The 220,556-nt window shown below is 63.6% G+C and carries 221 protein-coding genes, 3 tRNA genes, 2 rRNA genes, 9 pseudogenes and 1 other annotated feature (2 of these 236 cut by a window edge); of the genes and pseudogenes, 147 read left to right on the plus strand and 88 right to left on the minus strand.

Annotated features, from left to right (window positions below; all coding sequences use genetic code 11):
• The 4 genes from AC4PTO_RS00655 to AC4PTO_RS00670 form a co-directional block, all read left to right on the plus strand.
• Positions 1–999: ribosomal RNA gene (locus AC4PTO_RS00655) — 23S ribosomal RNA — on the plus strand (it extends 1,833 nt beyond the left edge of the window).
• A gap of 78 nt (positions 1,000–1,077) precedes the next feature.
• Positions 1,078–1,192: ribosomal RNA gene (gene rrf / locus AC4PTO_RS00660) — 5S ribosomal RNA — on the plus strand.
• 186 nt (positions 1,193–1,378) lie between these two features.
• A tRNA-Met gene (locus AC4PTO_RS00665) sits at positions 1,379–1,455 on the plus strand.
• A gap of 1,539 nt (positions 1,456–2,994) precedes the next feature.
• Positions 2,995–3,735, plus strand: coding sequence for a 16S rRNA pseudouridine(516) synthase (locus AC4PTO_RS00670; RefSeq protein ID WP_492730943.1), 741 nt, complete (start codon positions 2,995–2,997; stop codon positions 3,733–3,735).
• Positions 3,736–3,749: 14 nt separating this feature from the next.
• Here AC4PTO_RS00670 and gdhA read toward each other — a convergent pair whose 3' ends face one another.
• The 8 genes from gdhA to AC4PTO_RS00710 form a co-directional block, all read right to left on the minus strand.
• Positions 3,750–5,105 carry an NADP-specific glutamate dehydrogenase gene (gene gdhA, locus AC4PTO_RS00675; protein ID WP_492730945.1) on the minus strand — a complete coding sequence of 452 codons (1,356 nt, stop codon included), beginning with the start codon at positions 5,103–5,105 and terminating at the stop codon, positions 3,750–3,752.
• A 95-nt stretch (positions 5,106–5,200) separates the two neighbouring features.
• Positions 5,201–5,896, minus strand: coding sequence for a 5-formyltetrahydrofolate cyclo-ligase (locus AC4PTO_RS00680; protein WP_492730947.1), 696 nt, complete (start codon positions 5,894–5,896; stop codon positions 5,201–5,203).
• Positions 5,897–5,916: 20 nt separating this feature from the next.
• Positions 5,917–6,930, minus strand: coding sequence for an NAD(P)H-dependent flavin oxidoreductase (locus AC4PTO_RS00685; protein WP_492730949.1), 1,014 nt, complete (start codon positions 6,928–6,930; stop codon positions 5,917–5,919).
• On the minus strand, positions 6,927–7,070 hold the full coding sequence (locus tag AC4PTO_RS00690) for a DUF488 family protein, N3 subclade (RefSeq protein ID WP_492730951.1): 144 nt from the start codon (positions 7,068–7,070) through the stop codon (positions 6,927–6,929). Before AC4PTO_RS00690 ends, AC4PTO_RS00685 begins: the two co-directional genes overlap by 4 nt.
• 67 nt (positions 7,071–7,137) lie before the next feature.
• Positions 7,138–7,332 (minus strand): DUF488 domain-containing protein, encoded by a 195-nt coding sequence (locus tag AC4PTO_RS00695; protein WP_492730953.1) that lies wholly within the window; start codon positions 7,330–7,332, stop codon positions 7,138–7,140.
• Complete coding sequence (locus tag AC4PTO_RS00700) at positions 7,332–7,676, minus strand: carboxymuconolactone decarboxylase family protein (protein ID WP_492730956.1); 345 nt, start codon at positions 7,674–7,676, stop codon at positions 7,332–7,334. The genes AC4PTO_RS00695 and AC4PTO_RS00700 overlap by 1 nt, the downstream gene beginning before the upstream one ends.
• On the minus strand, positions 7,669–8,154 hold the full coding sequence (locus AC4PTO_RS00705; RefSeq protein WP_492730958.1) for a hemerythrin domain-containing protein: 486 nt from the start codon (positions 8,152–8,154) through the stop codon (positions 7,669–7,671). The genes AC4PTO_RS00700 and AC4PTO_RS00705 overlap by 8 nt, the downstream gene beginning before the upstream one ends.
• Positions 8,155–8,169: 15 nt before the next feature.
• Positions 8,170–8,571: a group III truncated hemoglobin gene (locus tag AC4PTO_RS00710; RefSeq protein ID WP_492730960.1), complete on the minus strand. Its 402-nt coding sequence runs from the start codon at positions 8,569–8,571 to the stop codon at positions 8,170–8,172.
• Positions 8,572–8,699: 128 nt separating this feature from the next.
• Between AC4PTO_RS00710 and AC4PTO_RS00715 the strand changes: the two genes are divergently transcribed.
• The 9 genes and pseudogenes from AC4PTO_RS00715 (at position 8,700) to AC4PTO_RS00755 (ending at position 13,869) form a co-directional block, all read left to right on the plus strand.
• Entirely contained in the window at positions 8,700–9,116 is a 417-nt protein-coding gene (locus AC4PTO_RS00715; protein ID WP_492730962.1) for an RrF2 family transcriptional regulator, read from the plus strand.
• A gap of 19 nt (positions 9,117–9,135) precedes the next feature.
• Positions 9,136–10,761, plus strand: a complete 1,626-nt coding sequence (gene ccoN, locus AC4PTO_RS00720) for a cytochrome-c oxidase, cbb3-type subunit I (RefSeq protein ID WP_492730964.1) — start codon at positions 9,136–9,138, stop codon at positions 10,759–10,761.
• A gap of 4 nt (positions 10,762–10,765) precedes the next feature.
• A complete protein-coding gene (gene ccoO, locus AC4PTO_RS00725; RefSeq protein ID WP_492730966.1) occupies positions 10,766–11,494 on the plus strand; it encodes a cytochrome-c oxidase, cbb3-type subunit II in 729 nt (242 codons plus the stop codon).
• The gene (locus AC4PTO_RS00730; protein WP_492730968.1) at positions 11,491–11,655 is read left to right on the plus strand and encodes a cbb3-type cytochrome oxidase subunit 3; all 165 of its coding nucleotides are present in this window, start codon (positions 11,491–11,493) and stop codon (positions 11,653–11,655) included. Before ccoO ends, AC4PTO_RS00730 begins: the two co-directional genes overlap by 4 nt.
• Positions 11,648–12,559, plus strand: coding sequence for a cytochrome-c oxidase, cbb3-type subunit III (ccoP, locus tag AC4PTO_RS00735; protein WP_492730970.1), 912 nt, complete (start codon positions 11,648–11,650; stop codon positions 12,557–12,559). The genes AC4PTO_RS00730 and ccoP overlap by 8 nt, the downstream gene beginning before the upstream one ends.
• A complete protein-coding gene (locus AC4PTO_RS00740; RefSeq protein WP_492730972.1) occupies positions 12,556–12,714 on the plus strand; it encodes a hypothetical protein in 159 nt (52 codons plus the stop codon). Before ccoP ends, AC4PTO_RS00740 begins: the two co-directional genes overlap by 4 nt.
• A gap of 12 nt (positions 12,715–12,726) precedes the next feature.
• Positions 12,727–13,524 carry a DUF2189 domain-containing protein gene (locus AC4PTO_RS00745; RefSeq protein ID WP_492730973.1) on the plus strand — a complete coding sequence of 266 codons (798 nt, stop codon included), beginning with the start codon at positions 12,727–12,729 and terminating at the stop codon, positions 13,522–13,524.
• Positions 13,521–13,598: pseudogene (gene ccoS, locus AC4PTO_RS00750) on the plus strand (cbb3-type cytochrome oxidase assembly protein CcoS); the annotation flags it as partial. The gene AC4PTO_RS00745 and the pseudogene ccoS, both read left to right, overlap by 4 nt.
• Before the next feature lie 13 nt (positions 13,599–13,611).
• Positions 13,612–13,869, plus strand: coding sequence for a hypothetical protein (locus tag AC4PTO_RS00755; RefSeq protein WP_492733697.1), 258 nt, complete (start codon positions 13,612–13,614; stop codon positions 13,867–13,869).
• A gap of 291 nt (positions 13,870–14,160) precedes the next feature.
• Here AC4PTO_RS00755 and AC4PTO_RS00760 read toward each other — a convergent pair whose 3' ends face one another.
• Entirely contained in the window at positions 14,161–15,027 is an 867-nt protein-coding gene (locus AC4PTO_RS00760) for a LysR family transcriptional regulator (protein WP_492730974.1), read from the minus strand.
• A 55-nt stretch (positions 15,028–15,082) separates the two neighbouring features.
• Between AC4PTO_RS00760 and mmsB the strand changes: the two genes are divergently transcribed.
• On the plus strand, positions 15,083–16,126 hold the full coding sequence (gene mmsB, locus AC4PTO_RS00765) for a 3-hydroxyisobutyrate dehydrogenase (RefSeq protein ID WP_492730975.1): 1,044 nt from the start codon (positions 15,083–15,085) through the stop codon (positions 16,124–16,126).
• Positions 16,127–16,415: 289 nt separating this feature from the next.
• Here mmsB and AC4PTO_RS00770 read toward each other — a convergent pair whose 3' ends face one another.
• Entirely contained in the window at positions 16,416–16,871 is a 456-nt protein-coding gene (locus AC4PTO_RS00770; protein ID WP_492730977.1) for an ATPase, T2SS/T4P/T4SS family, read from the minus strand.
• Here AC4PTO_RS00770 and AC4PTO_RS00775 point away from each other — a divergent pair.
• From AC4PTO_RS00775 to AC4PTO_RS00795, 5 genes and pseudogenes are all read left to right on the plus strand, one after another.
• A pseudogene (locus AC4PTO_RS00775) lies at positions 16,819–17,136 on the plus strand (integrase core domain-containing protein); the annotation flags it as partial. The gene AC4PTO_RS00770 and the pseudogene AC4PTO_RS00775 sit on opposite strands and share 53 nt — an antisense overlap.
• 324 nt (positions 17,137–17,460) lie before the next feature.
• Positions 17,461–25,686, plus strand: coding sequence for a DUF7507 domain-containing protein (locus AC4PTO_RS00780; RefSeq protein ID WP_492730979.1), 8,226 nt, complete (start codon positions 17,461–17,463; stop codon positions 25,684–25,686).
• A gap of 10 nt (positions 25,687–25,696) precedes the next feature.
• Positions 25,697–29,125 (plus strand): TonB-dependent receptor, encoded by a 3,429-nt coding sequence (locus AC4PTO_RS00785; protein WP_492730981.1) that lies wholly within the window; start codon positions 25,697–25,699, stop codon positions 29,123–29,125.
• Positions 29,126–29,603: 478 nt separating this feature from the next.
• Positions 29,604–29,935: pseudogene (locus AC4PTO_RS00790) on the plus strand (transposase family protein); the annotation flags it as partial.
• Positions 29,936–30,175: 240 nt separating this feature from the next.
• Complete coding sequence (locus AC4PTO_RS00795; RefSeq protein ID WP_492730982.1) at positions 30,176–30,553, plus strand: hypothetical protein; 378 nt, start codon at positions 30,176–30,178, stop codon at positions 30,551–30,553.
• A 289-nt stretch (positions 30,554–30,842) separates the two neighbouring features.
• On the opposite strand, the gene AC4PTO_RS00800 is transcribed toward AC4PTO_RS00795, so the two are convergent.
• Together AC4PTO_RS00800 and AC4PTO_RS00805 are read right to left on the minus strand one after the other, a co-directional pair.
• Positions 30,843–31,472, minus strand: coding sequence for a LysR substrate-binding domain-containing protein (locus AC4PTO_RS00800; protein ID WP_492730983.1), 630 nt, complete (start codon positions 31,470–31,472; stop codon positions 30,843–30,845).
• 206 nt (positions 31,473–31,678) lie between these two features.
• The gene (locus AC4PTO_RS00805) at positions 31,679–32,266 is read right to left on the minus strand and encodes a helix-turn-helix domain-containing protein (RefSeq protein WP_492730985.1); all 588 of its coding nucleotides are present in this window, start codon (positions 32,264–32,266) and stop codon (positions 31,679–31,681) included.
• A gap of 130 nt (positions 32,267–32,396) precedes the next feature.
• On the opposite strand from AC4PTO_RS00805, the gene AC4PTO_RS00810 reads away from it, so the two are divergent.
• From AC4PTO_RS00810 to AC4PTO_RS00845, 8 genes are all read left to right on the plus strand, one after another.
• The gene (locus AC4PTO_RS00810) at positions 32,397–33,521 is read left to right on the plus strand and encodes an ABC transporter substrate-binding protein (protein ID WP_492730987.1); all 1,125 of its coding nucleotides are present in this window, start codon (positions 32,397–32,399) and stop codon (positions 33,519–33,521) included.
• Positions 33,522–33,640: 119 nt separating this feature from the next.
• Positions 33,641–34,783: an ABC transporter permease gene (locus tag AC4PTO_RS00815; RefSeq protein ID WP_492730989.1), complete on the plus strand. Its 1,143-nt coding sequence runs from the start codon at positions 33,641–33,643 to the stop codon at positions 34,781–34,783.
• Between the two features lie 2 nt (positions 34,784–34,785).
• Positions 34,786–35,574: an ABC transporter permease gene (locus AC4PTO_RS00820; protein WP_492730990.1), complete on the plus strand. Its 789-nt coding sequence runs from the start codon at positions 34,786–34,788 to the stop codon at positions 35,572–35,574.
• Between the two features lie 2 nt (positions 35,575–35,576).
• Positions 35,577–36,647, plus strand: coding sequence for an ABC transporter ATP-binding protein (locus tag AC4PTO_RS00825; RefSeq protein ID WP_492730992.1), 1,071 nt, complete (start codon positions 35,577–35,579; stop codon positions 36,645–36,647).
• A 22-nt stretch (positions 36,648–36,669) separates the two neighbouring features.
• The gene (locus AC4PTO_RS00830; protein ID WP_492730994.1) at positions 36,670–37,020 is read left to right on the plus strand and encodes a cupin domain-containing protein; all 351 of its coding nucleotides are present in this window, start codon (positions 36,670–36,672) and stop codon (positions 37,018–37,020) included.
• Positions 37,021–37,066: 46 nt separating this feature from the next.
• A complete protein-coding gene (locus AC4PTO_RS00835) occupies positions 37,067–38,377 on the plus strand; it encodes an NAD(P)/FAD-dependent oxidoreductase (RefSeq protein ID WP_492730995.1) in 1,311 nt (436 codons plus the stop codon).
• An 81-nt stretch (positions 38,378–38,458) separates the two neighbouring features.
• The gene (locus tag AC4PTO_RS00840) at positions 38,459–39,382 is read left to right on the plus strand and encodes a DMT family transporter (protein ID WP_492730997.1); all 924 of its coding nucleotides are present in this window, start codon (positions 38,459–38,461) and stop codon (positions 39,380–39,382) included.
• Complete coding sequence (locus AC4PTO_RS00845; protein ID WP_492730999.1) at positions 39,379–41,337, plus strand: oxidoreductase; 1,959 nt, start codon at positions 39,379–39,381, stop codon at positions 41,335–41,337. The genes AC4PTO_RS00840 and AC4PTO_RS00845 overlap by 4 nt, the downstream gene beginning before the upstream one ends.
• Positions 41,338–41,346: 9 nt before the next feature.
• On the opposite strand, the pseudogene AC4PTO_RS00850 reads toward AC4PTO_RS00845, so the two are convergent.
• Positions 41,347–42,965 (minus strand): annotated as a pseudogene (locus tag AC4PTO_RS00850) (ISL3 family transposase).
• Between the two features lie 109 nt (positions 42,966–43,074).
• Here AC4PTO_RS00850 and AC4PTO_RS00855 point away from each other — a divergent pair.
• The 9 genes and pseudogenes from AC4PTO_RS00855 to AC4PTO_RS00895 all read left to right on the plus strand — a co-directional run.
• Complete coding sequence (locus tag AC4PTO_RS00855; RefSeq protein WP_492731001.1) at positions 43,075–43,545, plus strand: hypothetical protein; 471 nt, start codon at positions 43,075–43,077, stop codon at positions 43,543–43,545.
• Positions 43,546–43,717: 172 nt separating this feature from the next.
• Positions 43,718–44,260, plus strand: coding sequence for an alcohol dehydrogenase catalytic domain-containing protein (locus AC4PTO_RS00860; RefSeq protein ID WP_492731003.1), 543 nt, complete (start codon positions 43,718–43,720; stop codon positions 44,258–44,260).
• Positions 44,184–44,489 (plus strand): hypothetical protein, encoded by a 306-nt coding sequence (locus AC4PTO_RS00865; RefSeq protein ID WP_492731005.1) that lies wholly within the window; start codon positions 44,184–44,186, stop codon positions 44,487–44,489. The genes AC4PTO_RS00860 and AC4PTO_RS00865 overlap by 77 nt, the downstream gene beginning before the upstream one ends.
• A gap of 162 nt (positions 44,490–44,651) precedes the next feature.
• Entirely contained in the window at positions 44,652–44,945 is a 294-nt protein-coding gene (locus tag AC4PTO_RS00870) for a ribbon-helix-helix domain-containing protein (protein WP_492731007.1), read from the plus strand.
• 114 nt (positions 44,946–45,059) lie between these two features.
• Complete coding sequence (locus AC4PTO_RS00875; protein ID WP_492731009.1) at positions 45,060–45,455, plus strand: VOC family protein; 396 nt, start codon at positions 45,060–45,062, stop codon at positions 45,453–45,455.
• A 33-nt stretch (positions 45,456–45,488) separates the two neighbouring features.
• Positions 45,489–46,013 carry a Twin-arginine translocation pathway signal gene (locus AC4PTO_RS00880; protein WP_492731011.1) on the plus strand — a complete coding sequence of 175 codons (525 nt, stop codon included), beginning with the start codon at positions 45,489–45,491 and terminating at the stop codon, positions 46,011–46,013.
• 10 nt (positions 46,014–46,023) lie between these two features.
• Complete coding sequence (locus tag AC4PTO_RS00885; protein WP_492731013.1) at positions 46,024–47,595, plus strand: GMC family oxidoreductase; 1,572 nt, start codon at positions 46,024–46,026, stop codon at positions 47,593–47,595.
• A gap of 321 nt (positions 47,596–47,916) precedes the next feature.
• Positions 47,917–48,279 (plus strand): annotated as a pseudogene (locus AC4PTO_RS00890) (alpha/beta hydrolase); the annotation flags it as partial.
• A gap of 86 nt (positions 48,280–48,365) precedes the next feature.
• Positions 48,366–48,425 (plus strand): annotated as a pseudogene (locus AC4PTO_RS00895) (hypothetical protein); the annotation flags it as partial.
• Positions 48,426–48,512: 87 nt separating this feature from the next.
• Here AC4PTO_RS00895 and AC4PTO_RS00900 read toward each other — a convergent pair.
• The 4 genes and pseudogenes from AC4PTO_RS00900 to AC4PTO_RS00915 form a co-directional block, all read right to left on the minus strand.
• A pseudogene (locus tag AC4PTO_RS00900) lies at positions 48,513–48,665 on the minus strand (IS21 family transposase); the annotation flags it as partial.
• A 304-nt stretch (positions 48,666–48,969) separates the two neighbouring features.
• Entirely contained in the window at positions 48,970–50,133 is a 1,164-nt protein-coding gene (locus tag AC4PTO_RS00905) for a mandelate racemase/muconate lactonizing enzyme family protein (RefSeq protein ID WP_492731015.1), read from the minus strand.
• 12 nt (positions 50,134–50,145) lie between these two features.
• Positions 50,146–51,441 (minus strand): TRAP transporter large permease, encoded by a 1,296-nt coding sequence (locus AC4PTO_RS00910; protein ID WP_492731017.1) that lies wholly within the window; start codon positions 51,439–51,441, stop codon positions 50,146–50,148.
• Positions 51,441–51,668, minus strand: coding sequence for a hypothetical protein (locus AC4PTO_RS00915; protein WP_492731019.1), 228 nt, complete (start codon positions 51,666–51,668; stop codon positions 51,441–51,443). The genes AC4PTO_RS00910 and AC4PTO_RS00915 overlap by 1 nt, the downstream gene beginning before the upstream one ends.
• A gap of 101 nt (positions 51,669–51,769) precedes the next feature.
• On the opposite strand from AC4PTO_RS00915, the pseudogene AC4PTO_RS00920 reads away from it, so the two are divergent.
• A pseudogene (locus tag AC4PTO_RS00920) lies at positions 51,770–52,818 on the plus strand (IS3 family transposase); the annotation flags it as partial.
• Positions 51,871–51,987 (plus strand) — a sequence feature (AL1L pseudoknot). It overlaps the preceding pseudogene by 117 nt.
• Before the next feature lie 51 nt (positions 52,819–52,869).
• Here the strand turns inward: AC4PTO_RS00920 and AC4PTO_RS00925 are convergent.
• The 13 genes from AC4PTO_RS00925 to AC4PTO_RS00985 all read right to left on the minus strand — a co-directional run bounded on the left by AC4PTO_RS00925 (position 52,870) and on the right by AC4PTO_RS00985 (position 62,453).
• Positions 52,870–53,484, minus strand: coding sequence for a LysR family transcriptional regulator (locus AC4PTO_RS00925; protein ID WP_492731020.1), 615 nt, complete (start codon positions 53,482–53,484; stop codon positions 52,870–52,872).
• A 176-nt stretch (positions 53,485–53,660) separates the two neighbouring features.
• Positions 53,661–54,152 (minus strand): hypothetical protein, encoded by a 492-nt coding sequence (locus AC4PTO_RS00930; RefSeq protein WP_492731022.1) that lies wholly within the window; start codon positions 54,150–54,152, stop codon positions 53,661–53,663.
• Between the two features lie 172 nt (positions 54,153–54,324).
• On the minus strand, positions 54,325–54,927 hold the full coding sequence (locus tag AC4PTO_RS00935) for a hypothetical protein (protein WP_492731025.1): 603 nt from the start codon (positions 54,925–54,927) through the stop codon (positions 54,325–54,327).
• A 9-nt stretch (positions 54,928–54,936) separates the two neighbouring features.
• A complete protein-coding gene (locus AC4PTO_RS00940) occupies positions 54,937–55,527 on the minus strand; it encodes a hypothetical protein (protein ID WP_492731027.1) in 591 nt (196 codons plus the stop codon).
• A 27-nt stretch (positions 55,528–55,554) separates the two neighbouring features.
• Entirely contained in the window at positions 55,555–55,965 is a 411-nt protein-coding gene (locus tag AC4PTO_RS00945) for a hypothetical protein (RefSeq protein WP_492731029.1), read from the minus strand.
• A gap of 71 nt (positions 55,966–56,036) precedes the next feature.
• A complete protein-coding gene (locus AC4PTO_RS00950) occupies positions 56,037–56,573 on the minus strand; it encodes a hypothetical protein (protein ID WP_492731031.1) in 537 nt (178 codons plus the stop codon).
• On the minus strand, positions 56,570–58,870 hold the full coding sequence (locus AC4PTO_RS00955; RefSeq protein ID WP_492731033.1) for a VWA domain-containing protein: 2,301 nt from the start codon (positions 58,868–58,870) through the stop codon (positions 56,570–56,572). The genes AC4PTO_RS00950 and AC4PTO_RS00955 overlap by 4 nt, the downstream gene beginning before the upstream one ends.
• The gene (locus tag AC4PTO_RS00960) at positions 58,867–59,781 is read right to left on the minus strand and encodes a hypothetical protein (protein ID WP_492733487.1); all 915 of its coding nucleotides are present in this window, start codon (positions 59,779–59,781) and stop codon (positions 58,867–58,869) included. The genes AC4PTO_RS00955 and AC4PTO_RS00960 overlap by 4 nt, the downstream gene beginning before the upstream one ends.
• 83 nt (positions 59,782–59,864) lie before the next feature.
• Positions 59,865–60,395: a TMEM70/TMEM186/TMEM223 family protein gene (locus AC4PTO_RS00965; protein ID WP_492731035.1), complete on the minus strand. Its 531-nt coding sequence runs from the start codon at positions 60,393–60,395 to the stop codon at positions 59,865–59,867.
• Positions 60,392–60,919, minus strand: coding sequence for a hypothetical protein (locus AC4PTO_RS00970; protein ID WP_492731036.1), 528 nt, complete (start codon positions 60,917–60,919; stop codon positions 60,392–60,394). The genes AC4PTO_RS00965 and AC4PTO_RS00970 overlap by 4 nt, the downstream gene beginning before the upstream one ends.
• Positions 60,916–61,395: a hypothetical protein gene (locus tag AC4PTO_RS00975; protein WP_492731038.1), complete on the minus strand. Its 480-nt coding sequence runs from the start codon at positions 61,393–61,395 to the stop codon at positions 60,916–60,918. The genes AC4PTO_RS00970 and AC4PTO_RS00975 overlap by 4 nt, the downstream gene beginning before the upstream one ends.
• Positions 61,396–61,402: 7 nt before the next feature.
• Positions 61,403–61,972, minus strand: coding sequence for a hypothetical protein (locus AC4PTO_RS00980; RefSeq protein ID WP_492731040.1), 570 nt, complete (start codon positions 61,970–61,972; stop codon positions 61,403–61,405).
• Between the two features lies 1 nt (position 61,973).
• Positions 61,974–62,453 carry a hypothetical protein gene (locus tag AC4PTO_RS00985; RefSeq protein ID WP_492731041.1) on the minus strand — a complete coding sequence of 160 codons (480 nt, stop codon included), beginning with the start codon at positions 62,451–62,453 and terminating at the stop codon, positions 61,974–61,976.
• A gap of 135 nt (positions 62,454–62,588) precedes the next feature.
• Between AC4PTO_RS00985 and AC4PTO_RS00990 the strand changes: the two genes are divergently transcribed.
• The 3 genes from AC4PTO_RS00990 to AC4PTO_RS01000 are packed head-to-tail and all read left to right on the plus strand — an operon-like array spanning position 62,589 to position 65,364.
• Entirely contained in the window at positions 62,589–63,071 is a 483-nt protein-coding gene (locus AC4PTO_RS00990; RefSeq protein WP_492731043.1) for a putative pterin-binding protein, read from the plus strand.
• Positions 63,068–64,402 (plus strand): sensor histidine kinase, encoded by a 1,335-nt coding sequence (locus AC4PTO_RS00995; protein WP_492731044.1) that lies wholly within the window; start codon positions 63,068–63,070, stop codon positions 64,400–64,402. Before AC4PTO_RS00990 ends, AC4PTO_RS00995 begins: the two co-directional genes overlap by 4 nt.
• A complete protein-coding gene (locus tag AC4PTO_RS01000; RefSeq protein ID WP_492731046.1) occupies positions 64,399–65,364 on the plus strand; it encodes a response regulator in 966 nt (321 codons plus the stop codon). Before AC4PTO_RS00995 ends, AC4PTO_RS01000 begins: the two co-directional genes overlap by 4 nt.
• A 55-nt stretch (positions 65,365–65,419) precedes the next feature.
• On the opposite strand, the gene AC4PTO_RS01005 is transcribed toward AC4PTO_RS01000, so the two are convergent.
• Positions 65,420–65,650: a conjugal transfer protein TraD gene (locus AC4PTO_RS01005; RefSeq protein ID WP_492733489.1), complete on the minus strand. Its 231-nt coding sequence runs from the start codon at positions 65,648–65,650 to the stop codon at positions 65,420–65,422.
• A gap of 160 nt (positions 65,651–65,810) precedes the next feature.
• On the opposite strand from AC4PTO_RS01005, the gene AC4PTO_RS01010 reads away from it, so the two are divergent.
• Together AC4PTO_RS01010 and AC4PTO_RS01015 are read left to right on the plus strand one after the other, a co-directional pair.
• Entirely contained in the window at positions 65,811–66,632 is an 822-nt protein-coding gene (locus AC4PTO_RS01010) for a type IV toxin-antitoxin system AbiEi family antitoxin domain-containing protein (protein ID WP_492733491.1), read from the plus strand.
• Positions 66,622–67,019, plus strand: a pseudogene (locus AC4PTO_RS01015) (nucleotidyl transferase AbiEii/AbiGii toxin family protein); the annotation flags it as partial. The gene AC4PTO_RS01010 and the pseudogene AC4PTO_RS01015, both read left to right, overlap by 11 nt.
• A 263-nt stretch (positions 67,020–67,282) precedes the next feature.
• Here the strand turns inward: AC4PTO_RS01015 and AC4PTO_RS01020 are convergent.
• Positions 67,283–67,897, minus strand: coding sequence for a TetR/AcrR family transcriptional regulator (locus tag AC4PTO_RS01020; RefSeq protein WP_492731048.1), 615 nt, complete (start codon positions 67,895–67,897; stop codon positions 67,283–67,285).
• A gap of 80 nt (positions 67,898–67,977) precedes the next feature.
• Here AC4PTO_RS01020 and AC4PTO_RS01025 point away from each other — a divergent pair, with 80 nt between their 5' ends.
• Both AC4PTO_RS01025 and AC4PTO_RS01030 read left to right on the plus strand, forming a co-directional pair.
• Positions 67,978–69,294, plus strand: coding sequence for an efflux RND transporter periplasmic adaptor subunit (locus tag AC4PTO_RS01025; RefSeq protein ID WP_492731050.1), 1,317 nt, complete (start codon positions 67,978–67,980; stop codon positions 69,292–69,294).
• A complete protein-coding gene (locus AC4PTO_RS01030; RefSeq protein ID WP_492731052.1) occupies positions 69,291–72,401 on the plus strand; it encodes an efflux RND transporter permease subunit in 3,111 nt (1,036 codons plus the stop codon). The genes AC4PTO_RS01025 and AC4PTO_RS01030 overlap by 4 nt, the downstream gene beginning before the upstream one ends.
• Before the next feature lie 625 nt (positions 72,402–73,026).
• Here the strand turns inward: AC4PTO_RS01030 and AC4PTO_RS01035 are convergent.
• Both AC4PTO_RS01035 and AC4PTO_RS01040 read right to left on the minus strand, forming a co-directional pair.
• Positions 73,027–73,806 carry an SDR family oxidoreductase gene (locus tag AC4PTO_RS01035; protein ID WP_492731054.1) on the minus strand — a complete coding sequence of 260 codons (780 nt, stop codon included), beginning with the start codon at positions 73,804–73,806 and terminating at the stop codon, positions 73,027–73,029.
• Positions 73,803–74,132 (minus strand): nuclear transport factor 2 family protein, encoded by a 330-nt coding sequence (locus AC4PTO_RS01040; protein ID WP_492731056.1) that lies wholly within the window; start codon positions 74,130–74,132, stop codon positions 73,803–73,805. The genes AC4PTO_RS01035 and AC4PTO_RS01040 overlap by 4 nt, the downstream gene beginning before the upstream one ends.
• A 144-nt stretch (positions 74,133–74,276) precedes the next feature.
• Here AC4PTO_RS01040 and AC4PTO_RS01045 point away from each other — a divergent pair, with 144 nt between their 5' ends.
• Positions 74,277–75,185, plus strand: a complete 909-nt coding sequence (locus tag AC4PTO_RS01045) for a LysR family transcriptional regulator (protein WP_492731059.1) — start codon at positions 74,277–74,279, stop codon at positions 75,183–75,185.
• 458 nt (positions 75,186–75,643) lie between these two features.
• Here the strand turns inward: AC4PTO_RS01045 and hutC are convergent, their stop codons facing one another.
• Together hutC and AC4PTO_RS01055 are read right to left on the minus strand one after the other, a co-directional pair.
• On the minus strand, positions 75,644–76,333 hold the full coding sequence (gene hutC / locus AC4PTO_RS01050) for a histidine utilization transcriptional repressor HutC (protein ID WP_492731063.1): 690 nt from the start codon (positions 76,331–76,333) through the stop codon (positions 75,644–75,646).
• A 10-nt stretch (positions 76,334–76,343) separates the two neighbouring features.
• Positions 76,344–77,705, minus strand: coding sequence for a formimidoylglutamate deiminase (locus AC4PTO_RS01055; RefSeq protein WP_492731067.1), 1,362 nt, complete (start codon positions 77,703–77,705; stop codon positions 76,344–76,346).
• Between the two features lie 101 nt (positions 77,706–77,806).
• Here AC4PTO_RS01055 and hutI point away from each other — a divergent pair, with 101 nt between their 5' ends.
• The 7 genes from hutI to AC4PTO_RS01090 are packed head-to-tail and all read left to right on the plus strand — an operon-like array spanning position 77,807 to position 86,274.
• Positions 77,807–79,006: an imidazolonepropionase gene (gene hutI / locus AC4PTO_RS01060; RefSeq protein WP_492731069.1), complete on the plus strand. Its 1,200-nt coding sequence runs from the start codon at positions 77,807–77,809 to the stop codon at positions 79,004–79,006.
• Positions 79,003–80,538, plus strand: a complete 1,536-nt coding sequence (gene hutH / locus AC4PTO_RS01065; protein ID WP_492731071.1) for a histidine ammonia-lyase — start codon at positions 79,003–79,005, stop codon at positions 80,536–80,538. The genes hutI and hutH overlap by 4 nt, the downstream gene beginning before the upstream one ends.
• Positions 80,535–81,341, plus strand: coding sequence for an N-formylglutamate deformylase (gene hutG, locus AC4PTO_RS01070; RefSeq protein ID WP_492731073.1), 807 nt, complete (start codon positions 80,535–80,537; stop codon positions 81,339–81,341). Before hutH ends, hutG begins: the two co-directional genes overlap by 4 nt.
• 2 nt (positions 81,342–81,343) lie before the next feature.
• Positions 81,344–83,029 carry a urocanate hydratase gene (gene hutU / locus AC4PTO_RS01075; RefSeq protein ID WP_492731075.1) on the plus strand — a complete coding sequence of 562 codons (1,686 nt, stop codon included), beginning with the start codon at positions 81,344–81,346 and terminating at the stop codon, positions 83,027–83,029.
• 43 nt (positions 83,030–83,072) lie between these two features.
• Positions 83,073–84,170, plus strand: coding sequence for a TRAP transporter substrate-binding protein (locus AC4PTO_RS01080; protein ID WP_492731076.1), 1,098 nt, complete (start codon positions 83,073–83,075; stop codon positions 84,168–84,170).
• A gap of 53 nt (positions 84,171–84,223) precedes the next feature.
• Positions 84,224–84,727, plus strand: coding sequence for a TRAP transporter small permease subunit (locus AC4PTO_RS01085; protein WP_492731078.1), 504 nt, complete (start codon positions 84,224–84,226; stop codon positions 84,725–84,727).
• Entirely contained in the window at positions 84,724–86,274 is a 1,551-nt protein-coding gene (locus AC4PTO_RS01090) for a TRAP transporter large permease (RefSeq protein ID WP_492731079.1), read from the plus strand. The genes AC4PTO_RS01085 and AC4PTO_RS01090 overlap by 4 nt, the downstream gene beginning before the upstream one ends.
• Positions 86,275–86,295: 21 nt before the next feature.
• Here the strand turns inward: AC4PTO_RS01090 and AC4PTO_RS01095 are convergent, their stop codons facing one another.
• Positions 86,296–87,324, minus strand: coding sequence for a 5-oxoprolinase subunit C family protein (locus AC4PTO_RS01095; RefSeq protein ID WP_492731080.1), 1,029 nt, complete (start codon positions 87,322–87,324; stop codon positions 86,296–86,298).
• A complete protein-coding gene (locus tag AC4PTO_RS01100; protein ID WP_492731082.1) occupies positions 87,321–88,094 on the minus strand; it encodes a 5-oxoprolinase subunit B family protein in 774 nt (257 codons plus the stop codon). Before AC4PTO_RS01100 ends, AC4PTO_RS01095 begins: the two co-directional genes overlap by 4 nt.
• 136 nt (positions 88,095–88,230) lie before the next feature.
• On the opposite strand from AC4PTO_RS01100, the gene AC4PTO_RS01105 reads away from it, so the two are divergent.
• The 3 genes from AC4PTO_RS01105 to AC4PTO_RS01115 all read left to right on the plus strand — a co-directional run bounded on the left by AC4PTO_RS01105 (position 88,231) and on the right by AC4PTO_RS01115 (position 91,106).
• The gene (locus AC4PTO_RS01105; RefSeq protein ID WP_492731083.1) at positions 88,231–89,196 is read left to right on the plus strand and encodes a TRAP transporter substrate-binding protein; all 966 of its coding nucleotides are present in this window, start codon (positions 88,231–88,233) and stop codon (positions 89,194–89,196) included.
• A gap of 79 nt (positions 89,197–89,275) precedes the next feature.
• A complete protein-coding gene (locus AC4PTO_RS01110) occupies positions 89,276–89,800 on the plus strand; it encodes a TRAP transporter small permease (protein ID WP_492731085.1) in 525 nt (174 codons plus the stop codon).
• A 4-nt stretch (positions 89,801–89,804) separates the two neighbouring features.
• On the plus strand, positions 89,805–91,106 hold the full coding sequence (locus AC4PTO_RS01115; protein WP_492731087.1) for a TRAP transporter large permease: 1,302 nt from the start codon (positions 89,805–89,807) through the stop codon (positions 91,104–91,106).
• Positions 91,107–91,125: 19 nt separating this feature from the next.
• On the opposite strand, the gene AC4PTO_RS01120 is transcribed toward AC4PTO_RS01115, so the two are convergent.
• Complete coding sequence (locus AC4PTO_RS01120; protein WP_492731088.1) at positions 91,126–91,638, minus strand: winged helix DNA-binding protein; 513 nt, start codon at positions 91,636–91,638, stop codon at positions 91,126–91,128.
• Positions 91,639–91,766: 128 nt separating this feature from the next.
• A complete protein-coding gene (locus tag AC4PTO_RS01125) occupies positions 91,767–92,483 on the minus strand; it encodes a haloacid dehalogenase type II (RefSeq protein ID WP_492731089.1) in 717 nt (238 codons plus the stop codon).
• Positions 92,484–92,631: 148 nt separating this feature from the next.
• Between AC4PTO_RS01125 and AC4PTO_RS01130 the strand changes: the two genes are divergently transcribed.
• Positions 92,632–93,867, plus strand: a complete 1,236-nt coding sequence (locus AC4PTO_RS01130) for a metal-dependent hydrolase family protein (protein WP_492731090.1) — start codon at positions 92,632–92,634, stop codon at positions 93,865–93,867.
• 58 nt (positions 93,868–93,925) lie between these two features.
• Here the strand turns inward: AC4PTO_RS01130 and AC4PTO_RS01135 are convergent, their stop codons facing one another.
• The 5 genes from AC4PTO_RS01135 to AC4PTO_RS01155 all read right to left on the minus strand — a co-directional run bounded on the left by AC4PTO_RS01135 (position 93,926) and on the right by AC4PTO_RS01155 (position 98,050).
• A complete protein-coding gene (locus AC4PTO_RS01135; RefSeq protein WP_492731091.1) occupies positions 93,926–95,236 on the minus strand; it encodes a TRAP transporter large permease in 1,311 nt (436 codons plus the stop codon).
• 10 nt (positions 95,237–95,246) lie between these two features.
• On the minus strand, positions 95,247–95,771 hold the full coding sequence (locus tag AC4PTO_RS01140) for a TRAP transporter small permease (protein ID WP_492731092.1): 525 nt from the start codon (positions 95,769–95,771) through the stop codon (positions 95,247–95,249).
• Positions 95,768–96,391: a TetR/AcrR family transcriptional regulator gene (locus AC4PTO_RS01145; RefSeq protein ID WP_492731094.1), complete on the minus strand. Its 624-nt coding sequence runs from the start codon at positions 96,389–96,391 to the stop codon at positions 95,768–95,770. The genes AC4PTO_RS01140 and AC4PTO_RS01145 overlap by 4 nt, the downstream gene beginning before the upstream one ends.
• 57 nt (positions 96,392–96,448) lie before the next feature.
• On the minus strand, positions 96,449–97,591 hold the full coding sequence (locus tag AC4PTO_RS01150; RefSeq protein WP_492731095.1) for a C4-dicarboxylate TRAP transporter substrate-binding protein: 1,143 nt from the start codon (positions 97,589–97,591) through the stop codon (positions 96,449–96,451).
• An 87-nt stretch (positions 97,592–97,678) separates the two neighbouring features.
• A complete protein-coding gene (locus AC4PTO_RS01155; RefSeq protein WP_492731096.1) occupies positions 97,679–98,050 on the minus strand; it encodes a RidA family protein in 372 nt (123 codons plus the stop codon).
• Between the two features lie 196 nt (positions 98,051–98,246).
• Between AC4PTO_RS01155 and AC4PTO_RS01160 the strand changes: the two genes are divergently transcribed.
• A complete protein-coding gene (locus tag AC4PTO_RS01160; RefSeq protein ID WP_492731098.1) occupies positions 98,247–99,167 on the plus strand; it encodes a porin in 921 nt (306 codons plus the stop codon).
• A 19-nt stretch (positions 99,168–99,186) separates the two neighbouring features.
• Here the strand turns inward: AC4PTO_RS01160 and AC4PTO_RS01165 are convergent, their stop codons facing one another.
• The 4 genes from AC4PTO_RS01165 to smc form a co-directional block, all read right to left on the minus strand.
• Positions 99,187–100,359: a GNAT family N-acetyltransferase gene (locus AC4PTO_RS01165; RefSeq protein WP_492731099.1), complete on the minus strand. Its 1,173-nt coding sequence runs from the start codon at positions 100,357–100,359 to the stop codon at positions 99,187–99,189.
• Between the two features lie 58 nt (positions 100,360–100,417).
• Positions 100,418–101,185, minus strand: coding sequence for a glycerophosphodiester phosphodiesterase family protein (locus AC4PTO_RS01170; RefSeq protein WP_492731101.1), 768 nt, complete (start codon positions 101,183–101,185; stop codon positions 100,418–100,420).
• A complete protein-coding gene (locus tag AC4PTO_RS01175) occupies positions 101,182–101,640 on the minus strand; it encodes a RidA family protein (RefSeq protein ID WP_492731103.1) in 459 nt (152 codons plus the stop codon). The genes AC4PTO_RS01170 and AC4PTO_RS01175 overlap by 4 nt, the downstream gene beginning before the upstream one ends.
• A 68-nt stretch (positions 101,641–101,708) precedes the next feature.
• The gene (gene smc / locus AC4PTO_RS01180; RefSeq protein ID WP_492731105.1) at positions 101,709–105,167 is read right to left on the minus strand and encodes a chromosome segregation protein SMC; all 3,459 of its coding nucleotides are present in this window, start codon (positions 105,165–105,167) and stop codon (positions 101,709–101,711) included.
• 206 nt (positions 105,168–105,373) lie between these two features.
• Between smc and AC4PTO_RS01185 the strand changes: the two genes are divergently transcribed.
• Positions 105,374–105,730: a CidA/LrgA family protein gene (locus tag AC4PTO_RS01185; RefSeq protein ID WP_492731107.1), complete on the plus strand. Its 357-nt coding sequence runs from the start codon at positions 105,374–105,376 to the stop codon at positions 105,728–105,730.
• Positions 105,723–106,439, plus strand: coding sequence for an LrgB family protein (locus tag AC4PTO_RS01190; protein WP_492731109.1), 717 nt, complete (start codon positions 105,723–105,725; stop codon positions 106,437–106,439). Before AC4PTO_RS01185 ends, AC4PTO_RS01190 begins: the two co-directional genes overlap by 8 nt.
• 7 nt (positions 106,440–106,446) lie before the next feature.
• On the opposite strand, the gene AC4PTO_RS01195 is transcribed toward AC4PTO_RS01190, so the two are convergent.
• From AC4PTO_RS01195 to AC4PTO_RS01220, 6 genes are all read right to left on the minus strand, one after another.
• Positions 106,447–107,115 (minus strand): trimeric intracellular cation channel family protein, encoded by a 669-nt coding sequence (locus tag AC4PTO_RS01195; RefSeq protein WP_492731111.1) that lies wholly within the window; start codon positions 107,113–107,115, stop codon positions 106,447–106,449.
• The gene (gene rnhA / locus AC4PTO_RS01200; RefSeq protein ID WP_492731113.1) at positions 107,112–107,576 is read right to left on the minus strand and encodes a ribonuclease HI; all 465 of its coding nucleotides are present in this window, start codon (positions 107,574–107,576) and stop codon (positions 107,112–107,114) included. The genes AC4PTO_RS01195 and rnhA overlap by 4 nt, the downstream gene beginning before the upstream one ends.
• A 46-nt stretch (positions 107,577–107,622) precedes the next feature.
• The gene (locus AC4PTO_RS01205) at positions 107,623–108,225 is read right to left on the minus strand and encodes a LysE family translocator (RefSeq protein WP_492731115.1); all 603 of its coding nucleotides are present in this window, start codon (positions 108,223–108,225) and stop codon (positions 107,623–107,625) included.
• Positions 108,222–109,172 carry a 4-hydroxy-3-methylbut-2-enyl diphosphate reductase gene (ispH, locus tag AC4PTO_RS01210; protein ID WP_492731117.1) on the minus strand — a complete coding sequence of 317 codons (951 nt, stop codon included), beginning with the start codon at positions 109,170–109,172 and terminating at the stop codon, positions 108,222–108,224. Before ispH ends, AC4PTO_RS01205 begins: the two co-directional genes overlap by 4 nt.
• A 145-nt stretch (positions 109,173–109,317) precedes the next feature.
• Positions 109,318–109,764 (minus strand): YqaA family protein, encoded by a 447-nt coding sequence (locus AC4PTO_RS01215; RefSeq protein WP_492731119.1) that lies wholly within the window; start codon positions 109,762–109,764, stop codon positions 109,318–109,320.
• 57 nt (positions 109,765–109,821) lie between these two features.
• Positions 109,822–110,385: a LabA-like NYN domain-containing protein gene (locus AC4PTO_RS01220; RefSeq protein WP_492731120.1), complete on the minus strand. Its 564-nt coding sequence runs from the start codon at positions 110,383–110,385 to the stop codon at positions 109,822–109,824.
• A gap of 165 nt (positions 110,386–110,550) precedes the next feature.
• On the opposite strand from AC4PTO_RS01220, the gene folK reads away from it, so the two are divergent.
• The 12 genes from folK (at position 110,551) to recO (ending at position 119,679) form a co-directional block, all read left to right on the plus strand.
• Positions 110,551–111,168 carry a 2-amino-4-hydroxy-6-hydroxymethyldihydropteridine diphosphokinase gene (gene folK, locus AC4PTO_RS01225; protein ID WP_492731122.1) on the plus strand — a complete coding sequence of 206 codons (618 nt, stop codon included), beginning with the start codon at positions 110,551–110,553 and terminating at the stop codon, positions 111,166–111,168.
• A gap of 36 nt (positions 111,169–111,204) precedes the next feature.
• Positions 111,205–111,558 carry a DNA-directed RNA polymerase subunit omega gene (gene rpoZ / locus AC4PTO_RS01230; protein ID WP_492731124.1) on the plus strand — a complete coding sequence of 118 codons (354 nt, stop codon included), beginning with the start codon at positions 111,205–111,207 and terminating at the stop codon, positions 111,556–111,558.
• A 25-nt stretch (positions 111,559–111,583) separates the two neighbouring features.
• Positions 111,584–113,701, plus strand: a complete 2,118-nt coding sequence (locus AC4PTO_RS01235) for a RelA/SpoT family protein (RefSeq protein WP_492731126.1) — start codon at positions 111,584–111,586, stop codon at positions 113,699–113,701.
• Between the two features lie 7 nt (positions 113,702–113,708).
• Complete coding sequence (locus tag AC4PTO_RS01240) at positions 113,709–114,416, plus strand: DUF2062 domain-containing protein (RefSeq protein WP_492731128.1); 708 nt, start codon at positions 113,709–113,711, stop codon at positions 114,414–114,416.
• A 70-nt stretch (positions 114,417–114,486) separates the two neighbouring features.
• On the plus strand, positions 114,487–115,239 hold the full coding sequence (locus AC4PTO_RS01245) for a pyridoxine 5'-phosphate synthase (RefSeq protein ID WP_492731130.1): 753 nt from the start codon (positions 114,487–114,489) through the stop codon (positions 115,237–115,239).
• 30 nt (positions 115,240–115,269) lie between these two features.
• Positions 115,270–115,698 (plus strand): ABZJ_00895 family protein, encoded by a 429-nt coding sequence (locus tag AC4PTO_RS01250; RefSeq protein ID WP_492731132.1) that lies wholly within the window; start codon positions 115,270–115,272, stop codon positions 115,696–115,698.
• Positions 115,695–116,096, plus strand: a complete 402-nt coding sequence (acpS, locus tag AC4PTO_RS01255; RefSeq protein WP_492731134.1) for a holo-ACP synthase — start codon at positions 115,695–115,697, stop codon at positions 116,094–116,096. Before AC4PTO_RS01250 ends, acpS begins: the two co-directional genes overlap by 4 nt.
• 57 nt (positions 116,097–116,153) lie before the next feature.
• The gene (gene lepB / locus AC4PTO_RS01260) at positions 116,154–116,936 is read left to right on the plus strand and encodes a signal peptidase I (RefSeq protein WP_492731137.1); all 783 of its coding nucleotides are present in this window, start codon (positions 116,154–116,156) and stop codon (positions 116,934–116,936) included.
• Positions 116,933–117,622 (plus strand): ribonuclease III, encoded by a 690-nt coding sequence (gene rnc, locus AC4PTO_RS01265; RefSeq protein ID WP_492731139.1) that lies wholly within the window; start codon positions 116,933–116,935, stop codon positions 117,620–117,622. The genes lepB and rnc overlap by 4 nt, the downstream gene beginning before the upstream one ends.
• Positions 117,615–118,526 (plus strand): GTPase Era, encoded by a 912-nt coding sequence (gene era, locus AC4PTO_RS01270; protein ID WP_492731141.1) that lies wholly within the window; start codon positions 117,615–117,617, stop codon positions 118,524–118,526. Before rnc ends, era begins: the two co-directional genes overlap by 8 nt.
• Before the next feature lies 1 nt (position 118,527).
• Positions 118,528–118,863: a DUF1491 family protein gene (locus AC4PTO_RS01275; protein WP_492731143.1), complete on the plus strand. Its 336-nt coding sequence runs from the start codon at positions 118,528–118,530 to the stop codon at positions 118,861–118,863.
• Between the two features lie 78 nt (positions 118,864–118,941).
• Positions 118,942–119,679 carry a DNA repair protein RecO gene (gene recO, locus AC4PTO_RS01280; protein WP_492731145.1) on the plus strand — a complete coding sequence of 246 codons (738 nt, stop codon included), beginning with the start codon at positions 118,942–118,944 and terminating at the stop codon, positions 119,677–119,679.
• 25 nt (positions 119,680–119,704) lie between these two features.
• Here the strand turns inward: recO and AC4PTO_RS01285 are convergent, their stop codons facing one another.
• Positions 119,705–121,369: an acyl-CoA dehydrogenase family protein gene (locus tag AC4PTO_RS01285; RefSeq protein WP_492731147.1), complete on the minus strand. Its 1,665-nt coding sequence runs from the start codon at positions 121,367–121,369 to the stop codon at positions 119,705–119,707.
• Positions 121,370–121,538: 169 nt separating this feature from the next.
• On the opposite strand from AC4PTO_RS01285, the gene AC4PTO_RS01290 reads away from it, so the two are divergent.
• Positions 121,539–122,291 carry a sulfite exporter TauE/SafE family protein gene (locus AC4PTO_RS01290; RefSeq protein ID WP_492731148.1) on the plus strand — a complete coding sequence of 251 codons (753 nt, stop codon included), beginning with the start codon at positions 121,539–121,541 and terminating at the stop codon, positions 122,289–122,291.
• Positions 122,292–122,309: 18 nt separating this feature from the next.
• On the opposite strand, the gene AC4PTO_RS01295 is transcribed toward AC4PTO_RS01290, so the two are convergent.
• Together AC4PTO_RS01295 and AC4PTO_RS01300 are read right to left on the minus strand one after the other, a co-directional pair.
• Positions 122,310–123,425, minus strand: a complete 1,116-nt coding sequence (locus tag AC4PTO_RS01295) for a Hint domain-containing protein (protein ID WP_492731151.1) — start codon at positions 123,423–123,425, stop codon at positions 122,310–122,312.
• Between the two features lie 3 nt (positions 123,426–123,428).
• Complete coding sequence (locus tag AC4PTO_RS01300) at positions 123,429–125,009, minus strand: Hint domain-containing protein (protein ID WP_492731153.1); 1,581 nt, start codon at positions 125,007–125,009, stop codon at positions 123,429–123,431.
• A 269-nt stretch (positions 125,010–125,278) separates the two neighbouring features.
• Here AC4PTO_RS01300 and dapE point away from each other — a divergent pair, with 269 nt between their 5' ends.
• The gene (gene dapE, locus AC4PTO_RS01305) at positions 125,279–126,421 is read left to right on the plus strand and encodes a succinyl-diaminopimelate desuccinylase (protein ID WP_492731155.1); all 1,143 of its coding nucleotides are present in this window, start codon (positions 125,279–125,281) and stop codon (positions 126,419–126,421) included.
• Between the two features lie 76 nt (positions 126,422–126,497).
• Positions 126,498–128,756: a ribonuclease R gene (rnr, locus tag AC4PTO_RS01310; RefSeq protein ID WP_492731157.1), complete on the plus strand. Its 2,259-nt coding sequence runs from the start codon at positions 126,498–126,500 to the stop codon at positions 128,754–128,756.
• 8 nt (positions 128,757–128,764) lie between these two features.
• Here rnr and AC4PTO_RS01315 read toward each other — a convergent pair whose 3' ends face one another.
• Together AC4PTO_RS01315 and AC4PTO_RS01320 are read right to left on the minus strand one after the other, a co-directional pair.
• Positions 128,765–130,342: a phospholipase D family protein gene (locus AC4PTO_RS01315; RefSeq protein WP_492731159.1), complete on the minus strand. Its 1,578-nt coding sequence runs from the start codon at positions 130,340–130,342 to the stop codon at positions 128,765–128,767.
• A gap of 114 nt (positions 130,343–130,456) precedes the next feature.
• A complete protein-coding gene (locus tag AC4PTO_RS01320) occupies positions 130,457–132,055 on the minus strand; it encodes a phosphoenolpyruvate carboxykinase (RefSeq protein ID WP_492731161.1) in 1,599 nt (532 codons plus the stop codon).
• Positions 132,056–132,390: 335 nt separating this feature from the next.
• On the opposite strand from AC4PTO_RS01320, the gene AC4PTO_RS01325 reads away from it, so the two are divergent.
• The 7 genes from AC4PTO_RS01325 to AC4PTO_RS01355 are packed head-to-tail and all read left to right on the plus strand — an operon-like array spanning position 132,391 to position 137,748.
• Entirely contained in the window at positions 132,391–133,092 is a 702-nt protein-coding gene (locus tag AC4PTO_RS01325) for a response regulator transcription factor (protein ID WP_492731163.1), read from the plus strand.
• Positions 133,089–134,816: a sensor N-terminal transmembrane domain-containing protein gene (locus AC4PTO_RS01330; protein WP_492731165.1), complete on the plus strand. Its 1,728-nt coding sequence runs from the start codon at positions 133,089–133,091 to the stop codon at positions 134,814–134,816. The genes AC4PTO_RS01325 and AC4PTO_RS01330 overlap by 4 nt, the downstream gene beginning before the upstream one ends.
• The gene (locus tag AC4PTO_RS01335; protein WP_492731167.1) at positions 134,813–135,247 is read left to right on the plus strand and encodes an HPr kinase/phosphorylase; all 435 of its coding nucleotides are present in this window, start codon (positions 134,813–134,815) and stop codon (positions 135,245–135,247) included. The genes AC4PTO_RS01330 and AC4PTO_RS01335 overlap by 4 nt, the downstream gene beginning before the upstream one ends.
• Positions 135,244–136,167, plus strand: coding sequence for an RNase adapter RapZ (gene rapZ / locus AC4PTO_RS01340; RefSeq protein ID WP_492731169.1), 924 nt, complete (start codon positions 135,244–135,246; stop codon positions 136,165–136,167). Before AC4PTO_RS01335 ends, rapZ begins: the two co-directional genes overlap by 4 nt.
• Positions 136,164–136,565 (plus strand): PTS sugar transporter subunit IIA, encoded by a 402-nt coding sequence (locus AC4PTO_RS01345; RefSeq protein WP_492731171.1) that lies wholly within the window; start codon positions 136,164–136,166, stop codon positions 136,563–136,565. Before rapZ ends, AC4PTO_RS01345 begins: the two co-directional genes overlap by 4 nt.
• Entirely contained in the window at positions 136,565–136,834 is a 270-nt protein-coding gene (locus tag AC4PTO_RS01350) for an HPr family phosphocarrier protein (protein ID WP_492731174.1), read from the plus strand. Before AC4PTO_RS01345 ends, AC4PTO_RS01350 begins: the two co-directional genes overlap by 1 nt.
• Before the next feature lie 23 nt (positions 136,835–136,857).
• Entirely contained in the window at positions 136,858–137,748 is an 891-nt protein-coding gene (locus AC4PTO_RS01355) for a lysophospholipid acyltransferase family protein (protein ID WP_492731176.1), read from the plus strand.
• Here the strand turns inward: AC4PTO_RS01355 and AC4PTO_RS01360 are convergent.
• A complete protein-coding gene (locus AC4PTO_RS01360) occupies positions 137,715–138,590 on the minus strand; it encodes a 3-hydroxybutyryl-CoA dehydrogenase (RefSeq protein ID WP_492731179.1) in 876 nt (291 codons plus the stop codon). The genes AC4PTO_RS01355 and AC4PTO_RS01360 overlap by 34 nt on opposite strands.
• A 153-nt stretch (positions 138,591–138,743) precedes the next feature.
• Between AC4PTO_RS01360 and AC4PTO_RS01365 the strand changes: the two genes are divergently transcribed.
• Positions 138,744–139,565: a DUF6473 family protein gene (locus AC4PTO_RS01365; RefSeq protein ID WP_492731181.1), complete on the plus strand. Its 822-nt coding sequence runs from the start codon at positions 138,744–138,746 to the stop codon at positions 139,563–139,565.
• A 131-nt stretch (positions 139,566–139,696) separates the two neighbouring features.
• Here the strand turns inward: AC4PTO_RS01365 and AC4PTO_RS01370 are convergent, their stop codons facing one another.
• The 6 genes from AC4PTO_RS01370 to AC4PTO_RS01395 form a co-directional block, all read right to left on the minus strand.
• Complete coding sequence (locus AC4PTO_RS01370) at positions 139,697–140,623, minus strand: electron transfer flavoprotein subunit alpha/FixB family protein (protein WP_492731183.1); 927 nt, start codon at positions 140,621–140,623, stop codon at positions 139,697–139,699.
• Positions 140,623–141,381, minus strand: coding sequence for an electron transfer flavoprotein subunit beta/FixA family protein (locus tag AC4PTO_RS01375; protein WP_492733493.1), 759 nt, complete (start codon positions 141,379–141,381; stop codon positions 140,623–140,625). Before AC4PTO_RS01375 ends, AC4PTO_RS01370 begins: the two co-directional genes overlap by 1 nt.
• Positions 141,382–141,562: 181 nt before the next feature.
• Positions 141,563–142,135 (minus strand): cob(I)yrinic acid a,c-diamide adenosyltransferase, encoded by a 573-nt coding sequence (locus AC4PTO_RS01380; protein ID WP_492731185.1) that lies wholly within the window; start codon positions 142,133–142,135, stop codon positions 141,563–141,565.
• 3 nt (positions 142,136–142,138) lie between these two features.
• On the minus strand, positions 142,139–142,342 hold the full coding sequence (locus tag AC4PTO_RS01385; RefSeq protein ID WP_492731186.1) for a twin transmembrane helix small protein: 204 nt from the start codon (positions 142,340–142,342) through the stop codon (positions 142,139–142,141).
• 62 nt (positions 142,343–142,404) lie between these two features.
• Positions 142,405–143,232, minus strand: a complete 828-nt coding sequence (locus AC4PTO_RS01390; RefSeq protein ID WP_492731188.1) for an SDR family NAD(P)-dependent oxidoreductase — start codon at positions 143,230–143,232, stop codon at positions 142,405–142,407.
• A 72-nt stretch (positions 143,233–143,304) separates the two neighbouring features.
• Positions 143,305–143,793: an SH3 domain-containing protein gene (locus AC4PTO_RS01395; protein ID WP_492731190.1), complete on the minus strand. Its 489-nt coding sequence runs from the start codon at positions 143,791–143,793 to the stop codon at positions 143,305–143,307.
• 148 nt (positions 143,794–143,941) lie between these two features.
• Between AC4PTO_RS01395 and parC the strand changes: the two genes are divergently transcribed.
• Positions 143,942–146,173 carry a DNA topoisomerase IV subunit A gene (gene parC, locus AC4PTO_RS01400; protein ID WP_492731192.1) on the plus strand — a complete coding sequence of 744 codons (2,232 nt, stop codon included), beginning with the start codon at positions 143,942–143,944 and terminating at the stop codon, positions 146,171–146,173.
• A gap of 33 nt (positions 146,174–146,206) precedes the next feature.
• On the opposite strand, the gene AC4PTO_RS01405 is transcribed toward parC, so the two are convergent.
• Both AC4PTO_RS01405 and AC4PTO_RS01410 read right to left on the minus strand, forming a co-directional pair.
• Complete coding sequence (locus AC4PTO_RS01405; RefSeq protein ID WP_492731194.1) at positions 146,207–147,037, minus strand: DUF533 domain-containing protein; 831 nt, start codon at positions 147,035–147,037, stop codon at positions 146,207–146,209.
• 81 nt (positions 147,038–147,118) lie between these two features.
• Positions 147,119–148,486, minus strand: a complete 1,368-nt coding sequence (locus tag AC4PTO_RS01410; protein ID WP_492731196.1) for a cytochrome P450 — start codon at positions 148,484–148,486, stop codon at positions 147,119–147,121.
• 143 nt (positions 148,487–148,629) lie between these two features.
• On the opposite strand from AC4PTO_RS01410, the gene tuf (AC4PTO_RS01415) reads away from it, so the two are divergent.
• Positions 148,630–149,805, plus strand: a complete 1,176-nt coding sequence (gene tuf / locus AC4PTO_RS01415; RefSeq protein ID WP_492731197.1) for an elongation factor Tu — start codon at positions 148,630–148,632, stop codon at positions 149,803–149,805.
• A gap of 67 nt (positions 149,806–149,872) precedes the next feature.
• Here tuf (AC4PTO_RS01415) and AC4PTO_RS01420 read toward each other — a convergent pair whose 3' ends face one another.
• Positions 149,873–150,727, minus strand: a complete 855-nt coding sequence (locus AC4PTO_RS01420) for a hypothetical protein (protein ID WP_492731199.1) — start codon at positions 150,725–150,727, stop codon at positions 149,873–149,875.
• Between the two features lie 111 nt (positions 150,728–150,838).
• Between AC4PTO_RS01420 and AC4PTO_RS01425 the strand changes: the two genes are divergently transcribed.
• From AC4PTO_RS01425 to AC4PTO_RS01700, 56 genes are all read left to right on the plus strand, one after another.
• Positions 150,839–150,914: transfer RNA gene (locus AC4PTO_RS01425), tRNA-Trp, on the plus strand.
• A gap of 124 nt (positions 150,915–151,038) precedes the next feature.
• Entirely contained in the window at positions 151,039–151,221 is a 183-nt protein-coding gene (gene secE / locus AC4PTO_RS01430) for a preprotein translocase subunit SecE (protein ID WP_492731201.1), read from the plus strand.
• Positions 151,222–151,422: 201 nt separating this feature from the next.
• A complete protein-coding gene (gene nusG / locus AC4PTO_RS01435) occupies positions 151,423–151,959 on the plus strand; it encodes a transcription termination/antitermination protein NusG (RefSeq protein WP_492731203.1) in 537 nt (178 codons plus the stop codon).
• 86 nt (positions 151,960–152,045) lie between these two features.
• Entirely contained in the window at positions 152,046–152,498 is a 453-nt protein-coding gene (rplK, locus tag AC4PTO_RS01440; protein ID WP_492731205.1) for a 50S ribosomal protein L11, read from the plus strand.
• A 3-nt stretch (positions 152,499–152,501) separates the two neighbouring features.
• Positions 152,502–153,200, plus strand: a complete 699-nt coding sequence (rplA, locus tag AC4PTO_RS01445) for a 50S ribosomal protein L1 (RefSeq protein ID WP_492731207.1) — start codon at positions 152,502–152,504, stop codon at positions 153,198–153,200.
• Between the two features lie 225 nt (positions 153,201–153,425).
• Complete coding sequence (gene rplJ, locus AC4PTO_RS01450) at positions 153,426–153,941, plus strand: 50S ribosomal protein L10 (RefSeq protein WP_492731209.1); 516 nt, start codon at positions 153,426–153,428, stop codon at positions 153,939–153,941.
• Positions 153,942–154,010: 69 nt separating this feature from the next.
• On the plus strand, positions 154,011–154,391 hold the full coding sequence (gene rplL, locus AC4PTO_RS01455; protein ID WP_492731210.1) for a 50S ribosomal protein L7/L12: 381 nt from the start codon (positions 154,011–154,013) through the stop codon (positions 154,389–154,391).
• Between the two features lie 245 nt (positions 154,392–154,636).
• Positions 154,637–158,773 carry a DNA-directed RNA polymerase subunit beta gene (gene rpoB / locus AC4PTO_RS01460; protein ID WP_492731212.1) on the plus strand — a complete coding sequence of 1,379 codons (4,137 nt, stop codon included), beginning with the start codon at positions 154,637–154,639 and terminating at the stop codon, positions 158,771–158,773.
• Positions 158,774–158,823: 50 nt separating this feature from the next.
• Positions 158,824–163,062, plus strand: coding sequence for a DNA-directed RNA polymerase subunit beta' (rpoC, locus tag AC4PTO_RS01465; protein WP_492731214.1), 4,239 nt, complete (start codon positions 158,824–158,826; stop codon positions 163,060–163,062).
• A gap of 67 nt (positions 163,063–163,129) precedes the next feature.
• The gene (locus AC4PTO_RS01470) at positions 163,130–164,011 is read left to right on the plus strand and encodes a DMT family transporter (RefSeq protein WP_492731216.1); all 882 of its coding nucleotides are present in this window, start codon (positions 163,130–163,132) and stop codon (positions 164,009–164,011) included.
• A gap of 268 nt (positions 164,012–164,279) precedes the next feature.
• Positions 164,280–164,651, plus strand: a complete 372-nt coding sequence (rpsL, locus tag AC4PTO_RS01475; RefSeq protein WP_010399029.1) for a 30S ribosomal protein S12 — start codon at positions 164,280–164,282, stop codon at positions 164,649–164,651.
• Positions 164,652–164,663: 12 nt separating this feature from the next.
• A complete protein-coding gene (gene rpsG, locus AC4PTO_RS01480) occupies positions 164,664–165,134 on the plus strand; it encodes a 30S ribosomal protein S7 (protein ID WP_492731218.1) in 471 nt (156 codons plus the stop codon).
• A gap of 14 nt (positions 165,135–165,148) precedes the next feature.
• Complete coding sequence (gene fusA / locus AC4PTO_RS01485; protein WP_492731221.1) at positions 165,149–167,272, plus strand: elongation factor G; 2,124 nt, start codon at positions 165,149–165,151, stop codon at positions 167,270–167,272.
• Positions 167,273–167,318: 46 nt separating this feature from the next.
• On the plus strand, positions 167,319–168,494 hold the full coding sequence (tuf, locus tag AC4PTO_RS01490) for an elongation factor Tu (protein ID WP_492731197.1): 1,176 nt from the start codon (positions 167,319–167,321) through the stop codon (positions 168,492–168,494).
• Positions 168,495–168,702: 208 nt separating this feature from the next.
• Positions 168,703–169,011, plus strand: a complete 309-nt coding sequence (gene rpsJ, locus AC4PTO_RS01495; RefSeq protein ID WP_036639457.1) for a 30S ribosomal protein S10 — start codon at positions 168,703–168,705, stop codon at positions 169,009–169,011.
• A gap of 10 nt (positions 169,012–169,021) precedes the next feature.
• Positions 169,022–169,753 (plus strand): 50S ribosomal protein L3, encoded by a 732-nt coding sequence (gene rplC / locus AC4PTO_RS01500; protein WP_492731223.1) that lies wholly within the window; start codon positions 169,022–169,024, stop codon positions 169,751–169,753.
• Entirely contained in the window at positions 169,750–170,370 is a 621-nt protein-coding gene (gene rplD / locus AC4PTO_RS01505) for a 50S ribosomal protein L4 (RefSeq protein WP_492731224.1), read from the plus strand. Before rplC ends, rplD begins: the two co-directional genes overlap by 4 nt.
• Positions 170,367–170,663 carry a 50S ribosomal protein L23 gene (locus tag AC4PTO_RS01510; RefSeq protein ID WP_492731225.1) on the plus strand — a complete coding sequence of 99 codons (297 nt, stop codon included), beginning with the start codon at positions 170,367–170,369 and terminating at the stop codon, positions 170,661–170,663. Before rplD ends, AC4PTO_RS01510 begins: the two co-directional genes overlap by 4 nt.
• Before the next feature lie 141 nt (positions 170,664–170,804).
• The gene (gene rplB / locus AC4PTO_RS01515) at positions 170,805–171,641 is read left to right on the plus strand and encodes a 50S ribosomal protein L2 (RefSeq protein WP_492731226.1); all 837 of its coding nucleotides are present in this window, start codon (positions 170,805–170,807) and stop codon (positions 171,639–171,641) included.
• Positions 171,642–171,644: 3 nt separating this feature from the next.
• Positions 171,645–171,923 (plus strand): 30S ribosomal protein S19, encoded by a 279-nt coding sequence (rpsS, locus tag AC4PTO_RS01520; RefSeq protein ID WP_492731228.1) that lies wholly within the window; start codon positions 171,645–171,647, stop codon positions 171,921–171,923.
• A gap of 5 nt (positions 171,924–171,928) precedes the next feature.
• On the plus strand, positions 171,929–172,309 hold the full coding sequence (gene rplV, locus AC4PTO_RS01525; RefSeq protein ID WP_492731230.1) for a 50S ribosomal protein L22: 381 nt from the start codon (positions 171,929–171,931) through the stop codon (positions 172,307–172,309).
• Entirely contained in the window at positions 172,309–173,019 is a 711-nt protein-coding gene (gene rpsC / locus AC4PTO_RS01530; protein ID WP_492731232.1) for a 30S ribosomal protein S3, read from the plus strand. The genes rplV and rpsC overlap by 1 nt, the downstream gene beginning before the upstream one ends.
• A 12-nt stretch (positions 173,020–173,031) precedes the next feature.
• Positions 173,032–173,445 (plus strand): 50S ribosomal protein L16, encoded by a 414-nt coding sequence (gene rplP / locus AC4PTO_RS01535; RefSeq protein WP_492731234.1) that lies wholly within the window; start codon positions 173,032–173,034, stop codon positions 173,443–173,445.
• 204 nt (positions 173,446–173,649) lie between these two features.
• The gene (gene rpmC / locus AC4PTO_RS01540; protein ID WP_492731235.1) at positions 173,650–173,850 is read left to right on the plus strand and encodes a 50S ribosomal protein L29; all 201 of its coding nucleotides are present in this window, start codon (positions 173,650–173,652) and stop codon (positions 173,848–173,850) included.
• Between the two features lie 13 nt (positions 173,851–173,863).
• Positions 173,864–174,097, plus strand: coding sequence for a 30S ribosomal protein S17 (rpsQ, locus tag AC4PTO_RS01545; RefSeq protein WP_492731237.1), 234 nt, complete (start codon positions 173,864–173,866; stop codon positions 174,095–174,097).
• 67 nt (positions 174,098–174,164) lie between these two features.
• Positions 174,165–174,533, plus strand: a complete 369-nt coding sequence (gene rplN / locus AC4PTO_RS01550; RefSeq protein ID WP_022705624.1) for a 50S ribosomal protein L14 — start codon at positions 174,165–174,167, stop codon at positions 174,531–174,533.
• Complete coding sequence (gene rplX, locus AC4PTO_RS01555) at positions 174,533–174,838, plus strand: 50S ribosomal protein L24 (protein ID WP_492731239.1); 306 nt, start codon at positions 174,533–174,535, stop codon at positions 174,836–174,838. The genes rplN and rplX overlap by 1 nt, the downstream gene beginning before the upstream one ends.
• Complete coding sequence (rplE, locus tag AC4PTO_RS01560; protein WP_492731241.1) at positions 174,838–175,398, plus strand: 50S ribosomal protein L5; 561 nt, start codon at positions 174,838–174,840, stop codon at positions 175,396–175,398. Before rplX ends, rplE begins: the two co-directional genes overlap by 1 nt.
• Before the next feature lie 20 nt (positions 175,399–175,418).
• Positions 175,419–175,724, plus strand: a complete 306-nt coding sequence (gene rpsN / locus AC4PTO_RS01565) for a 30S ribosomal protein S14 (protein WP_492731243.1) — start codon at positions 175,419–175,421, stop codon at positions 175,722–175,724.
• Between the two features lie 12 nt (positions 175,725–175,736).
• Positions 175,737–176,135, plus strand: a complete 399-nt coding sequence (rpsH, locus tag AC4PTO_RS01570) for a 30S ribosomal protein S8 (RefSeq protein WP_492731245.1) — start codon at positions 175,737–175,739, stop codon at positions 176,133–176,135.
• A gap of 10 nt (positions 176,136–176,145) precedes the next feature.
• Positions 176,146–176,679 (plus strand): 50S ribosomal protein L6, encoded by a 534-nt coding sequence (gene rplF, locus AC4PTO_RS01575; protein ID WP_492731247.1) that lies wholly within the window; start codon positions 176,146–176,148, stop codon positions 176,677–176,679.
• 11 nt (positions 176,680–176,690) lie between these two features.
• Positions 176,691–177,050: a 50S ribosomal protein L18 gene (gene rplR, locus AC4PTO_RS01580; RefSeq protein ID WP_492731249.1), complete on the plus strand. Its 360-nt coding sequence runs from the start codon at positions 176,691–176,693 to the stop codon at positions 177,048–177,050.
• Between the two features lie 128 nt (positions 177,051–177,178).
• A complete protein-coding gene (rpsE, locus tag AC4PTO_RS01585) occupies positions 177,179–177,736 on the plus strand; it encodes a 30S ribosomal protein S5 (RefSeq protein WP_492731251.1) in 558 nt (185 codons plus the stop codon).
• 12 nt (positions 177,737–177,748) lie between these two features.
• Entirely contained in the window at positions 177,749–177,940 is a 192-nt protein-coding gene (gene rpmD / locus AC4PTO_RS01590) for a 50S ribosomal protein L30 (RefSeq protein WP_492731253.1), read from the plus strand.
• 86 nt (positions 177,941–178,026) lie between these two features.
• Positions 178,027–178,359: a ribonuclease E inhibitor RraB gene (locus tag AC4PTO_RS01595; protein WP_492731255.1), complete on the plus strand. Its 333-nt coding sequence runs from the start codon at positions 178,027–178,029 to the stop codon at positions 178,357–178,359.
• A gap of 41 nt (positions 178,360–178,400) precedes the next feature.
• Positions 178,401–179,225 (plus strand): hypothetical protein, encoded by an 825-nt coding sequence (locus AC4PTO_RS01600; RefSeq protein ID WP_492731256.1) that lies wholly within the window; start codon positions 178,401–178,403, stop codon positions 179,223–179,225.
• Positions 179,226–179,373: 148 nt separating this feature from the next.
• The gene (gene rplO / locus AC4PTO_RS01605; protein WP_492731259.1) at positions 179,374–179,844 is read left to right on the plus strand and encodes a 50S ribosomal protein L15; all 471 of its coding nucleotides are present in this window, start codon (positions 179,374–179,376) and stop codon (positions 179,842–179,844) included.
• 103 nt (positions 179,845–179,947) lie between these two features.
• A complete protein-coding gene (gene secY / locus AC4PTO_RS01610) occupies positions 179,948–181,309 on the plus strand; it encodes a preprotein translocase subunit SecY (RefSeq protein WP_492731261.1) in 1,362 nt (453 codons plus the stop codon).
• Between the two features lie 19 nt (positions 181,310–181,328).
• A complete protein-coding gene (locus tag AC4PTO_RS01615) occupies positions 181,329–181,985 on the plus strand; it encodes an adenylate kinase (RefSeq protein ID WP_492731263.1) in 657 nt (218 codons plus the stop codon).
• 186 nt (positions 181,986–182,171) lie between these two features.
• The gene (gene rpsM, locus AC4PTO_RS01620) at positions 182,172–182,540 is read left to right on the plus strand and encodes a 30S ribosomal protein S13 (protein ID WP_492731265.1); all 369 of its coding nucleotides are present in this window, start codon (positions 182,172–182,174) and stop codon (positions 182,538–182,540) included.
• A gap of 15 nt (positions 182,541–182,555) precedes the next feature.
• Positions 182,556–182,945, plus strand: a complete 390-nt coding sequence (rpsK, locus tag AC4PTO_RS01625) for a 30S ribosomal protein S11 (RefSeq protein WP_492731267.1) — start codon at positions 182,556–182,558, stop codon at positions 182,943–182,945.
• Positions 182,946–183,063: 118 nt separating this feature from the next.
• Positions 183,064–184,080, plus strand: a complete 1,017-nt coding sequence (locus tag AC4PTO_RS01630) for a DNA-directed RNA polymerase subunit alpha (protein ID WP_492731269.1) — start codon at positions 183,064–183,066, stop codon at positions 184,078–184,080.
• A 140-nt stretch (positions 184,081–184,220) separates the two neighbouring features.
• Entirely contained in the window at positions 184,221–184,637 is a 417-nt protein-coding gene (rplQ, locus tag AC4PTO_RS01635; RefSeq protein WP_492731271.1) for a 50S ribosomal protein L17, read from the plus strand.
• A gap of 267 nt (positions 184,638–184,904) precedes the next feature.
• Positions 184,905–185,516 (plus strand): helix-turn-helix transcriptional regulator, encoded by a 612-nt coding sequence (locus AC4PTO_RS01640; RefSeq protein ID WP_492731273.1) that lies wholly within the window; start codon positions 184,905–184,907, stop codon positions 185,514–185,516.
• Positions 185,517–185,573: 57 nt separating this feature from the next.
• Positions 185,574–186,164, plus strand: a complete 591-nt coding sequence (locus tag AC4PTO_RS01645) for an acyl-homoserine-lactone synthase (RefSeq protein ID WP_492731275.1) — start codon at positions 185,574–185,576, stop codon at positions 186,162–186,164.
• A 95-nt stretch (positions 186,165–186,259) separates the two neighbouring features.
• Positions 186,260–186,871, plus strand: a complete 612-nt coding sequence (locus tag AC4PTO_RS01650; RefSeq protein WP_492731277.1) for a helix-turn-helix transcriptional regulator — start codon at positions 186,260–186,262, stop codon at positions 186,869–186,871.
• A 53-nt stretch (positions 186,872–186,924) separates the two neighbouring features.
• Complete coding sequence (locus AC4PTO_RS01655) at positions 186,925–187,512, plus strand: acyl-homoserine-lactone synthase (RefSeq protein WP_492731279.1); 588 nt, start codon at positions 186,925–186,927, stop codon at positions 187,510–187,512.
• Between the two features lie 52 nt (positions 187,513–187,564).
• Entirely contained in the window at positions 187,565–188,875 is a 1,311-nt protein-coding gene (locus AC4PTO_RS01660) for a replication-associated recombination protein A (RefSeq protein ID WP_492731281.1), read from the plus strand.
• A 31-nt stretch (positions 188,876–188,906) separates the two neighbouring features.
• Entirely contained in the window at positions 188,907–189,284 is a 378-nt protein-coding gene (crcB, locus tag AC4PTO_RS01665; RefSeq protein ID WP_492731283.1) for a fluoride efflux transporter CrcB, read from the plus strand.
• The gene (locus AC4PTO_RS01670; RefSeq protein ID WP_492731285.1) at positions 189,281–190,333 is read left to right on the plus strand and encodes an RluA family pseudouridine synthase; all 1,053 of its coding nucleotides are present in this window, start codon (positions 189,281–189,283) and stop codon (positions 190,331–190,333) included. The genes crcB and AC4PTO_RS01670 overlap by 4 nt, the downstream gene beginning before the upstream one ends.
• Positions 190,333–190,998, plus strand: coding sequence for an HAD-IA family hydrolase (locus AC4PTO_RS01675; RefSeq protein WP_492731287.1), 666 nt, complete (start codon positions 190,333–190,335; stop codon positions 190,996–190,998). The genes AC4PTO_RS01670 and AC4PTO_RS01675 overlap by 1 nt, the downstream gene beginning before the upstream one ends.
• Complete coding sequence (locus AC4PTO_RS01680; protein WP_492731289.1) at positions 190,995–191,711, plus strand: ATP12 family chaperone protein; 717 nt, start codon at positions 190,995–190,997, stop codon at positions 191,709–191,711. Before AC4PTO_RS01675 ends, AC4PTO_RS01680 begins: the two co-directional genes overlap by 4 nt.
• Positions 191,712–191,910: 199 nt before the next feature.
• Entirely contained in the window at positions 191,911–192,927 is a 1,017-nt protein-coding gene (locus AC4PTO_RS01685) for an amino acid ABC transporter substrate-binding protein (RefSeq protein ID WP_492731291.1), read from the plus strand.
• 138 nt (positions 192,928–193,065) lie between these two features.
• Entirely contained in the window at positions 193,066–194,328 is a 1,263-nt protein-coding gene (locus tag AC4PTO_RS01690) for an amino acid ABC transporter permease (protein ID WP_492731293.1), read from the plus strand.
• Between the two features lies 1 nt (position 194,329).
• Positions 194,330–195,646, plus strand: coding sequence for an amino acid ABC transporter permease (locus AC4PTO_RS01695; protein ID WP_492731294.1), 1,317 nt, complete (start codon positions 194,330–194,332; stop codon positions 195,644–195,646).
• Between the two features lie 10 nt (positions 195,647–195,656).
• Positions 195,657–196,448, plus strand: coding sequence for an amino acid ABC transporter ATP-binding protein (locus tag AC4PTO_RS01700; protein ID WP_492731296.1), 792 nt, complete (start codon positions 195,657–195,659; stop codon positions 196,446–196,448).
• An 83-nt stretch (positions 196,449–196,531) separates the two neighbouring features.
• Here AC4PTO_RS01700 and AC4PTO_RS01705 read toward each other — a convergent pair whose 3' ends face one another.
• Genes AC4PTO_RS01705 through argB form a run of 3 tightly spaced genes read right to left on the minus strand, consistent with a single transcriptional unit; the run spans position 196,532 to position 198,575 of the window.
• Complete coding sequence (locus AC4PTO_RS01705) at positions 196,532–197,050, minus strand: SixA phosphatase family protein (RefSeq protein ID WP_492731298.1); 519 nt, start codon at positions 197,048–197,050, stop codon at positions 196,532–196,534.
• On the minus strand, positions 197,047–197,700 hold the full coding sequence (locus AC4PTO_RS01710) for a ferredoxin (protein ID WP_492731300.1): 654 nt from the start codon (positions 197,698–197,700) through the stop codon (positions 197,047–197,049). Before AC4PTO_RS01710 ends, AC4PTO_RS01705 begins: the two co-directional genes overlap by 4 nt.
• Positions 197,697–198,575 carry an acetylglutamate kinase gene (argB, locus tag AC4PTO_RS01715; RefSeq protein WP_492733495.1) on the minus strand — a complete coding sequence of 293 codons (879 nt, stop codon included), beginning with the start codon at positions 198,573–198,575 and terminating at the stop codon, positions 197,697–197,699. The genes AC4PTO_RS01710 and argB overlap by 4 nt, the downstream gene beginning before the upstream one ends.
• Positions 198,576–198,717: 142 nt before the next feature.
• On the opposite strand from argB, the gene AC4PTO_RS01720 reads away from it, so the two are divergent.
• The gene (locus AC4PTO_RS01720; RefSeq protein WP_492731301.1) at positions 198,718–199,452 is read left to right on the plus strand and encodes an SDR family NAD(P)-dependent oxidoreductase; all 735 of its coding nucleotides are present in this window, start codon (positions 198,718–198,720) and stop codon (positions 199,450–199,452) included.
• 8 nt (positions 199,453–199,460) lie between these two features.
• Here the strand turns inward: AC4PTO_RS01720 and yihA are convergent, their stop codons facing one another.
• The 7 genes from yihA to rpmH form a co-directional block, all read right to left on the minus strand.
• Entirely contained in the window at positions 199,461–200,111 is a 651-nt protein-coding gene (gene yihA, locus AC4PTO_RS01725; protein ID WP_492731302.1) for a ribosome biogenesis GTP-binding protein YihA/YsxC, read from the minus strand.
• 89 nt (positions 200,112–200,200) lie between these two features.
• Positions 200,201–202,036 carry a membrane protein insertase YidC gene (gene yidC / locus AC4PTO_RS01730; protein WP_492731303.1) on the minus strand — a complete coding sequence of 612 codons (1,836 nt, stop codon included), beginning with the start codon at positions 202,034–202,036 and terminating at the stop codon, positions 200,201–200,203.
• Between the two features lie 188 nt (positions 202,037–202,224).
• A complete protein-coding gene (locus AC4PTO_RS01735; protein ID WP_492731305.1) occupies positions 202,225–203,760 on the minus strand; it encodes an EAL domain-containing protein in 1,536 nt (511 codons plus the stop codon).
• Between the two features lie 72 nt (positions 203,761–203,832).
• Positions 203,833–204,723, minus strand: coding sequence for a tRNA 2-thiocytidine(32) synthetase TtcA (gene ttcA / locus AC4PTO_RS01740; protein ID WP_492731306.1), 891 nt, complete (start codon positions 204,721–204,723; stop codon positions 203,833–203,835).
• A complete protein-coding gene (yidD, locus tag AC4PTO_RS01745; protein WP_492731307.1) occupies positions 204,716–204,958 on the minus strand; it encodes a membrane protein insertion efficiency factor YidD in 243 nt (80 codons plus the stop codon). The genes ttcA and yidD overlap by 8 nt, the downstream gene beginning before the upstream one ends.
• Positions 204,955–205,464 carry a ribonuclease P protein component gene (rnpA, locus tag AC4PTO_RS01750; RefSeq protein ID WP_492731309.1) on the minus strand — a complete coding sequence of 170 codons (510 nt, stop codon included), beginning with the start codon at positions 205,462–205,464 and terminating at the stop codon, positions 204,955–204,957. Before rnpA ends, yidD begins: the two co-directional genes overlap by 4 nt.
• A 21-nt stretch (positions 205,465–205,485) precedes the next feature.
• On the minus strand, positions 205,486–205,620 hold the full coding sequence (rpmH, locus tag AC4PTO_RS01755) for a 50S ribosomal protein L34 (protein WP_073061402.1): 135 nt from the start codon (positions 205,618–205,620) through the stop codon (positions 205,486–205,488).
• A gap of 291 nt (positions 205,621–205,911) precedes the next feature.
• Between rpmH and AC4PTO_RS01760 the strand changes: the two genes are divergently transcribed.
• Positions 205,912–207,315, plus strand: a complete 1,404-nt coding sequence (locus tag AC4PTO_RS01760; protein WP_492731310.1) for a sensor histidine kinase — start codon at positions 205,912–205,914, stop codon at positions 207,313–207,315.
• A gap of 99 nt (positions 207,316–207,414) precedes the next feature.
• Positions 207,415–207,491: transfer RNA gene (locus tag AC4PTO_RS01765), tRNA-Arg, on the plus strand.
• 172 nt (positions 207,492–207,663) lie between these two features.
• On the opposite strand, the gene AC4PTO_RS01770 is transcribed toward AC4PTO_RS01765, so the two are convergent.
• From AC4PTO_RS01770 to AC4PTO_RS01780, 3 genes are read right to left on the minus strand one after another with little or no spacing between them, the layout of a single operon-like run.
• On the minus strand, positions 207,664–208,416 hold the full coding sequence (locus AC4PTO_RS01770) for an HNH endonuclease (protein WP_492731311.1): 753 nt from the start codon (positions 208,414–208,416) through the stop codon (positions 207,664–207,666).
• A gap of 9 nt (positions 208,417–208,425) precedes the next feature.
• Complete coding sequence (locus AC4PTO_RS01775; RefSeq protein WP_492731313.1) at positions 208,426–209,169, minus strand: hypothetical protein; 744 nt, start codon at positions 209,167–209,169, stop codon at positions 208,426–208,428.
• A 3-nt stretch (positions 209,170–209,172) separates the two neighbouring features.
• Positions 209,173–209,712, minus strand: coding sequence for a hypothetical protein (locus AC4PTO_RS01780; protein ID WP_492731314.1), 540 nt, complete (start codon positions 209,710–209,712; stop codon positions 209,173–209,175).
• Positions 209,713–209,961: 249 nt separating this feature from the next.
• Here AC4PTO_RS01780 and AC4PTO_RS01785 point away from each other — a divergent pair, with 249 nt between their 5' ends.
• The gene (locus AC4PTO_RS01785; protein WP_492731316.1) at positions 209,962–210,282 is read left to right on the plus strand and encodes an H-NS histone family protein; all 321 of its coding nucleotides are present in this window, start codon (positions 209,962–209,964) and stop codon (positions 210,280–210,282) included.
• 328 nt (positions 210,283–210,610) lie between these two features.
• Here AC4PTO_RS01785 and AC4PTO_RS01790 read toward each other — a convergent pair whose 3' ends face one another.
• From AC4PTO_RS01790 to AC4PTO_RS01810, 5 genes are read right to left on the minus strand one after another with little or no spacing between them, the layout of a single operon-like run.
• Positions 210,611–211,795 (minus strand): acetate/propionate family kinase, encoded by a 1,185-nt coding sequence (locus AC4PTO_RS01790; RefSeq protein WP_105234937.1) that lies wholly within the window; start codon positions 211,793–211,795, stop codon positions 210,611–210,613.
• A complete protein-coding gene (locus tag AC4PTO_RS01795; RefSeq protein WP_105234938.1) occupies positions 211,792–213,186 on the minus strand; it encodes a bifunctional enoyl-CoA hydratase/phosphate acetyltransferase in 1,395 nt (464 codons plus the stop codon). Before AC4PTO_RS01795 ends, AC4PTO_RS01790 begins: the two co-directional genes overlap by 4 nt.
• A gap of 45 nt (positions 213,187–213,231) precedes the next feature.
• Positions 213,232–213,489: a hypothetical protein gene (locus AC4PTO_RS01800; RefSeq protein WP_105234939.1), complete on the minus strand. Its 258-nt coding sequence runs from the start codon at positions 213,487–213,489 to the stop codon at positions 213,232–213,234.
• Between the two features lie 17 nt (positions 213,490–213,506).
• Positions 213,507–214,271, minus strand: a complete 765-nt coding sequence (fabI, locus tag AC4PTO_RS01805) for an enoyl-ACP reductase FabI (RefSeq protein WP_105234940.1) — start codon at positions 214,269–214,271, stop codon at positions 213,507–213,509.
• Positions 214,272–214,303: 32 nt separating this feature from the next.
• On the minus strand, positions 214,304–216,145 hold the full coding sequence (locus tag AC4PTO_RS01810) for a PHA/PHB synthase family protein (protein ID WP_211096435.1): 1,842 nt from the start codon (positions 216,143–216,145) through the stop codon (positions 214,304–214,306).
• 267 nt (positions 216,146–216,412) lie between these two features.
• Here AC4PTO_RS01810 and AC4PTO_RS01815 point away from each other — a divergent pair, with 267 nt between their 5' ends.
• The 3 genes in view from AC4PTO_RS01815 to AC4PTO_RS01825 are tightly spaced (at most 1 nt apart) and all read left to right on the plus strand, a layout consistent with a single transcriptional unit that may run on beyond the window.
• Complete coding sequence (locus AC4PTO_RS01815) at positions 216,413–217,396, plus strand: HlyD family secretion protein (RefSeq protein ID WP_245918141.1); 984 nt, start codon at positions 216,413–216,415, stop codon at positions 217,394–217,396.
• Positions 217,393–220,119, plus strand: a complete 2,727-nt coding sequence (rbbA, locus tag AC4PTO_RS01820) for a ribosome-associated ATPase/putative transporter RbbA (RefSeq protein WP_105234942.1) — start codon at positions 217,393–217,395, stop codon at positions 220,117–220,119. The genes AC4PTO_RS01815 and rbbA overlap by 4 nt, the downstream gene beginning before the upstream one ends.
• 1 nt (position 220,120) lies before the next feature.
• Positions 220,121–220,556, plus strand: the start of a protein-coding gene (locus tag AC4PTO_RS01825) for an ABC transporter permease (protein WP_105234943.1). 692 nt of this gene lie beyond the right edge of the window; the window shows 436 of its 1,128 coding nt (coding positions 1–436); the start codon lies at positions 220,121–220,123; the stop codon falls past the right edge of the window.

A 220,556-nucleotide genomic window follows, 5' to 3' on the forward strand; every position in this document is an offset into this window, starting at 1 on the left:
AAGCCCCAGTAAACGGCGGCCGTAACTATAACGGTCCTAAGGTAGCGAAATTCCTTGTCGGGTAAGTTCCGACCTGCACGAATGGCGTAACGATCTCCCCGCTGTCTCAAACGTGGACTCAGCGAAATTGAACTGTGTGTCAAGATGCACACTACCCGCGGTTAGACGGAAAGACCCCATGCACCTTTACTATAGCTTCGCACTGGCATCAGGATTGTGATGTGCAGGATAGGTGGTAGGCTTCGAAGCGGGGACGCCAGTTCCCGTGGAGCCTCCCTTGAGATACCACCCTTCGCACTCTTGATGTCTAACCGCGGTCCGTTATCCGGATCCGGGACCCTGCGTGGTGGGTAGTTTGACTGGGGCGGTCGCCTCCCAAAGAGTAACGGAGGCGCGCGAAGGTTGGCTCAGAGCGGTCGGAAATCGCTCGTTGAGTGCAATGGCAGAAGCCAGCCTGACTGCAAGACTGACAAGTCGAGCAGAGACGAAAGTCGGCCATAGTGATCCGGTGGTCCCGAGTGGAAGGGCCATCGCTCAACGGATAAAAGGTACGCTGGGGATAACAGGCTGATGATGCCCAAGAGTCCATATCGACGGCATCGTTTGGCACCTCGATGTCGGCTCATCTCATCCTGGGGCTGGAGCAGGTCCCAAGGGTATGGCTGTTCGCCATTTAAAGAGGTACGTGAGCTGGGTTTAGAACGTCGTGAGACAGTTCGGTCCCTATCTGCCGTGGGTGTAGGATACTTGAGAGGAGTTGCCCCTAGTACGAGAGGACCGGGGTGAACGTTCCACTGGTGGACCAGTTATCGTGCCAACGGTAGTGCTGGGTAGCTATGAACGGACAGGATAACCGCTGAAGGCATCTAAGCGGGAAGCCCCCCTCAAAACCAGGTATCCCTTGAGAGCCGTGGAAGACCACCACGTCGATAGGCCGGAGATGTAAGCGCAGCAATGCGTTCAGTTGACCGGTACTAATTGCTCGATAGGCTTGATTTGATCCAGTAGAAGCCAGGCTTCCAATGGATCGAAAGCAGGTATACGCAATAACTTGACTTGGATACGCTTCTTCCTCGGTTTGGTGGTCATAGCACGAGCAAAACACCCGATCCCTTTCCGAACTCGGCCGTTAAGTGCCGTCGCGCCAATGGTACTGCGTCTCAAGACGTGGGAGAGTAGGTCACCGCCAAACCTAGAAAGAAGCGATACGTTCTCTCGAAACGATCACGGCCCCAAAGCACATAACCATGCCCAAGGGGCCCATACAACGCGGGAACATGAGCGCCCGCAACGGAAGACCGACGCGCGATCGAAACCCCGCGCAACGCTTCCGCCAGGGGACCAAAGCACAAACCCCTGACCCAAAACGCTCAACGGACGCGGGGTAGAGCAGCCCGGTAGCTCGTCAGGCTCATAACCTGAAGGTCGTAGGTTCAAATCCTACCCCCGCAACCAAAATAATCCAATAATAACAACGATAGGGCGCCCCACGGGGCGCTTTCCGCGTTTGGGCCAGGCGAGCCGGTGCTACACCGGTGCTACACGCAAGAGCAAACTTGGGCGGGGAGCAGACAGGGGCACGGCTCCCTGGTCAGCGCAAACCAGGCAACGGAATAAGTGGGCGGAGAGCGGAAATTTGCTGCAGTATGGTCGAAAGTCATCGAGGGGCGGGAAGTGTCCCTAGGTCAGATCATGCTAGAAGCGAAGCCATGCTTTCCTTATGTTCTGGAAGACTACCGAGTCAGAAAGGCGCGAACCCGACGCTCCCATGTTCCGCGAATTGCTTCTGGCCGAGATGAGGGGCCACTGCCGATAACAGGCGCAACGCAAGATCTAGATCGGTGACCGACGGCGTATCGCATTCATCAAGAAGGACCCGCACCCCTTGAGATGCATGGCTTTCGTCGGGCGTACGCCCATAGAATTCCGGAATAGACAGCACGCAATCGAAGGGACCGACAACGATCCGAACCCAAAGTGCCAGCTATCCGATCAGAAGGATGCAATCAAATGATGATCTGCAAGGCCGACTTCGAAGACCTGTTTCCTGACCTTTTTCCACCTGAACCAGCGCCCACCATGCGCCAGGCGTCATCGTCATCAGGTGTGGAGCATGTTGCCCTTTGGGAGGGTGCCCTCGACCTGATCTTACCAGTCAATCATAAACGCGCAGTGGCATCTGGTCCCAGTCTGCAAGGTGGCTATGGTATGCGGCGGCTTGCCCGGACCGACGCGTTGGAGGCGATCACACCTGTTTTCCTAACCCTTGCATTCCCATGGACCATGTTTTTGGGACCTGCGTGGATGACGACCCAAAACCCTTCTCGATAGTCTCTACCATCCGAGTCTCTTTCCTGATGCATCCGCTAGAGTTAGGACCTTCTGCTGGTGGACAACGATACTTTATCATTAAAAGACTCAAAAACACACGTTAAGGTTGATTAAAAATTTCAGTCAGGCAAACTATGATCTGTAATCCTAACAGCGAGCGCGGATAGCATGCCGTCACCGAACATCTTTCCAACCGAAGTCGCCTTGTCGGCCGATGCGACACGCAAGCATTGGTGCATCAGCTTGTTTGACGACGCTGTCGTACTCGTTATAGCGGGCATATATCTCGCCTGTGGTGGTGCATGTGACTTATGCTCACATGTTCGAGGGATCTTCGCGATCCGGGGCAGTACAAGAGATCTGAAGATTGAGCACCTTGTGAGATGCCAGCAAAAAAAGAGGAACATGCATCAAACAAACGTATTTCCCTCGGCGAACCAGAATCGACCATTGTTGCCAAGAAACCCAAAGCAGGGATCTGGTTCGGCCGACTGTGCAGAACTTCAGGCACGGGTCATAGAACTGGAAACCGTGGTTGCAGACTACGCCCAGTGTTACGGACTTACGGAATCCGCACGACGGGCTATGGCAAGCCGCCGATAAAATCTTGACTGGAGGATGCTCGTGTTGTCCGCCCCGACTGGCATCGCACATGAGGACAAAATGGGCATGCCAAAGGTTTCATTCACGCGCATCGACAAGCTCCTATCTTCCATGGGATATGGCACGCGTAAGGACATCGCGCTGTTGGCGCGGTCCGGCGGTATTGTTCTCGATCAGATCAAAGTCACGGACGCCACCTTACGCATTCCAGTCAGTGCGGATTTGCCGAACCGCTTGAGGGTCAAGGACAGGGTGCTAGATCCCCTCGTGGGTATGATCATCATGATGAACAAACCTCTGGGCGTGACCTGTTCGCACAAGGAGGCGGGCGCGCTGGTATATGAATTGCTTCCCAAGCGCTGGAGGCGGCGTAATCCGATGATCTCGGCGATTGGCCGCCTGGACAAGCATACCTCGGGGCTATTGCTGCTAACCGATGATGGTGTGCTGTTGCATCGCGTGAGCAGCCCCAGAAGCCAAATAAGGAAGACCTACCGTGTGAAACTCGCGCGTCCGCTCAACGGGACGGAAGCATCACTCTTTGCCTCGGGCACATTGATGCTCAGGGGGGAGGAAAAGCCGCTTGCGCCTGCGGTATTGGAGGTGGTCTCGGAAACGGAGGTCTTGCTCATTGTGACTGAAGGCCGTTACCATCAGGTGCGACGCATGTTTGCCGCAGTAGGCAATTTCGTTGAGGCCCTGCGGCGCGAACGTCTGGGCGATCTTTGCTTGCCTGAAAACCTTGAACCCGGTCAGTGGAGGCTGCTGAGAAAAGAAGAGATCGCCCTGATCTTTCGTTAACCCGCGTGATTGGCTCAGATCACTCCAAGCATCCGCATCGCTTCGGCAACCCGCACGAAACCGGCGATGTTTGCGCCCAGAACGTAGTCGCCAGGAGCGCCATATTCTTCGGCAGTTTCAGCACATCGGTCATGGATGCTCTTCATGATCTGCGCCAGCCGCTGTTCGGTCTGTTCGAAACTCCACCGATCGCGACTGGCGTTTTGCTGCATCTCCAATGCCGAGGTCGCAACGCCCCCTGCGTTCGCGGCCTTGCCAGGGCCGAACAGAATGCTGGCATCGCGCAGGATGCGGATCGCCTCGGGCGTACAGGGCATATTAGCGCCTTCGCCGACAGCCAGAACACCATTCTTGACCAGTGATTTCGCGTCTTTGCCTGTAAGCTCGTTCTGGGTAGCCGAGGGCATCGCCACGTCACAAGGCAGATCCCAGACAGACCCCTTCCCGACAGGTACAAAATGAACCCCGTCCCCACGTAACCGGGCATATTCCGAAATGCGCTTGCGGCGAACGGTCTTGATCTCCTGCAGAAGCGCAAGGTCGATCCCGGCTTCATCTATGATGTAGCCACTGGAATCCGAGCAGGCGATTACCGTGCCGCCGAAGTACTGCACCTTTTCGATGGTATGGATGGCGACATTGCCCGCACCCGAAACAACCACGCGTTTACCGTCAAATCCGGTCTGGCGAGTTTCAAGCATGGCCTTGGTAAAATAGGTGTTGCCGAAACCAGTCGCCTCGGTTCGGGCACGGGACCCGCCGTAGGCAATGGCCTTGCCGGTGAATACGCCTGATTCATAACGGTTCGTTAGGCGCTTGTACTGACCGAACATGTATCCGATTTCACGCCCGCCCACACCGATATCGCCGGCCGGGACATCCGTCTGTTCGCCCAGATGGCGATGTAATTCGGTCATCAGCGACTGGCAGAAGCGCATGATCTCGCCATCGGATTTTCCCTTGGGGTCGAAGTCTGTCCCGCCCTTGCCGCCGCCGATCGGCAGACCGGTCAGCGCGTTCTTGAAAATCTGTTCGAAGCCCAGGAACTTGATGATCCCTAGGTTGACCGAAGGGTGGAAGCGCATCCCGCCCTTGTAAGGGCCGAGGGCCGAGTTGAACTGGACACGAAAACCGCGATTGATCTGGACGTTGCCCTGGTCGTCAACCCACGGAATACGGAAGATGATCTGGCGTTCGGGTTCGCAGATCCGTTCGATGAGTGCTTGTTCAAGATAATCGGGGTTCTTCGCTACAACACGCCCGAGGCTTTCCATCACCTCATGCACGGCCTGATGGAATTCCGGCTCGCCGGCATTGCGCCGCATTACTTCGGCGAGAATCGGTTGTAGCTTTTCATCGATATTCTTCATGTACCCATCACATTTTGGGGAAGGCGTTGGTCGGGCGGTGAATATGTGGGCGGATTTGTTGCGCCATGCCCAGTATTGAAGCAGTTATTTGATCCTCAACCATTGCGCAAGCCGTTCTCAGTTAAGATGAGATCGAGCGGAGTGTCATAAGCTTGTGGGTAGATGGTTGTGAGCTGCGCCGCATTGAACCCGATGCCTATAACAAAGGGTTTCGGGTTCAGCGCTGTCAGCGTCCAGTCGAAATAACCTCCACCATAGCCTAGACGATAGCGATCCGCCATCAAGCCGACGAGGGGCGCAAGCACGATGCCGGGCGTGACGACGGGTGCGTATGGGGGTGGGGCGGGAATATTCCAATCGCCGCGCACCATGCGGGTTTCGGGCGTCCAGCGGCGGAAGGTGAGCGGGGCCGCCCTTGCTTCGACTAGCGGCAGGGCGACGGTAACTCCGATCTCGTGCAGATCTGCCATCAGCGGGCGGAGGTCGGGTTCGCCCTCGATCGGCCAATAGGCGGAAAGCACCATGCCCTGTGCCCCGCCGAAGCGCTCTTTCAACACCTGTCGCAGATGCCCGGCCACCGCTTCGCCGATCTGCGCGCGTTCATCAACAGTTAGCGCAAGACGCGCAGCGCGCAGGCGGGTGCGTTCGGCCTTGCGCCAGCGGGCCAAGTCGCGTGCCTTTTCGGAATCGACCGCCAGCGGATCGAAATAATCCGGCGCAACCTCGGCGGCATAGCAGGGTGGTGAGGAAAAGCTGCTTTGGCATCGGAAACTCTTGAATTCGTCGCTCATGACATCGCCTAGAAACCGTTTCAAACCGTGCCCTTCAGGATATGGCGGGCTCGTGCGACCATCGTGTCCAGACGCGCGGCGGCGGGCGGAACATCATTGAGCACACCTATCCCCCGACCGGCATAGAGCGCCATCTCTTCGAGATTGCCGGTTGTTGTCCGCAGGGGCGAATCCGTGCTGAAACGCAGGCGCGGCCGATCGTCATCATGGGCGATGACCTCGCGTGGCAGACTGTCGGGATCATGGCCCAGGTAATGCCCTTCCAGCCTGTCGGTCACGCTGTTGGCGATCACCCGTACCGCCGCGCCCTTCGGCCAGTTCAGAACGAAGACATCGGTCAGCACTGTGTCGTCGCCCGTGGCCTCGACGATGCGGGACTTGTGGTAGGGGTGGGCGAAAGATTCCCTGGTCGCCAAAAAGGCCGTCCCGCATTGCACGCCATCGGCGCCGATGGCCAGTGCGGCGGCAAGGCCCTCGCCCGTTGCGATCCCACCCGAGATGACGACCGGCAGGTCGGTCTGCGCAAGGATCTGCTCAGCCAGCTCGAAGGCCGGATGCCGCCCGTGAACATGGCCGCCTGCCTCGACGCCCTGTGCGATGATCACATCCGCCCCGGCCTCTTCGGCGATCCGCGCCGCCTCGACCGTTCCGACCTGGTGCAGTACAAGGCAACCCGCGCGTTTCACGCGGGCCACCACGTCCGTCATCACGTCCCAGAAGAAGCTGAAGGCCGGCACGCCAAGATCGAGGCAGCAGGCGATCTGCACATCAAGCAATCCTGGCTCGGTCGCCGCCGGGATCAGGTTGACGGCAAAGGGCCGGTCCGTCGCGTTCCGCAGCGCGGTAACCTCTGCGGCGATCAAGGCCGGGTCTTCGCGCACCATACCCAGCATCCCATAGCCGCCTGCATTGGCCACTGCAGCGGCCAGTTCCCAGCGGGAAACGCCGCCCATACCGGCCAGCAGTACGGGCTGGTCGCATCCCAGCAGGTCGCAAAGTGGTGTGTGCAGCGGAGCCTTTCGCCGGTCCGTCATATTTGCCCCTCCCGTTTCAGCCATCGGTGCAGGTAATCGCGCAACACGATGGCGTTGTTATGCGCCTCGTTCTTCGAGGCATGAAGCAGGGTGACGGCGCCCTCGCGCATATTCGGCAAGTTCGCGCACCAAATCATCATGGACCGCAAGTTCCGTCTCGTAGCGCGTGGTGAATGCCTGCCACTGATCGGGGTGGTCGTGGAACCATTACCGCAACTCATCGCTCGGTGCGATCTCATTGCACCATTGAAACAGCCGGGCGCGGGCCCTCGCCACACCGCGCGGCCATGGACGGTCGACGAGTATCCGCTTGTCGTCCGAAATGCGGGCCGCGCGATAGATCCGCTTGACGCGGATAGGTTCGCCGGGGGCATCGGGGATGGGCGGCCTTGCCGGTGGCATCAGCTGTCCCGCTTGTCCGAGCCGCCCATCACCTCCACCGCCTTCAGTGCATGGGCCCAGGAGGCGCCGGCGCGCATTTCCGCGGCGACCCAGATCGCCTCCATGACCTGTTCGTCCGAGGCACCCGCACGCCGGGCCGCCTTGACATGGCCCTCGATGCACCACGGGCATTGGGTGACATGTGCGACCGCCACGGCGATAAGCTGCTTGCTTCGTGCATCCAGCGCACCCTCGGCGAACACCACTTTGGAAAAGGCGCGGAAGGCGTCCTCGGCCTCCGGTGCCAGGGCATGACGCCGCTCGACGAGGTCCTTGGTCGGCCTGGGAAGATGCAGGTCAGACATGGCCTGCGCCACGGGTTTCGAATTGCGGGAACAACACGTCGTTTTCCAGCCGGATATGGGCCGCAAGGTCCTCAAGGAATTCACCGAGCCCGGCATAGAGTCGCGTCCAGCTTCGGCAGGCGCCTTCCGGCAATGTCAGGCCGTTCGTCAGATGCCGGACCTCTTCGACCTCTGCCTCATGGTCGTCGTGATCCGCGCGCATCGCCGCGATCGGCGCGTCCAGCCCCGGTGCCGCGTTGCGAATGGCGGGAAACAGGATCAGTTCCTCTTTCTTCATGTGCACCTCAAGCGCGCCGATCATCCGGCGCAGCAACGCGGCCAGCCCGGCAGGAACTTCCGCCTGCCCGGCATGGATGATTTCCACCTTTTCCGACAGCTCCGCCAGTTCGGGCAACTGGGCGCGATGTTTCGCATGATATTCCGCTTCGATGTAGCGGGTGAGGTCGGAGGGATCTTGCGGGGGTATCGGTTTCGTCATGTCGATATCCTTTGGTCAGAGCAGGGAAGGGACGGCTCGGGGTCTGACATCCTCAACCGCCATGCACAGCGAGCGTGCGATCCGCTCGGCACGTTCGATGACATGCGCGGCGCCCTCGGGCGGGCAGGTCTCGGCCGCGGTTTCGCGGAACAGCACAAACCAGCGTTCGAAATGACCCCATTCTACCGGCAGGGTCACATGGGCCGGCATCGGGGCGCCATGATAGCGCCCCGTCATCAGCGCGACCGAGGACCAGAAATCCACCATGCGTTCCAGGTGCGGGCCCCAATCGGAAATCCGGGTGGCGAAGATCGGGCCGAGAACGGTGTCGGTGCGCACCTTGTCATAGAAGCGATGCACCAGTTCGGTCAGGTTTTCCTCGCTCAAACCGGTCCGAGCCATGATCTCGGCGGTCATTCGCGGCCTAGCGGAAATGATCTGGGGATTTGCAGAGGACATCGGGTTCTCGGGAATTTGAACTTGATTCTCATGCTACATCTGCTAAATAGGTATTGTAAATACCGATTTATGGATAGCGGAACAACATGAATCTCACATCCTTTACCGATTACGGACTCCGAATGCTGATGAGGATGGCGAGCGATCCCGGCCAGGCATTCTCGACGGCGGATATGGCAGAGGAGTTCAAGCTGTCCCGCAACCATCTGACAAAGATCATGCAGCGGCTCGCACAGGGGGGCATCGTGGAGACCCGACGCGGGGTGAATGGTGGAGCCGTCTTGCGGTCCAGCCCCGCCGAGATCCGGCTTGGCGATGTCGTGCGGCTGCTCGAACAGGGCCAGGCATTGGTCGAGTGTTTCAGGCCGGGGGGAGGAGACTGCACGATAGACTGCTGTTGTCGTCTGAAATTACGGCTTCGCCAGGCTGAAAGCCGGTTCATCGAAGACCTGAACAGATCGACCCTTGCCGATATCGCTCTTCCCGAACGGGTAGCTGCATGACGAAGAAAGGCAGAACAGGATGACAGAAACGCTGTCCGTTTCCGAGCGCCGGATTGCCATGGTCCTGTCGGCCCTTCTGGCCGTGATGGGCCTTGCAATGGCAGCCGCCGCACGCCAAGGGGTCATGTCCGTGCATGGGGTCATGGCGCTCGGGCTTGGAATTTGCCTGACGTTTCTGCTTGGTGGCGCACTCTATGACCCCGAGCCTCCGGCCGATCGGCTGCGCCGTTACTACGACGCGCCTACCCGGTTCGGAATCGTCATGACGCTGATCTGGGCATTGATTGGCATGGGCGTCGGCGTATGGGTTGCGGCGTTGCTCTATTGGCCAGAGGCAACGCCACTCTGGCCGGCGACCAGCTTCGGCCGTCTGCGCCCCGTGCATACCACCGGCATCATCTTCGGCTTTGGCGGCAACGCGCTGATCGCGACCTCGTTTCACGTCCTGCAACGCACCTCTCGCGCCCGTCTGGCCGACTCTGTCAGCCCTTGGGTCATACTCATCGGCTACAACCTGTTCTGCGCCTGGGCCATCACCGGCTATCTGATGGGCTCGACCCAGTCCAAGGAATATGCCGAGGCCGAATGGTATGCGGACCTGTGGCTCGTGGTGATCTGGGTCACCTATTTCGTGCTTTACATTCGAACGCTCGCCCGTCGGAACGAACCGCATATCTATGTCGCCAACTGGTATTACCTGGCCTTCATCCTGGTCGTGGCGATGCTGCATATCGTCAACAACCTTGCCCTGCCGGTGCGGTTCACCACGGCCGAAAGCTTCCCGGTCTGGTCGGGCGTGCAGGATGCCATGGTGCAATGGTGGTATGGCCACAACGCGGTCGCCTTTTTCCTGACCGCCGGATTCCTGGGGATGCTCTACTATTTCCTGCCTGTCCGGTCGGGCCGGCCGATCTGGTCCTACCGCCTCTCCATCGTCAGTTTCTGGGGCATCACGTTCTTTTATATCTGGGTCGGTTCGCACCACCTGCATTACACCGCGCTGCCCTATTGGGCGCAGACGCTGGGGATGACGTTCTCGGTCATGCTGCTGGTGCCCAGCTGGGCCTCGGCGGGCAATGCCATCGCCACGCTGAACGGCGCCTGGCACAAGGTGCGCGATGACGCGACGCTGCGCTTCATGTTCGTCGCCGCCGTGTTCTATGGGCTGTCCACCTTCGAGGGGTCGTTTCTTGCCATCCGCCCCGTGAATTCGCTCAGCCATTATACCGACTGGACCGTGGGCCACGTCCATTCCGGCACGCTTGGCTGGGTCGCCATGATCGTCTTCGGCGCGATCTATACGCTCGTTCCTCAACTCAGCGGCAAGACAGAAATGGCCTCACCCCGCGCGATCGAATGGCATTTCTGGCTCGCCGTCACGGGCACGCTTGTCTATGTCGTGTCGATGTGGAACGCCGGCATCACCCAAGGGCTGATGTGGCGCGCCTATGACGCGAATGGCACGCTGTCCTACAGCTTTATCCAGTCGGTTCAGGCGATGGCCCCCTATTACCTGCTGCGCACGATCGGGGGCGGGCTGTTCCTGGCCGGAGCGGCGATCTGCGCCTGGAACTGCCGTGCCACGATGCGCGGCGCGGCGGGCCACGCCACCGACCGCCCCCTTGTCGTGCAGCCGGCGGAGTGAGCCCATGCTGAAACTGCACTACAATCTCGAAAAGATCTCCATGGGGCTGGTGACCGCAATCATCGTGGCCGCCTCGATCGGCGGTCTCGTCGAAATCGCACCGCTCTTCACCATCGACGAGACCGTCGAACTTCCCGATGATCTGCGTCCCCATACCCCGCTGGAGCTGGCCGGGCGCGAGATTTATATCCGCGAGGGTTGCTATGCCTGCCACAGTCAGATGGTGCGCAGTCTGGCCGACGAGCTGGACCGCTATGGCCCCTATTCGCTTGCCGCGGAAAGTGCCTACGATCACCCGATGCTCTGGGGATCGAAGCGGACTGGCCCGGATCTGGCCCGACTGGGCGGAAAATACTCCGATGACTGGCATGTGGCACACCTGATCGACCCGCGCAGCGTGGTGCCGGCCTCCATCATGCCGTCCTATCCCTGGCTGACACGAACGCTCGACACCGCTTTGTTGTCTGACTCCCTGGCCGCGCTGGCCTGGCTCGGGGTGCCCTATGACGAAGACATGATCGCGTCGGCGGAAGCCGATGCACTGGCGCAAAGCCGTCCTGACAGCGACGCGACAGACGGATTTCTGGAGCGCTACGGTGAGCGGCCCGCCCTTCGGGTTTTCGATGGAGATACGGCGCGGCTAACCGAGATGGATGCTCTTGTCGCCTATCTCCAGTCTCTTGGCACCTTGACCGATGCACCCAATCGGACACTGGCGGAGGCGGCACAATGACACATGACATCCTGGTCTATCTGTCCAAGACCGTCGGCCTGATCTGGCTGATGGGATTTTTCCTGATCGTCGTGATCCGTGCCTACAGCCCCGCGCGCCGCAAGGCATATGACGCCGCCGCACGGTCCGTCCTTCAAGGCGAGGGCGACCCAGATGAGTAGCCCAACCGATCCGAGGCAACTGCCAGGGGCCGATCCGCATACCGGCAACCGCAAGGTCGATCCGGTCACCGGCCATGATACGACGGGCCACGACTGGGGCGGCATCACCGAATTGAACACCGCGTTTCCGAAGATCGTTATCTGGGCACTGGTGTTGACGTTTCTTTATTCGGTGGTCGCCTGGATTCTCTTGCCGGCCTGGCCGACCGGACGCGACTACACACGCGGGTTGCTTGGGCTGGATCAGGGCGAAGAGGCGATCAAGGGGTTTAGCGATCTTTCTTACAGACGGCAGGATTGGCTGTCGCGGTTTTCGGATGACAACTTCGATGCCTTGCGCTCCGATGCGACCCTGATGTCGGCCGCGATGCCCGCCGCGGCACGTCTGTTCGCCGACAATTGCGCGGCCTGCCATGGCACGCTTGGGCAAGGCGGGCCGGGCTTTCCGACGCTGTCTGACAGCACATGGCTCTGGAGTGGAGAACCCGGAGAAATCGCCACGACGATCCGTCACGGCATCAATGCTGAAGACCCTGACACGCGCTACGCCGAAATGCCCGCCTTTGACTGGATGGAGCCCCCGGATCGGATGGCCCTTGCCGAATTCGTAGCTGAGCTACCGAAGGGATCTGCCGATTTTGAGAGTTCTTCCGGCGCATTTTTTGCTGAAAACTGCAGTTCCTGCCACGGCGAGACCGGGGCCGGCGGCCTCGAAATCGGCGCACCGTCCCTCACGGACGAGGCCGTAATCTATGGCCAGGATGCGGAAACCGTGATGCAGACGCTCCGGCGCGGCCGCCACGGCGTGATGCCTGCCTGGGCGGGCCGATTGTCGGATTCCGAAATCAGCCTTCTGGCCCTCTATGTTTCGCAACTTGCTCAACACGATGGAGGCACGCGATGACGCCGGGCGCTCAAAAGCGGCTGGCGATCGGAGCTGCATTGGCGGCTCTTCTGCTGTTTCTTGGTGCGAATGCGCATTTGCTGACCGTTGCCCTGCACTCGCAACCGGAATGCCGCGAAGCTGCAGGTCTGATCCCGGCAAGACGAGCCTGCTGAAAGGAGAACGGGATGCTGGAACCACTTCCGACCCTTCGCAATCCGGACCGGCCTGCCTCACCCTATGCACGCGCCCTGCCGGCATCTTCGGCGCTGGATTGGCTTCAGGCCGGTTGGCGGGATGTGCGCATGGCGCCCTGGTCCAGCCTTGCCTACGGGGTGTTCCTGACGCTGATATCCTATGCGGTTCTGTGGGCACTCCACATGAGCCATCTGTTGTATCTCGCGCTTCCCGCCATTTCCGGCTTCCTGATTGTCGGTCCGTTCCTGGCGATCGGCCTCTACGAAAAGAGCCGCAGGCAGGCGCGGGGTCAAAAGGTGGCGTTTTCCGACATTCTGGTGTTTCGGCCGGCGTCAGGAGGGCAATTGGCCTATGCCGGACTGCTGCTCGGCCTTCTCATCCTGTTCTGGCTCAGGGCGGCTGATCTGCTCTATGCACTGTTTTTCGGCCTTTTCCCTTTCCCCGGCGCGGAGGAGGCGTTGACCAATGTGTTGACGACGCCCCGGGGGTGGGCGCTGATCGCTACAGGCACCCTGGTGGGAGGGCTGTTCGCAGCCTTTGCCTTCGCGGTCAGCGTCTTCTCCATTCCCATGCTGGTCTCGCGCAAGACCGATGCGCTAAGCGCCATGGGGTTGAGCTTCATGATGACGGTACAGAACCTGCGCCCTATGCTGGCCTGGGCTGTGGTCGTCGTTTCGGGAGTTGGACTGTCAGCGGTTACCGGCCTTACCGCACTGATCATTCTCTTTCCAGTTCTTGGGCACGGTACCTGGCACGCCTATCAAGCGATCTCTGGCGAGGGACGATGAGTCTTTTTCTGCTCATACCCCTCTCGATAGGCCTCGGCCTCGTGGGTCTTTGCGCCTTCTATTGGGCGCTCAAGAGCGGGCAGTTCGATGACCCTGATGGCGCTGCATGGCGCATTATCTCCGCAGATCACCCACTCGAAACGGCAGGAAAATCCGATTGCAAGCTTGTTCCCGGCGCTCAGGACGGCAACGCCCAAAGAGGGCGATGGCCCGGCGAATAAACTTGCACGAGTGGGCGTGCTGAGGGGAAGCGGGGACAACGGAGTTCTCCGTGCCAAATTTTGGAAGCATGCGATGGCACCCAATTTCAGGAAGGTTCTCGACGTTAATACGATTGCCTTTTGAACATGCCGCTTCCTTGAAGCCAGCCTTCTTTTTTGTTCTTTCGGTGGTATAGCTCCGAGCGTCGAAGCTACCCAGTCTGCTGAGGTGCGGCCGATATCGGCAGGGTAAGAGCTTGTATTTCCGACTATGTCGTTCACCCCTGCGCACAGCCGACTGTCCCAACCACCAAGGATCGAGCCGACACCTGCCGCTGACCGGAGGAGGTCGCATCACCTCTGCCATGCCACAAAGCGCTCGACATGGCTCATCCCTCCGACAACTGCGTGCAGTGGTTCAGCACAGCGGACATGTTTACCTACCGAATTCAGTCTTAAGGAAATTCCACACCACCGAAATCCGTGGAATGGCCTGCCCCTGTTCCGGTACCAGCATGTAATAGGCTCGACGATAGGTGATCTGATGGCCGAGCACTTTCACCGCTTCCGGCGCGTCCGCCATCGTATAGTCCGGCAGCAAGGCGATGCCATAGCCGGTCAGAACTGCGGCTTTCTGGGTGGCAAGGGCGGTGGAGCGGAACTGTGGTTCGTTCGCGTGGGTGATGCTAGCTGCGTTGGGTAAGTCCTTGGATAGCTCGAGGTCCGTGACATAGCTGACGAAGTGGTGATCGCGAAGATCCGCCTGGGTGTTCGGCTCTCCATGTCGTGCGAGGTATTCGACCGAAGCAAAGAGGCTAAGCTGATATTCGAACAGTTTCGAGATTACGTAGGGACCGCGCTTGGGGCGGTCGATATGGATCAGGATATCGGCTTCGTTCCGAGCGAGCAGGTCGGTGCGGGGCTGCACAACCAAATCGACGGAGATCTGCGGATAGGTCTCACGCAGTCGTGACACCCAGCGTGCCACAAAATAAGTATCGAAACCTTCCGGGCAACCGATTCGTACGGTTCCGGAGAGATGTTCATTGACGCTTCCGGCCTTGGGGTTGAGCTGATGGAACGCTTTCTCGATCTCTTCCGCCTGGGTCAGCAGGGCGCGCCCGGCGTCATTTAGTACATAGCCCTCGCGGCTGCGGGTGAAGAGTGCGCCGCCTTGCAGTCGTTCCAGTCGCGACACCCGGCGCGCTACGGTGGAATGCCTGACCTGAAGGCGCCGCGCCGCTGCCGTTAGTGTGCCGGTGCGTGCCAGTTCCAGGAAGTATTTCAGGTCGTCCCAGTCCATCTTCACCCGGTCTCCTTTCTTTGATCTTTATCGCCACACTTCCCATATTGCGATATTGACGATTTTTGCGAAGCAGTTTTGCATCTTTCGCGAATTCTTTATCAGAAGAATTTTGCCTAACCTCCACAAAATCCGGTCGATGGAGATCGATCCGGGCAGCCAGAGGGAGGAGCATATGGCGCGGATTGGCTTTATCGGTCTTGGGACCATGGGCGCCCCAATGGCGCACAACCTGCTGCGTGCGGGACACCGCCTGAAGGTGAATGACGTGGCCCCTGCGAATGTGGCGACGGTGGTCAAGGCGGGGGCGGAGTTCTGTGAAGCTCCGGCAGAGGTGCTGGATGGAGCGGAGTTTGTAGTGACGATGCTGCCCAATGGTAAGATCGTCTCTGACCTGCTGACCGGAGAGGCCGGGTTGTTCGCGCGTTGCGATGCGGCCGGCGCGCCGCTCTTCATCGACTGCTCGACCATCGCGCCGGAGGATGCCCGCGCCCTAGCCGGTGCGGCGGCGGCGGCGGGTCTGGGTATGGTCGATGCGCCGGTTTCCGGCGGGGTTGAGCGCGCACGTGACGCGACCCTAGCGATCATGGCAGGGGGCAGCACGGACAATTTCGCGCGGGCAGAACCAATCCTAGGAGCCATGTCGCGAAATGCTTTTCACGCAGGGCCTGCGGGTAGCGGGCAATCGGCAAAGGTTTGCAACAACATGCTGGCAGCAGTCATCATGGCCGGCACTGCCGAGGCGCTTTCGTTGGGTGAGCGTTTGGGCCTGGACGTCTCGGTACTAAGCAAAATCATCGGTAAGAGCAGCGGTGGCTCCTTTCTTATTGACAACTGGAATCCCTATCCCGGGATCGTCGGTGGTGCGCCGGCCAGTCGGGAATATGAGAAGGGCTTCCAGCTTCAGTTGATGCTCAAGGATCTGGGGCTGGCGTTGGAAAGCGCGCGGTCCAGCAAGCACCCTGCGCCACTCGGTGCCCTAGCGCAGAGTCTTTACGCGATGAAGCAGCAATCCGAACAGGGCTCGGGCTTCAAGGATTTTTCGAAGGTGGTGGACCTGTTCCGGCTTGGAATGTCCGAAACCGCCTCTGGCACATGAAATCCCTACGAAAGGAATGAAAGCAATGGACGGAACTTCCGAACTGCAACGCTATGGGTCGCGTCACTACGTTGGCGGCAAGTTTGTCGAAGGCGCGGGTGGTCGAGACGAGAAACTGGCGGTATGACAATCAACCCGAACACACCTTAGATCAGCCGCCGAGCTGCCGGGAAAACCGGGGCCACATCATCCGTCCCATACTTTCCTAGGCTGAATGCTTGGTCATTTTGAACTGGGCGTCGAGATCAAGGGACGGGTGATCAATGGCCGCTTAAGGGTGAACAGCTTTTCATTCACTGCAGAAAGAACACGACGGTGAGAACTGCAGCTCGCCGTGCCGATAGGCTACACCCGCTCTCGCCAAAAACGGTAGGGAGGCTTGAAGGAGGACATTGTCGCTGCGTTGCGAGCCGGAATCGCGATCGGCCAGGAGGTTGACGGTGTTGGGTTGGTTAGGGAAAAGCTCGAAAGCGTCCACGATGGTGATCAGCCGCTCGTGCTTATTGACGTGCGTCAGAAGGTGGCAGGCGAAGTTGGTCTTGCCGGTCGAGGTGCTGCCACTGATCAGGACATTGAGCCGTGCTTCGACCAGGGTCCGTAGGGTAGCCTGGAGATTTTCGTCGGCGAGATTAGCGCTGTTTTTCATCTTCTCGACGCGAAGCGCGTCTAGCGAGACGGTCTTGCCGAAGAGATATCCGGACACGATCCGGGTTGATCGGGGCCGCGAGTTCATCCCGCTCGACATGGACCTATGGGCCTGCCAACGCGGCGTGACCCTCGACTTCTCTCGACCAGGCAAACCGATGGACAACGCCTTCATCGAGGCGTTCAATGGGCGATTCCGGGCAGAATGCCTGAACAGCCATTGGTTCATGAGCCCTGAAGACGCGGCGGAAAAGTTGGAGGCTCGGCGTAGAGACTACAATGAGGAACGGCCACACATCGCCATCGGGCACAAGGTCCCGATGGCGACGCATTATCCCGATGGCGCCACCAGCCCGTCATCGTGAGACAGTCGGAAAAATCCAGCTTTCGGTGGTCTAAGGTTGGGGGTAGAGCAGAAGGGCGGAAACTCTGACAACGGTCGAGGGCGCGGTGGGTAGCAGATCATCGTTACGGCGGACTACTTTCCGGGGCCATTTCCGGGACGATTTGTTTTCTCGATCAGGTTGCTATTTCTCTAAGTATACATTACCCGTCCGGTAACCAATTTTTTTGAGGGCGGGATATTGCGTTTACTGTTCGGCCGGTCGATCTTTCCGATCTCATCGCTATTCATCCTGTTTCTGTCGTTTTTGGGTTTCACGCCTCCTGCCGCGGCGACACCGTTCACGATGACCGTTCCCGGCACCTCGATCACGCTGCCGTCCGGATATCCCCAGGCGGGCGGCGTGGCGGTGGTTCTGGTCGGTGCCAACGGCAACGTCTATTACCAGTTCTCGGACCCTTCCGGCGCCTTTATCGGCTATCAGAACACCGGAACGCCGGCGGCCTTCCGGGGCAACCCCTTCACCATCAATACGCCGATCCCGCTGGATTGCGGCTTTTCTGCCTGCTCGACCTATTTCGGCGGCTCGATCGCCCAGATCCATGTGCGTTTTTCGGCCCATGACGGCGACACGCAGGTCGGCGGTTTCGACTATAACGACATCACGCTGCGCATGAACGGCTACAGCGTCGGCAACTGGTCCGGGCGCACCACCGAGATCACGAACGATGCCGGAACCGTCGGCAGCGGCTTCGTCAACGGCTTTGGCGACAACACCTTCAACACCGGCTGGTTTTCCTCGACCGATTCCGCGCTGCTGTCCAACATCCTGTCCACCGGCCAGATCACGACACAGGTCTATGATGCGGACCCCAACGACAACTATTGGGATTTCCAGCGCGGGCCTTCGCTGACCAACCTCGACATCCGCACCGTCGCGCCCGGCTACACGCTTGAAAAGACGACGCCCGCCACCGCGTTCTCGACCGTGGGCGAGACGATCAGCTATTCCTATATCGTCACCAATATCGGCTCGGTCCCGATCCGCAGCCTCGGGGTCAGCGATGACCGGATCGCAACGGTCACCTGCGACAAATCCGTGATCATGGATACCGATCCGGGCGGCGTTGCCGATTTTGCGACCTGTAGCGCGACCTATACCGTTACCCAGGCCGATATCGACCTGGGCGAGATCACCAACATCGCCCGCGCGACCGGCGTGCCCGATCACGGCGTGCTGGGCGCGCTGACCGACAGCGTCACCCTGCCGGGCCCGGCGCTGGATACGGCGCTGACGGTTGAAAAGACCTCGAGCCTGACGGCCTTCGGCGCGGCCGGCACCACGGTTCCCTATTCCTTCGTCGTCACGAATACCGGCAACGCCACGCTGAGCAGCGTCACGCTCAGCGATCCGCGCCTGCCGGGGCTGTCGTGCAGCGCCGCCACGCTGGCCCCCGCGGCAACGCTGGAATGTTCGGGCAGCTACACGGTCACGCAGGCCGATGTGGATGCCTTTGCCGTCTCGGGCACGGTTCTGAGCAACACCGCCTCGGTCAGCGCGACGGGCCCCCGCGGCACCTCTGCAAGCGGAAGCGACACCCTGAGCCTGCCGGGCGCGGCGGCGGCACCTGCGATGAGCGTCGAGAAAACCAGCACGGCCACCGAATTCGACGCGGTCGGCGACGTGCTGAGCTATACGATCACGGTGCTCAATACCGGCAACGTGACATTGCCTGCCCCGGCCGTCAGCGACCCCGGCGCCACCACGCTCAGTTGCCCGTCCGGCAGCCTGGCCCCCGGGGCCACGCGGGTCTGCACGGCAAGCTATACCGTGACCCAGGCCGATCTGGATGCAGGCAGCCATACCAATACGGCCACGGCCACGGCTTCGGTTGCCGGCGTCGATCTGTCCGAGTCCGACAGCGTCACGATCGACGCCGTGCAGACCCCCGAGCTTAGCCTGAACAAGCGGGTCGCGGCATCCTCTGCGCCGTCCTTCGACGCGGTGGGCGATACGGTGGTTTTCGAATATGTCGTTCTCAACAGCGGCAACGTCACCACGACCGCGCCCGTCACCATCACCGATGACCGCATCCCCGGCACGCTGAGCTGCGCGCCCGCCGGGCTTGCCCCCGGTGCAAGCGTGACCTGTTCGCAGACATGGACCGCGACGCAGGCCGATCTGGACGAAGGCACGATCACCAATATCGCGGTGGCCAGCACGGTCTTTGACGGCGCGCCGGTGGACAGCGCCCCCGATACCGCCACGATCGGCGCGGTCCAGGCGGCCTCGCTTGCGGTCAGCAAGTCGCTGAGCGCGGCCACGCCCGACCTGTTCGACCTCGGCACGGTGCTGAGCTATGCCTATCTGGTCGAGAATACCGGTAACGTCACGCTGGAAGGGCCGGTCACGGTGGCCGACAACCTGACCTCGGTGACCTGCGATCCGACCCCGGCCGGCGGGCTTCTGCCCGGCGCCACGCTGGACTGCACGGCCACCTATACGCTGGGGACGGGCGACCTTGCCCTTGGCCGCACGACCAACACGGCCACCGCAAGCGCCAGCTTCGGCGGCGGACCGATCTCCTCGCCGCCCGATTCCGTGACCTATCCGGTCACCGCCACCCCGGCGCTGAGCGTCGAGAAAAGCGGCCCCACCGGCCCGTCGGCCTATACGACGGCCGGAGAGGTCGTGACCTATTCCTATCTGGTCAGCAATACCGGCGGCGCCGGCCTGACCGAGGACATCTCGATCATCGACGACCGGATCGGCACCTTCGTCTGCCGCCCGGCCTCCGAAGGCGTCTTCTCGGTCGGCGACAGCTACAGCTGCTCGGCGTCCTACACGATCACGCAGGCCGATGTGGATGCGGGTTCGGTCACCAATGTCGCCATCGCGCAGACGGTCTTCGCGCCGGGCACGCCCGACGAGATCGACGTCCGCTCTGCCCCCGACAGCTTTACCGCCACGGGGGACGAGGCGCCCGCGCTGAGCGTGGTCAAGGACGTGACCGCCGGCCCCGATCCGGCAAGCCTGGGCGACGTGCTGACCTATACGATCACCACGACGAACAGCGGCAACCAGACGATTTCGGTGGTCTCGGTCGAGGACCCGATGGTGGGCACGCTTGCCTGCACCATGGGCGGTGCCCCTGCCCCGGCGAACGTGATCCTCGCGCCGGGTGCGGCGCTGGTCTGCACCGGCAGCCATACCGTCACCCAGGCCAATATCGACGCGCAGGTCCTGACCAACACCGCGACGGCGCGCGGGGTCGATCCGCAGGGCGCGCCGGTTTCCGGCACCGGAACCGACACGCATCCGCTTGCCGCGGCCGTGCCTGCATTGCTGGTCACCAAGACGCTGGTGCCCGATCCCGGCGCCGCGCCGGCCTATTCCAGCGTGGGCGAGGTTCTGACCTTTGCCGTCAGCGTGCAGAACACCGGCAACGTCACCATGCGGTCGCCAAGCGTGACCGACGACCTGGTGCCCGGCGTCACCTGTAGCCTGCCCGATCTTGCGCCCGGTGCCACGAATACCAGCTGCACTTTCAGCTATACCGTGACCCAGGCCGATCTGGAGGCGGGCTTTGCCGGCGCGCCCGGCGGTTCGGCCAGCTTCGAGAACACGGCGACGGCGCGCGCCACGCCCGCCAACCCCGGCGCCTCCGAGGTTGTCGAAAGCGACACGATCACCGTGCAGGGCCCCGATCATGACGCGCGTTACGCGCTGGACAAAACGGCGACCACGTCCGCCTTCTCGGCGGCGGGGGACGTGCTGTCCTACAGCTATACGGTTTCGAATATCGGCAACGTGACGCTGCGCGTCGATCCCGAGGTGACCGATGACCGCATCGGCACGTTCGGCTGCCCGCTTCCGGGCGGGGCGCTTGCGCCGGGTGAATCGACCGTCTGCACGGCAAGCTATACCGTGACCCAGGCCGATGTGGATGCCGGCGAGGTGACCAACATCGCCACCGTCGCCTCGGGCGAGGTGCCGCTGCCCACGCCTCCGGGTCCGGCCGAGGACAGCGTCACGGTCAGCGCCGGGCGCGTTCCGGCGATGACGCTGGTCAAGACGCCCTCGGTGACCACCGATGTGACCGCGGGCACCGTCATCACCTATACCTATGACGTGACCAATACCGGCAACGTCACGCTGTTCGACGTGACCCCCGCGGATGCGCATACCAGTGCGGCGGGCACCGTTGCGCTGACGCTTGGCGGCGATACGCTGCTTGGCGATGGCGGCGCGGCCACCGGCGACAGCACCGATGCCGCCGGTCCGGGTGTCTGGAGCGTGCTTGCACCCGGCGACAGCGTGCGCTTCAGCGCAAGCTATACGGTCACGCAGGCCGATGTCGACGCGGGCGCCCCGATCACCAACGCGGCCAGCGTCGCCGCCGACGGTCCGCCCGGCATTCCGGGCACCACGGCGGAAGACAGCAGCTCGGTCGATGTGATCGGCGGAACCCCGGCGCTTGACGTGCAGAAACGCGCCGATGTCAGCGCGCTTGGCACGCCGCCCGCGGTGGGCGATGTCATCACCTATACGGTCAGTGTCACCAATACCGGCAACCAGACCCTTGCCGCGGTGGTGCCCACGGACACGCTGCGCGATGCGGCGGGTAACGTCCTGACCCCCGGCGTAAGCCTTGGCGCGCCCGCAGGGGACGACGGCAACGGCCTTCTCGATGTGGGCGAGGTCTATACCTATACCGGCACCTATGCGCTGACGCAGGAGGCGCTTGACGCGGGCGGGGTTGCCAACAGCGTTCTGGTCAGCGCCGAGGCACCCGACGGCACGCCGGTCAGCGATCTGTCGGACGACGATTCAGGCGCCAGCGACGGCGACGGCAACGGCGATCCGAACGACGACCCGACCGGGACCGTTCTGGATACCACGGCCACGATGGCGGTGGTGAAGGCGGCTGTTCTGGATGACGGCGGCGACGGAGTGGTCGATGTCGGCGACACGATCACCTATACCTATACGGTCACGAATACCGGCACCGTGACGCTGTTCGACGCCACATTGGCCGAGACCGGCTTTACCGGAACCGGCACCGCGCCCGTTCCCGCCCATGTCAGCGGCGGCGCCGATCTGGGTGGCGGCCCCGAGATCGACATCCCCGCGGGCGGCGCCGCTGTCTTCGAGGCAAGCTATGCGCTTACCCAGGAAGATCTGGATGCGGGCTCGGTCTCGAACCAGGCGACGGGCAGCGCCAGCGATCCGCAGGGCAACCCGGTCGAGGATCTTTCCGGCGGCACGCCCGACGACGACGAGGTGACAGAGACCACCCTGCCGTCCGAACCGGGCGCGCTGGTCACGAAAACCGCGGATACCTCGGGGCTTTCGACGCCGGTCGCGGTGGGTGACGAGGTGGTCTTCACCATCACGATCGAAAATACCGGCAACGTCACACTGGCGCCCACCGGCATCGTCGATACGCCGACCGATTTCGACGGCGGTGCGATGACGGCGGTCATGGGCGTAATCGCGGGCGACCTTGATGGCGACGGGCTTCTGGATGTCGACGAGACCTGGAGCGTGACCGCCACGGTCGAACTGACGCAGGAAGCGATCGACGCGGGCGGGGTTTCCAACACCGCGACGGTTTCGGGCGAAACCCCCGACGGCACGCCCATTACGGCGGTGTCGGATGGCGATGGCCCCGGCACGGATGGCGACGGCGACGGCGATTTCGGCAACGACCCGACCGAGGTCGCGCTGCCCGCCACCCCGGCGCTCGAGGTTGCGAAGACCGCCGATGTGACGGGCCTGTCGAGCCCGCCGCAGGTGGGCGATGTGCTGAGCTTCACGATCACCGCCACCAATACCGGCAACGTCACGCTGACGCCCACGGGCATCGCGGAATCGGCCACCGATCTCGATGGCGGCGCGCTTGCGGTGTCGCTGGGTGCCTTTACCGGCGATGACGGCGACGACGGGCTGATGGGCGTGGGGGAAACCTGGACGATCGTCTCGACCGTGATCCTGACGCAGGACGCGATCGACACGGGCGGGGTTTCCAACACCGTGACCGTTTCCACGACCACGCCGGACGGCACCCCGCTGAGCGATGTGTCCGACAGCGACGGCCCCGGCAGCGACGGCGATGGCGACGGCGATTTCGGCAACGATCCGACCGTGGTTCCGCTTGACCAGGTGGCGGGGATGGAGGCGCTCAAGATTGCCGATCTGTCGGGCCTCAGCGATCCGCCGCTGCCCGGCGAGACGGTGGCCTTCACCATCACCGTGGAAAACACCGGCAACCAGACGCTTTCGAACGTGTCGCTTGCCGATGTGATGACGCGGCTTGATGCGGCCGCCACGCCCCTGGCGCTGAGCACCGGGCCGGATCTTGTCAGCGGCGACGGCGGGATTGCCGATGCGCTGGAGCCGGGCGAGACCTGGACCTACAGCGCCACCTATGTGCTGGAGCAGGAGGATATCGACGGCGGCGGGATCGAGAACCAGGTCACCGTGTCGGCCGATGCGCCCGACGGCACGCCGCTTACCGAGCTGTCGGATGATGACGGGGTCGGAGAGGACGATCCGACGACCGTGGCGATCGTGGGCATTGCCGAGATGACGGTGACCAAGAGCGCCTCGGAGGTCGAGACGCTGTTCCCGACGATCCACCGCGTGACCTTCACCATCGGGGTCGAGAATACCGGCACGCTGACGATGAACAACGTGCAGATTTCCGATGACCTTGCAGGCTTCCTGGCGCCCGCGACGCTGCTGTCGGCCGATTATCCGGTGGATCTGACGGTGACGGGCTTTGCGCCGGCCGGTGCGAACCCCTCTTACGACGGGGTCGGGGATACCGATCTGCTGGGCGCCGGGGCGATCCTTGCGCCGGGGGCCGCCGGCACCGCCGAGATCACCCTGACCTATTCGACCGCGGCGGGGCAACCCGGTGCGCCGAACGTGGCCGTGGCCTCTTCGGACGAGCTGACCGGCGGGTCGCCCTCGAACGAGGTGCCCGTGGCCCAGCCCGACAGTGACGGCGACGGTGCGCCCGATGCGGACGAAGGCTGCGGTCCGGGCGATGACCGCGACGGCGACGGGATCTGCAACGCAGAGGATTATGATCCGACCGGGTATTTCTATTGCGAGGATGACGGGCGCATCATTCCCGGCGGCAGCATCGGCGTCAGCGGGCCCTTCGGCAGCGCCAGCGGCGTGGGCAGCGCGAATGCCATCACCATCGTGCGCGACGGCACGGATGGCAGCTACCAGTTCTTCGTGACCGCCGAGGGCAGCTACCGGCTGGACATCACCTATCCGCCGGGAAGCACCCCCTCGAGCACGCGGCTCAGCAGCGGCGGGCTCACCCTGAGCACGCTTCTGCCGGCCAACCCGGTGGCGATCGGTTCCGGCGAGGTGGGAACGACCGGGCGGCTGGCCGATTATTCGGAGGGGGCCAACCGGTTCTACACCACCTTCGACATAAAGCTGGGCGATCCGATCATCTTCAACAATAACATCCCGTTGGCCAACTGTGCCGAACGCACCGATGTTCTGGCCCGCAAGAGCGCGGACCGCACCACCGCGGTCTTCGGCGAAACGGTGAACTACACGCTGGAATTCAGCAATGAAAGCGCCCGCGCGATCCTTGGCGGCACCTTCGTGGACGACCTGCCCAACGGGCTTGTCTATACGCCCGGAAGCGCCACGCTGAACGGCGCCCCGGCCGAGCCGGTGCTGGTCGGCCGGCGGCTGGAATGGCAGGGGGTCGATCTTGCGGCCGGCGCCACGGCAACGCTGCGCTTTGCGGCGCGGGTGTCGGGGCGTGTCGCGGGGGGCGATCTGGTGAACCGTGCCTGGCACGCGAACTCTGCCGGAGAGGCCGTTTCCAACATCGCCTCCGCCGTGGTCAAGGTCCGGCCCGAAGCGGTGTTCGACTGCTCGGACGTGATCGGCAAGGTCTTTGACGACACGAACCGCAACGGCCGTCAGGACGGCCCGCCCGACCGCTCGGGCGCGATCACGCGCGACGATGTCTATACCGGCAAATGGAGCCAGCCCATCGTCGAGGAACAGGACCTTCCGGGCGAGAAGGGGCTGCCGGGCGTGCGCCTGGCAACGGTGAACGGCCTGCTCATCACGACCGATGAATTCGGCCGCTTCCATGTGCCCTGCGCGGCCCTGCCGAAGGATGGCGGCTCAAACTTCACGCTGAAGCTCGATACCCGCACGCTTCCGCTGGGCTATCGCGTCACGACCGAGAACCCGCGCACGCTGCGCCTGACGCCGGGCAAGGTTGCGCGGATGAACTTCGGCGCGGCTTCCGGCCGGATCGTCGATATCGACCTGACGGCGGGCGCCTTTGCGGCCGGCGGGGCGCAGCCGGGCGCGGCGCTTGACAAGGCGGTCGACGGGCTGATCGGGCAGATCGCACAGTCGCCTTCGGCCGTGCGCCTGCGCTATCAGCTTGCGCAGGGTGAAAGCGACGGGCTCGCGCATGAGCGTTTGCGCGCGCTGGAGCGGCTGCTGAAGGCGCGTGCCAAAGGCAGGCTGCAATATCCGCTTGAAATCGAGCGGGTCGTGGACTGGGGACAGTGAGGTGATGGTGATGACCCGTGTGAAACGTATACTTCCCCTGCTGTGCACCGTTCCGGTGATGGTGGCCTGCGGCGTTGCCGCGCGCGCCCAGAGCGATACGGGATTTGCCATCTCGATCGACGGGGCGCCGGTGGCGGGCAATTCCGCGCTTGCCAAACCCTCGGGGCCGCGCGCGGCGGCGCCGCGTGCCTCGCAGGCCGATATCCGGGTGCAGGCCGACGGGCTGGGCGCCCGCCCGCGGCTGGACCTTCAGGTCATGCAGGCCGACGGGCGCCGCGCCCTGGTCCGCAGCGAGGTGAACTATCCCGCCTGGATCGACCGCGCCGAGCTGCGCATCTTCGACATGACCAATCCGGGCGGCCCGAAGCTGGTCAGGACCTTGCCGATCGCGGCCAACGGGCAGCTGGAATTCGACCTGCCCGCCCCCGAGATCCCCATGGTCGAGCGCGTCGGCGATCATGCCGATGGCAGCGATTTCGCCGTGGTGCACCGGGTCTATGACGCGCAGGGCCGGTTCGACGAGACCGAGGTCATCTCGCTTGCGCGCGCAAGCACGATCGTCGAGGAAGAGGAAGGCACCGACCGCACCGCGCGCCGCCGCATCCCCGTGAACGGGGGCGCCGTGACGGTTTCGGGCACCGGGCTTGCGCCCGGAGCGCAGGTCACCACCCTGGGCGAGACGATCCGGCCCGACGGTTCGGGCAATTTCGTGCTGCAACGCATCCTGCCCGCGGGCGAGGCGCGCGTGCCCGTGCAGGTGACCGGCGGCGGCGAGAATATCCATATCGAACCCGTGGTCGAGATCGCGCGCGTCGACTGGTTCCATGTGGCCACCGCCGATCTGACCTTCGGCAAGACGCTTTCGGGCCCCGAGAAGGGCGAAACGTTCGATCGCGGCCGGCTGGCCTTCTATGCCAAGGGCCGCACGGCCTCGGGCTGGACGATCACCGGCTCGGTCGATACGGGCGAGCACGAGCTGGATTCGCTTTTCGACGACTTCATGCGCAAGGACCCGCAGGGCCTTCTGATGCGCCTTGACGAGGACATGGCCTATCCGACCTATGGCGACGATGCCGAACTTCTCAACGATGCGCCGACCGACGGGCGCTTCTACCTCAAGGCCGAGAAAGACGGCTCTTTCATCATGTGGGGCAACGAGAAGGCCCAGCTTGACGGCGGCTATCTGCGCAACGAGCGCACGCTTTACGGCATTCACGGGCGCTATGAAGGCCCCGAACTGACCAGCCGGGGCCAGCCGCAGCTGCGCGTGACCGGCTATGCCGCGCAGCCTGACATGCTGCCGGGGCGGGAATCGTTCCTTGGCACGGGCGGCTCGATCTATTTCCTTGGCCGCCAGGACATCTCGGTCGGTTCCGAGACGCTGACCGTCGAGATCCGCGATCCGGTTTCGGGGCGGATCGTGGAATCGCGGCTTCTGGTGCCGGGCCGCGACTACGAGATCAACTACATGCAAGGGGTCATCACCCTTGCCGCGCCGCTTTCGGGGTTGATCACCGGCGGGGTGGTGCGCCCCGGCGCGGCCGAGGCCGACCAGTCGCGCCTTGTGGTGCAGTATGAATACGAGCCCACGGCCGGCGACGTGGATGGCTATACCTATGGCGGGCGCGTCGAAAGCTGGGTCACCGACCGGGTGCGCATCGGCATGACCGGCATGGTCGAACAGACCGACACCGCCGATCAGACGGCGATGGGCGCGGATCTGCGGTGGGAACTGGGCGAGCGCAGCTTCGCCGAGCTGGAATATGCCCGCACCGAGGGCCCCGGTTTCGGCGCCTCCTGGTCCGATGACGGCGGCCTGACGATCGACCGGACCCCGACGGCGGGCGTTGCCGACGGCACCGGGGAATCCTTCCGCTTCGGCGCACAGGCCGATCTGACCGATCTGGGCCTTGGCACCGAGGGCGAGGTGGCCGCCTATTTCGAGCGCCGCGGCGCGGGCTTCTCGACGCTTGACCATCAGGTCACGGATGACGAGCGCCTGTGGGGCATCGCCGCCGATATCCGCCCCGCGGGGCGGCTTTCCTGGCACCTGCGCTATGACGATTACGAAAGCGACGATGGCGAGCACAAGAAAGAGGGCGTGGTCGAGCTTGGCTACCAGATCAGCGACCGTCTTTCGGTCCAGGCCGGGATCGGCCATCTGGACCGCAACGACCCGACCGAGCCGGACAAGACCGGACGGCGCACCGATCTGGGCCTGCGGCTGAGCTATGCGCAATCCGCCGACAGCACGGTCTATGTCTTCGGTCAGGGCACGCTGGAACATTCCGGCGGGCTTGAGCGGAACAACCGGTTGGGTCTGGGCTTTACCCGCGCCTTCTCCAATGGCTGGGCCTTCGAGGGCGAGGTCTCGGACGGCTCGCTCGGGGTGGGCGGCAAGGCGGTGATGCGTCAGGACCGCGAAGGCTCTTCGGCCTATATCGGCTATACGCTCGATCCCGCGCGCGAACTGGACGGCGAAACGCTGACCGGGCGCGACCGGGGCCGTATCGTGGCCGGCGGGCGGCGCAAGGTCAGCGAAAGCGTGTCGACCTTCGGTGAAAATGCCTATGACATGTTCGGCCGGCGCCGGGCGCTGACCTCGGCCTATGGCGTGGAATACCACCATTCCGAAACGCTCAGCTTCTCGGGCGCGTTCGAGATGGGGCGCATCGATTCCGCGGATGACGATTTCGACCGCAAGGCGCTGTCCTTCGGCGCGATCTACGAACAGCCCGAGGGCCTGAGCGCGCGCGCCCGGCTGGAACTGCGCCGCGATCGCGGCATCAGCGACGGGTCCGACCGCGATGCCGACACCATCCTGCTGAGCGCGGATGCGAATTACAAGATCAGCGACAGCCAGCGGCTTCTGTTCACCCTCGATCATGCCGATACCGATACGGACGGCACCTCGGTGCTGAACGGGCGCTATACCAAGGCGGTGCTGGGCTATGCCTACCGCCCGGTCGAGGATGACCGGCTGAACCTGCTGCTGCGCTATACCTATCTTAACGACATGTATGGCCAGATCACCGATGGCGGGGTGACCGACGGGTCGCGCCAGAAATCGCATGTGTTCAGCGTGGATGCGACCTGGGAGGTTTCGGATCACTGGGAACTGGGCGGCAAGGTCGGCCTGCGGCGTTCCGAAAGCGCGCCCGACGATACGCTGCCGCTTCAGCGCAACGATGCAAGCCTTGTGGTGGTGAATGCGCGCTATCACCTGACGCATCAGTGGGATCTGCTGCTTGAGGCGCGCCAGCTGGATGCGCGTCAGGCCGAATTCTCGGATACCGGCTTCCTTGCGGCGGCCTACCGGCAGATCAACCCGAACTTCTCGGTGGGGCTGGGCTATAATTTCGGCTCGTTCTCGGATGACCTGACCGACCTGACGCAGGATGACGAAGGGGTCTTCATCAACCTGATTGCCCAGTTCTGAGGGCCGGATTTGTTGGCAAAGACTGCTGTCGTGTTGTACTTAAATGCAAAAAGACAAACCCGACGAAATCAATTTGGTACATTAACGTTAAATATGCGCTTTTGGGCATGATCTAGACTCCTATGGCGACAATCCCGCTGGAGAAGGAATCCAACCTGAAGGTCCGGTCGCTCAAGCAAATCCTAGCGCTGACTGCAGGGCGGCGTCGCGCATCTTCGCTCTGGTTAAAGATCTGCCAATAGATACGATTCTCGTGGGTGGAGAACGCATCACCGACGACACTGTCACGAACAGGGCGCCGAAACCGTTGAACGGATCGCAGCGGCGGTATGCGTCTCTCCTGTGACCTGCCATGGGATTTTTCCTCCACCGTCGATTAGGGTTTGCCCAAGCTTGAGGACAGGCAGTAAAACGAATGAGATGGGCTTGTCAGACAAACCTAGTTTGATGCGGGCGGGGCGTCGGTAAGCTTCTATCCATGATCAAGCCGAGCCCTTTCAAGCGGTTCAAGACAAGCCTCAAGATCATCTGTCTGGCGGTCATGATGTATGTTCAGTTTCCGCTGTTGCTTCGCAATATTGAGGACCTGCTGCACAAGCGAGACATCTATATCAGCTACGAAACGGTGCGGTACTGGTGGCATCGGTTCGATACGATATTCGCCTCCGGCTCCCGAAACGCCGTGTCAAGGGGATGCGAGCGATTCACTGGAGATGGTATCTTGAGGAGATGTTCTTAAAGATCAACGGAGAGCGGCACTATCTATGGCGCAACGCTGATCACGAAAGGCAGGTAACGCGATGCTGGATTCCTCCGATCCCGATCGCGGGTTCTGTCACGCGCATCGGGTGGTGCCGGTCAACGCTGTTGTCCCGTCGGGTGGTGGGGTGGCAGGGTTCGCCCTCCTGATAGAAAGGTATGGTGGATGAGACTGGAATGGCTTTTTCGGCTCATCATCGCCCGCATTCCGGACTACAAGATCACAAAGGTCGGTGACCTGCTGCCATGGAGGCACGGCCGATAAATCGCACCATGGTTGTCCTAGTATGCTTGATCACCTCGACGCTGGCGGCGGAAGTCTGTGATAAGGTAAGACCTGCCTGGATACCGCAGGATGGTTACGTCAGCCAGTTCGAAGACCTCGCCGTGCTCTTGTTCGAGCCCATCGGTTTGATTGCGATCGGACTGATGATGGGAGCCCTCCTCCTAAGGTCAGCCTGGTTCTCCGCAGTTGCAATAGTGATCTTGATGCTCATGGTCGCGCTCAAAGTTAGCACTTGGAGCGAGGCAGATGACCTTATCCACTTCGCAATCAACGAGGGATGCATGACCGCACCCTACATTACCACGATCGCATTGATCGCAATGGCCGCCAGCATCGTCGCGCTGACCTGGATCAAACCCTTGGATAGGTCAAAGTCGCCCTGACCGGACGCTTACCTGCGTGTCAACTTTCAGGACGATGTGTTCCTCGCTCGATGCATTTTGAAACTCAAGGAGGTGATAGTCAGTCCATCGGGTAAACTTTTCGGACGCCCCATATCCGGCCGCATCTCTCCATCGGTAGATGCGGTGTGTGAGCAGCGCAGAGCACCCCGCAGACGCTGACCGGCTATTGATCAACTCCCACCGATGCTGCGGTGCGGCCGGTCATTCCCGCCGCCTAGAAGGAATGGGTACATTGGAGCTAAAGTCTGGAGGCCCCTTCAAACTGGGTTCAGCTATTTCGCGCGTCGGTGACAACCCCTTCTGCTTGCAGTAACTCCTCCAACCAATCCATGAATGCCTTGAGCCGAGGGGCGAGATGACGCCGGCGCGCATATAGGATCGAAATCGGCACCGGAGAGGGCCGGAACTCGGGCACCACCTCGAGCAGTCGACCAGCCGCGATGTCATCGGCGACGTCATAGACGGGAACCTGAATCAGCCCGTGCCCGTGCAGTGCCTCGGCAACATAGCTTTCCGCATTGTCGACACAAAGGTGGCTTTGCATGGCGACAGTGATCTTATGTCCACCCTCAAGACCTTCCCATTCGGATGAGGGTGCCGGCATGCGCAGGGCATAATTGACAAGGTGATGATCCGAAAGGTCGGCAGGGGTCAGCGGCGTACCATATTGCGCCAGATACCCCGCGCCGGCACAGGTCAGCATCGGCACATCGCCGATCCGGCGGCAGATCAGTTCACTGTCTTCCACAACGGCCAAACGTACCACCGCGTCGATCCCCTCGGACACAAGATCGATCATCCGGTCGGTGGCACTGATCTCCAGCGTCACCGCCGGATAACGGGCACGGAAGTCGTGCAAATGCGGGATGATCAGACGACGCGCGATCCGGCTGGGCATATCAACCCGCAGACCCGTCAGCGAGAGCGGGCGTGGATGGCTCGACGAAATCCGCCAAGCGTCTGGCAACGGAGACCCACGTCTGACCGCCAGGCCCCGCGCTACACTTCGGAGTATCTTCGGGAATTGAGTTACGGACCAATCATGGAACCACGGTCTCCGGTGGGACCATGGAACTACTTCATCTAGCTGGTTCGAGATGTCACTTAGACCGTTGCCGGAGCAACCACCCAGACAACCTCGCATAGCTCGTCGCCAATGGTCCAGAAGCGCACCAGGGTGCGCGCAGGAAAGGCGAAACTGTCACCCTGATTGATCACGAGAGATTTGCCGTCAAGTTCAAGTCCCAACTTGCCCTGCACGACCAGACCGCATTTCCCGCCCTCTGTGTTAGAATAGGGTTCGCCGGAATCCGCGCCCGGCTTCATCACAAAGCGCAGCATCTGAATCTGGGGCTGCGTGTCGGGAGTCAGCAGTTGCTTGCGAAGGCTGCCGTTGTCATAGGACAACTCTCGCCGCATGTCCTTGCGCACGACCACATCGTCATGCTCCTTGTGTTCGTCGGACGATGACTCGAACAGCCACACAACCGGCATGTCCAACGCGCCGCAGATCGCGCGCATCGACTTGACTGAAGGCACGGCTAGTCCGCGTTCGACCTGTGAAAGCATGCCGACCGAAAGACCCGCGCGCTCTGACACCTGCTTGAGCGATAGCCCCCGCAGCTTGCGACGCAGCCGAAGCCGCTCACCGATCTGGGATTTGTCGTGCAGGTCGTCCTCAATGTCCGTCAAGATTGTCATGAGGCTTTTTATCCTGATTGCTCCCGTGTGAATACTAATTCTTCATAACAGGTTTGTAAAAGAAATTAAAAAAACTTGCCAATTCTTTTAATTTGAGCAAAATTAATTTGCGGAAATTGATATGAAGAGACTCAACCCAGAGGAGGGGACGGGACTCGCCAAGCCGTCGCGGAAACCCATGTGGGGCCTGCGTGATCAAATGGGAGGAAACATGAAACACGTCTTGAAAGTGCTTACGGCTTCGGGGCTTGCGGTCACCGCTGCTCAGGCTGCATACGCGCGCGATCTGACGATTGCCGGCTGGGGCGGAAATTATCAGGATGCGCAGCGTGCGGCGTATTACACGCCCTTCACCGAATCGAAAGGCGTTGCTTTTACCGAAACGACTTATCTCGGCGGTCTGGCAGAGGTGAAGGCGATGGCTGATACCGGCAACGTGATCTGGGATCTGGTAATCGTCGAGGGTGCGGATCTTCAGCTTGGCTGCGACGAGGGGCTTTTCGAAGAAATTCCTTGGGATCGGATGACCGTAAAAGACGAATTGAACCCTCATGCAGTGCAGCCTTGCGGTGCGGGTAACGTCGTGATCGGCAACGGTTATGCCTACAATTCCGACATGTTCCCCGAGGCACCGCAGGATTGGACGGATTTCTTTGACACCACGAAGTTTCCGGGAAAGCGCTCGGTGCGCAACCAGCCCAAGATGAACCTCGAATATGCCTTGCTGGCCGATGGCGTACCGGTAGAGCAGGTCTACGAGGTTCTCTCCACTCCTGAGGGTGTGGACCGCGCCTTCGGGAAATTCGACGCAATCAAGAGCGACATCCAGTTTTGGGATGCCGGATCGCAGCCCGTCGAATGGCTCGCGGCCGGAAATGTCGCGCTCAGCACCGCCTATAACGGTCGTATCATCTCGGCTCAGGCCGAGGGACAGCCGCTTGAATTCGTCTGGACCAACCACATTTACAATATCGATGTCTGGGCGATCCCCACGAACGCACCGCATAAGGATCTTGCGCTGGAGTTCATCGAATTCGTCAGCACTGCGGCTCCGCAGGCGAAGTTCTCCGAACTGATGCCCTATGGTCCAACGAACATGAAGTCGGCCGAAATCCTTCCCAGCGAAGTCGTCGAGAACTTGCCGACCGGCAAGAATATCGAGGATGCGTTGTTCTATTCGGACGCGTTTTGGATTGACCATTCGGATGAACTGACAGAGCGCTGGAACAACTGGGCCACGCAGTGATCGTGCGCCGCAAGGCACCATTTCTTATGCAGGTCTGTCCGATGGATTCAGACGGACAGACCACATCCGCGATCTGAACCGACGGACCAAAGCCCATGCGAAACGCTTATGGAGGCCGTTTGGCAGCGATTGTGCTGCTTCTCGTGCCATTCACGATATATCTGCTGGTCTATCTCTACCCCTTGCTGACCGTCGCCAGCCAGAGCGTGGACAACAGCGCGCTGTATGACCGTTTCCACCGCTTGTCTGCCGCAATCGAAGATGGCACCCCGGACGAGCGCGCGGCTGCCCTCTTGTCCGATCTGATCACGGCGGATCGGCGCGATCTGGCCGAGGCGGCCCGCAACCTTAATCAGGAACGCAGTGGTTTTCGTTCTTTGCTTATCGACACGGGCAAGAATGCTTCCGGAATCGCCCCCACGATGGAGGCGCTGACCGCCTTCGACAAACGTTGGGGAGAACATGTCTATTGGGACGTTCTAGCCCGCAACATTGCCCCGGTTACATGGCGACATTTCCAGAAGGCGACCGGATTCAAGCCGGATAAAGACGGCACGCTGACGATCTCGGAAGGCGATGACATCTACCTGCGCATCATGTTGCGCACCATTGTCATCGCCACACAGGTCACGGCGCTGACATTGCTACTCGGCTATCCGTTGGCCTATGCGGCGGCCAATGGTAAGGCACGGCTGGCAACGCTTGTCTTTATGGTTGTGCTGCTAAGCTTCTGGACCTCGATCCTAGTGCGCACGACGGCATGGGTGGTGCTGCTGCAAACCCACGGGTTGTTGAACAACCTCCTTATCGCACTGCGCATCATTTCCGAGCCCCTCCAGCTGATCTTTAACCGGTTCGGAACCGTCGTCGCGATGACGCATGTTCTTTTACCCTTCGCGATCCTGCCAATCTTCAATGTCATGAGAACAATTCCGAAATCACAGGGCGATGCTTCGCGCAGCCTTGGCGCGGGCGGGGTCGAGACATTCTTGCGGGTCTACTTTCCTCAGACGCTACGCGGGGTGTTCGTCGGTGGCGGCACTGTCTTCATCCTTTCATTGGGATTTTACGTCACACCTGCACTGACCGGCGGGCCAAGCGATCAGATGCTGTCCTACTACATCGCAGATTTCGTCAAGAAGACACTCAACTGGGGCATGGCATCGGTTCTTTCGGTCATGTTGTTTGGTTGCGTGGTGGCGATCTTGGCGCTCGGGTCTGGGCTTTGGCTCCTGCTCAGGGCACGCAAGGGAGGAAACTGATCATGTCCCGCGCCATCTACTGGATCAGTCTGATCCTAAGCCTTCTTTTCCTGGCTTTGCCGCTGCTGCTGGTGCTTCCCCTTGCTTTCAACGAAAGCTCCTTCCTGACCTATCCGATGGAAGGTTTCACCTTCGAGTGGTTCTGGGCCGTCTTCACGCAGGCCCCGTGGATGCCGGCCTTCTTCAACAGTCTTAAGGTAGGTCTGGGGGCAGCGCTGGTTGCGGTTCTGATAGGTGGACTTTCCGCAATCGGTACGATGCTATTGGGTCGCTGGGGGCAGATTATCCTCGTGGGTCTGTTCGTCTCGCCTCTGGTAATTCCCTCGGTCGTCCTGGGGGTTGCCTTTGCATATGCCTTCGGCCGGGCAGGAATCGGTGGCGGGTATCTTTCGTTGGTCCTTGCACATGCAATCCTCGGTGCCCCGCTGGTCTTCCTGTCGGTGATAACTTCGCTCAAGGGGCTCGATCCGGAACTTGAGCGTGCCGCTGCCTCGATGGGGGCTTCGCGGTTCTATCGCTTTCGCACGGTAACGCTGCCGCTTGCCGCTCCGGGCTTTATGACCGGGGCTCTGTTCGCCTTCATCACCTCTTTCGATGAGGTGGTCGTGGCGCTGTTTCTGGCCGCTCCGCAATCTACGACGCTGCCGATCGCGCTTTTCTCAGGCCTGCGCGACAGGCTCGAACCGACGATCGTGGCGGTCGCGTTGCTGCTTTCACTGCTTTCGCTCTTGTTCCTGCTTGTCCTGAATCAGCTGCAACAGCGTTCGCGCCTCAACTCGCGTGAGAAATGAAGATGTCTACACTCGAAATCAAGAATATCGACAAGTTCTACGGCGCCACGCAGGCCCTGTTCGACGTTTCGCTAAGCATCCGCATGGGAGAGTTTGTGACCCTTCTGGGGCCGTCGGGCTCGGGCAAGACGACATTGCTAAAGATACTGGCCGGGTTCGAACCCGTCAGCAGCGGCGAGATTATCATGCAGGGGCGTGACATCGCTGCACTACCACCGGAAAAGCGCAACTTCGGGCTGGTTTTTCAAGGCTATGCACTGTTTCCCCACATGAGCGTTCATGACAATATCGCCTATCCTCTGAAAGTGCGCCGGATTGCGCGCGATGAGATCGAGACAAGGGTCCGAACCATGCTCGACCTCGTGCAGTTGGGCAAGTTCGCCAATCGGCGGCCGGCAGAGTTGTCTGGGGGACAGCAGCAGCGGGTGGCGCTTGCTCGCGCTTTGGTCTTCAAGCCCGATCTTTTGCTCCTCGATGAGCCGATGTCGGCACTGGACAAAAAACTGCGCGTCGATCTCCAGGAAGAGTTGCGCGATATTCACAGCACTCTTGGGACCACCTTCATCAATGTGACCCACGATCAGGAAGAAGCGATGCACATGTCTGATCGCATCGCCGTCATGAACCACGGCCGCATCGTGCAGTTTGACACCGCATTCAATCTTTACCGGCACCCCGGAACCCGATTTGTGGCTGATTTCGTCGGAAAGTCGAACATACTAACCGGCAGGGTGGTGCAGGATGACGGCAAGGCGCTGTTCCGCTCAGAAGGCGTTTCTGTGCCTCTGGGAGCTTCAGTGTATGATGCGTCAGCTGCGGCAGAGATGATGATCCGTCCCGAAGATGGGGCAGTCGAGCTGGCGGCCAAAAATGACGGGCGCATCTACCTTGAGGGAAAGGTGCTCCATTCCACATATTCGGGCGATCGCGCACTTTATTCGATCGAACTCGAGCAGGGCGGAGTGTTCATCGTCTACGGCGCCGCACGTTCGGGCATCCATGATGACGGAACCGCGGTGCATGTGGCCTTCGCCCCCGAGGATTGCACGCTTCTCAACGCGGCAAGTGGCTAATCCTGAAAGGAGATATTGCTCAATGAGTTTGCTCAAAAGTTTTCATCATCAAGACCTTGGGTCCGGTGTGGCCTCGCAGCCCGCCCCCGAGGTCGTCGTCGAAGGTGACCCACGTTTCACGGCCTGGCCCTATCTGGAAGGCCCTGTCGAGATCGGGGTTTGGGCCGCAACGCCAGGCACGCACCGCATGGCGCGCGACAGTGAAACCTGGGAGCAGTTCCACCTCATAGAAGGTGAGATCGAGATTACCGAAGAGGGTCAGGCTCCACGCCGTTTCCGTGCCGGTGATACGGTCATAGTCGAACCGAACTTCAGAGGTACCTGGCGCACCATCGCGCCAGTTAAGAAAGTCTATCTCTCGATGACGCGCTAGCGTCATCGGGGGTCTTGCACAAATCGATCCGATTACTGGTGAAATCATGAAGAAAACCCCGTTCTGGTGGGAAGATGCCGAACCGCAGCATGCTGAACGCACTATCGATCAGGAGGCCTGCGCTACCCTTATTGTCGGTGCAGGCTATACGGGGCTTTCCGCTGCCATTACTCTCGCCGAAGCCGGAATGAGCAATGTCGTCGTCGTCGAGGCGCAGCGCATCGGCGAAGGTGCTAGTTCGCGCAATGGCGGGCAGATCGGAAACGCACCAAAATTCGATCTGAACTATGCGACGCGCAAATTCGGCGCAAGGCGCGCAGCCGAGATCATGGAGGATTACCGCGAGGCGATGCCCTTCCTGCTCAGGCGGGCAAAGACGCTGAGCGACCCGTTCGATCTGCGCCTGTGCGGGGCGGTGACGGGTGCACATACGCGCGCCGATCTCGAAAAGCTTCGGGCGATCCGCGCCACCCTTCCACCCAACGAACAGGCCGATTTCGAAATCCTTGAAGAGCACGAGGTTTCACGCGCTATCAAGACCAGGATCTATCGTGGCGCGATGATCAAGCACGATCAGGGCTCGCTTCACCCCGCGAAGTATGTGCAGGCGCTTGCAAATCGTGCCCGCGCGCTCGGGGTGCGGATCTTTACAGGGATACGCTACATGGGTGCGCTGCGGGACGTGGCGGGCTATCGCGCCACGTTGCACGATGCGCAGGTGGGTCGGCAGGTTACCCTGCACGCCAACCAGATCCTTTTGGCGGTCAATGGTTATGCCGGACCTGAGCTCGCATGGCTTCGCAAACGCATCATTCCGGTGCAGAGTTACATGATCGCCACCGAACCCCTTCCATTCGAAAAGCTTGAGGAACTGCTGCCCGGTAACCGCCCTGCAGGGGATACGAAGCATGTTCTTTACTACTATCGCCGTTCGCCCGATGGGACACGTATGCTGTTCGGAGGTCGGGCGCGGTTTCGCACTTCAACCGAAGAGCAGTCGGCCGAGGGGTTGCGGCGCTATATGGAGCAAACCTTCCCTGAGTTGAAAGGGGTCACCGTCAGCCATTCCTGGTCTGGCAATGTCAGCTTCGCCTATGATTTCACAAGCCATGTCGGGCAGATGCCAGACGGGTTGCATTACTCATCGTGCTATAATGGTAACGGGATATCGATGGCGACCTATATGGGCCATCGCGCGGCTGAGTTGATTCTGGGGCACGAAGGAGCCGATCGTGGCATCGTAAATACGCACTTCCCGCAGCTTTACTTCTACAACGGCCATCCATGGTTCCTGCCCGTGGTCGGCGGCTGGTATCGCTTTCAGGACAAATGGGCGCGGTGGCGCGAAGGGAGCTGAGCGACCCGGAGATGCCGACCATCCCATTTGCACATTCCAGTGCAGAGCAACCCTCCCACAGTGAACTTTTCGGAGCATGATATGTCTGCTCGTTTAGGAGTATTGGAACCTGCCCACACCTGGCTCGGTATCTTGTGCATGCTTGCTGCGATGGCCGTTCTGCCGCTGATGGATGTCGCGGCCAAGAGCCTTGCCCTGCAAGGCATGCCGGTGTTGCAGATCGTATTCCTCCGCATGATCGGGGGTACGCTGATCAGCGCTCCCCTAGTTGTGTGCAATCATGGTGCCGCGGCGTTGCTCCCGCGCGACTGGCAGCTATCGTTCAAGCTAGGCGGGTGCATTCTGGGAGCCACGGCGTTGTTTTTTGCTGCGCTTGAATACCTGCCTATTGCGGAAACGCTCGCGATCTTCTTTGTGCAGCCGCTCGTCGTCACACTCCTGGCTGCTTTTGTGCTGCGCGAACGGGTCGGGTACAAACGCTGGCGCGCGCTTGGGATCGGCTTCGCTGCAACCCTTGTAATTATCCGCCCCGGAGTTGAAGCGTTCAGTCCAGCCAGTCTTCTTGCCCTGGGAGCGGGGACCTGCCTCGCCCTTTATGTTGTTCTCGTGCGACACAATGCGCCATCCTCACCTGCTCTGGTGACAACCTACCTGACGCATTTCACATCGACCCTTTTGGCTGCACCCGCAATGCTGATTCTCTGGCAGGCGCCCGCCGACGGACAAATGCTGACCGGGGCCACACTTGCCGTGATCGGCCTCGTTGGGCAGTTCCTGATCGTGAAGGCATATGAATATGGCGAGGCGTCACTATTGGCGCCGCTATCCTATACGGAAATGATCACCTCGACCCTCGCGGGGTGGTGGTTCTTCCGCGAGATGCCCGACCAGATAACCTTTTTTGGGGTCTCTGTCCTTATACTTTGCGCACTCTACGTCGCCCGCGCGGGTGCGCAGCAAAAACCCCGCCCTCCTGTCGCCGAACCCTTGAAGGAAGGACCATGAGCAGCTTTGCTTTCCCGCATCTTTTCAACCCGTTGAAGATCCGCGGCGCGACGTTGCCAAATCGGATCATGTCAACCGGGCACGACACGCTTTTACCCGAAGGGGGCCGGGTTTCTGATGCCTACATAGCTTATCAGGAGGCCCGTGCACGCGGAGGTGTCGGTCTTATCGTCGCTCAGGTCTCGGGTGTGCATGAAACAGCGCGTTACACCTCTCACCTTCTCATGGCGACATCAGACGACTGCATTTCGGGATATCAAAAACTCGCCGCGGCTTGCCATGCACATGGTGCGGTTGTCGTGTCGCAACTGTTCCATCCCGGGCGTGAGATCATGGAGGGCGCGAACGGCCTTCTAGCGGTGTCCTACTCGGCTTCGGCCACACCTAACGAGCGTTTCAAGATGATGCCTCGCGCGATGGAGCCGGAGATGATCGCAGAAATCGTTCAAGGCTATGCGATGGCCGCGCGGCGGATGAAGCAGGCTGGCCTGGACGGCGTGGAATTCGTCGGTTCGCACGGCTATCTGCCCGCGCAGTTTCTCAATCCGAGTCTGAACCGGCGCGAGGATGACTATGGCGGATCCCTGGAAAACCGGCTGCGCTTCTTGCGGGAGGCGCTTGGCGCAATGCGCGAAGCGACGGATGAGGATTTCATCATCGGAATGCGCCTGTCCGCGTCTGAGCGTGATGACGCCGGATTGACGATCGACGATACGCTTGAGGCCAGCCTCGCTCTACAAGATCAGCTGGACTACCTCTCGCTGACTGTCGGCACTTCGGCCAGCCTGGGAGGGGCAGTGCATATCACTGCGCCGATGAACTTTCCGGCCGCCTATGTCGCGTCCGAGATCGCGCAATTCAAGAAGGTGCTATCTATCCCTGTTTTCGCCACCGGGCGCATCAACCAGCCACAAGAAGCCGAAGCAATGCTGGCGCGGGGCGAGGCCGATGTGTGCGGCATGACGCGCGCATTGATCTGTGACCCACAGATGCCCCTGAAAGCCGCGGCTGGTCGTGTTGAAGATATCCGCGCCTGTATCGGCTGTAATCAGGCCTGCATCCATCACTTTCACAAGGGCTTGCCAATCAGCTGCATCCAGCACCCCGAAACCGGGCGCGAACTGCGCTTTGGCGATCACCCACGCGCCGCCAAAGCGCGAAAGATCATGGTGATCGGCGGTGGTCCCGCCGGCCTCAAGGCCGCGGCGACGGCAGCCGGGCGGGGCCATGAGGTCACGCTTTATGAAGCCTCGCCTCAACTTGGCGGGCAAGCCAATCTTGCACAACTGCTACCTCATCGCGCTGAATTCGGCGGCATTGTCACCAACCTTGCAGGCGAATGCGCGCGCGAAGGGGTGCGGATTATCAGGGGGCACCGGGTCGAGGCACAGCAGATCGAGACTGAAGCGCCGGATGTCGTCATCCTGGCCACAGGCGCCACACCGTATCTACCCCAGATCGAGACTGATGGCGAAATGCAGATCGTTAATGCTTGGCAGGTGCTGCGCCGCGAAGTGAAGCTCGGTGGACGTGTTGTCGTGATGGACTGGCGGGCAGACTGGATTGGTCCGGGTCTGGCCGAGTTGCTCGCGCGCGAAGGCAGCGCTGTGCGGCTGGCAGTCAATTCGCCCTTCGTCGGTGAGACGATCCCCTATTATGTGCGCGACACAATGGTGGCGGACTTGCATCGAAGCGGGGTAGAGATAATTCATTATGCCCGTCTTTACGGGACGCAAGGCAATACCGTCTTTCTACAACACACGGCCTCTCAAGAACCGATAATCCTTGAAGGCGTAGATACGCTTGTGCTCAGCCTCGGTCACCGTCCCCAAGACGAACTGCGCGCCGCAATCCGCGCATGCGGTATCGAGATGCACCAGATTGGTGATGCGATGACGCCGCGGACGGCCGAAGAGGCAGTTTACGAAGGAATGATCGCAGGTCGTAGCGTTTAGGGTTCTGCCTCAATCTGTGTGGCGCAGAGGAAGCATTCGGGCTCTGAGGAGTTCTGGTCCGGCGCGACCGTACATTGCGCGTTTGAGGGTCTTCAGGCGATTGATTTGGCCCTCAGCTTGACCGTTGCTCCACGGAAGTTCGATGGCATTGCGCACGGCCTCGATATCGCGGTGTAGCGTGCGGGCTAAGCGCATGATTGGTGGGATGCCAGTCTCAATGGCCAGGTCGATTCATGCGTCTAGCGGGGCGGACTGGTCGCCGCGCAAAATGCCCTGAAACCGCATGGCAAGGCTCCGCATCGTGGCAAAGCTTGGCGATCCGGCCTTCAATGCTTCTACCTTTTGGGCCTGGTCTGCGGTCAATTTACGTCGCGGCTTGATACAGAGCGCCGCTGCGACAACCGGCGAAATGGCGTGACAGGTTTGCGGGTCCCGCACAGGCGCGAGGGGCAGCGGCGTGTCGGTCGGGCCCGCCAGAGCGGTTTGTTCATCCCTTCTCCATCCGGCCAGCAGACGTTGCAAATGAGATAAGCTGCCCTCATAGCCATGGCGTTGAATTTCGATCAATAATTCCTGGCCGGACCGGATACCCTGTTTCCAGAGATCGGCCAGTACGCCCTCAAAATACCACGGCGACGTGGGCTTCAATTCAGCTCGGCGGCGGTCTGGTGGCGAGTCGGAGTTCAACCACTTCGCCACACTACGACGCGGGAAGCCGGTCCGCCGTCCAATTTCGCTACAAGACAGCCCTTGATCACGAAGCGCATCGATGTTTCGGAAAATTTCCTCACGTGATTTCCGATGGGCAAGACGCGATCGCAGCAGATGATTGGCCGTGCCGATGTTATCGGCATCTGACAATAGCGCCCGCCGGGTGGCGCTGCCATGCATATTCATCTGCTCTTCAATGGCCTGGCGCAGGTTCTGGACGAGATGGAAACGGTCTGCGACCTGCAGGGCTTGCGGTGCGCCCTGACGTGCGGCCTTTGCATATGCGCCACAACGATCCCGACTGATGACTTCAATCTCAGGGTGTTGCCGCAGCCAGCTCGACAGCTTTCAACGCTCCGGTCCGGAAGGATATCAATTACGGTCTGCCGCTCGAGATCGACGATGATGGTTCCGTAAGTCTGCGACTTGCGCCAGCTCCAATCGTCGATGCCAATGACCGTTGGCGGCGGGGCGGCGCTTTCCGCACGCTGCTTGAGGTGCCGCAGCACCGTGTCATCGCTGACACCGACGCCTAAACGGCGCAAGAGCCGCTCGGCAGGCCGTCCACCCGTGGCGTGCCCCAGATAACCGACAATGTCATCAGCACGCGAAGTTCGACGTGCAAATGGGCGCGCAATTGACGAGGTGTAGTCTGAAAACGTCCGCCGCGGGCACGTAGAAGCGGGATATCGCCATCTGCAGACCCAAAGTGCGATTGTTACCTTGTCGCCATGTGCGGGTAAATCCTGCAGTCGCCTTTGCCGCCACCCGTGACGACGCCGAGAATGCAAACCACAATCTGGGCAGATGCCTCTCGGTGCCAAAACGCCGGAGACAAGCCACCCGCCGGAATCACGCCGCTTAACGCCTTGAACCGAAACGGCGCTCCCGGGCGACCAGTGCTTTTTTGAAATCACGACTATCCCTCCTGAATGTTCCAAGCTCAGGATAGTTGCGCCACACAAATTGAGGCAGAACCCCTGACGTTCCTCCACGCCTTGATGGAGGAGACTGCGGCGCTTTGGTATGGGTTCGTTCCGGGCGACCATCTATGGAAAAGCCGTCTGGTGTTCGGTGCAGGAAAATCAGGATGGCTGTCGCTGCTGGACTACGCAACGCGCATCACTCGATGCGAGACACAACGGCATCGGAGATGTGCTGATCGAGCGGCGGATTAAGGAGACGCTCTGCTTCGAACTCTTGCGCAACCGGGCCGACAGCGACGAGCTGAACCTTGGAACCGGAGCGTGCTCCCCTGCGCCGCATTACGTGCGCGAAGCCGAGCGGCTGATCACCGAGCAGGCTGCCGTCGCGCCCAGCGCCGCCGACATTGCGGCCCAACTCGGGATCAGCGCATGCGGTCTGTCCGAAGGCTTTCGCCGGTTCACCTCGCACGCCTTCCTGACCGCCGGCGCCTCGATGATCTGCGCCACGCCCTACAGCAGGTGCGCCCGGGTGAAACGGTGGCGGCGACTGTTAGCGCGCGTGGCTACGTGAACATGGGGGCGATGACTCCCGCCTATCGCAAACGGGTTGGCGAAACTCTGGCGCGTTCCCTGCGAGCCCCACCGCGTGACTGACCTGCACAGGAAGCCGTCTACGGCTCGGCTCCCGCCGGATTAGGCTGCGCGCATCAACAAGCGACGAACGACCAAGGAGGAGGAAATCCATGAAATTGCTTGTTTATCAGGGACCCGGCCAGAAAGACTGGATCGAGAAGCCCATGCCTGAGATCCAGGAACAGACCGATGTGATCGTCCGGATCACCAAGACCACGATTTGCGGGACCGATCTGCATATCCTCAAGAGCGACGTGCCCGCCGTGACGCCGGGGCGCACGCTCGGCCATGAAGGCGTGGGCGTCGTCGAGGCGGTGGGCGCGGCGGTGCAGAACTTCAAGCCCGGCGACACGATCGCGATCATCGGCGCGGGGCCGGTGGGCATGTCGGTGCTGCTCACCGCGCAGTTCTATTGGCCCGGCCGGATCGTGATGATCGACATGGACCCGGCGCGGCGGGAGCTGGCCAAGAAATTCGGTGCGACCGATACGATCCAGGTCGGCACGGCCGATCCGGTGGCGCAGATTATGGAGATGACCGGCGGGCGCGGCGATGATCGCGATCGAGGCGGTGGGCGTGCCCGCGACCTTCGACATCTGCCAGAAGATCGTCTCGGCGGGCGGCAATATCGCCAACGTCGGCGTGCATGGTAAATCGGTCGAGCTGCATATCGAAGAGCTCTGGATCAAGAACATCAACATCTCGATGGGTCTGGTCAGCACCAACACTACGCCGATGCTGCTCAAGACGCTGGGCAACGCCAAGGTGAATCCGGGCCGCTTGGTCGCGCACCGCTTCGCGCTTGACGAAATCCTGACTGCCTATGAGGTGTTCGGCAATGCCGCGCGCGAAAAGGCGATGAAGGTGATCCTGAACGCCTGAGCCGGCCGCGCGCGCCGGTTCCTGAAGCCTCGCCGTCCGCGGCGGGGCTTTCGCATTCGGTGCTCGGCCGCGCCGAATGCGATGGTCGAAATGGACAGGAAGCCGAATTTCGGTTAGGAATAAGTCCTTGTCGTCCATGTCTTTCTGGGAGGAGAAAGCCACATGTGTCACGTCTTTGCAGCGCAAGATCCCGAGCGCTATTCCAGTTACACGCGCCGGTTGCGTCTCAACGGTCAAAGCACCAGTATCCGGCTCGAAAACGCGTTCTGGGACATTCTCGACCAGATTGCCGCGCGCGACGGGGTGTCCACGCCCACCTTCATCTCGATGCTGCATGCCGAGGTACTGGAGCTGCGTGGCGAGCCGACGAACTTCACCTCGCTCCTGCGCTGTGCCTGCCTGAAGTTCATGGATGCCTCGGCCGAGCGCGTGGAACTCTCACTCGCCGCCGAGTGACGACCGGACGCGCCGGGAAAAATCCCAACTGGTAGTATGGACCTACTACCCAGCATCTTGAGACGCGCTGCTAGGCTTGCCGTGTGAGAGACAATCGCACGACGGGAGCAAGCAGTGGCAAAAATCATCCATTCGATGATCCGCGTCCTCGACGAGGCGCGTTCGGTGGCCTTCTACAAGGCGGCCTTCGGACTTAACGTCGCGGACCGGCTCGATTTCCCGGATTTCACGCTCGTCTATCTGAGCAATCCGGACGCCAGCCATGAATTCGAGCTGACAATCAACAAGGGCCGGACCGAGCCCTACAACCTCGGCGACGGTTACGGCCACCTCGCGGTTCTGGTCGATGACATCGAGGCCGAACACAAACGTTTCGAAGCCGAGGGGCTTGCGCCGCGCAAGCTCGTGGAATTCGCGCCCGCCGGGGAGGTGGTGGCGCGGTTCTTCTTCGTGGCAGACCCCGACGGCTATCAGATCGAGGTGCTGGAGCGCGGCGGCCGCTTCAAATGACGTAATTCCAGGGAAAGTAAGGGAGGACAGACCATGGATACCAGGGAAGGCCCGAAGGGTTTGACTCGGCGCCAGCTCCTGTCGCGGGCAACCGCGGCAGGCGCTAGCTTCGTGATCGGCTCGGGCTTCATGGCGGCGCGCGATGCCGCCTGGGCGACGGAGTTGACCGCGCTCACATCGACGACCTTCGCGACGCTGGCGCAGATGGCGCGCGATATCTATCCGCACGACAGGATCGGCGATCAGTTCTATGTGCTGGCCGTGAAGGCCCATGACACCGCCGAGGCGGCACCTGCGATCGAGGCGGGCATCGCCGCGCTCGATGCGGCCGCGCGCGGGCGGGGCTTTGCCAATTACCTCGAGACCGGATGGGAGCGGGACCGCGTGGATATCCTGCGCGACATCGAGAAGGGCGACTTCTTCCAGATGATCCGCTCGAACCTTGTCACCGGGCTCTACAACCAGAAGGCGGTCTGGCCGGTCTTCGGCTATGAGGGCGAGTCCTATTCCAAGGGCGGCTATATCCACCGCGGTTTCGACGACATCGACTGGTTGTGAGGAGGACGACATGGTTGCGAAATTCGATCTGAGCGACGACAGCGTCGTCGTCATCATCGGCACGGGCTCGGGCGGCGGCGTGCTCGCCAATGAGCTCGCGCAAAAGGGCATCAAGGTGGTCGCGCTGGAGGCGGGGGGGCGCTATCTGCCCGACGATTACATCAACGACGAATGGGACAGCTTTGGCCAGCTCGCCTGGACCGATCCGCGCACGACCTCGGGCGACTGGCGCGTGGCGCGCGATTTCAAGAATCTGCCCGCCTGGATCGTCAAGGCGGTGGGCGGCACCTCCATTCACTGGGCGGGGGCGAGCCTGCGCTTTCAGGAGCATGAATGGAAGGCCGCGACCCATTACGGGCCGGTGGCGGGGGCGAACCTGCTCGACTGGCCGATCGACCCCGCCGAGATGGAACCCTATTACGAGAAGGCCGAGGCCAAGCTTGGCGTGACGCGCACCGGCGGCCGTCCAGGCCTGCCGGGCAACAACAACTTCAAGGTGTTCGAAAAGGGTGCGCTGGCACTGGGTTACACGGATGTCTCGACCGGCCACATGGCGATCAACGCGATCGATTACGATGACCGGATGTCGTGCCAGCAGACGGGTTTCTGCTTCCAGGGCTGCAAATGGGGTGCGAAATGGTCGGCGGCCTATACCGACATTCCGCGCGGCGAGGCGACCGGAAACCTCGAGGTGCGCGATCACTGCCACGTCGCCCGCATCCTGCATGACGACAAGGGGATGGCCTCGGGGGTCGAATATTTCGACAAGGAGGGCAGCCTGCAGATGCAGAAGGCCAAGATCGTCTGCCTGGCTGGCAATTCGATCGAGAGCCCGCGGCTGCTGCTGAACTCGGCCTCGGCGATGTTCCCCGACGGGCTTGCGAACTCGTCGGGTCAGGTTGGGCGCAATTACATGCGCCACACCACGGGCTCGGTCTATGGCGTCTTCGACAAGCCGGTGCGGATGTGGCGCGGCACGACAATGGCGGGGATCGTGCGCGACGAGGCGCGCCATGACCCCTCGCGCGGGTTTGTGGGCGGCTACGAGCTGGAGACGCTCAGCCTTGGTCTGCCATTCATGGCGGCCTTCCTTGATCCGGGCGGCTGGGGGCGCGAATTCACCACCGCGCTCGACAGCTATGAGAACATGGCCGGGATGTGGATCGTGGGCGAGGACATGCCGCAGGAAACCAACCGCATCACGTTGAGTGCCACGGTTAAGGACGCCCACGGGCTGCCGGTGGCGGATGTGCATTACGATGATCACCCCAATGACATCGCGATGCGCAACCATGCCTATGCCCGCGGCGCGGCGATCTATGAGGCGGTAGGCGCGACCCGGGTCCTGCCCACACCGCCCTATCCTTCGACGCATAACCTCGGCTCGAACCGGATGTCGGACAAGCCGCGCGACGGCGTGGTGAACCGCAACGGGCAGACGCATGACGTGCCGAACCTGTTCATCTCGGATGGCTCGCAATTCACGACCGGGGCAGCGGAGAACCCGACCCTAACCATCGTGGCGCTGGCAATCCGTCAGGCGGATTTCATCGCTGGCGAGCTCTTGAAGGGCAATATGTGATGCAAAACTGGCCCGGGTTTATAACCCGGGCCAGTTTCTAATGCTTCTGCCTAAACTTTGACAGGACTGCCACGGCAAAGCGCCGTTCTCGGCGAGATGTACAAGGGCTGGGTCGCGACGATGGGCGCGAACCCCGAGATGAGCCTCGAGGCGACGCGCGCGATGTTCGAGCACTGGGGCGATGTGACCGGTGAGCCTGGCGGGGTCGATTATATTGAGGTGGTGGCGAATGGCGTGCCCTGCCTCTTGGCCAAGCCCAAAGGCGGCTACGAGAGTCGGGCACTGCTTTGCACCCATGGCGGGGGCTACATGGTCGGGTCGATGTATTCGCATCGCAAGATGTTCGGCCATATCTCCAAGGCCGTGGGATGCCTCGCGCTGATAGTGGATTACAACCGTTCTCCGGAGCATCTGCATCCGCAGCAGGTTAACGATTGCACTGATGCCTATGCCTGGCTTCTCGATCAGGGCATTGAGCCCGAGCATATCGCCTTCACCGGCGACAGCGCGGGCGGGGCGCTGGCGATCACCACTGTGCTCTGCGCGCGCGACCGCGGTCTGCCGCTGCCGGTCGCCTCGATGCCGATCTCACCCTGGACAGACATGGAGATTACCGGCCAAACCGTCACCACGAACGAGGAGAAGGACCATTTCGTCAAGCGCGGGGTGATCGAGCACATGTCGGCCACTTTCCTCGGCGAGGGTGGCAACCGCAAGGATCCGCTGGCCACGCCGCTCTACGCCAATCTCTCGGGCTGCCGCCGTTCTATGTGCAGGTCGGTGGTGACGAGACGCTGCTCGACGATGCGCGCAATTTCGTGACGCGGGTTCAGGCTGCGGGGGGCGAGGTCAAGCTCGACATATATCCCGAGATGCAGCACGTCTTCCATTTCCTCGCTGGCACCGCCCCCGTGCCGCTCGCGCTCGTAGCTGAAGTCGGTCTTGTCCGTCCGCAGGGTTTTGCGCACAGTATTCCGCGACACGTGCAGTTCACGGACGATCTTCTTCACAGACCACTTCTGGACGTAGTAGGCCCGTCGGACCCGTGCAATCGTATCCACCCGCTTCATCCCTCCCTCCGCTCGATGCCTCGCAACGAACGGTTTGGCAGAATATCAGGGAGGTCAAAATTGCATTCCGATCCCCCGCCCTAAGGGGTCAAAATTGCATGCCAAAACACATCCCATAAACGGGCGAAGCGGCGGGTGTGTGCCTCCGGTCGGGCTACGCCCTCCCTCCGACACACACCCGCCGCGGCGTCTCATCCTGATTGACGCGGAATCCCATCCTGTTTGTCGCGCGGCAGGGGCGGATTCTACCTCAAACTGGAGGAAGATACGGGTCTCAGGTCAGGGCCCGAGACCCCGGCTGCATCTATTGGTCAACCAAGCTTCCATCAAGATGGGCACGCATGGTAACGCCACGGGTGATCGGCGGGCGGATCTGCTCAGCCTCTGGCAGTACCTCGACGCCCAACCCGGCAGCTTCCGGGCGGTGCAAAAATCCGTCCTCCACCCGCAGGTCTCCACTTACGACATTGCTGCCGAGAAGCGTCGGAGTACTCTGGAAGACAAAATTGTCGTAACCAGTGGGAAACTCCTGGATCGCGACGTTGCTGCGGGCAAAGCCGATGGCGGCGCAAGTCGCTGTTCCAATGGGAGAGATCGGATTATGCGGCGCAACCTGAACATCGTTGGCCTCCGCAATGGCAGCAATTTTGAGGGCCGCAGTGATCCCGCCGCAGACACAGACCGAAACCCGCGCATAGGACAGGGCCCTCCGCTCGATCGCCATCTTGAACTGGTAAATGTTATGATATCGCTCACCGGTGGCGATAGGGATGCGAACCTTCGAGGCGACTTCCGCCATTGCGTCAATATTCTCCGGCCGGATCGGGTCTTCCATCCAGCCCGGGGCAAAGGGTTCCAGTTCGCGCGCAAAGGCTATGGCCTCGGCCGGAGTCAACCGGCGGTGCATCTCCAGCATCAGATCGCAGTTAGGGCCTGCCGCGTCGCGCACACGGCGCACGGTTTCCAGCCCCTTGGCCAGAAGCCCCGCATGCCCCAGGAAATAAGAGTCGCCTTCGTCCTCGTCTAGGAAAGGATTCAGATGCCCGATGGCGGTAAAGCCCTCGGCAGCCTTTTGAGCGGCGAAATCTGCCACCTGATCAACGGTCTGGCCGTAGACATGGGCGTAGACCCGCAGCTTGTCCCGCACCGCACCGCCCAGCAGTTCATATAGCGGCACCCCGTAGAATTTGGCCTTGATGTCCCACAGCGCGATGTCGATGGCTGAGATCGCACCGCCGATGGCAGTGCCGTTGAAATGAGCGAAACGGTGCATCATTTGCCAATGATGCTCGATTCGGCGGGGGTCTTTTCCGACAATATAGTCACAGTATTTCCGCAGAGCGGCCTCTGAGGCTTCAAGATGCCCCCAAGCCCCGCTTTCGCCATATCCCGTAATACCGTTCGAAGTGCGAATCTCGGCATAGAGAAACTGTCCGACCCGGCGCGGGCGCGCGCTTTCGACTTTCATGCGTGGCTCTCCTTAGAAGTAGCCGAGTGAATACGGCAACAGAGTTGTGATCCCCGGGACCAAGATCAGCACACACAGGAAGGCGAGCGCGATCAGAACATAGGGCACGGAGACCCGGAACAGCAGGCCAATCGGAACATAGGCCACACGCTTGAGCGCATAGAGCACCATGCCTACTGGCGGCGTAAGCAACCCCAGAGTCAGGCTGATGGCCATGACCATCCCGAAGTGGACCATGTCTATCCCGATCTTCTGGGCCACCGGCATCAGGATCGGCGTCAGGATGATAATCGCCGGGGTCTGGGCCATGAAACAGCCGACGAGCAACCAAACCACCAGCAGCAAAAACATCACTATCGTCGGATCGGTCGAGAGAGTGGTCACGAATTCCGACAGGGCCTGCGGTAAGCCAAGGCGCAGCATGACGACTCCAAAGGCGGAAGTCATGGCGATGATGAACATCAGCGTCGCCGTGTCGATTGCAGTGCCTTTCAACTGCTCGACGAAGCCGCGCCAGTCTAATTCGCGATAGATGAACATAGTCAGGATCGTAGCGTAAAGCACCGCCACAGCGGCTGCTTCGGTAGGGGTGAAGACCCCACCGTAGATGCCGACTAGGATGATCCCGGGCGTTGCCATGGGCAAGGCAGCGCGCAAAAATTTTGATCCGAGCGCATTCAGTGGGGTCCATTCGCCGCGCTGCATCCCGAGCTTACGGGCGCGGATCGCTACATAGATCATAAACAGCGCCGCTAACAGAATGCCTGGCACGATCGCTGCCAGAAACAGCGTTGCCACCGATTGCTCAGCCTGCACGGCATATGCAATCAGCACGATGGATGGCGGCAGGACCGGCCCAAGCAGCGAAGACGCAGCGGTGACACCGGCCGAGAAGCCTTCGTCATACCCCTGTTCGCGCATGGCTTTCATCTCGATCGCTCCAAGTCCCACAACATCGGCGGTGGCCGAACCGGACATACCCGCGAAGACGAAGCTCGCTAGAACATTGGCATGTGCTAGTCCCCCACGCAGGCGAGAAAACAGCGCCGCGATGAAGTCGAACAGGCGCACGGTAACACCGCCACTGTTCATTAGCCGTCCGGCCAGAATGAAAAACGGCACCGCCAAAAGCAGAAAGTTGTCAATACGGTCGAGTGAGAAGCGAGAGATCATCTTCAGCGCCACGGGTTCGAACGGGCTGCCGAACAGCACACCACCGCCAATGATCGAGAACAACCCGGCCGCGACCGCGATCATCAAACCTGCTGCAATCAGCAGAACCATTCCTAGTGTAAGTACAACGGGCATCACGCATCCGATTCAAGATGAGGAGAGGGCGGCGCATAGACTTCGGGATCGCGCCAGGTCAGGAGAACGAGAATCCCCATCGACAGCATTGCGGCGGCCTGCACGACATAAAGCACCGCAACCGACAGCCATGGCATGGAAATGAAGGTCATGGCCTGCGATGCCTCGACCTGAAGAACGGCGCCGGCGGTCAGATAGAGGCACACGAACAGGACGATGATTTTCATCGCGCCGATATAAATGCGCCTGATGCCTTCGGGCAGAATGTTGATCCACAGATCGACAACGATATGCTCACCGCGAATATAGGAGGCGGGCAACGCAGCATAGGCGCGCAGGCATCCCGAGCGACATGGCTGAGAGGATGAAGGCGCTGGAGCGGGAGAACCGGGAACTGCGCCAGGCGAACGAGATCCTGCGCAAGGCGAGCGCATATTTTGCGATGGCGGAGCTCGACCGCCGGTCGAAGTGATGGTGGATTTCGTCGAAGCGCACAGGGATGCGCACGGGGTCGAGCCGATCTGCGCGGTGCTGCCGATCGCCCCTTCCACCTTTTATGATCACCTGGCGAAGCGGGCTGATCCGGCGCGGCTGTCGGACCGCGCCCGGCGGGACGCGGCGCTGCGGCCCGAGATTGAGCGCGTGTTCGAGGAGAACTGGCGTGTCTACGGCGTGCGCAAGGTCTGGCGTCAACTGGATCGGGAAGGCTTCGCGGTCGCCCGTTGCACGGTGGCCCGGCTTATGAAGGGGATGGGCATTCGAGGCATTATCCGCGGTAAGCCGCACAGAACGACGGTGCCGGACAAGAAGGCTCCGTGCCCGCTGGACAAGGTGAACCGGCAGTTCAGGGTTCCAGCGCCGAACTTGCTCTGGGTCAGCGATTTCACCTACGTCGCCACCAGGAAAGGGTTTGTCTATGTCGCATTCGTCATCGATGCCTATGCCCGAAAGATCGTCGGCTGGCGCGTCAGCACCTCTCCTCATGCCGGGTTCGTTCTCGACGCCCTCGAGCAGGCCGTCCATGAACGCCGCCCGGTCAAGGGCATGGGGCTGGTTCACCACAGTGACCGTGGTAGCCAATATCTGTCGATCAAATACACGGAACGTCTGGCAGAGGCGGGCATCGAACCTTCAGTTGGCAGCGTTGGCGACAGCTATGACAATGCGCTGGCCGAGACGATCAACGGTCTTTTCAAGGCCGAAGTCATCCATCGCCGCGGCCCATGGCGCAGCTTCGAGGCCGTCGAATATGCAATGCTGGAATGGGTCAACTGGTTCAACAACCGCCGTCTTCTCGAGCCCATCGGGAACATCCCGCCGGCCGAGGCTGAGGCCAACTTCTACGTGGCTCTGGAAACCAGAGACCTGGCCGCGTAACTAACCGAAATCAGCCTCCGGCAAACCCGGCGCGGTTCAGTGGGGGATAGCTCAGATCTCCTGACCTGGCGCCGCCTCGGACACGATGAAGGGCTCCAATATCAAATCCCGCCAGGTTAGCTCGGAGCGGGCGGTGAGGTGGTGATGATCCGGCAGTACCGCGAAGATACGCTCGGTCCACAATGGTGTGCGCTCGCAACCCGGCCAGTCTCTTGTTCCGGTTATGAAAGCGACATCGAGGCGGAATTGCCGGATGGCAGCGACATGCTCGCCCGGATTACCATCGATCAGTTCGACCCGAACCCTGCCATGTCGCTCGCCATAGGCGCGCAACAGTTCGCCCAGGAAGCCGGAAGCGATAGAGGAATAGATGCCGATCCGGACACGCCCGTTCTCGGATCGGCCGACCGAGGCAACATCATGCACGCCTTCGTCAATGGTTCTGATGGCCTTGCGCGCGCGGTCCAGAAAACGCTCTCCAGCATAGGTCAGCGATACGCCCCATGTATGTCGGTGAAAAAGGGAAGCGCCGATCTTATCTTCAAGGTCAACGATACAGCAGCTGATCGCTGCTTGCGACCGCCCGAGAGCCGCTCCCGCCTTTCGGAAGCTGCCGTGCTCAGCCGCAGCCACGAAATACCGAAGGTGGCGAAGCTCGATCGACATTTGCTTCGCCACCTCCCCCGTGTCTCGTGCCGATCGTCTCAGTGCGTCACGCCGCCGCCGCTGATTGTGGCTTGCGAGATTGACGCGGTGGAGCGTGCCGTCTTTGGCTATACTTGGCCTTTAGCTTGTAAAACGTCGCAGGGCTCAACCCGTGATTCCGAAAAAACAAGTGTGGATCAGCGCGCTGATGTGCAAAACGGCGTGGCAAGCTGGAACACACCCGTTTCGGAAACTTCTGCCAGACCTTCGGCGATAAGTTCTTCGCCAATAGCGCGAAACTCGTCATCGCTGAGCGCAAGGCCGTCGAGGATCTCGTTGATGTTTGATCGATCGAGAACACAACCGGCTTCCTCGATCACAGCAATTGTGCGATCTTTCACGGTCTGGGCATCTGCGTTGAGCGATGCAGAAACGCAGTTTGGCGAGGTGAGCCGGAACACGCCCATTTCCGAAACATCGGCCACACCTTCGGCAACGAGTTCCTCGCCGATAACGCGGAACTCCTCTTCGCCGAGTCCGAGACCGTCGAGGACTTCGTTCACGTTCGAGGCATCGAGGACACAACCCGCTTCTTCGATCGCGGCAACCGTGCGGTCCTTCGGGGTCTTGGCATGAGCGGCCAGCGGCACAAACATGCAGGCTGCAAGCAGGATACGCGAAATTTTCATAGTTGAGTTCACCTCCCCATAAGCTATGGTTGAAAGTTCTTCCCTAGCCGTCAGGCGAAGGTATTCCTTAACCTTGGTGTCGATGCCTATAGCACTGAGCTACGTGTTCCGCCCCGTTCGTTCAAACGGGCTAGGCGGGGAGGAATTGAAAGCTCTCCCGGCACCTTCAGTTTCACGGGAAAGCTGCGGGTGGGTTAGTGTCGAGGCAGGCCGTTAGCCGGAAGATCCCCCGTGGTATGGGGTCACGTTCGGCTCCCGGATCGTCGGTCAAGGCCGGCAAGTGATACCAAAGCTCTGTGTTCAACTCCGGCATCAGCAGCCAAGGTGGGGCCGGCTGCCCCTGTTGCGGCTGCGCCAGTGTAAAGCCCAGTTCCGCATCCAACGCATAGAAGCGTAGCAGTGACGGCAGTTCATCCATCGGCGCGTTCGGCCAGCGGGAACGAAAGGCCTCGACTGTGCTGGCCGGACCGGTTGTCCGCGCTTCGGACGCGTAGGGATCGCCGACCGGATTTAGCGTTATGTTTCCCTGCGATGCGGCGACGTCGAATACAAACCAGTAGTCGCGTTGTGGCGTGGTGAGCCGCAGATAGAGGTCCGAGGAAAACCCGGCGCGCGTCCGTGCCGGGACGAGCGTGATGGCATACTGGTCGCCCTCGGTCGCCAATGTATAGACAGAGCGTTCTGCTGGGCAGCTCGCTAGTCCGGTCTCAGATTGGGCCGCCGCTGCGGCGGGGAAGATCAATGCAGCCAACAGAGTGACAAGGCACCGTTTCATATCTGCCTCCTATTCGCTGGCCCGGTTCAGCCAGACCACACGCCTCGCGACGACATACTGGCCTTGGGCTGCTCCCTCGATCTCAAGGATGGCGTAGATCGTGTCCATGTCGACTGGCAACATGCGCAGCGTCATGTCCATGGCCGAGCCTGCCATGGCCACATGGCCTTGACCGATGAGGCGGGGCAGATCCTCCTGGTCACAGTCTCCGGCCCATGCCAGCACGGCTTCGTCCGGCGTCAGTGCCGGCTCAGGGATTTCGGGATGGTCGACCTCGATCACCCAACGGCCTTCTTCCGCAAGAGTGATAGCCATCGGCTCGGTCATCTCCGGATGGTCGAGCAGCAGATCCTCGCCCAGGACCCAGATCGACATGGTCTCCGTTTGGGGGGAAGGCTCCATGGGGATGACCATCCTGCCGGCAAGGACGTAGCCAGACAGATGGTCAACGCGCCAGTCACCCACGAATTGTTCCCGCAGCCCCGGCCACGTAGCCGGCGAGGACATGCCGCAAAGGTCCGAGCTGTCGCCCGTGCGCTGCGCCAGTGCGGGAACGGCAGCGCAGGACAAAATGGCTGTCAAAACGATAACCGGTCTCATTGGATTTTTCCTATCTGTCGCAGAACGTTAGTGCCCGGTAGAAGTGATCCGACCTCCATCCACTTCCAGAACCAGCGCTTGTCGTTCGCCGGCAGTTCGGCCAGACATCGGGTAGGCCATCAGGCTTGCCTCGATCACGCCGGTGAAGCGAAGTGAACCGTCCTTGTCGCGGTCGATGTCGAGCATTGCCGGCCCCCCGGCATCGCTTGGCAGTCCAAGAACGGAATTTCCGCCTTCGTCCTCGATCCTCAGTTCGAGAAGACTTGTACTCCCATCGGCCACCATCACCATCAACCGGATGGAACCGATGCCCGATGGCACCTCCTGCGGTTCGGCAAGAATCCGCAGAGAGCCCATGCCTTCGCTCTCGAAATGGTATTCTGACCGCTCGGAGTTGATGCGCCATGAAACAGGTGTCTCTTCCAGAAACCCAGTCATATTCCCACCCGTCTGATCGGCCAGCACAGGTCGAGCCAAGCCGATCACAATTAGGGAAAACGCCGCGATCCTCACTGCAACTCGCTCAGTACTGCTTCGAATGTCAGGCTAACGCTGAGAGTGTCGTCGGGGTCAGGATTACGAAGGGCCATCCGTTCCATACTGGTTAGAATACCCTCCACCTGGCCCGCGATTGTCAGCACATCGCTTTGGTATGAGGCGCTCGTAATTGTCAGGGAGAGTTCATCGTCCAGGTCCGCACGGTAAATGCGATACGGATCGGTATCGAGAATTGGGACGTCGATTTCTGCGGAAAAGAAGTCACCATCAAGATCGCCGATCCACTCTGCGCCGAGCGACAAACTGCCCAGGCCGCGCTCCCTCAGTGCCGGTGCTCGAAAATAGATTGAGAAACTTGAAGAGGTGAAGTCGGACTGTTCTGTCCAGACCGACAGTTCAATCTCTTCGCCTGCGATCGTCCCTGATGCCGCTCCCCCCGGTTCTGCTGCCAGTACGGGTGCGGCAAGAGCCAGGAAGCCACATGCGGTGATAGATATTCTGGGCATGGTCTTGGGTACTCCCGATTCATTGAAATTGTCGCAGATCATTCGCCGAGCGTGATCATCGCGCGTCCGAGAACGCTCTGGCTTTGAAGGTCGAGAAACCGCACTTCGTATTGTCCCGGCTCGTCCGGGAGCTTGAATACCGTTTCGGTTTCGTCGCCCACGCTATGGACTGCAATCCAGGTAAAGTCGGGCGCATCAGCTTGTGCCAGCGCCACGCGCCGGTCGGTATCACCAGCTTCGATTGTCCATGAGACCGTGATGGTCTCGCCCGGCCGTGCGGCGGCAGGCACGACAAGTCCGGCACCCTCGTCCAGCGGCGCATCCGCCGCCAGCACTTCGATCGGCCGGCGCGCCATGACCCGGTCGCCATGATCCAGATGGTAACGGACTTCATAGGCGCCTGGCTCCGCCGGGGCGGTGAACGTGCCGCGATCAGCATCGCCGATGCGGAGATAGCCGCTTTGCTCGCCGTCGGGCGTGCCGATTGGAACGATGGCAACGTAATCGCGCGGATGGATGACTCCGCTCCATGATACGGTGATTTCCGTTTCGGCCCGCACCCTGTCGGGTCCGTTGAGCGAGACATCACCCTCGACCACCTCGACGGGTGTGCGGGCGAGAACCCGATCGCCGGTGTCGAGTTGCAGGCGTACCTCATAAAGACCCGGCTGGGCCGGCGCGCGCAACTCGCCTTCGGTATCGCCTTCCATGCGGTCGTAATCGCCAGACGCTCCGTCATCTGCGCCTGCGGGCACGATGGTGACGTAGTCGCGCGGATGCAGACCCTCGGCCTGCCAGGTGACGGGGAAGGCCGATCCGACGACGACCTGTGCCGGTGCGGATACGGTAACGTCCGCATCGACCACCTCGATCGGGGTGCGGGCAAGAACCCGGTCGCCGGCGTCGAGTTGCAGGCGCACCTCATAAAGACCCGGCTGGGCCGGCGCGCGCAACTCGCCTTCGGTATCGCCTTCCATGCGGTCGTAATCGCCAGACGCTCCGTCATCTGCGCCTGCGGGCACGATGGTGACGTAGTCGCGCGGATGCAGACCCTCGGCCTGCCAGGTGACGGGGAAGGCCGATCCGACGACGACCTGTGCCGGTGCGGATACGGTAACGTCCGCATCGACCACCTCGATCGGGGTGCGGGCAAGAACCCGGTCGCCGGCGTCGAGTTGCAGGCGCACCTCATAGAGGCCGGGTTCGGCCGGGGCGCGCAGTTCGCCCTCGGTCCGATCCTCGAGCCGATCATAATCGCCATAGGCTCCGTCATCTGCCCCCGCGGGCACGATGGTGACGTAGTCGCGCGGATGGAGGTCCTCGCCTTCCCATGTCACCCTGAACGCGGACCCGACAACGGCCTGCGCCGGAGCAAATACCTGCGCGAGAGGCTGCTCTGGCGCGATGGGCGGGAAAATCGCGTGAATATTGCGCGCGCTGTCCGATGAGAGGCTGGCCTCGGTCTGCGAAAGGTCGTCCTGCACCGTTGAATGAACCGTCACGATATAATCGCCGAACGGCAGTTCCAGGGTCAGGGGGTTCCCCGTGCCCGTCCGCACCCTGTTGAACCCGGTGTCCGAGATTTCCCAGATCACCTCGCCGGGCAGAAGGGGAATATCCAATGGCATCGACGGTTGGTCCCAGACAGGTTCGTCGCCGATCTCCTCGCCACCGAGATTGGCGGTGAAGGTGAAGATTCCCGAGGCTGGCGCGGCGGTGACTTCACGCAGCGCGTCGGTCAGTTCGCGGGCATTGTCGGCGGTCAGGAAGCGGCCGCCGGTCTCCTCGGCGATACATTGCATCTGCATCAGCGCCTCGGCCTCGCCCCTGACGTCGAAGCCGATGACGTGGGCGGTGAAGTCCACGCCGGCCGCCTCCAGCGCGCGGGCGGCGGTGCAGGGATCGGGGTTGCAGGTTTCGATGCCGTCCGAGACGAGGATCACGGTTGCCGCCTGTTCGGTATGGCGCAGCGCTTGGGCGGCGGCGATGACGGCATCGGTCATCGGGGTCATGCCGCGCGGGTTCAGTTCGTTAACGATCCGGGCAATCTCGTCGGCGGTGCCCTGCGCCGGTGCAACAATCGTCTCGATATCCGTGCATTGCCCGCGTTCACGATGGCCATAGGTGACGAACCCCAGGTTCTGGTCGGCGGGGAAATCCGACAGGATGTTGGCCACCACCTCGCGGGCGATAATAATCTTGTTCACTCCGTCAATCTGGCCCCACATCGACCCTGAGGCGTCCAGGACAAGTATCGTGTTTGGGCGCTCCTGAGCGAGTGTCGGCGCCGCGATGGAGAAGGTCAGGGCGGCCAGCCCGGCTGTCACAAGAGATTTCATACGGGTTCTCCGTTGTGCGCGGCTCCGAAGCGGGCGCCCGCTCGCTCTTTCAGTTTGCGAAAATGCGAAGATATCTGCTCCAGCCGCGCATCCCATTCCGGGTCCGGCTGCTGGCCGTCGGTCGTTTTGAAATAGACCTGCATCAGGCAGGTGACGGCGAAGGGTTCCAGGAAGGCGGCCTTGACGCTCCATGCGAACAGAAGCGCGAAGACGAAGCCGCCCGCTGACCAGGCGCCGGGGATGGCGTAGACCAGTGCCGCAGCCGGGGCGAGCATCACGAGGAAGATCAGAAAGGCGAGGCCGTAGGTAAAAAGCGTCAGCCACGCAGCGTTTTTAAGCATCACCTTCCAGTTCTGGCCGTAGAGCACCAGCGCCTCGCGGGCGGATCCCCAAGGATCGGTCGCGCGGGTGCGGATCGCATGAGCGAGGATCACCTCGTCGATGAACCCGACCGCCATGCGCAGGAAGGCTTGGACGACGCCCATCAACTGCCGGACATAGGGGATTGGCAGGATCGACAGAATGCCGCGCGCCAACCCCGTGACGGCGCGAATGACACCCTTTACCAACTGGTCCAGCGCGAAGAGCAGCGACGCCTGGCCGAAGCGTTCTTTCACCGCGGTCGTCGCATGGGCGATCTGGCCGCGCCCTTCCGGCAGAGGCCTGCCGTCGATCAGTTCGACCAAAACCGCGACATGACCCGCTTTGACGACGTAAAGGATATATTCGCGCAGCCAATACATCACCGCGCCGGTCAGCCCGAAGCCCGCGATTCCACCCCAGGTCATCGCGGCCGCGCGAAAGTCGGCATCCCCAAAGGCGCCGACGCCCCAACCAATGCCGACGCCGGCGCCGGTCGCAAGGATATAGGCCAGCGTGATCCCGAAATAGACCGCCGCCCGCAAGAGCACGAAAGGCAGCGTCCGCATCATCAGGCTGAACGCCTGTCCTATATTGAAATCCCACAAAGCGCCGGTTTCCTTTCGGGTGTAGATCAGCTTGAGACGTGATGGGTGGGGGCGCTCGTTTCGTCCCCGAAATGTTGTCTCAGCCAGGCGTTGATGTCATTGGCGATCAGCGCGGGCCCATCGCCCGAAACGCCCCAGCGCGATAGCGGAACCCGCGTTGCCGGGCGCGTGTTGCGAAAGACCAGAACCACCTTCGAGGTAGAGCGACCCTCACGCCGGTCGTGAGAATGGCTGCGGTCCAGTTCGGCACTGTCGAGCGCCTCCAGCGGATAGTCCCGCTGGCGCATGCCGAGGCGCGATGTTCGGATGATGCTGACTTGCCCGGATTGAGCGTCCAGCTTCAGCCGTGTGCGCTCGGATAAGGCGATGTATCCCGCGACAAAGGCCCCGTTCAGCCCGACCAGCAGAACCAGCGCGGTCATGAACTCGCCGCCGATCAGATTGGCAAGCCCGATCAGCGTGACCGGCAGGACAGGCACCATGACGAACCACAGGATGAAGCGCGGTATCCCAAGTTCCAGTTCCAGCAGATCGGGCGTGTTCGTCTCGATGCTCATGACGAGACTCCCTGTGCGCGGCGGGACAGCCAGCCATTGACGACGCCTGTCAGATGCGCCACCTCTTCGGGATCCGGGCGGAACATCGGCATGACGATCTCGCGCCGCTCTGTTCCCGATCCGCATATCAGGACCAGCTGGGTTTCATCGTTTCCTGCTGTCGTTCCATAATGCGCGACGCTTTCCACCTTGTGCAGATCCGCGAGCGCGCATGTCTCTTCGCGTCGCCCGCGTAACGTGGTCACGCGCAGTCGGGCAAGCTCGGCATCGCGATCCAGGCGCAACTGTGTCAGTTGCACCACCTCGTGTAGGTAAAGCCAGCCGATCAGGCCCACCACGGCCAGGACGATGATCCCCGTTCCGGTGGCGCCATCCACGATTGCCGCGAGGCCCGCCGCGATCGTCACCAGTATCGCCACTGCGGCGATCGCAGCTCGCCGGATCGGACGGTTTTCGATCTCCAGAACGGTGTCTGAGTTTTGCGTGACGCGCAGTGGATCGGCCAATAACTCGGCAAACGTCATGGGCCGGCACCCAACGACGTGTCAATTCGCCCCTCGACGTTGCGACAGTCGTCAGGGGCATCTCGGCGACATAGGGTTGCCGAAAAACTGGCCCGGATGCGGCCTTCATCCTCAAGGTCCAGCAGGTCGATCGACATCTGCGGTGGCTCGTCCTCGCTTTCCCAGACCGCGCCTGTCAACGCCCCGCGATCGGACCGTATGTCGATGGTCAGACCGGCGGGCGGCGTATCTCCGGAAGGCTTACCGTGAAAGATCAGGCCGATGGAAATGCTGCCGTCGCCGAGTGCATGCAGATCGATCATGGTCAGCGGGCCGATATCGGTGATCTGCACCATCGCAGAGCCATCATCCTGACGCAGCACCTGCCAGTTCAGTTCTTCACCATCCAGCCGTGCCTCGATCTCGCCGATGGCCTCCAATGCGCCAGCCGTGGTTGCGCTTCCGAGGGTGAGGACAAGCGGGACAAGCACCTTCATGTCATTCCTATCGGCTGATCAGTTGTTCGCGGACGCCCCGCGCCGAATTGCGTTTTGTTCCCATCGCCTCATTGGCCGAGAAGAAACTGATGATTCCGTCCGAGCGCCGCGTACCGGAGCCGAACTGCCATTCGAATTGCGGCGCCGAGGCAATCAGGCAATCTTGAACCAACGCCCATTCGAAGGGTTCTGCGGGAGGCTCGGAACCCGTTGAAGTCAACATGTAAAACTGCGGGTCCATTGGTTCGCCACGCACAAAGTCAAAGCGCAACGGCTTGTTGCCACCTCGAACCGGCGCCAGTTCGGTCTGGATGCCATCCTGACCGAGATACAATCGGTTGCGGTTCCGATCATAAATGATCTCGAACGTGCTCTTCTGAACGCCTGTTGCCACACTCACTCCGATGGCGGCCTCGGTCCATGTTCCCGCGATCAGCGGACCAACCTGTCGTAGGTCGAACTTACCCGCCCGGTGAACGTCAGCGTGGCAGACCGGGTTGGGCGGTCCATCGGCCAGTGCTGAAGTTGCCATAGCGATCAGCAAGGCCGCAGTTCGGGCAAGGGCGGGTCCAGCCATCTCAGTCAAGCTCTTCAAGCCGGGTGTCGAAGCTGAAGGTGACAGGCCGGGTTTCGGACGAGGGGCCGCCGCTGACCTGCCCGGTGAGCGTGCCCTTCAGGGTAACGATTCCATCCGCCGGCGTGAATTCCTCCAAGGTCAGTGTCAGGCTGTCCTGATCCCCGCTCCAGTTCCGCCCCAGGTCGCGCGCGAAGGTGATCGTCAGCGCCATTTCGCCCAGTGAGGGCAATTCGCCATTGATCTCCAGTTGCAGATTGACCGGCCCCTGATCGCCTTCCATCTGCATGGCAAGGAACGACGCATCGGCGTATTGGCCGATGATCGTCGCGCTGGCAAATTCGGGGGGAATAGTCAGTTCCAGCGGCTGATCGCCGAAACTGCCGGTAACCAGCCCGCCCGGCTCATCAGCTATCGCCGGCAGCGCCAGCAGGCCGATCAGAAGGGGCGCGCCTGCCCTGTACATGGTCGGGAAAATGGACAACTGCCGTTCTTCCTGTTGTTTGATCCGGAGTATATCTTTGCTGAAGACCGGCGGCCCCGTTCGTTCGAACGGGGGACGTGCGGTTTTTTATGCTAAAGTTGCGTCGAAACCGGGTTTTCAGGTCAGGTTGTGGTTATGAATTTGCAGCATCGCATTGCTCGAATCGCGCTGATTGCGGCGCTTTTTCTCGGTTCCATGCCGGCCGCCGCCGAAAGTGTCCTGCTGACCCTGACCGGGGCGGTCACGGATGGCAGGGTGGAACTGACGCGCGCGGATTTCGATGCGATGGATTGGCATGAGCTTGCCACATCGACCAGCGTCACAGATCACCAGCCAGAGTTTCGCGGCGTGCTAATGCGCGACATCCTTGCCCACGCCGGGGCCGAGGGCAGCCAAGTGCGCGCCGCGGCATTGAACGATTATGTCGTCGATATCCCCATCGAGGATTTTTACCAGTTTGACGTTCTGGCCGCGCTTTACATGGATGGTGTACCTTTGACCCCGCGTGACAAGGGCCCGGTCTGGATCGTCTATCCGCGCGACGATCATGGGGTTCTGGCCGATATCCGCTATGATATGCGATGGGTCTGGCAGCTTGTCGCGCTGCATGTGCAATGACCACCCGCCAGGAGTGGATACGATATCTCGGGCTGGGCGGTCTGGTTCTGGTCTGCCTGGGCCTTCTGGGTCTGGCTGCGTGGCAGCTGGTTCAGTTGGAACGTCAGATGCGGATCGACGCCACCGAAAACATGATCTGGGTTTTTGGACAGGCGCAGATCGAGGCAATGAACCTCGCGCTCGCGCTTTCTGATGAGGCGCCGCCGCAACAGATCCAGACTCGCTTTGACGTCCTGCTTTCCCGGCTGACGCTGCTGGAAGAGGGTCCACAACGCCGCTTTCTCAAGGATGCGGAGATTTTCGAAACGCTTGCAGGTTGGCGCAGCGGCCTTCTGGCGCTTGACCCGATGCAAGGGCCCGATCCGGCCGCGCTGCGCGCACATGTCTCGGCGCTGGTCGCAGCCCTGCGGAGCAAGGCCAGTCTGGTAATGTCCCACGAATGGCAGATTCAGGCTGAGCGACTGGACCGTATGGGACATTTGCACCGCCTCGCGCTGGTGTCGGTCTTGGGGGCTGCATTGGCAGGATTGGGGTTAGCTGCAATCCTGATCGATCGCGAGAGGCGGTTGATGAGAGGACGGCTGGATCGCCTCCGGGCTGAAAAGCTGGCCGGCGATCTGGAACGCGAGCGCGAAACCTCCGAGAACCACCGTCGATTCGCCGATCTGATCGCCCATCAACTCCGCACGCCGCTGGCTGTGATCGACAGCGCCATGCATCGCCTGACCCGGCGTGGCGGCCCGGTTTCGCCGGAATTGGTATCGGAAAAGGCGGCCGTCTCGCGCGAGGCAGTTGCGCGGCTTGTGAAGCTGACGGATACCGCCCTGATGATGTCACGGTTGGAACGTGACGGGGTTCTTCCCCATCTCGGTGCACATGACCTGCGTGATCTGGTGACCTCGGTCATTGACGACCTGGTGGTAACGGCACAGGATCGCGACCCCTCTCGCATCCGGCAGCAGGCGCAGGCGGCGCCGATGGCCGCGCTCTGCGATCCGGCGCTGACCGGCGAAATCCTGTCCAACCTGCTCCGCAATGCGCTTTTGTATTCTCCGCTCGATTGCCGCGTGGATGTCGAGGTTTCGCAGTCGCAGACTCACATCGTCTGCCGGATCGAGGACCGGGGGAGGGGCATGTCGCCTGAAGAGATCGCACGCGCCTTCGACAGGTTCCACCGTGGCAGCGGGCATGAGACCCTGCCTGGTTCCGGGCTGGGCCTGACAATTGCGCGCCATCTCGCCCGGATGCAGGGAGGTGACGTTAACCTGACACAGCGTGCCGGAGGCGGCCTGACAGCCGCGTTTTACCTGCCGAAGGAGGTCTCCGCATGACCGCGCCGCTGATCCTGTGCGTGGAGGACGAACCATCGCTGCGCGACGATATCGCGTTCGAACTGCACGAGGCCGGCTATGCCGTGGCGGCTGCTGCAGATGCACGCGAGGCGCTGACCTTTCTGGAAAACCGGCGCCCCGATCTGATCCTGTGCGATATCCTGATGCCCGGCATGGACGGAAGAGGGTTCATAACCCATTTGCGCAAGGCGCGGTCTGATCTCGACGACGTGCCCTTCGTCTTCCTGACCGCCCTGTCTTCACGCCAGCAGGTGATCGACGGGCGCATCGCTGGGGCCGACGACTATTTGACCAAGCCCATTGACTACGACCTGTTGCGTGCGACCGTAGACTCGCGCCTGAACCGGATGCAGCGGTTGCGCGCAATGTCGGGAGACCGTTCCGGTCTGACCGCGCTCGATCGGCTGGCCATCGGCGTGGTGTTGCTCGACGCCAATGGCGGAGTGGTCCATGCCAATCCTCTTGCCCGGCGCCTGTCGGACGAGGTCGGCATCGTGCTTGGCGGGCGCATCGCCATAGGCGGTGAAGATGGACGGAAACTGACCACGCTGATCGCCGCGCTGATTTCCGATGAAGGGACGGCTACGGCTGGCCTGCGTTTAGATAGGCACCAGCTCGTGGTCGCAGGGATGTCGTTTCCGGCGCGCGCCCACCATGATGAGGCGGTCGCCATGCTGATACTGAGCGGCGCCGACGGTCTGCCTCCTCTGGACAATACGATCCTTGGCCAACTGTTCGACCTGACCCCGATGGAAGCCCAAGTCGCGTGTTTGCTAGCCGAAGGATTGCGCCGCAACCAGATTGCGGACCGGTTGGCGATCTCGAGCACGACGGTCGCCTTTCATCTGCGAAACATCTTTTCCAAGACCGGCGTGCAAAGGCAGGCGGAACTGGTGGCGTTGGTTCTGTCTGTCCCACTGACGCAGTGCCGCGACATCTGAAGCCTTTGCGCCACCCGTCATCAATCACGCGCGATCCTTCGGTGGTTGAGTTCCGTCATGCGCGCCTGCCGGACGTTCCATCTCGAACCATCTTTCCACGTTTCGCCCATTTATCACGAGCGCGTTCACCATCCTTGCTCTGAAGTGAGTCGGTCATCCAGATCATCGCTCCGAGGATGGTGGCGCGATCAGCGGCGGTCAGGTCCACGACGCCCGACTTGACGACGAGGCCGCCGAGTTCGATCGGATACTGCGTGCGCTTGCAGCGTTCAACCAGCCGCGTCAGCGTCTTTCGAACCGGATAGACCTGTCCCCGCCTGCAGGGCTGTCGTACGCTCCGAGCTTTCCTTGAAAAATCCTTGGTTGGAGCGCTTGGAGCACTGTAACTGGTCGTTTCTTAAAGAGACATATGGAGCGCCCTTTGAAAATATGCCACTATGGGTGTCATGGTGGCCGAACGAGCACAAAACCTGAAGAAGGTCCTTGATGCAGTGCCCTCCGGGTATCTGGTCGACGCGGCATGGCTCACGGCGCATGGCATCGCCTACGAGACCTTTCGTGACTACGTTAAACGGGGCTGGCTCGAGCGTCTGACCCGCGGCGTTTTCCGTCGCCCGTCTCCCGGCGCTTCTGCGTCGGATATGATCGACTGGAAAATCTGCCTGCTCTCGGTCCAGCACATCATGCGCTACGATGTCCATGTCGGCGGCATGACGGCGCTCGCCCAGCAGGGTCACGGCCACTATCTGCGTCTGGGCGGTAACGCTCCGGTCTGGGTCTATGGTGAAGCCATACCGAACTGGTTTCCCAGACTGCCGCTGAGCGCGCCGATCGAGACGCGCAGCAAGTCCCTCTTTGACGATCCGCAGCTTGGCCTTCCCGATGACAGCACGGAGGCGGGGCAAACCCTTCCCTGGGACTGGCAGCTCAGGATGTCGTCTCCCGAACGGGCGATCCTCGAAGCTATCGATGAGCTGCCCGACCATGAAAGCTTCCACAACCTCGATATGGTGTTCGAGAGCCTGACGACGCTGCGGCCGAAGATGCTGTCGGCGCTGCTGCACAGTTGCAGGAAGATCAAGGTGAAGCGGCTGTTCTTCGTTTTTGCTGATCGCCACGATCATCCCTGGCGCAAACGTCTTGACCCCGAGGAATTCAACCTAGGCAGCGGCGACCGTGCTCTGGTCAAGGGTGGCAGGATACACCCGCGCTACCGTATCGTGGTGCCGGAGGAGTTCGTCGCGACCGGGGCTGGCGATGGCGCGTGAGGATTATGAAGCCCGGGTCGCACTGCTCGCGCGCCTGCTCCCGCATGTTGCCAAGGAAGAGGTGTTCGCGCTCAAAGGCGGCACGGCGATCAACCTGTTCTACCTCGTCTGTCGGCCGACATCGATCTGACCTATCTGCCGATCAGGAATCGCGACGAAAGCCTCGCTGAGATCAACGAAGCGATGGATCGCATCGCAGCGGCCGTCGAAGGCGGCATCATCGGCGCGAAGACGCATCGCATCCAGGGTGGGGGAGGAGGTGCCACTCGCGTTCTCGCTCGTCTGGGTGGCGCCGAGATCAAGATCGAGACCTCGCCTGTCATGCGCGGCGTCGTGCATGATTCCGAGATGCGTCCGGTGTCAGATGCGGTGGAGGATGAATTCGGTTGACCGGCCTCTGCAGCTAAATGCGAGGCATGAATGCCTCGAAATCAGGGTTTTCCAAACGATGCCAGCCAATTATACTAAGCGGCGAGTTTGGGAATTTGGCGTTCGACCAATCGCAAGTATCGTTGGTTGCACGCCCCCGCAACCAAAATTCTTCACATGAATACAACGTGTTGGCCTCCTCTGGGAGGCTTTCGGTGTCTGGGGCGTCGTGATTGGTGCTACGGCGGTGCTACGCCGCAGGACACGAACAAGGCCATAACCTAAACCCTCCATCCGCCTCCTTCCGAAGCGAAAAGTGCAAGCTGCACATCGAACAACCGCAAGCCTTCCGCCTTCAAGTCGAAATTCCGTGCCCCGAGGCCCCAGCGGATCGCGAGGCCTTGGATGAGCGAGGTCAGAAAGATTGCCGCGTCCTCAACGTTCAATCTCGGATCGAGCGTTGCACCGTCTTCCATCGCGCGCAGGTTCCCGGTCAGATGCTCTTGGAACTGCATCAACAGGGATTGTACCGTTTTTCGCAGGGCGGGGTTCTCGACGTTCAGCTCGCGCGAATGCAGGATCATTGGCAGCGCCGGGCAAGCCGCAATCTGGCTGAACTGGGCGGCAACGAGCGCCCGCAATCGCGCGTCCGGTGTCGCGTTTGCAGATAGCGCCTCGTCCCAGGCGCCACGCATTCGACTTGATATAGTCTCACCAGCAGCGGCCCAGAGATCGGCCTTGGTCGGGAAATGCCGGAAGATGGCGGCCTGGGTCACGCCCACCGCGCTCGCAACATCGTTGGTGGTCAGGCGATCGGGCCCGATCCGGTCCGCCAGGTCCAACAGGGCGGATAGGATTTCGGACTTTCGCTGTGCTGCAGATTTTCGGCTTTTCATTTGCGGCTCTTGTAAGTAATCACTTACTAACATAATGATAGGTATGTGCAAGCCGATTCGTTCTATCACAGGTGCGCCTCATGCCCGTTCTGCTCCGCTTTCTCGCTTTGCCGCCGATCCTTGTGGCGGCTGCGGTCGCCGCGTGGCTGATCAACAATGCGCCCAGCCCGGCGCAGCAAGTCGACGCGCCAGACGGCTTGCCGGTGCGCGTGGCCTCCGTCGTGGCGCAGGACATCTGGCCCGCAGCGCGAGGGTGGGGCAGCGTGCGTGCCGCCGACACCTGGGCTGCCGTAGCCGAGGTGCGCGGCCAAGTGATCTGGCGCCATCCCGATCTGGAGACCGGCAAGCTGATCCCGGCGGGCACCGAGGTCCTGAAGATCGACCCGGCGGATTACCAGCTGGCCATGTCCCAGAGCGAGGCCGATCTTCAGGCATTGCAGGCGGAAGCGGCCCAGATTGAGGCCGAGGCCGCCAGCACCCGGCGCGTGCTGGCGCTGGAGGAGGGGCGTCTTCGACTGGCAGAAGCCGACCTGAAACGGGTCCGCGACCTGGTCGATCAGGGGATCAACCCGCAGACCCGCGCCGACGAGACCGAAAAGGCGCTTCTGCTGAGCCGCCGCACAGTGACCGAGCTTCAGAACATGCTGGCCCTGCTGCCGTCGCGCTCCGCCGGTCTCCAGGCCCAGACAGCCAGGACCGAAGCGGCGATCGCCCGGTCGCGGCGCGACCTGGACCACACAGTGGTCGTCACCCCGTTCGATCTCAGGATTCGGGGGGTCGAGGTGGAGCTCTATCAGTGGGTCACAGCCGGCCAGAAACTGGTCCAGGGCGACGGGATCGCCCGGGTCGAAGTCGTGGTGCAGATACCGCTGCCGGCCTTCCGGCGGCTTCTTACCTCGATGGCCCTCGAGACCGACACTCTGACGGCGGTCGGCGCGGGCCCGGCGGCCCGGATGACCGCCGAACTTCACCCGCTGATCGACCCGGCACAGATCTGGCCCGCCACCGTCAGCCGGGTGGAGGGCGGGCTAGACCCGAAAGCCAGGACCGTGCCTGTCGTGGTGACGGTCGACGATCCCTACACCGCCGCTCAGCCGCCGGCGCGGTTGCCGCTCGTGCCGAACATGCAGGTCGAGATTGCCCTGACCGGCGCCCCCTTGAACCAAGTTATCGCCATCCCCGAGGCGGCGCTGCACGGCGAGACGGCCTATGTCCTGGGCGCCGGGAACACGCTTGAGCTCAGACCGGTTACGCCGGCCTTTCGGCAAGATGGCCTGGTGATCCTGCGCGAGGGACTGACCGCCGGGGAAACGGTCGTGCTTGACGACATCGCCCCTGCCCTTCCCGGAATGCGCCTGTTTCCGGTCGAGACCGCGGCATCCGGGAAAACCCGATGATACGCTGGTTCACCGCGCATCCCACCGCCTCGAACCTGCTGCTTCTGGTCTTCATCGCCGCAGGCAGTTTCGCCGCGCCGACGCTGTTGCGCGAAACCTTCCCCGATTTCCGCCCGGTCGAGGCTGAAATCTCGGTGGTCTATCGCGGAGCGGCCGCGGCGGATGTCGAAACCGCGATCTGCGGCCCCCTGTGGGACGCGGTCCAGGGGGTGGAGTCGCTCGAGTCGCTGACCTGCGTCGCCCAAGACAACCGGGCGCGTGCCGTGGTCACCATGGAGCCCGGGGGCGAGCCGCTGCGCTTCGTCAACACGTTGCGGACCGAGGTTTCGGCCATCGACACCTTCCCGGCCCGGTCGGACCCTGCCGTGGTGCGCGAACTGCACCGCACAGATCTCGTGACCTCGGTCTCCGTTTCGGGCGATCTGCCGCGCGACCAGCTGGACCTTTATGCCGACGAGCTGGCCGACAGCCTGTCGGCGCTGCCCGATGTCGCGAAGGTGATCCCGTCGGGCATGGGCACGCGCACGCTTTCCGTGCTGCCCGACCGGGCGGTGCTGGCGCAGCACGGCCTGACGGCCGAGACGCTGGCCCAGGTGATCGCCGGGCAAAGCCTCGATCTGCCGGCCGGCCAGATCGAAACGGCATCGGCCGACCTGACCATGCGCTTCACCGCCGAGGCTCGCAGCGTCGAGGCCCTGGCCGCGCTGCCGGTGCTGACCCTGACCGATGGCGCCGTTCTGACGCTGGGCGACATGGCCCGGATCGAAGAGACTTTCGAACCGGTCGAGGAGCAGGCCCGGCTCGATGGCCGTCGCGTGGTGCTTCTGGAAGTCCACAAATCGCTGGAAGCCGATGCTTTGCGCGCGCTCGACAGCGTGCAGTCGCGCGTCGACTCCGAGACCGCCCGCCTTCCCGCCAGCGTCAGGGTCGAGGTCGTCCAGGACGTGACCTCGATCATTCGCGACCGCCTGAGCATGTTGGTGCAGAACGGCATTCTCGGCCTGGTGCTGGTGGTGGCGCTGATGAGCCTGTTCTTCCGTCCCAGCTATGCGATCTGGGCGGCGATGGGTCTGCCGGTGGCGTTTCTGGGCGCATTCGTCTGGATGGCCGTCACCGGGCTCAGCCTGAACATGATCACGCTGGTCGCGCTTCTCATGGCGATCGGCATCGTGATGGACGATTCCATCGTACTGTCGGATTCGATCGCCGTGCACGCAGCCCATGGCGTCAGCGTTCAAACCGTTACCGCCGGTGTCATGGCCGTTGCGCCGGGCGTCATGTCGTCCTTTCTGACGACGGTCGCGGTCTTCCTGCCGCTGTCCTTCCTGTCCGGAGAGCTGGGGTCCGTGCTGGAGGTTCTGCCGCTGGTTCTGTTGGCGGCCCTCGCCGCCAGCCTGATCGAGGCGTTCCTGATCCTTCCGCATCATCTGAAAGCCGGGCTCGAAGGTCTGCAAAAGCCACCGTCGCGCTTTCGCCGCGCCTTCGATGCCGGGTTCGACGTGCTGCGCGAACGTGGCGTCGGGCGCGTCGCCGACATGGCGATCACCCTGCGCTGGCTCGTGCTGGGTCTGGCCATCGGCGCATTGATCGTGACAGTGGGCGCGCTGCGCGGCGGCGTGGTCACGCGCGAGGCGATGCCGGACATCGACGGTGACGTCCTGGAGGCCCGGCTGATGCTGCCCGCCGGCACACCCCTGGCCCGGACCGAAGCCGCGGTCGCCCAGGTCGAAGCGGCGCTGAGTCGCGTCAACGCAAGGCTTTCGCCGGATCAACCCGAAGGACAGGCACTGGTCGTGCGCATCATCAGCCGCATGGGCCGAAACGTCTCGGCGGGCGAGACCGGCGCGTATGTGGCAACCGTATCGGCGGATTTGCTGTCGGCGGAAAAGCGCGGCACTACGCTTGACGAATTGATGGCAGCATGGCGCGCCGAAATCGGGCCGCTTCCCGGCGTGTCCTCGCTGATCCTGACGGAGCCGGGCATCGGGCCGCAGGGCATCGCGGTGGAATTGCGACTGTCGCACAGAAATCTTGCGGTTCTGGAGGCCGCAGGCCGCGAAACGCTGGCCGAACTCGAAACCTATGTCGGCGTCCGCAATGCCATGTTGGACCTGCGCCCGGGCAAGCCCGAATTGAGATTGACACTCGCCCCGGGGGCGCGGACCCTCGGCCTGACGGCGGCGGGCGTGGCAGGTCAGTTGCGGGCGGCCTTCCTTGGAACGCAACTGACCGACATCCGGCAGGGGGACCTGCCATTCGAGGTGCTCGTCCTGCTCTCGGACAGTGGCCGAGACGCCCGAGACGATCTCGAGACCTTCACCATCGCGCTCCCAGACGGCACCGCCGTCCCGCTCGGCACGATTGTCGACATGCAAGAGGCGCGCGGCTGGGCGACGATCACGCGGCGCAATGGCCTGCGCACGTTGACGGTGCAGGCCGATGTCGACGGACGGGTCGGCAACGCCGACGCGATCACCGCGCAAATGCGCGGGAGTTATTTGCCCCTGCTCGCGGGTCGCATTCCGGGCCTGACGTTCGAGATCGCCGGCCAGGCCGCCAGTTCCGCCGAGACGGTTGGCTCGATCTTGCGGGGCTTTCTGGTCGGGATCGTCGGCATCTACCTGATCCTGTCGTTCCAGTTCCGCAGCTATGTCGAACCGGTGATCGTCATGCTCACGATCCCGCTCGCCTTTCTCGGAGTGATCTGGGGGCATGTCCTGATGGGGTACAACATCTCGATGCCATCGCTGGTGGGCGCGGCCTCATTGGCCGGGATCGTCGTCAACAACGCAATCCTGCTTGTCGAGGTCATCCGAAGCGAAATGGAGAACGGCACACAAGTCGCGCAGGCCGCAGGAGCGGCGGTGCGGGCGCGCTTCCGGCCGATCTTCGTTTCGGTCTCGACCACGATCCTCGGCATGGCGCCGCTTCTGGCAGAGACCTCGACCCAGGCGCAGACGCTCAAGCCGTTGGTCATTTCGGTGGTGTTCGGCCTGCTGACCTCGACGGTGCTGGTGCTGCTGGTGCTGCCCGCGTTCTACACCGTTCTGGCCGACCTCGCGCTGGCTCGCAAGGTGGGTGACGCCGGCAAGGACAGTTCGATGTGATACCGGCAATGGTTGATAGTGCCACACCGCCAGGGGCCCGGACCTCAACTCGGGAACTTGCCCTGACAGTCAACTCCGAAACACATCCCGATGGTCCTAGCCGACATTCGTGGAAAGAGTCGCGAAAGCCCGGATCGACCGGCTGGGCACGCCCCGCCCGAATAGCGCCGGCCCAGCCCGCGGGCTAGCGCTTTCGAGCGGTCGCGCAGCGTTCAAAGAAACGGATGACGCTGGTGGATAAACCGCGCGACGCCGGCGTTGCGCGCGCCACCCCCCGGGCCGGCGCTCGCCATCGGTACATTTCCGCCATCGACAGCTCCGTCCCGCGCTGCCGACGTTCATCCTCCGAAAATGCCGCGCGATGGACGAAGGCCGGTCTGATGAAGCTGCGCCGCAGCGATCGGCCAGGGATTGAACGGCAGGTCAGGGCCGACCGCTACCGACCGGCCCGACTTCTTAGAGTTCCAGCGCTTCCGCGATGGCGAGCGAATCTTCGAGCTGGACGCCGAGGTGGCGCACAATCCTCTCCATCTTTGTGTGGTCGAGCACCGCTGACCTCAGCATCCTTGGTCTACTAGAAGGGCCTTTTGAAAGGTGCAGGAGCCGGGGGCGGCGATAAGGGTGATCACGCTGTCGGCACGGTTCCGCCATCGATCACGTATTCCGTGCCGGTTATGGTCCCGGCACGGTCCGAGGCGAGGAAGGCGACCAGGTCCGCGATCTCGCCAGGTTTCGACGGACGCCCGATCGGCACCCCGCCGAGCGAGTCCATGATCATGCGCTTGCCCGCTTCCACGCCCACCCCATGCTCGGTCGCGAGGCGGTTGGCCAGCTCGACCGAGGACTCCGTCTCGATCCAGCCCGGAGAGACGCGGACGACCCGCACACCCTTGGGCGAGACCTGCTTCGACAGGCTCTTGCTGTAGGTGGACAGGGCCGCCTTGGCGGCGGCATAGGCGGTCGTCGCCTGTGGCAACGGCAGTTCGCGCTGGATGGATGTGACATGGATCACGACGCCGCTGCCCCGCGACTCCATCTCAGGAACGAGCGCGCGGTCAAGGCGGACCGCCGGCATCAGGTTCAGGTCGAGCTCGCGCCGCCATTCGTCGTCGCCAAGCGCCGTATAGCCGCCCGCGGGTGCCGAGGAGCCGCCGAGCATGTGTACGATGATGTCGACGCCGCCCAACCTGTCGCGCACGGCCTCGGCCACTCTGGCGCAACCGTCGGCGCGGGTCAGATCCGCCGCCACGAACCGATCTTCCGGCATCTCCGGCGGCCTTGTCCGCGCCGTCGTGAGGACGTCGGCGCCAAGCTCCTTGAACAGGGCCACAGTCGCACCTCCGGCACCGCGCGTGCCGGAGGTGACGAGGGCCCGTTTTCCCTCGAGGGTCAGGAAGGCGCTCATGGCACGATCTCCAGTCCGGCGATCTTGTCCCCGCGAAGGACGAAGAAATAGCGCAGGTCGACCGGGCTTCCGGGGAAGTTTCCGACAAGGTGGCTGGTGACGATCGTGAGCTGGCCGTCTTCGGCTATGTCGAACGGCTCTACCGTGTAGGTGTATTGCGTGGAGGCATTCGCCATCCACTGCCGGATCGCGTTGCGACCCGTGTAGGTATTGCCTTCGTCGATAGCCGTGGCGTCCTGCGTGAAGACCTCGGCGATGGCCTGCGCGTTGCCTTTCTTGTCGGCCGAGAAATAGGCGTCGATGGCGTCTGGCAGTTTGATACTCATGGTGGATCTCCTTTGTGGATAGGGATCTCGCCGCTTGCCCTCTCGGGTCGGATCGGGACCGGCGCCCTGAGCTTGAATTTAAGGCTTTGACACAGTGCGCATAAGCGGGACTAATCCGGATGTGGAATTTGGATTTTTGGGATAATGGCGACCTACAAGCTGGCCGATTTCGACGCGGTCCTGGCGATTGCCCGCAGGGGATCGTTCCGGGCGGCCGCTCTGGACGTGGGGATGTCCACGAGCGCGCTCAGCAGCGCGGTCGCGAAGCTCGAGGAGCAACTCGGCGTGCGGCTCTTCAATCGCACGACCCGCAGCGTGTCGCTGACCGCCGCCGGGCAGCGTTTCGTCGATCAGGTCAGCCCGGCGCTCAAGGACATTCATGGCGCGATCGACACGGTCCGATCGCAGCAGGAGACGCCCACGGGCAGTCTGCGCATCAACACCTTCGCCACGGCGGGCCGGGAGATCCTCGCGCCGCTCATCCTCGAATACCTGCGGCGGTTCCCGGGGGTGCAGATCGACCTCGTGACCGAAGGCAACCTCGTCGACATCGTGGCGGACGGTTTCGATTTCGGGGTGCGCAGCCAGAACCTTGTGCCGACCGATATGATCGCCATCCCGCTCGGACCCGCGCGGCGCTACGCGGTGGTCGCAACACCTGTCTATTTCGAATGCCGGGAGCCGCCGACGGTGCCTTCCGACCTGATGGCGCATGCCTGCGTTCGCACGCGCCTGCCAAACGGTGGGCTATTTCGCTGGCAGTTCGAAGCCGAGGGCCGGCCGGTTCATGTCGATGTCGAAGGGCCGATTACGCTGGACGAAGCCAGCCTCGCGCGCATTGCCGTGCTCGATGGTCTCGGTATCGGGTTCTTCATGGAGTCGGACGTGCGAGAGGATATCGAGACGGGGCGGTTAGTGCGTGTTCTCGACGCCTGGACGCCGCCGCTAGCGCCGCTTTGCCTGTACTATCCCAGTCGGCGCAATCCGCCGGCGGCCTTCAAGGTCTTCATCGATCTCGCACGGGAACTCGCGCGATCCTCGAGAGCGAGCTGAAGGTGTCGTGCTCATCCGGTCGCAAAAGAACGCAGAGGGAGTCCAACATCAGTGCAGCGAACGATTGAGAGGCCCCTCACCGCTGACCTTCGCGCATCCGATTTTGCCGCGCAATGTGCCGAAAGGCTGGTCCGGGGAAGCTGCGTTGCAGCGATGACCACCTGGCGAATGTCGCCTGGAGCTTGTTTGCGTCTCGCAATGACGGCCCAAACCGGCCTTTGGCACCGATGGAGGATCGGACCGAAGCAGTGTTGATATGAGGCGGTTGCCCGTGGAGGCACTGTGGAAGCAAGAGGAGCGCACTCAAGCGGGCTAAAAGGGCAGCGGAACTTGCCGGGCCTCAAGAAGCGCCTTCAATGACCGCGGCTTCTTTCCATGACATCCCGTTGCGACTGTACATCCCCCGCGCTTCCTGAACCCGTCAGCGCAAGCTCAGTCCATGGAACTGCTCCGCGGGCCTATATCTCGGTCATCAGGCGGTGGCCCGGAGGGTAGCACTGGCGCACCCAGGTGATCGGCGTCTCGTGCATCCAGGTCGTCCGTTCCACGGTGAACAGGGCCGCGCCGGGCTTGCATCGCAGGATCGTGGCGGTGTCCTCGTCGGCCTCGGTGGCCGACAGGGCAAGGCTGCCCTTGGAATAGGGAACGTTCTGGACCAGCCAGGCATTGGCGCTGACGCGGGCAAGGTCGACCTCCATCAGGGCCGGCACCGCGGCGGGATTGATCCAGCGGTTCTCATAGGCATAGGGCGCGCCATCCGACATGTGCAGCGCGCGGGCGTGCAGCAGCTCGGCCTCGGGCGGAACCCCAAGGCGGGATCGGATATGCAGCGGCACCGCCGACATCTCGCGCGAGATCAGCGCATAGCCGTAGCTGCCGCCGCGGGCCTCCACCTCGTGATGGATGACGGGGATCTCCAGCGTCGCCTTGCGGATCGGGTTCAGCGCGACCCTGGTGCCCGCCTTGCGGCGCCGGTCAAGATAGCCCGCCTCGGCCAGTTCGCGCAGCGCGCGATTGACGGTCGTACGCGCGCAGCCGAATTCCTCGGCAAGGACCGCCTCATTGGGGATCATGTCGCCGGGGGGCCATTGCCGGGTGCGGATGCGGTGCAGCACCTCGGCCTGAATGGCTTGCCAGGAGGTGGGCATTTCCAGCATCTCAGAGCGCGTCCTTCAGGCGGTGCAGGGTTTCGACATAGCGGCTGCGGATCGCATCCCGCGCGACATGCCGGCCATTGCGCACCACATGGCGGCCGGCGGACCAGACATCAAGCACCATTCTGTCATCGCCCGCGAAAACCCAGGCGTCCAGGATCGTGTCGCCGGTCTTGCCGATCAGGTCGACCGCCGCGCCGTCCAGCGCCAGCAGATCGGCCCAGAGCCCGGCCGAGATCGCGCCCGAGGCCCGCCCCGCCGCCTGTGCCGCCCCGCGGGCGGCGCCCTCGAACAGCACGCGCCCGGTAGAGGCATCGGGGCGCGCCAGAGCCGCGCGCGAGCGGTCGCGCAGCCGCTGCGAATAATCCAGCGTGCGCAATTCCTCGGACAGGGAGATGCGGATATTGCTGTCCGACCCGATGCCGAAGCGCCCGTTCGCCCCAAGCCAGCGAACGCCGTCGAAGATCCCGTCGCCGAGCGAGGATTCGGTGATCGGGCAAAGCCCGGCCACCGCCCCGGTTGCGGCAAGTGCCAGCGTCTCTTCCGGTTCCATCTGGGTGCAGTGGATCAGGCACCAGCGGCTGTCCACCGGCGCGTTGTCCAGAAGCCAGCTTACCGGTCGCGCCCCCCAGGCGGCGCGCACCTCGTCGACCTCGGCGATCTGTTCGGCTAGGTGCATGTGGATCGGCCCGTCGCCCAGGGTGATCGCGTCGCGCAGCCCGTCGGGACCGACCGCGCGCAGGCTGTGCGGGGCGGTGCCCAGAACCGTATCTTCGGGCAGCGCGGCAATGGCCTTGCGCGCGCCCTCATGCAGTTTGGCGAACTGCTCGGGGGTGTTTCCGAACCGGATCTGGCCGTGGCCAAGCGCGCGCCGGTCGCAGCCGCCATACTGGTAGAGAACCGGCAGCAGGGTCAGCCCGATGCCCGTCGTCTCTGCCGCCGCCGCGATGCGCGCCGACATTTCGGCCGGATCGGCATAGGGCAGCCCGCCGGGGCGGTGGTGCAGATAGTGGAATTCGGCATTGCAGGCATAGCCGGCCTCAAGCATCTCCATCTGCACGAAGGCGGCGATGGCCTCGACATCCTCGGGGGTGAGGCGGTCGAGAAAGCGGAACATCAGCTGGCGCCAGGTCCAGAACGTGTCGCGCGGGTCGGGGCCGCGCCGCTCGGTCAGCCCGGCCATCGCACGCTGGAAGGCGTGGCTGTGCAGATTGGCGGGCGCCGGAAGAAGAATCGCATGGCGCTCGCCCTCGGGCGCGGTTCCGGCCGTCACCTCCCGGATTCGGCCCGTGCCGTCGACAGCGATGCGCACGTCCTGCGCCCACCCGTCTTGCGTAAGTGCTTGCTCTGCCCAAAGAATCTTCATGGTTCGCCCCGTGGGTTCTGCGTATTGACAGAAAAAATATGTGCATACATATTACAATTAAACGCGCACAAAACAAGCGCCACGCATTCACAGGGCCGAAGATGACACGAGAAATCCTTTGCAACGCGCGCCTTGCCACACTGGACGGCCCCGGCTATGGGCTGGTCGAGGCGGGTGCGGTCGTGCTGGAGCGCGGGCGCATCCTCTGGGTCGGGCCCGAGGGCGACCTGCCCGGCGATCATGCGCAGGCCCCGCGCCGCGATCTGGGCGGGCGGCTGGTCACGCCCGCGCCGATCGACTGTCACAGCCACATCGTCTTTGGCGGCGACCGCGCGCGGGAATTCGAGATGCGCCTTCAGGGCGCAAGCTACGAACAGATCGCGCGGGCAGGGGGCGGCATCCTGTCCACCGTCAGCGCCACGCGCGCGGCAAGCGAGGACGATCTGGTCGCACAGGCGCTGCCCCGGCTGGATGCGATGATCGCCGAGGGGCTGACGACGATCGAGGTGAAATCCGGCTACGGGCTGGAGCAGGAGGCAGAGCTGCGCATGCTGCGCGCCGCAAGGCGCCTTGCGCGCGAACGCCCGGTGCGGGTGCGCACAAGCTACCTTGGGGCCCATGCCTGCCCGCCCGAATACAGCGGCCGCCCCGACGACTACCTGACCGAGATCTGCCTGCCCACGCTGCGCGCGGCCCATGACGAGGGGCTTGTCGATGCGGTGGACGGGTTTTGCGAGGGGATCGCCTTCGATACCGCCCAGATCGCGCGGGTCTTCGATCTTGCGCGCGATCTGGGCCTGCCGGTCAAGCTTCATGCCGAGCAGCTTTCGCATCAGGGCGGCACGGCGCTTGCGGCGCGTTACGGGGCGCTTTCGGCCGATCATGTGGAATATGCCACGCCCGAGGACGCGGCCCTGATGGCCCGATCGGGCACGGTCGCGGTTCTTTTGCCGGGGGCCTTCTACACCTTGCACGAAACGCAGATGCCCCCGGTTCAGGCCTTCCGTGCGCATGGCGTGCCGATGGCCCTTTCGACCGATTGCAATCCGGGCACCTCGCCGGTGACCTCGATCCTGCTGACGATGAACATGGGGTGCACCCTGTTCCGCCTGACCGCCGAAGAGGCCCTGCGCGGCGTGACCGAGCATGCGGCCCGCGCGTTGGGCCTGCCTGATTGCGGGCGCATCGCGCCGGGGCTGCGTGCCGATCTGGCGGTCTGGAACGTGACCAACCCGGCCGAACTGGCCTGGCGGATCGGCTTCAACCCGCTTCACGCGCGCATTTTTGGAGGTGCCGAATGACCCTGACCCTGACCCTGATACCCGGCGCCGCGACGCTGGCGCAGCTTGAGACGTTGTGGCGCGACGGTGTGCCCGCGCGCCTCGATCCCGGCGCCCGCGCCCCGGTCGAGGCCGCCGCGGCGCGGATCGCGGCGGCGGCGAAGGGCGAGGCGGCGGTCTACGGGGTCAATACCGGCTTTGGCAAGCTGGCCTCGGTCAAGATCGCGGCGCAGGACACGGCCACGCTGCAACGCAACCTGATCCTGTCGCATTGCTGCGGCGTGGGGGCGCCGCTCGATGCGGCGGCAACGCGGCTGATGATGGCGCTGAAGCTGCTCAGCCTTGGGCGCGGGGCCTCAGGCGTGCGGTGGGAGATCGTCGCGCTGATCGAGGCGATGCTGGCGCGCGACGTGGTTCCGGTGGTGCCCGCGCAGGGCTCGGTCGGGGCTTCGGGCGATCTGGCGCCGCTGGCGCATATGACGGCGGTGATGATCGGCGCGGGCGAGGCCGTGGTGGAAGGGCAGCGCCTGCCGGGCGCCGCGGCGCTTGCGCGCGCCGGGCTGGAGCCGGTCGTCCTTGGTCCGAAAGAGGGGCTGGCGCTGATCAACGGCACGCAATTCTCGACCGCGCTTGCACTGATCGGGCTGTTCCGGGGGTGGCGCAACGCCGTGGCCTCGATGGTCACGGCATCGTTGTCGACCGATGCGATCATGGGCTCGACCGCGCCGTTGCAGCCCGAAATCCATGACCTGCGGGGCCATGCCGGCCAGATTGAGGTGGCCCGCCAGATGCGCGCGCTGATGGAGGGGTCGGAGATCCGCGAAAGCCACCGCGACGGCGACACCCGCGTGCAGGACCCCTACTGCATCCGCTGCCAGCCGCAGGTGGCGGGCGCGGCGCTGGACATCCTGCGCCATGCTGCCCGCACGCTTGAGATCGAGGCGAATGCCGTCACCGACAATCCGCTGGTCCTGTCGAACGGCCGCATCGTTTCGGGCGGCAATTTCCATGCCGAGCCCGTCGCCTTCGCGGCCGATCAGATCGCGCTGGCCCTGGCCGAGATCGGCGCGATCGCGCAGCGGCGCGTGGCGCTGATGGTCGATCCGACGCTCAGCCACGACCTGCCGCCCTTCCTGACGCCCGATCCGGGGCTGAACTCGGGCCTGATGATCGCCGAGGTCACGACGGCCGCCCTGATGAGCGAGAACAAGCATCTTGCCAATCCCTGCTCGACCGATTCCACACCGACCTCGGCCAATCAGGAAGACCATGTCTCGATGGCGGCGCATGGGGCGCGGCGGTTGGGGCGGATGAACGACAACCTCTCGGTGATCCTTGGGGTCGAGGCGATCTGCGCCGCGCAGGGGATCGAGTTTCGCGCGCCCCTGAAAACCTCGGGCCGGTTGCAGGCGGTTCTTGCCGCCCTGCGCACCGAGGTGGTCGCAGTGGCGCAGGACCGCTTCCTTGCCCCGGACCTTGAGAAGGCCGCCACCCTGATCCGCAACGGCGCGCTGATCCGCGCCGCTGCCATCGACGGGGTGCAGCAGCCATGAGCGATGCGCCCCAAAGCCCCGTGATCGTGGTGCAGGGCGATGGCCCCGTTGTTCTGGGCATGCCGCATGTCGGCACCTGGCTGCCGCCCGAAATCCTTGCCCGGCTGACGGCGCGGGGGCAGCGTCTTGCCGATACCGACTGGCATGTCGACCGCCTTTATGACGGCCTTCTGCCTGGCGCGAGCACCGTGCGCGCCACGTTCCACCGCTATGTGATCGACGCCAACCGCCCGCCGGAAAACGAAAGCCTCTATCCCGGCCAGAACACGACCGGGCTTGTGCCGCTGACCGATTTCGACGGTGAACCGATCTGGGCCGATCCCCCCGATACGGACGAGACCGAGGCGCGCCGCCGCGCCTTTCACGCCCCCTATCACGCGGCCCTTGCGGCCGAGCTGGACCGGGTGAAGGTGCGGCACGGCGTGGCGATCCTGTTCGATTGCCATTCGATCCGTTCGCATATCCCGTTCCTGTTCGATGGCACGCTGCCCGATTTTAACATCGGCACCGCCGGCGGCACCACCTGCGATCCGCGCATTGCGACGGCGGTGCAGGAGGGATGCGCCGCGACGGGCCGGACCAGTGTGCTGAACGGCCGCTTCAAGGGTGGCTGGACCACGCGCCATTACGGCCGCCCCGCCGAGGGCATCCACGCGATCCAGCTTGAACTGGCACAATCCACCCATCTGAGCACCGAAACCCCGCCCTTCGCCTATGACGTGGCCAAGGCTGCCGTGCTGCGGCCCGTGCTGGCGGGCATCCTGCAAACTCTGGCCGATCTGGCCCCCGAACTGAGAGGCTGACCATGACCAATCCCCGCCACAACACCCGCGACGTGTTCCCCGCTACCGGCACCGAGATCAGCGCGAAAAGCTGGCTGACCGAGGCACCCTTGCGGATGCTGATGAACAACCTGCACCCCGACGTGGCCGAGAACCCGCACGAACTTGTGGTCTATGGCGGCATTGGGCGCGCGGCCCGCACCTGGGAGGATTTCGACCGGATCTGCGACAGCCTGCGCAATCTTGAAGAAGACGAGACGCTGATGGTCCAGTCGGGCAAGCCGGTGGGCGTGTTCCGCACCCATCGTGATGCGCCGCGCGTGCTGATCGCCAATTCGAACCTCGTTCCGCATTGGGCCACCTGGGACCATTTCAACGAACTCGACCGCAAGGGGCTGGCGATGTATGGCCAGATGACGGCCGGATCGTGGATCTATATCGGCACGCAGGGCATCGTGCAGGGCACCTACGAGACCTTCGCCGAGGCCGGGCGCCAGCATTATGGTGGCGATCTGACGGGCAAGTGGATCCTGACCGCGGGACTTGGCGGCATGGGCGGCGCGCAGCCGCTTGCGGCGGTGATGGCCGGGGCCTGCTGCCTGGCCGTCGAATGCGACGAGACCCGCGCCGATTTCCGCATCCGCACCCGCTATTGCGACGAGAAGGCCCACAGCCTTGACGAGGCGCTTGAGATGATCGCGCGCTGGACCAAAGCCGGCGAGGCGAAATCGGTGGCGCTGATCGGCAATGCCGCCGAGGTCTTCCCCGAACTGGTGCGCCGCATGAAGGCGGGCGGCCCGCGCCCCGATATCGTCACCGACCAGACCAGCGCGCATGATCCCGTCCATGGCTATCTGCCGCTTGGCTGGAGCGTGGCCGAATGGCGCGCCCGGCAGGAAAGCGATCCCAAGGCCGTGGAAGCGGCCGCGCGCGCCAGCATGAAGACCCATGTGGCCGCGATGGTGGATTTCTGGAACGCGGGTGTGCCGACGCTCGATTACGGCAACAATATCCGGCAGGTCGCGCAGGAAGAGGGGCTGGAGAACGCCTTCGCCTTCCCCGGTTTCGTGCCCGCCTATATCCGTCCGCTGTTCTGCCGCGGCATCGGGCCGTTCCGCTGGGCCGCGCTGTCGGGCGACCCCGAGGATATCTACAAGACCGACCAGCGCATGAAAGAGCTGTTCCCCGAGAACACGCATCTGCACAACTGGCTGGACATGGCGCGCGAGCGGATCGCGTTTCAGGGCCTGCCCGCGCGGATCATGTGGATCGGCCTTGGCGACCGGCACCGCGCGGGCCTTGCCATCAACGAGATGGTGCGCAACGGCGAGCTGAAGGCGCCGGTGGTGATCGGCCGCGATCATCTGGATTCGGGCTCGGTCGCCTCGCCCAACCGCGAGACCGAGGCGATGAAGGATGGCTCGGATGCGGTCAGTGACTGGCCCTTGCTCAATGCGCTTCTGAATTGTGCATCGGGCGCGACCTGGGTCAGCCTGCATCATGGCGGCGGCGTGGGAATGGGTTTCTCGCAGCATTCGGGCATGGTCATCTGCTGTGACGGCACCGAAGAGGCCGACCGCCGGATCGGGCGCGTGCTGTGGAACGATCCGGCCACGGGTGTCATGCGCCACGCGGATGCGGGCTATGACATCGCGCTGGATTGTGCCCGCGAACATGGGCTGAACCTGCCCGGCATCCTCAAGGGGTGACGGGCGATACAACCGGGAAACCGGCAACATGGAGGTAGTAAGAATGAAAAGACGTGAATTCCTGACCAAGGCTGGCCTCGGCGCCGGGGTGGGCGTTGCCGCATCCGCGCTTGCGGCCCCGGCAATCGCGCAGGGCAAACGGCAGTGGCGCATGGTGTCGGCCTGGCCGAAGAACCTGCCCGGCCCCGGCGTGGCCGCGCAGATGCTGGCTGATCGCATCACGGCGCTTTCCGGCGGCCGGATCGAGGTGCAGCTTTTCGCGGCGGGAGAGATCGTTCCCGGCCCCGGCGTGTTCGACGCGGTGGCCGAAGGCACGGCCGAGCTTTACCACGCCGTTCCGGCCTATTGGGGATCGAAGTCGAAAGGCATCCTGCTGTTCGGCAGCCAGCCTTTCGGCCTGACGGCGATGGAACAGCATGGCTGGATGCTTCAGGGCGGCGGTCAGGCGCTTTATGACGAGATGTATGGCCGCTTTGGCCTCAAGCCCTTCCTGTGCGGCAACTCGGGTCCGCAATGGGCCGGCTGGTTCCGCAACGAGATCAACAGCCTCGATGACCTCAAGGGCCTGAAATACCGCACCACGGGTCTTAATTCCGAGGTCTGCACCAAGATCGGCATGGCGGTCGAGGCGATGTCCGGCCCGGCGATGTTCCAGGCGCTGCAATCGGGCGCGCTGGATGCGGGCGAATTCATCGGCCCGTGGTCGGATTCCGCGCTTGGCCTCCAGCAGGTGGCGAAGAACTACTACTGGCCGGGCGTGGGAGAGCCGTCCTCGGCCGAGGAATGCGCGATCAACCTTGCCGCCTATGACGAGCTGGAAGACGACCTGAAGGCCGCCGTCAGTTTTGCCTGCGAAAGCCTCTACAACCCGGTCCTGACCGAATACAACACCAAGCATGCGCTCGCGCTGCGCGAACTGGTGGCCGATCACGGCGTGCAGGTCCGCAAACTGCCCGAGGATGTCATGATCGCAATGGGCAACGCCATGGGCGAGGTTCTGGCCGAACTGCGCGCAAGCGACGACGAGCTGGTGCGCCGCATCGTCGAAAGCTTCCTCGACTATCGCAACCTGATGGCGGAATACATGCCCTATGCCGATAGCGGCCAGATGATCGCGCGCGGGCTGGACTACAACTACTAAGGAAAAGCGGGCCGGGGGTAAGACCCCGGCCACATCTTGCGCAGGGGGTGGTGATGGAGCGGGCGGCGGATGCCTTGGACTGGGTGAACCGGAGCGTGGGCCTGGGCGTGCGCTGGCTGGCGCTGGCGATGGTCTTGTTGCAATTCTCGATTGTGATCCTGCGCTATGTCTTCGGATACAGCTCGATCTTCCTCAACGAGGGCGTGCTTTATCTTCATGCGACGATCTTCATGCTGGGGGCGGGCTATACGCTTCTGGTCGAAGGGCATGTGCGGGTGGATATCTTCTATGCCCGCCTCGGGGTGCGGGGGAAGGCACTGGTCGATGTCTTCGGCCATCTGGTGCTGCTGTTGCCCGGTGTCCTGATCCTGCTGATCTATTCCTGGCCCACCGTGCGCCGCGCATGGGAGATCCATGAGGGCGCGATTTCCGTTGGCGGGATTCCGGCCTCGTTCCTTCTGAAATCGCTGATCCCGGCCTTTTGCGTGCTGCTTCTGGTGCAGGGGCTGGCGGTATTCCTGCGCGATCTTCTGCGCCTGAAGGGGGATCGGGCATGATGCTTCCCTTGGATCTGATGATGTTCGGCGCGCTGATCGCCGTGATCCTGATGGGCTATCCGGTGGCCTTTTCCATCGCCGGCGTCGCCACGGGCTTTGCCCTTCTGGGATCGGCCCTTGGCGCGTTCAACCTTGGCCTGATGGGAGCCCTGGCGCAGCGCTTCTTCGGGGTGATGACCAACCCAGTGCTGACCGCCATTCCGCTTTTCGTCCTGATGGGCGTGATCCTTGAGAAATCCCGCATCGCCGAGGATCTGCTGGAGACGATGGGCCGGCTTTTCGGGTCGATGCGCGGCGGGCTGGGCGTGTCGGTGATGCTGGTGGGGGCGCTTCTGGCGGCCTCGACGGGGATCGTGGGGGCCACCGTGGTGGCGATGGGCATGATCGCGCTGCCCGCGATGCTGCGCAACGGCTACAACCCTGCGTTGGCCTCGGGCATGGTCTGCACCTCGGGGACGCTGGGGCAGATCATCCCGCCCTCGACACTTCTCATCATCATGGCTGACGTGATGTCCTCGGCGTTCCAGCAGGCGCAATACAAGCAGGGTAAATTCTCGATCGAGACGGTTTCGGTGGGGCAGATCTTCGCTGCGGCCATCGTTCCGGGGCTTTTGCTCGTGTCGCTCTACATCCTCTATATCCTGATCCGCGCCTGGCTGCGCCCGCAGGATGCCCCCGCCATGCGCGAGGCGGTCGAGCGGCCGACGCGCGCCGCCATCGCCGGGGCGATCCTGCCGCCGATCGTCCTGATCATCGCGGTTCTGGGCGCGATCCTTGGCGGTATCGCCAGCCCGAACGAGGCCGCGGCCGTGGGCGCGGTGGGGGCTGCGCTGATGGCCGGGCGCAGGATGGGCCTGCCGCTTTGGGTTTATCTGGGGGGCGTCGCGGCGCTTCTGGTGCTGGCGCTGATGGCGGGCATGTTTCCGGTGCGGCTTCAGCGGTCGGATGCGGGCGCGCGCGAAATGGCGCTTGCGGCGCTTTACGCCGTGCTGGCGCTGGCCGGAATGGGGGCGGTGCTGGCCGCGATCTGGCGCATCGCGCGCGCGGGCGTGCTTGGCGCGGCCGTCACCTCGACCCTGACCGTCACCTCGATGATCTTCGCCACGATCCTGATGGCCAGCTTCTTCTCGCTCGTCTTCGTGGGGCTGGGGGGCGAACATCGCGTGGCGCAGATCCTGGAATCGCTTCCCGGCGGGGCGACGGGGGCGCTGGTCTTCGCCATGGCCTTCATCTTCGTGCTGGGCTTCTTCCTGGATTTCGTCGAGATCGCGGTGATCCTTCTGCCGCTTGTGGTGCCGCCGCTGATCCTGATGGGGCATGATCCGATCTGGCTGTCGGTGCTGATCGCGGTGAACCTTCAGACCTCGTTCCTGACGCCGCCTTTCGGGTTCTCGCTGTTCTACCTGCGCGGCGCGGCCCCGCCCGAGATCACGACGGGCCAGATCTATCGTGGCGTGGTGCCCTTCATCGGGTTGCAGATCCTGGGCGTGGCGATCATCTGGCTGTTGCCGCCGCTGGCCACCTGGTTGCCGCGCGCTGTTTTCTGAGGGGCACGGCAGCCGGGCGGATCAGCGCGGGTCTTCCTCAAGATCGTGCCCGGCGGTGACGCCGCTGATGAGCTGATAGCCCAGCAGATCCGCAATCGCCGCGGGATCGCGCAGAAGGGGGGCGATGCGGCGGCGCAGTGCGCCGGGCTGCGCCAGTTGCGCGGCTGCGATGCGGTCGGCCTCATCAAGGGAAATCCGCTGGAAGCGCAGCGTTGCGCCCAGGGGGGCCTGCGCCACGATCGGCAGGTCCGCCGCGATCACCGTCCCGATCCGGGGATAGCCCCCGATCGTCTGGCATTCGCACAAAAGGACGTAGGGCAGCCCGTCGCCCGTCATCTGCAGATCACCCTCCAGGATGAAATCGGAGGACAGGCCCTGTGTCATCGTGGCCGCGAAGGGCGGGGTGTCCGCCTCCAGCCGCACGCCCTGACGGTTGGCCGTGGTCGAGCGGGTGAACACGGTCGCCTGAAAACGGTCCAGCGTGTCGGGGGAAAAGAGCGCGGTCTGCGGCCCGTCGATGAAACGCACGGTGCCGCCCGCGAAGCGCGGCTCGGGCGTCAGGCCCTGCGCGGGCGTGTCGGGCGCGGGGTCGGGCGCAAGGGGCAGGTGCGCCCCCGCCGTCAGCGGCGCGCCGATCCCGGCGGCCAGATGTGCGGCGCGGCTGCCCAGAACCGGCGCCGTGGCGATGCCGCCCGCGCAGGTCAGATAGCCGTAGCTGCCGCTTTCCGCCGGACCGATGGTCAGGTGCTGGCCCGGCTCCAGCAGGTGGCTGGCCGACCAGCGGATCTCTTGCGTGCCGATGCGCGCGCGCATGGGCGCGCCGGTCAGCGCGATGCGGGTGGGGGCATCCACCTCGAAGACGCCGCCCGTGCCGGCCATCTCGATTGCGGCGACGGGCGCGCGAAGGCCCAGAAGTGCCGCGGCTTCGTGCAGCGCCACGGGATCGGCGGCCCCGCCGCGCGACAGGCCCATATGCGACAGACCCGGCCGGCCGCCATCCTGAACGGTCAGGCCGGGGCCGGCCTTGCGGATGAACAGCGTCGCGGTCACGGGCGGATCTCGCACCGGGCGCCGCCCGCCGGATCGCCCGCGGCAAGAAGCGCGTCCAGCGCCTCGGCCGGGACCGGCACAAGGCGGAATTCGTCGCCCGTGCGCAGCGGCACGGGGGGCTCGCTTTCGGGGCGGAAGGGGCGAAAGGCGGTGCGCGCGACCTGGCGCCAGCCGGTGGGCGAGGCGTTGGAGAAGAGCACGAGCTGGCGCACCGCAAGCGCGATGGCCCCTTGTGGCACGCGCGGGTTCAGGCGCGACATGCGCGGCATGTCGAACGCCTCTGGCAGAAGGCCAAGATAGGGCTGCCCGGGCGCAAAGCCGATGGCGAGGACGCGCAGATGGGTGGCGGTGATCTGGTTGATGGCCGTGTCTGGCGATAGCCCGGCCAGGCGGGCGCATTCCTCAAGATCGGGGCCGTGCCTGCCGCCGAAGGCCGCGGGAACATGCCAGATCCGTCCGGCGGGTTTCGGAACCGCCTGCCTCCAGTCACGGCCCTCCAGCAAGGTCTCGATCTGTTGGTGAACCGCCGCGCGGCCGGTCCTGGCGGGGTCGAAGCGAAACAGAACCGAAACCAGGCTTGGCACGATCCGGACCACACCCTCGGGCGGGGTCTCGCGGGCAAGATCGTGAAGCGCCTGCGCCGCGGCTGACGCCCAGGGCTCTGCCGTCAGGGCGAATCGCACAAGCAGGCCGTCCTGCCCAAGCGGCAGGATCTGTGCCGCGTTCTGTGTCGCGCCTTCGTCTTCGATTTTGGACGTATCGCCAGACATTTGCCGTGATCCCCGCTGGGCAGCGTTATGGTGCGGTGAAAGTTCTTGTTGACTTAAATCTCAAAATACTGACAATTTGTCAACGTTATGACAGCGAGGTGAGAGAAACTTCACCCGATCCAACAGGAGAGAGATGATGAACAGACTTGCGCTTGCCGTTGCGGCCGCGATGGGCATCGGGGCTGCGGCACATGCCGAAACCTGGGACATGCCCACCCCCTATGGGGATGGAACCTTCCACACCGTGAACATCCGCGAATTCGCGGCGGATGTGGCGGCGGCCACCGAAAACGGGCTTGAGATCGAGGTGCATTCCGCAGGCTCCCTTTTTCCGCATGGCGAGATCAAGAACGCCGTGCGCTCGGGTCAGGTTCCGGCGGGCGAGTTCTTCCTGTCCACCCTTGCCAACGAAGACCTTGCCTTCGGCATGGACAGCCAGCCCTTCCTGGCGACCAGCTATGCGGATGCCGAGGCGCTTTGGGCCGCGCAGAAACCCGTGGTCGAGGAGCTTCTTGCCGCGCAGGGCCTGATGCCGCTGTTCTCGGTCGCGTGGCCCGCGCAGGGGCTTTATACCAATGGCGAGATCAGGACGGTCGACGATCTGGCCGGGCTGCGGTTCCGCGCCTACAACCCCGCGCTTGAACAGTTCGCCGCACTTGCCAAGGCCGCGCCGGTGCAGGTTGAGGCCGCCGACATTCCGCAGGCCTTCACCACCGGGCAGGTCGAGGCGATGATCACCTCGCCCTCAACCGGGGCCGATTCCAAGGCATGGGACTTCGTGAATACCTACACGCAGATCGACGCCTGGGTGCCCAAGAACATCGTGGTGGTGAACCGCCGCGCCTTCGATCGTCTGGACGAAAGCGTGCAGACGGCCATCCTTGAGGCGGCCGCAAGCGCCGAAGCGCGCGGCTGGGAAATGTCGAAGGCCGAGGCCGCGGCCAAGACTGCCGAGATGGCCGCCAACGGCATGACCATCGCGGCCCCCAGCCCCGAGCTTGTGGCCGGTCTGCAAGCCATCGGCGAAGAGATGCTGGCCCAATGGAAGAACGACGCAAGCCCCGAGGCGCTGAAGATCCTCGAGGCCTATCAGGCTCGCTAAGCCGGCTTCGGCCCGTCCGCTTCGGGCGGGCCGTTCTTCATCCGCCCCTTGCGCGACCACGCGAACAGAGAGATCCGCCATGCGCCGCCTGCTCGATCTTGTCTACATGCTTTCGGGGGCGCTTGCTGCCCTGTCCATCCTTGCGATCTGCCTGCTGGTCAGTGCGCAGGTCGCGCTGAATATCCTGGCCCGGCTGGGCGGGCCGTCGCTGTCCTGGACGATCCCGTCCTATGCCGATTTCGCGGGCTACCTTCTTGCCGCGGCCAGCTTTCTTGCGCTTGCGCCCACGTTCCGGCACGGCACGCATATCCGCGTGAACCTTGTGGTTTCGCGTCTGGGTGCGGGGCAAGGCTGGATGCTGGAGCTGTTTGCGCTTTGTGTCGCGGGGGCGGCCATGGCCTATGCGACGTGGTATGCGGGCGCGCTGATGCTGGAAAGCCTGCATTACGGCGACAAATCCACCGGCATGATCGCGGTTCCGATCTGGATCCCGCAGGTGGTGATGGTGGCGGGCCTTGCACTGCTGAGCGTTGCGATCTTCGACCGGCTGGTCGAAAGCCTGCGCGCGCACCGGCCGGTGCTGAGCGATGACGTGACGGAGTAGAGCCATGTCCGATCCGGCCGTCTTCTCGATCCTGCTCGTGCTTCTTCTGGGGCTGCTGGCCAGCGGCGTCTGGGTTGCCGTGTCGCTTCTGGTCGTGGCGCTTGCGGGCCTGAGCCTTTTTTCGAACGCGCCCACGGGCCTTGTGATGGCGACCACGCTTTGGGGGCACAGCCATAGCTGGCCCCTTGCCGCGCTGCCGCTGTTCATCCTGATGGGAGAGATCCTGCTGCGCTCGCGCCTGTCGCAGGACATGTTCACGGGCCTTGCGCCGTGGCTGGGCCGTGCGCCGGGGCGGCTTTTGCATGTCAACGTCCTGGGCTGCGCGATCTTCGCGGCGGTGTCGGGATCGTCGGCGGCGACGGCGGCCACCATCGGGCGCATGTCCGTGCCCGAGCTGACACGGCGGGGCTATCCCGAAAGCCTGATCCTGGGCACGCTTGCGGGGTCGGCCACGCTTGGCTTCCTGATCCCGCCTTCGGTGATCCTGATCGTCTACGGCGTTGCGACCGAGCAATCCATCGCGCGGCTTTTCATCGCCGGCATCCTGCCGGGGCTCATGCTGGTGGCGCTGTTCGGGGGCTATGTGGCGGTCCGGGCCTGGATGAACCCCGCGCTGATCCCGGCAGAGGAGGCGCGCTTCACCTTCGCCCAGAAGCTGCGTGCCTCGCGCAGCCTTCTGCCGGTGATCCTGCTGATCGGGGGCGTGATCGGCACGATCTATACCGGCGTCGCCTCGCCCACCGATGCGGCCGCGGTCGGGGTTCTGTTCTCGCTTGTGCTTGCGGTGGCGACGGGCAGCTTCACGTGCCGCGATTTCGTCGACGCGCTGCTCTCGGCCATGCGCACAAGCGCGATGATCGCCTTCATCCTGCTGGGGGCGGCGGTGCTGTCGGTGGCGATGGGGTTCACCGGCATTCCGCGCAACCTTGCGGCATGGATCGGCACTTTCGGCCTTTCGTCCTATGCGCTGCTGGCGGTGCTGACGGTGTTCTTCATCGTGCTGGGCTGTTTTCTTGACGGGATTTCCGTCGTGGTGCTGACCACCTCGATCATCCTGCCGATGGTGCAGGCCGCGGGGATCGACCCGCTGTGGTTCGGCATCTATCTGGTGCTGGTCGTCGAGATGAGCCAGATCACCCCGCCGGTGGGCTTCAACCTGTTCGTGATCCAGGCGCTGACCGGGTCGAACATCCTGCGCATCGCGCGCGCGGCACTCCCGTTTTTCGGGCTCTTGCTGCTTGCCGTGCTGCTGATCACGGTCTTTCCGGCGATCGTGACCTTCCTGCCCTCGGCCATGGGGAACTAGGCCCCGCCCGCGCGCGGCGTCACAAGGAGGATGCCGCGCGACCCGCCTGATCGTAATAGCCCGACAGCACGCGCAGCGCGGCGGCCACCTCGCGCAGTTTCTCGCCGGCCATGTTGCCGCTTTCAAGCGGCTCCAGCAGGCATTCCTCGCGCACCGCGCGATACTGGTCGCACAGCGCCCGCCCGGTTTCCGAGGTGCGGTAGAACACCTCCTTGCCGCGCTTTTCCGATGTCAGAAGGCCGATCTTCATCAGCTTGCGCAGGGCGTAGTTGACCGTGTGCGTATCTTCGATGTTCAGCAGGAAACAAATGTCGCCAAGCCGCTTTTCACGGTCGCGGTGATTGGTGTTGTGCAGCACCAGAATTTCCAGCGGCGACAGCTCTCCCATCCCGGCGGCGCCCATGCAGCGCTGCATCCAGCGCGCGAAGCTGTTGTAGGCGATGATCATGCCGTATTCGAATTCCGAGGCTTCGCTTGCCGGCCCTTCGGCCAGATGCTGGGACGAGACGATGCGGCGCGGCGCTTCGGACATGGGGAAAACTCCGGGCTCTTCTTGTGAACTTTCCTCGATATTATACGCGTTTTACAGGCGTCTTGTATATTCGCGTCATGCCCGCGGTCCCGATCCGTGCGGGATCAGCGCTGCCCCCCGCCGCGTGCCTACCCGGCCTGATGCGCGCGCACGAGGTCGGCCATGCTGTCGAAACGGAAATCGGTGCGCGGCCTTTCGCCCGGATCCATTGTCGCGCCGAAACCGTCCTGATCGTGGCGGCGGTAGATCCAGCAATTCGCAAGGCCGTGGCGATTGGCGGGCACATGGTCATGAAAGAGGCTCTCGGCGGTATGCAGGATGTCGTCCCGGCCCACACCAAGCCCTTCGAGTTTCTCCAGCATATAGTCGAAATTGCGCGCCTCGGGCTTGTAGGAGCCGATGTCTTCGGCGGTGTAGACCGCGTCGAACGCCACGCCCAGGCGGGCGTTGCTATGGGCGAAGCTGGCATTGTCCACATTGGACAGGATCACCAGCTTGTAATGCTGCTTGAGATAGCGGAGCGATTCCGCGCTGTCGGGGAAGGCGGGCCAGTCGCGCACGCTATTGCCATAGGTTGCGCATTCCTCGGAAGTGACGGGCAAGCCCCATTCCTCGGCCAGGCGTTTGTAGACGATGGCCAGCAGGTCTGAATACCGTTTCGCAGGGGTCCAGCGCTGTTGTGCGCTTTCATGCCGGGCATGCGCCTCGAGGATCGCGTCGCGCGTCAGCCCCGACGAGACCCGCCCGGTCAAGGGCTTCAGCGCCTCGGTGATCCCGGTTTCCCAGTCGATCAGGGTTCCGTAGCAATCGAAGGTCAGGGCCTTGTAGTCGGTCAGCTTCTTCATTGTGATCCTCATCGCGTTTTACGCGGGGCGGCGGTTGCCCTTTACCCGCTGTGAAGTCTGTGCTGTTATCAACTTACATGCAGGTCTGCCTGCAAATATCCTCCCCGTCAACGGGTGTCGCCTGGCGCCCATATCAAGGAAAGCCGCAATGACCTCACTGCTTCTGCGTAACGCGCGTATCGTGGACGGAACGGCAAGCGAACCCGGCGACGCTGTCGACATCGCCATCGAAAACGGCCGCTTCGTCGATGTCGGTCCCGGGATCGCGTTCGACGCGGATGAGGTGCTGGACCTTGGTGGGCAGATCGTTCTGCCGGGCCTGATTGATTGCCATGTCCACGTGATCGCAACTACCGCCAATCTTGGCGCCAACCTCGAGTTGCCCAACTCCTGGGTTGCGCTGAAATCGGCGCAGATCATGAAGGCGATGCTGATGCGCGGCTTTACCACGGTGCGTGATCTGGGCGGTGCGGATCGCGGATTGCAAAAGGCGGTGGAGGACGGGTTGATCGACGCGCCGCGGCTGGTGATCTGCGGTAAGGCCCTGTCGCAGACCGGCGGGCATACCGACTACCGTGGGGCCTATCACAACCGCAACGTGGATTATTATGCGGGCCAGCTTGGGGCCTTGGGGCGGGTATGCGATGGCGTGTCCGCGGTGCAGCGTGCCGCGCGCGAAGAGCTGAAGAACGGTGCACAGTTCGTCAAGATCATGGCCGATGGCGGGGTATCCTCGCCATCCGATCCGATCGGTTATCAGGTTTTCTCCGTTGACGAATTGCGAGCAGTGGCCGAGGTCGCCAAGGGCTTCGGCACCTATGTCTCGGGGCATCTTTACGACGATGCCGCCATCGTCCGCGCGCTGGATTGCGGCGTGGAATGCATCGAGCACGGCAACCTGATCGGCGATGACACGATTGCACGGATCGCGCGTGAAGGGCAGGTCGTCGTGCCGACCAACATCACTTATGACCGGCTGGCCAAGGAGGGGGCGGAATACGGGCTTTTGCCGGAGTCCGTCGCCAAGATCGAGGATGTGCGCGAGGCCGGGCTGGAGCGGCTTCAGAAGATGCATAAGGCCGGTGTCACGATGGGCTATGGCTCGGACCTTCTGGGCGGCATGCAGCCCCACCAGTCGGGTGAGTTCCCGCTGCGCGGACAGTATATTCCGGCGGATGCCGTCATCCGCTCGGCCACGGTGGATGCGGCCCGTGTCCTGCGGATGGAGGGCGAGATCGGTATGATCGCGCCGGGCGCCCATGCCGACCTGATCGTGGTGGACGGAAACCCCCTGAAAGACCTGAACCTGCTGACCGGGCAGGGCGCGCATATGAAGCTGATCCTTCAGGGCGGTGTCGCCAAGAAGAGGGCCTCGGCAATCTAAGCGGCCTGCGCAGGCGGGCGTGTTGTCCGCCCGCCTGCGCCCAAGCCGGAACCGCCGCCTATCGGAAGGCGAGCGCGGGAAGATAAAGCGACATCGCCGGGATCAGGATGATCAGCAGCAGCGCGACGATATCCATCGCGATGAACCAGGCAACGCCCCGGAACACCTCTGGCAGGGACACGAGGTTCCCGAGCGCGGCCTTGATTACATAGACATTGAGTCCAATCGGCGGCGTCACCAGGCCGATTTCCAGCAGCTTGATGACGATGATCCCGAACCAGACCAGATCCAGCCCTGCCCCCTGAACCAGCGGCAGGACCAGCGGCAGCGTCAGAAGAAGCAGGCCAATGGAATCGATCAGCATTCCCAGCACGAGATACAGCACTGCAACCGCGAAGAGGATCCACCAGACATCGTCGCTGACCCCCAGGATCACGTCGGCAAATGCCTGTGGCAATCCGCTAAGCGCAAGGAAGCGCGTGAAGAAGACCGAACCGATGAGGATGATGAAGATCCCTGTCGTGCTGATGGCCGTCTGGACCAGGGCGTCGCGCATCGCGGCCCAGCTGAACGAACCGCGCACGATGGCAATCAGCGTGGCGACGGCCGCGCCGACGGCGCCTGCCTCGGTCGGAGAGAACACGCCCGCGAAGATCCCGCCCAGCACCGATACGATCAGCAGGGGAAGCGGCCATATGTCCTTGACCGCGGCGATCTTCTCTTCGCGCGGGATGTCTTCGTGGACCATACCCGCCAGGGAGGGGTTCGCCTTTACGCGTGCCACGATCATCACCATGTAGATCAGCGCCGAGACGATGCCGGGAATGAAGCCGGCCAGGAAAAGCTGGCCGACAGACACCTGCGCATAGACCCCGTAAAGGATGAGCAGGACACTGGGCGGGATCAGCGAGCCGAGCGTGCCCGAAGCGGCGATCGTTCCCGTGGCAAGGCCTTTGTCATACTTGTTGGCAAGCATCTCGGGCACCGCAATGCGCGACATCGCGGCCGCTGTCGCAACGCTGGAACCCGATGCGGCGGCAAAGAAGGCGCAGGCCGCGACGCTGGCCACCGCAAGCCCGCCCGGAAGCCGCGCCAGCACCACCTTGAGAGAGACGAACAGGCTTTTGGTCATATCCGTCGTCGTACAGATATAGCCCATCAGCAGAAACATCGGTGCGGCGGTCAGTTCCCACTGGCCGACGAAATCGAAGGGTGTCGCCGAGATCATGCCCCAGGCCACGTTCATCGACATCATTGCCGAAATGCCGAAGATGGATACCAGCCCGAGCGTGAGGCCGATCGGCACCCGCAAGGCGATCAGGGCCAGTGCGGCAAGCGTGCCGACAACGCCGATTTCGAGATTGCTCATCTATACGCTCCTAGGGGGCCTGACGGTGCCGGATGGCCCGCAGAAGGTTGGACAGGATGGCAAGGCAGATCCCGGCAAAGCCGACGGGAAGCGCCCAACGGCTGGGCCAGATGTAGAACAGAAAGTTCGACATGATCGTTTCGGCGCGCGCGGTCGAGCGTATTGCGTCGAGGCTGCTTTGCCAGGTCATCATGCCGAAGAAAACCAGCCCCAGCGCACAGGCCAGGATGTAAAGCGCCAGTTGCGCCCATCCGGGCATCATCTGCACGAACAGGTCGACGCGGATATGTTCGTTTTTCAGCTCGACATATCCAAGCGGCAGGAAGACCGCGAGGACGACATAGTAGAACGACACGGTTTCCAGCGTGCCGACCATGGCGCCGTTGAAACCGAAGCGCACGATCACGTCCACCGTGATATGCGCCATCATCAAAAGCAGAAACAGGCACCCCATTCCCAGAAGCGCGTAGTTGAGTCCCAAGATCGCCCGGTCGAGAAGCGATGCGTGATCGTCCTGCGTCGTTGTCGGGGTCATCGTTCATCCTCCGCAGTGCCTTGTGGCAGCAGCTTGCCAAGCGAGGTTTTCCAGAAATCCAGCATATCCGCGAACAGTTGCGGATCTTCGCGCCAGACCGATTGCGTGCCCATGCCACGCAGCAGGCAAAGCGTTGCGTTCAGTGCAATTCGCCGTGTGCTGCGCATGCCCTCGGTATCTGCGAAAAGCGTTTCCCATATCTCGTCGAGCTGGCGGTTGTAATCCAGCGCGACGGGAACAAGCGCCTCCTTGATGGCCGGGTCGGTGCGCGCGGCGGTCACGAACTCCATCGTGATCATGAACAGCGGCCCCGAGAACCGCGCCCACATCTCCTTGAGGAAGCCATCGACATCCATCTTGCCCTGGCGGATCGCCACGGCCATTTGGCTGACCTCTTCGATCTCGCGGTTCAGAAGGTGGCGGAGCGCCTCTTGCAACAGAAGTTGTTTGCTGGGGTAGTGGTGCAGCAAGGCCCCGCGCGAGACACCCGCCGCCAGGGCGACATCCACAGTCGAGGTGTCGCGCAGGCCCTTTTGCAGAAGCGACTCGAGCGTGACCGACAGGATCTTCTGTTGCGTCGTGAACGAGCGCTCTGCCTGCGTGCGGCGCGGTTGTTGCATGGTTAACTCCGGCTTTGTGAATGATCCCGGCGCGGCGGATACCGCGCCGGGCCATCATTATTCCACGCCGTAGGTCGCCGGATCCAGCGTGTCGTAGATTTCGCGCATGGCCAGTGCGGTCAGCGCGTCTTCGTCCGTACGGTCGACATCGGCGAGTAGCTTTTCCCACTTGTCCCAAGTGGCGCGGAAATCGTCGATGACTTCCTTGCCATTGCTCAGGCCGTATTTCTGCTCGGCCGTCTCATACACCGATGCAAGCGCCTTCTCGCGGTAGGCCGTGACCGAAGCCATGAGGTCCTCGCCCGGCTCATAGACGGTATGGCCCTTTTCCTGCGCCTCTTTCAGCGCATCTTCGGCGCGCTGGATATAGGCGATGTTCATGCGCGCCATGGCGCGGGCCGTTGCCTGCATCAGAATGCCGCGCTGTTCGGGCGTAAGCCCTGCCCAGAAGCCGGGATTGTAACCCCAGTTCGGGCCTGACCAGTACATCCCGGTCGGCAGCAGGGTCGTATATTCGGCCACTTCCCAAAGCGAGCGGTCGATCAGGTCGTTGCCCGCGTTGGAGGCGCAATCCAGCGTGCCGCGCTCCAGCCCGGTATACATCTCGCTGGAGGGCACGTTGACGGGGATGCCGCCGGCCTCTTCGACCCAGAGCGACACCGTCGAGCCCGCGGTGCGGATCCGCTTGCCCTTCAGTTCTTCGAGCGTGCGGATCGGGCTGCGGCAGAACAGAAGGTAAGGCGGGGTGGCATAGGCCCCCAGATAGACAACGCCGTTATCCTTCCATTCGGCCAGCTGGGTCTGGTTGTGCATGCTGAAATCCGCCACGGCGAAAATTGCAACCAGCGGGTCGGAATAGTTGAAGCCCAGTTCCTGTACCGCGTTGGCGACCGGCAGTTCCGAAGGCGTGTAGATCGCTGCGTGGTGGGCAACTTGCACGACATTGTCGCGGATGCCCTGAAGGTTGGCGCGCGGCGCCAGAAGGACGGTTCCGGTAAACACCTCGGGAACCAGATCGCCCCCCGACAATTCCTTCACCGTCTCGGCCCAGTCCAGATAGCCCCATTTCGAGAAGGGCGTGGAGGCGTCGTAGAACGAGTTGGCGATAAAACCGGTCTCTGCCGCCGCCATCTGCGGGGCCAGGGCCATCAATCCGGCGACACTCGCGCCGCCGATCGTCTTCCAGATCTTTCTCATCATTTACTCTCCTGTTGGAAAGCGCACCTCGGACTGGCCGGGAACCAGCAGCCGCTTTCCCTGCCAGAGTGAGGCCATCGAAAGAAACAGTCAATCCTGATTGTAAATTGAATCTTCGACCAAGGCGGCCGTGGCCACGATCTCGATCAGGGTGCCGTCGGCACGCACGCGCGCTTCGCAGGTCGCGCGGGCGGGCGGGTTTTCGCGGTCGAGCCAGGCCTCGTAGATAGTGTTCATGGCGTCGAAATCGCGCAGATCGGCCAGCCAGATTTCCATCTTGATGATATGCGATTTGGACGATCCGGCCTGTTGCAGAAGGTCTTCGACCTTTTGCAGGCAGCTACGGGTTTGTCCCGCAAGGTCATCGGTCGGATCGCCGATCTGGCCCGAAAGCCAGACCAGCCCGCCATGAACCACGGCCTGGCTCATCCGTGTGCCTTTCGAGATCCGTTTCGGCGGCATGCTGCCCTCCCATCCTGTTTGTCCGGTAACGCTTAGCCCTCCGTGGCACGTCCCGAAAGGCCGGAAGGCCCGTTCACGCTGAGTCAATTATACAACAAAGCCGAAGGGGCGGGGCTGACGCTGCGTCGGGGAATTGACCAGTCCGCGAACCCTCTGGCATCTTTGTGAAAAACATAAGAACGATGAGGATCGAGCAATGAAAACGACAACCGGAATGGTTGCGGCGCTGCTTTGCGTGGTCGCGCCAACTCTCGTCATCGCCCAGGATTTTAGCGGCGCTGTGACGCTTGGCTATGGTTCCAGCGACGTCGAAGGCATCAGCGAAGACCTGAGCACCCTTTCTCTGAACGGCCGCGCCGGGGTGGATTTCGGCAATGGCTTCCGCCTTGGCATCGACCACGGTGTGCAGTCGATCGACATCGACGGCGTGGCCGAGGATATCTCGATCGTCGCCATGGGGATCTACGGCGCCTATCGCTTCAACAATGGCATGTCGCTTGGGGGGTATGCGGAAAAGGCAAAGCTTGATGTCGACGCGCTGGCTACCGACCTTTCGGCAACTTCTTACGGCCTGATGGGCGGCTATTCCGCTGGGGCTGCACATCTGAGCGGGTTCTTCGGCAAGACCACGACCGATCCGGACCTGCCCGCGGGCGTGGATATCCGCGATATCGGCCTTGCGGTGAAATATGCGGCGGCGCCGAACCTCACGCTTGGCGCAAGCGCGATGCGCAGCCGCATTTCGGATTCGGTAACGGATCTCGATGTTGATTTCATCGGCCTTGCCGGAGCCTATGGCGTGGCCGAGAACTGGTCGCTTTTCGGCGGGCTGAGCCGGGCTTCGCTGGATCTGGTGGATGCGGATGTGACAAGTTTCGGCGTGGGCGTCAGCTATGACCTGTCCTCGCATCTTCGGATGGGGTCTTCGGTGTCTCTGGAACTGGCGCGTTCGAACGCGTCGGTGGCGGGCGTGGACGGGGATCTTGATACCGTCCGGCTGGGCCTGAGCATTCCGCTGGGCGGTGATGGCTTTTCTGTCCCGATGAACAGTGTGGCCGATTCCGTCATGGCGCCGCGCCATAACGCGATCACCTCTGCGGTGATGTCGGCCTTCTGACGGGCGCGGGTTTGCCGAGTTAATCCGCCGTGCCCGCGCGGAAGGGGCCATAGGCGGTGAGGATTTCGATATCCTCGTCCGTCGCCGCCCGCTCGGCTTGAAGGTAGCGCGCGACCGCATCGCGAAAGCCGCGGTCGCGCAGCCAGTGCGCCGAATGGATCGGGGCGGGAAGATAGCCGCGCGCAAGCTTGTGTTCCCCTTGAGCGCCGGCCTCGACACGGGCCAGGCCGTGCGCGATGGCCCAGTCGATGGCGCGGTGGTAGCACAGCTCGAAATGCAGGAAGGGGTGGTCCTCGATCGCGCCCCAGTAGCGCCCGAACAGCGCCTCACGCCCGATCAGGTTCAGCGCCCCCGCGACGGGGCGCCCCCCGCGTTCGGCCAGCACCAGAAGCACATCGCCCCGCATGGCGTGCAGCGCGTCGAAAAAGGCGCGCGTCAGGTAGGGGCGGCCCCATTTCCGGCTGCCGGTGTCCTGATAGAAGGTCCAGAACGCCTCCCAATGCGCGGGCTCGATCGCATCGCCGGTCAGCGCGCGGATCGTGCCGCCAAAGTCATGGGCGCGGGCGCGTTCCTTGCGGATCGCCTTGCGCTTGCGCGAGGACAGATCGGCCAGGAAATCCTCGAAATCCGCATAGCCGCGGTTGAGCCAGTGAAACTGTTGCGTCAGGCGGGGCAGGTAATCCGCCCCGGTCGCCACTTCCGCCTCGGCCCCGGTGCAGAAGGTGACATGGGCCGAGGACAGCCCCGCCCCTTCGGCCAGCCGGACCATCCCCTCCAGCAGCGCCGCGCGCCCGGTCTCTTCGTGGCCCGGCCGGGTCAGAAGGCGGCGCCCGCTGACCGGGGTGAAGGGCACGGCGCATTGCAGCTTGGGGTAATAGCGCCCGCCCGCGCGCTCATAGGCATCCGCCCAGCCGTGATCGAAGATATATTCGCCCTGGCTGTGGGATTTCACATAGACCGGCGCCACGGCGATGACAGCCGCGCCCGCCCGCGCCACCAGCGGGCGCGGCTGCCAGCCCGTTCCCGGGCCGACCGAGCCCGAGCTTTCCAGAGCCAGCAGGAACCGGTGCGTGGTGAACGGGTCCAGCGGGCGGCCGCCATCCGCCGCCTCGGGGCAGGCGCAGGCATCCCAGTCGGTGGCCGAAATCTCGTTCAGGCCCGACAGGACGGTGATCTCGATGGTCTCGCTCATGTGTTCGCGCGCGCCGGTCCCCTTCATCCGCCCAAACTTGGCACATGACCGGGGCGGGTCAAGCGGGAAGGCCAGCCGGATAGCCCTCGAAGGTCACATTGTCGGCAACGCGGCGGGCCTCGGCCTCGGCCTCGGGCGAGCGGATCGTCCAGCACAGGATCGCCGCCCCGGCCTGGCGCAGCTCGGCGATGCGTGCGCGGTCCAGATCCCCCGCCTCGTGCGAGACGAAACAGGCGCCAAGCGTCGCGTAATCGGGGATCTCGCGCAGCCGGTCGCGGGTGGCGGCGGGGATCAGGCCCCAATCCTCGGGACGATAGGCCGAGGTCGTCAGGCCCACCGGGATTTCCGGCGCCGCGGCGTGGAAGGCCGCCACCGAATGGGGGTTGAACGACATCACCGCGACCGGCCCGGAATATTCCGCCAACACCTGTGCGACGGCCCGTTCCAGCGCGCCGACCCGGGGGCCGAGTGCGCCGTCCTGATCCTTGATCTCGACCAGCAGGGGGACGCGGCCCGCCACGATGCGCAACACCTCGGCCAGCGTCGGGATACCGGTATCGCCGCCGCAAAGCCGCAATGCACCCAGCTTGCCCGAGGTCAGCCCCGCGATGCGGCCGGGCATGCCGGTCAGGCGCCGCAGGTCGTAATCGTGAAACGCCATCGGCACGCCATCGGCCGCGGGCTGGATGTCGATCTCGATCGCGTAGCCGGCGGCAACGGCGGCCGCGATCGCCTCGCGCGAGTTTTCCGGCCGGCCCGCCGCGCGGTCGTGCAGCGCGCGATGCGCGATGGGCAGGCGCAGGAAATCCGCGTGCAGCGGCATCATGCGACCTCGAAGATCGCTTCGATCTCGACCGGGACGCCAAGCGGCAGGCTGGCCGCTGAAACGGCCGAGCGCGCATGGCGACCGGCATCGCCGAAGACCTCGACCATCAGGTCCGAACAGCCGTTCACGACCTTGGGCTGATCGGTGAAATCGGCGGTGGAATTGACGAACCCCACCAGCTTTACCACGCGCGCGATACGGTCCAGATCGCCAAGCGCCGCCTTTGCCTGCGCAATCAGCGCAAGCCCGCAGCGCCGCGCCGCCGCCGCCCCGGCCTCGGCATCCATGTCCGCGCCCAGGCGGCCCTTGATCAGACCGTCCGGCCCCATCGAGATCTGACCCGAGACGAAAAGCTGATGGCCGCTTTGCACGAAGGGCACATAATTCGCCGCCGGGGCGGGTGCCGCGGGCAGCTCGATGCCCAGTTCGCTCAGACGTGCTTCGATCCTTGCCATGATTCCCTCCTGTCGGTGTGCCGGAACGCTATGCTGCGGGGCAGGCGCCCTCAAGCCCTATCGGCGCTTCAGGCGACCAGCGCCTCGGCGCGCTTGAGATCCACGCTGACAAGCTGGCTGACCCCCTGTTCCTGCATCGTCACGCCGAAAAGCCGGTCCATGCGGCTCATGGTGACGGCATGGTGGGTGATGATCAGGAAGCGCGTATCGGTGCGCCGCGTCATCTCGTCCAGAAGGTCGCAGAAGCGCGTGACGTTGGCGTCGTCCAGGGGCGCGTCGACCTCGTCGAGAACGCAGATCGGGGCGGGGTTGGCCAGGAAGACCGCGAAGATCAGCGCCATTGCGGTCAGCGTCTGTTCGCCCCCCGACAGAAGGCTGAGCGTCGAAAGCTTCTTGCCCGGCGGCTGGCACATGATCTCCAGCCCGGCCTCCAGCGGATCGTCGCTTTCCACCAGCACCAGATTGGCGTCGCCACCGCCGAAGAGGTGGGTGAACAGCGTGCGGAAATTCTCGTTCACCTGTTCGAAGGCGGTCAGCAGGCGCTCGCGTCCTTCGCGGTTCAGCCCGGCAATGCCGGCGCGCAGCTTGCGGATCGCCTCTTCCAGGTCGGTCTTTTCCTGAACCAGCGCCTCGTGTTCCTGCTGCACCTCGCGGGCGTCTTCCTCGGCGCGCAGGTTGACGGCGCCAAGCGCGTCGCGCTGCCGCTTGAGCCGCGCCACCTCGATATCGAGGTCTTCGGCCGAGGGCATCGCATCGGGATCGGTGCCAAGGCTTTCCAGCAGCGCGGCGGGAAGCATCTCGGTTTCGTCCATGATCCGCTCGGCCGCATGGCCCATGGTCTCGCGCGCGGCGTCAAGGCGCGCCTCGGCGCGGGCGCGGGCCTCGCGGGCCTCACTTGCGGCGCGTTCGGCATCGCGCTCGGCAAGCTGGGCTTCGCGCAGGGCGGTTTCGGCGTTCACCAGAACCTCGGCGGCGCGGGCGCGGCGTTCCTCGGCGGCCTCGATCGCGTCCGACAGCTCGGCGCGCCTGGCGGCAAGTTCGGCCGGGGCGGTGTTGGCGATGGCCAGCTCTTCCTCGGTCTCGGCGCGGCGCTGTGCCAGCTCGGCCGAGCGTTTCTCGGCCGTTTCCAGCCGGTGTTTCCAGCCCGAGATTTCCTTGGTGATTTCCTGCCGGCGCTTCAGGCGCACCTCGCCCTCGCGGCGGATCTCGTCATGGGAGGAGCGGCGGGTCATCATCGTCATCCGCGCCGCCTCGACCGTCATCTTGACGGCATCGACCTCGCTGCGCGCGGCGTCCAGATCGGGCAGGGCGGCCAGGGTGCGCTCGGCCTCCAGCAGGGCCTTGCGCGCGGCCATCGCCTCTTCCTCGTGGCGCGCAACGGCAAGGCGCGCGCTTTCCAGCTTGCTGCCCGCGATCGAACGATCCGCCTCGGCCCGGCTGAGCGCGCGCCCCGCATCGGCCAGCCGGCGATCGGCCTCGCGCCGCGCATCGCGGGCGCGACCATCGGCGGCGGTGGCCTCGGCCATCTGGCGGGTCAGCACCTCATGGGCCTGGCGCGCGCCCTCGGCGCGGGCGGCCGCATCCTCAAGGTCACGTTTGAGTTCGACCAGCCGGTTGAGCTGTTGCAGACGCAGCGCGGCGGCCGAGGGCGCATCCTCGGCGCCGGCCCGGAAACCGTCCCACCGCCACAGATCGCCCTCGGCCGAAACCAGGCGCTGACCGGGGCGCAGAAGCGGTTGCAGGCTGTCGCCCTCGTCCCGGTCGGCCACAAGGCCGATCTGCGCGATGCGGCGCGCCAGCACCGGCGGCACGGTGACATGCGCGGCCAGCGGCTCGGCGCCTGCGGGAAGCGGTTGCGCGGCGTCGTAATCGGGCAGAAGGCCCCAGCCGGATTTCGCTCCGCCCTCGATTTCGGGGGCGCGCAGATCGTCGGCAAGGGCCGCGCCAAGTGCCGCCTCCAGCCCCTTGTCGACGCGCACCCGGTCAAGAAGTTGCTTGCCGGTCGCGGCCTCGCGTTCGACCAGCCGGGCAAGGGCGGCCACCTCGGCGCGCAGGGCCCCGGCCTCGCCCTCGGCCTCGGAGCGTGCGGCGCGCGCGGCGCTTTCGCGGGTCTGGATTTCGGCGCGCAACTCCTCGGCGGCGGCAAGCACCTCTTCGGCGGCCTCGGCGCTGTCATGGGCCTCGGATTGCGCCTCTTCTGCGGCGGTATGATCGGTGCTGGCGCGTTCAAGGGCCGCCTTCGCGGCCTCGGCCGCTTCGGCGGCGGCGCGTGCGGAGGCTTCGGACTTTTCGGCCGTGGCGCGGTTGTCGACCAGCAGGCGCTGCGCGGACTGGTGGCGGGCCGCCAGCCGCGCGACATCCTCGGTCAGCTCGCTCAGCTGCGCCTCGCGGTCCTGAAGGACACCCGCGGCCTCGGCGGAGGCTTCGGAGGCGGCGGCCAGCCTGGCTTCGTGCCCCTCGCTAGCCTTGGCGATCTGGCCCTGCTCCCATTCCAGCCGCTTGATCGTTTCGCCCGCGTCGCGGTTCAGCCCGGCCTCGCGCTCCATGTCGCGGTCAAGCTGGGCGATCCGCCCGCCAAGTGTTTCGATCATCGCGCGGGCACGGTTTTCCTGCTCGGTCAGGGCGTCGCGCTGCACGGTCAGGCGTTGCAGCACGGCACCCGCGATGGCCTCTTCCTCGCGCAGCGGGGGCAGGGCGTCCTCGCATCCCGCCCGCGCCTTGGCCGCGGCGCGCGCGGCCAGCTCGGCCTGTGCTGCGGCGCGCACACGTTCGCCCAGACCGGCCTCGGCCTCGGCACGCGCCATATCCGCCTCGCGCCAGCGGCGGTAAAGCAGCATCCCCTCCGAGCGGCGCAGATCCGTCCCGATCTCGCGGTAGCGCGCCGCCTGCCGGGCCTGCCGGGCCAGCGTGGCCAGTTGCTGCGCAAGCTGCTCGATCACGTCATCGACGCGCAGCAGGTTCTGCTCGGCCCCGTTCAGCTTCAACTCCGCTTCGTGGCGCCGCTGATAAAGCCCCGAAATCCCCGCCGCTTCCTCAAGGATCCGGCGGCGCGCCTTCGGCTTGGCGTTGATCAGCTCGGCGATCTGGCCCTGCCGCACAAGCGCGGGCGAATGCGCCCCGGTCGAGGCGTCGGCAAACAGCATCTGCACGTCGCGCGCCCGCACATCACGCGTGTTGATCTTGTAGGCCGAGCCCGCATCGCGCGTGATCCGGCGCACGATCTCAAGCCCGTCGGCATCGTTGAACCCCGAGGGGGCCAGCCGTTCGGTATTGTCGATGGACAGCGACACTTCGGCGAAGTTGCGCGCGCCGCGCGTGGCGGCGCCTGCGAAGATCACATCCTCCATCCCCTCGCCGCGCATCGCGGTGGGCCGGTTCTCGCCCATCACCCAACGCAGGGCCTCCAGAAGGTTCGACTTGCCGCAGCCATTCGGTCCAACCACGCCCGTCAGCCCGTCATGGATCACCAGATCCGTCGGGTCCACGAAGCTTTTGAAGCCGTTGAGTCTGAGCCGGCTGAAGCGCAAGGCGGGGCCTTTCTGATTCCTTCGGGTTCGGTCGTGCAGTTTTGGGGCGGGACGGGCACGAGTCAATGCGCAAACACAGGATGTGGCGGATCTTTGCGCCTTATCCACAAGATATGTGCGGCTTTGCCCAGCATGCCCCCGCCCGCCGCCTCTGGCCTAACCCGCCGCCGCAGGCTAGCGTCGTGCGGACCAGACCGGAGGCCGCAATGATCCCAGCCCTGTCCATCATCCTGCTGTTCCAGCTTGCGGGCGAGGTTATCTCGCGCGCGCTGGGGCTGCCGTTGCCGGGGCCCGTCCTGGGCATGGTGGGGCTGGTTCTGGCCCTCTCGCTTTCCCCGCGCATCCTGGAAATCGTGCGCCCCACCGCACAGGGGCTGCTGGCGCATCTGTCGCTGCTTTTCGTGCCCGCGGGCGTGGGCGTGGTGGCGCATTTCGGGGTGCTTTCGGCGCAGGGGCCGGCGATCGCGGTCGCGCTTGTGGTCTCGACCGTGCTGGCCATCGCGGTCGGGGCGCTCAGCTTTGCCGCGGTGGCGCGGCTTGTCGGAGGGCGCGAGGATGACTGATCCGGTTCTGCTCTGGTCCTACCTGACGCAGGCGCCGCTTCTGTGGCTTTGCGCAACGCTGCTGGCCTATTGGGCGGGCGATACGGCCTTTCGCGCCTCGGGGCGCAAGCCATGGGTCAATCCGGTGCTGGTGGCGGTGATCCTGCTGGCCTGCCTGCTCTGGGTGACGGGCACCGATTACAGCGCCTATTTCGAGGGCGCGCAATTCGTCCACTTCATGCTGGGGCCGGCGACCGTGGCCCTTGCCCTGCCGCTTCACGCTAATCTGGGCCGGGTGCGCCGGGCTGCCCTGCCGATCCTTGTGGCGCTGGTTGCGGGGTCGGTTACGGCAATCGGCTCGGCCCTTGCGATCGCATGGCTGCTGGGGGTCGATCCGCATACCCTGGCCGCGCTTGCACCGAAATCGGCCACCGCCCCGGTGGCCATCGGCATCTCGGAATCCCTCGGCGGGGCGCCGACGCTGACCGCGGTCCTGGTTCTGCTGACGGGCATCATCGGCGCAATCGTCGCCACGCCGCTTCTCGATGCGCTCGGGGTACGGGACTGGCGCGCAAGGGGGTTTTCGGTCGGGGTCGCCGCGCATGGCATCGGCACCGCCCGCGCCTTCCAGGTGCATGAGACCGCCGGGGCCTTCGCCAGTATCGGCATGGGGCTGAACGCGGTGCTGACCGCGTTGATCGCGCCCTGGGTGCTTGCCCTCTTTCAATAGGATGCCATCACTGGCGCGGCGGGCGCGCCTTGTATACCGGCAGGCGCCAGCCGAACAGCAAGGATCCGGCGCGCAGCGCGAAGGTCACGCCGCTGCAGGCAAGGGCCGCAGGCAGGCCGGGCCAGCCGAGCGCGGTCAGAACCAGGGCCGCCGCCGCCCCCGCAAACGCGCAGGTCAGATACAGCTCTCCCTGCTTCAGGACCAGCGGCACCTCGTTGCAGACGACATCGCGCATTAGTCCCCCGAAGGTGCCCGTGACCACCCCCATGATCAGCACGATCACCGGCCCGTGGCCCGTGGCCAGCGTCACCGCCACCCCGGCCGAAACCGCAACGGACAGTGCGCAGGCATCCAGCCACAACAGCGCCCGGTAACGGCTTTCCAGAAGATGCGCGGTGAAAAAGACCAGCACCGCCGCCAAGGCCGCCGTCAGCACGAATCCGGGCTGACCCACCCAGAAGACCGGCACGCGCCCCAGAAGAAGGTCGCGCAGCGTGCCGCCACCCACCGCCGTCAATGCAGCGATGAAGACAAAGCCCACCAGGTCAAGCTGCTTGCGGCTGGCCACCAGCGCTCCGGTCAGCGCAAAGATCAACACCGAGGCATGATCGAGCGCCGCCCCCAGCTTCAGCTCGCCAACCCAGATCCGGGCCGCCTCAAGCTCCGGCGCGCTCATTTTGCCTGCCCGGATTTATAGGGCGCCATCCCCGCGCGCGCCAGCTCGTCGGCCAGTTCGTTCTCCGCATGGCCGGCATGCCCCTTGATCCATTTCCAGGTCACCCGGTGGCGCGCCTGCGCCGTATCCAGACGCTGCCACAGGTCGACATTCTTCACCGGCTTGCGGTCGGCGGTCTTCCAGCCGTTCCTCTTCCAGCCATGGATCCAGTTCGTCACACCGTTCTTCACATAGGCGGAATCGGTGGTGACGGTGATCGCCACGTCGCGCTGCAAGACCTCCAGCGCGTTGATCGCGGCCAGAAGCTCCATGCGGTTGTTCGTGGTGTCCGCCTCGCCGCCCGAAAGACGGCGCTCCTTCACGATCTCCCCATCCTCGAGGGCGCGCATCACCACGCCCCACCCTCCGGGGCCGGGATTGCCCGAACAGGCGCCATCGGTCCAAGCCAGAAACTCAACCATCTTCTTCAGAGTCCCAAATATCCCGGGGTGCGGGGCAGCGCCCCGCTCAGGCCCGCTCCATCGCCAGCCGCAGCCCAAGCGCGGCAAAAGACGCGGCAAAGGCCCGCCGCATCCAGCCCATGACCGCAGGGCGCGACAACACCGCCTCGCGCCCCGATGCCGCCAGCACCGCATAGCCCACGAACACCACGAAGGTCATGGCGGCAAAGCCCAGGCCCAGCTCGAACATCACCGCGGGGCCGTCGGCAGGCGTCATGAACTGGGGCAGGAATGCCATGAAGAACATCGGGATCTTCGGGTTCAGCAGATTGAGCGTGACGCCGCGCCGCACGATCCGCCCGGCAGGCTGTGCCTCGGCCGCGCGCAGCTCCAGCCCGCCCGAGCCCCGAAGCGTGCTCCACGCCATCCACATCAGATAGGCCACACCCGCATATTTCACCGCCTGGAACAGCAGGGCCGAACTGTGCAGTACCGCCGCCAGCCCCGCCCCGGCCACCGCCAGATGCACCAACGTCGCCAGCGTGCAGCCCACGGCCGCCCAAAGCCCCGCCCGCAAACCCTGCCCAAGCGCCACCGAAAGCGTGTAGACAACCCCGATCCCGGGTGCCACGCAGACGATGAAAACGGTTATCAGAAACTCGATGCTCATGAGACCTCCCTCAATACTCGCGGCACCTTGAACTCAATGTCCTCGCGCGCGGTTTCGACCATCTCGACCGTCAGTTCGTAATGCGCCCGAAACGCGTCGATCACCTCGTTGACCAGCAGCTCCGGCGCGCTCGCCCCCGCCGTCACGCCCACCGCCCGCGCCCCGTCGATCGCACGCCAGTCGATCTCGTCGGCGCGCTGCACAAGCTGGCTGTAGCTGCATCCCGCCGCCTTCCCCACCTCGACCAGACGGCGCGAGTTCGAGGAGTTCGGCGCCCCGATCACCAGAAGCGCGTCGATCCGCCCCGAGATCGCCTTGACGGCCGCCTGGCGGTTCGTCGTGGCATAGCAGATATCCTCCTTCGCGGGCCCCACGATGCCGGGGAAACGCGCCTCCAGCGCCGCCACGATGGCGGCCGTGTCATCCACCGACAGGGTCGTCTGCGTGATATAGGCCAGCCGCGCGGGATCGCGCGGCACAAGGCCCGCCACATCCTCCACCGTCTCCACCAGCAGGACCTCGCCCTCGGGCAACTGCCCCATCGTGCCCAGAACCTCGGGATGCCCTGCATGGCCGATCATGACCATCTGAAGCCCCTCGGCATGATGGCGCTCGGCCTCGATATGCACCTTGCTCACCAGCGGGCAGGTGGCATCCACATAGACCATCTGCCGCCGCACGGCCTCGGCCGGAACGGCCTTCGGCACGCCATGCGCGGAAAAGATCACCGGCCGGTCGTTGGGGCATTCGTCAAGCTCCTCGACGAAGACCGCGCCCTTGTCGCGCAACCCGTCCACGACGAACTTGTTGTGCACGATCTCGTGGCGCACATAGACCGGCGCGCCCCATTTCTGCAGCGCCATCTCGACGATCTTGATCGCCCGGTCCACGCCCGCGCAAAACCCGCGCGGTGCCGCCAGATAGAGTGTGAGTGCAGGTTTTCCCATCCGCGCGCCCCTAGGAACTACTCCTCACAGGTATGCGTGCGCCCGTTGAAGGTCCAGCACGAATCCCTCTTCACCAGAGTGGAAATATCCCCGGGGGTGAATTTGGCGCAGCCAAAGAGGGGGCGGGCAGCCCCCTTCCTGCCTGCTACCCGCCCAGACCCGTCGCCTGGGCGGTCAGCCAGGCAACGGCGGCATAGCGCGCCGTTTTCGCCACCGCCACCAGCGGCACGAATACAATCAGCGGCAGGCGCAGCACACCGGCCACCAGGCAGGCCAGGTCTCCGCCCGGCGCCCAGCTCAGCAGCAGCGTCCAGACCCCCCAGCGATCATACCAGCGCTCGGCCCGCGCCATCTGCGCCGCGGTGGCGGGAAACCAGCGCCGGTCGCGCCAGTGGTTGACGCCGCGCCCAAGCCCGTAGGTGATCAGCGCGCCCAACGTGTTTCCCGCCCCGGCAACGGCAATCATCACCGGCACGGGTGCCGCTCCGGCGGTCTGCATGGCCACGAATACGATCTCGGACTGCATCGGCACCGGCGAAGCCGCGAGCATCGCAGAAAAGAACAGTCCGAGAAGTGCGGGAAGATCATTCATGTCCGATCTGTGGCAGAGCGCGGCAGGGCCCGCAAGGCGGCCCCTTTCCCGATCGTGTCAGCCAGCGTTGTCGCCATCCTGATCCCGGGGTTCGCGCGGCGGGCGTCCGATCACGTCGCGCAGGGCATCGAGTTCGATGAAATTGTCGGCCTGCCGGCGCAATTCGTCCGCGATCATCGGCGGCTGGCTGCGGATGGTGGAGACCACCGAAACCCGGCACCCCTGCCGTTGCAGGCTTTCCACCAGTGGCCGGAAATCGCCATCGCCGGAAAACAGCACGACATGATCCAGCCGCGGCGCAAGCTCCATCGCATCGACGGCAAGCTCGATATCCATGTTGCCCTTCACCTTCCGCCGGCCCATGGAGTCGGTGTATTCCTTTGCCGGTTTGGTGACCATGGCGTAGCCGTTATAGTTCAGCCAGTCGACCAGCGGACGGATGGGGGAATATTCTTCGTTTTCCAGAAGTGCCGTATAGTAGAAGGCGCGCAGAAGCTTTCCGCGGCGCTCGAATTCCTGTCGCAGCAACTTGTAGTCGATATCGAACCCAAGTGCCTTGGCAGCCGCATAAAGGTTCGATCCGTCGATGAACAGCGCAAGCCGTTCGTCCTTGTAAAACATAAAAAGTTCCTTTCCAGAACACCCCTTATCCGATTGAAAAGCGCCAATGGGAACTGGAAACCTGTTGAAACAAAAGTAACGATACGAAAATCGACGCGGACAGAGACGGGGTTTCTCATGACTGACGGAGTAGCCCAACGCCGGAACACTTGGGTATTTGTATAAATGGATAATAGCACGTTCCTTATCGGTATGGGCGCAAACCTGAATTCGGATGTCGGAATGCCTGCCGACACACTGGTTTATGCCTTGAAAGAATTGAGTAAAAACGGATTTCATATCCGTGCCGTCAGTCGGTTTTACCGCTCTGCGGCCTTTCCGGCCGGGTCCGGGCCGGATTATGTGAATGCCGTAACGTCTGTCAGCGGAAATGGCAGCGCCGAGGAGGTTCTGGCGCTTTGCCACCGGATCGAGGCCGGTCTGGGACGGCAGCGTGAAAGCCGGTGGGCCTCGCGCGGGGTGGATCTCGATCTGCTGGCGGCGGGGGAGCGGATCGCGCCGGACCGCGCGACCGAGGAACACTGGCGCCGCCTGCCGCTCGCGGCCCAGATGCGCGACTGGCCCGCGGGCCTGATCCTGCCCCATCCGCGTCTGGCCGAGCGTGCTTTCGTGCTGATTCCCCTTGCGGAAATCGCGCCGGACTGGCGCCATCCGGTCACCGGGCTTGACGTGGCCACGATGGCTGCCGCCCTGCCGGAGGCGGAAAAAGCGGCCTTGCGCCCCTTTTCGCGGCCTTTTGACCGGGAAGGGCGCTTGTCAAGCACCTTGGATGGGCCTAAATAGGCCGTTCACACCTCCCAAGTCCGATTGGAGATGCCGATGGCCCGCGTGACGGTTGAAGATTGCGTTGACAAGGTTCCGAACCGGTTCGAGCTGGTAATGCTTGCCGCACATCGTGCGCGCGAGGTTGCTGCCGGCGCGCCGCTGACCATCGACCGCGACAACGACAAGAACCCCGTCGTCGCCCTGCGCGAAATCGCCGAGGAAACCCAGTCGGCCGACAATCTGCGCGAGCGTCTGATCGAGAGCAACCAGACCCAGATCGAGGTCGACGAACCCGAAGACGATTCCATGGCGCTTCTGATGGGCGGCGAGGTCGATCGCCCGCGCGATGACGACATGTCCGAAGAGCGGATGCTGCGCGCATTGATGGACGCGCAGGGCCGCGACTGATCTTCGGGGGGCAGAGCGCGCGGGAATGATCGACGTTGAGGACCTGATCGCGCTCGTCCGCATCTACAATCCGCGCACCAATGCAGATCTGATCCGGCGTGCCTACGATTACGGCATGAAGATGCACGAGGGCCAGCTGCGTCATTCCGGCGAGCCCTATTTCACCCACCCCGTGGCCGTCGCCGCGATCCTGACCGAACAGCGGCTGGACGATGCCACGATCGTGACGGCGCTGTTGCACGACACGATCGAGGACACCCGCTCTACCTATGACGAGGTGGCCAGGCTTTTCGGCCAGGATGTCGCCGAGTTGGTCGACGGTGTCACCAAGCTGACCAATCTTCAGCTGTCGTCCTCGGCCAGCAAGCAGGCCGAGAACTTCCGCAAGCTGTTCATGGCGATGTCCAAGGACCTGCGGGTGATCCTCGTGAAGCTGGCCGACCGGCTGCACAACATGCGCACGATCCGTTCGATGCGGCCCGAGAAGCAGGCCCAGAAGGCGCGCGAGACGATGGAGATCTATGCGCCGCTGGCGGGCCGCATGGGCATGCAATGGATGCGTGAAGAGCTGGAGGATCTGGCCTTCAAGGTGCTCAACCCCGAAGCGCGCACCTCGATCATCCGCCGTTTCGTGACGCTGCAGAAGGAAACCGGCGACGTTATCCCCAAGATCACCGCCGATATCCGGCTGGAGCTGGAAAAGGCCGGGATCGAGGCCGATGTCTTCGGCCGCGCCAAGCGCCCCTATTCGATCTGGCGCAAGATGGAGGAAAAGCAGCTTTCCTTCTCGCGCCTGTCCGACATCTACGGCTTTCGTGTCATCACCCGCAACGAGGCCGATTGCTATGCCGTTCTGGGGCTGATCCATCGACGCTGGCGCGCGGTGCCGGGCCGTTTCAAGGATTACATCAGTCAGCCGAAATCTAACGGCTACCGCTCGATTTACACCACCGTTTCGGGGCGTGACGGCAAGCGCGTCGAAGTGCAGATCCGCACCCGGCAGATGCATGAGGTCGCCGAAGCGGGTGTGGCCGCGCACTGGTCCTACCGCGATGGCGAGCGTGCATCGAACCCCTTCGCGGTCGATCCTGCGCAGTGGGTTTCCCAACTGACGGAACGCTTCGACGAGGGCGACCACGACGAGTTTCTCGAGAACGTGAAGCTTGAGATGTATACCGACCAGGTGTTCTGCTTCTCGCCCAAGGGGGATGTGGTCAAGCTGCCGAAAGGCGCCACGCCGATCGACTATGCCTATGCGATCCATACCCGGATCGGCAATTCCTGTGTGGGGGCGAAGGTCGACGGCATCCGCGTGCCGCTGTGGACGCGGCTGAAGAATGGTCAGTCGGTCGAGATCATCACCGCCGCGGGGCAGCGCCCGCAGGCCACCTGGCTTGACATCGTTGCGACCGGCCGGGCCAAGGGCGCGATCCGCAAGAGCCTGCGCGAAGAGGACAGGACGCGCTTCGTGAAGCTTGGCTCCGAGCTGGCGCGCGTGGCCTTTGAACATGTCGGGCGCAAGGTGACCGACAAGGCGCTGCGCACCGCGGCCAAGACCCTCGGCCTGCCCGACGATACCGAACTTCTAGCGCGGCTCGGCTCGGCCGAGCTGGCCGCGCGCGAGGTGATCGAGGCGCTCTACCCCGAGCTTGCGACCGCCCCCGCCGAAACGGTGGAACCCGCCCGCGCCGTGCTGGGCCTGCCCGCCGATCAGAGCTTCCGGCGCGCGGGCTGCTGCCAGCCCCTGCCCGGAGAGCGGATCATCGGCATCACTTATCGCGGGCAGGGCGTGGTGATCCATGCCGCCGATTGCCCCGTTCTGGCCGATTTCGAGGAACAGCCGAACCGCTGGGTCGATCTGCACTGGCATTCGGGGCGCCATCCGGCGGTCTATTCGGCCAGCCTCAAGATCACGATCTCGAACGATGCGGGCGTACTTGGCCATATCTGCACCTTGATCGGACAGCAGAAGGCCAATATTTCCGACCTGAATTTCATGGAACGCAAACCGGATTTCTATTCGCTTGTCGTAGAGGTCGAGTTGCGTGACATGGAGCATCTGCACACCGTGCTGACGGCGCTTGAGGCCGAAAGTGACGTGGCGCAGGTCGAACGCTATCGCGATCTGGCGCGCAAGCCCTGATCGTCGCATGCCCCGCTGGGGGCTGGAAGGACTGGACGTGGTTTTCAAACGGCGCGACCGACGCTCCATACCGACCGTGATGCGGGAGCTGGTCTGGCCGCGCGGCGGATGGACCCGCGCCTTCCATTACGTCAAGCATCGGGTCAACCGCCTGCCCGACCGGCCGCACCGCATCGCGCGGGGGGTGTTTGCCGGGGTCTTCGTATCCTTCACGCCGCTTTTCGGGTTCCATTTCCTCAGCGCGGCGGGGATCGCGCTCATCATGCGCGGCAATGTGCTTGCGGCACTTCTGGCCACGTTCTTCGGCAACCCTATCACCTTCCCGATCATCGCGGTGTTCTCGACCAAGCTCGGGAACTGGATGCTGGGCCAGCGGTTCAATCCGGCCCATGCCGAAACCCTTGGCGCAACCTTCCTGGCTGCGGGGCAGGACCTGAAGCACAACCTGCTTGCGGTCTTTACGCCCGCAACCGCGCATTGGGGCGGGTTGTCGCGCTTTTTCTCCGAGGTCTGGCTTCCCTATCTTGTCGGGGGCATTATCCCCGGCGTGATCGCCGGGCTGATTTGTTATTATTTCTCGTTGCCGATCATCGAAGCCTATCAGCGGCGGCGGCGTAACAAGCTCAAGGCGCGGCTCGAGAAGCTGCGCGCCAAGCTGCATGCCAAACGCGATGACAAACCGGACCGGCAAGCCCCCCGCGATCAGGAAGGTTGAGCGCGAAAGGGTCTTGCCGCAAATATCGTGACAGGGGCTGGACGCACAGCCCGGAAGCCGTGAGGGACCGATGCCGCATACCGCCAATCGCCTGCGACTGGGTGTCAATATCGACCACGTCGCCACGCTGCGCAACGCGCGCGGCGCCAACTATCCCGACCCCGTGCGCGCCGCGCGCCTGGCCGAAGAGGCCGGGGCCGACGGCATCACCGCGCATCTGCGCGAGGATCGCCGCCATATCCGCGATGCCGATATCGCCGCGCTGATGGCCACCTTGCAGCGCCCGCTGAACTTCGAGATGGCCGCCACCCCCGAGATGCAGGCGATCGCGCTGCAATATCGCCCGCATGCAGTGTGCATCGTGCCCGAAAAGCGCGAAGAGCGCACCACCGAGGGCGGGCTTGACGTTGCCGCGGAAGTTGCGCGGCTGACCGATTTCATCGGTCCGCTCCGCGAGGCGGGCTGCCGGGTGTCGCTGTTCATCAGCCACGATCCGCGCCAGATCGAGGCGAGCGCGCGTGTCGGTGCCGCCGTGATCGAGCTGCATACCGGGCATTATTGCGACCTGCATCACGAAGGCCGCTTCGCCGAGCGCGACACCGAGCTGGAGGCGTTACGCGTGGCGTCGGACTATGCCGCCTCGCTTGAACTCGAGGTGCATGCGGGCCACGGCCTGACCTTCGACACCGTCGGCCCCGTGGCGGCCTTCCCCAAGCTGCGGGAGCTGAACATCGGGCACTTCCTGATTTCCGAGGCAGTATTCATTGGGCTGGAGCCGGCGATCCGCCAGATGCGACACCTGATGGATGCGGCGCGCGGCTGATCCCTCCGGCACGTCTTTCACGAGGTCTGCATGAACTACCTTCGCTATACGATCATCCTGATCGCGGCCACGCTCGGGCTGGCCGTTCTTGGCTATCTGCTTCCTGTCGGCGGAAGCTGGACGGGGATTGTCCCGGTCATGATCGCCGCACTTGTCGAGGGGCACAAATACGCCGAGCAGCGCAGGATGCTGCCGCCGGGGGCCGAACGGCGCCGCTTCGCCATGATCGCGACGGCGATCAATATCGGTATGGCGGCCGTCTACATCGCGGGCATGAGCATGATCGATCCGGGGATTGCGGCGGTGTTCTTGGGGGGCGCCTCGGGGCTGGTGCTGGGGGTGCTGCTGGTCATCCTCCTGCTTGTCTACGCGCTGTCGTGGTTTTTCGTGCAATCGGGAGCCAAGGGTTATCTGCGCGGACAAGAGCGTCTTGCCGCGCGCGGGGCGGGGCGGAAATGATCCTCGGGATCGGCACCGACCTGGCCAATATCGAGCGGATCGCCGCCACGCTGGAGCGGTTCGGCGATCGCTTCCGCCACCGTGTCTTCACCCCCACCGAGATCACCAAGGCCGAACGCCGCGCCGATACGCCGGGCACCTATGCCAAGCGGTGGGCCGCGAAAGAGGCCTGTTCCAAGGCGCTCGGGACCGGGCTCAGGATGGGGATCTCGTGGCGCGACATGGCGGTTTCCAACCTGCGCAGCGGGCAGCCGGTGATGCACCTGACGGGATGGGCCGCAAAGCGGCTGGAGGAGATGACGCCCGAGGGGCACGAGGCCATTGTTCACGTCACATTGACCGACGATCACCCCTGGGCGCAGGCCTTCGTGGTAATCGAGGCACGCAGGCTTCCTTGACTCGGGCGCGCGCGCATCGCAAGGAAGGCGGGATTTCTTCAAGGGAACGGGCAGGATATGGCAGGCAAGGCTGAAAGCGGTATCGTCGAGACGATCAAGACGGTGTTCTGGGCGCTTCTGATCGCCGGGGTGTTTCGCACGCTGTTCTTTCAGCCGTTCTGGATTCCGTCCGGCTCGATGAAGGACACGCTTCTGATCGGCGATTTCCTGTTCGTCAACAAGATGGCCTATGGCTATTCGCGCCATTCCTGCCCCTTCTCGCTTTGCCCGATTCCGGGGCGGATCCTGGAAAGCGATCCCGAACGCGGCGATGTCGCGGTGTTCCGTCATCCCACGCGCGGGGTCGATTTCATCAAGCGCGTGGTGGGCCTGCCGGGCGACACGGTGCAGATGAAGGACGGGGTGTTGCAGATCAATGGCGCGCCGGTCGGGCTTGCCGATGGCGGCACCTTCACCGAGACGAAAGAGCTTCAGGGTCCGCAGGGCCTGATGCCGCGCTGCGCCAACGATCCCGTGGGTCAGGGCGGCCTGTGCGAGAAACCGCGCCAGATCGAAACATTGCCGGGCGGCAAGAGCCACTCGATCATCAATATCTCGGACAGCTGGGTGGCGGATAACACGCCCGTCTTCACGGTCCCCGAAGGCAATTACTTCTTCATGGGCGACAACCGCGACAATTCCGAAGACAGCCGCTTTCCCGCGGCCGCCGGCGGGCTGGGCTTCGTTCCCGCAGAATTCCTGATCGGGCGTGCGGACCGCATCATGTTCTCATCCGCGGGCCGGTCGCTGTTCTTCTTCTGGACATGGCGCGGGGATCGCTTCTTCAAGGCGGTCGAGTGAAGCTGGCCGCGGACATACAGGCGTTCATGAAACGCCTGGGGCATGAGTTCGCGCGCCCCGAACTTCTGTTGCGCGCGCTGACGCATGCCTCGATCTCGACGCCCACGCGGCCCGACAACCAGCGGCTGGAATTCCTGGGCGACCGCGTTCTCGGCCTCGTGATGGCCGATGTCTTGCTGGCTGCCGATCGCGGCGCGACCGAGGGGCAGTTGGCCCCGCGGTTCAACGCGCTCGTGCGCAAGGAGACCTGTGCCGATGTCGCGCGCCAGATCGACCTTGGCGCGGTGCTCAAGCTTGGCCGGTCCGAGATGATGACGGGTGGTCGCCGCAAGGAGGCGCTTCTGGGCGATGCGATGGAGGCGGTGATTGCCGCCGTCTATCTTGACAGCGGCCTCGAGGTGGCGCGCGCGCTGGTGCTGCGGCTTTGGGGCGCGCGGATCGACGGCGTGGCCGAGGATGCGCGCGACGCCAAGACCGCCTTGCAGGAATGGGCGCAGGCCCGCGGCCTTCCGCCGCCGAAATATGTGACCGTCGCGCGCGATGGCCCCGATCACGCGCCGGTCTTCACGATCGAGGCGCAACTGACCTCGGGCGAGGCCGAGCGGGCAAGTGCGGGGGCCAAGCGGCAGGCCGAACAGGCCGCAGCGAAGGCACTTCTGATCCGGATGGAGACACAGGATGACTGACAGGACTCATGCCGGTTTCGTGGCCCTGATCGGAGAGCCGAATGCCGGGAAATCCACCCTGCTGAACCGCATGGTGGGCGCCAAGGTGTCGATCGTCACGCATAAGGTGCAGACCACGCGGGCACGCATTCGCGGGGTCTGCGTGGCGGGCGATGCGCAGATCGTCTTCGTCGATACGCCCGGCCTGTTCCGGCCGCGCCGCCGGCTGGACCGGGCGATGGTTGCCGCCGCATGGGGGGGCGCGGCGGATGCCGATATCATCGTGCTTCTGGTCGAGGCGCATCGCGGCCTGACCGACGGGGTGCAGGCGATCATCGAGGCGCTGAAGGAACGCGTGGGCGGCCGCCCCGTCGCGCTTGCGATCAACAAGATCGACCGGGTGAAGGCCGAAACCCTGCTGGCGCTGGCCGAAACGCTGAATGCCGCCTATCCCTTCGCCAAGACCTTCATGATCTCGGCCGAGAAGGGCTATGGCGTGGACGACCTGCGCGAATGGCTGGCCGCGAACCTGCCCGAGGGGCCGTGGTTCTACCCCGAGGACCAGATCGCCGATCTGCCGCTGCGCGTGATCGCCGCCGAGGTCACGCGCGAAAAGCTGACTCTGCGGCTGCATGAGGAACTGCCCTATCAGCTGACCGTCGAGACCGAGAAATGGGAGGATCGCAAGGACGGTTCCACCCGGATCGACCAGGTGATCTATGTCGCGCGCGATGGCCACAAGGGCATCCTTCTTGGCAAGGGCGGCGAGACGATCAAGGCGATCTCCAAGGCCGCGCGCGAGGATCTGGCCGAATTCCTCGACCGGCCGGTGCATCTGTTCCTTCAGGTCAAGGTGCGGCCCAACTGGCTGGAAGAGGCCGAGCGTTATTCCGAGATGGGGCTCGATTTCAAGGACGGCGAATAGGATGGCGGCGCGGCTCGCCTCGGATGTCTGGGTGCGCGCCTATCTCAAGCGGCTGGAGATGAACTTCATCCCCGCCTATGTCACCGCGCATGGTAATGCCGAGGCCGGCGCCGTGCTGGTGAAATGCGCCACGCTGGACGGGCGCGCCAAGGCCTGGCAGCGCAGCTTCGACCTGATGACGGGCGCGCGCGCCTGGGTGGTTCTGGCCGAGGGGGCCGAGGTCGAGATCGACGCCGCCATCGCCCGCCAACGCAGCTTCGATCCCGACCTCTGGGTGATCGAGATCGAAAGCCGCGAGGGCCGCACCCTTCTGGACGAGGACGGCCTGTCCGACTGACGGCTTTTCCTTTCCCGGCCGCGCATTTATCTTTCCGATACCGGGCCCCCGCCCGGCCGGGCAAGGAAGGAGCGCAAGATGCAGTGGCGCGACGAGGGCACGATCCTGTCGGTGCGCCCGCATGGCGAAACCTCTGCCATCGTCGAGGTCTTTACCGCCGGGCATGGCCGCCATCTGGGGGTGGTGCGCGGGGGCGCCTCGCGCCGGCAGGCGGCCGTGTTGCAACCCGGCAGCCGCGTGGCGATGGACTGGCGCGCAAGGCTGGACGAGCATATCGGCGCCGCCGTGATCGAGCCTCTGGCCAGCCGCGCGGGTGTCCTGTCGGACCGGATGGCGCTTCTGGGGCTGAACGCGGTCTGCTCGATCCTGTCCTTTTCGCTGCCCGAGCGCGAACCCCATCCCGCGCTTTTCGCCATGACCGAGCCGCTTTTCGACGCGTTCGGCGCGGCGCAGGAGGGCTGGCCGCTGGCCTATCTTCGGTGGGAGCTTGGCGTTCTGGAAGAGCTGGGCTACGGGCTGGACCTGACAAGCTGTGCCGCGACGGGCACGCGCGAGGATCTGGCCTATGTCAGCCCGCGTTCGGGCCGCGCGGTCAGCCAGGCGGGCGCGGGCGACTGGGCGGCGCGGCTTTTGCCGTTGCCCGCCTGCCTTCTGGGGCAGGGGCCTGCAACGCCGGACGAGCTGCGGCAGGGGCTGGTGCTGACAGGTTATTTCTTGGAACACCACCTGGCGCCCGATCTGGGCACCCGCCCGCTTCCCGAGGCGCGGGCGCGGCTTGTGGCCGCGCTGGAGCGTCTGGCCCCGCCGGCCGGCTGACGGGCGGGGCGGGCGCTGTGCGCCCCTAGCCCAGCAGGCGCCGCGCGATGACCTGGGCCTGGATCTCGGCCGCGCCCTCGAAGATGTTGAGGATGCGCGCGTCGCACAGGATCCGGCTGATCTTGTATTCCAGCGCGAAACCGTTGCCGCCATGGATCTGCAAGGCGTTGTCGGCACAGGCCCATGCCACGCGCGCGCCCAGAAGCTTGGCCATCCCGGCCTCAAGGTCGCAGCGGTGGCCGTGGTCCTTTTCCCATGCGCTGAAATAGGTCAGCTGGCGCGCGATCATGATCTCGACCGCCATCATGGCAAGCTTGCCCGAAACGCGTGGGAACTCGATCAGCGACTTGCCGAACTGCTTGCGGTCGATGGCATATTGCATGCCGATCTCGCAGGCGGCCTGCGCCACGCCAACGGCGCGGGCGGCGGTCTGGATGCGGGCGGATTCGAAGGTTTCCATCAACTGCTTGAAGCCCTTGCCCTCTTCGCCGCCCAGAAGGTTCTCGCCCTTCACGCGGAAGCCGTCGAAGCCCAGCTCGTATTCCTTCATGCCGCGATAGCCCAGAACCTCGATCTCGCCGCCGGTCATGCCGGGGGTGGGGAAGGGGTTGTCGTCGGTGCCGGGCGTCTTTTCGGCCAGGAACATCGACAGGCCGCGATAATCGGTGCTGCCGGGGTCGGTGCGGGCCAGAAGCGTCATCACATGGGTGCGCTGCGCATGGGTGATCCAGGTCTTGTTGCCGGTCACGACCCAATCGTCGCCCTCTTTCACCGCGCGGGTGCGCAACGAGCCGAGGTCCGAGCCGGTGTTCGGCTCGGTGAAGACCGCCGTCGACAGGATCTCACCCGAGGCGAGGCCGGGCAGCCATTTCGCCTTCTGCGCCTCGGTGCCGCCGCACAGGATCAGTTCCGCCGCAATCTCGGAGCGGGTGCCAAGCGAGCCCACGCCGATATAGCCGCGCGAAAGTTCCTCGGTGACGACGGCCATCGAGGCCTTGGACAGGCCCAGTCCGCCATATTCCTCGGGGATGGTCAGGCCGAAGACACCCAGTTCGGCCAGTTCCTCGATGATCTCCATCGGGATCAGTTCGTCCTTGAGGTGCCATTCATGGGCGTTGGGGATCACGCGTTCCTCGGCATAGCGGTGGAACTGGTCGCGGATCATCTCGAGGTCTTCGTCGAGGCCAGAGGCGCCGAACAGCGCGCGGCCGTGGTTGTCCTGCATCAGGCGCACCAGTTCGCTGCGGGCCTGCGGGGTGTTGCCGCTGGCCATGAGCTGCGCGGCCGCGGGGCCGGGCGTCCAGGAAAGCCCCAGATCCGACAGGCGCGCGACCTCGCCCTGGCTCATGGGGATGCCGCCAGCGATCTGGTTGAGGTATTCGCCAAAGCCGATTTGCAGGATCAGCTGCTCCATCGGGCCAAGGGCGCCGTTTTCGGCCACGCGCACCGCCCAGCCACGCAACTGCACCAGCGCTTCCTTGTAGGTCGTCAGCCAGGACAGCGTATGCGCGGCGAACTGATCGGCCTCAAGCGCCGCGCCAGAGATCTTTCCGTCAACGCTTACACGGGCGCGCAGGGCTTCGGTCGCCTCGGCGGTCAGGGCGGCAACCTCGGGAAGGGCCGCTTCGGTCAGCGACATCAGCTCGGTCAGAACAGCGGTTTTCGGCATATCGGCCCCATCATGCGCCATGAGTCGTTTCCTTTTCTGCAAGTGCATCATGCTTAGGGTATTTCGCAGGTGCAGCGCAATTAAAATTCATATTATGCGCCCGCAAAGACGGAATCTGTCGCAGCGGATTCCGGGTGCGGGGGCCGCGGCGTCACGCTAGAACAGGCGCGCAATCAGGATGGGACCGCGCATGTTCACGCTCGAGATCTGGCAACTGGCCCTTGCGTTCGGGGTGACGCTGTTTGCGGGCTTCGTGAAAGGGGCGGTCGGCTTTGCCATGCCGATGATCATGCTTTCGGCCTTCGGCTCGTTCCTTCCGCCCGAGACGGCGCTTGCGCTGTTGATCGTGCCGACGCTGGTCACCAATCTTGCGCAGGCCTTCCGGCAAGGGATGCGCGCGGCATGGGATTCGACGCTGAAATACCGGCTGCATATCGCGATGCTGGTGATCTTCATCCCGATCAGCGCGGCGTTCGTGCGGGTCATTCCCCAGCCGTTGATGCTGCTGTTGCTGGGCGGGCCGATCATCTGGTTCGCCGCCGTCCAGCTGATGGGCCGGTCGCTTGCCATCCGGATCGAGCATCGCCGCCGCGCCGAGGCCGGGCTGGGGATCGTTGGCGGGCTTTACGGTGGGATCTCGGGAATATGGGGGCCGCCGCTGATCGTGTTCCTGCTGTCGACCGGGGCGGGCAAGCAAGAGATGATCCGGGTGCAGGGCGTCGTCTTCCTGATCGGTGCGGTCGTGCTGATGGTGTCGCATCTGTTCTCGGGCGTTCTGAACGCGCAGACGCTGCCCTTGTCGGTGCTGATGGTGATCCCGGCGGTGATCGGATTATGGGCCGGCTTTGCCGCGCAGGACCGGCTGGACCCGGTGCGGTTCCGGCGCTGGACGCTGGTCTTGCTGCTTCTGACGGGCCTCAACCTGGTGCGCCGCGCGTTCTGAGGCGCAGCCGCAGCCGGGTCAGGCGGCCACCGGGCCACGGGCCTGCGCGCGCATCGCGGTCAGGGTGCGGGCCTCGTATTCATGCAGGACACGCCGGGGTGGGGCCGCGTGGCACGGCAAGGTTCCCGCCGCCGCCAGATCCGCCAGAACGCCGTTTGCCGCAAGCGCGGGGCGCAGGGCCATGCCGCCGGGATCGAGCGATTCGATCAGGCATCCATCGGCGATCAGCAGGTGGTGATCGGTCAGCAGAATCCCGTGCCAGTTCAGGGCTGCGGGCCGGTCCGGCTGCAACGCCGTGCAGCCATCGACAAGGTGGCGTGCCTCGGCCAGGACCTCTTCCTCGCCACACAGATATTCGACAAGCGATCCCGACAGAGCAAGCCGGTGATGCGGCAGCACCCACAGGTCGCGTGTCTTGCCGAAGGCGGGGGCGCACAGCCGCACCGGGCGCAAGGCGCCTAGGGTGGGCAGGCTGACGCGGCCGGACCACAGTACGGGCTGCGCTCCCGCATCGGCGGTCTCTACCAGATCGCCCGTGCGGATGGCGCCCGCCGGACGCGGCCCCGTGGGGGTTTCGATCGGGGTCGAGGGGGCGAAACAGGCGCCGGGCCCTACCGGGTGCAGATGATCGCCAAGCGCGACCCAATCCACGCGCGGGCCGATCCGCGCCCCTCCGGTGCCGGTCAGAAGCGTCTCCAGATCCTCGCGCGGCATGGGAAGCGGATCGAGGCCGACCTGTTGGCGCAGCGTTCCCTGATCCAGCGCCTCCAGCACCAGAAGGCTTTGCCGTTCGGGGCCGTTCCAGCGCCAGACAAGTCGCATACGCCCGCCGGCTCCGATCTCGTCGCTGGCATCTATGGATAGGGCGTGGAAGGCGTTGCCCTGCCGCTGGATCAGTGCGATTCGGCCTTCGGCCGTGGTCGAGAGCGACAGGAAGCGCGGCCAGCCATCCTGCCGGGCCAGATGCAACAAGGGCAGGATGTCGGTTTCGCCGCGCATCAGCGTGAATTCCATCATCAGCGTGCCGCACGACACCAGTGCCGCAGGACGGCGCTGATCGAGCGCCGTGCCCGGCTCTCCTGCGCGGTAGGCGGCCAGCCAGCCTTCGTATCCGGTGCCATGCATCTGTGCCATCGGTCAGGCCGCCTCTGCCTGTGACAGAAGTACCTGCGCCTCATAGCCCTTCAGCAGGCGCCGTGCGGCAGGGCTGTAGCCAGCGCCTGTCCTCGGGTCGAGTTCGGGGAAGATCGCGCAGATCTCTTGCTGGACGGCGGCTTCGAAACCGCCAAGGACATGGGGGCCGGGCAGGAAGCTTTCGGTGGCAAGCCCGGCCGACCAGACCACCTGATGGCGGTCGAACAGGATGTGGACATACTCCACGGTGCCGCCCTCGACGATGGTCACGCTGCGGCCGTTCACCAGATCCTTCGCGGCGACAAGCACCTCGGTATCGCCGAACAGAAGCTCGGCCAGGTGATCGCGCACAAGCACGCGATGCTGGGGCGATACCATCAGCGTCTGATGCGCGCCGAAGGCCCCGGCGCTGATGCGGATCGGGGCATGGGCCCCCATGGCCGCAACGCTCCGCCGGCCGACCCAACGCAGCGGCTGCGGGCCGTCATCATGCGTCAGCACCAGATCGCCGGGCCGGAGCATTTCGACCGGTCGGTGCCCGTCGGGCGTGGCAATCCGCGTTCCGGCCACGAAGCAGGGCACGGTGGTGACCGTAACAAAGCCCGTATCGGTCAACCCGGTCGAGCTTTGGATCCCGTAGGTGAAACTGATCGTATCGGTATCGGCATCCGCCGTGATCGAGAAGGTTCCATCGGCGTTCAGCGTGACCTGCTCGCCCGAGGCCAGCGTTACCGTATCGCCTGCGCTGACTGCCACGCCGTTGATATGTGTGATCGTCAGCGTACCGCCGGTGAAGTTCAGATCGTTGCTCAGGACATCCACGACGCGCGTCTGGTCGGGGAACATCTCGACCACGTCTTCCATGGCGATCAGCGAGGTCTGAAGACTGTCACCCGCGATCAGCAGGTTGGAATCGTAGTTCGAATCCGATGCATCCGCGATGCCGATACGGATGGAGTTGGTTACCCCCGGGTTGACCGGAAAAGTCAGCGTCATGGTGACCGTGAAGCCATCCATCTCGGTGTTGTAGTCGTCGTTCTGGTTGGAGATGAAAAGGTTTTCGTTGTTGTTCCCGTTGATGTTCGTGACCGAGGTGTTGCCGTTGCCCACCACCAGATCGACGGGTGCGCCGTTCACCCAGACCCCCACGATATCGTTGTAGATCGAGTTGACGTATTCGGGATATTCTTCAGAGGAAAAGACGAACTGGATCGTCATCACGTTGCCGGTCGGCACGAAATCCACGTCCAGCCAGGCCGCGTCATAGGTGCGCGTGCCGGCAAGATCGTCGAAATCGTCGTCGCCGTTCCGTCCGCTGGTATTGGTCGATGTGCTGGACGAACGGTTCGGGTCGCCGTTGCGCTGCGTGAAATCGGTCACATAGCCGGTCGACAGGATCACGCCGGTATCCGAGGGCGTGACATCCGGAGAGATCGTGTCGCCATTGCTCCAGATGGCCGAGGACCGGCTGTCTCCGGTATAGCTGGCGCGGGTGACCGTCACTCCAGAACCGAAAATGGCCTGCGCCATCTGCATCGCAGAGGCGTTGGTGTTATAGGTCAACTCGCTGCCATTTACCGGCATTTCCGCCCCCAATCCCTTGGAGGCAGTGCAAACACTGACTGAAAGCTCTGGCTCTCAGCCAGATATGGACTACTCGATCGGAACTCTTTGGTTCCTTGTGCTTGCCCCGCCTCGGGAGTTTATTTTTTGTTAATTTATGGCGCAACCCTGCCGGATTGCGACGTTTTCTTTTCAAATGGTGATTCGATTCGCACGGCGGTGGTATGCGTGCAACAGTTGTGCGGATGCGCAGCGGCGGCTAAGCCTTGCGCAAGATACAGGAGACCGCCATGCCGCTCGATCCGGTCAAGCTGACCGCGGAGCTGATCCGCTGCCCTTCGGTAACGCCTTTCGAAGGCGGTGCGCTGCAACTGCTGGAGAAGGTCCTGTCGCAGGCCGGGTTCGAATGTGTGCGGGTCGACCGCAACGGTATCGCCAATCTTTTTGCCCGCTGGGGCGCGGCGGGGGCCGTGCGCAGTTTCGGCTTCAACGGCCATACCGACGTGGTGCCGGCAGGCGATACCGCGGCCTGGACGCAAGATCCGTTCGGAGGAGAGATCCGTGACGGTATCCTTTGGGGGCGCGGCGCGACGGATATGAAATCGGGCGTCGCGGCCTTCGTCGCGGCAGCGGTGGACTTTGTCACCCTCACGCCGCCCGACGGCGCGGTCATCGTGACGATCACCGGCGACGAAGAGGGGGCGGGGCTGGACGGCACCCGCGCGATCCTGGACTGGATGGACCGGCAGGAAGAGCGGATGGCCGTCTGCCTTGTGGGTGAACCGACCTGCCCCGAACGCATGGGCGAGATGATGAAGATCGGCCGGCGCGGCTCGATGACCTTCTTCATCGAGGCGACGGGCGTGCAGGGCCATTCGGCCTATCCGCACCGGGCGAAGAACCCGCTGCATGCGCTGGTGACGCTTCTGGCGCGGATGACCGAACGGCCGCTGGACGAAGGCACCGCCCACTTCGATGCCTCGACCCTGCAGATCACCACCATTGATTGCGGCAACCCGGCCAATAACGTGATCCCGGCCAAGGCGTCGGCTACGGTGAACATCCGCTTCAACGATGCCCATTCCAGCGCCGACCTGACCCGTTGGGCCGAGGGCCTTATGACTACAGCCGAGGCCGAAACCGGGGTCGGTTTCGCGCTGCGCACCGAGGTGTCGGGCGAAAGCTTCCTGACTCCGCCGGGCGATTTCGTCGATCTGGTAGCCGAGGCCGTCGCGGCAGAGACCGGCCTGCGCCCGGTGCTTTCGACCTCGGGCGGCACATCGGATGCGCGTTTCGTCAAGGATCACTGCCCTGTCGTCGAATTCGGCCTTGTGGGCCGGACGATGCATCAGGTCGACGAGCGGGTCGAGGTGGCGCAGATCGGGCAGCTCAAGCAGGTCTATCTGCGTATCCTGCAGGACTATTTCGCCTGACCGGCATTCCCGCGCGGACCGGGCGGAACATATCACGCAACATGACGCGGCATTCGGGCCGTGATAAGGCTGAGCCATGACCCAGATCCCGACCAAGCAGCAGATCCTCGACTGGCTTGCCGACAATCCCGGCGCCGGGGCAAAGCGCGATATCGCCAAGGCCTTCGGGATCAAGGGCGCGGAGCGGATCGAGCTGAAGCGCCTGCTGAAGGAGATGGCGGCCGAGGGTCTGCTGGAGCGGCGCAAGCGCAGCTACCGCGATGCCGAAAAGCTGCCGCCGGTCAGCGTGGTGCAGATCCTGCCGCCCGATGCCTCGGGCGATCAGTTTGCCCGCGCCATGGAATGGAGCGGCGAGGGCGATCCGCCGCGCATCCTGTTCTTGCCCCGCGCCTCGGACCCGGCCCTGGCCGGGGGCGACCGCATCCTGGCCCGCCTGCAAGAGGTCGGCGGTGAGGATTACGGCTATGAGGCGCGGCTGATCCGCAAGATCGGCAGTGCCGCGCATAAGGTGGTGGGCATCTTCCGCAAGACGGCCGAGGGCGGGCGCATCCTGCCCATCGACAAGGGCGACGACAAGGAATGGCAGGTCGAGCCGGGCCAGACCCTCGATGCGCGCGACGGGGAACTGGTCGAGGCCGAGCGCGCGGGCCCCAAGGGGCGGCTCGGGCTTCCGCGCTCGCGCATCACCGAACGGCTGGGCGATCCGGCGGCGCCGCGGGCGGTGTCGCTGATTGCGATCCACCAGCATGGCATTCCCGACGATTTTCCCGATGCGGTGATCGCCGAGGCCGACGCGGCCGAACCTGCCCCGCTTGGCGGGCGCGAGGATCTGCGCGATCTGCCCCTTGTCACGATCGACCCCGCTGATGCGCGCGACCGGGACGATGCCTGCCTTGCGATCCGCGACGACGATCCGGCGAATGAGGGCGGCTTCGTGCTTTGGGTCGCCATTGCCGATGTCGCGCATTATGTGCGCCCCGGTAGCGCGCTGGACCGCGAGGCGCGCAACCGCGGAAACTCGACCTATTTCCCCGACCGGGTGGTGCCGATGCTGCCCGACCGGCTTTCGGGCGATCTGTGCAGCCTGCATGAATTCGTGCCGCGCGCCTGCCTTGCGGTGCGCATCAAGATCGACAGCGCGGGCAACAAGATCTCGCACCGGTTCACGCGGGGGCTGATGAAATCCGTGGCCTCGCTGGAATATGCCGAGGTGCAGGCCGCGCGCGACGGCGCTCCGTCCGAACGCCTGACGCCCCTGATGGAAGAGGTCATCGCACCGCTTTACGAATGCTACAACGCGCTGACCCGCGCCCGTGCCGCGCGCCAGCCGCTGGAGCTTGACCTGCCCGAACGCCAGATCGTGATCGACGAGGAGGGCAAGGTCGCCTCGGTCGCCTTCAAGGAGCGGCTCGATGCCCATCGCCTGATCGAGGAGTTCATGGTGCTGGCCAATGTCGCCGCGGCCGAAGAGTTGCAACGCCTGCGCCGCCCGCTGCTTTACCGCGTCCACGAAGAGCCAAGCCCCGAAAAGCTTGATGCGCTGCGCGAGGTGGCCGAGGCCTCGGGCTTCTCGCTTGCCAAGGGGCAGGTGCTGAAGACCGCGCATCTGAACCGGCTTCTGGCGCAGGCCGAGGGCAGCGAGTTCGACGAGCTGCTCAACATCACCACGCTGCGCGCGATGACGCAGGCCTATTACCACCCGCAGAACCTTGGCCATTTCGGTCTGGCGCTGCGGTCTTACGCGCATTTCACCTCGCCCATCCGGCGCTATTCGGACCTGATCGTGCATCGCGCGCTGATCGCGGCGCATGGCTGGGGCGACGATGGCCTGAGCCCGGCCGATATCGAGGTGCTGGAAGAGACCGCAAAGCATATCTCGGATACCGAGCGGCGCTCGATGGCGGCCGAACGGGACACGACCGACCGCTATCTGGCCGCCTATCTGGCCGACCGGGTGGGCAGCGAGTTCACGGGCCGGATCAGCGGGGTGCAGCGTTTCGGCGCCTTCGTGAAGCTGGACGAGACGGGGGCAGACGGGCTGATCCCCGTGCGCTCGATCGGGCGCGAGTTCTTCCATTACGACCGCGACGGACAGGCGCTGCGCGGCGCCGACAGCGGGCTTGAGATCGGCGTGGGCCAACGGGTGACGGTGCGCCTGGCCGAGGCGGTTCCGATGACCGGCGGGCTGATGCTGGAACTGCTGGAGCTTGAGGGCAAGCCCCTGCCCGCGGGTGGGCGCGGCGGCAAGGGGGGCGTGCGCGGGCGCAAGTCGGCGGCGCAAAAGGCGCGGGACCGCGGGGTCGCGCGCAAGGTCAAGCGCAGCCGGAAGAAATAGGCCGGGGCCTAAAGCATCCACTCGATCGGCAGCCATGAGGCGATGACGACAAAGGCGCGCTGCGGCCACGAGGTCTGCGGCTCTCGCGTCAGCGGGGGCATGCCCGGCCGTGTCCAGCGCAGCCGCAGCGTTCGCGTCAGCGACAGACGCCAGGCGTTGCGCGGCACCTCGCGCAGGAAGCCTTCCACGATTTCCCCGGCGACTGCCTCGGAGTCGATCACCACGCCAAGCTCGGTGTTCAGACGCAGTGAGCGGGGGTCGAAGTTGAACGAGCCGATGAAGACGCGGCGCCGGTCGACGACGAAAACCTTTGCGTGCAGCTTGTTGCGCGAAAACGGAGAGGTGCCCTTGATCCGCTTGCCCAGAAGGTCGGGATGGGCGCGGCCTGCGGTGGCGTCAGGGGTATATTCATAAAGCTCGACCCCGGCACGCAGCAGGGGCCTGCGCCAATGGGCATAGCCGGCATGCACGATGCCCACATCGGTGCTGGCGAATGAATTGGTCAGGATCCGCACACGCACCCCGCCCCGCGCGAAGCGCCGCAGCGCCATCGCCCCGCTGCGGGTCGGCACGAGATAGGGCGATATCAGCAACAGTTCGGTCTCGGGCCTGCCAAGCGAGCGGCGCAGATAGCGCCAGAGCATGTCACGGGCATGCGCGCGTCCGTGAACCTTTTCGGGCGGATCGGAAATCAGCGTGGCCTTGCACCATTTCAGGGGGATCTCGCCGCGCAGCAGGCGCCCGGCGAAACTGGTTTCGCGCAGGGCCGCGTGATATGCGCGCGCCTCGGGGCGCGACAGAAGCGTCGCCTCGGCCTCGGACAGGGCCTGCGCGCGCGAGGGCGCGACGGGGCGCAGGATCGCGCGGGCGGGGATCGCGGGGGCCGCGTTCCAGTAGGTGTCGAACTGCGCCGCGACATCGGCCACCACGGGACCGGCGGCGGCAATGTCCATATCCATGAAGAAGTTGCCCGACAGCGTGCTGTAGTAATCGTCCCCGATATTGCGCCCGCCCAGGATCGTGACTGTGCCGTCGAAGATCATCGCCTTGTTGTGCATGCGCCGGTTGAGGCGGGCGAAATCCGACAGGTAGCCAAGCACCCGCGCTCGGCGCATCGGGAAGGGGTTGAACAGGCGCACCTCGATATTCTCCTCGGCGTCGAGAAGGGCGAGCATATCGTCCTGGCCCGCGGTGCCGTTGTCGTCCAGCAGCAGCCGCACCCGAACCCCGCGTCGGGCCGCGGCGCGCAGCGCGTTCAGCAGCAAAAGCCCCGCCGTGTCGGATTTCCAAAGGTAATATTGCGCGTCGATCGAGGTATCCGCGGCCTCGGCCATCTCGATCCGGGCGGCAAGCGCGTCCATCGGGTCGATCAGCATGTGGATGCCGTTCAGCCCCGGATGGGCCGCCAGCCCGCCGGACAGGGCGGCGGGAATGCGCGCGGCGGGATCGGGGGCAAGGGCCGTCGTCGCGGGATGCGGCCCCATGGGGCGGGGATGGCGGTGGCGCAGGGCGATGCGTGCCGCGGCCGCAAGGGCAAGCCCCGCGACCAGCGCGGCCAAAGCAAGGATCGGCGCCCCGTAGTGCATGGGCCCACTATGGACCCGCTGGCGGGCTGCGCAAAGGGGGATTGCCGGGGGCGGAAAATGCAAGCGGCCGGCATGGAACCCCATCCCGGCCACAGATCAGGTGCGATAATGCGCTCAGCCGATCGCGGCGGCCTTCACGTCCTCGTCGATGAAGGGGACGTATTGCGCGAAGTTGGCCGAGAACATTTCGACCAGCTTGGCGGCCTGCGCGTCATAGGCGGCCGGATCAGCCCAGGTCTTGCGCGGGTCGAGCAGCGTATCGTCGACATCATGGACCGAGACCGGAACCTCGAAGCCGAAGTTCGGATCCTTGCGGAAGGTCGCATCGTTGAGCGACCCGTCCAGCGCCGCGGTCAGAAGGGCGCGGGTGGCCTTGATCGGCATCCGCTTGCCGGTGCCATAGGCCCCGCCAGTCCAACCGGTATTGACCAGCCAGCAGCTCGAGCCGAAGGCGGCGATCTTCTTGCGCAGAAGGTTGCCATAGGCCTCGGGGCGGCGCGGCATGAAGGGGGCGCCGAAGCAGGTCGAGAAGGTCGGGAGCGGCTCGGTCACGCCGACCTCGGTGCCCGGCGTCTTCGAGGTGAAGCCCGACAGGAAGTGATACATCGCCTGCGCCGGCGTCAGCCGCGCGATCGGGGGCAGCACGCCATAGGCATCGCAGGTCAGCATGATGACGTTGCGCGGGTGGCCGCCAAGCGAGCTGTCCGAAGCGTTGGAGATATAGTCCAGCGGATAGGCACAGCGCATGTTGTCGGTCAGGCTGTTGTCCTCGAAGTCAAGCTCGAGGGTGTCCTTGTCGAAGACCATGTTCTCGACCACGGTGCCGAATTTCGAGCAGGTGGCGTAGATCTCGGGTTCGGCCTCGGGGTTGAGGTTGATGGTCTTGGCATAGCAGCCACCTTCGAAGTTGAAGGTGCCGCGATCCGACCAGCCATGTTCGTCATCGCCGATCAGCACGCGCGAGGGGTCGGCCGACAGCGTGGTCTTGCCGGTGCCCGACAGGCCGAAGAAGATGGCCGTGTCGCCCGCATCGCCGATCGCGTGGTTGGCCGAGCAGTGCATCGGCATCACGCCCTTTTCGGGCAGCAGGTAGTTCAGCAGCGTGAAGACGGATTTCTTGTTCTCGCCCGCATAGGCGGTGTTGCCGATCAGGATCAGCTTCTTCTCGAAGTTCAGCGCGATCACCGTTTCGCTGCGGCAGCCATGGCGCGCGGGATCGGCCTTGAAGCTGGGGCAGTTGATGATGGTGAATTCCTGCTGGAAGCCCGCGATCTCGTCGGCGTTGGGGCGGCGCAGCAGGTGGCGGATGAACAGCCCGTGCCAGGCCAGTTCGGTGACGACGCGAACGTCGAGGCGCAGTTCGGGATCGGCGCCGGCATAAAGGTCCTGAACGAAGAAATCCTTGCCTTTCATATGCGCCAGCATGTCGGCATGCAGCACATCGAATTTCGCCGGGTCCATCGGGGCGTTGTTTTCCCACCAGATCGAGTTTTCAACCCCCGCGGTGCGGACCACGAACTTGTCCTTGGGCGAGCGGCCGGTATGCTTGCCGGTGGTGCAGTAGAACGCGCCCCCCTTGCCAAGCGTGCCTTCGCCGCGGTTCAGCGCGGCTTCCACCAGCGCGGGTTCGATCAGGTTGTAATAAACGTTGCCCAGGCCGGAAATTCCTTGGTCTTCAAGCCGGTTCTCCGGGTTCACACGTCCATTGATCATCTGCAAGCTCCCGATGCCGCCGCGCGGCAGTTCTACGGTTCCTGGCGGTATCCAGGGCCAAGGGATACCGATCCGGCCGGGCAGAGCCCGGAGGATGCTCGCCCTATAACATGTCGGTTTCGTGATGGAACAGAAAGCATTGCCGTAGTTAGCGCAACCAGTGCCGGTTTAGCGCAACCACCACGAAAAGGTGAGGCAAATTAGTCAAACCTCCGGTTTTTTACGCTGTGCTGATTCGGGATTGACGGCCGATTCGAAACTCTTTGTTGATTCCACCCCCGGGAAAGCGGACAATGGCGCAAAACAACAATATGAGCAGTGAAGGATAGCCAAAGATGTCGAGAATCGCGCTGGTCGACGATGACCGCAATATTCTTACTTCGGTATCGATGACGCTCGAGGCCGAGGGATTCGAGGTCGAGACCTATAATGACGGCCAGGCCGCACTTGATGCGTTCAACAAGCGCATGCCGGACATGGCCGTGCTGGATATCAAGATGCCGCGCATGGACGGGATGGATCTGTTGCAGCGCCTGCGGCAGAAAACCTCGATGCCGGTGATCTTCCTGACCTCGAAGGACGATGAGATCGACGAGGTTCTGGGCCTGCGCATGGGCGCGGACGATTATGTGAAAAAGCCCTTTTCCCAGAGGCTTCTGGTCGAACGCATCCGTGCGCTGTTGCGCCGGCAGGAGGCGATCTCGACTGGTGAGGTCGCCACGAGCGAGGAAAACAAGGTCATCGTACGCGGCTCACTGACGATGGACCCGCTGCGCCATTCGGTAACCTGGAAGGGTAAGGAAGTCACCCTGACCGTCACCGAGTTCCTGCTGTTGCAGGCGCTCGCGCAGCGTCCGGGTTTCGTGAAGTCGCGCGATCAGCTGATGGACGTGGCCTATGACGATCAGGTCTATGTTGACGACCGCACCATCGACAGCCACATCAAGCGCCTGCGCAAGAAGATGCGCAGCGCCGATGACGAGTTTTCCGCCATCGAAACGCTTTACGGCATCGGCTATCGTTACAACGAAGAATGACAATCGCGGGACGGATAGGATTGGGTAGGGCCAGACCCAAAAGAGCCAAGCCGGATGTCGTGCTCGGCGAAGACTGGGTCTCGGCCGAGGTCGGGGAAGGTTTGGAGGAAAGCCGCCAGAAGCGTGGCTTCATCCTGATCAACCGCTCGCCGCTTGCCCGCAAGATCATCACGTTCAACCTGCTGGCGATGATCGTGCTTGTCGCCGGAGTTCTTTACCTGAATCCTTTCCGTGCCTCGCTGGTGTTGCAACGCGAAGTTGGTCTGGTGAATGAAGCGCAGCTGATCGCCGATGTGTTTGAGGCGATCCTGCCGGTGAATGTGCCGGTCAACATGGCGGCCGGCGATGGCATCGACGTGACCGACACCATTGCCGAGCTGGAGCTGCCCGACGGGGCGGAGCTGTTCGTTTTCGACCCCGGCAGCAACTTGATCGGCGGTTCCGACAGCGTTGCACGCCGGCCACCGGAAGAAGTTCATGGCTTCGGCGTCGATCATCGCTCGACCCTGATTACCGATTTCCTGAACCGCCTTTGGGAGGGGATCGCGGGGTTGTTCGCGGACAAGGGTGTCGACGGCGAACCCGCCAGCGTGCAGGAGATGGTGCGCGAACTGGTGCCGGAAGCCTTGGGTGGAACCACCCAGGTCGCTTCGCGCAAGACGCCGGCCGGGGCCGCGATTTTTGCGGTCGCCACGCCCGTGCGCCACGGAAACCAGGTGGTGGGCGTGGTCGGGCTGACCTCGGTCGCCGGCGAGATCGACCAGCTTGTCCGGGTGGAGCGCGAGCAGGTCCTGCAGATGTTCGTCATCGCGGTGATCGTGTCGATCGGCCTCAGCCTCGTGCTGGCCTCAACCATCGCCAACCCTCTGAGCGATCTGGCCGCCGCGGCCGAAATCGGGCGCGACAAGAACGCCCGCAAGATGAGCCCGTCGCGCGTGCGCATCCCCGACCTGACCGCACGGCCGGATGAGATCGGGCGGCTGTCGGGCGCGATGCGGGGCATGGTGGCGGCGCTTTACGACCGGATCGACGCGAACGAACAGTTCGCCGCCGATGTCGCGCATGAGATCAAGAACCCGCTGGCCTCGCTGCGTTCGGCGGTGGCCTCGCTGCACATGGTCAAGCGCGACGATCAGCGCGGCAAGCTTCTCGATGTGATCGACCATGACGTGCGCCGGCTGGACCGGCTGGTCAGCGACATCTCGAACGCGTCGCGGCTGGATTCCGAGCTGGTGAAAGAGGAAGAGGAAGCCTTCGATCTCATGAAGATGATCGGCAACCTCTCGGAATATCTTGGCAAGCAGGCCAACCAGAAGGGTGTCGAGTTCATCACGGACCTGCCCGACCACCCGATCCGGATCATGGGCCTCGAGGCGCGCCTGGCGCAGGTCTTCGTGAACCTCATCACCAACGCGATCTCGTTCTGCGAAGAGGGTGATGCGGTGCGCGTCTGGGCCCGGCAGCGTGAAAACCGCGTGCTTGTCGTGGTCGAGGATACCGGCCCCGGCATTCCCGACGAGGCCCTGGCCAAGGTGTTCCGGCGCTTCTACTCGCAGCGCCCCGAGGGCCAGTTCGGCGATCATTCCGGGCTGGGGCTTGCGATCTCGAAGCAGATCGTCGAGGCGCATGGCGGCGTGATCTGGGCCGAGAACGTGCGCCCGACCAATGCCGACATCACCTCGGAGCCGCTTGGCGCGCGCTTCGTGGTCGGCCTGCCGGTTTGAGTGCCGCACCGGAGGCAGCGGTCAATCTTCATGCGACTGCGGTCGCGCTTGACGCGGCGCGCGGGGTTCTGATCCTGGGCCGCTCGGGCGCGGGCAAATCCGCGCTCGGGCTTGAATTGATGGCACTGGGCGCGCAACTGGTCTCGGATGACCGGGTGGGTGTGGCGCGGCGGGACGGGGCGCTGTGGGCAAGCGCGCCGGCCGCGATCCGGGGCCGGATCGAGGCGCGGGGCATCGGCCTTCTGGAGGCGCCCCCCCTGGACACCGCGCGGCTGGTTCTGGTGGTCGATCTGGACCGCCCCGAACCCGACCGCCTGCCGCCGCACCGGGTGACCGAGATCCTGGGCATATCGCTGCCGCTGGTATTTTCCGCGCAGGGCTGTTCCCCTGCGGCAATTCTGCAATATCTAAAGGGCAGGAGGGTCGCATGAACGGGAATGACCGCGGGATCGATGCAAGAACCGGATTGCGGGTGGTGCTGGTCACCGGCCCGTCCGGTGCCGGCCGCTCGACCGCGATTTCGGCGCTGGAGGATCTGGGCTACGAGACGATCGACAACCTGCCGCTGAGCATGGTGCCGCGCCTTCTGGACGGGCCGATCGACCGCCCCGTGGCGCTTGGCATCGACGTGCGCAACCGCGATTTCTCGGCCACCGCGCTGATCGAGCTGATCGACAGGCTGACGCGCAACCCCGATCTGTGGCTTGAGGTGCTTTATCTGGACGCCTCGCTGGACGAGCTCATCCGCCGCTTCAGCGAGACGCGGCGGCGCCATCCGCTTGCGCCCTCGGATGCGCCCATGTCGGGGATCACGCAAGAGATCGACATCCTGACGCCGATCCGGGTGCGGGCCGATGTGCTGATCGACACGACCGGCCTGTCGCCGCACGATCTCAAGGCTGAACTCGCAAGCTGGTTCGATATCGGGCAGGTCGAAAGGCTGGCGGTGTCGCTGCACAGCTTTTCCTACAAGCGGGGCGTGCCGCGCGGCCTGGACATGATGTTCGACTGCCGCTTCCTGGCCAATCCGCACTGGGTGCCCGCGCTGCGCGAGGGGGACGGGCGCGACGCGGCCGTCGCGCAATATGTTGCCGACGATCCGCGATTCGAGACATTCTTCACGATGGTGCGCGATCTGTTGCTGTTTCTGCTGCCCGCGCATAGGGAAGAGGGCAAGAGTCACGTCGCCGTGGGCTTTGGCTGCACCGGAGGGCAACACCGTTCTGTTGCCGTAACGGAAAGCATGGCCAAAGCGCTTGCGGAGGCAGGGTGGCAGGTGTCTAAACGGCACCGGGAGCTTGAGCGCCGATCCATAGCGGCCGGCGCGGGGAAAACGGGAAGCGGCGCGTGATCGGGATCGTGATCGTGGCACATGGTGGTCTGGCGCGGGAGTACCTCGCCGCGGTCGAACATGTCGTCGGCCCGCAGGACGGGATTCGCGCCATCACCATAGAGGACGATCATGACCGTTCCGCGAAACAGGCGGAAATCCGTGCGGCGGCCGATGCGGTCGACAGCGGCGGCGGCGTCGTGGTGGTGACCGACATGTTCGGCGGCTCGCCGTCCAATCTCAGCCTGATGGCCTGCGAGGCCTGCGAGCGAGAGATCATCTATGGCGCCAATCTTCCGCTGTTGATCAAGCTTGCGAAATCGCGCAGCCTCGGCGTCCATGCGGCGGTGGCGGCGGCGCTGGATGCGGGGCGGAAATACATCAACAGCTATTCGGTATGCGGAACGAACGGGAAGTGATGGCGGTGAAGGTTCTCAAGATCATCAACGAAAAGGGCCTGCATGCGCGCGCCTCCGCGCGCTTCGTCGAGGTGGTCGAGGCGCATGACGCCCGCGCCGAGGTCGAGAAGGACGGAATGCAGGTTTCCGGCGATTCGATCATGGGGCTTTTGATGTTGGCAGCCTCGAAGGGAACCTCTATTGAGGTGAAGACCAGCGGCGCAGAGGCGGAAAAACTGGCCGTCGCGCTTGAAGAACTGGTCGCAAACCGCTTCGGCGAGGATTTCTGATCTCGCGCCGCGAGAGGGTTCAGGTGAACGACAGGCATGAAACCGCGCCCAAGGCGCCGATCTCGAAACCCTATGACAAGGGGCGGCTGTCCTATGCGGGCACCTTCACCAATCCGTGGAAATCGAATGCGATCCGCCTGATCGAATGGCTGACCGCCAAGATCACCCTGCTGCGCCTGATCCGCAAGTTCGAGCGCCGCGGCGCCCCCTTTGGTCAGCCGTTCTGGCCGCAGGCGCTCGAGATCATGGGGATCGAGGTTCTGACCCCTGCCGAGCAGGTGGCACGCATCCCCGCCACCGGGCCGCTTGTCGTGGTTGCCAATCACCCGCACGGCCTTGTCGACGGGATGGTGCTGGCCGAACTGATCGGGCGGGTGCGCACCGATTACAAGATCCTGACCCGCTCGCTTCTGACCGGCATCCCCGAGATCGCGGAATTCCTGATCCCGGTGCCCTTTCCGCATGAGGAGAACGCCCGCGAGGCCGGGCTGGAGATGCGCAACGCCTGCATGAGCCATCTGCGCAACGGCGGCGTCATCATCCTGTTCCCGGCCGGGCGCGTCGCCCATTCGGAAACCTTCTTTGGCCCCGCGATCGAGGGCGAGTGGAACCCCTTCACCGCGAAGATGCTGACGCGCTCGCAGGCGGCGGTTCTTCCGATCCGCTTTCCGGGGCACAACACGCGGCTCTATCAGATCGCCAACAAGCTTTCGGCGACGCTGCGCCAGGGGCTTCTGCTGCACGAGATCAAGGCCGCGCTGAACAAGCCGCAATCCCCGATCATCGGCGAAGCGATGAGCGCCGACGACATCCGCGAAAGCCTGCAAAATCCGCGCGGTTTCCTTGCCTGGCTGCGCGAGCACACGTTAGGGCTTGGGGATCACCGCGTGGGCACGGGGATTTCGCCGCGATAGTCGTAGAAGCCGCGTCCGCTCTTGCGTCCCAGCCAGCCCGCCTCGACATATTTTGTCAAGAGCGGACAGGGGCGATACTTGGTATCGGCCAGCCCGTCATGCAGCACGTTCATGATGGCAAGGCAGGTGTCGAGCCCGATGAAATCGGCCAGCTCCAAGGGCCCCATCGGGTGGTTCGCGCCCAGCTTCATCGACTCGTCGATCGAGCGCACGTTGCCCACCCCCTCGTAAAGCGTGTAGACCGCCTCGTTGATCATCGGCATCAGGATGCGGTTGACGATGAAGGCGGGGAAATCCTCGGCGCTTGCCGCGGTCTTGCCGATCTTCTCCACCACCGCCAGAAGTGCCTTGTAGGTCGCCTCGTCGGTGGCGATGCCGCGGATCAGTTCCACCAGCTGCATCACCGGCACGGGGTTCATGAAATGGAAGCCCATGAATTTCTCGGGCCGGTCGGTGCGCGAGGCCAGCCGCGTGATCGAGATCGACGAGGTGTTCGAGGTCAGGATCGTCTCGGGCTTCAGATGCGGCAGCAGATCCTCGAAGATCGCCTGCTTGACGGTCTCGCGCTCGGTCGCGGCCTCGATGATCAGATCGCAGCGGCCCAGATCGGTCAGCTTGAGCGTCGTGGAAATGCGCCCCAGCGTGGCGGCCTTGTCCGCAGCCGGGATCTTCCCGCGCGAGACCTGGCGTTCCAGGTTGCGCTCGATCAGCTCAAGCGCCTTGTCCAGGCTGTCCTGGCTGATATCGGTCATCAGCACCTCGAACCCCGCAAGCGCGAAGACATGCGCGATCCCGTTGCCCATCTGACCCGCACCCACGATCCCCACACTCTCAATGCTCATCCATGCGCCTCATTTTTTCCGCGTCTTGACAATAGGCACCCCACGCTGCTGGGCGCAAGCACGCGTGCGGCAAAGCCGGCATTTTCTCCTTAGGTGTTTGGCAAGAGTTCGCGGGCAGACTCATGGCGGGTGAGTCGATGACTGAGGTGGGAAATGACTTATGAATTTACGGGTTCGGGCGCATTGGACTATGCGCCTTGTCGCTATGGATGCTCGAAGCTCCTCTTTCGTGGTCCGCGGCGCAGCCTTGCCGGAGAATTCTGCTTGGCCCTGGGGGGTAGCGAAACATATGGCAAGTTCGTGGAGCATCCCTGGCCCGCGCTTCTGGAGCGGCGATTGCAGGTGCCTGTGGTAAATCTCGGTTACCTCAATGCGGGGCCGGATCTCTTCGCGCATGAGCCGTTCCTATCCGAAGTCACCAGGGCCGCAAGGATGTCGGTCATTCAGCTGATGGGGGCGGCGAATATGTCGAACCGCTTCTACGCGGTGCACCCACGGCGTAATGACCGCTTTCTGAGGGCATCGGCATTGATGCGCGATCTGTTCCCGGGTGCGGATTTTGCGGAATTCAGCTTCACGCGACACATGCTGGAAAGCCTGCACGATCAGGCTCCCGAAGCCTTCGCGCGGCTTGCGTCGGAACTGCAGGCAACCTGGGTTTCACGGATGCGGACCCTGCTTGACCGGATCGATGGCCCGAAGGTCATCCTTTGGCTGCGGGATTACTATACGCGGGCATGGTTGCCCCCCTTGGGAAGCGAACCGGCGCTGGTTACCGGGGCGATGGTGGACCACGTCCGGCCTTATGCCGATCTGGTCGTCGAGGTGACCCCGTCCCCGGCCGCGCGCCAGGCGGGTCTGGCAGGCATGGTCTTTCCACCGACAGAGGCGCCCGCCGCAGCCGACATGCCGGGGCCGCGCATCCATGAAGAAGTGGCTGAGGCACTTGCCCCGGTAATCACCAAATTGCTCTGACAAAAAAGGCCCCGCGATGATGCGGGGCCCTTCTGGTTCTGTGCTGCTCCGCGGGGACTTCACTCCGGGGCCGGGGCTTCTTCAGAGCGGAAATATCCTGCGGGGGTGTGGGGGTGCAAAACCCCCACCCGTCACAGCTTCTGCGTCAGCTCGGGGACCGCCGAGAACAGGTCCGCGACCAGGCCGTAATCGGCGACCTGGAAGATCGGCGCCTCCTCGTCCTTGTTGATCGCAACGATGACCTTGCTGTCCTTCATCCCCGCCAGGTGCTGGATCGCCCCCGAGATCCCCACCGCGATGTAAAGCTCGGGCGCCACGACCTTGCCGGTCTGGCCGACCTGCCAGTCGTTCGGTGCGTAGCCCGAATCCACCGCCGCGCGCGAGGCGCCCACCGCGGCGCCAAGCTTGTCCGCAAGTGCCGCGATCAGCGCGAAATCCGCCTCCGACCCGACACCGCGGCCACCGGACACCACGATCTTCGCCGAGGTCAGTTCCGGACGGTCCGACGCCGCAAGCTTGTCCTCCACCCAGGACGACAGCCCCGCATCCGCGCCCACCGCAACCGTCTCGACCGGCGCCGCGCCATCCGTCGCCGCCGCGTCGAAGCTTGTCGTGCGCAGCGTCAGAACCTTCACCTTGTCCGAGGACTTCACCGTCTGGATCGCGTTGCCCGCATAGACCGGCCGCTCGAACGTGTCGCCATCGACCACCGCCGTCACATCCGGGATCACCATCACGTCCAGCAGCGCCGCAACCCGCGGCAGCACGTTCTTGGCATCCGTCGTCGCCGGCGCCGCGATATGGCTGTAGCCCGCGCCAAGCGCCACGATCAGCGCCGCCGTCGGCTCCGCCAGGCGATGCCCGAGGCTCGCATCCTCGGCGCAAAGCACCTTCGCAACCCCCGCGATCTTCGCCGCTTCCGCCGCCGCATCGGACGCCTTCGCCCCCGCGCAGAGCACCGTCACATCGCCCAGGCCCCGCACCGCGCTGACCGCCTTGGCCGTCGCGTCCAGCGACAGGACACCGTCGGTCACCTCACCCAGAAGAAGAACCGCCATCAGATCACCCCCGCCTCTTTCAGTTTGCCCACAAGCTCGTCCACCGAGGCCACCTTGATCCCCGCCGAACGGCCCGCCGGCTCGCTCGTCTTCACCACGCTCAGCCGCGGCGTCACGTCCACGCCGTAATCGCCCGCCGTCTTCTCCTCCAGCGGCTTCTTCTTCGCCTTCATGATGTTGGGAAGGCTCGCATAGCGCGGCTCGTTCAGACGCAGGTCCGCCGTCACGATCGCCGGAAGCTTGACCGAGATCGTCTGCAACCCGCCATCGACCTCGCGCGTCACCTTCGCCGCATCGCCCGCAATCTCAAGCTCGGAGGCGAAGGTCGCCTGGCCCCAGCCCAGAAGCGCCGCCAGCATCTGGCCCGTCGCGTTCATGTCGTTGTCGATCGCCTGCTTGCCCGCGATCACGAGGCCCGGGCCCTCTTGCGCGACAACCTTCGCCAGGATCTTGGCCACCGCCAGCGGCTCGATATCCTGATGCACGTCATCGGCCGCAACCACCAGGATCGCACGGTCCGCACCCATCGCAAGCGCCGTGCGCAGCGTCTCCTGCGCCTGCTTCACACCCACCGAGACGACCACGACCTCCTCGGCCCCGCCCTTCTCCTTCAGACGGATCGCCTCTTCCACCGCAATCTCGTCGAACGGGTTCATCGACATCTTCACATTCGCAAGATCAACACCGCTCCCGTCCGCCTTAACGCGAACCTTAACGTTGTAGTCAATCACACGCTTGACAGGCACCAATACCTTCATTGGCATGCGTCTCCCTCAGGTTTGGATCCGCCCCGGAAGGGCGGTCGATTACGCTCTCGGCCGATTTGTTACCTGCTCATGTTCCGCAGGGACAGTCCAAAATCGACATTTTGGCGCCTTGAGACGTTACGTTGAGGAAATCGTTTGCGCTATCAGCGCTTGCGGGGCGGCATGGCGCCGTCTAGCGGTTGGCGCCGGGCACCCAGAGCACATCGGCGCGACCATCGTCATTGGCGATTCGAGAGGCGACGAAGAACCAGTCCGACAGGCGGTTAAGATATTTCACGGCCGCCGCATTCGTCGACTCCGTGGCCGAAAGCTCGACCGCTTCGCGTTCGGCGCGCCGGGCTACGGTGCGGCACAGGTGAAGATGGGTGGCAAGCGCCGATCCCGCGGGAAGGATGAAGCTGCGCAGCGGTTCAAGCCGCGCGATCATCGCGTCGATCTCGGCTTCGAGGCGACTGACCTGCGTGTCGACGATGCGCAGCACGGGATAACCGGCCTCGTGGTCGCGCTCCATGTCGGGGCGCGACAGGTCGGCGCCAAGGTCGAACAGGTCGTTCTGGATGCGCGCAAGGCTTTGCGTGACCTCGGGCGAGGCATGAAGCCGGGCGAGGCCCACGGTCGCGTTCAGCTCATCCACGGTGCCGTAGGCCTTCACGCGCCGCGCATGCTTGGCCACGCGCGTGCCGTCGGACAGCGCGGTTTCGCCGGCATCCCCGGTGCGGGTGTAGATCTTGTTCAGAACGACCATGGCTCAGCCTCCTTTGCGCAACCAGACGAACAGCAGGATCAGCGCGATCGCGATCGCCTGCGCGATGATGCGCAGCCGCATGATGCGGTTGGCGTGTTTGCGGTTGAAATCTCCGCCGCGTGCAAAGCCGCCGATGCCGATCATCAGGATCACCAGCACGGCCAGCGTCGCGGCGGCGACGATGTAGAAAAGCGGGTCGTTGCGCATCTTGCCCCCATGTTCGCCCGCTAGACATAGCGGCGCGCGCGCCAAAAGCGAACCGAAAATGCCTAACCGCGCGCGGTGACCCAATCCAGCGCACGGGCCGGAAGGATGCGCCGCGCGATGCCCATCAGGTAGGTCGGCGTGGTGACGTAGTAGCGGGGCGCGGGGTTCTCGCTTTCCAGCGCGCGCAGGATCTTCGCGGTGACGGCGGCGGGCGGAAGCTCCCACCGGTCGGGGGCGCGGTCTTCGTAAAGGCGGCGCAACAGGCTGCCTTCGTATTCGCTGCGCCGGGCCGAGGCGCGCCAGTCGATCCAGCGTTCGAAATGCGGGATCGAGTTCTTGCGGATCCGCGAGGTGACGGGGCCGGGCTCGATCAGCACGATCCTGATCGGCGTCTCGCGCATTTCCAGCCGCAGCACGTCGGTCAGGCCTTCCAGCGCGAATTTCGTGGCGACATAGGCCCCGCGCCATTTGATGCCGACAAGGCCAAGCACCGAAGAGCATTGAAGAATGCGCCCGTGCCCCTGGGCACGCATGACCGCGATGGCGCGCCGGGTCAGGTCGTGCAGACCGAAAAGGTTGGTCTCGAATATCTCGCGCAGCGCGCCCGCGGGCAGATCCTCGACCGCGCCGGGGCAGGCGAAGGCTGCGTTGTTGTAAAGCGCGTCCAGCCGCCCGCCAAGGCGCTTCATCGCCTCGGCGAAACCGGCCTCGATCGAGGCGGGGTCGGCCATGTCCAGAACGAAGCTTTCCAGCCCCTCTTCGGTCAGGCGGGCGCAGTCTTCGGGCTTGCGGCAGGTGGCCAGCACGCGCCAGCCCGCGCGGGACAGCCCGTGCGCGGCGTCATGGCCGATCCCCGAGGAACAGCCCGTGATGAGGATTGTCTTGGTCATGCGCATCCTGCCTGCGGGGTTTCGCAGGGGATAGGCAGGCATGCGGAAAAGCGCAAGGGCGATGCGGCGGGATCAGTGCTGCGGCGTCAGCAGCTTGCGCGATACCCATCCCTCGACGCCGTCGCCTTCGATGCGGATCTGCACCCAGCCTGCCGAGGGGTCGGACACGACGAGAACCTCTTCGCCGCGCGACAATGTCGCCAGCACCGGATTGCCGGTCGAGGGGCCGGCCCGCACGTTCAGCCGGTTGGCGCCGACGCGCCAGATCTCGCGCCCGGCCGGGGCGGCCTTTTCACGCACGCGATGTTCGGGCGAGGGGCGCAGGGCGGGGCCTGGCATGCGCGTGACCGCGGCAGGGGTGACAAGCGCGGCGGGGACCGGGTCGGATTCGCGTTCGGCGATGGTTGCGGCCCGCAGGATGCCAGGGGCGGGCGCCTCGGGTGCCGCTTCCGCCACGACATGGCCCGCCGTGCCACCCTGCGGTGCGGCCGGATCTTCGCGTCCGGCGATAAGCATCGTCAGGAAAATAACGACGAGTGTCTGAAAAGTCATTTTGAACATGGAATACCTGCAAGATTCACTACATTGAAATCTTAACACATTTTTTCGCAACTATCGTCAACTAGATGGGTTCGGGCGGCCAAATTGGTTCCGCGGGGACCGTTTTTCCCGCTGGACCGTGCCAGACGCCCGCTTTACACCCGTCCGCATGAGCGAGAATGACGATCCCCAGCCCCTTGCCACCGTATCCGAACCGTTGAGCCGCGCCATCGGCGAGCGCTATCTGACCTATGCGCTCTCGACGATCATGCACCGCGCGCTGCCCGACGCGCGCGACGGGTTGAAGCCGGTGCACCGGCGTATCCTGTTTGCGATGCGGGAACTCAAACTGTCGCCCACGGGGGGGTTCCGCAAATCGGCCAAGATCTCGGGCGATGTGATGGGCAACTATCACCCGCATGGCGATGCCGCGATCTATGATGCGATGGCGCGGCTCGCGCAGGATTTCGCCATGCGCTACCCGCTTGTGGACGGGCAGGGCAACTTCGGCAATATTGACGGCGACAACCCCGCCGCCAGCCGCTACACCGAGGCCCGCCTTGCGCATCCGTCCGAGGCGCTTCTGGACGGGCTGGCCGAAAACGCGGTCGATTACCGCCCGAACTATGACGGCACGCTCGAAGAGCCGGTGGTGCTGCCCGCCGCGTTCCCAAACCTTCTGGCCAATGGCGCAAGCGGCATCGCCGTGGGTATGGCGACGAATATTCCGCCGCATAACCTGCATGAGCTGGTCGATGCGCTGCTGGCCATGATCAAGACGCCCGACATGACGGACGAGGCGCTTGTCGATCTGGTTCCCGGCCCCGATTTCCCGACCGGCGGCGTGCTGGTCGAGCCACGCGAAAGCATCGTGGAAAGCTATCGCACGGGGCGCGGCGCGTTCCGCCTGCGCGCCCGCTGGCAGAAAGAAGAGACCGGGCGCGGCGGCTACCAGATCGTCGTGACCGAGATCCCCTATCAGGTCCAGAAGTCCAAGCTGATCGAGCGCCTGGCCGAGCTGATCCAGACCAAGAAGGTGCCCGCACTGGCCGATGTGCGCGACGAAAGCGCCGAGGATGTGCGCATCGTCCTGGACCCGCGGTCGCGCACGGTCGATCCGGACATGCTGATGGGGATGCTGTTTCGCAACTCGGACCTTGAGCTGCGCTTCAGCCTGAACATGAACGTGCTGATCGACGGCAAGGTGCCGAAGGTGTGCAGCCTCAAGGAGGTTCTGCGCGCCTTCCTCGATCACCGCCGCGAGGTGCTGATCCGCCGGTCGCAGCACCGGCTGGACAAGATCGACGCGCGGCTCGAGGTGCTGGAAGGCTATATCATCGCCTATCTCAACCTCGACCGGGTGATCGAGATCATCCGCACCGAGGATGAGCCGAAACCCGTCATGATGGCCGAGTTCGATCTGACCGATGTGCAGGCCGAGGCGATCCTGAACATGCGCCTGCGCAGCCTGCGCCGCCTGGAAGAGATGGAGCTGAAGCGCGAGCGCGAGGCGCTTCTGGTGGAACGGGCCGGGCTCGAGGATCTTCTGGCCAGTGCCTCTGCGCAGTGGAAGAAGATCGGTGCGCAGCTGCGCGATGTGCAGAAGCAGTTCGGCAAGGATGCCCCCGGCGGCGCGCGGCGCACCGGTTTCGCCGAGGCCGGCGAGGTCGAGGAAGTGCCGATCGAGGCGATGATCGACCGCGAACCCATCACCGTGATCCTGTCGAAGATGGGCTGGGTGCGCGCGATGAAGGGCCACCAGCCGCTGGATGCCGAGGTCAAGTTCAAGGATGGCGACGGGCCGCAATTCGTGCTGCATGCCGAAACCACCGACCGGATCCTGATCGTGGGCTCGAACGGGCGGTTCTACACGCTTCTGGGGGCCAACCTGCCCGGCGGGCGCGGCATGGGAGAGCCGGTGCGCCTGATGGTCGACCTGCCCAACGAGGCCGAGGTCTGCACGCTGGTGCTGTATCGTCCGGGCCAGAAATTCCTTGTCGCATCAAGCGAGGGGGACGGGTTCGTCGTGCCTGCCGACGAGGTCGTGGCACAGACCCGTGCGGGCAAGCAGGTGCTCAACCTGCGCGACGGCGCGCGGACCGCAGTGTGCCGCCCGGTCAGCGGCGATCACGTCGCCTGCGTGGGCGAGAACCGCAAGCTGCTGGTCTTCGCACTTGCCGAACTGCCCGAAATGGGCCGCGGCAAGGGCGTGCGCCTGCAGAAGTTCAAGGATGGCGGGCTGGTCGACGCGATCACCTTCACGCTTGCCGACGGGCTGAGCTGGAAAGATCCCGCCGGACGGACGCGGACCGAGACCGATCTGACCGAATGGACGGCCAGGCGGGCCTCGGCCGGGCGGATGGCGCCGCGCGGTTTCCCGCGCGACAACCGGTTTACCTGAGCATCAGGGGCGGCACCCGCCCCTGTGCGCGCCTCAGGCGTAAAGCGCCGGCACGCCAAGCTGGGCGTGAATGTGGTTCACGTTGCGCTGATCAAGGCCGAGCTTCTGGGCAAGCTCGTGCAGGTATTGCGCCTCGTTCTGGTTGTCGAGGTCGATCGCCATGACGGACATCGTGTAGACCTGCGCCTGAAGGCCATCGGGCACCAGGCGCGCAAGGCCGGCCACGTCGATCGGCGCGCGCAGTTCGGCCTGCACGAAGGCCTGCTCTTCGGCGCTGACATCGCCCAGATTGCCCAGAAGCTTTTTCTGTTCGGCCGCGTCCACCTTGCCGTCGGCCTTGGCGGCCTGGATCATCGCCTTGAGCATCAGCCCCGCAACCGCGTTCTGCTCGGCCGTGGGGGCAATCTCGGGCTCGCCCCGGTTCGAGAAGGACGAGTTCAGCATGTCACCGAAGGAACGGTCGTTCGAGTGGGCCGCGCCCTGGCCCGTCAGGCTGCCCAGCAGATCGCCAAGCCCGCCCGCCGCGCCACCGGCGGCCGCCCCGCCCAGAAGGCCGCCCAGCAGATCGCCGATGCCGCCCTGCGCCGCGCCGCCGCGCGTCGGGCGCGTTGCGCCGCCGGTCAGCCCCTCAAGCAGATCTCCGATGCCGCCGGCCGAGCCGGAAGACTTGCTGCGCGATCCGCCAAGGATGCTGCCCATCATGTCCTCAAGCCCGGTGCCGGTGCCACCGCTTCGGCCTGCGGTCTGCGCCTCGCCGAAAAGCCCGCCGCTGGCCGAGCCGCGCGCGCCTTTCGTCATGCTTGAAACTCCCTTGGCGACCGCCACACCGATTGCGACCTTCGCCAGCGTTCCCATCAAAGACATGATTACCACCATGAAAGAATTAACCCGTGCACTATAGGCATGATTCTGTGCACCGAGAGGGGGAAAATCCGCCCGAGGCACTCAGGCGGGGTGCACCTGAAGCCAGATCCCGCCGGCCGGGCGCAGTGTCAGGATCATTTCGGGGCGCGGCTCGCGCCCGGCGATGGGGGCAAAGCGGTGGCGCGCCAGCAGCGTGGCCAGGATGATGATCGCCTCTTGCATGGCGAAACCCGCGCCGATGCAGATGCGCGGCCCCGCCCCGAAGGGCAGGAAGGCGAAACGGTCGATCCGGGCGGGATCGGCGAAGCGGTTCGGGTCGAACCTGTCGGGATCGGACCAGAGCGCGTGGTGGCGGTGCAGCGCATAGATCGGCAGCATCACGGTATCGCCGGGGCGGATCTCGCGTCCGAGGATGCGGTCGGGCTTTTGCGCGGTGCGCGACAGCATGCCCGCCGGCGGGTAAAGGCGCAGCGATTCCTCGACGATGCACCGGGCCAGGGGCAGGGCGGGCAGATCGGCGGTGCAGGCCGCGCGCGTGCCAAGGGCGGCTTGAGCCTCGGTGCGGGCGCGGGCCTGCACGGCCGGGTCCATGGCGCAAAGATAAAGTGCCCAGGCCAGCGTCAGGGCGGTCGTCTCATGCCCCGCGACGATGAAGGTCAAAAGGTTGTCGCGCAATTCGCCGGGCGTCATGCGCCGCCCCGTTTCGGGGTCCTGCGCCGCCGAAAGCAGGTCTAGAAGATCGGGCACGGGGCGCGGGCCTGCGCGTCTGCGCGCGGCGATCGCGGCATCGGCGTGATGCTTGAGATTGCGCACGACCGGCCCCGAGATCAGCCGCGCAGGCCGCGGCACCCAGCCCGGAAGCCCGAAGATATCCAGCACCGACAGCTTCGCCGTCTGCGCGATATAGGCGTCGATCGCGCGATGGATCGCGCGGCGGTCCAGCCCCTCGTCGCCCGAGAATGTCACGTCCGAGATGACCTCGAAGGTCGCCGCGACCATTTCCTGATGCAGGTCGGCCGCGCGCCCCGGTGCTGCCGCGAGCCGCGCACTCGCGGCCTCGGCCGCGGCGGTCATGACGGGGGCGAGGGCCTCGACATTGCGCGGGGCGAAGGCCGGTGCCGCGGCGCGCCGCTGCCAGAGCCATTCGGCGCCTTCGGCCACGAACAGCCCCTTGCCGACGGCGGGGCCGAGAATCAGCTTGGTGACAAGCGATTTGGGATAGTCCCCGACCCTGTCCTTCAGGATCCGGCGCAGTGCGCCGGGCTCCATGACCATGTGCCACCGCGCGCCCGTCCAGCCCGAGACCATCGGCGCGCGCGTGGCGATTTCCGGGATCAGTTCCAGCAGGTTGCGCCGCGCGACGCGCAGCGATCCGATCACGCCCAAGGGCCGCGTGGCCAGCGGCACGCGGGCGGGTATCGGGGGGCGGGTGGGCGCGGGGGCGGACATCGGTGCAAGGATAGCGCGCCGGGGCGCCCCTCCAAGCCCCGAATGCACGATGCGGGCTTGATTTTTCGCCCTTGACCCAATAGGGAACGCGCGAAGTTGAATCGGGCCTGTCCCAGGCCCCCTAAATCAGAGGCGCCCGCGAAATGGCAAAGGCAAAGTTTGAACGGACGAAACCGCACGTCAACATCGGCACGATCGGCCACGTTGACCATGGCAAGACGACGCTGACGGCAGCGATCACGAAGTATTTCGGGGAGTTCCGGGCCTACGACCAGATTGACGGTGCGCCGGAAGAGAAGGCGCGCGGGATCACGATCTCGACGGCGCATGTGGAATACGAGACGCCGACGCGCCACTACGCGCATGTGGACTGCCCCGGCCACGCGGACTATGTGAAGAACATGATCACGGGCGCGGCGCAGATGGACGGCGCGATCCTTGTGGTGAACGCGGCCGACGGCCCGATGCCTCAGACGCGCGAGCACATCCTGCTCGGCCGTCAGGTGGGCATCCCCTACATGGTCGTTTACATGAACAAGGTCGACCAGGTCGACGACGAAGAACTGCTCGAACTGGTCGAGATGGAGATCCGCGAGCTGCTGTCGTCCTACGACTACCCCGGCGACGACATTCCGATCATCAAGGGCTCGGCGCTGGCGGCGATGGAAGGCCGTGATCCGGAAATCGGCGAGAACTCGATCCGTGCGCTGATGGAAGCGGTTGACAGCTACATCCCGACGCCGGAGCGCGCTGTTGACCAGCCGTTCCTGATGCCGATCGAGGACGTGTTCTCGATTTCCGGCCGGGGCACGGTTGTGACCGGGCGCGTGGAGCGTGGTGCGGTGAACGTGGGCGACGAACTTGAGATCGTGGGCATCCGCGCGACCAAGAAGACGACCTGCACGGGCGTGGAGATGTTCCGCAAGCTCTTGGATCGCGGGGAAGCGGGCGACAATATCGGCGCGCTGCTGCGCGGGATCGACCGTGACGGCGTGGAGCGTGGCCAGGTGCTGTGCAAGCCCGGCTCGGTGAAGCCGCACACGAAGTTCGAGGCCGAAGCCTACATCCTGACGAAGGAAGAAGGCGGCCGCCACACGCCGTTCTTCGCGAACTACCGTCCGCAGTTCTACTTCCGCACGACGGACGTGACGGGCACGGTGAACCTTCCGGAAGGCACCGAGATGGTGATGCCGGGCGACAACCTGAAGTTCGAGGTCGAGCTGATCGCCCCGATCGCGATGGAAGAGAAGCTGCGCTTCGCCATCCGTGAAGGCGGCCGCACCGTCGGCGCTGGCGTCGTCGCCAAAATCATCGAGTGATCCTTCGGGATCGGATGGGACAGGGCCGCCTTCGGGCGGCCCTTTTCCTTTGCGCCTGGCGTCGGGGTTATTCGCGCCACATCCTCCAGGCGGTCCGCTCGCCCGGGTTGGCGCGCAGCTTGCGCACCATGTTGGCAAACCAGAACCGCCCCGCCAGCGGCTGGTAAAGCCGCGCGGCGCGGCGCACGAGGCGCACCATCGCCGCATCGTCCAGCCCGACCGTGCGGGCCGCCGCAAGCGCGCGCGGCGGCGGGACACGGTTGCACAGGAAGACCATGCAATCGCGTGGCACCCGCGCCAGCGGCGTGAAGTAATCGGCCAGCAGGAACATCTGCACCGCCAGCCAGGGCTGCACGCGATGCAGGAAATCCTGCTGCACCACGATCGACCGGCCCGGGATCAGCGCCGGAAAGAACTGGACGGCGATATGATCGGCAAGGGTGGCCGATTTGGCGGCGTCGATCACCAGAAGCTCTACCGGGTCGCCGCTCCAGGTCTGTTCCATGATGTCGCCCGCGCGCAGCTCCACCATCGGTTTCCAGGGGGTCAGAAGCCGGTGCGCGAGCAGAAGGATGTCGTTGCCGGCAAATGGGGGAATGCCCGCGGAATAGAGAAGGCGCTGCTTGACGCTTTCGTCGGCGGTGAACTGGTCATAGGCGATGACCGGTGTGGGCCGCGCCGCCGCACGATGCCCCGCCGCCAGGCGCGCGGCCGAGCCGCCGGCGAAGGCGCCCAGGTCGATCGTGGCGCCCGCGCCGGTGGACCAGTCCCGCGCCAGCCAGAAGTAGAGCTGTGTTTCCTCGGGCGAGAGCATCGACGGCACGCCAAGCGCCGCCTCCAGCCCGGGATCGCTCAGGCCGCGCCAGGGGCGGGCGGCAAATATCGCGGCGGGGGTGTCCTCTGCGGGCGGTTCGGGCGGCATGGACATTGCCTAGCACCGCTCTGGCCGCGTTGCCAGCAATCATGGTTGCGCTGCGGCTGCAAATCGCGCTTGATTTCGCCGCGCAGGTGCCGTAGCACCCGCCCACGGCCTAGGGGTGTAGCTCAGTTGGTAGAGCATCGGTCTCCAAAACCGAGGGTCGGGGGTTCGAGCCCCTCCGCCCCTGCCAGGCCGTCCTCCGCATCGCCCGGATCTTGATGTCGCGCGTTGCGGCGGCGCGCGGGATCCTTGAACTTCCCGGCACAAGCGCGTATCTGGGCAAGACGCTGCGGGCGTGACACAAAGGACGAATGATGACGAACCCTCTTCAGTTCATGCAGCAAGTGCGCTCCGAGGTGGCCAAGGTCGTCTGGCCGACGCGGCGCGAGGTGCTGCTGACCACGGCGATGGTTTTCGTGATGGCGGCCCTGACGGCCGTGTTCTTCGCGCTTGTGGACTGGATCATCCGTTTCGGCGTCTCGGCCATCATCGGCTGAGCGCGTGGCCGCAACCGGCTTTTCCGGCTCAAGGTCTTGATATCCGGTGAATTGGGCGGTAAAGCGACGTGACTTTTCTGGAACCGGCGTGCATCGATTCGGTATGCGCGCTGTTTTTTGTTCTGGGTGAGGCGGGGCAACCCGTTGAATTTAGGGAATATTCCGGCGCGGGGCGTTGGTGAGAAAGAGGCTGAGGCGAGCATGGCGAAGCGGTGGTATTCGGTGAGCGTTCTCTCGAACTTCGAGAAGAAAGTCGCCGAGCAGATCAAGCAGGCCGTTGCCGATCAGGGCCTTGAGGACCAGATCGAAGAGGTTCTGGTTCCCACGGAAGAAGTGATCGAGATCCGCCGCGGCAAGAAGGTGACGTCCGAGCGGCGCATCATGCCGGGCTATGTGCTGGTGCGCATGGACATGACCGATCGCGGGTATCATCTGGTCAGCTCGATCAACCGCGTGACCGGGTTCCTTGGCCCGCAGGGCAAGCCGATGCCGATGCGCGACGGCGAGGTGAACGACATGCTCAAGCGTGGCGGGGATGCCGGCGAGGCCGCCCCGCGCAACCTGATCCGCTTCGAGGTGGGTGAGAATGTCTCGGTGACCGACGGCCCGTTCGAGGGCTTCTCGGGCATGGTCGAGGAAGTGGACGATGTGGCTGGCCGCCTGAAAGTGACCGTGTCGATCTTTGGCCGGCCGACGCCGGTCGAACTGGAATTCACGCAGGTGTCGAAAGTCGCCTGACGTGCAAGCCGTGGGAGGCGAGGGGAAACCCGGACCGGACCACTAAACTTCGTCCTTCGGGGCGACAGTGACAAAGGAGAGGCCAGATGGCCAAGAAAGTAGTTGGGCAGCTCAAGCTGCAAATCAAGGCGGGGCAAGCCAACCCCTCCCCGCCCGTCGGCCCGGCCCTGGGTCAGCGCGGCATCAACATCATGGAATTCTGCAAGGCGTTCAACGCCAAGACGCAGGAGATGGAAGCCGGCTCGCCGGTTCCGGTCGTGATCACCTATTACGCCGACAAGTCCTTCACCTTCGAGACGAAGACGCCCCCGGCATCCTTCCTGCTCAAGAAGGCCGCTGGCCTGAAGCCGGTCGGCAAGCGTAACCGCCCGAAGGGTTCGGCCGCTCCGGGCCGCGAGGTTGCGGGCACCGTGACCGTCGCGCAGGTGCGCGAGATCGCCGAAGTGAAAATGCGCGATCTGTCCGCGAACGATGTCGAGGCCGCGATGCAGATCGTGCTCGGTTCGGCGCGTTCGATCGGTATCGAGGTGAAAGGGTAAGCCATGGCCAAGCTTGGAAAACGCACGGCCGCAGCGCGCGCCGCTTTCGAAAACAAGACCAATGTCTCGGTTGAAGACGCGGTCAAGCTGATCAAGTCGAGCGCGAGCGCGAAATTCGACGAGACGCTCGAGATCGCGATGAACCTGGGCGTCGACCCGCGTCACGCCGACCAGATGGTGCGCGGTGTCGTCACGCTGCCGAACGGCACGGGCAAGACCGTGCGCGTGGCCGTGTTCGCCCGTGGCGCGAAGGCCGACGAGGCCACCGCGGCCGGTGCCGATATCGTGGGCGCCGAGGACCTGATGGAAACCATCCAGGGCGGCAAGATCGAATTCGATCGCTGCATCGCCACGCCGGACATGATGCCGCTGGTCGGCCGTCTGGGCAAGGTGCTTGGCCCGCGCAACCTGATGCCGAACCCGAAGGTCGGCACCGTGACGATGGACGTGAAAGCGGCCGTCGAGGCGGCGAAGGGCGGCGAGGTCCAGTTCAAGGTCGAGAAGGCCGGCGTCATCCATGGCGGCATCGGCAAGGTGTCGTTCTCGGAAGATGCGCTTGCGCAGAACGTCCGCGCCTTCGTGGATGCCGTGTCCAAGGCCAAGCCGACCGGGGCGAAAGGCACCTATGTCAAGAAGGTGTCGCTGTCCTCGACGATGGGCCCCGGTGTCTCGGTCGATCTGACCTCGGCCACCGGAAACTGAGAATTTTCCGGGGGAACCCGGCGAATGGCGGGGCGCATGCCGCCCCGTCCTGTCCGAGACGGAGGGTGGGGGAAACCCCTTAATGTCCTTCCTGAGATGGGGAACGAGACGAATTCGGGGCCTTTGGCCTCGGGCGATCTTCTCGGGAACCACTTGGACCCGAACCCCGGTTTCGGCCGGGGACAATGAGAGCCGGGGGGAAACCCCCATACTTGGAGTGAAACCGTGGATAGAGCCCAAAAAGAGAAAGTGGTCGAGGAACTCGGCCAGATCTTCGAAAGCTCTGGCGTCGTAGTGGTTGCCCATTACGAAGGCATGACGGTTGCACAGATGCAGGATCTCCGGGCGCGCATGCGCGACTCCGGCGGGTCCGTCCGCGTTGCCAAGAACACGCTCGCCAAGATCGCCCTTGAAGACAAGCCCTGCGCAAGCCTGGCCCAACTTCTGACGGGTATGACCGTACTTGCCTATTCCGAGGACCCTGTCGCTGCGGCGAAGGTCGCGGTGGACTATGCCAAGGGGAACGAGAAGTTCGCCATCCTTGGCGGGGCCATGGGCAAGGACGCTCTGGATCCGGCCGGTGTCAAGACCGTGGCCGCCATGCCGTCGCGCGAAGAGCTTATCGCTCAGATCGCGTCGTGCATCGGTGCTCCGGCTTCGAACATCGCCGGCGCCATTGGCGCGCCTGCTTCCAACATCGCGGGCATCCTCAAGACTCTTGAGGAGCGGGAAGCCGCCTGACGCAACCGATTGCCTTCGTTGGACATGAAGCCCGACGTTGGAAACCCTAAATCAGAATGGAACGGAAAAATGGCCGATCTTAAAGCACTCGCCGAGCAAATCGTGAACCTCACGCTGCTGCAGGCGCAAGAACTGAAGCAAATCCTGAAAGACGAGTACGGTATCGAGCCGGCTGCCGGTGGCGCCGTCATGATGGCCGGCCCGGCTGCGGGTGGCGACGCTGGTGCCGCCGCTGAAGAAAAAACCGAATTCGACGTGGTTCTCGTCGAAGCCGGCGCCAACAAGATCAACGTGATCAAGGAAGTGCGCGGCATCACCGGTCTTGGCCTGAAAGAAGCCAAGGACCTGGTCGAAGCCGGTGGCAAGGTGAAAGAAGGCGCGGCGAAGGCCGAAGCCGAAGAAATGAAGAAAAAGCTCGAAGAAGCCGGCGCGAAAGTCGAGCTGAAGTAATCGGGCCGGGTGCGATTGCATCCGATCATCTGAATGGGCTGGGTCCGGGGCAACCCCGGGCCCAGCCGAACCTGTCTCGGAGAGGGCTTTGCGCCCGAAAGCCTTCTCCAAGGCGGCGTTCACGGTTCGGGAGCCTTCCGGTGGGACGGAGGGCATGAATGGAACCGCACCCCCTTCATTCGCATGCGGCGCGTGCCGGGCCCCGACGGCGCGCACCCGCGAAGAGACGAAAGGTCACGACGAGCATGGCTCAAGCTTACGTTGGTCAGAAGCGCATTCGCCGGTATTACGGCAAAATCCGTGAAGTTCTTGAAATGCCGAACCTCATCGAGGTTCAGAAATCCTCCTACGATCTGTTCCTGCGCTCGGGCGATGCCGAGAAGCCGCTGGACGGCGAGGGTATCCAGGGCGTTTTCCAGTCGGTCTTTCCGATCAAGGATTTCAACGACAACGCGATCCTCGAATTCGTGAAATACGAGCTGGACAGGCCGAAATACGATGTCGAGGAATGCCAGCAGCGCGACATGACCTATGCCGCGCCGCTGAAGGTCACGCTGCGTCTGATCGTGTTCGATGTCGACGAGACCACCGGCGCGCGCTCTGTCAAGGACATCAAGGAGCAGGACGTGTTCATGGGGGACATGCCGCTCATGACCGCGAACGGCACCTTCATCGTGAACGGGACCGAACGTGTCATCGTGAGCCAGATGCACCGCTCTCCCGGCGTGTTCTTCGACCATGACCGGGGCAAGACGCATTCCTCGGGCAAGCTTCTGTTCGCCTGCCGCATCATTCCCTATCGCGGCTCGTGGCTGGATTTCGAATTCGACGCCAAGGACCTCGTGTTCGCGCGGATCGACCGGCGCCGGAAGCTTCCGGTGACCACGCTGCTCTATGCGCTCGGTCTCGATCAGGAAGGCATCATGGATGCCTATTACAACACGGTTTCCTACCGCGCCGAGGGCAAGCGCGGCTGGGTCACCAAGTTCTTCCCCGAGCGCGTGCGCGGCACCCGTCCGACCTATGATCTGGTCGACGCGGCCACCGGCGAGGTGATCTGCAAGGCGGGCGAGAAGATGACCCCGCGCATGGTCAAGAAGCTGCTCGACGAGGGCAAGGTGACCGAGCTTCTGGTTCCCTTCGAGCATATCCTTGGCCGGTTCGTCGCCAAGGACATCATCAACGAGGAAACCGGCTTCATCTATGTCGAGGCGGGCGACGAGCTGACCGCGGAATACGACCGCGACGGCCAGCTTGTGGGCGGCAGCGTCAAGGTGCTTCTGGATAACGGCATCGCCGAGATCCCGGTCCTGGATATCGATAACGTCAATGTCGGTCCCTATATCCGCAACACGCTGGCCGCGGACAAGAACATGAACCGCGATCAGGCGCTGATGGATATCTATCGCGTCATGCGTCCGGGTGAACCGCCGACCGTGGAAGCGGCCTCGGCGCTGTTCGACACGCTGTTCTTCGATGCCGAGCGTTACGATCTTTCGGCCGTCGGCCGGGTGAAGATGAACATGCGCCTCAACCTCGATGCGCCCGACACGCAGCGCACGCTGCGCAAGGAAGACATCATCGCCTGTATCCGCGGGCTGGTCGAACTGCGCGACGGCAAGGGCGAGATCGACGATATCGACCACCTCGGCAACCGCCGGGTGCGTTCGGTCGGCGAGCTGATGGAAAACCAGTATCGCGTCGGCCTTCTGCGCATGGAGCGCGCGATCAAGGAACGCATGTCCTCGGTCGAGATCGACACGGTGATGCCGCAGGACCTGATCAACGCGAAACCGGCCGCGGCCGCGGTGCGCGAATTCTTCGGCTCTTCGCAGCTGTCGCAATTCATGGACCAGACCAACCCGCTGTCCGAGGTGACACACAAACGTCGTCTTTCGGCGCTTGGGCCGGGCGGTCTGACCCGCGAACGCGCGGGCTTCGAGGTGCGCGACGTGCACCCGACCCATTACGGCCGGATGTGCCCGATCGAGACGCCGGAAGGCCAGAACATCGGCCTGATCAACTCGCTTGCCACCTTTGCGCGGGTGAACAAATACGGCTTCATCGAAACCCCCTATCGCAAGGTGGTCGAGGGCAAGGTGACTGATGACGTGGTCTACATGTCGGCCACCGAAGAGATGCGCCACACCGTCGCGCAGGCGAACGCCACGCTCGACGCCGATGGCCGTTTCGTGAACGACCTCGTGTCGACCCGCCAGGGCGGCGAGTTCATGCTCAACCCGGCCGAGGCCGTCGACCTGATCGACGTGTCGCCCAAGCAGCTGGTTTCTGTGGCCGCGGCGCTGATCCCGTTCCTTGAGAACGACGACGCCAACCGCGCGCTGATGGGTTCGAACATGCAACGCCAGGCGGTTCCGCTGCTGCGTTCCGAGGCGCCGTTCGTCGGCACCGGCATGGAAGCGGTCGTGGCGCGCGATTCGGGCGCGGCGATCATGGCGCGGCGCGGCGGCGTCATCGACCAGGTGGACGCGCAGCGTATCGTTATCCGTGCCACGGAAGATCTGGGCATGGGCGATGCGGGCGTTGACATCTATCGCCTGCGCAAGTTCAAGCGTTCGAACCAGTCCTCGACCATCAACCAGCGGCCGCTGGTGAAGGTGGGCGACGTGGTGGCCAAGGGGCAGGTCGTCGCCGACGGCCCCTCGACCGATCAGGGCGAACTCGCCATCGGGCGCAACGTGATCGTGGCCTTCATGCCGTGGAACGGCTACAACTACGAGGACTCGATCCTGATCTCCGAGCGGATCCACCGCGACGACGTGTTCACCTCGATCCATATCGACGAATACGAAGTGGCGGCGCGTGACACCAAGCTTGGCCCGGAAGAGATTACCCGCGACATCCCGAACGTCGGCGAGGAGGCGCTGCGCAACCTCGACGAGGCGGGCATCGTCTATATCGGTGCCGAAGTGGGGCCGGGGGACATCCTCGTGGGCAAGATCACGCCCAAGGGCGAAAGCCCGATGACGCCGGAAGAGAAACTTCTGCGCGCCATCTTCGGCGAGAAGGCCTCGGATGTGCGCGACACCTCGCTGCGTCTGCCGCCGGGTGCCTATGGCACGATCGTCGAGGTGCGGGTGTTCAACCGTCACGGCGTCGACAAGGATGAGCGCGCGCTTCAGATCGAGCGTGAGGAAGTCGAGCGTCTGGCCCGTGACCGGGACGACGAACTCGCGATCCTCGAGCGCAACATCTACGCGCGCCTGAAGACCCTGATCCTTGGCAAGACCGCGGTGAAGGGCCCCAAGGGCGTGAAGGCCGGTTCCGAGATCAACGAGGATCTTCTGGGCACGCTGAGCCGTGGCCAGTGGTGGCAGCTTGCGCTTGAAAACGAGAACGACGCGAAGGAAGTCGAGGCGCTGAACGATCAGTTCGACGCGCAGAAACGCGCGCTCGAGCATCGCTTCGAGGACAAGGTCGAGAAGGTCCGTCAGGGCGACGACCTGCCCCCCGGCGTGATGAAGATGGTCAAGGTCTTCGTCGCGGTGAAGCGCAAGCTTCAGGCCGGCGACAAGATGGCCGGCCGTCACGGCAACAAGGGCGTCGTCTCGAAGGTCGTTCCGATGGAGGACATGCCGTTCCTTGCGGATGGCACCCCGGTCGATCTGGTGCTGAACCCGCTTGGCGTGCCGTCGCGGATGAACGTCGGTCAGATCCTCGAAACCCATATGGGTTGGGCCGCGCGCGGTCTGGGCATCCAGATCGACGAGGCGCTGCACGAGTATCGCCGCTCGGGCGACCTGACCCCGGTGCGCGAGGCGATGCGCCACGGCTATGGCGACGAGACCTATGACGAGGTCTTCTCGGGCGTGGACGAGGTGGCCCTGGTCGAGCATGCCGAAACCGTGCGCGGCGGCGTTCCGATCGCGACTCCGGTCTTCGACGGTGCGAAGGAAGCCGATGTGAACGACGCGCTGCGTCGTGCGGGCTTTGATACCTCGGGGCAGTCGATCGTCTTCGACGGCCGCACCGGCGAGCAGTTCGCCCGCCCGGTGACCGTTGGCGTCAAGTATGTCCTGAAGCTGCACCACCTGGTCGACGACAAGATGCACGCGCGTTCGACCGGGCCGTATTCGCTTGTGACCCAGCAGCCGCTGGGGGGCAAGGCGCAGTTCGGTGGCCAGCGTCTGGGGGAGATGGAGGTCTGGGCGCTGGAAGCCTATGGCGCCGCCTACACCCTTCAGGAAATGCTGACCGTGAAATCGGACGACGTGGCCGGCCGCACCAAGGTTTACGAGTCGATCGTCAAGGGCGAGGACAATTTCGAAGCCGGCGTGCCGGAATCGTTCAACGTTCTCGTCAAAGAGGTCCGGGGCCTCGGCCTCAACATGGAACTCCTGGATGCGGAGGACGAGGAGTGAGGGCCTAGGCCCTCACCCCACCCCCTCTGCCCGTATTCAAGGAATATCAGATGAACCAGGAACTCACCCAAAACCCGTTCAACCCGCTTGCGGCGCCGAAGCAGTTCGACGAGATCAAGATCTCGCTGGCTTCGCCCGAGCGGATCCTTTCGTGGTCCTATGGCGAAATCAAGAAGCCCGAGACCATCAACTACCGCACGTTCAAGCCCGAGCGTGACGGGCTGTTCTGCGCGCGTATCTTTGGCCCGATCAAGGATTACGAATGCCTGTGCGGCAAATACAAGCGCATGAAATATCGCGGCGTCGTCTGCGAGAAATGCGGCGTCGAAGTCACGCTGCAAAAGGTCCGCCGCGAACGCATGGGCCATATCGAGCTGGCCTCGCCGGTGGCGCATATCTGGTTCCTCAAGTCGCTGCCCTCGCGCATCGGCCTGATGCTGGACATGACGCTGCGCGATCTTGAGCGCATCCTCTACTTTGAAAACTATGTCGTCATCGAGCCGGGCCTGACCGATCTCAGCTATGGCCAGCTGATGACCGAGGAAGAGTATCTCGACGCGCAGGACATGTATGGCGCGGATGCCTTCACCGCCAATATCGGCGCCGAAGCGATCCGTGAGATGCTGCAGGCGATCGACCTTGAGGCCACCGCGGAGCAACTGCGCGAAGAGCTGAAAGAGGCGACGGGCGAGCTGAAGCCGAAGAAGATCATCAAGCGCCTGAAGATCGTGGAAAGCTTCATCGAGTCGGGCAACCGCCCCGAATGGATGGTGCTGACGGTCCTGCCGGTGATCCCGCCGGAACTGCGCCCGCTGGTGCCGCTTGATGGTGGCCGGTTCGCGACCTCGGACCTCAACGACCTCTATCGCCGCGTCATCAACCGCAACAACCGCCTGAAGCGCCTGATCGAGCTGCGCGCGCCCGACATCATCGTGCGCAACGAAAAGCGGATGCTTCAGGAATCGGTCGATGCTCTGTTCGACAACGGCCGCCGCGGCCGCGTCATCACGGGCACCAACAAGCGCCCGCTGAAATCGCTTTCCGACATGCTCAAGGGCAAGCAGGGCCGCTTCCGCCAGAACCTTCTGGGCAAGCGCGTCGACTTCTCGGGCCGGTCCGTCATCGTGACCGGGCCGGAGCTGAAACTGCACCAGTGCGGCCTGCCGAAGAAGATGGCGCTCGAACTCTTCAAGCCGTTCATCTATTCGCGGCTTGAGGCGAAGGGCCTGTCCTCGACCGTCAAGCAGGCGAAGAAGCTGGTCGAGAAGGAACGCCCCGAGGTCTGGGACATCCTGGACGAGGTGATCCGCGAGCATCCGGTTCTGCTGAACCGTGCGCCGACGCTGCACCGTCTGGGCATCCAGGCGTTCGAGCCAATCCTGATCGAAGGCAAGGCGATCCAGCTGCACCCGCTCGTCTGCTCGGCCTTCAACGCCGACTTCGACGGCGACCAGATGGCCGTCCACGTTCCGCTGAGCCTTGAGGCGCAGCTGGAAGCGCGCGTTCTGATGATGTCGACGAACAACGTTCTGTCGCCCGCCAACGGCGCGCCGATCATCGTTCCGTCGCAGGACATGGTGCTGGGGCTTTACTATACCTCGATGGAGCGCAAGGGCATGCCGGGCGAAGGCATGGTCTTCGGATCGGTCGAAGAGGTGGAGCATGCCCTGAACGCGGGGATCGTGCATCTGCACACCAAGATCCAGTGCCGCATCAAGCAGATCGACGAAGAAGGCAACGAAGTCGTCAAACGCTATGAGACGACGCCGGGTCGCGTGCGTCTGGGTGCGCTTCTGCCGCTGAACGCCAAGGCTCCGTTCGAGCTTGTGAACCGGCTGCTGCGCAAGAAGGACGTGCAGAACGTCATCGACACCGTCTACCGCTATTGCGGGCAGAAAGAGTCGGTCATCTTCTGCGACCAGATCATGGGCATGGGCTTCCGCGAAGCCTTCCGCGCTGGGATTTCCTTCGGCAAGGACGACATGGTGATTCCGGAAACCAAGTGGGACATCGTGAACGAGGTCCGCGATCAGGTGAAGGAATTCGAACAGCAATACATGGACGGCCTCATCACCCAGGGTGAGAAATACAACAAGGTCGTCGATGCCTGGTCGAAATGCTCGGATGCGGTCGCGGCCGAGATGATGAAGGAGATTTCCGCCGTGCGCGTCGATGACGCGGGCGCCGAGAAAGAACCGAACTCGGTCTACATGATGTCGCATTCGGGGGCACGGGGTTCGCCTGCCCAGATGAAGCAGCTTGGCGGCATGCGCGGCCTGATGGCCAAGCCGTCGGGCGAGATCATCGAGACGCCGATCATCTCGAACTTCAAGGAAGGTCTGACCGTTCTTGAATACTTCAACTCGACCCACGGCGCGCGGAAAGGCCTTGCCGATACCGCGCTCAAGACGGCGAACTCGGGTTATCTGACCCGCCGTCTGGTGGACGTGGCGCAGGACTGCATCGTGCGCACGCATGATTGCGGCACCGAACGTGCAATCAATGCTTCGGCGGCGGTCAATGACGGCGAGGTCGTGGCCCCGCTGGCAGAGCGCGTTCTGGGCCGTGTCTCGGCCGACGAGGTTCTGGTGCCGGGCACCGACGAGGTGCTGCTGCGCAAGAACGAGCTGATCGACGAACGCAAGGCCGATGCGATCGAGGCGGCGGGCGTGCAGAACGTGCGCATCCGCTCGGCCCTGACCTGCGAGGCCGAAGAGGGCGTCTGCGCGCTGTGCTACGGGCGCGATCTGGCGCGCGGCACGCTGGTCAATATCGGCGAGGCGGTGGGCATCATCGCCGCGCAGTCGATCGGCGAGCCGGGCACGCAGCTGACGATGCGGACCTTCCACATCGGCGGCATCGCGCAAGGTGGCCAGCAGTCGTTCCTCGAGGCGAGCCAGGAAGGCAAGATCGAGTTCCGCAACGCCTCGGTCCTGGAGAACGACGCGGGCGAGCAGATCGTGATGGGCCGCAACATGCAGGTCGTGATCGTCGACGATCAGGGCGAAGAGCGTGCCAGCCACAAGCTGTCCTACGGCTCCAAGCTGTTCGTCAGGGATGGTCAGGCGGTGAAGCGTGGCGCCAAGCTGTTCGAATGGGATCCCTATACCCTTCCGATCATCGCCGAGAAGGCGGGTGTGGCGAAGTTCGTGGACCTCGTTTCGGGCATCTCGGTGCGCGACGATACCGACGAAGCCACCGGCATGACGCAGAAGATCGTCACCGACTGGCGCTCGGCGCCCAAGGGCAACGACCTCAAGCCCGAGATCATCATCATCGACGCCGATGGTGAGCCGGTGCGCAACGAAGCCGGGAACCCGGTCACCTACCAGATGTCGGTCGATGCGATCCTGTCGATCGAGGACGGGCAGGAGATCAAGGCCGGCGACGTGGTGGCCCGGATCCCGCGCGAAGGCGCCAAGACCAAGGACATCACCGGGGGTCTTCCCCGCGTGGCGGAACTGTTCGAGGCCCGTCGTCCGAAGGATCACGCGATCATCGCCGAGATCGACGGCTATGTTCACTTCGGCAAGGACTACAAGAACAAGCGCCGCATCTCGATCGAGCCGTCGCAAGAGGGGCTGGAACCCGTCGAATACATGGTGCCGAAAGGCAAGCACATCCCGGTGCAGGAAGGCGACTTCGTGCAGAAGGGAGACTACATCATGGACGGCAACCCGGCGCCGCACGACATCCTGCGCATCATGGGGATCGAGGCTTTGGCCGACTATCTAATCGACGAGGTGCAGGACGTCTATCGACTGCAGGGCGTGAAGATCAACGACAAGCACATCGAGGTGATCGTTCGCCAGATGCTGCAAAAGATCGAGATCCTCGACTCGGGCGAGACCACGCTGCTGAAGGGCGAGCATATCGACAAGGCGGAGTTCGACGAGGAGAACGCCAAGGTCGAGGCGCGCGGCGGCCGTCCCGCCGTGGGCGAGCCGGTGCTGCTGGGCATCACCAAGGCCTCGTTGCAGACGCGGTCGTTCATCTCGGCGGCCTCGTTCCAGGAAACCACCCGCGTGCTGACCGAGGCGTCGGTCCAGGGTAAGCGCGACAAGCTGGTGGGCCTGAAAGAGAACGTGATCGTCGGCCGCCTGATCCCGGCGGGCACGGGTGGCGCTACCACCCGCGTGCGCAAGATCGCGGCGGAACGGGACAGCAAGGTCATCGAAGAGCGCCGCGCCGAGGCAGAAGCCGCGGCGGCCCTTGCCGCCCCGGTCGAGATGGCCGAGGCGCCCGAGGATGCCTTCGATCCGGTCGATACGCCGGAAAGCCGGGACTGAGTCCTGACGGAACCGGAAAGGCCCCGCAGTGCGCGGGGCCTTTTTCTTGCCTTCGCCGGGGATCGCGATGACGGACAATATGCGCGGGGTTATCCTGATGACGGCGGCGATGGCCGCCTTTGTCGGCAATGACACGATCATGAAGCTCGTCACCGAAGAGATGCCGCTGTTCCAGGCGATCTTCCTGCGTGGTCTGGTCACGGTGGCCGGGCTGGGCCTGATCCTTGGCCGGGGCCGGGTGGCCCTGCGCGGGATCGAGCCGCACGACCGGCGGCTGATCGGCTGGCGGACCTTCGGGGAACTGGCCGCGACCATCACCTTTCTTTACGCGCTGACGCGCATGCCGCTGGCCACCCTGTCGGCGATCATGCAGGCCGCGCCGCTGGCCGTGACGCTGGCGGCGGCGCTGTTCTTGCGCGCGCCGATCGGCATTCGCCGTCTGGCGGCGATCCTGACGGGGTTTCTGGGGGTGCTTCTGATCGTGCGCCCGGGTAGCGGGGATTTCGGGATCGAGGCGGTGCTGGGCCTTGTCTCGGTGGGGTTCGTGGTGTTGCGCGACCTGACGACGCGGCAGTTGGGGCGGGCGGTGCCCTCGGTCTTCGTGGCCCTTGTCGCGGCGGTCTCGGTGACGGTGATGGGCGGGATCGGAACGCTGCTTTCGGGCATCTGGGTGGGGGTCAGCCCGCGCATCGCCCTTTTGATCCTGTTGGGGGGCAGTTTCCTTGTGGCGGGCTATCTGAGTGCCGTCGCGGCGATGCGGGTCGGCGATATCGACCTGGTTGCGCCGCTGCGCTATACCTCGCTGGTTTTCGCGCTGATCCTGGGCTGGGTGGTTTTCGGCGACTGGCCCGAGACGCTGACCCTGATCGGCGCCGCGATCGTGGTTGCGACGGGGATCTACACCTTCTACCGCGAGCAGAAGCTGGCGCGCCGCGCGGGGCGCGGATAGGCCGCGGGGCCAGTGTTGACAACCCCGGCGACTCCGCCTATACGCCCGCTACCTGACGGGCGAAGTGTGTCCGTTTGGCCCCAGAACCGTTCATGGTCACGATCCGGGCAGATGCCCCGATCCTCTGGAATTCCGCCGCGTCGTCCCGGTCAAGGGACGCATGCGGTTTTGGTGTTTTGCGGACGCGCAGGGCACCTTCTGAGTGAAATGCCCCCGAAAGTCGCTGACGGGCGATGATTAAACGGGTTGCAAAGATAGGGCGAACCTAATGCCGACGATTCAACAGCTGATCCGCAAACCGCGGCAGCCCAAGGTGCAGCGCTCGAAGTCGCAGCACCTCCAGTCCTGCCCGCAGAAGCGTGGCGTCTGCACGCGCGTCTACACGACGACGCCGAAGAAACCGAACTCCGCCATGCGGAAAGTTGCCAAGGTCCGTCTGACCAACGGCTTCGAGGTGATCAGCTACATCCCCGGCGAAAAGCACAACCTTCAGGAACACTCGGTGGTCCTGATCCGTGGCGGCCGGGTAAAAGACCTTCCGGGCGTCCGTTATCACATCCTCCGCGGTGTTCTCGATACGCAAGGCGTCAAAGACCGTCGCCAGCGTCGTTCGAAATACGGCGCGAAGCGTCCGAAGTAAGGAGATCACCAGATGTCTCGTCGTCACGCCGCTGAGAAGCGCGAAGTTCTGCCGGACGCCAAGTATGGCGACCGCGTTCTTACCAAGTTCATGAACAACCTGATGGTCGACGGCAAGAAGTCCGTCGCCGAACGCATCGTCTACAACGCGCTGGAGCGTGTTGAAGGCAAGCTCAAGCGCGAGCCCGTCGAGGTGTTCCACGAAGCCCTCGACAACGTGAAGCCTTCGGTCGAAGTGCGTTCGCGCCGCGTGGGTGGTGCCACCTATCAGGTTCCCGTCGAGGTCCGTCCGACCCGCCGTGAGGCCTTGGCGATCCGCTGGCTGATCACCGCCGCAAAGAACCGCAACGAGCACACCATGGAAGAGCGCCTTGCCGGCGAGCTTCTGGATGCCGTGAACTCGCGTGGTTCGGCCGTGAAGAAGCGCGAAGACACCCACAAGATGGCCGACGCGAACAAAGCGTTCAGCCATTACCGCTGGTAACAGGAGCACAAGAAATGGCACGCGCCTATCCGCTGACCCGCTACCGCAACTTCGGCATCATGGCCCATATCGACGCGGGCAAGACCACGACGACCGAACGTATCCTGTTCTACACCGGCAAGAACCACAAGATCGGCGAAACGCACGATGGCGCTTCGACGATGGACTGGATGGAGCAGGAGCAGGAACGCGGGATCACCATCACCTCGGCCGCGACGACGACCTTCTGGCAGCGCCAGGAAGATCCGACCGCCGAGGGCATCTCGGACACGAAATACCGCTTCAACATCATCGACACCCCCGGCCACGTTGACTTCACCATCGAAGTCGAACGCTCGCTGGCGGTGCTGGACGGTGCTGTCTGCCTGCTCGACGCCAACGCCGGTGTCGAGCCGCAGACCGAAACGGTGTGGCGTCAGGCTGACCGCTACAAGGTTCCGCGCATCGTGTTCGTCAACAAGATGGACAAGATCGGCGCCGACTATTTCAAATGCGTCGACATGATCAAGGACCGCACCGGCGGCACGCCCTGCCCGATCGCCCTGCCGATCGGCGCCGAGGATACGCTGGAAGGCATCGTCGACCTCGTGAAGATGGAAGAATGGGTCTGGAAGGGCGAAGACCTCGGCGCAAGCTGGGTCCGTCAGCCGATCCGCGACGATCTGAAGGATCTGGCCGATACCTGGCGCGCCAACCTGGTCGAGCTTGCCGTGGAGCAGGACGACGACGCGATGGAAGCCTACCTCGAGGGCAACGAGCCCGACGAGGCCACGCTGCGCAAGCTGATCCGCAAGGGCACGCTGTCGCTGTCGTTCTTCCCGGTCATGGCCGGCTCGGCGTTCAAGAACAAAGGCGTGCAGCCGCTGCTCAACGCCGTGATCGACTTCCTGCCGGCCCCGGTGGATGTCCCCACGCTGATGGGCTTCTCGCCTGATGACGAGACCGAAACGCGCAACATCGCGCGCGAGGCCACGGACGAGTCGCCCTTCGCCGCCCTGGCGTTCAAGATCATGAACGACCCCTTCGTCGGCTCGCTGACCTTCACGCGGATCTATTCCGGCGTCCTGCGCAAGGGCGACCAGATCATGAACACCACGAAGGGCAAGCGCGAGCGTATCGGCCGCATGATGATGATGCATTCGATCAACCGCGAGGAGATCGAGGAAGCCTTTGCCGGCGACATCATCGCACTGGCCGGCCTGAAGGAAACCACCACGGGCGACACGCTTTCGGACGCCAGCAAGCAGGTGGTTCTGGAAACCATGACCTTCCCCGATCCGGTGATCGAGATCGCGGTGGAACCGAAGTCGAAGGCCGACCAGGAGAAGATGGGCCTCGCGCTTGCACGTCTTGCGGCCGAAGACCCGTCCTTCCGCGTCGAGACCGATTTCGAATCGGGCCAGACGATCATGAAGGGCATGGGCGAACTTCACCTCGACATCCTCGTCGACCGCATGAAGCGGGAGTTCAAGGTCGAGGCGAATATCGGCGCCCCGCAAGTGGCCTATCGCGAGACCATCTCGCGCGAAGCCGAGATCGACTACACGCACAAGAAACAGACCGGGGGCACCGGCCAGTTCGCGCGCGTCAAGCTCGTCATCACCCCGACCGAACCGGGCGAGGGCTATTCGTTCGAATCGAAGATCGTGGGCGGTGCGGTGCCGAAGGAATACATCCCCGGCGTCGAAAAGGGCATCAAGTCGGTCATGGATTCGGGTCCGCTCGCGGGCTTCCCGGTCATCGACTTCAAGGTCGCGCTCATTGACGGTGCGTTCCACGATGTCGACTCCTCGGTGCTGGCGTTCGAGATCGCGGCCCGTGCGGCGATGCGCGACGGCCTGAAAAAGGCCGGTGCGAAGCTGCTCGAACCGATCATGAAAGTCGAAGTGGTGACCCCGGAGGAATATACCGGCGGCATCATCGGCGACCTGACCTCGCGTCGGGGCATGGTGCAGGGGCAGGACACCCGCGGCAATGCGAACGTGATCAACGCCTTCGTGCCGCTGGCCAACATGTTCGGCTACATCAACAACCTGCGTTCGATGTCTTCGGGCCGTGCGGTCTTCACCATGATCTTCGATCACTACGAAGCCGTGCCGCAGAACATCTCGGACGAGATCCAGAAGAAATACGCGTAAGGGCAGGGCGGCAACGCCCCCCTTTCCCAGACATTAGGAGGCCAGTATGGCAAAGGCAAAGTTTGAACGGACGAAACCGCACGTCAACATCGGCACGATCGGCCACGTTGACCATGGCAAGACGACGCTGACGGCAGCGATCACGAAGTATTTCGGGGAGTTCCGGGCCTACGACCAGATTGACGGTGCGCCGGAAGAGAAGGCGCGCGGGATCACGATCTCGACGGCGCATGTGGAATACGAGACGCCGACGCGCCACTACGCGCATGTGGACTGCCCCGGCCACGCGGACTATGTGAAGAACATGATCACGGGCGCGGCGCAGATGGACGGCGCGATCCTTGTGGTGAACGCGGCCGACGGCCCGATGCCTCAGACGCGCGAGCACATCCTGCTCGGCCGTCAGGTGGGCATCCCCTACATGGTCGTTTACATGAACAAGGTCGACCAGGTCGACGACGAAGAACTGCTCGAACTGGTCGAGATGGAGATCCGCGAGCTGCTGTCGTCCTACGACTACCCCGGCGACGACATTCCGATCATCAAGGGCTCGGCGCTGGCGGCGATGGAAGGCCGTGATCCGGAAATCGGCGAGAACTCGATCCGTGCGCTGATGGAAGCGGTTGACAGCTACATCCCGACGCCGGAGCGCGCTGTTGACCAGCCGTTCCTGATGCCGATCGAGGACGTGTTCTCGATTTCCGGCCGGGGCACGGTTGTGACCGGGCGCGTGGAGCGTGGTGCGGTGAACGTGGGCGACGAACTTGAGATCGTGGGCATCCGCGCGACCAAGAAGACGACCTGCACGGGCGTGGAGATGTTCCGCAAGCTCTTGGATCGCGGGGAAGCGGGCGACAATATCGGCGCGCTGCTGCGCGGGATCGACCGTGACGGCGTGGAGCGTGGCCAGGTGCTGTGCAAGCCCGGCTCGGTGAAGCCGCACACGAAGTTCGAGGCCGAAGCCTACATCCTGACGAAGGAAGAAGGCGGCCGCCACACGCCGTTCTTCGCGAACTACCGTCCGCAGTTCTACTTCCGCACGACGGACGTGACGGGCACGGTGAACCTTCCGGAAGGCACCGAGATGGTGATGCCGGGCGACAACCTGAAGTTCGAGGTCGAGCTGATCGCCCCGATCGCGATGGAAGAGAAGCTGCGCTTCGCCATCCGTGAAGGCGGCCGCACCGTCGGCGCTGGCGTCGTCGCCAAAATCATCGAGTGATGCGATTTCGGCGGGCTGTGACGCCCGCCGGGAACATTGCTGAAGGAAATCGGTTGGTGCGCCGAAAGGCGCGCCAATCTCTCTTGACAGAGCAGGTGGCCCACCGTAGGACGCGCGCTTGATCTCCGAGAGATTTGGGTTCGACGCAGGCGCCGCATTCGGCGGGTCTGCCTCTCAACCTCTGAAAGCCCCTGCGAGAGGCAAGACAATGACTGGTCAAAACATTCGCATCCGGCTCAAGGCCTTCGATTACCGCGTGCTGGACGCCAGCACCCAGGAAATCGTGAACACGGCCAAGCGCACGGGTGCCCAGGTCCGCGGACCGATTCCGCTTCCGAACAAGATCGAGAAATTCACGGTTCTGCGTGGTCCGCATATCGACAAGAAGTCGCGCGACCAGTGGGAGATCCGCACGCACAAGCGCCTTCTCGACATCGTCGATCCGACCCCGCAAACCGTGGACGCGCTGATGAAGCTCGACCTCGCTGCCGGCGTCGACGTCGAAATCAAGGTCTGAGGAGGGGCACATGCGTTCTGGTGTTATCGCCAAGAAGCTGGGCATGACCCGGCTGTTCCTCGAGGATGGCAAACAGGTTCCTGTGACCGTCCTCCAGCTTGACAACCTTCAGGTCGTAGCGCAGCGCACCTCCGAGAAGGACGGCTATACCGCCGTTCAGCTTGGTGCGGGCAATGCCAAGGCCAAACGCACGACCGCCGCCCTGCGCGGCCATTTCGCCAAGGCGAACGTGGCCCCCAAGCGCAAGGTCGCCGAGTTCCGCGTGAGCCCCGAGAACCTGATCGACGTGGGCGCCGAGATCTCGGCCGAGCACTATGCCGCCGGGCAGTTCGTGGACATCGCGGGCACCTCGATCGGTAAAGGCTTTGCCGGTGCGATGAAGCGTCACAACTTCGGCGGTCTGCGCGCCTCGCACGGCGTGTCGATCAGCCACCGCTCGCACGGGTCGACCGGCCAGTGTCAGGATCCGGGCAAGGTGTTCAAGGGCAAGAAGATGGCCGGCCATCTGGGTGCCGTGCGTGTGACCACTCAGAACATCCAGGTCGTCAAGACCGATGCCGACCGCGGCCTGATCATGGTCAAGGGCTCGGTTCCGGGCGCCAAGGGCGGCTGGGTCACGATCAAGGACGCGGTGAAAAAGCCGCTGCCGAACGACGTGCCGATGCCTGCCGCGCTGAAATCGGCGGCGACTGCCGCTGCTGCTCCGGCCGAAGAAGCCTCGGTCGAAGGGGGTGAAGCATGAAACTCGACGTGATCAAGCTTGAAGGTGCGAAGGCAGGTTCGATCGACCTGTCCGATGACATCTTCGGTCTCGAACCCCGCGCCGACATCCTGCACCGCGTCGTGCGGTGGCAGCGTGCCAAGGCCCAGGCGGGCACCCACTCGGTTCTGACCAAGTCGGAAGTGTCCTACTCGACCAAGAAGATCTACCGCCAGAAGGGCACCGGTGGCGCCCGTCACGGCAGTCGCAAGGCACCGATCTTCCGTCACGGCGGCGTCTACAAGGGTCCGACCCCGCGCAGCCACGCCCATGACCTGCCCAAGAAGTTCCGGGCGCTGGGTCTGAAGCATGCGCTGTCGTCGAAGGCCGCGACCGGCAACCTGGTGGTGCTGGATTCGGTCGACATGAAGGAAGCGAAGACCGCGATCCTGGCGAAAGCCGCCAAAGAACTCGGCTGGAAGCGCGTCCTCATCATCGACGGGGCCGACGTGAACGAGAACTTCGCCCGCGCCGCGCGCAACATCGAAGGCATCGATATCCTGCCGTCGATGGGCGCCAACGTCTATGACATCCTCAAGCGTGACACGCTGGTGATCACGAAGGCGGGTGTCGAAGCTCTGGAGGCTCGTCTGAAATGAGCGCGAAAGCTGAATATTACGACGTGATCGTCAAGCCGATCATCACCGAGAAAGCCACGATGGCGTCCGAAAACGGCGCCGTGGTGTTTCAGGTGGCGAAAGACGCCAACAAGCCGCAGATCAAGGAAGCGGTCGAGGCGCTGTTCGGCGTGAAGGTGAAAGCGGTCAACACCGTCCTCACCAAAGGCAAGGTCAAGCGTTTCCGCGGCCAGCTCGGCTCGCGCAGCGACGTGAAGAAAGCCTATGTCACGCTGGAAGACGGAATGACTATCGACGTCTCGACCGGCCTCTGATAGAAGCCGCACGAATCCTGCGGGCCCGGCCATCCGGGCCCGTTGAGTTTTATGCTCCGGGCAACCGGGGCAGCGAACCGGGGAGCTACGGCGCCCCTTACGAAACGGACCTTTGGTCCAAAGCAACGGAAGACAGAGAGCATGGCACTCAAGTCGTATAAACCGACGACGCCGGGCCAGCGTGGGCTGGTTCTGATCGACCGTTCGGAGCTTTGGAAAGGCCGCCCCGTCAAAGCCCTCACCGAGGGTCTGACCAAGACGGGTGGCCGGAACAATACCGGGCGCGTCACGATGTGGCACAAGGGTGGCGGCGCGAAACGCCTCTACCGTATCGTCGACTTCAAGCGTCGCAAATTCGATGTTCCGGCAACCGTCGAGCGTATCGAATACGATCCCAACCGCACCGCATTCATCGCGCTGGTGAAATACCAGGACGGCGAGCTGGCCTATATCCTGGCCCCGCAGCGCCTGGCCGTGGGCGACACCGTGATCGCCGGCGCGAAGCAGGACATCAAGCCGGGCAACGCGATGCCGTTCTCGGGCATGCCGATCGGCACGATCGTGCACAACGTCGAGCTGAAGCCCGGCAAGGGCGGCCAGCTGGCGCGTGCCGCGGGCACCTATGCCCAGTTCGTCGGCCGTGACGGTGGCTATGCGCAGATCCGCCTCTCGTCGGGCGAGCTGCGTCTGGTGCGCCAGGAATGCATGGCGACCATCGGCGCGGTTTCGAATGCCGACCACTCGAACCAGAACCTCGGCAAGGCCGGCCGCAAGCGCCACATGGGCGTGCGTCCGACCGTTCGCGGTGTTGCCATGAACCCGATCGACCACCCGCATGGCGGTGGTGAAGGCCGCACCTCTGGTGGCCGTCACCCGGTTACCCCGTGGGGCAAGGGCACCAAGGGCAACAAGACCCGCTCGAACAAGAAGACGGACAAATACATTCTCCGTTCGCGCAACGCTAAGAAGGGTCGTTAAGATATGGCACGTTCTGTTTGGAAAGGCCCTTTCGTCGACGCCTATCTGCTGAAGAAAGCGGAAAAGGCGCGCGCGTCGGGCAAAGGCGATGTGATCAAGATCTGGTCGCGTCGTTCGACCATCCTGCCGCAATTCGTGGGCCTCACCTTCGGGGTCTACAACGGTCAGAAGCACATCCCGGTGAACGTCACCGAAGAGATGATCGGCCAGAAGTTCGGTGAGTATTCGCCGACCCGGACCTATTACGGTCACGCCGCCGACAAGAAAGCCAAGAGGAAGTAATCGTCATGGGTAAGGAACAAAATCCGCGCCGCGTGGCGGACAACGAGGCAATGGCGAAAACGCGCATGCTTCGCACCTCGCCGCAAAAGCTCAATCTCGTCGCCGGCATGATCCGCGGCAAGAAGGTGGAAAAGGCCCTGGCCGACCTGACCTTCTCGAAGAAGCGGATCGCCGAAGACGTGAAGAAATGCCTGCAATCGGCGATCGCCAATGCGGAAAACAATCACGGTCTGGATGTCGACAACCTCGTGGTTGCCGAAGCCTGGGTCGGCAAGAACCTGGTGATGAAGCGCGGCCGTCCGCGGGCGCGTGGCCGGTTCGGCAAGATCATGAAGCCGTTTTCGGAAATCACCATCAAGGTGCGTCAGATCGAGGAGCAAGCGTAATGGGTCAGAAGGTTAATCCGATCGGCATGCGCCTTCAGGTCAACCGCACCTGGGACAGCCGCTGGTTCGCCGACAGCAAGGACTACGGCAACCTGCTTCTTGAAGACATCAAGATGCGCGACTTCATCCACGCCGAGGCCAAGCAGGCCGGTGTGAGCCGCGTCATCATCGAGCGTCCGCACAAGAAGTGCCGCGTGACCATCCATGCCGCGCGTCCGGGCGTGATCATCGGCAAGAAAGGCGCCGATATCGAAACCCTGCGCAAGAAGCTGGCGAACTTCACCAGCTCGGAGCTGCACCTCAACATCGTCGAAGTGCGCAAGCCCGAGCTTGACGCCCAGCTGGTCGCGGAATCGATCGCGCAGCAGCTTGAGCGCCGCGTCTCGTTCCGTCGCGCGATGAAACGCGCGGTGCAGAACGCGATGCGCATGGGTGCGCTTGGCATCCGGGTGAACGTGTCGGGCCGTCTGGGCGGCGCCGAGATCGCGCGGACCGAGTGGTACCGCGAAGGTCGCGTTCCGCTGCACACGCTGCGCGCGGATATCGACTATGCGCTGTCCGAAGCCTCGACCCCTTACGGGATCATCGGGGTGAAGGTCTGGATCTTCAAAGGCGAGATCATGGAACATGATCCGCAAGCACGCGACCGCAAGGCCGCCGAGGCCCAGGAAGGCCCGGCGCCGCGTGGCCCGCGTCGCGACGCGCGCTGAGGAGTGTGAACAATGCTGCAACCGAAACGCACCAAGTTCCGCAAGATGCACAAGGGCCGGATTCACGGTGAGGCCAAAGGCGGCTTCAACCTGAACTTCGGGTCCTTCGCGCTGAAAGCGACCGAGCCCGAGCGTGTGACGGCGCGCCAGATCGAAGCGGCCCGCCGCGCGATCACCCGCCACATGAAGCGTCAGGGCCGTGTCTGGATCCGCGTCTTCCCGGATACTCCGGTCTCCTCGAAGCCGACCGAAGTCCGGATGGGTAAAGGTAAGGGTTCCGTCGACTACTGGGCGGCCAAGGTGAAACCGGGCCGGATCATGTTCGAGATCGACGGCGTGTCCGAAACGATCGCCCGCGAGGCCCTGCGCCTTGGCGCGAACAAGCTTCCGGTCATGACCCGTATCGTCGCCCGCGAAGACTGGTAAGTCTTCAGGCCAAAGCAACACCGGAACCCCGGGGATCATCCCGGGGTTCCGTTTTTCCGAGAATCGTCTTGCCACATTAGGACCGGGGTGGTAATGCCCGCGGGTCCGGCGACGGGGATCCCTCCCTGACGCGGGGCAGACATAACCCACCAGGCGCAGGGTCACCCGCTTCGGGGCCCTCTGGTGCCAAGAAAGGACCATGGGATGAACGCCCAAGAACTCAAGGCGAAATCGCCTGATGAGCTGCGTGACCAGCTCGTCGCTCTGAAGAAGGAAGCCTTCAACCTTCGCTTCCAGCAGGCCACCGGTCAGCTTGAGAACACCGCCCGCATGCGCGCCGTCCGCCGTGACGTTGCCCGCGTGAAGACGGTTCTGAACCAAAAAGCCGCTGAAGCCGCGAACTGAGGAGTTTCCGAGAATGCCCAAACGTATCCTGCAAGGCACCGTGACTTCGGACAAGAACGACCAGACGATCACCGTCCTGGTCGAGCGCCGGTTCAAGCACCCGCTGCTGCAAAAGACCGTCCGGAAGTCGAAGAAATACCGGGCGCATGACGCCAACAACCAGTTCAAGGTTGGCGACACGGTCCGCATCGAAGAATGCGCGCCGATGTCGAAGACGAAACGCTGGACCGTCGTGGTCGAGGCCTGAGGCCGAGATCGCGATCCCAGCTTGAACGAAACCCTGGGGAACGTCCCCAAAGGTCGGGAGAAACCAAATGATCCAGATGCAGACCAATCTGGATGTTGCTGACAACTCCGGCGCACGCCGGGTTCAGTGCATCAAGGTTCTGGGTGGTTCGCACCGTCGCTATGCGTCGGTGGGCGACATCATTGTCGTATCCGTCAAGGAAGCCATCCCGCGCGGTCGCGTGAAGAAAGGCGATGTCCGCAAGGCCGTCGTCGTGCGCACCGCCAAGGAAGTTCGCCGTGAAGACGGCACCGCAATCCGCTTTGACCGCAACGCCGCCGTCATCCTGAACAACCAGGGCGAACCGGTCGGCACCCGTATCTTCGGGCCGGTCGTGCGTGAGCTGCGCGCGAAGAACTTCATGAAGATCATCTCGCTTGCGCCGGAGGTGCTGTAATGGCTGCGAAACTTCGCAAGGGCGACAAGGTCGTCGTGCTCGCCGGCAAGGACAAGGGCAAGCAGGGTGAGATCACCACCGTTCTCCCCAAAGAGAACAAGGCCATCGTCGATGGTATCAACGTGGCGATCCGCCATCAGCGTCAGACGCAGGCCCAGCAGGGCGGCCGCGTGGCCAAGGCCATGCCGATCGACCTGTCGAACCTTGCCCTGATGGACAAGAACGGCAAGGCCACCCGCGTCGGCTTCCGCGAGGAAGACGGCAAGAAGGTGCGTTTCGCCAAGACCACGGGGGAGGTGCTCTGATGCTGGATCAAGCAACCTATACGCCGCGCCTGAAAACTCTTTACAAAGAGACGATCCGCGCTGCCCTGAAGGAAGAGTTCGGGTTCAAGAACGACATGCAGATCCCGCGTCTGGACAAGATCGTCCTGAACATGGGTGTCGGCGAAGCCGTGAAGGACACCAAGAAGGTCAAGCAGGCCTCGGAAGAGCTGTCGCTCATTGCCGGTCAGAAGGCTGTCATCACGAAGGCCAAGAAGTCGATCGCCGGCTTCCGCGTCCGTGAGGAAATGCCGCTTGGCACCAAGGTGACGCTGCGTGGCGACCGGATGTATGAATTCCTCGACCGTCTGATCAACATTGCGCTGCCGCGCGTGCGCGACTTCCGCGGCGTGAAGGGGTCTTCGTTCGACGGCCGTGGCAACTACGCGATGGGCCTCAAGGAGCACATCGTGTTCCCGGAAATCGACTTCGACAAGGTCGACGAGGTTCTGGGCATGGACATCATCATCTGCACCACCGCATCGAAAGACGCGGAAGCGAAGGCGCTGTTGAAGCATTTCAACATGCCGTTCAACAGCTGATCGCGGGGAGAGAAGACCACATGGCAAAGAAATCCATGATTGAACGCGAAGTGAAGCGTCAGCGCCTGGTGAACAAGTTCGCCGGCAAGCGCGCCGCACTCAAGGCGGTCATCGAAGACCAGGACCGTCCGATGGAAGAGCGCTTCAAGGCGACTCTGAAACTGGCGGAACTGCCCCGCAACTCGTCGGCCGTCCGTCTGCACAACCGGTGCCAGCTGACCGGCCGTCCCCATGCTTACTACCGTAAGCTCAAACTCTCGCGGATCATGCTGCGCGACCTGGCCTCCTTCGGCCAGATCCCCGGCATGGTGAAGTCGAGCTGGTAAGGAGATCGGGAAATGTCGATGAACGATCCTCTCGGCGATATGCTGACCCGCATCCGCAACGCGCAGATGCGCGGCAAATCCACCGTCCGCACGCCGGCTTCGAAGCTGCGCGCCTGGGTTCTGGATGTGCTGGCGGCGGAAGGCTACATTCGCGGTTACGAGAACACGACGGGTGCCGATGGCCACCCCGAGCTTGAAATCAGCCTGAAGTATTTCGAAGGCACCCCGGTGATCCGCGAACTCAAGCGCGTGTCCACCCCGGGCCGCCGAGTTTATGCTTCGGTCAAGGACATTCCGACGGTCCGTCAGGGCCTGGGTGTGTCGATCGTCTCCACGCCGAAAGGCGTCATGTCGGACGCGGCTGCACGCACTGCCAATGTTGGCGGTGAAGTGCTCTGCACCGTGTTCTAAGGAGGGCAGGATGTCTCGTATTGGCAAGAAGCCCGTCGAACTGCCGAAGGGCGTAAGCGCTTCGGTCAGCGGCCAGACGGTGGAAATGAAGGGGCCGAAAGGCACCCGTTCCTTCACCGCTACGGATGATGTGACGATCACGCTGGAAGACAACGTGGTCACGGTGAAACCGCGCGGCACCTCGAAGCGGGCCCGCCAGCAATGGGGCATGACCCGCTCCATGCTGGAGAACCTCGCTGTCGGCGTGTCCGAAGGCTTCAAGAAAGAGCTCGAGATCCAGGGCGTGGGCTACCGCGCCGCGATGCAGGGCAATGTTCTGAAGCTTCAGCTTGGCTACAGCCACGAAGTCAACTTCGAGGTTCCGGCCGGGGTGACCGTCACCGCTCCGAAGCAAACCGAAATCGTTGTGGAAGGCATCGACCAGCAGGTTGTCGGTCAGGTTGCCGCGAATATCCGCGAGTGGCGCCGTCCCGAGCCCTACAAGGGCAAAGGCATCCGCTACAAGGGCGAATATGTCTTCCGCAAGGAAGGCAAGAAGAAGTAAGGGGCGCGAAAATGGCGAACACCAAGAGAGATCTGTTCCTCAAGCGCCGCCTGCGCGTTCGGAACAAACTGCGGTCGATGGCCAACGGGCGTGCGCGCCTGTCGGTTCACCGCTCGTCGAAGAACATCAGCGTTCAGCTGATCGACGACGTCAACGGCGTGACCATCGCTTCGGCGTCGAGCCTGGAAAAGGGGCTTGGCATCGTGGGCAAGAACAACGTCGAAGCGGCGGCCAAGATCGGCGCGGCGATTGCCGAGCGTGCCAAGAAAGCCGGTGTCGAAGAGTGCTATTTCGACCGCGGCGGCTTCCTGTTCCACGGGAAGATCAAGGCGCTTGCCGATGCGGCCCGCGAAGGCGGTCTGAAGTTCTGATACTGGCGGGGGACGTCCGCGTCCCCCCGATGATCCGGGGCCGCCCCGCCCTTGCCTTGCGCATCCGGGCCGGCCACCAGGATTGGATGTAACGGCGTGAGACCACGCCATCACGAAAGGAATGCCTTATGGCAGAACGTGAAAACCGCCGGGGCCGCCGCGAAGAGCGCGAGGAAACCCCGGAATTCGCCGATCGTCTGGTTGCGATCAACCGCGTGTCGAAAACCGTGAAGGGTGGTAAACGCTTTGGCTTCGCCGCGCTTGTCGTGGTGGGTGACCAGCGTGGCCGCGTGGGCTTTGGCAAGGGCAAGGCGAAAGAAGTGCCCGAGGCGATCCGCAAGGCGACCGAGCAGGCAAAACGCTCGCTCGTGCGTGTGCCGCTGCGCGACGGGCGCACGCTGCACCACGACATGGAAGGCCGCCACGGTGCGGGCAAGGTCGTGATGCGCACCGCCCCCGCCGGGACCGGGATCATCGCCGGCGGCCCGATGCGTGCCGTGTTCGAGATGCTGGGCGTTCAGGATGTCGTTGCGAAATCGCTCGGCTCGCAGAACCCCTACAACATGATCCGTGCCACCATCGACGGCCTCAAGAAGGAAGCCTCGCCCCGTTCGGTCGCGCAGCGTCGCGGCAAGAAGGTGGCGGACATCCTCAAGAAGCCCGAAGCCGAAACCACCGACGCGTAAGGAGCGAGAGACATGGCCAAGAAAACCATCGTCGTGAAGCAGATCGCTTCCGCCGCCCGCCGTCCGGCCATCCAGGCCGCGACGCTGAAAGGCCTCGGCCTTGGCAAGATCAACCGCACCCGCGAGCTGGAGGATACCCCCTCGGTGCGCGGCATGGTCAACAAGATCCCGCATCTGGTGACCATCGTGGAAGACAAGGGCTGAGCCTTCGGGCCTGTGACTGTCAGAACGTCCCGGTCGAAAGGCCGGGACGTTTTTCATTGAACGCCATTCTGCACAGGGAAAGTTCCATGGACCTCAAGCAACAGCAGGCGGAAACCGCAAAGATCTTCCGCGAGATCGCGGCGATGGAGCCCTTGCCCGCCCGTGCCCGGATCGCGTTCCAGTTCCTGGCCGAGGATGGCGCGGCCGACTGGGATGCCTTCGCCGAGGTCGCCGCTGCCGCCGGTTATGCCGTCGAGGGCTTCGAGGCGCAGGACGACGAGGACGAAGATTGCCTTGAGATCACCACCCCCGATCTGGACCTGACCCTTGAAACCCTGTGGGCCCATGAAGAGAAGCTGACCCTTCTGGGTGCCGTCCACGGGTTCTACGCCGATGGCTGGGGATTCGTTGGGGCGTGACGGCACGGCCGGTTTCGCCGGGTCCACTTGGGAAGACGGGGATGCCGAAAGCGGCGCCGGGCAATGTGCAGCGGGATGGATGCGTTGCAGGGGCCGCGTGCGGCGCAGGGCCGGCGCGCGCCATGCGACATCGGGTTTGTTCCACGACCGCCCGCCAGTGTGATAGGCCATGGACGTATTCTGAAAACGCATTGGCAGGGAAAATGATGACGCAAGAGGTCTGGGTCAGCTCGGTGATGACTGAGGGGAGTGTCGGCGACAAGCAAGGGATCCGCGAGAAATACTACGGCGAGGACTGGGCGCCTCCGACGATCATTCTTGGCGTCCCTCCCAAACATGTGCTTGCCGCGATTCACCGCCATTACGACGGTCACACCCTGACGCGCGAAGAGTTCACCGAGGCAATTTATGTTTTTGATGAAAAACGCTGGGCGCGGCAGAAGGACCTGTTCATGGCCGACGGTTTCTATGCCGTGCGGGGCAAGCTGGCCGAAGTGCTCAAGCAGTTCGACCTGGGCGAGGGCGGGCTGATCGAATTCCCGATCTACCAGGCCGACAAGGTCACCCCGCTGCCGGGGCCTTTCTATCTGCTCAATTTCGGCTGCATCAAGGACAGCGTGGTGATCGAGCAGTGCCAGAAGCTGCGCCACGTGTTCAAAAAGGAAATCGTCGGCTACGACAAATGGGGCGCTTCCAACCTCGCGGACGGCGATATCGCCGCCACCGCCGCGGCGCTGGAGGGGCTGGATCTGTGGTTCGAGTCCAAGCTTGACAAAAAGATCTTCATGAGCGGGCGGCTGCATGACGCGATTGTGGCGGCAAAGATCAAGGTGAACTTCCAGTTCGCGCAGGCGCGGATCGTCTGAGGCATGGGCGGGCGATCAAGCGCCTTGACCCTTCCGCCCCATCCCCGCTATACGCCCCCGGTGGCCCCTTGGGCCATGGAATCAACAAGAAACGCCGCGTGTGCCCCTCTGTCGCTTGTGGGGGCATTTCCGGCAAAGGAGAAGCGACATGAAACTGCATGAACTGCGCGACAACGAAGGCGCTGCCCGCAAGAAGAAACGCGTGGCGCGCGGCCCGGGTTCGGGCAAGGGCAAGACCGCCGGCCGCGGCATCAAGGGTCAGAAATCGCGCTCGGGCGTGGCTCTGAACGGCTATGAAGGCGGCCAGATGCCGCTTTACCGCCGCCTGCCGAAGCGCGGCTTCACCAAGCCGAACGCGAAATCCTTCGCGGTCGTGAACCTCGGCCTGATCGAGAAGTTCATCGCCGAAGGCAAGCTTGACGCGAAAGCCGAAATCTCCGAGGAGGCGCTGGTCGCATCGGGCCTCGTGCGCCGCAAGCTGGACGGTATCCGCGTTCTGGCCAAGGGCGAGATCAAGTCGAAGGTCACGCTGAACGTGACCGGCGCCTCCAAGGCGGCCATCGAGGCCGTCGAGAAAGCCGGTGGCAAGCTGACCGTTGTGGCTGCCGCGGCTGAATAAGCGGTTGTAGGCAGGGCTTGGCCCGCTTACATAGGCAACAGTTTTCCAAGCGCCGCCGACCGGGAAACGGTTCGGCGGCGCTGACATGAAAGAGACAGGGCAAATGGCATCTGCTGCAGAGCAAATGGCGGCGAACCTCAGCTGGGGCGCCCTCGGCAAGGCGACCGAGCTTCGCCAGCGAATTTTCTTCACGATCGGCCTGCTGATCATCTACCGCCTGGGCACCTATATCCCGGTTCCGGGGATCGACACGGCCGCCCTCAAGGAGTTCATGGAAGGCGCGGCCGCCGGGCTTGGCGGCATCCTGTCGATGTTCACCGGCGGCGCGCTTGGCCGCATGGGGATCTTCGCGCTCGGGATCATGCCCTATATCTCGGCCTCGATCATCGTGCAGCTTCTGACGGCCATGGTGCCCTCGCTGGAGCAGATGAAGAAGGAAGGCGAGCAGGGCCGCAAGAAGATCAACCAGATCACGCGCTACGGCACCGTGGCGCTGGCGCTGTTCCAGGCCTGGGGCCTGGCCGTCAGCCTCGAGGCGGGCGATCTGGCGCATGATCCGGGCCTGTTCTTCAAGCTTTCGGTCGTGGTCACGCTGGTGGGCGGGACGATGTTCCTGATGTGGCTGGGCGAGCAGATCACCGCGCGCGGCATCGGCAACGGCATCTCGCTGATCATCTTCGTGGGCATCGTGGCCGAGATCCCGGCCGCGCTTGCGCTGTTCTTCAGCCAGGGCCGTTCGGGCGCGATCCCGACCCCGGTCATCCTGGGCGTGATCGTGATGGTCGTCGCGGTGATCGGGTTCGTGGTCTTCATGGAGCGCGCGCTGCGCAAGATCCATATCCAGTATCCGCGCCGCCAGGTTGGCATGAAGGTCTATGACGGCGGCTCCTCTCACCTGCCGATCAAGGTGAACCCGGCAGGCGTGATCCCGGCGATCTTCGCCTCGTCGCTGCTGCTGCTGCCGACCACGATCTCGACCTTCTCGGGCGCGCAGACCGGGCCGATCATGTCGACGATTCTGGCCTATTTCGGCCCCGGCCAGCCGCTTTATCTGCTGTTCTTCACGGCGATGATCGTGTTCTTCGCTTATTTCTACACCGCGAACGTATCGTTCAAATCGGACGATGTGGCCGAGAACCTGAAGAATCAAGGCGGCTTCATTCCGGGCATTCGCCCTGGCAAGAAGACCGAGGATTATCTCGACTATGTCGTGGCGCGCGTCCTGGTGCTCGGCTCGGCCTATCTGGCGGCCGTCTGCCTTCTGCCCGAGATCCTGCGTTCGCAGCTGTCGATCCCGTTCTATTTCGGTGGCACCTCGGTGCTGATCGTGGTTTCGGTCACGATGGACACGATCAACCAGATCCAGTCGCATCTTCTGGCGCACCAGTATGAGGGGCTGATCGAGAAGTCGCAGCTGCGCGGCAAGAAGAAATCCGGCGGCAAGAAAGCCCCCGCGCGGCGCTGATACGGGAAGACGCAGGCTCATGACGAACATCATCCTTCTGGGACCGCCCGGCGCGGGCAAGGGAACGCAGGCGCGCCGGCTGGTGGAAGGGCGGGGCATGGTCCAGCTGTCCACCGGCGACATGCTGCGCGAGGCGATGGCCTCGGGCACCGAGATGGGCAGGAAGGTTTCCGATGTCATGAGCCGCGGAGAGCTGGTCACCGATGAGATCGTGATCGGCCTGATCGAGGAAAAGATCGCCGGTGCGGCGGGCGCCGGCTTCATCTTCGACGGCTTCCCGCGCACCCTGCCGCAGGCCGATGCGCTTGGCGATCTGCTGGCGCGCACGGGCCAGGCCCTTGATGCGGTGATCGAGATGCGGGTGGATGACGCGGCGCTTGTCGCGCGGATCACCGGCCGCTTCACCTGCGGAAATTGCGGAGAGGTCTATCACGACGCAACGAAGCCCACGGCCAGGCCGGGGGTCTGCGACGTTTGCGGCTCGACCGATCTGCGGCGCCGGGCGGATGACAACGAAGACAGCCTGCGCCAGCGTCTGATGGAATATTACAAGAAGACCTCGCCGCTGATCGGCTATTACTATGCGCTTGGCAAGCTGCGCACGGTCGACGGGCTGGCGGCGATCGACGCGGTCGGGGACGGGATTTCGGCCATCCTGGACGGGGCGGGCGGATAAGCCTCGGGCGGCGCTTGACCTTCCGGGAAAATCCCTCTAGGTCACGTCGTCTCGGAAGAGAATCGTTGCGGAGACCGGGTTTTCCCACCCGCCGGAACGATGAGCGGCCCGAAGCACTGCTTTCGGGCCTTCTGTTGTGAAAAAAGGTTCTGGGGTTACGGAACCGCAACGAAAAGGAACATACGCGTGGCACGTATTGCTGGCGTCAACATCCCGACGGGGAAACGCGTCCCCATCGCCTTGACCTACATCACCGGGATCGGATCCCATGTCGCGGAACAGATCTGCGAAGCCGTGGGCATCGACCGCACCCGTCGCGTGAACGAGCTTTCGGATGCCGAAGTGCTCGCGATCCGCGAACATATCGACGCGAACTACACCGTCGAGGGCGACCTGCGCCGCGAAACGCAGATCAACATCAAGCGCCTGATGGACCTTGGCTGCTATCGCGGCCTGCGCCATCGTCGCAACCTGCCCGTGCGCGGTCAGCGCACCCACACCAACGCCCGCACCCGCAAGGGCCCGGCGAAGCCGATCGCCGGCAAGAAGAAGTAAGGGGAGGGTTGAGATATGGCTCGTGACAAGACCCGCGTGAAGCGCAAGGAGCGCAAGAACATCGCCGCTGGCGTCGTTCATGTGAACTCGTCCTTCAACAACACCAAGATCCTGATCTCGGACGTTCAGGGCAACGCGATCTCGTGGTCCTCGTCGGGGACGATGGGGTTCAAGGGCTCGCGCAAGTCGACGCCCTACGCGGCCCAGATGGCTGCCGAGGATGCGGCCCGCAAGGCGCAAGAGCATGGCATGAAGACCGTCGAGGTCGAAGTGCAAGGCCCCGGTTCGGGCCGTGAAAGCGCGCTGCGCGCCTTGGCCGCGGTGGGTCTGAACATCACTTCGATCCGCGACGTGACGCCGATCGCGCATAACGGCTGTCGTCCGCCGAAGCGCCGTCGCGTCTGACGCAACTTTTCTGCCCCCGGGCCGCGCGATCGCCGCGCGGCCCGGGGTCTTTTCGCATTTAACCTCGGGCGTCCCCGGCTTACGGACATGGGCTTGGGACAGGAATGGAGGCGAACGCATGATCCACAAGAATTGGGCAGAGCTTATCAAGCCGACGCAGCTTGACGTGAAGCCGGGTTCGGACCCGCAGCGTCAGGCGACGGTGATGGCCGAACCGCTCGAGCGCGGCTTCGGCCTGACGCTCGGCAACGCGCTGCGCCGCGTGCTGATGTCCTCGCTGCAAGGCGCGGCCATCACCTCGGTGCAGATCGACAACGTCCTGCACGAGTTTTCCAGCGTGGCCGGTGTGCGTGAAGACGTCACCGACATTGTGCTGAACCTGAAGGGCGTCGCGCTGAAGATGGAAGTGGAAGGGCCGAAGCGCCTGACGATCTCGGCGAAGGGGCCGGGGATCGTGACCGCCGGCGATATTTCCGAAACCAACGGGATCGAGGTTCTGAACAAGGACCATGTGATCTGCCACCTCGACGAGGGCGCCGATTTCTTCTGCGAACTGACCGTCAACACCGGCAAGGGCTATGTCGCCGCCGACAAGAACCGCCCCGAGGATGCGCCGATAGGCCTGATCCCGATCGACGCGATCTATTCGCCGGTCAAGAAGGTGGCCTATGAGGTGCAGCCCACCCGCGAGGGCCAGGTGCTGGACTATGACAAGCTGACGATGAAGGTGGAAACCGACGGCTCGCTGAGCCCCGAGGACGCCGTGGCCTTCGCCGCGCGCATCCTGCAGGACCAGCTGTCGATCTTCGTCAACTTCGAAGAGCCGGAATCGGCGACCAAGGGCGAGGCCGACGAAGGGCTGGAATTCAACCCGCTGCTTCTGAAGAAGGTCGACGAACTGGAGCTTTCGGTCCGCTCGGCGAACTGCCTGAAGAACGACAACATCGTCTATATCGGCGACCTGATCCAGAAGACCGAAGCCGAGATGCTGCGCACCCCGAACTTTGGCCGCAAGTCGCTGAACGAGATCAAGGAAGTGCTCTCGGGCATGGGCCTGCATCTCGGGATGGAAGTCGAAGACTGGCCGCCGGAGAACATCGAGGATCTGGCCAAGCGCTTCGAAGACCAGTTCTGATTGACAAGGACGGGGGCGGTCGGCTAGACGGCCCCCGGAAAATGCCCGGATTGCCGGGGAACCTTGGGCAATGATGCCCCAACGACGCGGGTCCAACGCAGACCTGCAACACAAAGTATAACGCACGATAGGAGATTCCCATGCGTCACGCCCGTGGCTACCGCCGCCTCAACCGCACCCATGAGCACCGCAAGGCGCTGTTTTCCAACATGGCCGGCTCGCTGATCGAGCACGAGCAGATCAAGACCACCCTGCCCAAGGCCAAGGAACTGCGCCCGATCATCGAAAAGCTGATCACCCTTGCCAAGCGCGGCGATCTGCATGCCCGCCGTCAGGCGGCCGCCCAGCTCAAGCAGGACAAGGATGTCGCGAAGCTTTTCGAGATCCTCGGTCCGCGCTACAAGGACCGCAACGGCGGTTATACCCGCGTTCTGAAAGCGGGCTTCCGTTACGGCGACATGGCCCCGATGGCCATTATCGAATTCGTCGAGCGTGACCCGGCCGCCAAAGGCGCCGCCGACAAGGCCCGCCTCGAGGCGGAATCCGCCGAAGATTGATCCGGCAGATCCCTGGAGCGACCGAAAACCCCGCTGACCGGCGGGGTTTTCCTATGTCTGACGTAAGGGAAGGCCTGGTTTTCCGGAGGTTTTGCGACCCCATATGTTAAGGTGGCTCAGGTGGGTGTCCTGCGGCGTGATGCGGCGCGGACAGGCTGATTTTCTGGAGATAGAGGAAGGGACGAAAGCGGCTTGGCTGCGTCTAACTGCCCATAAAACTTATTAAAATAAAGTTGACGCCGACAACAGCAACTTGTCTAAAAAGATATGTCCATTCAAAGCAGAATCGATCTGAAGCTTAAAGAATTGGGGCCTTTGGCCCCTCTGGGGTTCTTTATTGGGCTGCACATCCGTTTCACTTCACCGCTGATGACCTTCCAGACCTATGACAAGGCCTGGTTGGATCATTACACGGAAAACGGGTTCGTGCTTCGTGATCCGATGACCGCGTGGGGCTTCAGCTCTACCGGTGCGATCCGTTGGGATGACCCGCGTCTGCCAGACCCGTTTCATCTTTTTCGTGAAGCGGCGAAGTTTGGCCTGAAGTTCGGCGTCACGATTTCCTGTGGTCCGATCAAATCTCGGACGATTGCCAGCTTTTCGCGCGGCGACAGGAACTTCACCGACAACGAGATCGCCAGGCTGCGGGCGTTGGTTTACGAATTGCACGACATGACAGAACCCCCCACGGAACTGACCAAAGCACAGGTCGAGGCGCTGAAGTGTATCGCGGGGGGCGATCGGCATGCAGCAGCGGCGGCGAAGCTGGGTATCTCTGAAAGTGCGCTGAAGGCACGCCTGATTTCCGCAAGGGACAGGTTGATGGCGCGCACCACGGCAGAGGCGATCCAGCGCGCCAAGGATTACCGTTTGCTCTGAGGCTATGGCTGCCCTCCGCAAGGATTGACTTTACTACCAACCCTGCAGGAGGCTGACATGCAGACTACTACCCTTGCTTTTGACAACATCCACAACCACGGGGAGCTGTTCGCGAACATGCTTCGCGCTCGGCGCGAGCTGTTTATCGTGCACAACAAATGGAACCTTCCCGAGGCCCTGGGCATGGAATACGACCAGTATGACACGCCCGCCAGCCGCTGGGTTGTCGTGCATGACGAACTTGGCCGTGTTCTGGCCGGCAACCGCCTGACTCCGACCACGACCAAATGCGGCATCTACACCTACATGATCCGCGATGCACAGCGCGGCTTGCTGGAGACGATCCCCTCGCACCTGCTTTATGAAGAGGCGCCGGTGGCCGAAACGGTCTGGGAAAGCTCGCGCCTGTTCGTGGCGCATGACGTGCCGGCCGCGATGCGGCGCAAGGTGCACGCCAAGCTGGTTATGGAGCTGGGCAACGCGGCGCGCCGCCTTGGCGCGACCTCGTGCCTGACGCTGCTGAATGCGAACTGGCCGCGTTGGGCGGGGCGGGTCGGCGTTCACATGACGGCGATGGGGCCCGTGATGAACATCGACGGGATCGACAACCAGGTCGTGTCGATGGACTTCTCGCAGAACCTGCACTGAGGTATGACATACAGACGCCACCGGAAACCCGGTGGCGTCGACCTGAGACACAATTGCCGGTTGACTGCCTTCGCAGCAGCCTGTCTATAAATATCATGACGTTGAGCAAAGAGATCAGTGCACTTTTGGCAGAGTTGGACGCGATGGCCCCCTGCGGCTATTCGGCGGGTCTTCATATCCGCTTCGCCACGCCGCTCCTGTTCGAAAGCACCTATCCGGCGGCATGGCTCAAGCAATATAACGACAACGCTTATTATCTGCGTGATCCGGTGGTGTTCTGGGGGATCGGCGTTGCTGGTGCCACCCGCTGGAGCGCGATCCCGATGCCCGATCCGTTCAAGGTAATGAAACAGGCCGCAAGCCACGGGATGAATTACGGGGCGGTTTGTTCCTACGGGCCGATGACCTCGCGATCAATCGTCGGTATCGCGCGCTCGGATCGAGAATTCAGCGACGCCGAGATGGAACAACTGACAGATATTACCGCACGCCTGCACATCGCGGCGAAACCGCCGTCAGAGCTGACCACAGCGCAGATCGAGGCGTTGCAATGTATTGCGAACGGGGATCGTCACACTGCTGCCGCCGCCAAACTCGGAATATCTGAAAGTGCTTTCAAGGCTCGACTGAAGTCCGCACGAATCCGCCTCGAAGCGCGCACCACCTCCGAAGCGGTGCGAAAGGCTCGGGAATACCGCATGCTTTAAGCTGTGTGGCGCCTCGTCTGAACGGTTTCTCAACCCCGGAAGGAGGCACTACCATGGAAGTCACTACGCTCTCTTACACCAACATGCACAACTATGGCGAGCTTTTCGCGAATATGTTTCGCGCCAGGCATCGCACGTTCATTCAGCAAAACAAGTGGGACCTGCCCGAGGCCGACGGGATGGAGTTCGACCAATACGACACGCCGGCCAGTCGCTGGGTGGCGGTGCACGAACATGGTGAGGTTCTGGCCGGTGTGCGCCTGACGCCGACGACGCATCGCTGCGGGATCTATTCCTACATGATCCGCGACGCGCAGCGGGGGCTGTTGTCCTCGATCCCGTCGGACCTGCTGTTCGACGATGCGCCGGTTGCCCCCCATATCTGGGAAAGCTCGCGCGTGTTCGTGTCGCACAGCGTGCCGGCCAATCTGCGGCTGCGGGTGCAGATGCAACTGATCCACGAGATGGTGATCTCGGCGCGCAGTTTCGGGGCCAGCATGGTGCTGGGGCTGATCCCCGAACATTCGCCCCGCCTGGCGCGGCGGGTGGGGCTGGATTGCGTGGCGGCAGGGCCGGTGATGGATTTCGGCGGCTCGCGCAGCGTCTGCGTCAACATCAACATGGCGACCAAGATGCACTGATGCCGGTGCGGCCGGGGCTTTCCCGGTCGCTTCGGTGGCGCTAGGAAGGGGTATGACGGACCTGTTCGACATGTCGCCCTCTTCTGCCCGGCCCGAGGCCCCGCGCCCGCTGGCCGACCGGATACGCCCGCAGCGCCTGTCCGATGTGATCGGGCAGGCCCATGTGCTTGGCCCTGATGGGCCGCTTGGCGCGATGCTGACGGCGGGGTCTCTGTCGTCGCTGATCCTGTGGGGGCCGCCGGGCGTGGGCAAGACCACGATCGCGCGGCTTCTGGCGGATGGCACCGATCGCGCCTTCATCCAGATCTCGGCGATCTTCACCGGCGTTCCCGAGCTGCGCAAGGTGTTCGAGGCGGCAAAACTGCGCCAAACCCAAGGGCGGGGTACCCTGCTGTTCGTGGACGAGATCCACCGCTTCAACAAGGCCCAGCAGGACAGTTTCCTGCCGCATATGGAGGATGGCACCATCCTTCTTGTCGGCGCCACGACCGAGAATCCGAGTTTCGAGCTGAACGCCGCCCTTCTCAGCCGTGCGCAGGTCATCGTGCTGGAGCGGCTGGACCTTGCGGATCTGGAACGCCTTGCGCAGCGCGCCGAGAAGGTGCTGGACCGCCCCCTGCCGCTCAGGGCGCCGGCACGCGAGGCGCTGCTGGAAATGGCAGATGGCGATGGCCGCGCGCTTCTGAACCTGATCGAGCAGGTGATGGCGTGGAAGGTGGCCGAGCCCCTCGATACCGAGGCGCTTGGCCAGCGGCTGATGCGCCGCGCGGCGAAATACGACAAGTCGGGGGACGAGCATTACAACCTGATCTCGGCGCTGCACAAATCGGTGCGCGGCTCTGACCCGGATGCGGCGCTTTACTGGTATGCGCGCATGCTCGAAGGGGGCGAGGATCCGCGCTATCTTGCGCGGCGGCTGGTGCGCATGGCGGTCGAGGATATCGGGTTGGCCGATCCGCAGGCGCAGACCCAGTGCCTGCACGCATGGGAAACCTATGAACGCCTTGGCAGCCCGGAAGGGGAACTGGCGCTTGCGCAGGCGGTGATCTACCTCGCGCTCGCGCCCAAGTCGAATGCGGGATATGTGGCCTACAAGGCGGCCCGCGCCGAGGCGCGCCGCACCGGGTCCGAACCCCCGCCCAAGCACATCCTGAACGCGCCCACCAGGCTCATGTCCGAGCAGGGCTATGGCGCGGGCTATGCCTATGACCACGATGCCGAGGACGGGTTTTCGGGCCAGAACTACTTTCCCGAAACGATGCGCCGCCCGGTCCTTTACCAGCCTGTCGAGCGCGGCTTTGAGCGCGAGTTGAAAAAGCGCCTCGAATGGTTCGCGCGCCTGCGGGAGAAGCGCGGCGGTTGACTTTGCCCCCGTGGCGCGCAAAGGAAGCCGGATGATCCAGACCCTTCTTGGCGTGGCGCTTGGCGGCGCATTGGGCGCATCCGCGCGGTATCTTGTTAACGTGGCGATGCCGCGCCTGCTTGGCCATGGATTTCCCTATGCCACGATGGTGGTGAATATCGCGGGCTCGGCGCTGATGGGGGCTCTGGTGGTGGTTCTGGCGCAGAAGTCCGGCACGCGCTTCGCGCCCTTCCTGATGACGGGAGTGCTGGGGGGATTCACCACCTTCTCGGCCTTCTCGCTTGACGCGATCAGCCTGTGGGAACGCGGGCAGGGAACGGCGGCGTTCGTCTATGTCGCGGGGTCGGTGCTGCTGTCGCTGGCCGCGCTTTTTGCCGGCATGATGCTGGCGCGGGGGTGGTTCGCATGAGTGCTGTGCAGATCCTGAAAGTGACCGAGGCCGAGGGCGAGCAGCGCCTTGACCGCTGGCTGAAGCGCCGCTTTCCGCAGGTCACCCAGGGGGCCGTGGAAAAGATGTGCCGCACCGGGCAGTTGCGCGTCGATGGTGGCCGGGTCAAGGCCAATACCCGCGTGGCGCCGGGCCAGGAGGTGCGCGTGCCGCCCCTGCCCGAGGTTGCCCTGCCGCGCAGCGCCGAACGGCGCGCGCGGATCTCCATCTCTGCCGCCGATGAAAAGATGATCCAGGGCTGCGTGCTTTGGAAGGACGAGCATATCATCGCGCTGAACAAGCCCCCCGGATTGCCCAGCCAGGGCGGCTCGGGGCAGGGGGACCGGCATGTCGACGGGCTGCTCGATGCGCTGAAATTCGGCTACAAGGATCGGCCGAAGATGGTGCACCGGCTGGACAAGGATACGTCGGGCGTGCTGCTGATCGCGCGCACGGACCGTATCGCGCGCCACCTGTCCGAGGCGTTCCGGCAAAAGACCACGCGCAAGATCTATTGGGCGGCCGTCGCCGGCGTGCCCAGCCCCAGGATGGGCACCGTGCGCTTTGGGCTGATGAAGGCGCCGGGCCATGGCCGCGGGGGCGAGGGCGAGAAGATGATCTGCATCCATCCCGCCAAGATGAACGACCACCCCGAGGCCAAGCGCGCCACCACCGATTACGCCGTGCTGGACGCGCTTGGCTCGCGCGCGGCATGGATGGCGCTGGTGCCGATCACCGGGCGCACGCATCAGCTGCGCGCCCATATGGCCGAGCTTGGTCACCCGATTGCGGGGGATGGCAAATATGGCGGCAGCAGCCAGGAAAACCTGGGCGATGGCTGGGGTGCGCAACTGGGCGGAGAGATCAGCCGCAAGCTGCACCTGCATGCCCGCCAGATCAGCTTCGACCATCCGATCACCCGGCGGCGAATCACCGTCACCGCCCCCTTGCCCGATCATATGAAGCGCACCTGGAAGACGCTTGGCTGGAACGAGGCCGACGTGCCCGCCGATCCGTTCGAGGACGCGTGATGAAGCTTGTCGTCTTCGATGTGGATGGCACCATCTCGGACAGCCAGACGCAGATCCAGCACGCCATGGCGCTTGGCTTCGAGGCGGTGGGCCTGCCCGCCCCCTCGCGCGCGGAGACGTTGTCCATCGTGGGGCTGTCGCTTCCGGTTGCCGTGGCGCGCCTTGCGCCCGGACACGAGGCCGCGACCCATGCCGCCATCGTCGAAGGCTACAAGGCCAGTTATTTCACCCACCGCGCCGCAAGCCCTGCGCCGCTTTATCCCGGTGCGCGGGACTGCCTGATGCGGCTGGCCGCGCGGGACGATCTTCTGCTGGGGGTGGCAACCGGAAAATCGCGCCGGGGCCTGAATGCGCTGATCGTGCATCACGGGCTCGAAGGGATCTTCGTCACCATGCAGGTCGCCGACGATCACCCCTCGAAGCCGCATCCCTCGATGCTGCTTGAGGCGATCGCCGAAACCGGCAGCCGGCCCGCCGAAGCCCTCATGATCGGCGATACGAGCTATGATATCGAGATGGCGGCGGCGGCAGGCATCGCCTCGGTCGGGGTGGCCTGGGGCTATCATCCGGTAGCCGATCTGCGCGCGGCGGGGGCGGCCATCATCGCCACGGATTTTGCGGCGCTCGATGCCGCGGTCGACGCTTTCCTTGGGGGGCACGCATGAGCGGCTGGACTGCCAAACGTTTCTGGACGAAGGCCGATGTGGCCGAAATCGACGCGGGCTTTTCCGTCGTGCTGGACGGGCGTCCGGTCAGGACCCCGGCCAAGGCGCCGCTGGCCGTGCCGACCCGCGCCCTTGCCCTGGCGATCGCGGCCGAATGGGATGCGCAGACCGGGAAGGTCGATCCGGTCAGCATGCCGCTGACGCGCGCGGCGAATGCCGCCATCGACAAGGTGCGCGCGCAAAGGGCCGAGGTGGCGCAGATGATCGCCGATTACGGCGGCACCGACCTGCTGTGCTACCGCGCCGAGGCCCCCGAAGAGCTTGTGGCGCGGCAGGCGGCGGCCTGGGATCCGTGGCTCGACTGGGCCGGGACGGCACTTGAGGCGCCCCTGCGGGTGACGGCGGGCGTGATCCCGGTCGAGCAGCCCGCTAAGGCGCGGGCCGCGCTTTCGGCGGCGGTTCATGCTCTGGATGAATTCGATCTGGCGGCGCTTCACGATCTTGTGGCGATGACCGGTTCGCTTGTTCTGGGGCTGGCGGTGGCGCGCGGCCGGCTGAGCGCCGATGCCGCCTGGGCGTTGTCTCGAATCGACGAGGACTGGCAGATCGAGCAATGGGGCGAGGACGAAGAGGCCGCCGGACACGCCGCGATCAAGAAGGCCGCGCTTGGCAATGCCGCGCGGTTCTGGTCGCTGCTGCATGCGGCTGCCTAACAAAGTTACCCCAAAGGCGCCGCGGGAACAGTTTCCGTTCGCGGGCGGGCGTGAACCTTGCGTCAAGCCACTGGCCCCTTGACGCAATCCCCGCGCCGTCCCACACTTCGCCCACTGGGGATGAACCTCAAAACGCTAACAGGCTTGAAAGCCGTTAAGAACTGCCCTGCACAGGGCAGCAACTCAGGAAGAGGTAAACATGACGAAATCCGTATTCTTTGGCACGCTGACCGCTGTCGGTCTTGCCGCAGGGATCGCATCGGCCGCGACGCTTGACGATGTCAAGGCACGGGGCGAGCTGAACTGCGGTGTGAACACCGGCCTTGTCGGTTTTGCCGCGCCCGATGCCAACGGTAACTGGTCGGGTTTTGACGTTGCCGTCTGCAAGGCGGTCGCGGCGGCGGTCCTTGGTGACCCGGCCAAGGTCAAATATGTCCCGACCACGGGCCAGACGCGCTTTACCGCGCTGTCCTCGGGCGAGATCGACGTGCTGTCGCGCAACTCTACCTGGACCTTCTCGCGCGATACCGACCTCAAGCTCGATTTCGTGGGTGTGAACTACTATGACGGCCAGGGCTTCATGGTCCGCAAGGATCTGGGCGTTACCTCGGCCAAGGAACTTGATGGCGCCACGATCTGCATCCAGACCGGCACCACGACCGAGCTCAACCTCGCCGATTACTTCAAGGCGAACAACATGAGCTATCAGCCCATCGCGATCGATACCAACGCGGAAGGCGAACAGCAGTATCTGGCGGGCGCCTGCGACGCCTACACCACCGACGCTTCGGGCCTTGCCGCAACCCGCGCGGCCTTCGCGGACCCGGAAAACCACATCATTCTTCCCGAGATCATCTCGAAAGAACCGCTTGGACCGGCCGTGCGCCATGGCGACAGCGAATGGGGCGATATCGTCCGCTGGACGCTGAACGCGCTGATCGCCGCCGAGGAATACGGCGTGACCTCGGCCAATATCGATGAGCTGTCCAAGGGCACCGACAACCCCGAAATCAACCGTCTTCTGGGTGTCGAGGGTGAACTTGGTGCGATGATCGGCCTGAGCAACGACTGGGCCAAGAACGCCATCAAGGCCAGCGGCAACTATGGCGAGATCTTCGCCGCGACGATTGGTGAATCCACTCCGATCGGTCTGGCGCGCGGTCTGAACGCGCAATGGACCCAAGGCGGCCTGCTTTACGCACCGCCGTTCCGTTGATCTGAACAGGGCCGGCGCGCGGGAATGGCGCGCCGGCCCATTCCACCCACAGGGGGTATCCCCGGACGCGAGAGGGGCCGATGCGGTCCCGAAGATACGGCAAAAGCCGACGGCGCATCCGGGATCAGGGGATAAAATATGGCGATGGTATCGGAGCCGCCGAAACAGGGTTTTCGGCTAAGTCAGTTGATTTATGATACGCGGTATCGGTCACTGACCATTCAAGTCATTGTGTTCATGTTGTTCATGGCCGGCGCAGGCTGGCTGGTGGATAACACGGTCCGCAATCTTCAGGCACTGGGCAAGGATTTCAACTTCGGGTTCCTGTGGAACCGCGCGGGCTATGATATCGCCCAGACCCTTGTGCCCTACACCAATGACAGCACGCATGCGCGCGCGTTGCTTGTGGGCTTGCTCAACACGCTGTGGATCTCGTTTCTGGGCTGCATCGCGGCGACGGTGATCGGGGTCTTCGTGGGCGTGCTGCGGCTTTCGCGCAACTGGCTCGTGTCGCGGCTGATGACGATCTATGTCGAGGTGTTCCGCAACGTGCCGCTCTTGCTGTGGATCCTCGTGTTCCTTGCGCTGTTCACGGAGACGATGCCCGCGCCCAACGCCTACCGCGTCAACGCGGAGACCGGCGAGGCACAGGAAAGCCTGTTTCTGGGTCTGATCGCACCGACGAACCGCTATACCGCGATCCCGTCGGCCGAGTTCTCACGTTCCTTGGGGGCAATCGACACGGCGCTTGCGCCTATCTCGTTGAACGCACTTTTGATCCTAGCGGTCATCGTCGGGTCGGTTTTTGCCAACCGCTGGCTTCTGAACCGCGCCCGCCTGATCCAGGAAAAGACGGGGGCGAGGCCGGTGACATGGTGGCAATCGCTTCTGGTGCTGCTGGGACCGTTGGCCGCGGTGCTGGTTGCGCTTGGCTTTCATGTCAGCATTCCCGAACTCAAGGGATTCAACTTTGCTGGCGGTGTGAATGTTACCAACGCCTTCGTGGTGCTGTGGCTGGCGCTGTCGCTTTACACCGGCGCCTTCATCGCCGAGATCGTCCGCGCCGGGGTTCTGGCCATCTCGAAAGGGCAGACCGAGGCGGCCTTCGCGCTTGGCCTCAGGCCGCGGCGCACGATGAGCCTCGTGATCCTGCCGCAGGCCCTGCGGGTGATTATCCCGCCGCTGATCTCGCAGTTCCTCAACCTCACGAAGAACTCTTCGCTGGCCATCGCGGTCGGCTACATGGACCTGCGGGGCACGCTTGGCGGTATCACGCTGAACCAGACCGGACGAGAGCTTGAGGCGATCCTGCTGATGATGCTGATCTATCTTGCGATCTCGCTGATTATCTCGGGCGGCATGAATATCTACAATTCCCGTGTGAAGCTAAAGGAGCGGTGAGATGAGCGATACCCATGCCCAGACCGTCGCTTATGTCCGCGACACGATGCTGCCCGAACAGCCCGCGCCCGCAACCGAGGCCGGTGCGATCAAATGGCTGCGCGAGAACCTTTTCTCGGGGCCGCTGAACACTTTCCTGACCATCGCGGGCGTGCTGGTCGTCTATGCCATGGTCTCGCATTACTTCGCGTGGTTTGCCCATTCGGTGTGGAATGCCAACTCGCTGGCCGAATGCCGCACGATCATCACCGAGAGGTGGGGCGAGGGTGCGACAGGGGCCTGCTGGTCGGTGATCCGCGAACGCTGGCACCAATATCTGTTCGGCTTCTACCCGCCCGAGCTTTACTGGCGCCCGATCCTCGTTTTCGTGCTGTTGTTCGTGGCACTTGCCCCGGTGCTGTTCCAGGGCTTCGCGCGCCAGTTGCTGCTGTTCTCGGTGTTCTATCCCTTCCTTGCGATCTGGCTTTTGTGGGGCGGTTCGATCTGGCCGGAAGTGATGATCATCCTTGGTGCCGTGGCCGGATATGTCGCGTTCCGCGTCATCGAGCCAAGGGGCGACACCCTGGCCATCATCTGCGGGATCCTGGTCACCATCCTGTTCTGGGCGTGGCTGTCGGGGCCGTTGTCGGGGATGATACAATCTGTACTTCCGTTCCGGATCACCCCGGTTTCGTCCGAGAAATTTGGCGGCTTCCTCCTGGCGGTGACGTTGGGGGTGGGTGGCATCGTGATGTCGTTGCCTTTGGGGATCATGCTGGCGCTTGGGCGTCAGTCGGACATGTTCCTTATCAAGACGCTGTCCGTATGCTTCATCGAGTTCATCCGGGGCGTGCCCCTGATCACGCTTTTGTTCGTGGCCAGCCTTCTGCTGAACTATTTCCTCCCGCCGGGAACCAATTTCGACATCATCCTGCGGGTGATGATCCTGGTGACGCTGTTCGCCGCCGCCTATATCGCCGAGGTCATCCGCGGCGGTCTGGCCGCCCTGCCGCGCGGCCAGTATGAGGCCGCGGATGCGCTGGGGCTGGATTACTGGAAGGCGCAGCGGCTGATCATCCTGCCGCAGGCGCTCAAGATCTCGATCCCGGGCATCGTGTCGACCTTCATCGGCATGTTCAAGGATACCACGCTGGTGGTGTTCGTGGGCCTGTTCGATCCGCTCAAGGGCATTTCCGACTTCGTGCGCGCCGATTTCGCGTGGAAGGGCATCTACTGGGAGCCCTACATCTTTGTCGGCGCCATCTTCTTCCTCTTCAACTTCAGCATGTCGCGGTACTCGATGTATCTCGAGAACAAGCTGAAGCGTGACCATCGATAAGGAGTCCGCCATGTCGGAACCGAAACTCGACCGAACCATCGACCGTAGCCACATGACGGTAAGCGACGAGGTCGCGATCCAGATCAGCAACATGAACAAGTGGTATGGCACCTTCCATGTGCTGCGCGACATCGACCTGACCGTGAACCGGGGCGAGCGGATCGTCATCGCCGGCCCGTCCGGCTCGGGCAAGTCGACGCTGATCCGGTGCATCAACCGCCTGGAAGAGCATCAGGCGGGCCAGATCATCGTCGACGGGACCGAGCTCAGCTCGGATCTCAAGAATATCGACAAGGTGCGTTCGGAAGTGGGGATGGTGTTTCAGCACTTCAACCTGTTCCCGCATCTGACGATCCTCGAGAACTGCACGCTGGCGCCGATCTGGGTGCGCAAGGTGCCCAAGAGGGAAGCCGAGGAAACCGCGATGCATTTCCTTGAAAAGGTGAAGATCCCCGAGCAGGCGCTGAAATATCCCGGCCAGCTTTCGGGCGGCCAGCAGCAGCGGGTGGCGATCGCCCGGTCCCTGTGCATGCGCCCGCGCATCATGCTGTTTGACGAGCCGACCTCGGCGCTGGATCCCGAGATGATCAAGGAAGTGCTCGACACGATGATCGAGCTGGCCGAAGAGGGGATGACGATGCTGTGCGTGACCCACGAGATGGGCTTTGCCCAGGCCGTGGCGAACCGCGTGATCTTCATGGACCAGGGGCAGATCGTGGAGCAGAACGAGCCCTACGAGTTCTTCAACAACCCCCAGTCGGAGCGCACCAAGCTGTTCCTGAGCCAGATCCTGGGCCACTGATCCGGGCCAGGCGGGGGCGCTGCCCCCGCACCCCCGGGATATCTATGCGAAGATGAAGGGGGGGCCGGCAGGCCCCTTTTTCATTATCCGCGCCGGGTGGGGGTGAAGAAGTCGAGCATCGAGCCCTGGCCGGGTTGTAGATCCGCCCAGTCCGCGATCTGGAAATCGACGATCAGTGTCGCGCAGGTCGGATAGCGGCGGAAATCCGGGCCGAGCGGTGGCCGGGCGGGCAGTGCCGCGGCCAGTTCGGCGATACCGGGATTGTGGCCGATCAGCATGACGGTGGGGGCGCCGGCCTTGCGGATCTCGGCCAGCATGGCCTCGGGGGAGGCGTGATAGAGGCTGTCGAGATAGTGCACCTCGGGGCGGGTCTCGATGACGGCCGAGGCGACGCCGGCCCAGGTTTCGCGGGTGCGCAGGGCGGTGGAGCAGAGCACCTCTTCGGGTTCGAGGCCGCGCGAGGCGAGAAAGTCGCCCAGCTCGCAGGCGGCCGCGCGGCCGCGCGCGTTGAGCGGGCGGTCATGGTCCTGCATCAGCGGGTCGTCCCAGGACGATTTCGCGTGGCGCGTGAGGATCAGTCGGCGGTGTCCCGTGGGTGTCATCTGTGAAAATGCCTCATATGCCAAGCGGATTGCCCGGCCAGCCTGCCATAAGAGGCGCTGAGCGGGCAAGCGCGGCGGGCAAGGCAGCCGGAATTAAGACAATTTTCGCCGCCCGGCGTGTCGAGCCACGCATGGCAGGCCGCGAGATCATAGCGGCCGGCCGTGATCGCCCCGGCGGGGCAGGCCGCAAGGCAAGGCGCCGGGCAGTCGGTGCAGGGTGCGGGGGCGGCTGCGGGGGGATCGGGCGGGGCGGGGACAGGAAGGGCGATCCCGCCGCGATAGGACGCCATGAGACCCATGCGGTCATGCACCAGAAGCTGCATCGGGGATTTCCATGCCTGTCCCGAACGCAGCGCCCAGGCGAAGAACGGGTGCCACGGCGGCCCGCCGAAGGGAAAGACCGCCATGCCGCCGACCTCGGCCGCAAGGGCCTCGATCGTGCGGCGGGACCAGCGGTCCAGCGGGTCGGGCGCGCCGTCGCGGAACTCGGGGCTGGCCTCGACATGGGGCCAGAAGCCGGGCTCGTCGGGCGACAGGAGCGCGAGCGTGCCAAAGCGGAGCGGAAGCCCGTCTGCCTCGGTCAGGCCGACCACGCCCGACACGAAAAGCCGACAGGCGCGGGCCGCCTGCGCAAGCGCGTCGGGGGTCATGGGGTGCGCGGCGTCACGCGCGGCGGGGTGGAGCGGATCAGGCTGCCCGCGCCGTGATCGGTGAAAAGCTCCAGCAGGCAAGCGTTGGAGACCCGGCCATCCAGGATGACGACGGCGCGAACCCCGTCTTCCAGCGCCTTCAGGGCGGTTTCCGTCTTGGGGATCATGCCGCCCGCGATGGTGCCATCGGAGATCATCGCGCGAACCTCCTCGGGGGTCATCTGGGTGACGATCTCGCCGTCCTTGTTCTTGACGCCCGCCACATCGGTCAGCAGCAAAAGCCGGTCCGCCTTGAGCGCGCCGGCGATGGCGCCCGCGGCGGTGTCGCCGTTCACGTTGAAGGTTTCGTTATCGGCCATGCCGGTGGCCACGGGGGCGATCACCGGGATGATGCCCGCATTGTAGAGATCGCGGATCACCTGGACATTCATCTCGACCGGCCGGCCGACGAAACCCAGTTCGGGGTCGTCCGCCTCGCAGACCATCATGTCGTCATCCTTGCCCGAGATGCCGACAGCCCGCCCGCCCTGATCGTTGATCGCCTGCACGATGCGCTTGTTCACCAGACCCGAGAGGACCATTTCCACCACCTCGACGGTGGGTTTGTCGGTTACGCGCTTGCCGCGCACCCAGTCGGACTTGATGCCCAGCTTGCCCAGCAGGTCGTTGATCATCGGCCCGCCGCCATGCACCACCACCGGGTTCATGCCAACCTGACGCATCAGCACGATATCGCGGGCGAATTCGGCCATGGCCTCTTCGTCGCCCATGGCGTTGCCGCCGAATTTCACGACGACGACGGCGCCGGTATAGCGTTGCAGATAGGGCAGCGCCTCTGACAGGGTGCGGGCCGTGGCGATCCAGTCTCGGTTCATGTTCTGCTTTCTCATCGTCTGTCCCCGGGGCATGCGATCGCAAGTGTTACGGGCATTCCGGCGCTCTGCCAAGCCCCGGTGGGGCATTGCAACTGCCGTGCAAACGGCTAGCCTGCCGGGAAACCGGAGAAAGAGGCACCCGATGGCGGACGAACGAAAGACCCTGCTTCTGACAGGGGCAAGCCGGGGGATCGGCCACGCCACGGTAAAGCGATTCGCGCGTGAAGGCTGGCGCATCCTGACCTGCTCGCGCCAGCCCTTCCCCGAGCAATGCCCCTGGGGCGGCGGGCGCGAGGATCACATCGTCATCGACCTGGGCGATCCCGGCCGCACGATCGCGGCCATCGACGAGATCCGCGCCCGCGTGGGGGGCAAGCTGCATGCGCTGGTGAACAATGCCGGGATTTCGCCCAAGGCGCCGGGCGGGGGGCGGCTCAACACGCTCGAGACCGACCTGAGCACCTGGGGGCAGGTGTTCCACGTCAATTTCTTCGCTTCGATCGTGCTGGCGCGGGGGCTGAAGGACGAACTTTCGGCGGCGCAGGGGGCGGTCGTGAATGTCACCTCGATCGCCGGATCGCGGGTGCACCCTTTCGCCGGGGCGGCCTATGCGACATCGAAGGCCGCGCTCAAGGCGCTGACGCGCGAGATGGCGCATGATTTCGGCCCGCTGGGCGTGCGCGTGAACGCGATCGCGCCGGGGGAGATCGAAACCTCTATCCTGTCGCCGGGAACGGAAAAGATCGTCGAGGGCCTGCCGCTGCGCCGGCTGGGCCAGCCGCGCGAGGTGGCCGATGTGATCTGGTTCCTGTGTTCGGATGCCTCAAGCTATGTCACGGGAACGGAGATTGAGGTGAATGCCGGCCAGCACGTCTGAGGCGGTGTTCAGACCAGCGTGGCGATGATTGCGCGCAGGGTCTCGATCCCGTCGCCCTTTTCCGACGAGGTCACGACGATTTCGGGATAGGCTGCGGGGTGTTTGGCAAGCGCGCCCATCACCTGGGCCACGGCCTTGTCGCGGTCGGCCTTGCCGACCTTGTCGGCCTTGGTCATGACGACCTGAAAGGTCACGGCGGAGCGGTCCAGAAGCGTCAGGATTTCCTCGTCCACGTCCTTGACCCCGTGGCGCGTGTCGATCAGCACGAAGGCGCGGCGCAGCGTGGCGCGCCCCGACAGGTAGGATTTCAGAAGCTTCTGCCATTTCGCCACCACCGCGACCGGCGCCTGGGCAAAGCCATAGCCGGGCAGGTCGACCAGATAGGGGCCGCTTTCGGTTGTGAAGAAGTTGATCTCTTGCGTGCGGCCGGGCGTGTTCGAGGCGCGGGCAAGGTTCCTGCGGTTGGTCAGCGCATTGATGAGCGAGGATTTCCCCACATTCGAGCGCCCGGCAAAGCAGACCTCAATCCGGTCGGCCGGGGGCAGGCCCGACATGGCGACGACGCCCTTGAGAAACTCCACCGGGGCCGCGAACATCAGCCGGCCGCGTTCGCGGGTGGGGGCGTCCGGTTCCGGGGCGAGGGTGAATTGCATCTGCATCGAAGCTCTCCGGGCTTGCGTTCAAATGGCGCGCCGCGCGCCTCTGGTTAGGGGCGCGCGGCGTGAGGGTCGGGCAGATCGGCGCCCGGTCACTTCTTCGGCTTGTCCGCCGCCTTTGTGCCGCGCTTGAATCCGGCGCGGATATTGCCGAACAGGTCGGGCCGTTTGCCGTGCATCGACATGATCGCATATTGCTGGATGAAGGTGATCGTGTTGTTCGCAATCCAGTAGAGCACGAGGCCCGAGGCGAAGCCGCCCAGCATGAACATGAAGACCCAGGGCATCCAGGCAAAGATCATCGCCTGGGTCTGATCCGTGGGCGCGGGGTTCAGCTTTTGCTGGAACCACATCGAGATGCCCAGAAGGATCGGCAGCACGCCAAGCGAGAAGATGAAGAAGATTGACCCCTGCTCGGGCGTGGCGAAGGGCAGAAGGCCGAAAAGGTTCAGGATCGAGGACGGATCGGGGGCCGAAAGGTCCTTGATCCACGCGATCCAGGGGGCGTGATACAGCTCGATCGTGACGTAGATCACCTTGTAGAGCGAGAAGAAGATCGGGATCTGCAACAGGATCGGCAGGCATCCCGAGGCAGGGTTGACCTTCTCGCGCTTGTAAAGCGACATCATCTCCTGCTGCATCTTGGCGCGGTCGTCGCCCGCCCGCTCTTTCAGGGCTTCCATCTCGGGCTGAAGCTCTTTCATCTTCGCCATCGAGATGTAGGATTTCCGCGCGAGCGGGAAGACGAGCAGCTTGATCACGAAGGTCAGCGCGATGATCGCCCAGCCCATGTTGCCGATCACCCCGTGCAGCCAGTGCAGAAGGCGGAACATCGGCTTGGTCAGGAAATAGAACCAGCCCCAGTCGATCGAATCCACGAAACCCTGGATGCCGGTATCGTCCTGATAACGCTTGATCGCTTCCCATTCCTTGGCGCCGGCGAACAGCATGGTCGTGGCTTGTGCGTTCGCGCCGGGGGCCACCTCCATCACCGGCAGGCGCGTCTCGGTCTGGTAGATGTCGGCGCCCGTGACGTATTTCAGCGCCGAGGTGAAGCCCTGCCCCGGGGCCGGGGCCAGCGTGGTCATCCAGTATTTGTCGGTAAAGCCGGTCCAGCCGTTTTCGGCCGCGCTCTGGATGTCGGCCTGGCCTTCGCCCTCGACCGTGTCGAGATCGGCGATGTCCTTGTAGTCGACCTCTTGCAGCTTGCCGTCCGTCATGCGCACCGCGCCTTCGTGCAGGACATAGACGCGCTGCGTGTCGGGGATGCCGTGGCGGGCGATGATGCCGTAGGGGGCAAGCCGCGCGGCGGCCGCGCCGGTATTCTCGACCGACTGGGTGACGGTGAACAGGTAGTCCTTGTCGACCGAAATCTCGCGCCGGAAGACCAGCCCCGCGCCGTTGTCCCATTCCAGCGTGACCGGCGCATCGGGCGCCAGCGTGCCGCCGGCGGCCTGTGTCCAGACCGTCCTGGGGCCGGGGACAAGCGCGGGGTCAAGCCCGCCTGCGGGAACCCAGCCGTAGACCGCGTAATAGGGCATGTCGGCGTTCAGTTCGGTATTGCCCGTCGGGGCAAGCAGGCGCACCAGCGGCGCCCCCTCCTCCAGAGAGACCTTGTATTTCTTCAGCGACAGATCGTCGATCCGGCCGCCAAGCAGCGACAGCGAGCCCGTCAGGTTCGGCGTTTCGATCCGGATCCGCGGCGCTTGCGCGATTTCGGAGGCATCGGCCGCACCCGCGCCCGCCGCCGGACCCGTGGTGGTGGCGGTTTCCGGCGCGGCGGCGGGCGCCTCGGCGGTTTGCGAAACGCTGGCCGGATCGGTTGCGGGCGGCACGGGTTCCGGGGGGGCAAAGAAGGTGTACCAGACCAGGATCACCAGAAAGGAGAGCACGGTCGCAAAGATGAGGTTCTTGTTCTGATCGTCCATGAGGGGGGGTCCACCAACCTGTCCTGGGTTGGGGGAGGTTCAACAGAAGGGGGGCCGAAAGGTCAAGCGGTTTTCCCCCGATCCCCGGTGAAAGGGGGCGGTTTCTTTGGCCGGGGCGGGCAAAGCCTGCCTGTCCCGCCGCCCTGTCCGGCGCGGGCCCGTCGGCGGGGTTGCCGGCCTGCGCGGCATCACCCCTCGGCGCGGCGCGACAGTTCGGGTGTGTGGTTCAGTTTCTCGTGATGGCGCTCAAGCCAGCCGAAGCAGTCCTGCAATGCCATCGGGGGCGCGATGGCGCGGCCCAGCACATGGCGGCAGCCCAGTTGCGACAGCATGGCATGTTCGGCGATGCTTCCGACATTCCCGGCCACGGTCTCAAGCCCCATGCCTTCGGCCAAAGAGATGACGGCGGCGATCAGGCGCTGTTGCGCGGCATCGCAATCGACCGCGCGCACAAGCGACGGGTCGATGCGCAGGCGTGGCGCGCCCAGGCGGCGCAGCCGGTTCACCGAAAGCGGACTGTCCCCGAAGCCGGCAAGATCGAGCCCGCAGCCAAGCGCCGCGCAGGCGTCAAGGTTGCGCGCAACGATTCCCTCGGGCTCATGCGCGAGAATCTCCATCGGCAGGGCCAGGCGGATGTGGGGGGCCGGGATGTGAAAGCGGTCCAGATCCCAATGCAGGCGGCTGATGAATTTCGGGTCCTCCATCAGGGTTTCGGCGACGGGCAGGCAGAAGACCGCTTCCTGCGCGCCATTGCGGCCAAGGGCGGTATGGGCATGAACGGCGGCTTGCAGCATCCGTTCGAACAGGCGGTCCTGTGCACCGGCGACACGGACCAAGGCGGCAAGCTCCGGACCCGCAAGGGGGGCGCCTTCGGGTCCGGTCCAGCTGCCGAGGATGTCAAAGCCTGACACCGTGCCGGTATCGGTCGAGATCTGCGGCTGGAACAGCCATTCGACCTGCCCGGCCTCAAGCGCATGGGCGATGTCCTGCGCCTCCGCCCCCTGGGCCGGTTCCGGCCGATGCGATGCGGGGCTGAAGGCGCGGATCGCGCCCGCGCCGCTGCGCCGTGCCTCCTCGGCCGCGGTTTCGGCGGCTGCCATCAGGGTATCGGCCCCGGCATCGGGCAACTGATGCATCAGGCAAAAGCCGATATACACGTCCACATGGACCGTCTGCACCGCAACGGACAGGGGCGCCTCGGCCGCCGCCTGCAGGCGTGCGCAAAGCTGGATCAGCCCCTCAAGATCAAGCCGGGGCGTGGGCGACAGCAGGATCGCAAAGCGGGCACCGTCAAGCCGCGCCACGCGATCCTCTTCGCGCAGCGCGCCATGCAGGCGGTCCGCGATCCGGCGCATCACCTCGGCCATACGGTCCGGACCGAGCCTGTGGGTAAGGGTCTGCGCATCGTCCAGCCCCAGCACGAGGCAGGCGGTGTTGCGCCCGGTCGCGGCGGCCTGCCGGAGGCGGCGCGACAGGATCCGCGTGGCTTCCGCGCGCAAGGGCAGGCCGGTGGCGCCATCCGCATCGCCGCTGGTCGTGCCAAGCGGCCGTGACATCCAGCCCACAAGAAGCGCGGTGGCCCCGATCAGCGCCATGGCCTCCAGCCCGAACCAGAGCCCGGCAAGCGCGATGGCGGGCAAAAACATCACCATCTCGCGCCGCAGCAGGATCGGGCCCGCCGCCCGCGCCCCCATCTTTCCGAACCGTGTCATCCGCCAGGCCATCCCGCATCCCCCTGCATCCCGCCGGGCACATGCCCGCCGGGGTCACGCTAGCGGCCAAGGGTCAGCGAGGGGTTAATCCGGATCGCGGAGTTTCGGCGGCATTTTAGTCGATTGCAGAGGATCTTCGCCGCTCTCCGCCCCGCGCATCAGGCCCGCGAAATCGAACAGGCCGGGGTCCAGAAGATGCGAGGGCCGCGCGTTCATCAGCGCGCGGAACATCACCTGCCGCCGTCCGGGCGTGCGCGCCTCCCACCCGTCAAGGATCTGCTTGACCTGCTGGCGCTGCAACCCGTCCTGAGAGCCGCAAAGATCGCAGGGAATGATCGGATAGTTCATCGCGGTGGCGAATTTCGCGCAATCGGCCTCGGCTACGAAGGCCAGGGGGCGATAGACGAACAGATCGCCTTCCTCGTTCACCAGCTTGGGCGGCATCGTGGCCAGCCGTCCGCCGTGAAAAAGGTTCATGAAGAAGGTTTCCAGGATGTCGTCGCGGTGATGGCCCAGAACCACGGCCGAACACCCTTCCTCGCGGGCGATACGGTAAAGGTTGCCGCGCCGCAGCCGCGAGCACAGGCTGCAATAGGTGCGGCCCTGCGGGATTTTGTCTATCACCACCGAATAGGTGTCCTGGTATTCGATCCGGTGCGGCACGCCCATGCGTTCGAGGAATTCGGGCAGGACGGTGGCGGGAAAGCCCGGTTGCCCCTGATCGAGGTTGCAGGCCAGAAGCTCGACCGGCAGAAGCCCGCGCCACTGCAATTCGTGCAGCACGGCCAGAAGGGTGTAGCTGTCCTTTCCGCCCGACAGGCAGACCAGCCAGCGGGCGCCGCGTTCGATCATGCCGTATTTCTCGATCGCGTCGCGGGTTTCGCGCACGATGCGCTTGCGCAGCTTGCGGAACCCGGTGGACGAAGGGGCGCCCGCGAACAGCGGGTGGATCGGGGTGGCGTCGTCGTCAAGCATCGGGATCGTCCTTGGCTGGCGGAACGGGGTCGTAGCCATGCCCGCCCCAGGGATGGCAGCGGCAGATGCGATGCGCGGCAAGATAGCCACCCCTGATCGCGCCGTGCTTTTCCAGCGCCTCGAGCGCATAGGCCGAGCAGGTGGGCTGATAGCGGCAGCCATGCCCGACCCAAGGGCTGAGGATCAGCCGGTAGGCACGCACGGGCAGGGCAAGGGCGTGGGCAAGGGGGCTCATCCGCGCCCCCTGCGGCGGCCTTTCGCGGAGGCGGGGCCGCCATCTGGGCGCGGCTTGCGCGGGCGGTCGGAATGGATCTCGGGCAGGGCGCGCTCCAGATCCGCGATCAGGGCGGCGAAGTCGCGCGCGATCGTGGCCTCGGGGCGGCCGACCAGAACGTAATCCCATCCGGGCAGGGCAAGGCGGGGCAGGACCGCGCGCGCAATCGCGCGCAGGCGGCGCTTGGCGCGGTTGCGCGCCACCGCATTGCCGATCTTTTTCGAGCAGGTATAGCCCACGCGCACCAGATCGGGCGCGGCGGCATCCTCCGGGGCGCGTTGGCGCGCCTGAAGCAGGAAGCCCGCGGTACCCTGCCGCCGGGCGGATGCGGCACGCAGGAAATCCGCACGCTTGCGCAGGGTCTCGATCCTTGGCGAAACCATGGCCTTCGGACAAACGGAAACCGCCGGTGCGCTTCCCGCGCTCCGACCCTCTGGGCCAGTCACGGGAGCCTCCGGCGGTGTCATGCCTTGCGGGCCGTTCCGGCCTTAGGCCGAAAGAACCTTGCGACCCTTGGCGCGGCGGGCGTTCAGCACCCGGCGGCCACCCTTGGTCGCCATCCGTGCGCGGAAGCCGTGGCGGCGGGCGCGAACAAGGTTCGACGGCTGAAAAGTGCGTTTCATCGCGATCACTCCGGTTCAGGCACCCAAAACCGTCCGGATTCGAGAGCCGCTGTCATTCGAAGCCCGGTCTTTAGTCGGGCTTGCCCGCCAAGTCAATTCTCTGGCGGGATTTTTCGCGCCCTGTCGGGCAGAAAGCGCGATCACGGAAATGCTTCAACGGGTGGCGGGCTTTCGCCGGAGCGTCGGCGCACCTATTTATTCGGCGAAGGGTTTGGTATCTCTTGCAAATACGAAGGTGGCGGGGGCCGGCGGGCCATGACGGTCCGGCGGCCCTGTCCAAGCGGGTTGTGTATGGCGCTGAATACTCTTTCCGGGCGTTTCCTGATGCTGACGACGGTGTTCGTCATGCTGGCGGAGATTCTTATCCTTTTGCCATCCCTGGGAAATTTCCGGCAGGACTATCTTCTGACGCGCCTGGAGCGTGCACAGATCGCCTCGCTTGCGCTCTTGACGACGGATGAGCTGATCGCGCCCGAGCTTGAGTCCGAACTGCTGGAGAATGCCGGCGTGTTCAACGTGGTCCTGCGCCGCGATGCGGTGCGCCAGCTGATCCTGTCCTCACCGATTCCGAACGCGATTTCGGCCACCTATGACCTGCGCGAGGCCACGCCGGTCAGCCGGATCGGCGATGCGCTGGCCCTGCTTGTGCAGTCCGACAACCGGGTGATCCGGGTCATCGGCGATCCGGTGCGCCAGGGCGGGTTGCTGATCGAGGTCACCATGGAAACCGCGCCGATGCGCCTTGAGATGATCGAATACGGGCTGCGCCTGCTGACGCTTTCGGCGGTGATCTCGGTGCTGACGGCGGTCTTGCTGTTCCTTGCGGTGCGGCGGCTGATGGTGAACCCGATCAAGCGGGTCGTGGCGCATATGTCGGCCTATGCCGAGGCGCCCGAGGACGCGCGCCGCATCATCGCCCCCGAGGCCCGCATCGCAGAGCTGCGCGTGGCCGAGGATGCGCTTGCCTCGATGCAAAAACAGCTGACCGCCGCGTTGCGCCAGAAAGAGCGGCTGGCCCAGCTGGGGCAGGCGGTGGCCAAGATCAGCCACGATCTGCGCAACATCCTTACCACGGCCCAGCTTTTCGCCGACCGGATGGAGGAAAGCGACGACCCGGCGGTGCAGCGCGCGGCGCCCAAGCTGGTCAACTCGATCTCGCGCGCGGTGAACCTGTGCGAAACCACGCTGGCCTTCGGGCGCGCCGAGGAACCCCCGCCCAGCCTGTCGCGCTTCATGCTGTCGGGCCTTGTGGCCGATGTGGTCGAGGGAGAGCCGCGCACCGCCGATGCCACCCCGGTCGAGTTCGTCACCGACATCGCCCCCAACCTCGTGATTCGCGCGGACCGCGAACAGCTTTACCGCGTGCTGTCGAATCTTGTGCGCAACGCCCGCCAGGCGATCGAGGCCACGGGCCAGCCCGGCACGATCGAGATCGGCGCCGGTGAAGAACCGGACGGCTGGTGGATCCGCGTGCAGGATACCGGCCCCGGCCTGCCCGAACGCGCGCGCGACCACCTGTTCAAGCCCTTCTCGGGCGGCACGCGCAAGGGCGGCACCGGGCTTGGCCTTGCCATCGCGGCCGAACTGGTGCGCGGCCATGGCGGGCGGCTGGAACTGGTGCGCACCGATTCCGACGGGACGGAGTTCAAGCTGCACCTGCCGCAGGAGCTTGCCCTTGCCGCCCCGGCGGGCTGAGGCGCGGCCCGCGCGGCAAGAATTGGGCGGGGAATGACATGCGGGGCGTTTTAGCCCTTGCAAAGCCCCGGCGCGGGGGCTAAATCCCACCTCCACAGCGGACCCGTAGCTCAGCTGGATAGAGCACCAGACTACGAATCTGGGGGTCGGGCGTTCGAATCGCTCCGGGTCCGCCATTTGCCTTTGATTTCATTTGCATAATTCTGTTTGATCCAGAATTACCCATCATAAAACCCATCATCTTGATTTCACTTGAAGACTCAGCGTTAGGTTCGTGACTCTCTTTGCCCAGAGTTCGTCTTATCGCCATATCTTTTAGCATCCGTGGGCCGGGCATCCGCAGATATTCTAATCAGAGAAAACACAGCTTCTGTGCCAGTTCAGAAACCTTCGGTGTTCGTCGGTCAAGACGATTGGACCGTTAAAATGAAGTGCGGCACGCCCCTGATCGCTGAGGCTTTTCGAAAAGACCGGACTACCGTCATCGCCGAAGGTAACCAGACCGCTATCGAATACGGCATCCCAAAGAGCCGACAGAAGCAGGCCGTTATGGACATCCAGACGCTCTGCGTCGTTTTCACAGTCGCGCCATGGCTTGATGTGAGAGGCACGGAGAAGCGGCTTGTCGACAATCCCGGTCAGAGGGCATCGCCCCCGCCAGTATTTGATCAGACGCTCACGAAAGATGTTCTGGCCGACACGCTGAACCACAAGGCGTTCCGCCTCCGTCGTCTTCGGCAAGTTCTTTGTGCGGTGAAGAAACTCCTGAAGTGGTGCGTCGGGAAGGCTTGCGGCAAGCTCGTAAACTCTTGGCATCACGCCATAAAGCTGTGGCAGAGAGGCAAACCGGAAACGCGCGAGGCCTGGTCCTGCAGCATCAGACGCCTCAATCCCGATCTCTGCAATGACCCCGGCGTGATCCAGGGCGAGGAGCCACGGACCGGAAATGTCCCGAGCAAGCCAGATCGACCCCTGCGCGGTCGTCGAACTGTACCGCTGCCACCCATCGATTTCGCCATGAGGGCGCCGGAAGCCGTTCTGGTAGGTAACCTTGTCGCATTCCTGGCGGGTCACGAAGGATTGGCGGCTTTCAAGGATCATCGCGCGACCTCACCAATAGCGCCGTGGTGGATGGCGTTGCAGCAACCCGGCAAGCTCACGGAATTCGCTCTGAAACCACGTCCGGTCTTCCTCCCAGTCAGCGACGGCAAATCTCTGGTTGCTGCGACCGCCTCGCAAGTCGGCCAGCATTTTCAGATGCTTGTCGATTGAGTGAAATCGTTGGTGCGTCGCAGGAGCGCCCCAGGCCTGGTATTTTGCATCAAGGTCGGCCGGGATCTCGATCCGGAAGCAGACGTCCAACCGCCTTTGCCGTTCACGGCTGGCAAGGCCGCGAGTTTTTCCTACCCTGTAACCCACATAAGCCAAGGGCGAGCGGTCCTCGCCGACGAAGGAGCCGTCCAGAAAGGCGCGCATGTCCCGCTGGATATCCGGGGGGATCGGCCGTTCTACCAGCGCATCGTGTTCCTTCCGGGCTCTGTCGCGCTCTGCCTGTTCTCGGGCATCGGCCTCGGCTTGTTTGCGTCGTGCCTCTTCCTTCCGGCGCTCATCTTCCGCTTGAACACGGCGCAGGGTGCCAGACACCGCAGGCAGCCTGCCGAACCACCGGAACCGGCCAAGCCTCAAGAACAGCGCATCCCGCTGCCACCAGATCCATTTCGGCCCGTGTTCGGTCAGGTTTGAAATCAACCACCACAGCAGGATCAACAAGGCGATGACGAGCAATGCCGGGAAGATCATGAACAGCGCCACGACAAACCCGATCCACAGGGCCGCCTTGAGGTATGGGTGCATCCCCTACATCCCCATCGCCGTGAATTCGCCGTTCGCTTCCATCCGGTCCCAGGCTTCGAGGACGAGTCGGCGGGTGCGGTATTCGCCGTGTTGGCGGATTTCCTTTTCCTTGAGGACGCGGAAGGTTTCCGAGGGGTAGTCGGGGCCCTTCACGTCGGCGGGGTCGAGGATGTAGCGCAGCTCGTCGCGGGTCAGGCCGTAGGCGCGGGCGTAGAAGGCGTCGAGATCGGCGCGCAGGAGGGCGCGGCGGTCCTCGTCCCAGGCGAAGGGCGGGCCGTCATGGCCCAGATCGCGGGCGAAGGGGGCGAGGCTGTGCGAGGTGTAGGTGAGTTCCAGCACCTTCGGCGTGATGAAGGCAACGCGAGGTTCGGTGTAGAATTCAGGCGGGCAAACTGGGCATTGCTCGAAAGTTCCCTGCGGAATGCTCGGCTGGCTCAGGCTGTTTCGAAGGCAATAATCAAAAACCAACGAGTTTATGTTTCCCGCCAGCTTGGCTTGATCAGCGGATTGAAGCCCGACGAGCAATATCCATCCGTAGGTCATCGGAGAGTTTGGCAGAATAGGGGATTTGTCAGTCGAAGGGATGGCCCAGAAGACAGAGAGATGCGGGGAGCCCATGACAGACCATGTCTCCTTGCCAATCGGGACTGTGTGACCCCCAGTTCAACACCTCCCTGGTGGCGATATGGCGACCAACAACCTTTGCCACCCCTGCCCTTGCCTTGCGGGAGTTGCGGCCCCCTGTCGCGACGGGCTATCGATATCGGGACATTCAGGACACGGACCGCATCAATGGCTGATTACGATCTCGAGGCACTGTCGCTCGGCGAGCTGAAGAAAATGCAGAAGGACGTTGCCAAGGCGATTTCCACCTATGAGGATCGGCAGAAGGCGGAAGCCCGCGCCAAGGTGGAAGCTCTCGCCCGGGATCTGGGTTATTCCCTGGCCGAACTCGTCGTCGCCGAGACGAAATCCTCTCGTGCACCTGCCGCACCAAAGTACCGGCACCCTGAGAACCCGGCGCTCACCTGGTCCGGTCGGGGGCGCAAACCGCAGTGGTTCGTGGAGGCGTTGGAGGCGGGGAAGACCGCGAGCGACCTAGCCATCAGTTGAAGGCTGAATCTTCGCGATCGGCCCGGAGCTGCCGTTCGACTTCATTGCAACGAAGGTCCACTTGGAGCCCAAACCGGAAGTGCCAGTTTCTCGCTGCGCGTGCTCGCAGCAGGAATAATGCCGCAAGGGCGTAAGAGAATGCGCTGCCACGCAGCAGGAAAACTGGTCGTTCACGCTGGCTACAGCAAATCTGAAATCACGAACTTCCACAGCGCGGATTTTCCCGCTATTTGCGACTGGCCCTGAAAAGTCCAGGCGCAGAGGTTCGCCACATACTTCCCCGGGGAGGTTGCGGCCGTGTGTTCTGGGCAAGAAGCCAATTACTCGTCTACCTGAGCGCGACCGTTTCGTTCGTGGCGTTGGCTATGACGGTTTCTTCATCCGTTGGCAAAACCAGCACATCAACGGAGGATTGCGCGGAACTAATACAAAGCGAATTGCCGTCATTGCAGCTTGGATCCAGATCGACACCGAGATATGCAATTCGGTCACAGATCAACCTGCGGACCTGCGCTGAATTTTCACCTATCCCTGCCGTGAAAACGATCGCGTCAAGCCCGCCAAGCGCCGTGACCAGGCCGCCAAGAACGCTGGCCGCCCGGAAGCAGAACAACTCGATCGCCTCGCGAGCTCTTGGATCGTCGCTTTGTTCCAGATCCCACATATTGTTGCTGATCCCCGACACACCGAGAAGCCCGGAGCGGCGGTAGAGCAGCGTCTCGATCTCGGTCGCGTTCAGACCCTTGCTTTGCATTAGGTACAGAACGACGCCCGCATCCAGCGCGCCACAGCGCCGCCCCATCATCAGCCCGTCAAGCGCCGTAAACCCCATGCTTGTCTCGACACTTTGCCGGTTCTTCATGGCGCACATGCTGGCGCCGTTACCGAGATGAGCGACGATCACCCGGCCCTCGGCCCTTTCGCCAAGATGATCGGGCAGAATTTCTGCGATATACTCATAGGAGAGCCCGTGAAAGCCATAGCGGATAACCCCTTCATCGCTCAGATCCCGCGGCAGGGCGAACAGTTGGGCAAGCGGGTCCTGTGTTCGGTGAAAGCTCGTGTCGAAACAGGCGACTTGGGGTAGTGCGGGCTGCAACCGCGATATTGCGCGGATGGCAGCAAGGTTGTGTGGCTGATGCAGCGGTGCGAGGGGAATCAGTCGTTCCAGCTGGCTCAGAACTGCGTCATCGACGACAACTGGCTTGGAGAAATCACGTCCACCGTGAACGACTCTGTGCCCGACGGCGACAAGTCTTCTGTCCGCACGATGCTGTGCCAGCCAATCCAGAAGGAGCGATATCAACTCTTGATGATCGGCTGCGGCGTCGATGTTCTTCGGCATGTCCATGTCGATCGCGGCACCATCGGCGCGAATTGCAGAGAAGACGGGATCACGTCCGACACCCGCCACCTTGCCGCGGATCAGAGGAGCCGTGTTCGCACCTCTCGGGTAGACGGCGAACTTGATACTCGACGAACCGGCATTGAGAACCAGTACGACGTCCGTCATGACACGACCTGTTTCGCATGGTGGATGTAGAGCTGTGCCATTGCCGACGAGGCAAGCCGCGACATCACGCCGTCGGCCCGACTGGTCAGGATGATCGGGACACGAGCACCAAGAACGATCCCCGCAGCCTCGGCGCCGGCAAGGTGAATCAGCTGCTTGGCGATCATGTTGCCTGCCTCGAGATCGGGCACGACAAGGATATCGGCGTCGCCTGCCACTTCCGAGACGATGCCCTTGGCCGCTGCAGCCGACTTCGACACGGCGTTGTCGAAGGCCAGGGGACCGTCGAGCACTCCGCCCGTGATCTGGCCTCGATCCCACATCTTGCAAAGTGCCGCTGCTTCGATTGTCGACGGGATTTTCGGATAGACCGTTTCCACCGCCGACAGGATCGCGACCTTCGGCCGGTCAACCCCGAGCGCCCGTGCCAGATCGATGGCGTTTTGCACGATGTCGCGTTTGGTACCGAGATCGGGAAAGATGTTGATCGCCGCGTCGGTCACGAAGAGCGGTTTGGGATAGTGCGGCACGTCGAGCGCGAAGATGTGACTCATCCGGCGTTCGGTGCGCAGGCCCGTGTCGCGATCAACGACAGGGTCCATCAATTCGTCGGTGTGCAGCTTGCCTTTCATCAATGCTTCGGCCTTGCCGTTGCGGACAAGCGCGACGGCGCGCTCGGCGGCGGCGTGGCTGTGCGGGACATCCACGATCTCGATACCTTCAAGGCTAAGGCCGGCTTCTTCGGCAACCACATCGAGTTTTGCCCTGGGTGCGACAAGGATCGGAACGATCAGCCCCTGGCTTGCCGCCTCCAGCGCGCCTGTCAGTGACAGTGCGTCGCAAGGATGGACAACCGCAGTGCGAACCGGCGCCATCGCATGTGTCGCAGCGATCAGATCGCGATAGCGTGCGCCTCGTTCATGCAGATGCACTTCGGGCAGGACGATGCGGGGACGGCGGACTTTTTCGGTCGGTGCAATGACCTCGGCCTGCCCCGTTATCGCGGTCTCACCGTCCTGATTGACGCAAAGGCAGTCAAGCTTCAGCCGCTTGGTCTCGGCATCCTTCGACGCCACGGTCACGCGAACCGTCACGGTATCGCCCAACCCTACGGGCCGACGAAAGCTGAGATTCTGGTTGAGGTAGATCGTGCCGGGGCCAGGCAGTTCGGTGCCCAGAACAGCCGAGATCAGCGCGCCGCCCCACATGCCATGCGCAATGACTTCGTGAAACATGTCCGAGCGGGCGTATTCCTCGTCGACATGGGCCGGGTTCACATCGCCCGACATCACCGCGAAAAGCTCGATGTCATCGGTCTTTAGCTTGCGGGTCAGCTCCGCGCTGTCGCCAATCTCGATTTCGTCGAATATCTTGTTTTCAATGTATTGCATGGGGCAGCTCCTGTGCACCAGGCCGGCATACGGAGTGCATCCGACCTATTCTCGGTCGGATTTCTTGTCGGCCTCGATTTTTTCGGCGACCGCCTCGACGTCCCGAAAGGCGTCGCCGCCGGAAAGATCGCCGTCGACATGGGCAACCTGCTTGTCGTTGATCTTCAGATCGGCCTCGCCCCAGGGATGGGTGTTGATCTCCAGTTCATCATTGCCGACAGTTGCGGTGAAACGTTGTTCGGTGGCGCCTTTGCCGGTCGGAAAGGTGGTGTCCGGCGTCCAGTTGATAGACTTCTTGGTCATGAATTCTCTCCTTTGGTTCAGGACATGACGTGATATCCGGCGTCGACGTAAGAAATGTTGCCGGTTACATTGCGCGCGGCATCGCTGACAAGGCCCGCGGCCATGTTGCCGACATCCTCGGTGGTCACCAGCCGCTGCTGCGGCGCGCGCGCCCGAGCCTCGTCGATCAGCGCATCGAAATGTGCAATTCCCGAGGCCGCGCGTGTCATCAGCGGGCCCGGCGACAGGGCATTGACCCGGATGCCTTCAGGTCCGAGTTCAGCCGCCATGTATTTCACGCTGGCCTCCAGCGCCGCTTTCACTGGCCCCATCACGTTGTATTGGTCGACGACCTTTTCGGCACCGTAATAGCTGACCGTCAGCAGGCAGCCCCCAGCCTTCATCAGCGGTCGCGCCCTGCGCGCGAGCCGCATGAACGAGTGAACCGAGATGTCCATCGCTGCGCCAAAGCCTTCCCGCGAACAATCGACAACATTGCCGTGCAGGTCTTCCTTCGGACAATAGGCGACCGAGTGCAGGACGAAATCAAGCTGCCCCCAAGAGGAGGCAATGGCCTCGAACAGCGCATCCATGTCCGCGTCGGCTGTGACATCCAGCGGCATGAAGATTTCAGCGTCCAGCGCCTCGGCGACCGGTTGCACAAAGGGTCGCGCCCTTTCATTGAGGTAGGTAACTGCAAGTTCGGCCCCCTCCCGATGGAAAGCGCGCGCGCAGCCGCTGGCGATCGAATGTTCGTTTGCGATCCCGACCACGAGACCGCGTTTTCCGTCAAGCAAGCCCATCTCTGTTCTTCTCTTTGTTGTGCGGCAGGTGTCTATTTCTGATGAACGTAGGTTCCCGGCGCGTCGGCCAGGGCATTGCCCATGGCGGGCGGGGGGACAGGCTTGCCTGACCGTTCTTCAAGCCAGGACACCCATTCCAGCCACCACGAGCCATCCTTCTTCGGTGTTTGTGCGGCCCAGCTTTCGGGATCGACATAGCGGTCATCATGGCGTGTCGTGGCAATCTGATAGCTGCGGTTCTTGTGGCCGGGCTCCGAAACAATGCCGGCATTGTGCCCACCGCTGGTCAGCACGAAAGTCAGATCGGTATCGAGATAGAGATGCATCTTGTAGACCGATGGCCAGGGCGCCACGTGGTCCTTGACCGTGCCGACGGAAAACACCGGAACCCGGATGTCGGTCACCGAAATCGGACGTCCCTCGACGACGAAGCGCCCTTCGGTCAACTCGTTGTTCAGATAGAGCGACCGGAGGTATTCCGAATGCATCCGGAACGGCATCCGCGTGCCGTCCGCGTTCCAAGCCAGAAGGTCGAACATCGCCGGTTCGTCGCCCATCAGGTAGCTGTGAAGGATCCGCGACCAGACCAGATCCACGGAATTGATCATCTGGAAGGCCCCGGACATCTGCGTGGTGTCGAGATATCCCTGATCCCACATCATGTCTTCGAGGAAGGTCAATTGGCTTTCGTTGATGAACAGCTGCAACTCGCCCGGCTCGGTAAAGTCGATCTGCGAGGCGAAATAGCTCAGCGATGCGAACGGATCGCCGCCGTCGCGGCCGATGGCGGCGGCGGCGATGGACAGCAGCGTGCCGCCGAGGCAGTAGCCGACGCCGTGGATTTTCTGATCCGGCACAATGCCCTGCACCGCGCCGATTGCATCCATGACGCCCATCTTGCGGTAGTCGTCGAGCCCCAGATCGCGATCCTCGGCACCCGGATTGCGCCATGAGATCATGAAGACCGTATAGCCCTGGTCGACCAGGAACTTCACCATCGAGTTTTCGGGCGAGAGGTCGAGGATGTAGTATTTCATGATCCACGCCGGTACGATCAGGATGGGTTCCGGTCTGACCTTGTCAGTGGTCGGCGTGTATTGAATGAGCTCAATCAGATGGTTGCGATAGACCACTTTGCCGGGCGTCACGGCAACCTCGTGGCCGGGCCGGTAGGCTTCGGCCCCGGCTGGTGGCTTGTCGTTTTGCAGGCGGTCCAGATCGTCGAGCCAGTTCTGAAAGCCGCGCACCAGGTTCTGCCCGCCGTCCTCCAGGGTCTTTTCCTGCACTTCCGGATTGGTCAGAAAATAGTTCGACGGCGAAAACACATCGAGGAACTGCCGGGTTGCGAATTCCATGACGTTTTCGTGTTGTCTGGTGACGCCGCGTACGCCTGTTGTCGCGTTGTGCCACCATTGCTGATTGAGAAGGAAGGACTGGTAGAACAGGTTGTAAGGCCATTTCTGCCAGGCGTCCCCGCGGAACCTCCGGTCTTGCGGCAATGGCTCGATACAGGGAGCGGTTTCATCGCTGTTGACGGCGCACGTCGCCGCATAGCGTGCAAGCCGCATCCACTTTCGAAACGCCTTCTCCGACAATTCGAACTGCTTTCCGGGAGATGTTGCCAGATGCGCCAACCAGTCCAGATAGGCACCGGCGAGTGCCGCGGGCGACAGACCCATTGTAAATTTGCCCATCCGGGCTTTCAGCGCGCGATCCAAAAACTCAGGCAGATCGGTATCCGGAAATGGCTTATTGCCAGCTTCCTGTTTCGGCGAATCCAGAGGATCAGAGAAACCAAGTATTTTTCCGCCCGACCCGGCCTTGGCGCTAATCTCGTGGGGCATATTGGCGGCTTTGGGTATTGCATGGCCCATCGCTTGGCACCTTCTGTATGGTCCGCGCCGGTTTAGCGATGCCCGTTTAACGATCATTGATTTCGATCAAATCGCCAAAGTTGAATCGGCGTTAGACGCTGGATTGTTCGTTTCAAGGTAGGCACGAAACCCTGCCGACGCATCCGACAGTTTGGCATATCGGTCATGTAAATACTGCAATGCAGCATGTGTTTACGCGGCGTTGCAGCAAGACTAAGTTCAGGAAGCCTTGCTGATTTCACGGGTGCCGAGATGAGGAGAAGACCAATGCAATGGAAACGCTATGGCACAGTTGCTGTCATCCTCAGCGTGCTTTTGGGCGGTGCATACATATTCTGGTTGGACAGCCAAACCGCAGAGCTCCCGGTCGGCATCGTCCGCTCGAACGGGCGGATTGAGGCAGAGCGTATCGATGTGGCGGCCAAGCTTCCGGGGCGTATCGCCGAGGTTCGCGTTTCCGAGGGCCAGTGGGTCGAGGCGGGAGATCTGGTGGCGATTATGGACACCGCCGAGATCGACGCCCAGTTGCGCCAGGCCAAGGCCGCCGTCGCCCAGGCAGAGCAGCAGAAACTGCAAACCGAGGCCCTGCTGAACCAACGCCTGTCCGAACAGGAATTCGCACAGGCGGAATTTGCCCGCGCCGAGCAACTTGCGGCAAAGGGTCATGCGCCACAGGAGCTAGTCGATCAAAGAAAATCCGCCCTGACAACCGCAGATGCCGGAGTGGCCGCCGCCCGAGCAGGCATCGACCTTGCAACTGCCACGATTGCGTCGGCCGAGGCAACAGTTGAGCGACTGCAAAGCATCCGGGCCGATGCAGCTCTGGTGGCTCCGCACGATGGGCGAGTTCAATACACCCTCGCCAAAGCCGGGGAAGTCGTCGGCGCCGGCGGCAGGGTCGTGACGCTGACTGATCTGACCGACATCTACATGACGATCTTTCTTCCCGCGCGCGACGCTGGCCTGCTGGCCATCGGGGCTGAGGCGCGGATTGTCCTTGACCCAATTCCCGACTACGTGATCCCGGCCCAGGCTACTTTTGTCGCCAGCACCGCCCAGTTCACCCCGAAATCGGTGGAAACCGCCGATGAACGCGACCAGTTGATGTTCCGAGTGAAGCTGACTATCCCGGCGGAGTTGTTGGAAGAATACCAGGAACAGGCGAAGGCGGGCGTGGCGGGTGTCGGCTATGTGCGCGTCGACGATACCGTCGATTGGCCCGATGCCCTTCAGGTGAAGTTGCCGCAATGACACCCCCGCCGGTCGCCAGCCTGTCATCTGTGACGCACCGCTATGGCGAAACTTCGGCCCTGTCCGACGTCACGCTGGATATCCCGGCGGGCTGCATGGCGGGGCTGATCGGCCCGGACGGGGTTGGGAAATCCACCTTGCTGGCGTTGATCGCCGGCGTGCGCAAACTGCAAACCGGCGGCGCGACCGTGCTGGGCGGCGACATCACCGCGCGTGACCATCTCAGGGCTTGTAACCATCGCATCGCCTACATGCCGCAGGGTCTGGGCCGGAACCTTTACCCGACGCTTTCGGTCTATGAAAACCTGGATTTTTTCGGCAGACTCTTTGGCCAGTCGGAAGCCGAACGCCGCACCCGCATCACCAATTTGTTGGCTGCCACCGGGCTTGACCCATTCCCGGACCGGCCCGCAGGCAAGCTGTCCGGCGGGATGAAGCAGAAACTCTCGCTCTGCTCGGCCCTGATCCATGATCCAGACCTGGTGATCCTTGACGAACCGACCACCGGCGTCGATCCGCTGTCGCGCCAGCAGTTCTGGGATCTGATCGACCATATCCGCGAAGAACGCCCGGCGATGAGCGTGATCGTGGCCACCGCATATATGGAAGAGGCGGAGCGCTTTGACTGGCTTGCAGCAATGAATGCGGGAGAGGTGATCTCGACGGGATTGCCGACCGAGATCCGAAACGCTGCCGGGCAACCGACACTGGAAAAGGCCTTCATCGCTATGCTGCCCGAGGCGGACCGGCAGGGCCACCGCATAGTCGAAGTACCGCCGCGCCAACCTGTCAGCGGCCCACCTGCCATCGAGGCGAAAGGCCTGACCTGCCACTTCGGCGATTTCACCGCGGTCGATCACGTCGAATTCCAGATCGAGCCGGGTGAGATCTTCGGATTCCTCGGCTCCAACGGCTGCGGCAAGACCACCACCATGAAGATGCTGACCGGACTACAGAAGGCCAGCGAAGGCAAGGCGCTTCTGTTCGGTGAGGCGCTGAATCCGGACGACATGGCGACCCGGCAGCGGGTCGGCTACATGTCGCAGGCCTTTTCGCTCTATGGTGAATTGACCGTCCGCCAGAACCTTGAGCTTCATGCACGGCTCTACCAGTTGCCGATCGAGACCCGCGCAGAGCGGGTCGCACAGATGCTGCATGATTTCGATCTGGCCGAGGACGCGGACAAACGGCCGGACGGCCTGCCGCTGGGCATCCGTCAGCGCCTTCAGCTTGCCGTCGCGGTGATCCACGCGCCGGAGGTTTTGATCTTGGACGAACCTACCTCGGGCGTCGATCCGGTCGCGCGGGACGGGTTTTGGCAGCATCTGATCAAACTGTCGCGCGACGAGGGCGTGACAATTTTCGTCTCGACCCATTTCATGAACGAGGCGGAGCGATGCGATCGCATCTCATTGATGCATGCGGGAAAGGTCTTGGCGATCGGTACGCCTGCGGAACTGGCCCGCAGCAAAGGCACCGATGACCTCGAAGAAGCATTTGTGGGATATCTGCGCGAAGCGGCAGGCGATGCTGGCGGCACCGCATCCCAGAGACCAGCAACCAAGTTGCCGGAAAGGCAGCAAAAACCAGATCGCCTCTTCGACATTGCCCGGCTTTGGGCCTTCGCGCGCCGCGAGTCGATCGAGATTTTGCGTGATCCGATGCGCCTTGCCTTCGCATTTTTGGGCCCGGTCATCCTGATGCTCACTTTCGGCTACGGGATATCATTCGACGTGCAAGACCTGCCCTTTGCGGTTTTCGATCGTGATCAGAGCGCCGAAAGCCGGGAACTGATGGAGAGCTTCTCCGGCTCACCCTACTTCGCTGAAAGGCCGGCAGCGGCCAGTGTGATCGAGCTTGATGCCCGCATGAAAACCTCCGAATTTGTTGTCGCGGTCGAGGTGCCGCCAGGGTTCGGAAAATCCCTGCTGCGCGGTGACCAACCCGAAGTCCGCGTTGCCGTTGACGGTGCCATGCCGTTCCGGGCGGAAACGACGCGCGGTTATCTGCAAGGGCTCGCAGCATCCTACATGTCCGATCAGATCGAGCGGCTTTATGGCCATGCCTTCGATCCGTCCGCAGCCTCTGTTGAAACCCGGTTTCGCTACAATCAAGCGTTCAAGAGCGTCTTCGCGATGATCCCTTCGGTCATCATGCTGATGCTGGTTTTGATCCCGGCGATGATGGCGGCGATGGGGGTCGTGCGGGAAAAGGAAACCGGTTCGATCGCCAATTTCCGCTCGACGCCGGTGACGCGAACCGAGTTCATTCTGGGCAAACAGCTGCCGTATGTCGTGATTGCCATGCTCAGCTTTGCCTCGCTGATCATCGTCTCCTATGGCGTCTTCGGCGTAGTGGTCAAAGGCTCTGTCCTGGCGCTCCTTGTCGGCACATTGCTTTACGTGCTGGCGACAACGGGCTTTGGTGTGCTGGTCTCGACATTTACGCGCACGCAAGTAGCGGCAACCTTTGCCGCCGCCGTTATCTCGATCATTCCGGCCGTCAATTTCTCGGGCCTACTGGTGCCGGTGTCCTCGCTTTCGGGCGGCGGCCGGTTGATCGGGCTGGCCTTCCCATCGTCCTGGTATCAGCAGATCAGCGTCGGCACCTTCACCAAAGGCCTCGGATTGCCGGAGCTCTGGCTCAACCACGCCGCTCTGGCGGGCTTTGTGGCGTTGTTCATCGCGGTGTCAGTCCTTGCCTTGAACAAGCAGGAGGCATGACATGTGGCAATGGCTTACCAATGTCTTTCGGCTTGGCCTCAAGGAACTCAACAGCCTACGCGCCGATCCCGTGCTGATTCTGCTGATCGTCTATGTGTTCAGCTTCGCCGTCTATTCGGTGGCGACCGGCGCCAAGCTTGAGGTCTCGAACGCCTCCGTCGCCTATGTGGACCAGGACCGTTCGGCACTGACGGGGCGCATTTTGGGCGCGATCCTACCACCCGAATTCAATCCGCCACAGGAGATCTCGGCCGACGAGATCGAAAGCGTGATGAACAGCGGCAAGTTCGTGTTTGTCCTTTCCTTTCCGCCCAGTTTCGAGGCTGACGTTCTGAACGGCCTCAAGCCTCAGGTGCAGCTTAACGTCGATGCCACCGCAATGGCGCAGGCCGGTAACGGTTCGGTGTTCCTTCAGCAGATTATCCGCGCCGAAGTCG

The sequence above is a fragment of the Rhodobacter maritimus genome (genome assembly GCF_058747975.1).

What these genes read in the sequence shown, in the direction of transcription:
- AC4PTO_RS00670 (WP_492730943.1), top strand. Translation starts at nt 2,995, where the DNA reads ATGGGCATGCCAAAGGTTTCATTCACGCGCATCGACAAGCTCCTATCT.
- gdhA (WP_492730945.1), bottom strand. Translation starts at nt 5,105, where the DNA reads ATGAAGAATATCGATGAAAAGCTACAACCGATTCTCGCCGAAGTAATG.
- AC4PTO_RS00680 (WP_492730947.1), bottom strand. Translation starts at nt 5,896, where the DNA reads ATGAGCGACGAATTCAAGAGTTTCCGATGCCAAAGCAGCTTTTCCTCA.
- AC4PTO_RS00685 (WP_492730949.1), bottom strand. Translation starts at nt 6,930, where the DNA reads ATGACGGACCGGCGAAAGGCTCCGCTGCACACACCACTTTGCGACCTG.
- AC4PTO_RS00690 (WP_492730951.1), bottom strand. Translation starts at nt 7,070, where the DNA reads ATGATGATTTGGTGCGCGAACTTGCCGAATATGCGCGAGGGCGCCGTC.
- AC4PTO_RS00695 (WP_492730953.1), bottom strand. Translation starts at nt 7,332, where the DNA reads ATGCCACCGGCAAGGCCGCCCATCCCCGATGCCCCCGGCGAACCTATC.
- AC4PTO_RS00700 (WP_492730956.1), bottom strand. Translation starts at nt 7,676, where the DNA reads ATGTCTGACCTGCATCTTCCCAGGCCGACCAAGGACCTCGTCGAGCGG.
- AC4PTO_RS00705 (WP_492730958.1), bottom strand. Translation starts at nt 8,154, where the DNA reads ATGACGAAACCGATACCCCCGCAAGATCCCTCCGACCTCACCCGCTAC.
- AC4PTO_RS00710 (WP_492730960.1), bottom strand. Translation starts at nt 8,571, where the DNA reads ATGACCGCCGAGATCATGGCTCGGACCGGTTTGAGCGAGGAAAACCTG.
- AC4PTO_RS00715 (WP_492730962.1), top strand. Translation starts at nt 8,700, where the DNA reads ATGAATCTCACATCCTTTACCGATTACGGACTCCGAATGCTGATGAGG.
- ccoN (WP_492730964.1), top strand. Translation starts at nt 9,136, where the DNA reads ATGACAGAAACGCTGTCCGTTTCCGAGCGCCGGATTGCCATGGTCCTG.
- ccoO (WP_492730966.1), top strand. Translation starts at nt 10,766, where the DNA reads ATGCTGAAACTGCACTACAATCTCGAAAAGATCTCCATGGGGCTGGTG.
- AC4PTO_RS00730 (WP_492730968.1), top strand. Translation starts at nt 11,491, where the DNA reads ATGACACATGACATCCTGGTCTATCTGTCCAAGACCGTCGGCCTGATC.
- ccoP (WP_492730970.1), top strand. Translation starts at nt 11,648, where the DNA reads ATGAGTAGCCCAACCGATCCGAGGCAACTGCCAGGGGCCGATCCGCAT.
- AC4PTO_RS00740 (WP_492730972.1), top strand. Translation starts at nt 12,556, where the DNA reads ATGACGCCGGGCGCTCAAAAGCGGCTGGCGATCGGAGCTGCATTGGCG.
- AC4PTO_RS00745 (WP_492730973.1), top strand. Translation starts at nt 12,727, where the DNA reads ATGCTGGAACCACTTCCGACCCTTCGCAATCCGGACCGGCCTGCCTCA.
- AC4PTO_RS00755 (WP_492733697.1), top strand. Translation starts at nt 13,612, where the DNA reads ATGACCCTGATGGCGCTGCATGGCGCATTATCTCCGCAGATCACCCAC.
- AC4PTO_RS00760 (WP_492730974.1), bottom strand. Translation starts at nt 15,027, where the DNA reads ATGGACTGGGACGACCTGAAATACTTCCTGGAACTGGCACGCACCGGC.
- AC4PTO_RS00770 (WP_492730977.1), bottom strand. Translation starts at nt 16,871, where the DNA reads ATGTCGAGCGGGATGAACTCGCGGCCCCGATCAACCCGGATCGTGTCC.
- AC4PTO_RS00780 (WP_492730979.1), top strand. Translation starts at nt 17,461, where the DNA reads ATGACCGTTCCCGGCACCTCGATCACGCTGCCGTCCGGATATCCCCAG.
- AC4PTO_RS00785 (WP_492730981.1), top strand. Translation starts at nt 25,697, where the DNA reads ATGACCCGTGTGAAACGTATACTTCCCCTGCTGTGCACCGTTCCGGTG.
- AC4PTO_RS00800 (WP_492730983.1), bottom strand. Translation starts at nt 31,472, where the DNA reads ATGCCCAGCCGGATCGCGCGTCGTCTGATCATCCCGCATTTGCACGAC.
- AC4PTO_RS00810 (WP_492730987.1), top strand. Translation starts at nt 32,397, where the DNA reads ATGAAGAGACTCAACCCAGAGGAGGGGACGGGACTCGCCAAGCCGTCG.
- AC4PTO_RS00820 (WP_492730990.1), top strand. Translation starts at nt 34,786, where the DNA reads ATGTCCCGCGCCATCTACTGGATCAGTCTGATCCTAAGCCTTCTTTTC.
- AC4PTO_RS00825 (WP_492730992.1), top strand. Translation starts at nt 35,577, where the DNA reads ATGTCTACACTCGAAATCAAGAATATCGACAAGTTCTACGGCGCCACG.
- AC4PTO_RS00830 (WP_492730994.1), top strand. Translation starts at nt 36,670, where the DNA reads ATGAGTTTGCTCAAAAGTTTTCATCATCAAGACCTTGGGTCCGGTGTG.
- AC4PTO_RS00835 (WP_492730995.1), top strand. Translation starts at nt 37,067, where the DNA reads ATGAAGAAAACCCCGTTCTGGTGGGAAGATGCCGAACCGCAGCATGCT.
- AC4PTO_RS00840 (WP_492730997.1), top strand. Translation starts at nt 38,459, where the DNA reads ATGTCTGCTCGTTTAGGAGTATTGGAACCTGCCCACACCTGGCTCGGT.
- AC4PTO_RS00845 (WP_492730999.1), top strand. Translation starts at nt 39,379, where the DNA reads ATGAGCAGCTTTGCTTTCCCGCATCTTTTCAACCCGTTGAAGATCCGC.
- AC4PTO_RS00855 (WP_492731001.1), top strand. Translation starts at nt 43,075, where the DNA reads ATGGGTTCGTTCCGGGCGACCATCTATGGAAAAGCCGTCTGGTGTTCG.
- AC4PTO_RS00860 (WP_492731003.1), top strand. Translation starts at nt 43,718, where the DNA reads ATGAAATTGCTTGTTTATCAGGGACCCGGCCAGAAAGACTGGATCGAG.
- AC4PTO_RS00870 (WP_492731007.1), top strand. Translation starts at nt 44,652, where the DNA reads ATGTGTCACGTCTTTGCAGCGCAAGATCCCGAGCGCTATTCCAGTTAC.
- AC4PTO_RS00880 (WP_492731011.1), top strand. Translation starts at nt 45,489, where the DNA reads ATGGATACCAGGGAAGGCCCGAAGGGTTTGACTCGGCGCCAGCTCCTG.
- AC4PTO_RS00885 (WP_492731013.1), top strand. Translation starts at nt 46,024, where the DNA reads ATGGTTGCGAAATTCGATCTGAGCGACGACAGCGTCGTCGTCATCATC.
- AC4PTO_RS00905 (WP_492731015.1), bottom strand. Translation starts at nt 50,133, where the DNA reads ATGAAAGTCGAAAGCGCGCGCCCGCGCCGGGTCGGACAGTTTCTCTAT.
- AC4PTO_RS00910 (WP_492731017.1), bottom strand. Translation starts at nt 51,441, where the DNA reads ATGCCCGTTGTACTTACACTAGGAATGGTTCTGCTGATTGCAGCAGGT.
- AC4PTO_RS00915 (WP_492731019.1), bottom strand. Translation starts at nt 51,668, where the DNA reads ATGAAAATCATCGTCCTGTTCGTGTGCCTCTATCTGACCGCCGGCGCC.
- AC4PTO_RS00925 (WP_492731020.1), bottom strand. Translation starts at nt 53,484, where the DNA reads ATGTCGATCGAGCTTCGCCACCTTCGGTATTTCGTGGCTGCGGCTGAG.
- AC4PTO_RS00930 (WP_492731022.1), bottom strand. Translation starts at nt 54,152, where the DNA reads ATGAAAATTTCGCGTATCCTGCTTGCAGCCTGCATGTTTGTGCCGCTG.
- AC4PTO_RS00935 (WP_492731025.1), bottom strand. Translation starts at nt 54,927, where the DNA reads ATGAAACGGTGCCTTGTCACTCTGTTGGCTGCATTGATCTTCCCCGCC.
- AC4PTO_RS00940 (WP_492731027.1), bottom strand. Translation starts at nt 55,527, where the DNA reads ATGAGACCGGTTATCGTTTTGACAGCCATTTTGTCCTGCGCTGCCGTT.
- AC4PTO_RS00945 (WP_492731029.1), bottom strand. Translation starts at nt 55,965, where the DNA reads ATGACTGGGTTTCTGGAAGAGACACCTGTTTCATGGCGCATCAACTCC.
- AC4PTO_RS00950 (WP_492731031.1), bottom strand. Translation starts at nt 56,573, where the DNA reads ATGATCTGCGACAATTTCAATGAATCGGGAGTACCCAAGACCATGCCC.
- AC4PTO_RS00955 (WP_492731033.1), bottom strand. Translation starts at nt 58,870, where the DNA reads ATGAAATCTCTTGTGACAGCCGGGCTGGCCGCCCTGACCTTCTCCATC.
- AC4PTO_RS00965 (WP_492731035.1), bottom strand. Translation starts at nt 60,395, where the DNA reads ATGAGCATCGAGACGAACACGCCCGATCTGCTGGAACTGGAACTTGGG.
- AC4PTO_RS00970 (WP_492731036.1), bottom strand. Translation starts at nt 60,919, where the DNA reads ATGACGTTTGCCGAGTTATTGGCCGATCCACTGCGCGTCACGCAAAAC.
- AC4PTO_RS00975 (WP_492731038.1), bottom strand. Translation starts at nt 61,395, where the DNA reads ATGAAGGTGCTTGTCCCGCTTGTCCTCACCCTCGGAAGCGCAACCACG.
- AC4PTO_RS00980 (WP_492731040.1), bottom strand. Translation starts at nt 61,972, where the DNA reads ATGGCTGGACCCGCCCTTGCCCGAACTGCGGCCTTGCTGATCGCTATG.
- AC4PTO_RS00990 (WP_492731043.1), top strand. Translation starts at nt 62,589, where the DNA reads ATGAATTTGCAGCATCGCATTGCTCGAATCGCGCTGATTGCGGCGCTT.
- AC4PTO_RS00995 (WP_492731044.1), top strand. Translation starts at nt 63,068, where the DNA reads ATGACCACCCGCCAGGAGTGGATACGATATCTCGGGCTGGGCGGTCTG.
- AC4PTO_RS01000 (WP_492731046.1), top strand. Translation starts at nt 64,399, where the DNA reads ATGACCGCGCCGCTGATCCTGTGCGTGGAGGACGAACCATCGCTGCGC.
- AC4PTO_RS01010 (WP_492733491.1), top strand. Translation starts at nt 65,811, where the DNA reads ATGGTGGCCGAACGAGCACAAAACCTGAAGAAGGTCCTTGATGCAGTG.
- AC4PTO_RS01020 (WP_492731048.1), bottom strand. Translation starts at nt 67,897, where the DNA reads ATGAAAAGCCGAAAATCTGCAGCACAGCGAAAGTCCGAAATCCTATCC.
- AC4PTO_RS01025 (WP_492731050.1), top strand. Translation starts at nt 67,978, where the DNA reads ATGCCCGTTCTGCTCCGCTTTCTCGCTTTGCCGCCGATCCTTGTGGCG.
- AC4PTO_RS01030 (WP_492731052.1), top strand. Translation starts at nt 69,291, where the DNA reads ATGATACGCTGGTTCACCGCGCATCCCACCGCCTCGAACCTGCTGCTT.
- AC4PTO_RS01035 (WP_492731054.1), bottom strand. Translation starts at nt 73,806, where the DNA reads ATGAGCGCCTTCCTGACCCTCGAGGGAAAACGGGCCCTCGTCACCTCC.
- AC4PTO_RS01040 (WP_492731056.1), bottom strand. Translation starts at nt 74,132, where the DNA reads ATGAGTATCAAACTGCCAGACGCCATCGACGCCTATTTCTCGGCCGAC.
- AC4PTO_RS01045 (WP_492731059.1), top strand. Translation starts at nt 74,277, where the DNA reads ATGGCGACCTACAAGCTGGCCGATTTCGACGCGGTCCTGGCGATTGCC.
- hutC (WP_492731063.1), bottom strand. Translation starts at nt 76,333, where the DNA reads ATGCCCACCTCCTGGCAAGCCATTCAGGCCGAGGTGCTGCACCGCATC.
- AC4PTO_RS01055 (WP_492731067.1), bottom strand. Translation starts at nt 77,705, where the DNA reads ATGAAGATTCTTTGGGCAGAGCAAGCACTTACGCAAGACGGGTGGGCG.
- hutI (WP_492731069.1), top strand. Translation starts at nt 77,807, where the DNA reads ATGACACGAGAAATCCTTTGCAACGCGCGCCTTGCCACACTGGACGGC.
- hutH (WP_492731071.1), top strand. Translation starts at nt 79,003, where the DNA reads ATGACCCTGACCCTGACCCTGATACCCGGCGCCGCGACGCTGGCGCAG.
- hutG (WP_492731073.1), top strand. Translation starts at nt 80,535, where the DNA reads ATGAGCGATGCGCCCCAAAGCCCCGTGATCGTGGTGCAGGGCGATGGC.
- hutU (WP_492731075.1), top strand. Translation starts at nt 81,344, where the DNA reads ATGACCAATCCCCGCCACAACACCCGCGACGTGTTCCCCGCTACCGGC.
- AC4PTO_RS01080 (WP_492731076.1), top strand. Translation starts at nt 83,073, where the DNA reads ATGAAAAGACGTGAATTCCTGACCAAGGCTGGCCTCGGCGCCGGGGTG.
- AC4PTO_RS01085 (WP_492731078.1), top strand. Translation starts at nt 84,224, where the DNA reads ATGGAGCGGGCGGCGGATGCCTTGGACTGGGTGAACCGGAGCGTGGGC.
- AC4PTO_RS01090 (WP_492731079.1), top strand. Translation starts at nt 84,724, where the DNA reads ATGATGCTTCCCTTGGATCTGATGATGTTCGGCGCGCTGATCGCCGTG.
- AC4PTO_RS01100 (WP_492731082.1), bottom strand. Translation starts at nt 88,094, where the DNA reads ATGTCTGGCGATACGTCCAAAATCGAAGACGAAGGCGCGACACAGAAC.
- AC4PTO_RS01105 (WP_492731083.1), top strand. Translation starts at nt 88,231, where the DNA reads ATGAACAGACTTGCGCTTGCCGTTGCGGCCGCGATGGGCATCGGGGCT.
- AC4PTO_RS01110 (WP_492731085.1), top strand. Translation starts at nt 89,276, where the DNA reads ATGCGCCGCCTGCTCGATCTTGTCTACATGCTTTCGGGGGCGCTTGCT.
- AC4PTO_RS01115 (WP_492731087.1), top strand. Translation starts at nt 89,805, where the DNA reads ATGTCCGATCCGGCCGTCTTCTCGATCCTGCTCGTGCTTCTTCTGGGG.
- AC4PTO_RS01120 (WP_492731088.1), bottom strand. Translation starts at nt 91,638, where the DNA reads ATGTCCGAAGCGCCGCGCCGCATCGTCTCGTCCCAGCATCTGGCCGAA.
- AC4PTO_RS01125 (WP_492731089.1), bottom strand. Translation starts at nt 92,483, where the DNA reads ATGAAGAAGCTGACCGACTACAAGGCCCTGACCTTCGATTGCTACGGA.
- AC4PTO_RS01130 (WP_492731090.1), top strand. Translation starts at nt 92,632, where the DNA reads ATGACCTCACTGCTTCTGCGTAACGCGCGTATCGTGGACGGAACGGCA.
- AC4PTO_RS01135 (WP_492731091.1), bottom strand. Translation starts at nt 95,236, where the DNA reads ATGAGCAATCTCGAAATCGGCGTTGTCGGCACGCTTGCCGCACTGGCC.
- AC4PTO_RS01140 (WP_492731092.1), bottom strand. Translation starts at nt 95,771, where the DNA reads ATGACCCCGACAACGACGCAGGACGATCACGCATCGCTTCTCGACCGG.
- AC4PTO_RS01145 (WP_492731094.1), bottom strand. Translation starts at nt 96,391, where the DNA reads ATGCAACAACCGCGCCGCACGCAGGCAGAGCGCTCGTTCACGACGCAA.
- AC4PTO_RS01150 (WP_492731095.1), bottom strand. Translation starts at nt 97,591, where the DNA reads ATGATGAGAAAGATCTGGAAGACGATCGGCGGCGCGAGTGTCGCCGGA.
- AC4PTO_RS01155 (WP_492731096.1), bottom strand. Translation starts at nt 98,050, where the DNA reads ATGCCGCCGAAACGGATCTCGAAAGGCACACGGATGAGCCAGGCCGTG.
- AC4PTO_RS01160 (WP_492731098.1), top strand. Translation starts at nt 98,247, where the DNA reads ATGAAAACGACAACCGGAATGGTTGCGGCGCTGCTTTGCGTGGTCGCG.
- AC4PTO_RS01165 (WP_492731099.1), bottom strand. Translation starts at nt 100,359, where the DNA reads ATGAGCGAGACCATCGAGATCACCGTCCTGTCGGGCCTGAACGAGATT.
- AC4PTO_RS01170 (WP_492731101.1), bottom strand. Translation starts at nt 101,185, where the DNA reads ATGATGCCGCTGCACGCGGATTTCCTGCGCCTGCCCATCGCGCATCGC.
- AC4PTO_RS01175 (WP_492731103.1), bottom strand. Translation starts at nt 101,640, where the DNA reads ATGGCAAGGATCGAAGCACGTCTGAGCGAACTGGGCATCGAGCTGCCC.
- AC4PTO_RS01185 (WP_492731107.1), top strand. Translation starts at nt 105,374, where the DNA reads ATGATCCCAGCCCTGTCCATCATCCTGCTGTTCCAGCTTGCGGGCGAG.
- AC4PTO_RS01190 (WP_492731109.1), top strand. Translation starts at nt 105,723, where the DNA reads ATGACTGATCCGGTTCTGCTCTGGTCCTACCTGACGCAGGCGCCGCTT.
- AC4PTO_RS01195 (WP_492731111.1), bottom strand. Translation starts at nt 107,115, where the DNA reads ATGAGCGCGCCGGAGCTTGAGGCGGCCCGGATCTGGGTTGGCGAGCTG.
- rnhA (WP_492731113.1), bottom strand. Translation starts at nt 107,576, where the DNA reads ATGGTTGAGTTTCTGGCTTGGACCGATGGCGCCTGTTCGGGCAATCCC.
- AC4PTO_RS01205 (WP_492731115.1), bottom strand. Translation starts at nt 108,225, where the DNA reads ATGAGCATCGAGTTTCTGATAACCGTTTTCATCGTCTGCGTGGCACCC.
- ispH (WP_492731117.1), bottom strand. Translation starts at nt 109,172, where the DNA reads ATGGGAAAACCTGCACTCACACTCTATCTGGCGGCACCGCGCGGGTTT.
- AC4PTO_RS01215 (WP_492731119.1), bottom strand. Translation starts at nt 109,764, where the DNA reads ATGAATGATCTTCCCGCACTTCTCGGACTGTTCTTTTCTGCGATGCTC.
- AC4PTO_RS01220 (WP_492731120.1), bottom strand. Translation starts at nt 110,385, where the DNA reads ATGTTTTACAAGGACGAACGGCTTGCGCTGTTCATCGACGGATCGAAC.
- folK (WP_492731122.1), top strand. Translation starts at nt 110,551, where the DNA reads ATGGATAATAGCACGTTCCTTATCGGTATGGGCGCAAACCTGAATTCG.
- rpoZ (WP_492731124.1), top strand. Translation starts at nt 111,205, where the DNA reads ATGGCCCGCGTGACGGTTGAAGATTGCGTTGACAAGGTTCCGAACCGG.
- AC4PTO_RS01235 (WP_492731126.1), top strand. Translation starts at nt 111,584, where the DNA reads ATGATCGACGTTGAGGACCTGATCGCGCTCGTCCGCATCTACAATCCG.
- AC4PTO_RS01240 (WP_492731128.1), top strand. Translation starts at nt 113,709, where the DNA reads ATGCCCCGCTGGGGGCTGGAAGGACTGGACGTGGTTTTCAAACGGCGC.
- AC4PTO_RS01245 (WP_492731130.1), top strand. Translation starts at nt 114,487, where the DNA reads ATGCCGCATACCGCCAATCGCCTGCGACTGGGTGTCAATATCGACCAC.
- AC4PTO_RS01250 (WP_492731132.1), top strand. Translation starts at nt 115,270, where the DNA reads ATGAACTACCTTCGCTATACGATCATCCTGATCGCGGCCACGCTCGGG.
- acpS (WP_492731134.1), top strand. Translation starts at nt 115,695, where the DNA reads ATGATCCTCGGGATCGGCACCGACCTGGCCAATATCGAGCGGATCGCC.
- lepB (WP_492731137.1), top strand. Translation starts at nt 116,154, where the DNA reads ATGGCAGGCAAGGCTGAAAGCGGTATCGTCGAGACGATCAAGACGGTG.
- era (WP_492731141.1), top strand. Translation starts at nt 117,615, where the DNA reads ATGACTGACAGGACTCATGCCGGTTTCGTGGCCCTGATCGGAGAGCCG.
- AC4PTO_RS01275 (WP_492731143.1), top strand. Translation starts at nt 118,528, where the DNA reads ATGGCGGCGCGGCTCGCCTCGGATGTCTGGGTGCGCGCCTATCTCAAG.
- recO (WP_492731145.1), top strand. Translation starts at nt 118,942, where the DNA reads ATGCAGTGGCGCGACGAGGGCACGATCCTGTCGGTGCGCCCGCATGGC.
- AC4PTO_RS01285 (WP_492731147.1), bottom strand. Translation starts at nt 121,369, where the DNA reads ATGGCGCATGATGGGGCCGATATGCCGAAAACCGCTGTTCTGACCGAG.
- AC4PTO_RS01290 (WP_492731148.1), top strand. Translation starts at nt 121,539, where the DNA reads ATGTTCACGCTCGAGATCTGGCAACTGGCCCTTGCGTTCGGGGTGACG.
- AC4PTO_RS01295 (WP_492731151.1), bottom strand. Translation starts at nt 123,425, where the DNA reads ATGGCACAGATGCATGGCACCGGATACGAAGGCTGGCTGGCCGCCTAC.
- AC4PTO_RS01300 (WP_492731153.1), bottom strand. Translation starts at nt 125,009, where the DNA reads ATGCCGGTAAATGGCAGCGAGTTGACCTATAACACCAACGCCTCTGCG.
- dapE (WP_492731155.1), top strand. Translation starts at nt 125,279, where the DNA reads ATGCCGCTCGATCCGGTCAAGCTGACCGCGGAGCTGATCCGCTGCCCT.
- rnr (WP_492731157.1), top strand. Translation starts at nt 126,498, where the DNA reads ATGACCCAGATCCCGACCAAGCAGCAGATCCTCGACTGGCTTGCCGAC.
- AC4PTO_RS01315 (WP_492731159.1), bottom strand. Translation starts at nt 130,342, where the DNA reads ATGCACTACGGGGCGCCGATCCTTGCTTTGGCCGCGCTGGTCGCGGGG.
- AC4PTO_RS01320 (WP_492731161.1), bottom strand. Translation starts at nt 132,055, where the DNA reads ATGATCAATGGACGTGTGAACCCGGAGAACCGGCTTGAAGACCAAGGA.
- AC4PTO_RS01325 (WP_492731163.1), top strand. Translation starts at nt 132,391, where the DNA reads ATGTCGAGAATCGCGCTGGTCGACGATGACCGCAATATTCTTACTTCG.
- AC4PTO_RS01330 (WP_492731165.1), top strand. Translation starts at nt 133,089, where the DNA reads ATGACAATCGCGGGACGGATAGGATTGGGTAGGGCCAGACCCAAAAGA.
- rapZ (WP_492731169.1), top strand. Translation starts at nt 135,244, where the DNA reads ATGAACGGGAATGACCGCGGGATCGATGCAAGAACCGGATTGCGGGTG.
- AC4PTO_RS01350 (WP_492731174.1), top strand. Translation starts at nt 136,565, where the DNA reads ATGGCGGTGAAGGTTCTCAAGATCATCAACGAAAAGGGCCTGCATGCG.
- AC4PTO_RS01360 (WP_492731179.1), bottom strand. Translation starts at nt 138,590, where the DNA reads ATGAGCATTGAGAGTGTGGGGATCGTGGGTGCGGGTCAGATGGGCAAC.
- AC4PTO_RS01365 (WP_492731181.1), top strand. Translation starts at nt 138,744, where the DNA reads ATGACTTATGAATTTACGGGTTCGGGCGCATTGGACTATGCGCCTTGT.
- AC4PTO_RS01370 (WP_492731183.1), bottom strand. Translation starts at nt 140,623, where the DNA reads ATGGCGGTTCTTCTTCTGGGTGAGGTGACCGACGGTGTCCTGTCGCTG.
- AC4PTO_RS01375 (WP_492733493.1), bottom strand. Translation starts at nt 141,381, where the DNA reads ATGAAGGTATTGGTGCCTGTCAAGCGTGTGATTGACTACAACGTTAAG.
- AC4PTO_RS01380 (WP_492731185.1), bottom strand. Translation starts at nt 142,135, where the DNA reads ATGGTCGTTCTGAACAAGATCTACACCCGCACCGGGGATGCCGGCGAA.
- AC4PTO_RS01385 (WP_492731186.1), bottom strand. Translation starts at nt 142,342, where the DNA reads ATGCGCAACGACCCGCTTTTCTACATCGTCGCCGCCGCGACGCTGGCC.
- AC4PTO_RS01390 (WP_492731188.1), bottom strand. Translation starts at nt 143,232, where the DNA reads ATGACCAAGACAATCCTCATCACGGGCTGTTCCTCGGGGATCGGCCAT.
- AC4PTO_RS01395 (WP_492731190.1), bottom strand. Translation starts at nt 143,793, where the DNA reads ATGTTCAAAATGACTTTTCAGACACTCGTCGTTATTTTCCTGACGATG.
- parC (WP_492731192.1), top strand. Translation starts at nt 143,942, where the DNA reads ATGAGCGAGAATGACGATCCCCAGCCCCTTGCCACCGTATCCGAACCG.
- AC4PTO_RS01405 (WP_492731194.1), bottom strand. Translation starts at nt 147,037, where the DNA reads ATGTCTTTGATGGGAACGCTGGCGAAGGTCGCAATCGGTGTGGCGGTC.
- AC4PTO_RS01410 (WP_492731196.1), bottom strand. Translation starts at nt 148,486, where the DNA reads ATGTCCGCCCCCGCGCCCACCCGCCCCCCGATACCCGCCCGCGTGCCG.
- tuf (WP_492731197.1), top strand. Translation starts at nt 148,630, where the DNA reads ATGGCAAAGGCAAAGTTTGAACGGACGAAACCGCACGTCAACATCGGC.
- AC4PTO_RS01420 (WP_492731199.1), bottom strand. Translation starts at nt 150,727, where the DNA reads ATGCCGCCCGAACCGCCCGCAGAGGACACCCCCGCCGCGATATTTGCC.
- secE (WP_492731201.1), top strand. Translation starts at nt 151,039, where the DNA reads ATGACGAACCCTCTTCAGTTCATGCAGCAAGTGCGCTCCGAGGTGGCC.
- nusG (WP_492731203.1), top strand. Translation starts at nt 151,423, where the DNA reads ATGGCGAAGCGGTGGTATTCGGTGAGCGTTCTCTCGAACTTCGAGAAG.
- rplK (WP_492731205.1), top strand. Translation starts at nt 152,046, where the DNA reads ATGGCCAAGAAAGTAGTTGGGCAGCTCAAGCTGCAAATCAAGGCGGGG.
- rplA (WP_492731207.1), top strand. Translation starts at nt 152,502, where the DNA reads ATGGCCAAGCTTGGAAAACGCACGGCCGCAGCGCGCGCCGCTTTCGAA.
- rplL (WP_492731210.1), top strand. Translation starts at nt 154,011, where the DNA reads ATGGCCGATCTTAAAGCACTCGCCGAGCAAATCGTGAACCTCACGCTG.
- rpoB (WP_492731212.1), top strand. Translation starts at nt 154,637, where the DNA reads ATGGCTCAAGCTTACGTTGGTCAGAAGCGCATTCGCCGGTATTACGGC.
- rpoC (WP_492731214.1), top strand. Translation starts at nt 158,824, where the DNA reads ATGAACCAGGAACTCACCCAAAACCCGTTCAACCCGCTTGCGGCGCCG.
- AC4PTO_RS01470 (WP_492731216.1), top strand. Translation starts at nt 163,130, where the DNA reads ATGACGGACAATATGCGCGGGGTTATCCTGATGACGGCGGCGATGGCC.
- rpsL (WP_010399029.1), top strand. Translation starts at nt 164,280, where the DNA reads ATGCCGACGATTCAACAGCTGATCCGCAAACCGCGGCAGCCCAAGGTG.
- rpsG (WP_492731218.1), top strand. Translation starts at nt 164,664, where the DNA reads ATGTCTCGTCGTCACGCCGCTGAGAAGCGCGAAGTTCTGCCGGACGCC.
- fusA (WP_492731221.1), top strand. Translation starts at nt 165,149, where the DNA reads ATGGCACGCGCCTATCCGCTGACCCGCTACCGCAACTTCGGCATCATG.
- tuf (WP_492731197.1), top strand. Translation starts at nt 167,319, where the DNA reads ATGGCAAAGGCAAAGTTTGAACGGACGAAACCGCACGTCAACATCGGC.
- rpsJ (WP_036639457.1), top strand. Translation starts at nt 168,703, where the DNA reads ATGACTGGTCAAAACATTCGCATCCGGCTCAAGGCCTTCGATTACCGC.
- rplC (WP_492731223.1), top strand. Translation starts at nt 169,022, where the DNA reads ATGCGTTCTGGTGTTATCGCCAAGAAGCTGGGCATGACCCGGCTGTTC.
- rplD (WP_492731224.1), top strand. Translation starts at nt 169,750, where the DNA reads ATGAAACTCGACGTGATCAAGCTTGAAGGTGCGAAGGCAGGTTCGATC.
- AC4PTO_RS01510 (WP_492731225.1), top strand. Translation starts at nt 170,367, where the DNA reads ATGAGCGCGAAAGCTGAATATTACGACGTGATCGTCAAGCCGATCATC.
- rplB (WP_492731226.1), top strand. Translation starts at nt 170,805, where the DNA reads ATGGCACTCAAGTCGTATAAACCGACGACGCCGGGCCAGCGTGGGCTG.
- rpsS (WP_492731228.1), top strand. Translation starts at nt 171,645, where the DNA reads ATGGCACGTTCTGTTTGGAAAGGCCCTTTCGTCGACGCCTATCTGCTG.
- rplV (WP_492731230.1), top strand. Translation starts at nt 171,929, where the DNA reads ATGGGTAAGGAACAAAATCCGCGCCGCGTGGCGGACAACGAGGCAATG.
- rpsC (WP_492731232.1), top strand. Translation starts at nt 172,309, where the DNA reads ATGGGTCAGAAGGTTAATCCGATCGGCATGCGCCTTCAGGTCAACCGC.
- rplP (WP_492731234.1), top strand. Translation starts at nt 173,032, where the DNA reads ATGCTGCAACCGAAACGCACCAAGTTCCGCAAGATGCACAAGGGCCGG.
- rpmC (WP_492731235.1), top strand. Translation starts at nt 173,650, where the DNA reads ATGAACGCCCAAGAACTCAAGGCGAAATCGCCTGATGAGCTGCGTGAC.
- rpsQ (WP_492731237.1), top strand. Translation starts at nt 173,864, where the DNA reads ATGCCCAAACGTATCCTGCAAGGCACCGTGACTTCGGACAAGAACGAC.
- rplN (WP_022705624.1), top strand. Translation starts at nt 174,165, where the DNA reads ATGATCCAGATGCAGACCAATCTGGATGTTGCTGACAACTCCGGCGCA.
- rplX (WP_492731239.1), top strand. Translation starts at nt 174,533, where the DNA reads ATGGCTGCGAAACTTCGCAAGGGCGACAAGGTCGTCGTGCTCGCCGGC.
- rplE (WP_492731241.1), top strand. Translation starts at nt 174,838, where the DNA reads ATGCTGGATCAAGCAACCTATACGCCGCGCCTGAAAACTCTTTACAAA.
- rpsN (WP_492731243.1), top strand. Translation starts at nt 175,419, where the DNA reads ATGGCAAAGAAATCCATGATTGAACGCGAAGTGAAGCGTCAGCGCCTG.
- rpsH (WP_492731245.1), top strand. Translation starts at nt 175,737, where the DNA reads ATGTCGATGAACGATCCTCTCGGCGATATGCTGACCCGCATCCGCAAC.
- rplF (WP_492731247.1), top strand. Translation starts at nt 176,146, where the DNA reads ATGTCTCGTATTGGCAAGAAGCCCGTCGAACTGCCGAAGGGCGTAAGC.
- rplR (WP_492731249.1), top strand. Translation starts at nt 176,691, where the DNA reads ATGGCGAACACCAAGAGAGATCTGTTCCTCAAGCGCCGCCTGCGCGTT.
- rpsE (WP_492731251.1), top strand. Translation starts at nt 177,179, where the DNA reads ATGGCAGAACGTGAAAACCGCCGGGGCCGCCGCGAAGAGCGCGAGGAA.
- rpmD (WP_492731253.1), top strand. Translation starts at nt 177,749, where the DNA reads ATGGCCAAGAAAACCATCGTCGTGAAGCAGATCGCTTCCGCCGCCCGC.
- AC4PTO_RS01595 (WP_492731255.1), top strand. Translation starts at nt 178,027, where the DNA reads ATGGACCTCAAGCAACAGCAGGCGGAAACCGCAAAGATCTTCCGCGAG.
- AC4PTO_RS01600 (WP_492731256.1), top strand. Translation starts at nt 178,401, where the DNA reads ATGCCGAAAGCGGCGCCGGGCAATGTGCAGCGGGATGGATGCGTTGCA.
- rplO (WP_492731259.1), top strand. Translation starts at nt 179,374, where the DNA reads ATGAAACTGCATGAACTGCGCGACAACGAAGGCGCTGCCCGCAAGAAG.
- secY (WP_492731261.1), top strand. Translation starts at nt 179,948, where the DNA reads ATGGCATCTGCTGCAGAGCAAATGGCGGCGAACCTCAGCTGGGGCGCC.
- AC4PTO_RS01615 (WP_492731263.1), top strand. Translation starts at nt 181,329, where the DNA reads ATGACGAACATCATCCTTCTGGGACCGCCCGGCGCGGGCAAGGGAACG.
- rpsK (WP_492731267.1), top strand. Translation starts at nt 182,556, where the DNA reads ATGGCTCGTGACAAGACCCGCGTGAAGCGCAAGGAGCGCAAGAACATC.
- AC4PTO_RS01630 (WP_492731269.1), top strand. Translation starts at nt 183,064, where the DNA reads ATGATCCACAAGAATTGGGCAGAGCTTATCAAGCCGACGCAGCTTGAC.
- rplQ (WP_492731271.1), top strand. Translation starts at nt 184,221, where the DNA reads ATGCGTCACGCCCGTGGCTACCGCCGCCTCAACCGCACCCATGAGCAC.
- AC4PTO_RS01640 (WP_492731273.1), top strand. Translation starts at nt 184,905, where the DNA reads ATGTCCATTCAAAGCAGAATCGATCTGAAGCTTAAAGAATTGGGGCCT.
- AC4PTO_RS01645 (WP_492731275.1), top strand. Translation starts at nt 185,574, where the DNA reads ATGCAGACTACTACCCTTGCTTTTGACAACATCCACAACCACGGGGAG.
- AC4PTO_RS01650 (WP_492731277.1), top strand. Translation starts at nt 186,260, where the DNA reads ATGACGTTGAGCAAAGAGATCAGTGCACTTTTGGCAGAGTTGGACGCG.
- AC4PTO_RS01655 (WP_492731279.1), top strand. Translation starts at nt 186,925, where the DNA reads ATGGAAGTCACTACGCTCTCTTACACCAACATGCACAACTATGGCGAG.
- AC4PTO_RS01660 (WP_492731281.1), top strand. Translation starts at nt 187,565, where the DNA reads ATGACGGACCTGTTCGACATGTCGCCCTCTTCTGCCCGGCCCGAGGCC.
- crcB (WP_492731283.1), top strand. Translation starts at nt 188,907, where the DNA reads ATGATCCAGACCCTTCTTGGCGTGGCGCTTGGCGGCGCATTGGGCGCA.
- AC4PTO_RS01670 (WP_492731285.1), top strand. Translation starts at nt 189,281, where the DNA reads ATGAGTGCTGTGCAGATCCTGAAAGTGACCGAGGCCGAGGGCGAGCAG.
- AC4PTO_RS01675 (WP_492731287.1), top strand. Translation starts at nt 190,333, where the DNA reads ATGAAGCTTGTCGTCTTCGATGTGGATGGCACCATCTCGGACAGCCAG.
- AC4PTO_RS01680 (WP_492731289.1), top strand. Translation starts at nt 190,995, where the DNA reads ATGAGCGGCTGGACTGCCAAACGTTTCTGGACGAAGGCCGATGTGGCC.
- AC4PTO_RS01685 (WP_492731291.1), top strand. Translation starts at nt 191,911, where the DNA reads ATGACGAAATCCGTATTCTTTGGCACGCTGACCGCTGTCGGTCTTGCC.
- AC4PTO_RS01690 (WP_492731293.1), top strand. Translation starts at nt 193,066, where the DNA reads ATGGCGATGGTATCGGAGCCGCCGAAACAGGGTTTTCGGCTAAGTCAG.
- AC4PTO_RS01695 (WP_492731294.1), top strand. Translation starts at nt 194,330, where the DNA reads ATGAGCGATACCCATGCCCAGACCGTCGCTTATGTCCGCGACACGATG.
- AC4PTO_RS01700 (WP_492731296.1), top strand. Translation starts at nt 195,657, where the DNA reads ATGTCGGAACCGAAACTCGACCGAACCATCGACCGTAGCCACATGACG.
- AC4PTO_RS01705 (WP_492731298.1), bottom strand. Translation starts at nt 197,050, where the DNA reads ATGACACCCACGGGACACCGCCGACTGATCCTCACGCGCCACGCGAAA.
- AC4PTO_RS01710 (WP_492731300.1), bottom strand. Translation starts at nt 197,700, where the DNA reads ATGACCCCCGACGCGCTTGCGCAGGCGGCCCGCGCCTGTCGGCTTTTC.
- argB (WP_492733495.1), bottom strand. Translation starts at nt 198,575, where the DNA reads ATGAACCGAGACTGGATCGCCACGGCCCGCACCCTGTCAGAGGCGCTG.
- AC4PTO_RS01720 (WP_492731301.1), top strand. Translation starts at nt 198,718, where the DNA reads ATGGCGGACGAACGAAAGACCCTGCTTCTGACAGGGGCAAGCCGGGGG.
- yihA (WP_492731302.1), bottom strand. Translation starts at nt 200,111, where the DNA reads ATGCAGATGCAATTCACCCTCGCCCCGGAACCGGACGCCCCCACCCGC.
- yidC (WP_492731303.1), bottom strand. Translation starts at nt 202,036, where the DNA reads ATGGACGATCAGAACAAGAACCTCATCTTTGCGACCGTGCTCTCCTTT.
- AC4PTO_RS01735 (WP_492731305.1), bottom strand. Translation starts at nt 203,760, where the DNA reads ATGGCCTGGCGGATGACACGGTTCGGAAAGATGGGGGCGCGGGCGGCG.
- ttcA (WP_492731306.1), bottom strand. Translation starts at nt 204,723, where the DNA reads ATGCTTGACGACGACGCCACCCCGATCCACCCGCTGTTCGCGGGCGCC.
- yidD (WP_492731307.1), bottom strand. Translation starts at nt 204,958, where the DNA reads ATGAGCCCCCTTGCCCACGCCCTTGCCCTGCCCGTGCGTGCCTACCGG.
- rnpA (WP_492731309.1), bottom strand. Translation starts at nt 205,464, where the DNA reads ATGACACCGCCGGAGGCTCCCGTGACTGGCCCAGAGGGTCGGAGCGCG.
- rpmH (WP_073061402.1), bottom strand. Translation starts at nt 205,620, where the DNA reads ATGAAACGCACTTTTCAGCCGTCGAACCTTGTTCGCGCCCGCCGCCAC.
- AC4PTO_RS01760 (WP_492731310.1), top strand. Translation starts at nt 205,912, where the DNA reads ATGGCGCTGAATACTCTTTCCGGGCGTTTCCTGATGCTGACGACGGTG.
- AC4PTO_RS01770 (WP_492731311.1), bottom strand. Translation starts at nt 208,416, where the DNA reads ATGATCCTTGAAAGCCGCCAATCCTTCGTGACCCGCCAGGAATGCGAC.
- AC4PTO_RS01775 (WP_492731313.1), bottom strand. Translation starts at nt 209,169, where the DNA reads ATGCACCCATACCTCAAGGCGGCCCTGTGGATCGGGTTTGTCGTGGCG.
- AC4PTO_RS01780 (WP_492731314.1), bottom strand. Translation starts at nt 209,712, where the DNA reads ATGACCTACGGATGGATATTGCTCGTCGGGCTTCAATCCGCTGATCAA.
- AC4PTO_RS01785 (WP_492731316.1), top strand. Translation starts at nt 209,962, where the DNA reads ATGGCTGATTACGATCTCGAGGCACTGTCGCTCGGCGAGCTGAAGAAA.
- AC4PTO_RS01790 (WP_105234937.1), bottom strand. Translation starts at nt 211,795, where the DNA reads ATGACGGACGTCGTACTGGTTCTCAATGCCGGTTCGTCGAGTATCAAG.
- AC4PTO_RS01795 (WP_105234938.1), bottom strand. Translation starts at nt 213,186, where the DNA reads ATGCAATACATTGAAAACAAGATATTCGACGAAATCGAGATTGGCGAC.
- AC4PTO_RS01800 (WP_105234939.1), bottom strand. Translation starts at nt 213,489, where the DNA reads ATGACCAAGAAGTCTATCAACTGGACGCCGGACACCACCTTTCCGACC.
- fabI (WP_105234940.1), bottom strand. Translation starts at nt 214,271, where the DNA reads ATGGGCTTGCTTGACGGAAAACGCGGTCTCGTGGTCGGGATCGCAAAC.
- AC4PTO_RS01810 (WP_211096435.1), bottom strand. Translation starts at nt 216,145, where the DNA reads ATGGGCCATGCAATACCCAAAGCCGCCAATATGCCCCACGAGATTAGC.
- AC4PTO_RS01815 (WP_245918141.1), top strand. Translation starts at nt 216,413, where the DNA reads ATGCAATGGAAACGCTATGGCACAGTTGCTGTCATCCTCAGCGTGCTT.
- rbbA (WP_105234942.1), top strand. Translation starts at nt 217,393, where the DNA reads ATGACACCCCCGCCGGTCGCCAGCCTGTCATCTGTGACGCACCGCTAT.